Genomic DNA, 230,686 nt, shown 5'->3' with positions numbered 1-230,686 from the left:
TCCGAGGTGATCCTGGTGCCGGCTTCCGAGGGCACCGGTGTGATTGCCGGCAGCGCGGTCCGCGCCGTCTGCGAGGCGGCCGGCATCCACAACATCCTGACCAAGAGCTTCGGCTCCAACAATCCTATCCCGCTCGTCAAGGCGACCATGGCGGCTCTGCAGGAGCTCAGGCCCAAGAGCGAGATTGAACGCCTCCGTGGAGTTACCCTGTCATGATTCTGGACGACGTCCATCGCGGCATTCAAAAGAACAAGAAGCGCAAGCGGATCGGCCGCGGCCCCGGCTCGGGGCACGGCAAGACCTCCGGCCGTGGCCACAAGGGCCAGGGCTCGCGGGCCGGCAACTCGTCGCACCCCACCTTCGCCGGCGGCTCGATGCCGATGGTGCGTCGGGTGCCCAAGCGCGGCTTTAACAACCGCTTCGCCGACACGGTCGTGGTGGTCAACGTCGGCCAGATCGACGCCGCGTTCGACGCCGGGGAAGAGGTCACCCTCGAGGCCCTCGCCGCGAAGAACCTGGCCAAGGGCCGGTTCGACCTGCTCAAGGTCCTGGGCGACGGCGAGCTGACCAAGAAGCTCAAGATCTCCGGCCACCGGTTCAGCAAGTCGGCCGCCGAGAAGATCGAGAAGGCCGGCGGCGAGATGGTGGTCCTGCCCGGCAAGACCCCGGTGGCCGAGAAGCAGCGCGAGGCCCGGGCGAAGAAGAAGGCCGCCAAGTCGTAGCCCCTCGCGGCTGGGGCGGCCGGCCGCCCCAGTGGGAACGCCGTGGGCCGCTTGGCGTTATACGATTGGGCCGCAGACGTTACACTTGTCCGCGGGGCGGCTAGCGCCGTCCACCCAGACTACCAGCGGGCCCCGCCTCGAGCCGGGGCGGTCCCGCCCCGCCGACCACTGGCCAACCCCGCACAGCCGCCCGGAGCGGTTACAGCACGATGCTCGAAAAAATCCGCGTTGTCTTCCAGATCCCTGAGCTCCGCAGGAAGATCGCCCTCACCCTCCTGATGCTGGCGATCTACCGCGTCGGGTTCCAGGTGAGCCTGCCGGTGATCGACCTGGAGCAGGTCAAGATCAACCAGTCGCAGGGCGGCGGCCTGAACGACATCCTGCAGCAGGTGGCGGTGCTCAGCGCCAGCAACCTGACCACGGTGACGATCTTCGGACTGGGGATCATGCCGTATATCTCGGCGTCCATTATCTTCCAGCTGCTGGGGAGCGTGATCCCGAAGCTCGAGCAGCTGCAGAAGGAGGGCGAGGCGGGCCGCAAGAAGATCAACGAGTACACCCGCTACGCGACGGTGGTGCTCTGCTTAATACAGAGCTGGTTCTACGTGACGCAGTTCGCCGAGGGGCAGGGCCTCGTGGCGCCGCAGTTCACCTACGACGCCGACGGCGTAGATCGCATGTTCATGAGCTGGAAGATCGTCTCGGTGCTGACGATGACCTGCGGCACCGTATTCCTGATGTGGCTCGGCGAGCAGATCGACGAGTACGGCATCGGCAACGGCATCAGCCTGCTGATCATGGCCGGCATCCTGGCCTCGATGCCGGCGGCCGGGCTGCAGCTGATCGACATGTCCACCCTGACGCTGGGTGCCCAGGGCGGCAAGCTCGACCCGCCGAAGCTCATCCTGCTGGCGGCGATGTTCGTCAGCGTGGTGGTTGGCGTGGTGTTTATCACGCTCGGCCAGCGGCGGATCGCGATGCAGAGCGCCAAGCACATGCGGGGACGCCGCATGACCGCCGGCGGACGCTCCTACCTGCCGCTGAAGGTCAATCAGGCGGGCGTGATGCCGATCATCTTCGCGAGCAGCCTGATGATGTTCCCAATGATCGTGTTCGGCGATCAGGGCCTGGGCCGGCTGGCGCAGGGCTGGGACGAAGGGTTCATGAAGTCGCTGTTCCTCGGGATCTCGGCGGCGTTCGACCGGCAGTCGTTCTTCTACAACATCTGCTTCCTGCTGATGATCTACTTCTTCTGCTTCTTCTGGACGGCCATCACGTTCAACCCGAAGGACATGGCCGACAACCTTAAGAACTACGGCTCGTTCATCCCTGGCTACCGCCCGGGCAAGCGGACCGCCGATTACCTGGAGAAGGTGATGTTCCGCATCACCTACGTGGGCGCCGGCTTCCTGGCGTTGATCGCCATCATCCCGACGCTGATCGTGATGTGGCTGGATATCCCGTGGGGAGTCGCCATGTTCTACGGCGGCACCAGCCTGCTGATCGCCGTGAGCGTAGCCTTCGACCTCGTGCAGAAGATCGACAGCCACCTGGTGATGCGTAACTACAAAGGTCTGCTCGAGTAGTCCACCCGGCGTGACCCACGCCGCGCCGCTGGCAGGCGGCACGGTCGCCCGAGGACCCAACCCCGTCGCCCGCAGCCATGAGAATCGTCTTCATTGGACCGCCCGGCGCCGGCAAGGGCACCCAGTCGCTCCGCCTGGCGGAGAAGCTGGGCATCAAGCACCTGTCTACCGGCGACGTGCTGCGTGAGGCCCGCGAGCTGGGGACGGAACTCGGCCTCGAGGCCGCCAAGTACCTGGACGACGGCCAGCTGGTGCCCGACGACGTCGTGGTGCGGCTGGTGGCGGAGCGGCTCAACGGACCCGACTGCAAGCAGGGCTACCTGTTCGACGGGTTCCCCCGCACGCTGCCGCAGGCCGAGGCGCTCGACCGGCTGCTCGCAGAGCACGGCGGGATGCCGCTCGACCTGGCGGTCGAGTTTGTGATTGAAGAAGAAGAGCTGATGAGCCGGCTGTGGAAGCGCGGCCGATCAGACGACAAGGAAGAAACCGTCCGCGAGCGTCTCCGGATCTACGCCGATCTGACGAAGCCGCTCGCGGCGTACTACGAGCAGCGGGGGGTCCTGCGTCGGATCGACGCGGTAGGCGCCCTGGAGGAGGTATTTGCTCGTTTGTGGGACGCCGTCCAGAGCGCAGGCTCCTGACCGCCGCCCCAACGAAGCCAACCCCGATCCAACAGCCCGTTCCTCCCGCACCCCTTCCCCGACAATGATCCAGCTCAAGAGCGACCGAGAAATCGCCAAGATGCGGCTGGCGGGCCTGGTGGTCTGGCGGGCGCACCAGATCGCGGCGGAGCTGATCGGCCCCGGCGCGACCACCCGAGCGATCGACGCCGCGCTGGACAACTACTTCGCCCAACTCGGCGCGACCCCGCTGTTTAAGAACTACCCCCACCACGAGAAGGGGAAGCCCGCCTTCCCCGCCGTGACCTGCATGTCACGCAACGAGGTGGTGGTGCACGGCATCCCCGATGACCGCCCGCTCGAGGAGGGTGACATCCTCAGCATCGACACCGGCGTCCGATTAGGCGGCTGGTGCGGCGACGCGGCGGTGACCCACGCGATCGGGAAGATCGACCCCGAGGTCCAGCGCCTGCTGGACGTGACCCAAGGGGCCCTGCAACTGGCGTTCGACCTGCTCCACACCAAGGATCGCTGGAGCCAGATCGCCGCCGAGATGGCGCGGTATGTAAAGGACCACGGCTTCTCGACGGTGGAAGACTTTGTGGGGCACGGGATCGGTCGGAAGATGCACGAGGACCCCCAGGTCCCCAATTTCGTCAGCCGATCGCTCCGCGGCCGGGCCGATTTCTTTATCGAACCGGGCCTGGTGCTGGCGATCGAACCGATGGTGAACATGGGGACCCCCAAGGTGCGGCTGCTCCGCGACGCGTGGACCCAAGTCACCAAGGACGGCCAGCCGAGCGCCCACTTCGAGCACACGATCGCGGTCACCAGAGACGGCCCGGTCCGGCTGACGGTGGCGCCGTCCAAAGAAGAAGAAGCGTTGATGGAGGATCTGATGGCGGTCTCCAGCCCCGGGCTGGAACGGCTCATCGAGTGGTAAGCCTCGCAACCACCCCATTTTGCCACCACTGCGGCAGGGCGAGGGGTTGTTCTGGGGAGAAATCCCCTTGACGGGCTTGCTAGGTTTCGAGTTTCGGTGGTATGATCACCGGTTTTCCAGGTCTGCCAAGACCTGTGCCGGGCGGGTTCTGTCCACAGCCAGCGTGCTGAGGCGGCCCCGTTGGCGGCTGTTTTGACGCGGACGCCCCGACCAGGATCGGCTCGCGCCGCGGTTTCGAGTTTCAAGCGGTTTCGGATCAGTCTTTTAGGAAGCGGTCGGATGAAGGTTCGCGCCAGCGTCAAACGTATCTGCGACAAGTGCAAGGTGGTTCGCCGCAAGGGCGTTGTCCGCGTTGTGTGCGATAACCCTCGCCACAAGCAACGCCAGGGCTAGCCGAGCGTCGCCGGCGCCGACCAGGCGCCCCGGTCGACCGCTCCCCCCGGGCCTGCTTGCCTTCGTTCGCTCAACCAGTTTTCACCCAACGTCTGTAGTTCAGCAGTAACGCTATGCCACGTCTCCTTGGTGTTGATATCCCGCCCGATCGGCCCGCGGCCATCTCGCTGACGTACCTGTACGGCGTCGGCCCGAAGACCGCCCGGGAGCTGTGCCACAAGGCCGGCATCGACCCGCACGTCCGCGCCCGCGAGCTGCACGAGGACGAGGTCGCTCGGCTGGCCGCGCTGCTCGACAAGGACTACGTGGTCGAGGGCCAGCTGCGCCGTCAGACCAGCCAGAACATCTCGCGTCTGCGTGACATCGCCTGCTACCGCGGGCTGCGTCACCGCCGCGGCCTGCCGGTCCGCGGGCAGCGCACCAAGACCAACGCCCGCACCCGCAAGGGCGCCAAGAAGACCGTCGCGGGCAAGAAGGGCGTTAAAGACCTGCGTTAGCAGGCGACCCCACACGGCCGCTGGTGACCCAGGCGGCGGTTCAAGACATTCCCCCAACGTTTTACGGGTACCCAGACAGTGGCGAAAACTCGCGACAAGAGCTCATCGAAGAAGAAGACCCGCCGGAGCGTGGCGGTCGGCATCGCCTACATCACGGCGACGTTCAACAACACCACGGTGACCATCACGGACACCAAGGGCGACACGCTGTGCTGGGCGAGCGCCGGCACCAGCGGCTTCAAGGGCAGCCGCAAGAGCACCCCGTTCGCGGGCCAGTGCGCCGCGCAGCAGGCGGCCGAGAAGGCCAAGAAGTTCGGCGTGCGGGACGTTGAGGTCCGCGTGCGTGGACCAGGCAGCGGCCGCGAGAGCGCCATCACCGCCCTCGAGGCGGCCGGCCTGAAGGTCAAGTCGATCGAGGACATCACCCCACTGCCGCACAACGGCTGCCGCCCCCGCAAGAAGCGCCGCGTCTAACGCACGGGCGGACGGGTCTACGGTCCCTCCCCTGGGCGGGGTGGGATATCAAGCAAGCATCCAAACACACACGACCAGCAACCAACTCTAATGGCACGATACACCGGCCCAGCCTGCCGCCTCTGCCGTCGCGACGGCCTGAAGCTGTTCCTCAAGGGGACCCGCTGCGACACCTCCAAGTGCGCCTTCGAGCGCCGTGACACCCCGCCCGGGCAGCAGCAGACCCGCCGCGGCAAGGTCACCGACTACGGGGTGCACCTCCGCGAGAAGCAGAAGGTGAAGCACTACTACGGCGTGCTGGAGAAGCAGTTCCGCCGCTACTTCGCCAAGGCCGAGCGCGCCAAGGGCAACACCGGCGACGTGCTGATGAGCCTGCTGGAGCGCCGCCTCGACAACGTGGTGCACCGCCTCGGGTTCGGGACCAGCCGCGCCCAGGCCCGCCAGATGATCAACCACGGCCACATCACCGTGAACGGCCGCCGCGTGACGATCGCCAGCTACGAGGTCCGTGCCGGCGACGTCGTCCGCGTGATGAACAAGGCCCGCAGCCTCGACTATATCCGCGGCGCCCAGTCCGAGAGCGACCGGTCGGTCCCCGACTACCTGGCCGTGACCGAGAGCGTAATCCCCGAGGGCATCATCGGCCGGCTGCCCGGCCCTGAGGACGTCTCGGTTCCGGTTCAGACCCAGCTGATCGTGGAGCTCTGCTCCCGCTAACTCCCGGGCGTCGCGACGGCCGGGCCCGCCCGGCCGCTGGCCGACCGGGTTTTACGGGCTCCCAAGCTCACAACTTTCCCCACCTGCATCACCTTCGTGGGAGACGATAAATGCACATCCGATGGCGCGGACTAGAACTCCCGAGCGTGGTTTCCTGCGACCAAGAAACCCTCTCGGCGACCTACGGCAAGTTTTTCGCCGAGCCCTTTGAGCGCGGCTTCGGCGCGACCGTTGGCAACGGGCTCCGCCGGGTGCTGCTGTCGAGCCTCGAGGGCAGCGCGGTCACGCAGATCAAGATCCACAACGCGCAGCACGAGTTCACCACCGTCCCCGGCGTGCTGGAGGACGTAACCGACATCGTCCTGAACGTGAAGTCGCTGGTGGTGAAGAACCACTCCGAGACCACCCGCGTGCTGCGTGTGGAGCGCAATGAGGCCGGGCAGATCACCGCCGGCGACATCGAGACCGACGAGTCGGTCGAGGTGCTCAACAAGGATCACGTGCTGGCCACGCTGACCGACGACGTGCCGTTCGTCATGGAGATGGTCGTCGAGAACGGCCGCGGCTACGTGCCCTCCACCGAGCACAGCCAGAACATCCAAGAGATCGGCATCATCCCGGTCGACGCGATCTTCAGCCCGGTCGCCCGCGTCCGGTTTGCCGTCGACGAGACCCGCGTCGGCCAGAAGACCAACTACGACAAGCTGACCCTTGAGGTCTGGACCGACGGCTCGGTCAGCCCCGAGATGGCCATGGTCGAGGCGGCCAAGATCCTCCGCAAGCACCTCAACCCGTTCGTGCAGTACTCCGAGCTGGGCCCGCAGGTCCGCTCGCCGGCCCGCGCCACCCCGTCGGCGCCCGGCGTCGACCCGGCGATGGAGCAGAAGCTGAGCATGCCGATCTCGGAGCTCAACCTGTCGGTCCGGGCGAGCAACTGCCTGGAGTCCGAGCACATCATGACCGTCCGGGACCTGGTGTCCCGTTCGGAGGACGCGCTCCTGGAAGTCCGCAACTTCGGCGAGACCACCCTCACCGAGGTGCAAGAGAAACTCAGCGAGCTCGGCCTGCACCTGGGCATGCGTGTCCCGCCGGCGCCGGTTGGGGTCTAACCCCGCGGCCGCACGCCCCCAGACATCGCACCACCAACCTAATCCATAACGATTTTAACCTAGGCGCCCGCCGGCGACCGCCGACGGCACGACTCTCATGCGACACCGACGCAAAGGCCGCAAGCTCGGCCGCAACCCAAACCACCAACGGGCGTTGCTCCGCAACCTGGCCAGCGCGTTGATCCTGACCGAGCGTGACACCGAGGACCTGCGGTACATCGAGCTCGAGTCGGAGCCGGCCGTCAAGGGCCGCATCGTCACGACCGTCAGCAAGGCCAAGGAGGTCCGGCCGCTGGTCGAGAAGTGCGTCACGATCGCCAAGCGCTCGATCCCTGCTCAGCAGGCGGCCGCCGAGTTCCAGGCCGACTCGCCCCGCGGCAGCGACGGCTGGAAGTCGTGGCGTGGCAGCGACCGCTGGAAGCAGTGGAACGATGCGATCGCGCCCGTCGTGGCCGCCCGCCGCCGCTGCCTGCAGCTGCTGGGTGACAAGAAGGCCGTGAGCGTGCTGTTCGAAGAGATCGCCCCCCGCTTCGAGGACCGCCCGGGCGGCTACACCCGCGTGCTGAAGATCGCCAAGCCGCGGCTCGGCGACGCCGGCCAGCAGGCCATCCTCGAGTTTGTCGGCGTCCGCGACCGCGTGCAGGTGAAGAGCGAGAAGCCGGCCTTCGACGCCCCCGAGGACGAGACCCCGGCCGACGACGCGCCCGCCGCTGAGGCAGCCGAGGACTCCACTGAGGCCGCCCCGGAAGAGGCCGCCGCCGAGGCCGAAGAGAAGAAGGACTGAGCGGCCAGGGATTAAGCTTCCCACAGCTCGGCCAAATCGACTATCTAAGAGGGACGCCCCCGCCGGGGCGTCCCTTTTTTGTTTGGCCCCGCACCGTTGCCGGAATCCATGCCGCTGGACCTGACCAACGCCGTCCGCCTGCTGACCCGCGATATGACCAAGCGGGTCGCGGAGCTGGCGCACATCGACACCGAGCGGGTCGCGTTCGGCTTCTGCCAGACCCGCAAGGCGGTGTCGCACGGCGTCCAGGCTTCGCTCACGCCGCTCCGGTTCGAGGGCGGCGCCAAGACCAAACGCATGCGGGGGCGACTGTACGGCTGCCAACGGCTGGAGGACGGCTCCGGGCGTGACTACCTGTACCTGCTGAACCTCTACGTCCCACGGCTGCTCGATCAGCCGTTCGAGGAGAAGCTGACCACCATCGTGCACGAGCTGTGGCACATCTCGCCCGCGTTTGACGGCGACCTCAGGCGGCACGAGGGGCGCTGCTACGTGCACGGTCGTTCGCAGCGCGAGTTCGACGAACTCTCCGCGAGCATCGCCCGCGCCTGGCTCGCGCAGGACCCGCCCCGTGGGCTGTACTCGTTCCTGGAGCACTCGTTCCGCGAGCTCTCCGACCTGCACAACGGCGTCCGCGGGCAGCGTTTCCCAACGCCCAAGCTGGTGCTAGCAGACGCCGCGTAGTACGCGGGCGGGCGGCGTTGACGCGTCGGGCTAGCGTGCGTATCCTCCGCAGCCTGCTCTCTCCGCCGGTCCGCTCGCCCCCGTGGGTGCGCGGCGCTGGGCGGCAGCTGCCCGGGGATCCTGATGCCACGCCACGCACCACGACCATCCGGCCGCCTGACGGCGGTTGCCCTCGCCGCGCTCGCGGCCTGCGGCTGCCGGCTGATCGAGTCCCCGGAGGTCGGCCTCGAGACCTCCCTGCTGAAGGCCGCCGGCTCGGCGCCCGAGGCGGTCACGCTCGAGCTGTACTGGGCCGAGCTGCCCGACGCCGGAGCGGGGGACCAGGACCTGTGGCGGCAGGTGCAGGAGACCCGCTTCCCCGCCGACCTGCGGCGGCGGTTGGCGATGAACGGCCTGCGGGCCGGCGTTGTAACGGGCGTTGTCCCCGACCAGATGCACGAGCTGCTCAACCCGGGCGGCGGCGACGGTGAGGACGCGACCTCCACCAACGCGCAGCTCAAGCCGACCGGAGTGTGGCGCCGCACCCGCCAGCTCCGCCAGGGCGACCACCTCGAACTCAAGGCGTGCGAGCCGAAGGCCTCGGCGCCGCTGCTGGTGGCGCAGGGCGGCCAGCTGTCCGGCGAGACGCTGCACAACGCCCAGGCGTTCTACAAGCTGAAGGCCGAGGACCTCAGCGACGGCCAGTGTGTGATCTCGCTGACGCCGGAGGTCCGCCACGGCGCCGCCAAGCCGCGCTGGACGCCCGACGAGACCGGCGTCATCTCGCAGGCGACCCCCACCCAGGACGCGATGGTATTCACGGATCTAGCGATTACAACGCCGCTGTCCGCCGGCGAGGCGCTGCTGGTCACCAGCCTGCGCGACTCACCATCGCTGCTGGGCGGGTACTTCCACCGCTCCGCTTCGGACGCCGGGGCCCGCCGCAAGGCGATCCTGGTCAGGGTGGTTCAGTCCCCGCGGGCGGATCACTTCCCCCCGGTGGAAGGGATCTAGCGGCGCGGCCGCGCCGTCCCGAGGAGCGATTGTGAGCTAGGGTTGTCTGGGGTGTTCGCGCCCCGCTCTTCCCTCCTCGCAACTCAAACCTCGGAGAGAGCATCCTGTTCCCTCCCGTCTGGGTCATTGATGTCGCCTTCGGGCTGTTCTGCACGGCCGCCGGTCTATCCGGCGCAATGTGGCTGCGGAGCCGCCCCCCGAACGCCGCGCGTCGGCAGGAGGCGGAGCAGAAACGCAGCCTCGTGCAGAAGGCGGTGCAGGGGCTGCACGCCGCGGTCGAGAGCATCCAGAGCTGCGTCCAGCAGCACAGCGACAGCCTGACCGCCATCAACGACAGCCTGTCGGAGGGCGACGCCTCGGACGCGGCGGCGTCGATCATCGAGGCCAACCAGCTCGCCGAGCACCAGTTCCAGGCGCTGCAGGGCGACCTCGCCACCCACGCCAGCCAGGTCCGCGGCCAGGCCGGCCCCGGCGGCGTGCTCCGGCTCGCGACCCTGGTGCTCGACCGGCAGCAGCACGCCTACCTGCGGGTGCTCAACTCGCTGGAGGAACTGGCGAACGAGGTCTCTAGCGAGCTGGACGGCTGCGGCGAGAAGCTGCGGCACGTCTCCGCCGGGCTGGAGTCCACGGAGAACAACTCGTCCACCGAGGTCCGCCACGCGATCTGCGAGGTGCTCGACGCGGTCGACGAGCTCGGCCAGAGCGCCGACGCCGCCGAGGTCAAACTCGAACAGTCCGCGCAGAAGGTCTGCATGCAGGCCATCCTGTCGCACGCCGACCTGCTCACCGCGCTGCCCAACCGGCGGGCGCTCGAGGAGCTGCTGGCCAGCGCCGCCGCGTCCAACGGACAGCGGCCGTCGCCCTGCTCGCTGATCCTGGTCGACCTGGAGGACTTCACGGAGGTCAACAACAAGCACGGCTACCCCGGCGGCGACGCCGTGCTGCGTCAGGCGGCCATCCTGCTCAAGCGTCTGTCGCAGGGGCAGGCCACCACCGCGCGGTTCGGCGGCGACTGCTTCGCGCTGCTGATGCCCGGCGTCACCCTGGCCAAGGCGATGCCGGTGGCCGAGCGCGTCCGCGACGAGGTGGCCAGCTCCCGGTTCTGCGAGGGCCGCAAGCCGGTCACGCTGACCGCCAGCGTGGGCGTGGTTCAATTGCAGCAGGGCGAGAGCCCCAACCAGGCGATCGTCCGCGCGACCATGGCCCTCAAGGAGTCCGACCAGGCCGAGGACAACACCGCCTACTACAACGACGGCCGCCAGTGCTTCCCGATCTCACAGGCGCACCGCAAGAAAACCGAGGAGGCCCGCAACGTCGACGCGCCGGAGTACCCCACCGCGGCGTCGCTCGGCGTCGACGCGCCGGAGGCCCCCGCCGCGCAGCTCCCCGAGGGCGAGTCGGACGGCATGCTGTGCGGGCGTTCGATCTTCATCGCCAACGTCCGCCGCCGGCTGGCCGAGTGGAACCGCGGCGGGCCGATCGTGTCGGTGCTGCTGATGCGCGTCGACCAGGTCGACGACCTCACCGGCCGCCGGCCGCCCCAGGCGTTCGAGTTCCTCCGGCGGGTGCTGAGCCGGCTGCTGCAGGCCGCCACCCGCGACATGGACCAGCGGTGCGACTACGAGCAGGGCGTGTTCGCGGTGATGCTGCCGGGCGCCGACGAGCGGACCGCGCTGATGATCGCCGACCGCCTGCGGAGCCAGGTGGCCAACTGCAAGCTGCGGCTGGATAGCGAGCTGTGGGACCTGACCGCCAGCATCGGCGTCGCCGACGCCACCGCCGGCGCCACGGTCGTAGATGTACTAATGGCCGCCGCCGCCGGCATGGAGATGGCCCTCCGCGACGGGGGCGACACCGCGGTCGCGTTCTCCGACCTGACCGCCGAGAACCCCACCGAGTGGTGACCGGCCACGCCGCCTAGCCGACCGCCGCGCGGTAGCAGTAGTCGAACAGCAGCTCCCACTCGGCCTGCTGCTGATCCAGGCACTCGTCGCGTCCGGCGCCGGAGCGAACCGCGTCCGCGCAGCGGTCAACAAATTCGTACGGGTCCCAACCGCCGAACCGCTCGTCGAGCGCGTCGAACACCGGGTGGTCGCCCACGTTGCGGAACCAGTACTTCGCGTTGGAGTAGTCCCCCTCGCGGCGGTGCATCACGCCGTGCCAGAAGCTCCCCTCGGGGGTCGAGATCGACTGGCTGATGGTGTGCGAGTCGTCGAGGAAGTCGTAGAGCAGCCACACGCCCGACACGCAGCACCGCGCCATCAGCGGGTCGTCCAGCCGGCGCCCGGCGAACGCGGACTCCACGCTCAACGCCTGCAGCGCGGGCCTGGCCTCACGCTGCGGCGTGCCCTCGTCGAGAGGTCGGCGGCGGTCGCCGTCGAGCAGCGGGGCGAGGGTGTCTCCGTAGTCGGCGGGGTCGAATGTCACGGCAGGTTCTCCACAGCGGTCCGGCAGGGTTTTGTCCGATTTCAATTGTCCAAAAACACGCGCGGAGGGGACAAAACTCGGGGCGTACTCCTGCCCAGTTTGTTCATAAGTGCTTTGAAAACAAAGTACTACACAGGTTGGCTCGCGCCGGGGCGGAGCGGGTTTTGTCCGATTTGGGCCCGCGGATCGGACAATTGAATGCGCCAGGCAGTCGGCGCCTGAACGCGCGCAGCGGCCCGTCCTGACTACCCCGCACGGGTGGACAGAAGATCACCACCCATTAGATCGCGCGACGCGGCCGGTTTCCACCAGGAACCAGTGAGAATGCCGCGACCTACGGCCGCGTAAGTCCGCCGCCGCCTACGAAAACAGGCCGCGGGGCGGACGCCCCGCGGCCTGTCGATCTTGTCGTTCCGCTCTCTCAGCTAGCGGAGCATCGTGCGGCGGTTGCCGCTGTTGTTCTGGCCGCCGTTGTTCTGGCCGTTGCCGTTGGGCCGCGACGCGGTGCGGTCGCGGTTGGTGGTGCTCGCCGAACGCTGCGTTCCGTTCGAGCGGCGGTTGGCCACCGACTCGCTGTTCTCGGAGCTGGCGTCGCGGGCCTCGGCGGCCAGCGCGGCGTACTTGGCCGACTCGCCGGTGTCGCCCAGCTTGCGGTGCATGGTCGACAGGTTGCCGAAGGGGACCGCCATGGCGCCCGGGTCGAGGACCTTGGCTTCGACGGCCTGCTGCATGATCTCCGACCCCTGCACGGTCAGCTCGACCGCCTTGTCCTGCTGGCCCTGGTTCCAGTAGCTGACGCCCATGCTCACCAGCGCCTCGCCCAGCTGGCGGGGCACCACGAGCTCGCTTTCGGGGGCGTCGCTCAGCAACAGGTCCTGGGCCTGGTCGTACCACTCCACCGCGGCGGCGTGGTCCTGCTTGTGCACGGCGTTCGCCGCGCCCAGGTGGAAGTACAGCCGTCCGATCAGCCGCTCGGCCTCGGGCTGCGCGTCGGCGGTTTCGGCCGCCTCGGTCAGGTGGCTGATCGCCTTGTCGCCGTAGGCCAGGGCGCGGTCCGCCTCGCGGCGGGTGTGCGACACCCGCAGGGCGTTGAAGTACGCCTGCCCGAGCTCCCAGTGGGCCTGGTGCTTGAGCAGCTGGTCGTCGGTCGAGGCGACGATCGAGGTCGCGGCGTCGCTGGCCTCGGTGATCCAGGGGCCCGGGTCCTTGGTCGGCTTGAGGTTGGCGAGCGTCTCGAGCGCGACGCGGGCCACCTTGAGCCGCAGCTCGAGCGAACCCTTGTCGTTGGTGATCAGCTCCTCGGCCAGGCCGGACGCGCGGCCGATCCACTGCGCGACCACGTCCGACTTGTCGTCGTAGCTGCGTCGTGAAACCTCGACCGCCACGGCCAGGTGCGAGTCGACCAGCAGCTGCTTGGCCGCCCGCCGCTCGGTGGCGTCCTTGCTGGTGGCCAGCCTGTCGGCGATCGAGATCGCCGAGGTGTGGAAGCCGATCGCCTTGTCGGCGATCTGGGCGTCGCCCAGCGAGGCGAGCCGCCCCATCAGCGCGAGCGCCTGGGCCTTGACCAGCTCGGGCGCGTCCTGGTTGTCGATCACCTTGCGGGTCTCGAGCACGGCGTCGTCGTAGCGGGCCACGGCGGCCAGCGTCTCGCACCACCGCAGGCGGTACGCGGCGTTGTCCTCCTCCTGGTCGAGCGCCAGCTTGGCGTCGGCCTCGGCCTTGACCGGCTGACCAGTCGACAGGAACACGTCACTCCGCAGCCACAGCGAGTAAGCCGCGTCGGGCTTGATGATCAGCGCCTGGCTGAGGTCGCTCAGCCGCTTGGTGTACGAGTGGCGGGGCCGCGTCTCGGCGCGGAGCGCGAACGCCTCGGCGTCGGGCGCCTGCAGCACGATGTGCGTCACGAACTGCGGCGTCAGCGGCGTGAGGCCCTCGGCCGGCGTGGTGAGCAGGAACATCAGCCCCTTCTCGGGGTACGCGATGCCCAGCACCTCGCCCGACTCGTCGTCGGTGATCGTGACCGGGTCGATCGAGTCGACGCGGAGCTTGGCCGCCAGCCGCTCGGGCTGCGACTGCTTCTCGAGCTGCGCCTTGATCAGCTCGACGCGTCCCTCCTCGATCAGCACCTCAACCGCGGTGAATCGTTCCTGCTGGTAGGTCAGCACCTCGCCGGACGGCGTCTTGCGGCTGTCGGACGGCTGGCCCCACAGCTGCACCAGGTCCTGGCGGCTCGACTCGCCCGCCACGATCTGCTTGAACGGCGCCGCGGCGACCCGTTGGTCTTCCTGCAGCAGCGCGGCGGCCACGTCGCCCGGCGCGACAATCGGCCGGGGCGCGGCCGCGTCGGACACCGTGGCCTGGTCCTCGCTGGCAAGTTCGTCGCCCAGGTCCGACACCTCGACCGCGTCCCGCGGCGGCACAACGGCGCTGGGCGGGTCGGCCGGTTCCGGCTGGTGCTCCGACTGCGGCGCAATCGGCTCCAGCGCGCCCTCGGGCGTGTCGTAGCCCTCCTCCAGCGCCTGCCGGGTGGCGACCAGCACCGAGTCCTCGACCACCCGCTCGACGATGAGGGGCGCCTTGGTCGGCGTCTGGGCGGGCAGCGATACCGGCGCCGCCCACAACCCGAGCGTCGCGGCCACCCCGAAGCGGATGCGCAGGATGGCGGCGTCTTTGGCGAACAGCTTCTTGAGCGTGTGACTGATCATTTTTGATTCGCTCCCCGCAGGCCCGCTGGTTGGCGGCCTGCCCCCCTCCCGCCGGCTGGTAGTCGCGGCGGCTGATGACTTGGCGTTGGGCGCATGAGCCCTCGGCGTGATCCGTGTTAAGGCGTATCGGCGCCGCACAACCCCTACAGCCAGACGCTTCGGTCAAAATCGCGCGAATCCGGCAAATCGTCACGACAGCACCGCTGGCGCTCGTGCCCCGATTGGCGGTGCGGTACCATGGGCGGTGATCGAAACCACCACTCATCTCCAGCAGGGAGCCAACGGCCTTGAGCGCGTCACTGAATGTCGGACTTGTCGGCTATAAGTTCATGGGCAAGGCCCACTCGCACGCCTACCAGTCGGTCGGCCGGTTCTTCAACCTCGACCTGCCGCCGGTGATGAAGGCGGTCTGCGGACGCAACGCCGAGGCCGTGCAGGAGTTCGCCCAGCAGTGGGGCTGGGAGTCGACCGAGACCGACTGGCGCAAGCTGGTGACCCGCGACGACATCGACCTGATCGACATCGGCTCGCCCGGCAGCACGCACGCCGAGATCGCCATCGCCGCCGCCGAGGCGGGCAAGCACGTGTACTGCGAGAAGCCCCTGGCCAACTCGCTGGACGACTGCAAGCGGATGCTGGCGGCGGTGAAGAAGTCGGGCGTGAAGAACATGATCAACTTCAACTACCGCAAGACGCCGGCCATGGCGCTCGCGAAGAAGATGATCGACGCCGGCGAGATCGGCGAGGTGCGCCACGTCCGCTGCACGTACCTGCAGGACTGGCTGGTCGACCCCGAGTTCCCGATGAACTGGCGGATGCGCAAGGAGACCGCCGGCGCCGGCGCCCACGGCGACCTGGGCGCCCACAGCGTGGACCTGGCGCGGTTCCTGGCCGGCGACATCAGCCAGGTGGTCGGCGACATGAAGACCTTCATCACCGAGCGCCCCGCCGAGGGCTCCTCAAGCGGCCTCACCGGCACCGCCGGCGAGGGGACCGAACCGGTCACCGTGGACGACTGCTCGCTGTTCCTGGCCCGGTTCGCCAGCGGCGCGCTCGGCTCGTTCGAGGCGACCCGCCTGGCGCCCGGCCGCAAGAACTTCAACCGCATCGAGGTGAACGGCAGCAAGGGCACGCTCGCCTGGTGCTTCGAGGACCTCAACGTGCTGCAGTACTACAGCACGGCCGACAGCCATCAGGGGTTCAAGCAGATCATCGCCACCGAGGGCGACCACCCCTACATGGACGCCTGGTGGCCGCCGGGGCACATGCTGGGCTACGACCACACCTTCGTGAACGCCGTGGCGGACATGCTGAGGGCGATCGCCGCCGACAAGAACCCGTCGCCCTGCTTCCTGGCCGGCGCCCGCTGCGTGGCGGTGCTGGACGCCGTGGAGCGGAGCGTGCAGAGCAGCAAGTGGGAAGACGTCGAAGTGATCGAGGCCTAACCCCCGCCGCCCACGGCAACGAACCCGCAAGCGAAACGATGACCCCGCGTGCCCGCTAAGAAGAACGCCCCGCCCGCCAAGCCCCCCGCGCCCGAGCGCGCCGTCACCGACGCGGAGGCGCTGCGGCTAGTGATGAAGCTGATGGCCATCCCCGGCCGCAGCTGCGAGGAGCGGCTGGTGATGGACGCGATCGTCGCGGAGCTGAGCTCCGCGGGGCTCGACCAGAAGCACGTGCGGTTCGACAACGCGCACAAGAAGTCGCCGTTCAAGGGCGAGGTGGGGAACCTGATCGTCAAGCTGCCCGGCACGGTGCGCGGGCCGCGGCGGATGTTCTCGGCGCACGTCGACACGGTGCCGATCTGCGTCGGCTGCCGGCCGAAGCGCAAGGACGGGCGGATCGTTTCCGGTAACCCGGAGACCGGCCTCGGCGGCGACGATCGGGCCGGCGCGGCGGTAGTGCTCGCCACGCTGCTCGCGCTGCTGCGGAGCGGCGTCGACCACCCGCCGCTCACGTTCCTGTGGACCGTGCAGGAGGAGATCGGGCTGTGCGGCGCGCGGAGCGTGTCGCTTTCGCAGCTCGGCAGGCCGCCGCTGGCGTTCAACTTCGACGGCTCCTCACCCACCAAGATCACCATCGGCGCCACCGGCGGCTACCGCATGAAGATCGAGGTGACCGGCGTCCCCAGCCACGCGGGCAACGCGCCGGAAGAGGGCGTCAGCGCAATCAGCATCGCGGCCCTGGCCATCGCCGACCTGACGCGGCGCGGCTGGCACGGCCGGATCCAGAAGGGCGGCCGCCGGGGCACCAGCAATGTCGGCGTGATCGCCGGCGGCCAGGCCACCAACGTCGTGACCGACCGCGTGGTGCTGCGCGCCGAGGCCCGCAGCCACGACCCCGAGTTCCGCCAGCAGATCGTCGGCGAGATGGAGCAGGCGTTCCACACCGCCGCGGCCAAGGTGAAGAACACCGCGGGCGACTGCGGCCGCGTCCGCTTCGACGGCAACCTGGACTACGAGTCGTTCCGGCTGAGCCCCACGCACGACGCCGTGCGCGCCGCGGTGGCGGCGGTCGAGTCGCTCGGCGAGGACCACGAGCTGGCGGTCGCCAACGGCGGCCTGGACGCCAACTGGCTGACGCACCGCGGCGTGCCGACGGTGTCGTTCGGCTGCGGCCAGCGCGGCATCCACAAGATCGGCGAGGAGCTGGTGATCGAAGAGATCCAGCTCGCCCGCCGGCTGGCGCTGCGCCTCGCGGTGGGGGACGCGTCCGCATGAAGGACGACGACCACCTCTGCCTGTGCTTCCACGTCACCAAGCGCAAGGTGATCAACTACCTTCGCATCGAGCGGCCGCGCGCCGCGTCGCAGCTGGCCGACTGCCACGGCGCGGGCACCGGCTGCGGCTGGTGCCGGGCGTACCTGCAGAAGCTGTTCGACGCGTCGCGCAATGAGACGGACGTCGACGCCGTCGATCTCCCAGAGAGCGAGGACTACGCCCGCTCGCGCAGCGCGTACGTGAAAGCCGGCAAGGGAACGCCGCCGCCCGGCGCCGGTTGAAGCAACTGCGCCATCTCTGCGCAAAGAACTCGCGCAAACAATAGCGCTCGCTAACGATCGTAACCCGACGCGTTAGCGAGGGACCACGCGCACAGCGCTGCTCAAGTTGTACCGATCGAACTCGACGCGCACTCAATCTCTTCAGTTCAATTCTCGCCGACATACCGAACACAACGTTCCCTCACGCGCGCTCCGCACACCTGCCGCGAAGCTGTAGGCAATACGTCAATGGCGCCAGCACTGCCGCCGCGCATTCGACTTTTCTTTTTGTTTTTCACGATGCCCGCCAACTGCCCTTGATCGATTCCAAACCGCGGCGTATTCTCCCGCCCACACGTGACGCACGCGGCGCCAACAAGTCGGCAGGATGCTGACCGGCGACGATGCGACAAGCGGAACTGACCCTCTCTCGCAAACCGCGGAGGAATCAACGGACGCACGGAAGCGCCGCGAGCCCACCGGTTCACTGCTCTCTCTTGCGTCCCCCGTTGGAAAACACGTGGAGTGGCGCCGCCCTCGGGCGGACCCGCGAAGCGGTTCGATCGGCATGGACGCCCTCAACCGCTCACGATACACTCCCGACGCCCCGGCGCCGCCTTTGTCCCCCCTGAGGCGGTGAGCCACGCGTCCAATCGCTCCCGGAAAAGTTGCAACGTCCTCTGCCCCCCTGGGACGTGTGCTTTTCTGGGAGCTTTTTTATGCGCCCCGCCCGGCGGCTGCCCGGCCGCGTCGCCGTTGCGACGAAACCCCGCCGCGGCTAAACTCCGCACCCCCAGCACCACGGTCAAGGAAGACCAGCCCATGAGTCAGCACTCTGCGCAACGCGACGGTTCGCCCCCCCCTGCGCTCACCCCCCACGAGCAGCTGCGCGCCGCCAAAGAGATTGTGCGCCGCGAGGCGATCGCGCTATGGCACGTCTCGAACCGGCTGGACGGCTCGTTCACCAACGCGGTCAAGCTCGTCCAGGAGGCCCGCGGCGACGTCATCGTCACCGGCATGGGCAAGGCCGGCATCATCGCGCAGAAGATCGCCGCCACGCTCGCCTCGACCGGCGCGCACGCGCACTTCGTCCACCCCGCCGAGGCGTTCCACGGCGACCTCGGCCGCTTCCACGACGACGACGTCGTGCTCGCGCTGTCGCAGTCCGGCGAGACCGCCGAGGTCACGCAGCTGCTCCCCAGCCTGCGCAGCCGCGGCCTGCCGATCATCGCGGTGACCGCCTCGGCCGAGAGCACGCTCGGCCGCGCGGCCGAGGTGGTGCTCGAGCTCGGCAAGCTCGAGGAGGTCTGCTCGCTCGGGCTCGCGCCCAGCACCAGCACCACCGTGATGCTCGCCCTGGGCGACGCGCTCGCGCTGGTGCTCAGCAGCCTGCGGGGCTTCCGCGAGGAGGACTTCGCCAAGTACCACCCCGGCGGCGCCCTCGGGCGGAAGCTCAGCAACGTCGAGGACGTGATGCGCCCGCTGAAGGAGTGCCGCGTCGCGAACCTGACACAGACGGCGCGCGAGGTGTTGATCCAGTGCAGCCGCCCGGGCCGCCGGTCGGGCGCCATCATGCTGCTGGACGACGCCGGCCGCCTGGCGGGCCTGTTCACCGACAGCGACCTCGCCCGCCTGTTTGAGCACGGCGCCGAGTCGAAGCTCGACACGCCCATCCAGAAGCTGATGATCGCACGCCCCACCAGCATCCAGGCCGGCTCGAAGACCTCCGCCGCCGTGGAGCTGCTCGCCGAGCGCAAGTTCAGCGAGCTGCCCGTGGTCGACGCCGAGGGCAAGCCCGTCGGCATGATCGACGTGACCGACGTGGTCGGGATGCGTCTGTCCGGCGACAAGTCGGCGCAGAAGCCCGGCCCGCAGGCGGGCGGCATCCGCATCTTCCCGGGCGAGGACGTGTTTGCCGCGGGTTAGCCCGAGCCCCCGCAGCGACCTGAACCCCTTTCACGTCAACCGCCGCACCGCATGCCCCTCGCCGAGACCTGCCGCCGGATCAAGCTGCTGCTGTCAGACGTCGACGGCGTCATGACCGACGGCTCGGTGCTGTACGACTCGACCGGCGCCGAGCTGAAGAGCTTCAACATCCGCGACGGCCTGGGCATCCGCCTGTGGCAGCGGGCCGGCGGCGTGTTTGGCGTCGTGACGGGCCGCGAGTCGCCGATGGTCGAGCGCCGCTGCCGCGAGCTCGACGTGGCCATCCTGGTGCAGAACTCCGGCGACAAGCTCCCCAAGGTGCAGCAGATCGCCAGCGAGCAGGGCGTCACGCTCGACGAGATCGCCTACATCGGCGACGACCTGCCCGACCTGCCGGTCATTCAGGCGGTCGGCCTGGGGGTCGCGGTGGCGGACGCCGCCGAGGAGGTGTTGCACGCGGCCGACTACACAACCCAGCTCCCCGGCGGACGGGGGGCGATCCGCGAGCTGATTGAAGTGATCCTCAAACAGCGGATGAAGCAGTGAGGTAGTTCGGATTCGCCGCCGAGTCTCAAAGGGCGCCAAGCACGAGAAGACGAGCGAGTTTTCCCCGATTCTCTTATCCGCGACAGGAACTGAAGTATGAGTACCACGCTTAAGCGTTTCGGTGTCGCTGCGTTGCTGTCCGGTTGCCTGCACTCGTTCGCTCATGGTGGCGAGCCGACCCGGTGGCTGCTGGCTTCTCCCGCCCCGCCGGTTGAGATGCTTCAAGAGCACCGCCCGTTCGAGGCAAGCTGCCTTAAAGGTGCGTTCCCGCTGACTAAAGACTACTTTCGATCGCACGGCACCTACGAAACCTACGGCGTCAAGTTCAAACTGCCACTTGGGCGACCGTGGCATCGAGAGCCCAGGCCAATACCAACCGTCATTTAGAGCCGACTTGACGCCCAACTAGACTCGGGCGGCGCCCGCTCTGTTCTCCCGGCGGCAAATCCAAGAATCTCGCAACGCCCCTTATGTTCGCCAAGCTCACCCGCAGCCTGCTCGCCTTCGGCGTCGTGTTCGTCGCCTACCAGGCGTACGCGCTGCTGGTGGCGCCGATGATCGACCCGCCGAGCGTCGTCCGGCAGGGCGCGGGAACGGAGAAGCCGACGGTCACCGTGAGCCCGGTCGCCAAGTACCAGCGGCTGCTGGCGTCGTACTTCCCCGCCGGGCACTGGGCGCTGGCGGGCAAGCCGAAGGTGATCGAGAACGGCCAGGTGATGCTGGTGGTCGACGACTACAAGCGGGACAACACCGGGCGGGTCGACCTGTCCAAGTGCGCGGTGGTGATCTTCCCCACGCCCCGCCGCCCCGGCGCCGCGGCGCCGCGTGACGCGGTCGTCATCGAGGCGCCGCAGGGCGCCAAGCTGCAGTTCGACCGCAATTTCAATCCGTCGCGGGGCAGCATCGGCAACCTGGTGCAGGGGCTGCTGCCCGGCAAGATCACCATCCGCAGCGACATGGAGGAGGCCGGCCCGGCCGACGACCTCTACATCGAGGCCTCCGACCTGCAGATGAACCAGACCCGCATCGCCTCGAAGAGCGACATCTCGTTCCGGCTCGGCAAGAACCGCGGCGGCGGCACGTGGATGGAGATCATCCTGCTGGAGGAAGAGTTTAAACGCCCCGGCGAGTCCGGGTTCGGCTTCAACGGCGTGAAGCACCTGGAGATCTTCCAGAATGTGAAGCTGGAACTGCACACCGGCAACCTGAACCTCAGCGACGAGACCCTCGCTCGCAAGCCCCTGCCGCCGCACGTCCGCCTAACCGCGGCGCGCGAGCCGGCGGACTCCGGCGCCGAGGCCTGGATCGGCGGCGGGGCGCCCTCGGTATACCAGGCGCCGCGCGTTGCCGCCCGCCCCCAGGTGGCGCCGAACTCGCCGCCGCTGGAGGTGACGTGCGAGGGCTCGTTCCACCTCAGCTTCCTCGACTTCACCGCCACGTTCGACAAAAAAGTTGTGGCGACCCAGCTCAACCTCACCGGGCAGAGCGACCAGCTCGCCTGCGACCAGCTCGCCATCCACTTCACCGACGAGGACGGCGCCATCTCGCCGCAGAACGACCCCGACTTCGCCGATCAGCAGCGCAGCGCGCTGTCCAACCTTCAGCCCACCTTCATCGTGGCCACCGGCAAGCCGGTAAAGATGGACTCGCCCTCCCGCGACGCCGAGGCCCGCGCAGGAGAGCTCAAGATCAACCTCGTCACACGCCGACTGACGCTCAGCGGCGGCGCCCCCTACCTGCTGCAGGGCGACAACCTGCTGCGCGCGCCGGTCATCAAGTACCAGCACCCGGCCAAAGGCGACCCCGCGCCGATCGGCCGTCTGTGGCTGGCTGGGCCGGGGCAGATGCGCGTCGTGCCGAAGGAAGAGAGCCCACACGACGTCGTCCAGGCGCGGTGGAACGCCGTGCCGGGCGTTGAGTACCCTGTGCAGCTCACCCGCGAGACCGGCCAGCCCGTGCTCATGATCGAGGGGCGGCCGCAGGTCACGAGCTCGCGCATCGGCGAGCTCACCAGCGACCGCATGCGGGTGGCCTTCCGCGAGGTGGCGCCGGACGGCAAGGACGGGCCGGCGATCGAGATGAGCGGCGGCGGCGATCAACTCGCGCTGCTCCCCGAACGAATCAACGCGCTGGGCGCGGTGCAGCTCCGCTCCCCCGAGCTCAACGGCCGGACCGGCGAGCTCGTCGTGTGGGTCCGACCACAAGCGGACCAGCCCGAGCTGGCAGGCCCAGCGCGGGGCGACGCCGCGTCGGTGTTCACCGGCGCGTCGGGCGGGCGGGCGGCCGGCGTCCGCCAGGACGGTCCGGCCCAGAAGACGTATCACCTGGTGTCGCAGAAGATGCAGATGGATCTGCTGCTGCGGGGCAGCCGCGCGACGCCGGCCAACCTCATCTGCCAGGGCGGCGTGAAGTTCAGCGAGGACCCATCCCCCGGCGCCGCCCAGACCCCGCTCAGCGTCGAGGGCCAGCGGCTCCGCGTCAACAACCTGGAGTCCGGCTCGGTGCAGGTCGAGATCGCCGGCGCGGGCCAGCAGGCCGCTTCATCGGGCATCCAGTCGGCCGCGCTAGCGGAGATCGTCGCGCAGGGCCTGACGCTCAAGGCGGCCACGGTGAAGCTCGACCAGGCCGCCAACCGGCTGTGGGCCGACGGCGCCGGCAACGCCACGGTCAACGCCGGCCGCGACCTGTTCGGCCAGGCGACCAACGCCGCCACCACGCTCCACCTGAAGTGGCAGGGCGGACTCAACTTCGACGGCGAGACCATCGTCGTCAAGCAGGACGTGCTGGGCGAGGGCCCGCACGACTGGGTCCGCTGCCAGCAGGTCACCGCGACGCTGTCGCGTCCCATCAACTTCACCGACTCGCGCGGCGCCAGCTCGAGCGACATCGAGATCGCGCAGATCGACTGCGAGGGCGGCGTGACCATGGACCACCGCACCATCGACCCCGGCGGGCAGACCTCGCACGAGCACGGCAAGATCGCCACGCTGTCGATCAACCGCACCACCGGCGAGATCAGCGGGCAGGGCCCGGGCTGGATCCGCTCGGTGCGGCTGGAGAGCGCCGGCGGCCCGGTGGCGGCCGTGACGCCGGGCGCGGCGGCCGCCGCCAAGCCGGGCAAGGGGCTGCACTTCCTGCGCGTGAAATTCCTCCGCGGCGTCACCGGCAACATCCTGGCCGGCCGCCGTCAGGTCAGCTTCCACGGCTCGGTTGAGTCGGTGTATGGACCGGTGATGGAGTGGGAGCAGGAGCTGCCGATGATCTACCCCAACGGGCTGCCGCCCAACACCGGCACGCTTAAGTGCGAACAGCTAACCGTCAACGAGGACCCGCTGGCGCGAATGCCGGGCAGCATGACCCCAACCGGCGCCGACGGGCTTGGGCCGATCGAACTCCGCGCCGTTGGCAACGTGCAGATCATGGGCGCGGCGGAAGGCAAAGGGCTGTTCACCGCGTACGCGCACTCGGCCAGCTACAGCCGCGCCAAAGAAGAGTTCGTGCTGGAGGGCAACGGTCAGTCGGTCGCCAAGCTCTACCAGCAAGATTCGCCCGGCGCGCGCCCCAACGTGAGCGAGTACCAGACCCTCCGCTACGAGCTGAAGACGGGCACCGTCTATGTTGGCGGTTTCAGCCGTGGCAGCTCCGGGGGGATGAATTCCGCCCAGCGGCCCGGCCCCCCGGTGCGGTAGACCGCCTGCAGTATCAGGCTCGCCGATACTCGCGTTGGTGGGATAACCGCCACCGCGGCAGCAGTGCTCGCGGAACGCTAAAATTCGGTGAAAAAGCGGCCCGAAAGATTGACGCCCAGCGCACCCAGGTTTACCGTGCGTAAGGGTCGAACAGGCGGCTCATCGAGTAGGGGAATCCCCGCAAGCGACGCCGCCTGAACGGGTGACCCAGGAACGACGGGCCAGTGATTGTCGGCCCTTAAGAAGCACCTCAGGCGGTGACCAGTGCAAGCAGGCCGGTCCGCCTTACAAGAGCCATCGGCTTTCGATCCGGCGGGCATCTCTCATCGGCTGGCACGACCGGCCGAGCAGAAGCCGCCACTCCTCTCACCGGAAGCCGCGGTCGGAATGCGTAGCGTATTCGGCCGTCAGCGTTGAGGAAGAGCTGCGTTGAAATAAAGGAGGCTGGACGAGCCCTCCGCCAATCGTCGGGCGTCACGACTGGGTTCCCCCAATCGATAAACGCTCCAAGTACGACACCCTGGGTTAGGCATCTTTGATTCTCAGCCCGTCGTGCGGTTGGAGGGCTCGTCGAGTCTCCTTTTTTCTTGCGCAGTTCTTCTTGCGCAGTGCTGCTCGCGTTGATTGCTCTGTGGTCTTCTTCGCTGTGGGCGTGCGATGTATTCCCTGCGGTGGAGTGCACCCAAGAAGGAGACGCCCTCTGGCGGGCGCCGTTAACTCGGCGTTCTTCCCTCTGCTACGGACCGGGTTCGCCGGTTGTTTGCCGCGCGGCGATTATTTTCCAGGCGGCTGATTCGGTATGATGCGGCCTTAGTAACCCCCGCCGCTCGGAAACCGAATGAAGTACCAGCTGCTGCACCTCGATGACGTCCCCCTGACGCCGTGCCCCTGCGGCACGACCCGCCGCGCATTTGTCGACGACCCCGACCAGACCGCTTCGCTTCACGTGGTCACCACCAGCGGCGAGGCCCGCACGCACTACCACAAGCGGCTGACCGAGATCTACTACATCCTGGAAGGCGAGGGGCAGATGGAGCTCGACGGCCAGACCTTCACGGTGCGGCCCGGCACCGCGGTGCTGATTAAGCCGCTCTGCCGTCACCGGCTGATCGGCGACATGAAGTTCCTGAACGTCCCCGTGCCGGCGTTTGACCCGGACGACGAGTGGTTCGACTAAACTACCGGAGACAGGCGCCACCAGAACTCAATCGCACATTGTCATTTGAGAAGCCCCCGCCCGCTCCGCCCCTTCTCCCCGCCCGCTGCCTTCTGCTCCGCCTCGCTGGCGGCCATCACCCTGCTGGCGACCACGGCGCCGCTGCCGGCCGCGGAGCCGGTGAAGTTCGAGCTGTCGGCGCTCGACGGCGCTAGCCAGCAGTTCGCGGTCACGATGCGGCTGCACGCCCCCAACGCCGACGCGGTCACCCTCTGCATGCCCACCTGGACGCCGGGCTACTACCAACTGGTCGACTACGCCAAGGAGGTGAGCGGGTTCGACGCGACCACGTCCACTGGCGAGGCGCTCGGGTGGACGCACGACGAGCCCAACTGCTGGCGGGTGCAGACCGGCGGCGCCGGTGAGCTGACAGTCCGCTACCGCGTGCGGGCGGCTAAGCAGTTCTGCGCCAACAGCTACCTCGACGCCAAGTACGGCTACGCCTGCCCCACCGGCGTGTTCCTCTACCAGGATGGGCGGCTTGATCAGCCGGCCGAGGTGCGGCTCGAGCTGCCCAGCGGCTGGCAGGCCGCCACCGGGCTCACCCGCGTCGGCGGAGTCGACGCCAACCGATTCCGCGCCGACGACTTCGACCAGCTGTACGACCGGCCGATCCTCATGGGCACGCTCGAGCGGATCGACTTCGACGTCAACGGCGTGCCCCACGCGATGATCGCGCCGGAGCTGGGGCGGTTCGACCGCGCCGAGTTCACCCACCACATGACGCGGATGATCGAGTCGGCCGCCGCGCTCATCGGCGAGACTCCTTACCAGAGCTACCAGTTCCTGGGGATCGGCCCCGGCCCGGGCGGCATCGAGCACGGCAACAGCTGCGTGATCGGCTACTCGCCGTCCGACGGCCGCTCGCCCACGCGCAGCCCGCGGTTCATGAACTTCGTCACGCACGAGTACTTCCACCTGTTCAACGCCAAGCGGATCCGGCCGGTCGAGCTGGGGCCGTTCGACTACAGCGGGCCCAACCGCACGCGGATGCTGTGGGTGGCGGAGGGCTTCACGATGTACTACGAGCACCTCATCCTGCGCCGCGCGGGGCTCACCACCACCGAGGACATGCTCGCCAGCCTGGCGCGGCCGATCTACGGGTACGAGTCGAAGCCGGGGAGGCTGCTGCAGTCGGCCGCCGACGCCAGCTGGAACACGTGGACCGACGGCCCGTTCGGCGCCGGCGAGGACAAGATCTCGTGCTACGACAAGGGCGCCGGCCTGGCGCTGCTGATCGACTTCGCCATCCGTCACGCGTCCGGCAACGAGCGGTCGCTGGACGACGTGATGCGCACGCTGTACTTCGACTACCACAAGAAACTCGGCCGCGGCTACACCCCCGATGAATTCCGCGCCGCCTGCGAGCAGGCCGCCGGCGAGCCGCTGACCGACGTGCTGGGCTACGCGTGGAACACGGCGCCGATCGACTACGACACCTACCTCGGCTACGGCGGCCTGCGGCTGGAGCTGGACCGCGGCCCGGAGGGCGGAGCGCGGCTCGTGCCGATCGAATCACCCACGCCGCGGCAGGCGGCGGTGCTCGAGTCGTGGCTCACGGAACGGTGAGCCGCGTCAGCGGTTGACCAATAGCACGCCCGCCAGCATCAACGCCGCCCCGGTCACGAAGGTCGCGTCCAGGTGCTCGCCCAGGATTAGCGCCCCGAACACGGCGCCGAACACGGGCGTCATGTACGCCATGACCGACAGGCGCGACGCCAGGTACTTGCGGAGCATCGAGAACCAGGCGAGGAAGCTGGCGAAGCCGACCACCACCACCTGGAACGCCTGGCTCGCGCCGAGCCGCGGGGTCAGCCGCTCGACGACGCCCTGGTGGGTAGCGACCGCGAAGGCCGTTACCAAGAGACCGGCACCCACGAGCTGGTAGAGCAGCGTCTTGATCGCCGGCGTCGACGCCAGCGTGGTCGTCCGGATGACCACCGTGGTGGCCCCCCACAGCACACCGGCCGCCAGCGCGGCGAGGTCCCCCACCGCGGACGACGCGGCCGCCTCGCCCGACGCTTCCTCGCCGGAGTGTAGCGCGACCGCGAGCCCCGCAAACGCCAACGCCGCGCCGGCCCACTGCAGGCGGGACAGCCGCTCCTCGGGGACCAGCAGGTGCAGCCCAATCGCGGTGAACAGTGGCGCCGAGTAGAGGGACACCATCGTGCGGCTCGCGGACGTCAGCGACAGCCCCACCCCCACACACAGAAACGTGCCGGCGAACAGCACGCCGATCGCCGCCCCCGGGACCAGCGTCGGGTCGCGGGGCGACACGCGGATCCGCCGCCGGGTCATCTCCGCCCAAACCAGCAGGCCGGCCAGCGCCGACCGCACCCCCACCTGCATCACCGGCGTCATGTCGGCGGCGGCGAGCTTGATCGCGATGTGCTGCAGGCTCCAGCAGGCGCACACCGCCGCCATCGTGAGCGCCCCACGCGTGTCGATTGGTTGGCGGGCGGCGGCGACGCGGTCCATGCGCGGCTCCTCGGGGGGCGGGGGTGGGCTAGGCGGCCGGGAGGATCTTCTTGAACGCGTCCAAGAAGCGCTGCATCTCTGCGGGGGCGCCGATCGACACCCGCAAGTGGTTCAGCATGGGGGGGAACGGCCGGCCGACCAGCACCCCCTCGGTACGGAACGCGTCGATCACCGGCTTGACCGGCCGCTTGAGGTCCACCATGAAGAAGCTGGCCTGGGAGTCGAGGCTCTCGTAGCCCAGGCCGCGGAGCTCACCGGTCACCTCGCGACGCAACCGGATGGTCTCCTCGCAGACCCGCTGACGCGCCTGCTGGTCGGCGATCGCGGCCGCGCCGGCCCAGCGGGCGAGCACGCTGACGCTCATGTCGCCCGCGTGGCGGGACATCCGCTCGATCAGCTCAGGCGGTGCGACCGCGTAGCCCAGCCGCACGCCGGCCATGCCGTAGGCCTTGGAGAAGGTCCGCACCACCACCACCGGTTCGCCGGACCGCACGTAGGGCAGGGCCGACCGGTAGGCGTCGGAGTCCGCGAAGTCGCAGTACGCCTCGTCGATGACCAGCGGCGTGTCGCTGGCCGCGGCGTCGACCAGCTCCGCGACCTCGTCACGGGTCACGATCAGACCGGTTGGGTTGTTCGGGTTGCAGACGTACACGAACCCGGCGTCCGGCCGCCTGGCGGCGGCGGCGATCGCCTTGACGTCCTGGCGGTAGTCCCCCAGCAGCGGCAGCCGGTGCGCCGCCGCCTGCACACCTGTCGCGAACTGGTAGACCAGTTCGAAGGTCGGCGTCGAGCCGATGATCTGCTGTCCCTCCGCCAAGAACGCCCGCGCGGCGATCCCCAGCACCTCCGTCGAGCCCGCGCCCAGCAGCACGTTCTCTGGGGCCACGCCGTGGTGCGCCGCGATCGCCTGCAGCACCCCGCTGTCTGGGCAGAGGTAGCGGTTGGCGTACCGTGTGGCGTGCTCGAGCGCCCGCAGCACGGACTCCGACGGCCCGTAGGGGTTCTCGTTGTAGCAGAGCTTAACCAGCCGATCGTACTCGGCCTCGTCCGACACGGACACCAGTCCGGGGACGCGGGGCTTGCTCGCAGCCGCCCCGCCTGGGCTAAGGCCTAGCGCTGCGGTGGCGGCGGCAGCGCCTCCAAGGAAGGCGCGGCGGCTGGGGCCGGCGGGGATTGGACCGGACGGGGATGGGTCGAGGGGCATGGCGGCGCCGCGATCGGGAAGGGGTTGGTCGCCGCCAGTCGACCGTACGCCTGTCGCTCGCCCCTAGTGACAACCCATCCCACCGGAAAGTGTAATTGTGCACAAAATAAAAAATGACGCCCGGACTGAGCGGCGGCTACCCCGCTGCCTGCAGCCACGCGTCGGCCTCGGCGCGGTCCGCGGACGGGAAGTGCTTCACCTCCGCCGCGACAAAGTGCGACGCCACCGACGGCAGCGTGCTCAGCAGCGAATCGTCCGACACGATCGCCACCCGGCGGATGTGCTTGTGGTGCTCGCGGACGAAGCGGAGGTGCGTCGACAGCGCGGCGAAGTCGCTCCAGCCGGGGAACTTGTCCGCGGCGATCATCAGGCCGTTGAGGTCGTGATCGGCGATGAGCGGGTCGACCTCGGCCGCGACCCTCTGGAAGTCCTCGGCCGCAAGCGGCCCGTGGGGCGTCAGGTAGAGCACGCCCCGCTGGGCGTCGAGGGTGTGTTCGAGCATCCCGCTTCCTCCTGTCAAAGGCGGCTTCTGCGGGGCCGATCGCCCCCGCGCCGCATTATGGCGCGACGCGCCTGGGCCGGCAAGTTTCAGCGCCACGGAGCGTCGATTTGGTGCCGGGCGCCCGACGCGGGTAGAATGTTCGGCCGACGCCAACCGCCGACGTGCTGGCCCGCGGTTGCATTCCGCCCCTTCTCCTTCAGGCGACAGCGATGAACCTGCCCTACTACCTCGCGTGTGTCCTGGTTGCGGTGCTGAGCGCCGCGGCGGCGGCCGACGAGAAGACTCTGATCGACTACTTCCGGCCGATGCCCATCCAGGGCAAACTCACGTCCAAGGTTTGGGGCGCGTCGGGGGTTCTGCCACGGGACCCACAGAACGGGCTCGACGACCCAGAGATGAGCAGCTGGTCGTACTGGGACGGCCAACTTATCAAGTCACCGGACGGCCGCTTCCACATGTTCGCTAGCCGGTGGGACCAGGCGCTGGGCCACCACGGGTGGACGCGGTCGATGGCCGTGCGAGCGGTCAGCGACAGCCCCGTAGGCCCCTACACCGACCAGGGCCTGTGCTGGCCCAGCGACCAGGGCGGCAAGGGGCACAACGTCACGGCGCTCAAGCTGCCCGACGGGCGTTGCGCCGTCGTCGTCAGCGAGACCCGCCCCGGTGACGTGTTTGTCGCCGACTCGCCCGAGGGGCCGTGGAGTCACCTCGGGCGGCTGCAGGTGGCCGAGGGCGAGCACAGTGACCTGGGCCGCATGTCAAATGTCAGCATCATGCACCGCCCGGACGGCCGCTTCATGGTCATCGCCCGCTCCGGCGCCATCTGGATCAGCGACTCGGGCATCCTCGGGCCCTACACGGTGCAGGGCCCGAGCATCTACCCGACCGTCAAGGGCCTGCCGCTCCGCGACCTCGAGGACCCAGTGATCTGGCACAGCGGCGGCCTGTACCACGTGGTGGTCAACGGCTGGAGCACGCGGAAGGCCTACCACCTCACGTCGCCCGATGGGGTCAACGACTGGACCTTCCGCGGGCTGGCGTACGACCCAACCACCGACTTCCTGCGCCACACCAACGGCACGGTAAACCACTGGTACAAGATCGAGCGTCCCGGCGTGCTCATCGAAGACGGGCACGTCACGCACTTTAGCTTCTCGGTTCTCGACGCCCCGAAGGACGATGACCGCCGCGACGACGCCCACGGCAGCAAAGTCATTGTGGTCCCGTTCGACGGCGAAGCCCTCGACCGCGACCTCCAGGCACGCGCCGCCACGCCCAACAGTACGGTCCAGCGGCCGTAGCGCACGCCGATACCTCCAATCCCCTCCGGGCATGACCGAAAACCCTTACGCCTCGCCGGCTACCAATGAACCCGCTCTCACGCAGCGTGCCGGGGTGCGGCCGTGGGTGGCGGTGCTGGCCGGGCTGGCGATCGACTTCGCCGGCACCATCGCAATCAGCATCGGGGTCTCGATCGCCGCGGCCGTCTACCTGGCGACCCGCGGCGTTGGGCCGGGGACGATGGAGGGCCGGCTCACCGAGATGCTCACGACCGGCGTGTGGTCCTATGTGTTGTCCGCGCTGGGGCTGCTGGTGTCGGTGCTGGCCGGCTACGTCGCGGCCCGGATGGTGAAACGCAACGAGCTTAGGACCGGCGTCATCCAGGGCGCCATCGCAACGCTGCTCGGGTCGCTCGCCGTCGGCAGCAGCAACAACGTGCCGCTGTTCATCCTGCTGATGCTGGTCAGCTTCGCCGCGGTTGTCAGCGGCGCCGCTCTGGGTGCGCGGCACAACCGTGAGATACAGGCCACCGCCCAGCAAATCGGCGGGCAGGACGTCGATACGCGTGGCGCCTGAACGCTGGGCGCGAAGCAGAGCGCACTCGCTCGCCCCGTGATCGGTCCGGACCCGCCCGGCGCTGCATTTGCATCCTTCCCCACCGCCGCCGACCGCCGGCTCGGACGGCCCCAGCTGACGCCGGCCCGCTCACCCCGCTCGGACAGCGTGCGATGTGGTCGTTCCTGAAACAAACGATTCTCGATTTCAGCGAGGACAACTGTCCGCGGATGGCGGCCGCGTTGGCCTACTACACGGTGTTCTCGCTCGCGCCGCTGCTGATCATCATCATCGCGATCTGCGGCTTCCTCTGGGACCCGGCCGACATACGCGGCACGGTGGCCAGGGAGGTGCAGTCGGTGGTCGGCGCCGACGGCGCGCGGCAGATCGACGTGATGCTCGACAACGCGACCCGCTCAGAGGGCGGCGTGACCGCCTCGGTCCTCTCGGCGGTGATGCTGCTGTGGGGCGCCACCGGGCTGGTGGGCCAGCTCCAGGCCGCCCTCAACGAGACCTGGGAGGTGCGTCCCGACCCCGAGCAGGGCGGGATCCGCAACTTTGTGATCAAGCGCGTGCTCTCGCTCGCCATGATCCTCGGCGTGGCGTTCCTGCTGCTGGTGTCGCTGGTGCTGAGTTCCGTCCTGGCGGCCGCGGGCGACACCATCGCCGGCCGACTGCCCGAGGGGTTCTCGCAGCCGCTGCTGCAGACGCTGTACGCCGTGGCGTCGACGCTGGTCATCGCGATGCTGATTGCGGTGATGTTCAAGTTCCTGCCCGACGCCCACGTGCGGTGGCGTGACGTGGCCGTCGGCGCGCTGCTGACCGCCGTGCTGTTCACGGTCGGCAAGTTCGCGATGGGCGCCTACCTCGGCAGCAAGAACATGGAGAGCACCTACGGCGCGGCCGGCTCGCTGGCGTTGATCCTCGTGTGGGTCTATTACACGGCGATGATCTTCCTGCTCGGCGCCGAGTTCACCCAGGTTTGGGCCAAGCGGATCGGGCCCGGCGTGAAGCCGGCCGACGGCGCCGTGAAGGTCGTCAGCAAGACGGTCCGCGAGCCAGCGGAGCAGAAGCCCTCGTACCTCGGCGTGTAGAGCGAACCGCAGGGCCCGTCCGCTACTGCTTCACGTTGAACTGGAACAGCAGCTCCTGGTCGCGCAGGTAGAGCTTGCCGTTGGCGATCACCGGGTGCACCCAGATGCGGCCCCGCGGCTTGCGCTGCTCGGTCTGCGGGCTCAGCTTGAAGCGGCCGTGCTCCTCCCACCCCTCCGGCGTGGCGTTGATCAGCACCACCTCGCCCTCGTCCTCGCTCAGGCAGTACAGCCGCCCATCGGCGTAGCCGATCGACCCCTTGCCGAGCGCGTTGCGCTCGCGCCACACGCGCTCGCCGGTGTTGAAGTCCTGGCACAGCCAGCCGACGCCGTCGGAGTAGCCGTAGAGGTGGTCGCCTAGCAATGCCAGGCCGTCGTGCTTGTTCTTCATGACCTTGTTGTCGTAGACCGTGGTCGGGTCGGTCCCCGACTCGCCCAGGTCGATCAGCCGGCAGCCGACGCCGTAGCCGGTCGACACGTACACCTTGTTGCCGCGGATGAGCGGCGTCGGGATCACGGCCAGGCCCTGCCAGTCCTGCTGCCACAGCACGGACCCGTCGTCGGGGTTCACGCCGAACACCTTGTGCAGCAGCTGCACGTACTGGTCGCGGCCGCCGGCCGAGCTCTTCACGATCGACGCGTACTGCGCGCCCTCGGTCACGCCCTGGCTCTGCCACAGCAGGCTGCCGGTCTGCTTGTTGAGCGCGATCATCGACCCCTTCTCACCGCCGGGCGTGACCACCACCCTCTCGCCGTCCACCAGGGGCGACTCGCAGTAGCCCCACTGCGGGGTCTTGCCGCCGAAGTCTTGCATCGCCACCTGCCAGACCTTCTTGCCGTCGGCCGTCTGGCAGCAGATCAGCTGGCCCGTTCCGCTCATCGCGTACACGTGGTCGCCGTCGTAGGTGGGGGTGCAGCGGGGGCCGTTGCCCCAGTCGTTCTCGTACTCGGGGCCGATCGGCGTGGCCCACTGCCGCTCGCCGGTCGCCTCGTCCAGACACATCAGGTGGGTCACGCCGTCCAGCGCGCCGAGGATGTAGATCTTGCCCTCGGCGATCGACGGCCCCGCGTACCCCAGCCCGACCGAGCGGACCAGCCACGTCTGCGGCGGGCCCTCTTCGGGCCACTTCTGCAGCAGGCCCTTCTCCTGCGACAGACCATCGCGGTTGGGGCCCATCCACTGGGGCCAGTCGTACTCCGCGGCGGGGCAGGGCGGCGACAGCGAGAGCAGCAGGGCCAGCGGGCCGACGACACAGAGCAGCGTCTTCATCAGGGCGTTCCCTCGGCAAGAACCGGCCGGAAAGCCGGTTCGGTTGGGTGGTGAGGCAGTTTCGGCCGGAGCCGGGTGGGATCGATCAGGCGCAACCCCTACGCGCCGCCAGGACCATCATGGTGGCGGATCGGAGGGGTGGTTGCAAGCGAACGCCCGCGGGTCGCCGGGGCGCCTGCAAGGAAATCCGAACCTCACGGCAACGGCGAGAACCTCGAGTCCGGGCACCACGATCGGCGACTTCGGCTACAATGCGGCGGTCTCTTCTCGCCTGACCACGCCGGATATCGCAATGAAGAACACGATCGCTGGACTGGCTCTGTCCCTCGCCCTGCCGCTCGCCGCCGAGGCCCAACTGGTCGCCTACACGATCACCGCCGAGGTGATCGACGTGGACGACCCGTTCGAAATCTTGGGGGACGCCGTGCAACTAGAAGACATCCTGACGGGCGTGATGCAGTACGACTTGTCGCTTGCTGACGAGTCCGACGATCCCAGCATCGGGAGCTTCTCGGCGGATGCCCCCAGCGACAATTACATCAACGGCACCAATGGCGCCAGCGGCAACTTCGAGACTCTCGACTTCTTCGGCGCCTATGTGGAGGACAACGCCCCGTGGGGCGCCGACTACTTGCTGTTCTACGGATCGGGCGACACGACCCCTTCCGCGTTGGAGCACCCCGCGGTCGAGTACATCGACCTTGACGTCGAGCTGATCGACTACGACCAGGACGCTCTCTCCAGCGACGCACTGCCGGGATCAATTGATCTCGCCGACTTTGAGGAGGCCAACCTGTTCCTGACAGGCGAGTGGTTCAACCCGGAAACGCTCAACTACGAGTTCTCGTTCAGCGTCGAGGCGATCATCACCGCGCTCACCCCGGTTGGACCGCCCAGCCCCCCCGGCGACTTCAACAACGACGGCTCGGTCGACGCCGCCGACTACACGGTCTGGCGTGACGGCCTGGGCGACGCCTACGAAGCCAGCGACTACGACGAATGGGTCGCCAACTACGGCGCGACCGCCTCGGCAGCGCAGCCCGCGCCAGCACCGGCCGCCGTGTCGCTCCTGCTGATCGCGTTGGCGCAAGGCGGCCGTACCGCGGCCCGGTCCCACCGCCCCCAGCGGCCAGTCGTTGGGACACATGGACTGTGAACGACTACTGGAAGGCCATGACGCGGAACCTGGTGTCGGTCGTAGGCGGCACACTGGCTCTCAACCTGCTCCCACCAGACGCCGATCGCTCCCCTGACGCCATCGGAACGTGCGTTGTTATCGGCGTCGTCCTGGCGTGGGTGGTGACCACGCGCGAGATGCGGCTCCAGGCGGAGCAGCGCGAGACTTCCGGGTAGCGCGATGCTCTCTGCTCCCCAGAGCAGGCCGCTGCTTCTGTCCATCGCTTGCCGCGGGACCACGCCGCGGACATTTGCTTTGCAATGGGCGCCCCGCTATCATGCCATTGTGCACATTGGCACATGTACTGTATCCCCTCTTGTCATGCCCGGCCGGGCGCCCCCTTCAAGAACGCACCGGAGTCGATGCCGTGTTGAAGCTCCTCGCCACCGCTATTGCCGCCGCTGTGGCCGCCGCACCGATTGCCTTCGGCGAAGTGCTCGACAAGCAGCAGCAATTGCAACAGCAGACATTCTGGGACAACCAGGACTGGCGGTGGTACAGCAAGAACATCCCGTTCTTCGAGTGCTCCGAGGCGGACATCACCACCACGTACTACTACCGCTGGGAGCTGCTCACCAAGCACCTCACGTACGGGTCGCCCAACAGCGGGTACTCGTTCACGGAGTTCATCGACCGGCCGTTCTGGAGCGGCGCCTACGGCGCGATCAGCTGCCCGGCCGGGCACCAGCTCTACGAGGCGCGGTGGCTGCGTTCGCCGCGGATCGCAAACGACTACTCGAGGTACTGGCACCGCACGCCCGGCGCCCAGCCGCGCAACTACTCGACCTGGCTCGCCGACTCGGCGTGGGCGGTGCACCGCGTGCACCCGGACCCGGCGTTTGTGACCGACCTGCTGGCGGACCTGGTGCAGAACTTCGAGCGTTGGGAGCAGCGGCACTTTGTTGAGGAGGTCGGGCTGTTCTGGCAGACCGGTCACGACGACGGCATGGAGTTCAACATCAACAGCCGGCAGACCCAGGACATCCTCCGCGGCGCGCCGAGCTACCGCCCGTCGTTCAATGCGTACATGTGGGCCGACGCGGTCGCGATCGCACGGATCGCGACACTCGCCGGCCAGCCGGCCGTCGCGGCCCGCTTCGAGGGGAAGGCCGCCGCGATCAAGCAGCGAATGATCGAGCTCCTGTGGGACGACAACCGCCGGTTCTTCTTCCCCGTGTTCCGCGACGACGAGGAGCGTGACGGCCACACGGTCAGGGCGATGACCAAGACCTACGAGTCGGGTCGGTTTGCCGGCGACCCGCACGGCAGGGAACTGATCGGCTACGTGCCGTGGCAGTTCAACATGATCGATGCCAACTCGCGGTTCGACGTCGCGTGGAAGAAGCTGATGGACCGGGACGGGTTCTACGCGGACTACGGACCATCGACCGTCGAACGCAACGACCCCATGTTCCTGCTGAAGAAATCCTGCTGCTGGTGGAGCGGCCAGTCGTGGCCGTTCGCCACCTCGCAGACGCTCAAGGCGTTGGCCAACGCGTTGCAGGCCGGTGAGCTCGACCTCTCCCGCGAGGACTACGTTGACCTGCTACAGATCTTCGCACGCTCGCACCGCAAGAACGGCCGCCCGTACCTGGCCGAGGCCCTGCACCCCGACACCGGGTCCTTCGAGGGGCACGACGCCTACAACCACTCCGAGCACTACCTGCACTCGTCGTTCTGCGACCTGGTCATCACGGGCCTGGCGGGGCTGCGGCCGCGCGACGACGACGCCCTCGAGGTCCGCCCACTCGCGTTGGAAGAATGGGACTACTTCGCACTGGACGACGCCCCCTACCGCGGCCACCTGATCAGCATCGTGTGGGACAAGACCGGCGACCGCTACGGCCTCGGCCCGGGCCTGCGGGTCCTGGTGGATGGCCGGCAGGTCGGCGCCGCCGACGGGCTCGAGGGGCTGGTCATTGAAGGAGCGGTGCCGTTGGCGGCCGACAAGCGGGCGCCGGAGCCGAACGGCCTCACCCCGGTCAACTTCGCCGTCAACAACGACGGCCACTACTACCCCAGGCTCGAGGCGTCGCACGTCACGACGGGGTTCCCGCTCGGGAAGATCATCGACGGCAACTACTGGTACCACCGCCACCCGCCCAACCGCTGGACCTGCGAAGGAACCAACTCGGCTAGCGACTGGCTGCTGCTCGAGTTTGGGAAGCCGCGGGTCATCCACACGGTGAAGCTCTACCTGCTGGATGACTCCTCCGGTGAATCTCATCCGGGCGGGGCGGGCGCCGACGCCCTCTCGCCGATCCGCCCGCCCGAGCGTGTCGAGCTCGAATCGCTGGTGGACGGGGTCTGGTCGCCGATCGTGGTCGACTCCGAAGCGCTCACCGCGCCCGCCGGCCACCGCCCGACCGAGGTCCGCGTCGAGCCGCACGCCGCGTCGGCGATCCGTGTCACGCTGCACCACTCGGCGGACGGCCCCGCGGGGCTCACCGAGCTGGAGGTCTGGGGGGACGCGTCGCTGCCGGTCGAGACCGCGCCCCCGCCCGCGGGCAACCTGGCGTACAACCCCGGCGGCCGAGAGTTCCCCCGCGCCTCGGCGTCGCACAGCGACCGCTTCGGCGGCACGCCAGAGAACGCCCTCGACGGACGGATCGTCTTCTCACCGACGCCAACCAACCGCTGGACCAGCTACGAGTCCGGCACGCCCACCGACTGGCTCATGGTCGAGTTTGGAGAACCAACCCGCGTCGGCCGGTTGGAGCTCTACCTATACGACGACCGCGGGGGCGTGCAGACGCCGCGGGACTACCGCATCGAGTTCGAGCAAGACGGAGAGTGGCGCCCGGTGACCGGCGTCCATCGGAGCCCGGCAGACCCCACGGGCGGCGCGCGGAACACGGTCCGCTTTGACCAGGTCGAGACTCCGTCGGTCCGGGTCGTATTCACCCACCAAGGCGACGCCCGCAGCGGGCTCACCGAGCTGGAGGCGTGGGCCAAGTGACCGCCGGCGGCGGCGCAACCTTTGAGCAGAACCGTAGAAACACTTGGTCGAGGGACGACGCCTGCTACTGCGTGATGATCGAGCTGACCGTGGCGAAGCCCTGGCCCCACATCAGCTCCAGCGGCACCGCGGCGTAGATGCCGCGGGTGAAGACCTGCTCCACCACCTCGTCGACCACCTGGATCGGCGTCTTGGGGATGAGCACGATGTCCGAGTCGTTCAGCCAGATCTCGTCGGCTGGCACGGGGCGGCGGCCGTACAGCGCGCCGCGGAGGTCGAGCATGGTGGCCATCAGCCGCCAGTCGGGGCCGCGGCGGAACACCACCACCTGCCGCAGGTTGGCGCCCACCTCCCAGCCGCCGGCCAGCGCGATCGCCTGCATGGCCGTGGTCGGGCCCTCCAGCTCGAATCGCCCGGGCTGGGCGACCTCGCCCACCACGTAGATGAACCGCGGCGCCCGCTGGGTCAGGTCGCACGTCACCGTAACGCCGGGGATGGTCTGGGCGTAGCGCGAGTCGATCTCGAGCTTCGCCTCCGAGAGGGTCAGCCCCTGCACGTACACGCTGCCGAGGCCGGGGAGCTGGATCTTGCCGGCCGGGGTGACCACCGCCGACAGCTGCCGGCCGCCGTTGATTGCGCCGCGCGAGTCGACCGTGTCGAGCAGGTCCTCCAGCCGCGTGTTCACCTGGATGGGGCTCACCGTGATCGTAGGCGCCCGGTAGTACTTCTTGTAGCGTTCCTCCAGGTCCTCTTGCAGCGCGTCGATCGTGCGTCCGGCGGCCGGCACGCGATTAACCAGCGGCAGCTTGATGGTGCCGTCCGGCTGGATGATGACCTGTCGGTTGAGCGAGTCGTCAACGCCCGCCGCGCCAGTCGCGCCGGCACCGGCCGTGGCCGAACCGCCGGCGGTCAGCGACTCGACCTGCACCACGTCGCCCACCTGCAGGGCGTACGAGCCGGGCTGGATGTCGCGGGTGCGGAGGTAGAACACCGACAGGGTGTCGTCGACACGCAGCCGGTACTCCGGCACGTGCGCCGGCCGGGCGTGCCCGACGTACTCGCCCTGCGCGTAGGACTGCCAGTCGCCGCAGCCGCGGGCGTCCCAGCCGACCTCGTACCGGCAGCCGCCGCGGGCGCTGTCGACCGACCAGATCGAGTGCGGCGCCGCGGGTCCCAGCGCCTGGCAGAGCCGCACCGGCGTGGCCTTGCCGGCGACCGTCCGCTGCTCGGCGGCGACCTTGGTCACAGGCGTGGGCTGGCTCTCCGTGGCCGGGGGCTTGGTCGACATTGGACGCAGCACCACCGCGACGAGCGTCACGGCGAGCATGCCCGCCAGGGCCGGGGTACGGAGGTGGTTCAGTGACATCACGCGGGCGTCCGGTGCGTTAGCGGATGGTGGTCTGGCTGCGGGCCGGCGAGGCGGTGCGGTTCGACTGGAGCGTGTCCATTGGCTGGCTGATCGCGGGCGCGGCCGCCGGGGCGGGCTCGCCAACCAGGATCCGCTTGGCGAACCGCGTCACGCCGCTCAGCGGGCCGCCCCGGTCGGGCTCGGGCGGCGCCGGCGCGGCGGCGATGGTCGGCGGCGACTGGGGCTGAGGCTGGGGCGGCGCTCCGGCTGGCGACGACTGCCGCGCCAGCTCGTCGGGCGCCACCCACTCGACGCCCCGCTGGCGGCTGAACTCGCCCGCGGCCCGCTCCCGCGAGGCGATCCGCTCGGCCTGCCGCGCGGATTCGGCGGCCAGCCGGGGCTGGCCCAGCTTGTGCTGCACGTGCGCCAGGTTGTGGTACACGGTCGAACCGCCGCCCTGGTTGATCGACTTCTGCAACTCCGCGGCCGCCTTCTCGTACCGGCCCACCCGCGCCAGGCCAACGCCCAGCTCGTTGGACGCCAGGTGGTTGCCATGGTGTGCAGTGATCGCCGCGCGGTGCATCGCGAGGGAGATCTGGCGCTCCGCCGACGAGTTCTCAACCGCGGCCAGGCGGTCGTGCGTCTTGCCAAGCCCGTACAGCGCCATCGACCCGGCCTGCTCGCCGGCGACCGCGGTGGCGAGCTTCTGCTCCGCGTAGCGGTAGTACATGGCCGCCGCCTCCTGGGGCAGGGCCCACGTGGAGCGTGGCTTGCCACGGAGCATCGGCGTGCGGTGCGACGCGGCGACCTCCGCCACGCTCAGCTCCTTGCTGACCACGCCGCCCGGCAGGAAGTCCTGCGCCTCGGCCAGCGCGGTCAGCCCCTCGTCGAGGGCGCGGCTGTAGCGGTCGGTCGACTGCTCGGCGTCCTTCGCCAACGCGATGACGCGGATCACCTCGATGAACCGCCCGCGGGCGGCGTACAGCGCGCCGTGCCGCCCCAGCGCAAAGGCGGTCTGGACCTCGCCGATCACCCGCTGGCTGATCTCGGTGGCGGCCGGCGTGTAGGTCAGCAGCTCGTCGTGCGGCGTGCTGGCGACCAGGGCCGCGGCGTCGTCCTCGTAGTACGCATCCTCATCGGACGGACCGATCGGCGTGATCTCTGCTGCGGGGGGCGCCGGCCGGGCGGTTACGGGCTTCGGAGTCGGCGCGGACGCGACGCTCGGCGCGGCCGGCTGGGCCGCGGGAGCCGGCGGGGCGACGAGCACCGACTGCTCCTCGGTGAACAGGTCGCGTGGGTCCAGGCGGGTCGGCGTGGGGACCAGCACCTCGAGCTCCTCGTCGGACGACCGGTCGGCGTTGAGCTCATCGGCGGCGGGCAGCCAGGGCGCGGCGTCCACCACCGCGGCGGGCGCCTCTTCGGCGTCGGACGCGGGCGGGGCAGGGATCAGCAGCGGGCCCGCCGGCGGCGCGGCCGGCGGGTCGACCGCGTCGATCCAGCTCGGGCTCAGCTTCAGCTCGGGCAGCGCGGACTGCGTCGTGCGTGGGGGCGCGTACGACTCCGCCGCCAGCCGCGACGCGCGGTCGCGGTAGGCCCACAACAGCGTCGAGCCGCAGAGCAGAGCCGTCGCACACAACACGAAGTTGCTGGGCTGGCGTTGCGTGGGGCCTGCGTTCATGCCTTCCTTGCGCTCGATCTGCGGCGTCCTTGCCGGGGGCGTCGCCATCCCGAGGCAACGCCGCACAGTGTCCCATTCGACGCCGCGGCTCCGCCACAAGCAGCAAAAGCGGCGTGATCCTCACCCCACCCGGGGGCCCGCGCCGGCGCATCCGTCACAGCCGGACCCGTCCGGCCCGCGGCCGGGCGCCAGCGGCGCCAGCATCGATGTTCATCCGCGTCACTCGAACAGCCGCCGCTGCGCGTCGGGCGCGAGCGGCTGCGCGTCGAAGCCCAGCGCGCGCAGGTGCTCGTCGAAACCGGGTGGGCCGTGGGTGGTCGCGATCCGCTCGGGCTGAACGATGCGGGCGAGCTCCACCAGCTCGTCAAAGTCGGCGTGGTCGGACAGCGGCAACGCGTGGTCGACGCCCAGCCGGAACCGTGCGCCGTCGTCGACCGCCCAGCCGGTCAGCGCGATCGACTCGACCGCGCCCAGGTTCGCCAGCCGGTAGGCCTTCATCGAGCGGGGGAGCGTTACCACCACGTGGCCCGCCAGCGGGGCGCCCTGGTACGCGCCGACGCCCGCGTCATCGTTGTCCAGCTCAACGCCCCGCCGCTGGTACACGCGGGTCACCTCGTAGATCGATGGGTGCTGCAGCACCGGCAGCCCGTGCGAGGTAAGGATGGCGGTCACCTCCTGCGACTTGCCGAGCTGGTACGCGTGGACAACCGGCGTCTTGCCGTCGGCCAGGATCCGGTGCACCAGCCCGATCAGCTCCGCGATGACCTCCGCCCGCGGCGGCATCCGGCGGCTGGGGTGGCCGAAGGTGGTCTCCATGACCAGCATGTCCGCCCGCGGCGGGTCGGCCCGCTCGGCGGTGAGCGATTCGCCCAGCTTGAAGTCGCCCGTGTAGAGCAGCCGCCGGCCCTCGAACTCCACCAGCAGCATCGCCGAGCCCAGGCAATGGCCCGCCGGCAACGCGGTCAGCCTGGCGCCGGCGTAGTCGACCGGCCGGCCGTAGGGCATCTCGATCACCCGCCGGCCGGCGCCGAGCCGATGGCGGTACAGCGCGGCCGTGTCCGGCGTGCAGAGGGCCAGCTCGTGCCGCGCGATGTGGTCCGCGTGCGCGTGCGAAACGAACGCCCGCGGCTGCCGACGCGGGATGTCGATCGCCAACCGCGGGCGGGTCAGCATCAGGCCGTTTTCGTAGTGGAACACGTTCGGGATTCAGGACTCGGGTTTCGGCGAGGATCGGAACGATGCCACCGGTGCTGGGAAAGACCTCGTAGGTTAACATAGTGACTCCGCCGCGGCGGCTGGCTCGCCCTGCGTCCCGTCCCCACCGACACCCCAAAGACCCCCAAGTGCCGCTCTTCGACCTGATCCTGCTGGCTATTGTGCAGGGCCTTACCGAGTTCTTGCCGGTCAGCTCCTCCGGGCACCTGGTGGTCACCAACGCGGTGCTGCAGGCGCTGGGCGGCGAGCAGGTTGACTTCGACCAGATGCTGGAGGTCAACATCGTGCTGCACGTCGGCACGCTGCTGGCCGTGGTGGCGTTCTACTGGCGGGAGCTGACCCGGCTGCTCACCACCGACCGCCGCGTGGCGCTGCTGCTGATCGTGGGGACCATCCCGGCGGCCGTAATCGGCTTCCCACTCAAGCACTTCGCCGAGGAGACGCTCAACAGCCCGCTGCTGGCCGGGCTGATGTTCCCGGTCACCGCGGCCATCCTCTACTTCGGCAGCCGCGTGCGGCAGGACGACGGCGGCGCCGACTACCAGGACCTCAGCTACGGCCGCGTGCTGGGCATCGGCGCGATGCAGGCGCTGGCGCTGCTGCCGGGCATCTCGCGGAGCGGCTCGACCATCGCCGGCGGGCTGGCGGCCGGGCTGAGCCGACAGGCGGCCGGCACGTTCGCGTTCCTGCTGGCCGTGCCCGCGATCGGCGGGCCGGGCCTGATCGAAGTAGTGAAGCTCATCAAGCGGTCCGGCGAGGAGTCCGCCGCGTCGTCCGTGGCGCCGCTCGACCTGGCGATCGCGGCGGTGGTGTCGTTCGCGGTGGGCTACCTGGCGTTGTGGCAGCTGTTGAAGTTTGTGCGGCAGGGCCGGCTGGCGTTGTTCTGCTGGTACCTCGTTCCGCTGGGCGTCGCGGTGACCGCGTGGCAGCTCTGGCTGCGGGCGACGGGCGGCTGAGGCGACGGGCGGCCGAGCAGGACAGATTCTGTTCGCATCGCGCCGGCGGGTCGCTTATTCTTAGGTCTTGCGATCGACTGAGCGATTCGACCCCCGACCAGGCGGCCCGGCGTGTTCTTCTTCCTGCCCGTATCGACCGACGCGCCGGTGTACTACTGGCCGTTCGCGACCGTAGGGCTGATCGTCGTGAACCTCGTGACGTTCTTCCTCGCGGTGCTGGGCGTGCTGCCGGGGTTGGACGCGGCATGGGTGTTGAACTACGGCGAGCTCAACCCCGTTCAGTGGCTGCTGTCGGCGTTCATGCACGAGGACGTGTTCCACCTGGTTGGGAACATGGTGTTCCTCTGGGTGTTCGGCTTAGTGGTCGAGGGCAAGCTCGGCTCTGGCCGATTCCTGGCGTGCTACCTCGGCATCGCCGTGCTGGAGTCGGCAATCGAGCAGCTGCTCTTCCTCGGTTACCAGGGGCCGGCAAGCGGTTCGCTCGGCGCGTCGACCGCGATCTACGGCATCATGGCCATGGCGCTGGTTTGGGCCCCGCGGAACGAGATCCAGGTCTGGTACCTGATCTGGGTGTTCCTGCTGTTCATGGGATCGGCCGACGTGCCGATCGTCGTGCTGTGCCTGATCTACATCGGGCTGGACGTCCTGGGGCTCGTGCTGTTCCACCTGCTGGGCGGCGTAGCCGGTTCGGCCTCGGGCTGGCTGCACCTGGCTGGGTTGTTCCTGGGGTTCCCGATCGCCGTATTCCTGCTGAAGACCAAGTCGGTCGACTGCGAGGGCTGGGACCTGTTCCACGTGTGGGCCGGCGAGACGCCAAGCGTCGACAAGGAAACCGAGAAGGACCTCGAGTTCTCGAAGAAGCGCCGCGAGAAGGAGCAGACCCAGCGGCAGCAGCTGGCGGTCGACGCGTTGGGGCAGCTGCGGGTCTACCTGCAAAACGCCAACGGGCTGGCGGCGCTGAAGCTGATGGACAAGCTGCAGCATGACCACGAGGTCACGATCGAGCTGGACGAGGCCGAGCTGGTCCCGCTGATCCGGCTGTTGCACCAGGCGGGCAAGTACCGCGAGTCGGCCCAGTTCATGGCGCGGCTCATCGAGCTCCGCGGCGACCACGCCGCGGACCCGGTGCGGCTGAAGCTCGCGCAGATCTGCGTGGTGGAGATCAACAAGCCCGCACGCGCGCTCGAGCTGCTCGGGCAGGTGGACGCCAAGCGGCTCTCGCCAGAGCACCTCAAGCTGGCCAAGAAGATTGCCGCCAAGGCCCGCGTGCTGCAGCAGGAGGGCGAGCTGGAGTTGGACGACGGCGCGTGGTAGCCGGCCGCTACGACTCGCGTTTGAGCCGCCCAACGGTGGACTGGAAGTACTTCTTGCGGCGCACCTCCTGCTCGCCCTCGGCGGCGTTCTGCCGCTCGGTAAGGTCCTGCAGGCTGGCGCTGCACAGCCGGCAGCCGACGGTCTCGAGGTGGAACCGCACGTACTCGGCGTGGCCCCGGCCCAGCACGCCCAGCACGTAGCTGCCCAGCTGCTCGCGGCTGGGGCAGGTCAGCCGCCGGCGGCGCCAGACCGCGCCCAGCGAGTGCACGCCGGCGTCACGCCGGGCGTTGATCTGCTTCAGCTCGTCGGCCAGCGCGGGGTCATCCCGCAGCGCCTGCTCGATCACGCCCATCTGCTCGGGCGGCAGGGCCTCGTCGAGGTAGGCTTCGAGTTCGGTGGGCGTGGGCATGGGGTGGTTTGTGGTGGGTCGTGGGTGGTTGCAGGGCGTTGGACTTACCCCAGCCTCCCCAGCAGGGAGAGTTCAGAGGAGGATTGAGTTCACCGCGAACTTCCAACTACTCCTCATACAGCTCCGGGAACACGTCCTCGCTAAGCTGCTGCTTGCGGACCTGCGACCGCAGGCGGGCGAGGAAGTCGTACTTGAAGTTGGCCACCTGCTGCTCGCTCAGGCCCAGCTCGCCGGCGACCTGCTTGTTGCCCCAGCCGCGGGTGAACAGCAGCTCCATGACCATGATCTTCTGGTAGTCGTCCTTTTCGCGCCAGCGCTCGAACTGGTCCTCGAGCGCCTCTGCCAGGGCGAGCTCCTCCAGGCCCTTGCGCTCGCCGCTGCGGGCGATGCTGCTGGCGCCGCGTGCGCCGCCGGGCAGCTCCCAGGCCTCGCCGTCGGAGCCGTCGGTCGAGCTGAGCGGCAGGGCGGGGCGGCGTCCCTCGCGGCGGAGGTAGTCGGTCAGCTTGTGCGCCGCGATGGAGAACAGGTAGCCCTCCAGCGGCCGCCGCGCGTCGTAGTTGGGCAGGCTGGTAAGGAAGCCGATGAAGGTTTCCTGCACAACGTCTTCGCTCGCGGCGCGGCGCCGCAGGCGGCTCTCGACAAACGCCAGCAGCCGGCCCTCGTACTCACCAATCAGCCGATCCCACGCGTCGGGCTTGCCGAGGCGGATCTGTTGGATGAGCAGGGCGTCGGGGTTGGTGGTTTCGGGCATGCTTTGATCAATAGCCGGCGGGCAACGGCCCGCCGATGTTCAAAACCTGACGCCCACGGCGTCGAGGGTGACAAAGAGCAGCAGCAGCCCGATTATCACCGCCGGGACGCCGATAAACAACCGCTTCGAGTAGTACCCCTTCGTCGCCTCGTCGAGCTTGAGCAGCCCCAGCACGCCGCCAACCAGCAGCAGCACCAGTCCCCCGACCAGCGTCAGGCTGTCGAGCGCGCCCGCCCGCTTGCGGAGCGTGAAGGCTCGCTTCAGCTGGTCCTTGAAGTCCTCGTCGAACTCGACGCGGACGTGCAGCCGCTTCATCGGGCCGGCGCTGCTCTGGTAGGTCTCCAGGTGCTCGTCAACGCTGACTGCGCTGGCCAGCTCGCCGGGCGCCAGCCCGCTGGCGGCGACCGCGTCGCCGTAGAAGTTGAGGTGCTCCTCGGCGAACTTGTTGGTCGCCTCACGCAGCTTGACCATGAAGTCGGCGTAGCACTCGTCGGCCGTCACGAAAGGCTCGGTGGTGATCACCTGGCGGTAGACCTCACCGAGGCGGCTATCGGGTTGGTCGACCCAGGTGGGCATGGCCTCGGGCTCGGCGTCGGCGACTGGCGTTTCGACGACCGACTCCCCGTGGCTCTCGGGCGCGACCGCCGGAGTCGACGGGCGGGCGGCCTCGACGAGATTCTCAACCGCTCCCACCGGCGAGCCGGGGCTGAAACGCATGGTGGCCCCGTTCATCTTGACCTCGACCCGGTCCGCGTCCGTGCCGCCGGCCTCGATGACCCGCTTGGCGATCTCCGAAGTGGAGGCGCCCGGCTCGAACTTCAACTCCTGACCATTCACCACGACTAACAGGGTTGCGTCGGCAGCGGGCTCGGCGTCGTGGGCGACGGAATCGGCGTACTTGGCCCGCGCCTCATCGATCCGGCGGAGGATCACGTCGCGCGACGTGCGGCCGCGGGCGGTAAAGGTCTGGCCGCCGATGTTGACGGTTAACTCCTCGCCTGCCCCGAGAACGGCCTGCTGCATGCGGATATGGTCGGCGAGTCGCTCGTTCGAATCTTCTTTCGACACGTAGACCGTCATGCTGGGGCCGCGGATCGCGATCTTGTCGGTCGGCCCCTCGAGCTGGATCCGCGGACGCGTGAGCTCGTCCCAGGCCTCGGCGGCGGACATCGCGGCCTGGTTCTGCGCGATAGCGACCGCCTCGGCCCTCCTGGCGGACTCACGGAGCTCTGAGGCGCGGGCCACCAGCGTCAGCACCACCGCCGCCGCCGCCAGTCCGGCGCCGCCCAGCGCAAACAGCGAACGGCGGCCCTGCTTGTTGTTCAGCCCTTTCATGACCGCGTAGGCAAAACCGACGCCAATTATCAGCATGCCGATGGCCGCCCACGACCCGAGGCGCAGCCGGGTTGGACCGGAGACGCGGAACGCCGCCGCGTCGACCGGCGAGAGTTCGCTGTGATGGCCCAACTCGTGTGCGATTTGCTGGTGAGCGGCCGCGTCCGCCGACACGCTCACCGCGTGGATCTGACGGTCCACCCGGCGCGACGCGGTGGTCCAGCCGACGACCATCACGACCATCAGCGCGCCGGCGCCGAGCAGCGCAATGCCGAACGGGCGCGTCTGCTTGTTGACGACCAGGCCCACCAGCAACGCCAGCCCGCCCAGCACCATGCCGCCCAGGACCAGCAGCAACAACAGACTCGGACCTGCGACCGCCATTTCGTCACCGTTTGAAGAAGCCCTACGCGGGAACACCACGGGCCCACCGGAGGCCCTTCTCTAGCACTTCGCCCCGCGGGCGACGATCTTGCCGCGAGAAATCAGATCGCCGCGCGGGCCCGGGCCAGCTCCACCCGCTTGCTGGGCGGGAACCACGGGCTGGCCAGCATCGTGACCGCGGCGACCGTGCCGGCCACCACCATGCCCACCGGCTGCGGGTACCACCACAGGAGGTGCAGCAGCCAGGCGGCCAGCACCAGCACCGCCACCGACCACAGGCTGAACCGCTTGTTGCGGGTGTACTCGGCGAGCCGCCACCAGCGGGGGATGGCGAACAGCAGCGCGAAGTAGGTCATCGAGACCGCCGCGCCCGGGGCGCTGACGCCGCGTTTCCAGCCGTCGTGCAGCTCGCGGTGCCCTGCCACGGCTTTGTCCATCATGCTGTCGGTTGGCGACGGGCCCATATCCCTGGAGATCGGCAGCTCCAGCGACAGGCCGTCGGTGACGCTGAACGCGATCAGCCCGATCATGGCGCCCACGCCCAGCAGGATCGCACGCATGGGCGCCTGGTCCTCGGCGCGGGCCTCGGTGAGCGTGTTGACGGCCAGCACGCCCCAGCAGCCGAGCGTGGTGACGATCGACAGCCACATGTGCACGGCGGGCCAGTCGCCGGAGGTCTCGCCGGACACCAGCCACGTGGCCGCGGCGGCGGAAACGAGCAGGCAGAGCAACGCGGAGGCGAACATCGACCCCAGCAGCTGGGTCACGCGTTCGCGGGTCGGCTTCCTGCGGAGACGCTCGTGCACCACCTCGCGCCACGGCTTGGGCCGCGGGCGGTGGGCGATCGGCTGGGCGCGGACGGGCTGCGGCTTGGGCAGGGGCGAGTAGGTGGTGGGCGCTTCGCTGCGGGTCGCCTTGGCGCGCAGGCCGGGCTTCAGGACGATCGACCACACGGCGTAGTAAATCGCGTAGAAGATGCCGACCATGATCGTGAGCGGCCCCCACAGCGTGATGGTGCTCAGCAGCGCAATGATGCCCGCCACGATGAGCAGCCCCTGCACCAGCGGCGGCATGTTGGCGTCGTGCCAGCCGGCCTTGGCCTTGTTGACCACGTCGCGGAGCGCGGCGTACATCGGCTCCTCGACGGTCGCCCGCGGGCGGGCGCTGTGGCGACTCGGGCCGTGGCTGGGGCCTGCGGACCGGTCGGACCCGTAGGACGCGCCGCCGCGGTCGGGGCCTGGCGCGGGGTTGGGCCGCGGGGCGGCGCCGTCGGCCGGCAGCATCGCCACGATCTCGTGCACGCTGTTGAGCCGGACCTCGGGGTCCTTGGCCAGCGCGCGGCTGACGATCTCGCGGTAGGGCTCGTGGACCGCGTCCAGGTTGGGCTCGGCGGTCAGGTGCTTCATCAGCACCTCGCCGACGCTCTCGCCCTCGAACGGTACGTGGCCGGTGAGCATCTCGTACAGGATCACGCCCAGCGCGTAGGTGTCGATCTCGCGGCCGTAGCGGCCGTTGGCGATCTCCGGCGCCATGTAGTGCACCGTGCCGACGCTCTCGGTCTGGCCGCTGCGGCGGCTGCACGAGATGAACTTTGAAAGGCCGTAGTCGCCGATCTTGATGGTGCCCGAGTCGCCCAGGGCGGCGCCGCCGGCGTCGAGGAAGATGTTGCCGGGCTTCAGGTCGCGGTGGACGATGCCGTGGTCGTGCAGGTAGCCCACGCCGCCGGCGATGCCGCGGATCCACCATTCGACCAGCTCCAGCGGCATGCCGTTGGGGTGGGCCTCGATGGCCTCCTCGAGCGACTGACCGCTGACGTACTCCATCACGACCCACTGGTCGTCGAGGTCGTCGACGCGGATGTCGTACAGGTCGATCAGGTTCTGGTGCTTGAGGTTCAGGCAGTGCCGCACGCCGCGCAGCTCGACGTCCAGGTTGCGGCGGATGAGCTTCAGCGCGACCTCCTTGCCGGCGTCGCTGGTGGCGAAGTAGACCTCGCCGAAGCCGCCGCGGCCGACGCCGCGTTTGATCGTGTAGCCGTCCAGCGGCTTGGAGCCGCTCGGGTAGAGGAACTTGGCCGGCTGCCGGGGCGGGAGGTCGGGTCCCGCGCCGTCGTCTAATCCTCCGTCCGCCTGTCCGCCGTTGGACCCAGAGAGGGCGGCTTGACCGGGATCAGAAATGGGGAGGTTCATAGTCGGGCGGCGGGCCGTTTGAGGAATCGCTGGGGAGCAGGCGGGCGTCGCCGCCTGAGGGCGGGGCGCCGTTCCCCCTGGATGCTGGCGCCCGCGTAGGCTGTGGTTGCTTCGACGTGGCTCTCTCTAGACTAGTTCGACGCTGACGGAGAAATCTTGCCCCTCCAACCGGGACGATTCGCCCAGGGTGGCCGGGCCCTCCACCTGACGCCCGTCGACCGTCAGCGGCGCCGACGAGCGGCAGCAGAGCTCGCCGTCCTGGCGGTAGAGGACCAGGTCGGCGCTCCAGTGCCGGCACCAGGCGTGGCTGTGCCGTCCGGGGCCCAGCACGCAGCTCTCGGCCATCAGCAGCACCGCGTCGGCCGAGGGGGCGGTCTTGTGCCCGCTCTCGATCACCAGCCGCGCCGTGGCGCTGAGGGCGTGGGGCTTGGCGAACCGGATCCGGACGCTGTCGCCGAGCTGGATCACGTGCTCGGCTGCCAGCACCGCGGGGCCGGTCAGCGGCTCCCCATCTAGCTTAGTCGATCCGATGGGCTCAAGCACGTACGTCCCGTTCTGGCGCCGCAGCACCGCGTGCCGGCGGGAAATATCGGCCAGGATCGGCAGGTCGGGCGTGGCGCCGCCGGCGGGCTGGCCGATGACGATCTCGTCGTCTAGGCAAACCAGGAAGCCCCCCACGGAGTCCACCCACAGCATCCGGCGGTCGGCGGGGGGCTTGCCCACGGAGGTGTCTTCCTTGGATCGCGGCGGGGCGTGGCTGGTGTCGCGGATCGCCCGGGCCAAACGCCGGGCGTCGGGCCTCCGGTGGTCCGAGGGCCGGGGGGCGCGTCCGTTCATCCTGTCAGATTCACCCTCGCGACGCAAAGGCTGGTAGGGGCGGGTTTCGTCGAGCTCCAGCTCGCGCCACGCGCGGCGGCGGAGGCGGGCCGCCTCGGCGTCGCGGGGGGCGGCGGCCAGCGCGTCGTCGGCCGCGCGGAGCACGGCGGACCAGTCGCGGCCGGAGGCCGCGGAGCGGAGCGTGTCCGACGCGCGGCGGTGACGCTCGGCGCGTTCGGCGAGGTCGTCGTGGGCGCGCTGCAGCGGGGGCAGCAGCTGGGCCGGCGCGCCGCCGGCGGCGCCCGAGCGGAGCACCGCCAGGCAGCCCTGCATGCCGGCCGCGGCGCGGGCGCCGTCGCCGCTGTCGAGCTGCTCGAGGCTCTCGGCCCACAGCCGCGCGACCTCGCCCAACAGACGCAGGGTGGGGCTGTCGACGCCGCGGCGTTTGGAGCGCCGCAGCAGGGCTAGCGCCGAGTCGGGCGCGCCGGCGGCGAGCCGGTCGTGCGCCTGCTGCTCGACGCGGCCCGTGTACTCCAGCCGGATGGCGTCGGCCCGATCGCGGTGAACGCCCAGCTGGTCCACCGCGGCCAGGTCGGCGAAGCCGGCGCAGCTCTGGCCCCACTCGATCCGCCGGGCGGCCCGGTCGGCGTACTTCTGGGCGAGGTCGTCCGCCAGCCGCTTGGCGGGCAGGAACTCCCTCAGCTGCGGATCATTGAGGGCGCCGAGGGCCTCTTCGTACCGCCCGGCCTGCAGGGCCTGCCGGGCCTCGCGTAGTTTCAGCCGCCACTGGAGCATGGGACCGACCGCTTCCAAGATTGCGAAGAACTAGAAAACGCAGCCGGGGCGGGGCGCCCCGGCTGCGAACACACACGTGGAGTGGGAGTTACTCCAGCTCGATGCTGGCGGTCAGCACCCGGCTCTCCGGCTGCGAGGGCTGCTCGCCGCCGAAGTAGGCCGCGACCTGCTCGGTCACATCCTGCGAGTCGGCCGCGTCCAGCGGGATCTCGGCCGCGTAGTTGACGTCCGCGTTGGCCAGCTTGGCCGCCACGTCCAGCCGCGTGCGGATGTCGGTGATCAGCTCCTTGGCGCGGGCCAGCTGGCTGTCGTCGAACACCACCTCGCTCGAGGCCTGGGCCACCTCAACCAGCTTGCGCTTGGCCTGCAGATTGGTGATGTCGGTCTCGAGCTTCTGCTGCGCGCTGACCATGGCGGTCAGCTTCTGACGCGCGGCATCCAGGTTCTGCGTCCGGGCGTCACGCATGCTGGTAAGGTGCGAGAGGGTCTCGTCGCTCACCTTGTGGCGCTCGAAGCGGCGGCTGAGGTCGGCGGTGACCTCCTCGCGGCTGTAGGTGCGGCTGGCGTACGTGAACACATTGCCGCCGTCCTGCAGGTCGGACTGCAGCCGCATGATCTCCGACTTGCTCTTCTCGGCCAGCTGCTCGGCGGAGGCGATCCGCTCGTTGAGCTGGTCCAGCTCAATCTCTTCCTTGGCGATCACGTGCATCGAGTGCCGGATCTCCGGGGTCAGGTCCGCCACCATGTTGCTGGCCCGCTCGATCTGGAACTCGATCGGCACGCTCTGCTCGACGCTGGTGGTCACGCCGCGGTAGGCGGTTTTGACGTAGCTGACTGCGTTGGTCCCGAACAACAACCCGCCGGCCAGGCACGCTCCCAGGCCGGTGACAATGATCTTCTTCAACATGGCTCGCTCGCTCCGAAACGGGTGGCGCCGCCCGCTGGATCGGAGTCGCGGGGCGGCACTGGAAAACGTGAGTTCTGGCCGACGCCGGCGTCCCACGGGGGAGACCTGCCGGCTATCTGGTAAGGAATTCGCCGCCCTGCCGGCCATCTTGGGAACGCCCGAGATTTTTCTCCCCCACTGGCGACGCGGCGGCGTCTACCGCGGGATTCGCTCAATTCCCCTGATTTTCGATAGAATGCAGCCGCCATGGGCAACGCAGCGACGCCTTGTGAGAGTCGTGCCGGTGCCCTGATTTGATGCGGATTGCCGAGAATCGCAGCCAGCTGTCGCGGCGTGGACGAGCCAGGCGCCACGCCCCGGCACAGCTGGCTGGCGGCATAGCAGCTCCCACCCCCAGGAGGGCCTTGTGCGGCCTTCAGGTGTCACCCCCCCCGTTTTGGGGTAAAATCACGCGAACCCTGATGCCGGACGATACGTAATGGACCGGTTCCAGCCGCACGCCCCTCAACAAGCATTCCCCATGCAAAGCCGCTGCCGCCGCCGTTTATTTGCTCCCTTGGTCGCTTGCACGCTGGGCGCGGTCCTCGTGGTCGGCTGCGGGCCCGATGAGCCCGAGTCGAGCGTCGACGTGGGGGCCGCCCGCGAGACGCTGATGCTCTCCGAGGAGCCCGCCGACGTGCAGACGGCCCTCGACCTCCGCGAGCAGGAGGGCGGCTTCAGCGAGGGCGAGGTGGTGCTGGTCGGGCAGGTCGGCGGCATGCCCAACCCGTGGGGCGACGCCGAGTCCGGTTTCCCCTGGCGTGAGGGCGAGGCCTCATTCTTTGTAGTCGACCCGTCCACCGTGGCGGAGTTTTCCGGTCACGAACACGAGGCAGGCGAGGACCACTCTGACTGCGTGTTCTGCCAGAAGCGCGCCGCCGACAGCGTCCACGCGGTGGCGGCCGTCAGCTTCAACGGACCGGACGGCAAGCCCCTGCCGGTCGACGCCCGCAAGCTGTTCGACATCAAGGCCAACGACATCGTCGTGGTGAAGGGCTTCGCCAAACGGATCAACGGCGAGCTGCTCGTGCTGGACGCGGACGGGCTGTACGTCCGAAGATAGTCGACAACCACCCACACTCCGACAAGCCACACGCATGACAAGGAGGTCATGATGTTTGCTCTGCTGCTCGTGCTAGCGGTCGCCGCCGAACCCCAAGCCAAGGCGCCCGCGCCCAAGCCGCTGCCGCCCGGCCAGCTGATGGTGCAGCTCGACACGCTGCACTGCCCGAGCTGCGCGAAGCAGATCTCGCGGAACCTGTACCGCACGCCCGGCGTGATGCGCGTCCGCGCGGACCTGAAGAAGGACCAGATCTGGATCACGGCCCAGCCCAAGAAGCAGCTGGACCTGGCCCGCGTGTGGCAGGCCACCCAGCTGAAGGACGCCAAGCCCGTCGAGCTGCGGATCGGCGCCCGGACGTTCGTGGCGAAGGACTTCGAGAAGAAGGTGGAGAAGACGGCGCAGCGCCCCACCCGCCAGAACTAGAAGAGCGAGTTGTAGGCTTCGAGTGTCTGGTCGAGCATCCGCGTGTTGAGGAACTGCTCCTGGCCCCGGCGGTAGGCGGCCTCGCGCATCCGGGCCAGCTCGGCCGGGTCAGCGGCGAGTTCCGACAGCAGTCCGGCTAGCGCGTCGGCGTCGCCGGCGGGGTACAGCCGGCCGGTGTCGCCGTCGGCCACCAGCTCGGGCGTGCCGCCGGTCGCCGAAGCCAGCAGCGGCAGGCCGTCGACCATTGTCTCGCACACCCACAGGCTGCAGGGCTCTGGGTCGATGCGGCACTGCAGCCCCAGGTGGTACGACTGGTGCCGCTCGCGGAGATCGGTGCAGAACCCTTGGAAGGTAATGGCGTCTTCGGCGCCGGCGCCGGCGATCCGCCGGCGCAGCCCGTCCGCATAAGCGTTCTCCTCCAACGGCCCGCCGAAGATATCCAGCCGCACGTCGTGCCCGCGCTCGCGCGCGGCGATCACCGCCTCGACCGCGGTGTGGTGCCCCTTGCTCTCCTGCAGCCTGCCCGCCACCAGGCAGCGGGTGGGCGGCGCGTCGGGCACGGGCGACAGCTGGTCGAACAGCTTCGGCGCCGCGTTGCGGATCGTGACCGCTCGGACCCCGCAGCCGCGCCAGTTGGCCGCGATAAAGTCGCTGGCAGGCATCAGCAGGTCGGCGCCCCAGCGCGCAAACCGGTGGCTGAGCACGCCGCCCAGACCGCCAAGCCGCTGCGGCTTCATGTTGTTATTGATCTGCCAGACCGACTTGTATCCCAGCCGACGCATGTGCCCCGCGATCATCTGCTGCGGCTTCCACTGGGTGTGGACGATCTTGACGCCCCGGCCGCTGAGCAACGCGTGGACCCGCCGCGCATCGCGTTTGGCCTGCCGCATCGCGAGCGGCGCCGTGGTGACAGCGCGGACCGAGTTGCCGTCGCGGAACGCGGCGAGCCCCTCGACCAGCTCCACCCGGGCGCCGTGCTCCACCAGCCAGTCGTGCGTGTAGCCACGGCTCATGCAGACGAAGGTCATCCCCGGCCACCCCTCGGCGTAGAGCCGCTCGATGGTGCCGATGCCGTAGACCTCGTCGCCTTTGACGAGCATTGCGACGTTTTCAGGCGTGATCATATTGCGCGCTATCCCGCGTCCGCTCTGGCAGGGCAGGCCCGTCGGCGGGCCGCCGTCCGTCACACGACGCTCACTTTCGTTTGACTGGCAGGATCGACAGCAGGGGCAAACCGAGCAGGTACCTGAAGCGGAGCCGCTGGAGGTTCCACCCGAACACGCGCCGATACAGCCGGCGGGCCTCGCGTGGGTGCCCCTGCTTGATGAGGCGGTGGGTCAGGCCCCGCATAAGGAACGTCAGGTAGTCGCGGCGGTCGCTACGCCGTTCGGCGCCGCCGGGAAACTCGCCCTTCTGCTCCGCGTCGATCAGGTAGTTGAGGCCGCCGACGATCCCGTCGCACGATTCCATCAGGCTCACCTCGTGCCGCAGCACGCCGACCAGCGGGGGCGACACGATCTGGCAGAACCCCGGGTCGACCCCCATGCGCAGCACCAGCACCTGGTCCTCCGCGCACTTCAGCGACGGGTGGAACCCGCCGACCTCCAGCATCCGCTCCCGGTGCACCACCATCACGTTGGATCCGCAGTACAGACCGTGCTTCGCGGCGGCCAGGAAGTCGGGGTATCCACGCGCCACGAGGGGCTGCTTGTCGTCGCACCGCCAGTCGCTCGGATCGGCGAGGATGTCGGGCGTCAGGAGCAGCAGGCGGGGGTTGTGTTCGCTGATCGCCGCCGCGACGTACTCGAGGGTCCATGGCGCCCAGGAGTCGTCGCTGTCGAGGAACGCGATGAAGTCTCCGCTGGCGTGGGCGGCGCCGTTGTTCCGCGCCGCGCCGGGCCCGGCGTTCTCCTGCCGGATGTACACGATGCGGTCGCCGTACTCCGCGGCCACCGCGTCGGTGTCGTCGGTCGACCCGTCGTCCACCAGCACCACCCCATCGGCGGGCCGTGTCTGACCGAGCGCGGACTCCAGGCAGCCGCGCAGCAGGTGCGCGCGGTTGTAGGTTGGGATCACGACAGAGATACGCACGTCGGCCGCCACGCGTCACCCCCTCCCGCCACTGCTGAGGACCTCTTGGAAGAGGTCGTAGTTCGACTCCGACAGGCGGCGCACTTCGGGCAGCTTCGCCTCCAGGGTCTCGCGGAGCTTCCCGCGGTTGTCCCACGCGTTCTGGAATGTTTCGACGGCGCCAGCCCCTTCGCCCCGCAGGTACTCCTCGAACGGGACGATCGCGCCGTCCTCCCGGGCGCTCGCGCCGAGCAGGTCGCCGATGATGCCGTCGGCCTTCACGGAGTAGCGCACCACCATGGTTGGCGTCGCGGTTGAGACGCCCGCGATCGCCGCGTGCATGCGTTCCGCCACGTTCAGCGTCGCCGCCGCGATCAGCCCCTTGAAGTCGGCTGCCGAGTGGTCGCCCCAGGCGACGCGGATGCGATCGTCTTCTAACGCGTCGACGATCTCCTCAGCGAGGATCAGGTCGTTGTTCTTGGGCAGGGTCTCCTGCACGTGCGGGATCAGCAGCACCTGCGCCCCCAGCTCATCAAGCACGTGCCGGACCAACCGGCCGAGCACGGCGAGGTGCGTCTGAGCCGTCTCGGCGCCGCTGGTCGTCAGCCCTGGGAACCTGGCGATCCCGCGGCTCATCGCGATCGTCACGTAGGGCGCGGCGGGGTCGACGCCGTACCGACGCAGGAGCCTCTGCACGCGGTCTTCCCCGGACGGCTGCAGCAGGAACGCGGGGTCGGCCGTGAGGTGCACCCGGTCAGACGGCAGCCCCAGGTCCTTCGTGACATAGTCGTAGGACCTGCTCTCCCGCACAGTGATCAGCGACACGGCCTTGGCCACGGAGCAGAAGTGGTTGCGCTGCTCGTCGCTCTTGAAGGGCCCCACCGACTGCGCGAGCATGAACGTGGCCTTGCCGGCCTTCTGCGCGACCTTCAGCGGCTCGAGGTGCATGCGGAAGTCGCCGTAGTCGGACGAGAAGTTGTCGCCGCCGGAGGCGATCACCGCGTCCGCGGCGCGGATCGCGCTGATCGCCCTGGCCTCTGAGCGGAAGACGCGCGGCGCGATTCCGGCGCCCACCCGCCGGACGGGGAGCGACCGAACCTTCCCAATAAACGGGTCGAGCACGAAGGCCGCGTCGACATCGCGGGTTTCGTCGTAGGCCGGCTGCCCGCTCAACACCGTGACCTCCCCCCCGGGGAAGCGCTTGTGGAGCTCCGCCACGCTGGGCGCGATGAGCGCTTCGACGCCTCGGTTCCTGAAGCCGTTGCAGCCAGACAGAACGATCGACATGGTGTTTGGGTGCTTCTCGATGGTTGGGATTCGTTTAGGGAACGCCGCCCGCCGCCTAACTCAGCAGGCGTCTGAGCCGCGCCTTGGCGGCTCCGATGACTCGTTGGTGGAAAGGCTTCTGATAAAGGGCGCGGTACCGCGATTCGACCGGTCGGAACCACTCGAGGAAGCGCTCGAACCGACCGCTTTCTCTCGCCTTTCGGAAGGCTTCACGACCGCCGCTTACGATCTCCATCCGCAGCTCAAAGATCGCCTTCTGGCGGGCGTCCATCCCCCGGTCCGACGGCTCGACCCGCTTGGCCGGGGACCACCGGCCCTGCCGCTGACGCAGCCACAATCGGTAGGCCAGCCCAAGGCGTCGGTGCCTGAAGCCGCCCGCCTGGGATCGCGCCACGTCGGCGGCGGCCAGGGGAGTGAACTGCAGCTTGCCGTCACGCACGCCCCGCTCGACGATCTCCCCGAGTCGGGCGTTGCGCACCACCACCACATTGGCGCCGCGTGCGTCGTCCTCGAAACCAGGCAGCCACGCGTCGCCGATGGAGATGTCGGCTGTCTCTCCGACGACGTCGTCGCACATGTCGCACGCAGGGTACTTGAAGAGGCCGATTCCCCAATCCTTGGTGACCAGTCCCTCCATCGGCCGCACCAGCTCCTCGCCGCTTCTCGTGCTGACGCGCACGCCGTACTGGCTGGCCTTCCGGCCCTCGAGCTTGTGCCGGAAGTCGATGCCCGCCAGCTCGCCCGGCGGAACGCCCATCTCCCAGGCGATCGCGTCGGCGAACGCCGCGCTCTTCAGGTGCCCACACACAATCGCGACGCAGTACGCGACCCGCGCGGCCAGCTCTTCATTCTCCAGGGCCAGCCGCCGCACCGCTTTGATGAAGCAGGGGATCCCCACCACCGCGTAGCGGCCGGGCGTGGCGATCATCTCCGCCAGCACCTGCGACATCTCAACCGGGTAGTAGCGGGACTTAGCGCCCTGCCGAACCTCGGCCGGGGTCCGTGAGATCGCGTAGGCAAACTTCGCATCGCCGTCGGATTGCGTTTGCTCCTTCACGTGCACCACGCCGTCGACCTCGCCCGAGCTCAGCAGCTGGGTCACGATCCAGCTCCCCATGCCGCCCGAGCTCCCACGGTCGCGGAAATCGCCTTCGGCGACAGCGCCGGCGTAGCAGGCGCGGTAGTAGCCGATCTGATCGTCCCGCGCCGTGGCGGGCGATCCGTAGAGGGACGCCGCGATCGCGTCCTCGTCCGGCCCGTCGCCGGAGAAGGGGCAGACCACGGCGAACTTGGGGTCGTCGGCGTCGGCGCCGATCGCCTGCAACTCGCCGTAGGGGTTCAGCTCGATATGGTGCAGCGTCGGCGATGCCGCCGCGCAGGCGCCGCAGCCGATGCAGCAGCCGCTGGCCACGACCTGCTGGCGTGTGACGGCCGCGGCGAGACCGCCGCTAGGCGACTCGCTCGGGGTGTGGTTCGGCGGTTGCTGCTTGTGATTCATGGCCCGGCCTCCGGATGCGCCGCGTCCGTTCCGCTCCCGCGAAGCGATGCGTCTACCGACTCCCCCCAGGCCAGATCCCGTGACGGAGCTTTGCTTGCGTCTGGCGGAGGCTCGCCGCCAGCTCCCGGGCCGCCGTCCTGCCTACCTCGGTGCTCAGCACCGCGATCGCCCACGCGACCGCTGCGCACCCGAGCGAGATCAGCAACAGCCGCACCGGCGGCGCTTGCGGGAGCGCAAGCCGGACGCCGCCGGTCACCAACGCCACCGCCAGCGGCGCGGGCGCCACTCTCCACATGAGGTTGACTAGGTCGCGTGCGCGAACCTGACCGGACCTGCCGATCATCCAGAAAGCCAGCGGCAGGCACGCCAGGTTGAAGACCAGGGCGTACGCCTTCGCCACCCCGACGGCGCCGAAGGGCGCCCCCGCCACAAACGAGCCGGCGACCAGCAGCGAGTGGATGCACCCCCACCGCAGCATCTCGCGGTCTCGCCCTTGGCTTATGAACAGCCATCCGACTGAGGCCGAGAGGGTCTGCCACAAGGCGGCCACCGACAGCCACTGCAGGATCGGCCCGGACGCGGCGAAGTCCTCGCCGAGATAGACAACCGCCACCCAGGGGGCGGCGACGCCGATGTAGGCCATCATCGGGCACGCAATCAGCAGGATCCGCTCCATCGTCCACGTGTACGCCCGCCGGTAGCGTTCGGGTTCTCCGGCGAGGCGGCTTAGTGCGGGCACCACCACGCCGGTCAGGGGGCTGTTGATCTGCTGCAGCGGGATCATCATCAGGCGGTACGCCCGGTCGTAGAAGCCGAGCGCAGCGCCTCCCCACCACCACCCGATGAGCAGGTTGTCGAGGTTCCGCGCGAAGTAGTTCACGAAGTTGAAGCCCGTCAGGTTGGCGCCGAACGTGACCAGGCCACCGGTTCCCGCTTCCCGTGCGGGCCACCCCGGCCGCCACGCGCAATACCACCACAGCAGCACCAGACGCACCGCCGCTGAGACCAGCGGGATGAGCACCAACGCCCAGTAGTCGAGTGCGGTGTCGCGGAACCGGAAGGCCCACCCGACCGCGGCGACCTGCGCCATCGCCATCGAGGCGACGTTGGCGACCGCCAACTCCTTGAACTGCATCGCCCGCCGCAGCAGCGCCTGGTGCTGGACTGCCAACCCGCTGAGCAGGTAGGAGAGCGCCAGCGCGCAGGTAATCGCGGTCAGCCTGGGCTCGCCGTAGAACCACGCGATCCCTGGCGCCAACGCCGCGACCACGACGGCGATGGCCAGGCCGAGCGCCGACGACAGCCAGAACAAGTTGGTGACCTGCCGGTGGGAGATCTGGTCGCGCTGGACGGTCGCCATCGACATCCCGGCGTCGACAAACATCGCGGCGAAGTTCGTGAAGAACGCCACCATCGCCAACAGGCCAAAGGCCGTCGGGTCGAGCAGCCTCGTCAGGATTGGGACCGCCGCGAGGCCAATGGCGATGCGAATCACCTGCCCGATGCCCGAGACAACCCCGCCCCGCACGGTCTTGCCCTTCAGGTCCTGGCGTATCGCGTCGCTGCAGAAGTAGTCGACTTGGCGGGGCACGTGCGAGGGCCGCGGGACAGCCAGATAGAGGGAAGTCGGGAGAAGCGGAGGGGCAGAAACTCCATGCTACACGACCCCCCAGGGGGCGACGAGTGATGGGGCTTGGGCCGCCGGCGGGAAACCTGGGCGGCGGCGCCGGCTGCAACGGTGAAACCGGATACACGGCGGCGGCCGGGCGCCGCGGGCGCCACCAACGGCGGCAATTTCAGGGCGGATTTAGCGGGAAACCGGCCACTATCTGCGGTCCAATAGGGGCAGGTGAGGGGGGATCCCTCGCGCTTTGGGGCCACGACCGACGCGTCAATCGATGATCGGTCGAGTCGCGTGCCCGTTTAGTCCCCTCTCACCACACCGACAGGACAAAACCCTCCTGCTGCCTATTTGGTCGTCTGCCGCAAGCAACCTCTGTGTAAGGACTTAGGGGAAACAGACCGGCTCTCTAAGGTGGGGTTTTGTCCGCTCCGGTGAGAAAATCGGACAAAACTCGGGGCCCGAAGACTGACTAGCCGCGTACGGTCAGCACGCGGCCGGCGGATTCGTACCAGCCGAGCTTGCTGAACAGCGTGCGGTCGAGCTGCACGTCGAGCTCGAACCGGCCAATGTGCGGGTCGTCGAGGGTCAGACGGACGAACCGGAAGGAGAGTGGCTGCTCGTGGTAGAAGCAGAACCCGCGCTCGCTGAGGTCCTTGCCCACCACCGTAAGCGATGGGCCGGCGGGCGGGCCGGGTCGGCCGCGGCCGAGGTCCACCAGCGGGGTCATCTTCATCAGGTAGGGGGCGGCCACCCGGGTCGCGCGGCGGCGATCGACCTGCGGGGTCAGCGCCCGGATGAGTCGCTGCCGGGCGGTGGGTGGGGCGTGCGCAACGTGCGCGGCGGCCGGGAGTGCGGCGTCGGTCGTCAGCATCGCGTGCCTGGGGTTCGAGGGAACCGGACAATGGTGGCGCGGCGGCCCGGGCGCAACGAAAAGCAGAGTGAGGGCCGCGAGGAGCAGAACCGGCGGACGGCGGGAGGGGTCCGCACGCAGCACCGTTGCTGAAGCGTAGCCCGCGGGGCGTGGTTGGCAAACGCCGTGGTGCGGATTGTCAGACGCGGGAGCACCGGCGGTCCGGCGGGACCGCCAGAAGCAGCACAACCCTACCCCGGTCCCTACTCGGGCACGGACATCAGCCACCAGGCGAGCAGCGGCATGGTCAGGGTGCCCAGCAGGATGGCGCCGACGTACAGCATGTCGGTGCGGCGGGCGGTGCGGTCGTAGACGATCTCGATCTGCCGTTGCTCGGTTGCGCGGCGGAGCTTGGGCGCGACGGCGGTCTTGGCGGTGTCGCTAGCGATCTGGTCGAGCAGGGTCGCCGGCGGGGTGGAGTCGCCCCAGTAGCCGGGCAGGTCGCGGGTCTCGGACGGGGGGATGGCCTCCTGGAACAGGTGCTCGGCGGGGCGGAGCGCCTCGGCGATCCGCCAGCAGTCCAGGCAGCCATCCAGGTGCTGCTGAACGTGGAAGTCCTCAGGCGATCCGGAAGGGAAGGGCCCGCGGGTCAGGACGTTGAAGACTTGGTCACAATTCATGAGAAGGCCCCCCGGCGTCACGGAGTTGCCGAGCCATACCAGATAAGAACAGCCTCCCGCCTAGCCCCCGAATCTACCGGATCGACACAACCGGCTGCTAGAGCGAAATGGCCTTATTTCGGCAGTTCGCCCAACGCGTCGAGGACCTGCTGATCGTGTCCATCCACCTTAACCCGTTTCCATACTTTGGCCACCTTGCCAGCCGCGTCAATCAGAAAGGTGCTTCGCTGGACGCCCATCGACTTCTTCCCGTACATGTTCTTCTCCCGCCAGGCGCCGTATTTCTCGGCGATCTTGTGGTCCGGGTCCGCGAGCAAGGGGAAATTCAGCTTGTACTTGTCGCGGAACTTCTCGTGACTCGCGACGTCGTCCGGGCTGACGCCGAGCACCACGGCCCCCAGCTTGGCGAGAGGCTTGGCTTGGTCGCGGAAGGCGCACGCCTCGCGGGTGCAGCCGGGGGTGTCGTCTTTGGGGTAGAAGTACAGCACCACGGGCTGGCCCTTCAGCGCGGTCAGCTGAACCTTTTCGCCCGCGTCGGATGTCAGTGTGAACGCTGGCGCTTTGTCGCCAGCCTCGACCCAGGGAGTGTCGCTCATGGGGTGTTTCCTTGCATATCAGAGCGGGATTCGTTCGTTGGGCCGCCGGCGCTGAGCCGGCCGGCTTCGTCACTAATGGATTCTAGCGGGGTGGCAACCGCCCGCGAGGCGCCCCGGGCCGGCCCCCAACCGGGTGGCGCCGCCGTGCCCAGCCCCGCTCGTTGCCGCTCAGAGGCGGCTCGCTGCCCGGCGGAACACGGGGTAAACTGGGCGATTCCACCCAGAGCTCGCCCCTCGCTACGCGACTGGAGCCCCGCCATTTCTGACGAACTATCCATCGAAGAATCCCAGCGCCGGAGCCTCGAGCTCGCGATGGCCGCCGCCAAGGCCGCCCACGACAACCGGGGGACGGACATCGTGCTGCTGGACATGCGCGAGCTGACGCCGGTGTTCGACTACTTCCTGCTGGTCACCGGCTCGAGCCGACGGCAGCTGCACGCGATCAGCGAAGAAATCGACCACGTGCTGGAGCACGACCTGGGCGACGCCCGTATGGGCATCGAGGGCTACCGTGAGAGCCGGTGGATCCTGCTGGACTACGGCAACCTGGTGGTGCACATGTTCGACGAAGAGGTCCGCGGCTTCTACGCCCTGGAGGAGCTCTGGTCCGGCGCCACGCGCGTGCCGCTGCCGTGGGACGAGCCCGCAGACGAGGCGGAAAAAGAATAGTAGAGCTTCCGTTCGCGGCGGGGCCGCAACGCTTCACGCGGCCGCCATGGGCATTTCGCCTCCTGCCAATTGCTGAGTCATGAATCTGCTTCGCGAAATCCGTACCCGCTTCTCGACGGCGCTCAAGCCGCTGGCTGACGATCCTGCGCCGCTGCTGGAGTTGATCCTGCCGAGCAAGGACGCCAAGTTCGGCGACTACCAGGCCAACTGCGCGATGCCCCTCGCCAAGCAGTTGGGCCGCAAGCCGCGCGAGGTGGCGGACGAGATCATCGGCCGGCTCGACCTGTCCGACATGTGCGACCCGCCGGAGGTGGCGGGCCCCGGGTTCATCAACCTGCGCGTGAAGGACGCCTACCTGCTCGAACAGCTCGCGGCCGCCAGCCGCGATGCCGAACGGCTGGGCGTGGAGCAGACCGATGCGCCGCGGACCATCGTGCTCGACTTCTCTTCGCCGAACGTCGCGAAGCCGATGCACGTGGGCCACATCCGCTCGACCGTCATCGGCGACGCGCTCGCCCGTGTGCTGCGGTTCCTCGGCGACCGGGTGATCACCGACAACCACATCGGCGACTGGGGCGCCCAGTTCGGCATGATCATCTACGGGTACAAGCACTTCGTCGACGAGGCGGCGCTCGCCAAGGCGATCGTTCCCGAGCTGACCCGGTTGTACAAACTGGTCAACCAGCTGATCGAGCACCACGACGCGCAGCGTCGCGGCATCCCCGACCTGCGGGCCAAGATCGCCGAACGCGAGGCCGGGCTCGCCGAGCTGGAAGCCGTCGAGCCGACCGGCGACAAGAAGGCCGACAAGCAGGCTGCCAAGAAGCTGAAGGCCGCTCAGGCGCAGCTCGCGGGGCTGCGGGGCGAGCTGGCCTCACTGGAAGAAAAAGTGGCCGCCGTGGAAGGCGACCCGAAGCTCGCCAAGCTGGCCGCCGACCACCCGAACATCGGCAAGGACGCCATCGGCGAGACCGCCAAGCTCCACGCCGGAGACGCCGAGAACCGCGACCTGTGGGACCGGTTCCTGCCCGCGTGCCTGGACGAGATCAACGCCACGTACGACCGGCTCGGCGTCACATTCGACCACACGCTCGGCGAGAGCTTCTACCAGCCGCTGCTGGCGAAGGTGGTCGACGACCTGGCCGCCAAGGGCCTGGCGACCGAGAGCGACGGCGCGATGTGCGTGTTCACCGAGGGCCACGAGGCGCCGTTCATCGTCCGTAAGCAGGACGGCGCGTTCCTCTATGCCACGACCGACCTGGCGACCATCCAGTACCGGATGAACGAGTGGGCGCCCGACGCGCTGCTGTACGTGGTGGACCACCGGCAGAGCCAGCACTTCGACCAGCTGTTCGCCACCGCCCGCAAGTGGGGCTACGAAGACTTGGAGCTGCAGCACGTCGCGTTCGGCACCGTGATGGATGAGAAATCCCGGCCGTTCAAGACCCGCACCGGCGCATCGGTTGGACTGATGAGCCTGCTGGACGAAGCGGTTGACCGCGCCCGGACGATCGCCGACAAGAGCGAGGTGCTCACGTCCGAAGGCGAGCGGCAGGAGGTGGCCGAGCGGATCGGCATCGGCGCCATCAAGTACGCCGACCTGGCGCACAACCGGACCAGCGACTACGTGTTCAGCTACGACAAGATGCTCGCGATGAACGGCAACACCGCCGCGTACATGCAGTACTCGTGCGCCCGGGTGCGCGGGATTTTTTCCCGCGGCGGGGTCGACATCCAGGCGCTCCGCGGCGCCGGCGCCAAGATCCAGTTTTCCGCTCCGGCCGAGCGGGCGCTGGGCGTTGCGCTGCTGCGATTCTCCGAGGCGCTCGAACGCGTGGCGGCCGACTATCGCCCCAACCACCTGACCGCCTACCTGTTCGACCTGGCGAGCTGCTACTCCGAATTCTTCGTCAACTGCCCGGTGCTGAAGGCCGAGTCCGACGAGCTGCGCGACAGCCGACTGCTGCTGTGCGACCTGGTGGGGCGGACGATCGAGCTTGGCCTGGGGCTGCTTGGCATTCGTACCGTGGAGCGGATGTAAGCGGTCTGAACAGCCGACGGATTACATCCGTCGGATGCCCACCGGCTTGGCTTACGCCCAGCATCTCCGATGGATGTAATCCATCGGCTGCTTTGGTAGCCGCCGCTACGCCGCCCCACTCACGCGTTCGAACTTCGCGAACACCATCCGGCCGGCGCTGGTCTGCAGCACGCTGGTCACGACCGAGCTGACCTGCTCGTTGATGTGGTCGCGGCCGCCGTCGATCACGACCATCGTGCCGTCGTCCAGGTACCCGACGCCCTGGCTCGACTCCTCGCCTGGCTTGATAATCCGCACGTCCACCTTCTCGCCCGGCAGGAACACCGGCTTGAGGGCGTTGGCGACGTCGTTCAGGTTCACCACGCCGACGTTCTGGAGCTTGGCCACCTTGTTCAGGTTGTAGTCGTTGGTGACCACCTTGCCCTCGAGGTGCTTGGCCAGGATCACCAGCTTCTGGTCGACCGGCTGGTCGCCGAACTCGGGCAGCTCGCGGTCGAAGATCACCAGCTCCACGTGCTGGTCGCTCCGCAGGCGGTTGAGGATGTCCAGCCCGCGGCGGCCCTTGCTGCGGCGGAGCTTGTCGCTCGAGTCGGCGATCGCCTGCAGCTCGGCGATGACGAACTGCGGCATCACCAGCTGGTTGTCGATGACGCGGGTCTCGACCAGGTCGGCGATGCGGCCGTCGATCACCACGCTGGTGTCCAGCACCAGCGGCTTGACCCCCTTGAGCTGCTTGGCGAACTCGACGTAGGGGATGATGAAGCGGAAGTCGTTGCGGGTCTGCATCAGCACGCTGGTGCACGCGTAGCAGAGCACCATGCCGAGGATCAGCGAGATCCAGGTCGAAGCCTCCGACGCGCCCGACGGCAGCACCGGGCTGATCGCCAGCTTCGAGACGTACGTCAGGAACAGCCCGATGATCAACCCGAAGTAGACCGACGTGATCACGTCCAGCCGCTTGCGGCGGGACACGACGTCGATCGCGATGGTCGCGACCGCCAGCAGCATGATCCCGGCGAACGCCAGCGCCGGCAGCGTGGTCGGCCAGCCCTCGTCCTCCCCCGGCAGCGTGCCCGACCGCACGAGCTGAGCGCCCAGACCCGCGGCCACCATCAGGAACACCAGGCGGAGTATCAGCAGGGCCATGCGGTGTTCCGGGGACAGCGAAATGGGTAAGGCGGCCGCGCGGGCCGCTCAACGGAGGACCTCTAGACGCTCAATTGTACCCCGCCGCGGTCCGGGACGCCTACCTTAAATGCCGCTCCGGCGGCCGCCGCTACAGCGACCGGAACGCCTCTAAAGCGTAACGATCGGTAATGCCGGAAAGATAGTCAGCCGCCGCGCGGGGCTCGTCGCCCGGGTTCGACTGGCGGTAGTGCTCCGGGATCCGCCCCGGGTCGGCCACGCAGCGGTCGAACAGCTCGCCGAGCGCCGCGGTCGCCTCCATGCGGTGCGAGAGCACCAGCGGGTGCCGGTACACGCGGTCGAACAGGAACCGTTCCAGCTCCCGCTTCTTGCCGGCCACCCCGCGCGACACGGTCGCCACGATGGGCGCCGACCGGGCCGCGTCGGCGCTCGGCAGGTCGAGCTCCTCCAGGCGCTGCTGCGCGACGCCCAGCAGGTCGCTCACCTGCCAGTCCAGCAGCTCGTGGATGGTCGCGCGGCGCAGCTCCAGCGGCGTGAGGCTGGCGTACCGGTCCTCCACCCGCCGGGCCGCCTCGTCCCACAGCGCCAGCTCGCGCAGCTCGCCCAGCTCCAGCAGGCCGAGCTCCAGCGCGTCGTCGGCGTCGTGCGCGTCGTAGGCGATGCTGTCTGCGGCGTCGACAATCTGCGCCTCGATGGTCGGGCTCCGCAGGCTGCCGTCGGGCGTCTTGTCGGCGCGGCGGCGCTGGCCCTCCAGCACCTCGAGCGTCAAATTCAGCCCGGGGAACTCCACGTACCGCACCTCGAGCAGCTCGAACAGCCGCAGCGCCTGCGCGTTGTGGTTGAAGCCGCCGTGCCCGCCTTCCGCGCCGCCGAGCCGCTCGTCCAGCAGGTCCTCGCCGGCGTGGCCGAACGGCGGGTGGCCGATGTCGTGCGCCAGGGCGAGCGCCTCGACCAGGTCCTCGTTGACGCGAAGCGCCCGGGCCATGGTCCGCGCGAGCGACGCCACCTCCATCGTGTGCGTCAGGCGCGAGCGGTGGTAGTCGCCCATCTCGCCGGTGAACACCTGCGTCTTGTGGCTCAGCCGGCGGAACGCCGAGCTGTGCACAATCCGGTCGCGGTCGCGCTGGTAGGGAGAGCGGTAGCGGTGCGGCGGCTCCGGGTGTACGCGTCCGGCCGAATCCTCCGGGTGCATCGCGTAGGGCGCCAGCGGGTCGGACTCGAGGATCATGGGTGGGGGCGTGCTAGCAGCGCGGCTGGGGGGAGGGTTGCGACGGGCGCGCGACCCCGGCCGGCGTGCGGCCGCGGGCGCAGCACCCACCCTTTACCATAGGGCGCCCCAGCGTCACAGGCTAATCAATCCCCCGCCGGCCGCTGCTTCTCGATCAGCAGCCGCAGGGCGTCACCCACGGTGCGGATCTGCTCGACCTCCTCGGTGGACAGCCGCGTGTCGGCCCCCTGCTGCTCGAGCTCGTCCTCCAGCTCCATCACCAGCTCCACGCGGGCGAGCGAGTCGTCGGCCACGTCGCTGATCAGGGTGTCCGGCGCGACCTCTTCCGGTCCGACGCCGAACGCCTCGGACAGGCGGTGGCACAGCCGCTCGGCCTGCTGCGATCCCTCCCGCAGCAGGCAGCCGCAGGCGGGGCAGGGGGCGTCGGGGCCGGCGGCCGCGAGTTTGATCTGGTGCTCCGCTCCACACACCGCGCAGCCAATCGGCGTCGCACCCTTGGTGCGGCCGGCTGGCACGGCGAGGTCCCGGTCGAACGCGGCCGTGGCCGCCCCGACGGATCGATCCGTTTCGTTCATCGTAGCGCCAACTCCATAGCTTGGGGACAACGCGGTCTTGGCAGGTCCTTCTTAAACGCTGACCGGCCGCTGTTGTTACAACCGCCGCCAGAGCCGCGCTTGTTGCGGGTGCCTGGGAGTTTTGTCCCTTTGTCCGACATCGATTTTTAGGGACTAAAGTCGGCCCGTTTTGTCCCCCCTCAATCCACGCCCGCTCTGCAATAGCAGGGTGAAACTCGCACGGCGGTGGACAAAAGTCGGCGACTTTTGTCCACCGCTGCGCGCCATAGGGACAAAACTAGCACCCGCGACCCCCTCCCGAACAAGCACCAGCCCCCCGCCAACAGGGCTAGAAAGACACTGACGAGCTCTATTATTTGACCGCGCTGGGTGGCCGGTTTCGACAGGATTCCGGCGAGAAACCGGAGCGAAAAACGCCCGCGTACTAAGGCCTGACGGCTAGGCGATCTGGACCACCACACCAATCGGGCGGGCGCCTCGCTCGATTGGTCGCGACCCAACCAACAACCGCCGCCCTTCGCGCAACCTGCGCTGGGAACGATCAGCGCGCGGGCCACTGCTCCCGCGGGTTCGCAACGGTCCGGTCGCTTCGCTACTCCCGCCTACCGACCACCGTCGGGCGTGGATCGCAGCCGCTTCAAGAGCGCGCGCATCTGTTCGACGCGGTCGGGGTGGTCGGCGGCCACGTTGTGCTGCTCGCCGGGGTCCGTTTGCAGATCGAAGAGCGCGCCGGGCGGGTCGAACTTGTGGCTCCGCCAGGGGCCGAGTCGCTCGCGCGACTGGCCCGGCGGGACGAACTTCCACCGGCCCTGACGCAGCGACAGCCCACCTGCCTGCTCCACCAGGTGGGGCCTGCCGACCGCTTCATCGCCGAGCAGCGCGGGCAGCTGGTCGCGGCTGTCCGGCAACGCCCCCGGCGGAACTTCTCCGCCCGCCAGTGAGACCAGCGAAGCGGCCCAGTCGACCTGCCCGACCAGGGCCCCGCTCTCGGAGCCGGGCGGGACGCGGCCGGGCCACCGCACGACGGTCGGCACGCGCGTGCCCCCCTCGAACTTCGAGTACTTGCCGCCCCGCAGGCCGCCCGACGGCCGGTGGTCGCCCAGCAGCTCGTTCGCCTGGTCGACGTAGCCGTCGTCCAGCACGGCGCCGTTGTCCGACGAAACAATCAGCAGCGTGCTGTCCGCCAGGCCGGCCCGCTCCAACGCCTCGACGACCTGGCCGACGCACCAGTCGAGCTGCGCGATGGCGTCGCCCCGTGGGCCGCGGCCGGTGGAGCCGGCGAACCGCGAGTGGGGCACGCGGGGCACGTGGATGTCGTGCGTGGAGAAGAACAGGAAGAACGGCGCCTCACGCTGCCGCTCAATGAAACCGACCGCCTTGGCGGAGAGCACGTCGGCCATGTCCTCGTCGATCCACCGCGCGGACTCGCCGCCGGTCATGAAACCGATCCGCGAGATTCCATTGACGATGGCGTCGGCGTGGCCGTGTGAGGGCTTCATCTTCAATCGCTCGGGGTGGCTCACGCCGGTGGGCTCATCGCCTACTGGCCGGCCGTACCGCACGGTGATCGGGTCCGCCGGGTCGAGGTCCACCACCCGATTCTCCTCAACGTACACGCACGGCACGCGGTCGCCGGTGGCCGGCACCAGGAAGTGGTAGTCGAAGCCGACCGCCTCCGGGCCGGGCGCGACGCGGCCGTTCCAGTCGATCGGACCATCGCCCAGCCCGAGGTGCCACTTGCCGACCACGGCGGTGTCGTAGCCCGCGTCGCGGAGCAGCGACGGCAGCGTCGCCGAGCCGGGGCGGATAATCAGGTTCGCATCGCCCGGCTGGATCCCGGTCCCCTTCTGGCGGAACGCGTACGAACCGGTGAGCAGCGTGTACCGCGACGGGGTGCAGGTCGCCGCCGAGCAGTGGGCGTCCAGGTGCCGCAGCCCCTGCGTGGCCAGCCGATCGATGTTGGGCGTAGCGACCCGACCGCCGTAGCACGAGACATCGCCGTAGCCCAGGTCGTCGGCGTAGATCAGCACGATGTTGGGCGGCGGATCGTCCGCGGCGAGAACCATCGCGGGGCACGCCAACAGCAACAGGGCGAACGAGAAGCGTCGAGTCATGGCTGCCTGCACCTGCGTAAGATGAGTTCGGGACCCGCCCTATCCTACGCGGCGAACGGATGGCGCCGCAAACTGCTCATTCCATCCCACGCTTAGTCTGAAGCGATTCCTAGCTATGAATTGTAGGACCAAGAATGAGTGCGATGAGTCCTGCCAAGAGTCCAAGGGAAAGCACCCCCGCTACCCACGGCGGTCGTCGACGTTGCGGCCCGAACGCGAGAACGCCAAAACCTACAAGGCTTGCCCCCGGGCCAAGGATGGTCGCGTCTACGGCGAGTACCGCTAGGGTCGCCGCTTTCGTGAACCCCAGCCTTCCTGAAGTCTGAAATGCAATAAGGAGAAACGCGGCTATCAACAGGTAGGCAACGCCCACGACGCCAACCGAAGACCACAGGAGCACGTCGGAAACGCTCCGATGAGTACGGTCGGACGCCTTCCTAGGTGGCGCCCAATCGTTGCTCCGTGGTGACTCCTACGGGTTCTGGTCCATTGCGGCGCGCCTTCCCCCTAAGCGTAGTCAATCGCAACCACACAGCACCCGCCACAGCTCATCGAGCGCCTGCGGGATCACCCGCGCGCCGGCGGTGGTGCTCATGAAGTTGTGGTCGCCCGGCCAGCGGGGCACCAGGTGCCAGTGCAGGTGCCCGGGCACGCCGGCGCCGGCGATCTGGCCGAGGTTCAGGCCGATGTTGAATCCCTGCGCGGCGAGCCGCTCGGTGAGCTGCTGCTTGGTTTGAGCCAGCGTGTGCATCAGCTCCAGGTGCTCGTCGTCGGTCAGCTCGCCCAGGTCGGCCACGTGCCGCAGCGGCGCCAGCAGCAGGTGGCCGTTGCTGTAGGGGTAGCGGTTCAGCACGCCCTGCGCGTGCGCGCCGCGGAAGAACACCAGCAGCCGCTCGTTGGCCGTGGGCTGGTCGTCGTACTCGGCCGCCGCGCGGCACAGGAAGCAGTCGTGCTTGGCGCCGTCCCGCCATGACGAGGGCGCCGGCGGCGCCGGCTCTTTCTGCTGGCCCTTGATGTAGCTCAACCGCCAGGGCGCCCACAGGCGTTGCTCGTCCATTCGCAAGTAAGACCGTTCTAAGTGGGAACCACTAAGTCACGAAGGCACGAAGGAATCCGATTGTCGGCTGACTCTCCTGCGTTCGCAGGCAGCACAGGGGGACGGTAGTCCTGACAATCACCTTCCTTGATACGAACCGACGAGCATCCCACTCGCAGCTCCGTCGCCGTTCACCTAGTGTCTTCGCGCCTTCGTGGTTAACAACACGCCGCCTACTTCGCTTTCACGCCCTTGAGCATCGTCAGGAACGCGTCCTTGTGCTTGGCGACCACCTTGTCGGGTCCGACCAGCTTGAAGAAGTAGTTGCCGGAGTCTTTGGTCTCGACGATGGCGGCCAGCACGCGGTAGTCCTTCTTCTCGACCTTCGGGCCGAACGGGCCGCGGGGGCTGTCGAGGTAGTCGCCCGCCAGGTCGACCCAGTGGGCCTTCATGCCGTTGACCTCCAGGTCGTGCAGCTCGCCCGGCTTGCCTTCTTCGGGCTGCGCGAGCTTCTTGAACTGGCCGATCCAGCGGTTGACGTTCTGCTCGATCGAGCCGCCGGAGGCCATCACGGTGAAGCGGGCGGGCGCGTCGACCTCCTTGATCGCGACCGCGAACTCCTGCTCGATGATCCGGTTGCGGGGCTTCACCTGCTTCCAGTCGGCGGGGGCGGGCATGACGAGGTCGCCATCGGCGAGCGGCACCATGACGGGCGGCTTCGGCTTGGCCGCTGCGGCGTCCTTTGGCTTGGGGGCGGCCGTGTCGGTCTGGGCGTGCGAGAGGCCGGGGAGGATCAGCAGGGCGGCGAGCAGCAGGTGCTTGAGCATCATTGCGATCGGCGGTTTGAGGGGGAGAGCAGGGCAGGGGGTCAGTGACTCATCGTACCAGAACCGCGGCCGGGGCTACTGGGACATCTCGCCGTCCATCGCGTCGTCCATGATCGGGTCGCCGGGCATCGCCCCGTCGTCTTCAAGCTCGTCGGCGTCGACGTCATCGGCTTCGGCGTGGGAGGGCTGCTCGGGGGGCGGCGCGACGTCCTCGGCCGGCGTGGCCGGGGTGGCGGCCGGCAGCGGGTCGTCCGGCTGGGTTGGGCGGTTCAGCACGATCGCCATCGCGACTCCCATGCCGATCACCAGCACCAGCAGGAGCACCGCGACATAGACTTGGCGTTTCGCCGCGCGGCGGCGCTTCTCGACGTAGCGGCTGGCGACCGACTCCGGCTTGGCCTCCTCCGCCGGAGGCTGCTTCTGCAGCGAAGGGAAGTCGCCCGGCGCGGAGGTGGGCAGCTCCGCGCGTGCAGCGCCGACGGTCCGCCACTCGGGCCACCCGGTCCGCCAGATGTGGGCCTCGTCGATCAACAGCCCCGCTGTTTGCCAGCCGACCACCTCGGCCGCGGTGGCCGGGCCGAGCTGCTCGCCGGTCGCGGTCTGCAGGTGCCACTGCGCCTGGGGCGCGGGCGTGGGGGGCGGTGGCGGGGCGTCAGCGGTTGGCGGGGGCGTGGGAGCCGGTGCGGGCGGCGGGGAGGGCTGCTCCGGGGCCGCCGCCTCGGCGGGGGCGGAGTTCGCCGGTGGCGAGGCGGGCCGCACGGGGCGCGCCTTCGGGATCGCCTTAGGTCGCGCCTTCGGGACCTCCGGCTGGGGCGCCAGGATGCTCTCGCCGCGGACAGAGGACTCCGGGTCGAACGCCGGCTGGCCGGGCTGCGTGCCCGCTTGCGGGCGGGCCTCGCCCTGCTGCTCCGCAGCAGCGGCGTTGTCTGGCGTGCTAGCGGCCTGGGGGGCGGGCGTTGGAATCTGCACCCGCGCATTGCACTCTGGGCAGAAGCCGTGCTGGCCAGCCAGTTGCGTCTTTACGTGCAGCTTGTGCCCGTTAGGGCACTGAAACCGGATTCCCATAGCGGCGGGTTGAGGTTGCAGATTGAGCGGAACTCCTTTGCCAGTATAGCCATGCAGCCGGCGACGCGTCGCCGGCGGGCGCCCGAATCCCCATTGCCCGCCCGGCTGGCGCGGTGATACCGTTTAGTCCTCCTGGGAAAACAAGGATTCCTGCCGGGGCCGGTTTCGATTGCTGGTGTCAGGCGGGGCTAATCCGTAGACTGGGAGTTGCGGACCATCGCACGGGCAACCAGCGGCTGGCCCTCTTTGATACGCCTTTCACACTGACGCACTACTCGCGCCCGGCCTGCCGTTTCTTCCCCCAAGACCCAACGCACTATGGATCAAGACACCGAGCAAGAGGGGCCGCTTGAGATCGCAATCGTCGGCGACCTGACCGACAACGAGAGCGAGCTGACCGAGAAGCTGCTGGGAGTTGAGCCCGGCGGCGAGTGCCTGATCTACTTCGACTCGCCCGGCGGCAGCCCCTACTGCGCGATGAGCCTAATGACGCTGATCCGCATCCGGCGGATCCGCGCGACGGGCGTCGTGACCGGCGAGTGCTCTTCGGCGGCGCTGTGGCCGTTCGCCGCGTGCGAGCGCCGGATCGTCACGCCGTACAGCGTGCTGCTGTTCCACCCCATGCGGTGGCAGAGCGAAGAAAACGTCGGCCTCGCCGAGGCCGCCGAGTGGGCCCGCCACTTCGGCCAGCTCGAGCGTGAGATGGACGACCTGCTGGGCGACCTGTTCGGCGTGTCGCGCGAGATCATGGCCGAGTGGATCAGCCCCGGCCGCTACGTGTCGGGCGGCGAGGTCGCGGAGGCGGGCATGGCCGAGCTGGTCCGCTTCAACGAGCTGCACAAGATCAACGAGGTCTTCGACCGCAGCGAGGACGCCGCGAAGCGCCCCGCGGGCCGGCTGAAGGCCCACATGCCGGCGGAGGGCCGCCGCGCGAACTGAGGCACGCGTCCCCGGAGGTCAGGATGACCCGCTTTGTCGCATCGCGGCGTGGACGCCCGCCGCTCTCGGCCGCCTGGCTCTGCCCGCTGGCGGCAGCCTGCTGCCTGGCCCTCGGCTGTGGCCGCTCGGGCGAGGACCTCGAGTCGAAGGTGCTCCGCGCCGCCAACCTTGAGGGCGCCCGCCGGTCGAGCCTGCCGGAGCTGGTCGACCTGGTGACCCAGATCGAGAACAGCCACGAAGCGCCCGCCGATCTGTCCGCCGACCCGGTCCCAGACGACGTCAACGCCGCCGCGGTGCTGGCGTCGGAACTCACCGACGCGGTCCGCCTGCGGATGCTGCCTCAGCTTGAGGTGCTGCTCACGTTCGAACGCGGCCGGCCTTCTGACGAGCAGCTCGCCACCGCGGCCGACCTGCTGCGGGACGAGGCGCCGCTGGTCGACCTGGTTCGCCAGGCCTCCGCGAAACCCAGGTGCGCCTCGGGCGTGCGGTTCGAGCGAGGGTTCTTCGACCGGTACCGCCTGCTGGACGACGCCACCCTCGCGGCCCGCCTGCACCTGGTGGCCGCCCACGTCGCGCTGGCCGACGGCGACCGCACCGCCATGCTGGACGAGCTGGGCCTGGCCGCGAAGTGGATCAACTGGCTCGCGCAGGAGCGTCGGCTCGAGCCGCGGCTGCTCGCCGCGCAGCTGCGGAGGCAGTGGTTCGCCGCGGTCGCGGTTGCGCTCGCCAAACCGGCGCCGAACCGCGACTACGTGGCGGTCTTCGACCAGCTCCGCGGGCAGCTACGCACGTGGCCGTCCGACCGCGACGCGCTGGTCGGCGACCGCGCTATCACGCTGCACGCGTACGAGGCGATCCGCCTGGGTCTGCTGGACCGCGTGATCACGATCGACGAGAAGAAGAAGCTGAGCAAAGACGGGAGGCTCGACGAGCTCCGGGCGATGGACCAGTCGGCCATCGACCAGGACGAGCTGACCTACCTGAAGACCATGACCGCGCTCGTCGACCTGGCCGACGACCCGTACCACCGGCGGGTAGAGGAGATGTCGGCCGTGCTCGCGCAGGCGGCGCCGGACTCACCGGCCGCCGCCCGGGCGCCGCTCGCTACGGGTCTGTTCCTGGTCGGCGTCGGCGACGCCATCGAGGCGCTTGCGCGGGACCGCGCGATTACCGAGGGGTGGCTGCTCACGCTGGCGAGCGCAGCGGACTTCGACCTGCCGCCGTACCGCATCAGCCCGCTCACCGGTCGGCCCTACGAAGCCGCGCGCGACGCGCAGGGCGTCGTGATGCAGCTCAACGACCTGTCGGCGCCCAACCCACGAGTCGCCGCGCCGCTCGACGGGGGCCGCTAGGTCGACAACGCGACCGGCTCGGCGCGCAGCCGGCAAGCGAGCGCCAGCGCGGCGTCGGCGGTCAGCTCGCTCGGCGTGATTGCGAGCGATATCCGCGAGCGGCGGATCACGCCCTTCTCCATGAACAGGTCGAACAGCCGCCACCGCGTGCCGACCGCGCCCTCGGCGTCGGTCCCGGGGGAGGGCGGCAAGGGGTTCATGTCGCCCGGGTAGGGGGTCTCAATCAGGGACCAACCGCCGTCGGCCGCGGCGGCAAGCCGGCCGACTATCCCGCCGTCGGATAACTCGGTTAGCCCGGGCGCGTTGAGCGTTGAGCCCACTTCGAACACGGGGTGCGTGTCGAGCTTGTGCGTGCGAACCGACAGCGTCAGGCTGACAACCAACGCGTCGGACGACGATTCGCACCGCCAGTACGCGTCGGTGTGGAAGGGAAAGCCTTCGCCGGGTCCGTACAACAGCACCAGGTCGGCGCCGCGGGTGTAGGCCTCGCTCAGCTTGGGCGCCACATGCCCGACCGGCGCCCAGGACCAGAGGGGATCGGCGACGGATGCCGCGCCGTTGAACGCGAGCCTACCACCGGCGACAGGGTCTGAGGGCGCGAGAGAGAGTGAGAGTTCGCTGCCGGTGAAGACGGCTTCGTCCTGGCCAAGCTGCCACACGTTGGTGATGCTCCTCCGCGGTACGCAGCGGCCACGCGGGGCGAGCCTTCGACGAGCGCGCGGTTGTTGGATGCGCAATAAAAAACCCCGCCGAACACCCGAGGGTGTTGCGACGGGGCCGGAACAGAGAAGAGGCCGAGTGCTAACGCAATCTTATAATAGGTATTAGGCAATCGCCTTCCGCAAATCTGCGGGGGTCCATCCGTGCGGATCGACCTCTCTCTTCACCTCTGAAATGATACCAGATCGGGGAGCCGTGTCCAGACTTTTGTCACTTCAAACCCTTGACCAAATGTGCCAGACTGGATCAAAAGCGGCCTTAACTCACGCCTGGGCAGGGTTTACGGAAAGGGCCGCTTCTGCCCACACCGGCGCTTCCCCGCCGCAGGCGCCGCGTTACTCAAAACCGTAAGACAGCACGGTTTACGAGTCATCACCCGCCGCCTGCTACCCACCCTTCGCCCCGACTGTTGGGGCTTATTCCCTCAGGTGCATTGTGGACGCAAACTTTCTACACAGGCTGGCTGAAGTCGCGAAACAGGCGGGCCGCGCGGGTGGGCAAAGGTTGATTGAACTGCGGGACTCGTTCGAGGTTTCCGAGAAGGGCCGGCACGACTTCGTCACCAATGCTGACATTGCGTCTCAACAAGCAGTGTTCGAGTGCATCCAGTCGGCTTTCCCGGATCACCTCTTGATGGGCGAGGAGGGCGACAACCACCGCCCACCCGTCGACGACGACGCCGTTGTCTGGGTGGTCGATCCGCTCGACGGCACCACGAACTACCTGCACCAGTTCCCCTGCTTTGCGGTTTCCATCGCCGCTGTGCAGGCGTCGCGACCGGTGGCGGCTTGCATCTACGACCCGCTACGCGAGCACCACTACTGGGCGGCCGCGGGGCAGGGCGCGTGGCTCGACGAAGAGCCGCTGCGAGTCAGTAGCACTGGACAGTTGGGCGACGCATTGCTGTCGATGAGCCTGCCGCCTCAGGTGCAGCCCGACTCGCCCGACCTGCTCGACTTCCTAACCCTGGTCCCGCAGTGCCGGGCGATCCGCCGCACCGGCTCGGCTGCGATGAACCTGGCCTGGCTGGCGGCCGGCAAGATCGACGGCTACTGGGCCCGGCAGATCCGGCCCTGGGACGTGGCGGCCGGCGTTCTGCTGATCCAAGAGGCCGGTGGCGTCGTATCAAGCCCGTTGGGCGAGCCGTTCGACCTGTGGCAGGCCAACCTGACCGCCGCCTGCAGCCCGGCTGTCCACCAGCAGATGGTGTCGCGGCTCACGCGGTAGCGGTTGCGCAGGACGCAACAATGGTCCGGCCGTTCGGCCTGCGGACGCCCTGAACAACGGAAACCGCGGCGGCGTTCTGTTTTGAGGGCTTGCGGCTCCTCGGTAGGATAGGAGGTTGAGGAGCCCTGTCCGACCGACCACCGTCCGACCCGTTCACGCGTGTGGCCGCCGTTCACGCGTGTGGCCGGAGTTCCGCGAATCGGCGCCCTAGGCCCTCGTCTCTTCTTCCATCCTCCATCCGCTCCGCATGCCCAGTGACGCCACGAGCCCGCCGCGCACCATCCGCCGATCGTGGCGGCTGGTCGGCTGCGCGCTGGCGTTGCTGGCTACGCTAGGCGGACAAGCGGCGCCTGCTCAATCAGTTGCCGAGCCAGCCGCCCCGACCGCCGCAACGCCGCCGCCGGTCGCCCCGCCGCCAACGCCGAAAGATGGCGCTAGCGCGCCGCCCAAGGTGCCCGCGCCCGCCGGCCCCGACACCACCATCTGGATCGACGACGCGGGCGTGCCCCGCCCGGTGGTGGGCGTGACCTACGACGAGTTCGCCAAGGCGTGGCGGGCCTACCAGGGGAGCGACCCCGCGGCCGCGAGCCCGCGGTTCACACTTAACGAAGTCGACGTCCGCGGGCGGCAGGAGAACGGGCACGCGGCATTCGACGTTACCATTGAACTGGAGCTGCTGTCCGACCAACCGGTCGAAGCGCCCATCGGGTTCGGCGGCGCGGTCCTCGACAAGAAGCCCACGGGCCTGCAGCCGACCGACGCGTTCGGCTACTCCGACCAGGCCGAGGCTTACGCCGTGACACTCTCCGGCAAGGGGCCGCGCACTATCGGGCTCTCCCTGCTGACGCCGATCCGGACGTCGGGCCAAGCGAACGAACTCTCGCTCTCGCTGCCGCGCGCCATCCTCTCCAAGCTGCAGCTGCAACTCTCAGGCAGGGCGACCGACGTGGCGCCCATCGAGGGCGCGCTGCTGGAGGTCGACCAAGCGGAGGAGGGCGCCCGCCTGTCGGTCACCGGGGGCGTGGGCCCGCTGCGGCTGCGGTGGCGCAGCCCGGACCAGACGCGGGTCGCGGCGCAAACGGTGCTCGACGCCGAAGGCGAGATCACCAGCACGATCGACAGCGGAGGCGTGAAGTCGACCGCGGTGCTGCGGGTGCGGAGCTTCGGCGGCGAGTTCGATCGGTTCCAGGTCCGCCTGCCCGCCGGCGCAAAGCGGATCCCGGTTGAGTCGGCCGCCGACAACGGCGTGCGTGTCGAGCCGAGCGCTGACGGGCGAACCTGCACGGTGCTCCTCTCCGAGCGGACGGTCGGCCCCGTGACGGTGGAGATCGCCACCGAGCGGGCCATCGGCAGCGCCGTGGGGAGCGAGCCGCCGAATCAGTCGCGTGTCGATTTGGCGGGTTTCGAGGTGCTGGGCGCGGTCCGCCAGGAAGGCTACCACGCCGTCATCGTTGACGAGGACACGCGTCTGAGATGGTTCGACCTGCGGGGCGCCCGTCGGGTCGCGGTCGAGGATCTGCCCGCCTCGCTCGCGACGCCACAGCCGAACTACGCGGTCCGCTGCTTCCGCCCCCAGGGCAGCATCCCGGTGGAGGTGCGACAACGCGAGACACGCATCCAGGCGGCGCCCAGCTACCACCTCGAGATCCTGCCCGACGTGGCGTTGCTGCACGTGTCGTCCCGCTACCAGATCATCGGCGCGCCGATCCTCGACTTCGGCTTCGACCTGAACGGCTGGACCCTCTCGTCCGACCCGATCGAACCGGCCGAGCTGGTCGACGCCACTTCGCTCGGGCAGGACGACGACGGCACCTTCGACTTCGCGTTGCTGCGTCCGCGGCTGGGGAACGTCACGGTCGGCTTCCACGCCCGCAGCTACGCGCTGACGCCCGACGGCGATCCCTTCGAGGTCGTGCTGCCGCAGCCCCGCCAGCCGGCGTCCTACGCGCTCGACCGCCGCGACCTGCTGATCACCGTCGACCCCAGCCTGTGGCTGACCATCGACCCTCGCACGTTCGAGATGCTCGAGCCGGCGCCTTCGTCCGCCGCCGACGGCGAGCCGACGGCGCAGCAGACGTTCCGCTTCCGCGACGACGCCTACGCCCAGCTCCCCGGCCGCGCTGTGCGGCTGTACGGCGTGCTCACCCGCCGCGCCGGCGAGCTGCACGCCAACGCCGCGGGGGCCCGCGTGACCATCGCCGAGGACCAGACCTCGGTCGAGCAGAGCTTCTACCTCGAGGTCCGCAAGCAGCCCCGCGAGCGGATCGAGTTCGACGCGCCGCCCGCGATAACCGATGGGACCGACCTGGCGTTCTACCTGCTGACCGACGCGCCGTCGGTCAACGACGCGCGGGTCACCACCGTCCGCGAGCAGCTTGAGTGGCGGCTGCAGGCGGGCGGCCGGCGTGTCGTGGTGGAGCTGCCGCGTCCCTGGAGCGGCGCTCTGAACCTTGTCGCGGGCTTCAGGCTGCCGTCGGGCGCCGACGAGCTGGCGGACGAGCAGGGGTCGCTGTCCGTACCGCTAATGGCGCCCACGGGGGTAGGTTCCTTCGAGCACGACGCCACCATCGAGTCGCCCGACGCCCTGACGCTCCGCGTCGACGACGAGGCCGACGCCTGGCAGACGCAGGAATCGAGCGAGGGTGTGCTGCGCGTGGTGGGGTCAAACAGCGCGGGCGCAATGCGGCTGACCCGCGTTCCGCCCCGCCGAGTGATTGAGACGCCGACCGTGGTCACCCGCGTGTGGCGGCAGAGCTGGCGACGCGGCGCGACGCTTCAGCAACGCTCCGCGTGGCGGGTGCTGGCCGGCAAACCAGAAGTCCTGCTAACGGCTCCGCCCAGCGTGACTCCGCAGTCGATCGTGGTGCAGGTTGATGGCCAGCCGGTGCGGCCGGAGCCGTTCGACACCCGCACGCTGCGGGTGCCGCTGCCGCAGGATGGGGCGGGCGAGCACACCGTTGAGGCCCGCCGGGTGGAGGCCCTGTCCGGCGAGTCCGGTGGTCAGATGACCCTCCGCCCGCTGCAGATTCAGGCCGACACCTCGCAGGCCATGTGCTACTGGCAGGTGGTGCTGCCGAGCGACCTCTGGATGCTCTCGGCGCCCGAGGGTCTCCGCCCGGCGTGGCGCGCGGGCTGGCGGCAGGGCCGGTTCCGCCGGCTCCCAGTCAAGGACTCCGCGCAGCTCGAGTCGTGGGTGGGCGCTACCCACCAAGACCTGCCGCTCGACGCCGGCGAGCGGGCGTACCTTTACTCCGCGCTAGCCCTCCCTGAAGGGACCTGGCGGGTGACAACTATCGATCAGAAGATCGCTGTGCTGGCGACATCGCTGCTGGCGATGGCCATCGGCCTGGTGATCGGCTACTCCCCGCCGCGGGTCCGCCACGTAGCAATCGGGCTCTTGTGCGTGCTGATACTGCTCTTTGGCTACTGGCGGCCGGCCGACCTCGCCATGGCGGCGCAGGCCGGGGCGATCGGCCTGGTGGCGTTGTTCGCCGGCTGGGTCGCGATGCTGACCCTGTCGCCCGGCAAGAAGACGCTGGTAACCCTCTCCGACGACTCGACGTCGATCCGCCACGCGTCGACGAACCAGGACGGCCACCTCAACGTTGGCGGGGGCACGGTCTCAACCAACGCGCCGACCGTGTCGCTTGAGGTGTCGAACCCGCTGCCCTGACCGCCTCTTGAAATGCGTCCGACCTCCTTACCCCTGATACTGCTGTTCGCGCTTAGCGCTGCGGGCACCGGCGCCGAACAGCCCGCCGAAGCGCCGTACCGCCGGGTCTTCGCCCCCGCCAATCAGCCCGAGGCGTGGCCCAAGACTGGTGAACCGTGGGTTCCGGTCGCGCAGTTGGAGGCGCTCCGGCTGCTGCGACTGGGCGAGCCGGACGCGATGGCCTCGCACCAGTTCTCGGCTTACAGCGTCCGCGCGCACCTCGGTCTGACCGGATCGGTGCTCTCGGGCGCCGGCGAGGCACGCGTCGACCTCAACGGCGCCGCGGAGGCGTTCCTCGCCTGGCCCGCCAGCGCGACCAGGGTCACCTCAATCGCGTGGTCGCCAAGCGGTGAGCCGGCGTTGCTCGGCGACTGGGGCCCGCCGCCAGCAGCGCCGCACGGCGTGCTGGTCGACCGCAGCGGCGACCTCCGGTTCGAGCTCGAAGGCCGGCCGGCAAGCGTCTCCGATACGCGGTCGGAGTACCAGATTGGGTTGCCGCCGGCGACAACCACTACCCTCGCACTCGACCTGCCGGTGGGGACGACCCCCAGCATGAGTCGCGCGATTGTGCGTGAGGAAGAGCCCGGCGGCGACGCATCAACGCCCGCGCCGCCGGGGGCAGGCCAGGCCCGCTGGCGGATCGAGGTTGCGCCCGGCGCATCGGGCCGGCTGGTGCTCTCGCGTCCGCGTCCCACGACCACCCGTGCGACTATCGACGTGGCGCAGGACCTGCGGCACGCAATCCGCGAGTCGGGGGTCGAGACCCAGTGCCGGTTCCGCCTCAGCTCGGCGCGGCCGCTGCCCGGCGCAGTGCGGGTCGCGTTGCCAATCGGCGCCAGGCTGATCCGCGCAACGCAGGACGGGCTGCCGGTGGAGTGGACCCTCAGTGAAGAGGAGGGCGGAACGACCGCGCGCGTCACGCTCACGCGGGCGCCGCAGGGTGATTGCCTGCTCGAGCTGTGGCTGCTCTCGCCCGAGGCGTCCGGACAGATCACACTCCCGTCCCCCGTGCTGCTCAACGCCCGCTGGACCGAGGGAGCCGTCTCGGTGGCCTTCGAGGAGCCGGTCTCGCTGATGGACATCGCTCAACTCTCTTACGCGACTCCGGCCGCCGCGCCGTCGTCGGCAGAGGAAAGCGCGGAGCTGTTCTTCCGCCTCTCCCGGCCCGAGGCGTCGGTTCAGCTGCAGGTCGGCCGCCGGGTCGCAACGCCCGCCGTGAACGTGACACGTTCCGTCCAACTCGGGATCGACCGGCAGCGAGACCTGCACCTAGCCAACTCGACCGTGACGATCCAGTTCGCCGGCGACCGTCAGCACGCGTTGCGGCGGCTGCGTGTCGCGCTCGGCGACAGCTGGGCGGTCCGTGCAGTCGAAGCCGAACCCGCCGAGGCACTCGAACGGTGGGATATCTACGAGAACCGTGGCCCCAAGAACATCGACATCCGCCTGGTGCCGGGCGCGTTCGCCGAGCAGCCGCCGGCGCTCACCCTGACGCTGGCGCGTCGCAGCTACCTCCGCGGCGACCGCACGCCGCTCACGGAGATGCTGGCGATCGACCCGAGTGGTGTCCGGGTCGTGAGCGACCAGATCGAGCTCTCGGCGGCAGAGCCGCTGCAGGTGCAGCTGCGTTCCGCGCCGCAACCGACGCCGCCGCCCGAGGACCAAGAGGACGCGCCGCTGCTGTTCAAGACCCAGCAGATCCCATTAGCGCAGCTGCTGGCGGGCGGCGAGTTGGAGCTGGTGAGCGAACCGGCCCGCCGCCTGAGCCGCTGCGACGTTCGGGTCTCGCACTCGGGCGATCTCTGGCTCTACCAGGCCGACCTGACAATCCCCGCCAACGGCGCCAGCAGCATCGCACTAGTGCGATTTGAGCCGCCGCTGCCCGAGTCGGCCGAGCTGCTCCTAGGCGAGCGGGCGCCGATGCCGCCACGCGACGACTCGCTGCCCAACCAGTCCGGCGCCATCGCGTTGAAGCTGGACGGGCAGCCGACCACCACCTTCCGGATCGCCTTCGCGTCGCAAGACCAGGCGCCGCTGGACATCCCGTTGCCGTCGCTGACGCGGGAACGCGACCAGCAGGGGCGGCTCACCCTGGTGGGCGCCGGGGCGGGCGTCGCTGGGCTGCGCAGCAATGGGCTGACCCCGCTGCCGCAGGACGCCGACACGGCCGCTCATGTCGATCAGAAGACGTTCGCCTACGACCCCGAGCGTGTCGGCGCCCAAGACCTCTCAGCGCTGCTCACTCGGCAGTCGCGTCGCCCGGTAGACCCGCCGCTGCGTCTCCTCCGCGTCGAGACCCGCGCGCTCGACTCCGGGCGGCTGGTTCACCTGCTGTCCTACCGGGTACGCCCTGCGGCCCAGCCATGCTCCCTGCTGCTGCCGAAGAACGCCAATCTGCTCAGCGCACGGGACACACTTGGACTCCCAATCGAGGAAGACCGCAACGCGGACCGCGACCGGCTCCTCTTCCCCGCGGCCGATTCGACTCGCACGATCGACATCGCGGTCGAGGACGCGAATCGGAAGTGGGCGCCCGGCGCGCCGCTGCCGCTCGACGGCGTTGTGGAAGACGCCACCGGGTTCTGGAATTGGCGGTTCCTGCTGCCCAGCTCTTACGAGTTGTCCGGCCCGTCGTTGGACGCCGGACCCGAGCCAACCAGCAACCGCAACCGCCTGCTCGGGCCGGTCGCGAGCGTGCTGCCGGCGGGCATCTTTGATCCGTTCGATCCGGCAACCTGGTGGCCAACCGCCCCAGCTGAAGAGGGCAACGCGTTCAGCGCTGCCGACTGCCCGCCCGGCTGGCGCTGCTACGACGTGGCGTGCATCGGATCATCGGCGCCCGCGCTGAAGGTTATCCACCATGACCAGCTTGTGGGCGGCGCCGCGACGCTCGGTGTGCTGATCGCTTGCCTATCCGCGTGGTGGTGGCCCTACGCGACCCGCACGCTGGTCACCGCCGCGCTGGCCGCGATGGTTCTAGCGTTGCTGCTGCCCGGCGCCCTAGCGGTGTGGGGCGCTGCGGTGTGGCTGGGGCTGGTCGCGGGCGCGATGCTCTGCCCGCTCGTGAAAGCGTCGACGGGATTGCTCCGGGCCATGCGAGACGCGGCTTCGTTTTCCCTGCCGGCAACGCCGACCTCCGCCGCCCTCGCCCTGCTCGCCTTCGCTCCAACCGTCGCGGCGCAGCCCGTGGCAGAACCGCCGCTCGAAACGGTGATCGTCCCCGTTGACGCCGACGGGAATCCGGAGGGCGACAAGTGGTACCTCCGAGGCGGCTTCCTCAACCAGCTCAACAAGCTCGCCGACGGGGGTCGCACGGCGGCGCCCGCGGCGTGGGTGTTGAAGCGTATTTCGATCCAGGGGGCGCTCAAGGGGCTGACGGCCGGCGAAGGCGTGAACGCTGATCCGTGGACGCTGTCGCTCGAGGTGTGGACCAGCCGCCGGGACACGCCGCTCCCGCTTGCGATCCGCCAGGCGGAAGCCAAGTGGGGAGAAAAGGCCAACATCGACGGCATCGCCACACCGCTCGAGTGGCGGGACAACGGCGACGGTTGCGCAGTCACTATCGCAGAGCCCGGCCCACACCGGGTCACGCTCTCGCTGACCCCGAGCGTGAGCGAGGAGGACGCGGGGGCGGTGCTGCGTCTGGCCCTGCCGCGTTGCAGCCTGTCAGAGTTGCGGCTGTCGGTTCCGGACGCGAGCGTCGACGTGCGAGCGCCGGAGCTGCCAACGCCGCTGCAGTCAATCGAGCCGGGGGGCGCGCTGCGGGCCGACCTCTCGGGGACTGACGAATTGCTCCTGCGTTGGGGAACGGGAAGCAAGAACGCCGCCGCCAAGCTGCTCGCGTGCGACCAACTGCAGTGGCTAAGCCTCCGGCCGGGCGGGGCGGTGCTCGAAGTGCGGTGCCTGCTGGAGGGAACGGCGCCGCTGCCGAAGCTTCTGCAGGCGACCCTCCCGATGGCTGACCCCGACCAAACCGCGCAGCGGCGAGTCGAGCTGTCGCCCCGGACGGAGTGGCAGCCCGGCCTGACCCAACTGGTTTACACCGGCACAGTCGAGCTGCCGCGAGGCGGCCTGGGCCGGTTCTCGGTCCCGTCCCTGCCACCGCCGGGAGTTGATCTGCGATCGCGGATGATGGCGGTTTCCTCCAGCCGCGAGTTAGTCGTGACGACCCCAGCGACCGAAGGAGTCGCCGCGTTCGACCCAGCGGAGTTCGCCGCGCGGTGGACCCTCGACGAGACCGAATCGCCACCCGATCGAGCGGTGGCGGCGACCGACCCACTGGCTCTTTGGCAGGTCCAGTCGGACATGCGGCCGGTCGAGCCGGGCCCGCTCGATCAGCGGCTAAGGCTCGTCCTTGGGCAGGCCGCGTCGACCGCGCGGCTGACGGTTGGCGCCAACCCCGCCGGATGGCCCCTCGGCAAGCTCGAGGTCAGTGTGCCGACTTCGTTCGAGCTGATCGACTGCCGGCTGACGGCCGGCGGACGATCACAACCGCTGCGCGCAACCCGGCCTCAGCCTTCCCGAGTGGTGGTGTTCCGACCAGCGGACGCGATGCTCGGGGCCGGATCGGTGGTGGAGCTCTACGGCAGGGTGTCCGTGCCCAGCGGGCGCTCGACACCGCTGCCGGTGCTGCGCGCGGCGACTGGAACGCCGGACCCACTGCGGGTCGAGCTGTGGCGTCTGCCCGATTGCGTGGTGCGATTCGCCGAAGAGAATGCCCCGGCCTTGGATGACTCCAACGCTTCGGCGGCCGCGCAGCGCGAGATGCTGGTCGGCACGTTTCAGCTGCCGGCGCAGCAGCCGCCGCCCCGCGTGGCGATCCGGGCCGGCGCCACCCGCTACAAGGTGAGTCATCTGACCACCCACCAGCGCACCGAGAGCGGCGTTCAGCACGACGTCGCGGCCAGGGTGCGGGTGCTGTCAGGTGGGCTTCGTGAGATCGCGATCGAGTTTGCCGACCGCGCCCCACAGTTGGAGGTCACCTCGCCGTCGGGCGCCACACTGACGCGGGCTTCCAGCGAGGGGCCACGGCGTTGGCGGGTGAGCCTGCCACGGGACCTGGCCGCTGGCGAGGAGCTCATCCTCAAGTTTGAGGGGCAGCAGGTTTCCCCCACCGGCGCCCACCCAGCCGCACTGGTCCGCTTCCCGGACGCGGCGGAGAGCGAGGTGGTGGTGGCCGTGCACGGCGGACCCCACAGTGAAGAGGAGAGGTGGCTCACCGAGTCCCTCACCCCGGCCCGCGGCGCGCACGACGCGCCGCTCGAAGCTGCGCCCGGCACGGGCTGGTCCCTCTTCCGCTCAACCCCCGGCCAACGGCCTACCGTGGCTTGGACGCGGCGGGACAAACGCCCACCTGAGTGCCTGGTTCGCTTCAGCGAGACCACCGCCGCCGCCGACCCGCTCGGCAGGGTCTCGGTTACCACCCGCGTCTACCTCGACCCGGTCGGCGCCACCGCGTGCCGCCTGCTAGTGGACGAGAACAGCCGGCTGGTATCGCTCGACCTGAACGGCCAAGGCCCGATCGCGACCCGAGAGTCAGACAGCGTGTGGCGGGTCACGCTGGGCAGCAGCCAGCGTCCGCAGGTCCTCACCGCGACAGCCGTCTGGGACCAACCCTCAACGGAGCGGACCGTTCGACCGCCCCAGTTGATCAGCGGGCAGGGCCAGCCGCTCACGCCCGTTAATGGGGTCGTGTCGCTGCTAGGTTCCACCCCCGCAGAGATGCATCTGACCGCCGACGCTCAACCGATTGACGGCGACGATGCGGCGCGGCTCCGCGTGCAGGCTCTGGCGGAGCAGGCGCCGCAAGCGGCGGTGGGTCGCGCATCGGCGTGGTGGCTCAGCCGGCTGCGCGACGCGTTGGCGGAGGTGGATGCCGCCTCCCCCCAGAGCGACGATGATGCAACGCCCCTTAGGTCCGACGAGTCGCTTGCCAAGGCCCGCACCGCCGCGGCAGGAGAGTTCACCTACATCCCCAACGCCGACGCGGCCAGTGACTACGACCGGCCAGGGCTTGCCGAGCAACTCCGGACGCCAACCGGCGAGGCGCCGCCAGCTATCAAGGTCAGCGTCACCCGCGCGGACCGCATCGCGCCGCGGGTCGGGCTCGCTTTGCTGGCGGTGGCGGCGGGCGTCTGCTTCCACGTGGGCTGCAACCAGCCCGCTCTCATCGGGCTGCTGCGGGACCGCCGGAACACCGCCATCGGCCTGGCCGGCCTCGCCTGGTGGCTGTGGCTGCCGCTGGGCGTGTGCGGGCTGCTGCTGATGGTCTCGGCCGCTGTAGACGAAGGGCGGGCGCGCTACCAGCGGATCCTCTCACGCCGCTAGTTTACGGCGCCCGCCGTAGGGACTACTGAAGCCCGTCGCGGACAAACGTCTCGGAGATGGGGCGTTCCGCCGCGCGGCCCACCTCGTCGTGCGTCCGCCGCTGGCCTACCGTGTGCCAGGCCGTGACGTCCTGCAGCTCGGGCATGATCTCCAGCAGCTGGTTCTCCAGCATCGTGATGAACCGTTCCATCGCCGGCTCCTTGTTGGCCTCCTTCATCGCGCGGACGGTCTTCATCGTCCGCAGCATGCGGGCGCGGTTGAGCACCGCGCCGGACAGCGGGGCCTCAGAGTCGACGAGCAAGTCCGCGATGGGCACCTCGAGCGCCTGCTGCCAGGTGTACAGGTCCGACAGACGCAGGTTGGCCGACGGCTCCAACTGATTGCGGACCTGCTCCATGGTCAGTCCGGTGCGACGCACCACGCTGCGGTTGGATATCCCCTGCTCGTTCTGCACCTCAGCGATGCGGTGCAGCGCCCGCGACTCGGCGGTCTGATCGCGATTGGCGGCGATGGGGGCGCCGCTGCCGTTGTTCACACCGGGCGTAGCGCCGCAATCATCAACAAGGTTCATACTAGGCCTCCGTCCTCTGTTCCGAAAGCAGATGAGATAAGAACTGCCGGCGTCCCCTCCCGACAACGTACGCACCGGGCGCGCTGTCGGATCGGTGGGAATCGCCGCAAGCGCCTTGCAGATGGCCTACGCCCAGCGCGCTGGTCTGCTGACAGCAGCGCCGTTTTCCGTGACGTTGGCCGCTCGGCCCGCACCCTGAACGCCGCCGCAGGGGCGGCGGTCAACCGCCGGGCCTGATCCTCAGGAGATGTGGCCAATCAGTGGCCGCCATTCCCCGTTCCGCGATCATCGTAAACAGGGCGCCGCGGTCGGGCAAGCGAAGACGCCGGCTATCCTAACCGACGAAAAGATAAGTAGTTACGCACCTCACAGGCGCCTGCGCGAATCGCCACACTTGGCTGGACCGCAAGCGCTCTCTTGAGCGATTCGGCCACATCAATTCCGCGCCGGTGTAGCAGATTCGAACGCGCTGCAGGCGTCCGAAATTTGGAGAATTTTTTTCGCCGCTGTCCGAAAGCTTGACGGATTTGGCGGCTCGATCACTCGCCCCGAGCGAAATCGCCCATCGCGCCCAAGAAGTTCGGCTTTGGGAGCGGGGGGATCTGGCCCACGCCGGGCTGCGGCTCGGTCGCGGCGCGGCGGGCTCGCGCAGGTCGGGGAGCGGCCGGCTGAGAGGACTCGACCTCGGAGGGGTCGATCACCTGGAAGCCACGCAGCCGGCTGTGCGCGGCCACCATCGCCTTGTGCGCGATAGCGGGGCGGCGGAGGTCCTCGACGCTCACCTCGTCATCGGCGCCCAGGTAGAGCGTGCGGAGCTCGTTGGCGTTGATGGTCGACACGCCATCGTGCACGATCACCACCCGGCCCGACGCCCGACGCTTCACGTCACGCAGCGTGCCGCCCAGGCCTTTCCGCAGGCCGCTGCGCACGACCGCCAGCTGTGGGTACTCGGCCGCCAGCTCGCTGGCGATCTCGAAGGTGTCGTCGGTGGAGCCGTCGTCAACCACCAGCAGCTCGAACCGCGGGGTCAGTTCGGCCGCGACCTCCAGCACCCTGCTCACGTTGCGGCGGAGGTGCGCCTCGGCGTTGTGGACGGGCAGGACGATGGTCAGTGAGGTATCCACGTGGACGGTGCTCCCACTCGGGTACAGGGCTCGCTCGGGGCGGCGCCGGGCTACGGCTCGGGCCACGGGTTAGGGATCGGCGCACCGGGCCGGCGAATCTAGCGGCGGCGTGATGATGTCGGCATGCTCCGCGTGTGCCGCCGGCAGCAGTGGTGGGGGTGGCGCGCCTCGCTCCGATCGCCCGACCGGGTCGGGACGGTTGTGCCGCGTATAGCTGCCCGCCGCCGGTTGCGGTATGCTCGACCGCTGGCCGCCAGCCCCCCACACGCCGCAGAAACAGCCCATGACCGAGCCCGCTTTCCAGGACGAACAGACGCTGCTACCCGCGGTGGCGCAGGACGCCGAGACCGGCCAGGTGCTGATGCTGGCGTTCATGAACCGCGAGGCGTACCAGGAGACCCTCCGCACCGGCCGCGCTGTCTACTACAGCCGCAGCAAGCAACGGCTGTGGCGCAAGGGGGAACAGAGCGGCAACGAGCAGGTCGTTAAGCAGGTGCTGATCGACTGCGACGCGGACGCCATCGTCCTGCGGGTCGAGCAGCTGGGGGGCGCCGCCTGCCACACCGGCCACCAGAGCTGCTTCTACCGGGAGGTCACCGACCAGGGCCTGCGGGTGGTGGGTCAACGCGTGTTCGACCCCAGCCAGGTGTACGGACCGCCCCAAGCCTAAGACTGCTGTCCAACTAGCAACCCCGCCCGCCGGCCACGCCGCCGCTGGGCGTTTCGGAGAAACCTGCATGAGTGCTGAAGCGAAGCTTGCCTCCCTCGGTTTGGAGCTGCCCCCCGCCCCCAAGGCCATGGGCCTGTACAAGCCGGTCCTGACCGTGGACGGGCTCGCGTACACATCGGGGCACGGGCCGCTCTCGCCGTCCGGCGAGCTGACCAAGGGCCGCGTCGGCGCCGACCTGGACACGCAACAGGGGTACGCCGCGGCCCGTCAGACCGGGCTGGCGATGCTGGCGACCCTGCGGGCTGCCTACGGCAGCCTGGACCGTGTCGACCGGCTCGTGAAGACGTTCGGCCTGGTCTGCTGCACGCCGGAGTACACCGACCACCCCGCAGTGATCAACGGCTTCAGTGAGCTGATGCGGGAGGTGTTCGGCGAGGACGCCGGGGTCGCCGCCCGCAGCGCCATCGGTGCCCCATCGCTCCCGGCGGGCATGGCGGTCGAGATCGAGGCGGTGTTCGCGCTCAAGAGCGAGTAGCGCGTCACAGCTCGACGGTCTGCGGCTCGACCGCCGCTTCGGTGGGCGGCGCCGGAGTCGGAAACTTGCCGTCGTGATGGAAGGTGCGGTTGGCGCCGAAACGGGCCGACTCGTCCATCGCCTCCTTGAGGCATTCCAGAACGTCGTCGTGCGATTCGGCGCCGGGCAGGTCGGCGATCGCGCAGGTGATGGTCGTGCTGTGCTGGGCGCCGTTGACGGTGAACGTCGTCTTCTCGATCTGCTGCCGAAGCGTATCGATCCGCTCCGTCATGGCGTCGATGTCGCCCTCCTCGAGCATTAGGAGGATCTGGTCGTCGTCGAAAGCGGCGACCAGGCCCGCGTCGGGCGCCGCGTCGCGGACGATTTGCCGCACCTTGGCCCGCAGTTTCTGCGCGAGGCCTTCGTCGGTCTGTTCGGCTTCTGCCGCGTCGCGGCGGACCAGCACCACAGTGCGGTGCTTCGGCTCGGCGCCGTCGCTGAGCGCCGCGTCGATCTGCTCCAGCAGGCTGTCGAGCGTCGCGAGGCCGGCCTCGGCGGCCGCGGTCGAGCGGGCGGCGCGGTCCTGCTCCGCCTGCGTCTCGCGGACTTCAGTGACCTTCTCGGAGAGCTCGTCCGACTTGTCGACCAGCTTGGCCCGCGTCTGATCGTCTTCCAGCCCCTCGTCGACAATCGCGTCGAACTCGTCGCTGATGCGGCCCACTTCCTGCACGCCGGCGGCAGCCGAGTCGCGTCGGACATCGCCTTCGGGCAGCTTGTCGATCTGCTGCTGGGCCGACTCGAGGTAGGCGTGGTTGGCGTCCTGCATGGTCTTCGCGTTGGCGTCGAACGCCTCGGCGTCGTCCCGTGAATCCTTCAGATCCTCGCCCATCTGCGCCAGCTGCGCCTGGAACGCGGCCAGGCCGGACATGAGGTCCTGATCCTCCTCCGTTTCGGCGGGCGCCGCTGGCGGGGGCGGTGCGGCCTCCCTGACCGGGGACTCCGAAGGCGCCTGCACCAGCGGCTCATCGTCGACAGACTTCGAGCAGCGGACCTTCGGCAGCTTGACCGCCGGCAGCTCGGTCCGCATGCCGAATGTCGCCCCGAGCACGTAGCCGATACACAGGTTGAGCGTTGCGATCAGGGCGATGTAGAGCAGCAGCATGGTCAAGAGCTCGTCCGAGGGCGGGCGGGGGCGCACACCGCAACCCTACGTCGGCCCTGCCGAGGGGCCCGCGCGGGCAATCACGTTGCCGATGACCGCACGGGCGGGTAGTAACAACCATGCCGGCTGCAGCAGACGTGCGGGCCGTAGCGCCGCTAGAGGGGAGCGCCGACCTTGCTCGGTTGCGAGTGGTACGCGGCCAACAACGCCCGGACAAACTCGGGCGAGACGTTCTCGAGCGTCACTACTTGGCTGCGGCCCTGACCCGATTTCGGGCGGATAACGCACACCACTTCCGATTCGCTGGCGTGCTGCACGATCTCTTGCATAGCGGCCCGCTCGCTCGGCGACAGGCCCGCGATCGTGTCGGTCGAGTCACGGCCCTGGGCGCGGACGGTCGCGTCGGCCAGCGGCGCCATCGGCTCCTGGTCCGCTAGGAACGCGGCCGGCGCCGCAGGTTGGGTCGGCGGGGCAGGGCGGTCGTCAGCGGCCAGGGTAGGCAAGGGCCCGCCACGGTAGATCGCCGATAGCTGTAGCCGATCTAGCTCGGCGTGCACCTCTGCCAAAGAGGCGTAGATGCCTTCGTCGTCCTGGTAGTCCGCATTGTTGCAGACGCCCACCACCTCGCCGCGTGCGTTGAACAAGCCGCCGCCGCTGCGTCCGACCGCCGGCGCGCCGCTGGCGCAGACATTGCCCCAGCCCTGGTAGCGGTTGATGGCGTTCACCACGCCGGTGCGGACGGTCGGATCGGCGCCGTGATCGCACCCGCTGCTCAGCACCGGGTCACCTTGGCGGAGGCCGTTGGCGTTGGCGGCGATCCGCGCCGGCGAGAGCTGACCCGTGGGCCGCACGCAGACCAGGGCGACATCGTTCTCGAAGTTACAGCTCAGGATGGAGTACAGCGGCGCGCTCTCGACAACGCGCGGCTGGCCCCCGGAGGCCTGGTAGAACTCGACCGTGACAGCGGCCGGGTTGTCGATCGGCCGCTTGTCGGCGCCGCGAAACAGGTGGGCGCAGGTCAGCACGAGCGCCTCGCCCGAGCGGGCGTCGACGATGGTGCCCGTGCCGAAGCTCTGGCCGCTGGCGTCCTTGACCGTCAGGCGAACCGTGGCGTTGAGCAGCGTGTCTGCACTAGCCGACGGGGCGGGCGCCTTGACCGTCGGATTGGCGCCCGGCACGTCAATCGGCGGCGCGTTGTTGCTGGCGGCCTGCAGCACCGCCGCGGGCTGCTGCGCCGACGCTACAAAGGTCGCTTGCCGGCCGGCGGGGACGGTCCGGCCGGCCGGGGCAGCCGGTCGCGGGGCGGCCGCCACCAGCATGTTCCGCAATGCCTGGTACGGGGTGATGCCGACCACCCGCTTCACTTCACGGCCGTTCGCCACGACGACGAAGGTCGGGTACTGGTTGACGCCGTACTTCGCGGCGATCTGCGGCGAGCGGCCGCCGTCGATGCGATCGACGTGGAACCCCTCGGCCTCGAGCCGCGCCACTACCGGGTCCATCTGCCGGCAGGGGCCGCAGGTGGCCAGCGAGAAGTCGAGCAGCTTCACCTGCGGGGCAGCCGCGAGCGACGCGGGCAGCAGAGTGAGAAGGATAAGCGCAGCGCGGGGAGTCGCATGGACCATTCGTTTCCCTCCTTGGAGACGTGGTCGCCCAATCAGTCGTGACTAACAGGCTGGTTGAATTCGTCGGCATGCGAACGCATCCTGCGGCCGCGGTGTCGACTTGTAGTGTTTCCGTACGAGTAGCCTTGTGTGTGGGTCCCGTCAATTTGCGCCGGATCGGTTGATCGGACAAGAGCAGGTCCCGCACGATTCCGCCCGGCCGACGCTAGCACCAGGCCGGGCGAACCACGCCCGTCACCGAAGCAATGCCCGTGCCATCCGGGTCGCTAGCTCGGGTCCCGACCGTTAGAATGCTTGGCCCACGGGCGTCGCTCGGCGACGCTAGCACCCGCCCCGAAACGCCGTTACCCGCTATGCCACCGCGTCGAATCCTGGTTACCGCAGCCCTGCCGTACGCCAACGGCCAGATCCATATCGGGCACCTGGTGGAATACCTGCAGACCGACATCTGGGTCCGGTTCCAGCAGCTGCGTGGTAACAATTGCAAGTACTTCTGCGCCGACGACACCCACGGCACCGCGATCATGATCCGCGCCCGGCAGGAGGGCCGCAGCGAGGAAGATCTGATCGCGGACATGCAGCGCCAGCACGAGGCGGACTTCGCCGAGTTCCAGATCGCCTTCGACAACTACGGCAGCACCAACAGCCCGGAGAACCGGGAGCTGTGCGGCGAGATCTGGTCCAAGATAGTCACAGCCGACTTGGTCTCTGAACGTGATGTCGAGCAGCCCTACGATCCAGTGGAAGAGACTTTCCTGGCGGATCGGTTCGTCCGCGGCGGCTGCCCCAACTGCGGCGCCGCTGATCAGTACGGTGACCACTGCGAGAAGTGTCTGGCCAACTACCAGCCGACAGAGTTAGTCGAACCTAAGAGCGTGTTGTCCGGCGCCACGCCCGAGCTGCGGACCGCGCCGCACAAATTTGTCGTACTAGAGAAGCTGCGGAGTTTCCTGGAAGGTTGGGTAGACGAGTCGGACGCCTTACAGCCTGAGATCGCCAACTACCTTAAGGGCCACTTCCTCTACGCCAAGGACGAGACTACCGGCGAGGTCGCGCCGTTGCGAGACTGGGATGTAACACGACCTCGGAAGTACTTCGGCTTTGAGATTCCGGACTTCCCTGAGAACTACTGGTACGTCTGGTTCGACGCGCCGATCGGCTACATCGCCAGCACCAAGCAGTGGTGCGACAAACACGGCGAGAAGCTGGACGACTGGTGGAAGTCCGACGACTGCGAGGTGCACCACTTCATCGGCAAGGACATCACCTACTTCCACACGCTGTTCTGGCCCGGCATGCTCAAGACCGCCGGCTTCAGCCTGCCCACCAAGGTGCACATCCACGGCTTCCTGACCGTGAACGGCGAGAAGATGTCCAAGAGCAAGGGCACCTTCATCACCGCCCGCAGCTACGCGAACCACCTGGACCCGTCTTACCTGCGGTACTTCTACGCATCAAAGCTGTCCAGCCGCGTCGACGACATCGACCTCTCGCTTGACGAGTTTATCGCCAAGGTCGACACCGACCTGGTCGGCAAGGTAGTGAACCTGGCCAGCCGCAGCGCCAAGTTCGTGCAACAGACGGGCCTCTCCAAGGAGTACCCCGACGACGGCGGGCTGTTTGCCGCAGCGGCGGCCGCCGGTGAAGAGATCGCCGCCGCCTACGAGGCGTGCGACTACAGCCGCGCGATGCGGCTGATCATGGCGCTGGCCGACAAGGCGAACCCCTACGTCGAAGAGCACAAGCCCTGGGAGCTCCGCAAGGACGAGTTGCAGGCCCAGCGGCTGCAGGACGTGTGCACTGTGGCGCTCAACCTGTTCCGGCAGATCGTCGTCTACCTGACGCCGGTGCTGCCGAAGATCGCCGAACAAGCCGGCGCCCTCCTCAACGAGGAGATCACCAACTGGGACCAGGCCCAGACCCCGCTGGTTGGCGCCCCGGTGGCCAAGTTCAAACACATGATGACCCGAGTCGACCCCGTCAAGGTAAACGCGATGATCGAAGAGAACAAAGTGGACCCGTCCGAAGATGAAACTGTCGCGATGCCCGCGCCCGCCGAGTTCGACGAGTCCGACACCTGGCAAGACTCGGGCGACTGCCTGGAGGCCGAGCCGCTGGCCGACGAGTGCAACTTCGACGACTTCATGAAGGTCGACCTGCGGGTCGCCCGCGTGGTCTCAGCCGAGCAGGTCGAGGAAGCCCGCAAGCTGCTGAAGCTGAAGCTCAGCCTCGGCGGCGGGCAGTACCGGCAGGTGTTCGCCGGCATCAAGGCCGCGTACGACCCGGAGAAGCTGGTCGGCCGCCTGGTGGTGATGGTGGCCAACCTTGCGCCCCGCAAGATGAAGTTCGGCCTGTCCGAGGGCATGGTGGTCGCCAGCGGCCCCGGCGGCGAAGAGGTGTTCGTGCTCTCGCCCGACGAAGGCGCCAAGGCCGGGCAGCGGGTGCACTAGCGCCGGCGCAAGTAATGTTCGGGCGGCGGGGACGTGTCAGCCGCACTGTCCGGACAGGATCGCCTCGAATCGGTCGGTGATCTTGGCGATGTCGAAGTTCGCCTCGGCATAGGCGCGGCCCGCGGCGCCCATCGCTGCGCGCTCGTCGGGCGAGTGGGCCAACCGCATCCCGGCCTCGCAAAACCCGGCGATGTCGTCGGGGGCAACGAGCAGACCGGCGTTGCTCTCCCGGACGATCTTCGCGGCCAGGTTCTCCGCCGGCAGGGCCATCAGCAGCGGCCGCTGCGCGCAGAGGTAGCTGAGCACCTTGGAGGGGACGCTGAACACGCCGGCGTCGGGCTCCAGGATCGCGACCAGCACGTCGGCGCTCGCGAGCACGTTCTCGAGCTCGCTGAACGGCTGAAAGCCCATCAACTTCATCGCCGCGTCGGGGTGCTTCGCCTGCTGCTGACGGAGCCACTCGACGCCCGGGCCAGTGGAGATCACCACCATCTCGCCTGCCTCCTCGTTGCCGAGGCGCTTGGCGAGTTGGAGGAGAAGCTCGGGGTTGTGCTTCATCGCTAGCGTGCCGGAGTAGACGAACCGCATTCCATCCGCCAGGGCCTTCTCGCGAGACCACGAGTTGTCGCGCTGCCCAACCGGCAGCTGTTCGATGATGGCCCAGTTGTGGATCGTGTGGATCCGGTCGTCCGGGATGCCCCAGCGCAGAAAGATGTCACGGAAATCTTCGGAGATGACTACCAGCGCGTCGCTCATCCGCGCACAGCGCTTGTCGATGCGGATGAAGTGGGCCGCCGCCAGCTGGCCCACGACAGGCAGCCTCTTGCGGAGCATCTTCTGGGCCGCGATGCCGTAGATGTCTTGAATCCATGAGACCAGACGCACGTTATCGCGGCGGCACAGCTTGGCGAGAGGCAGCTGAGCGATGGACGGTGTCTGTCCCGAGATTACCACCTCGGGCCGCCACGCGCCGTACTGTTCGGCAAGCAGCCCGGCGTACCGACGCTCCATGCCGTAGCGTTTGAGAAACTTGGTCTTCGGAATCTCTTCCCCCAGATCGATTACGCGGATGTCCCAGCTCTCGGGGTCGTCCGGCCGACGCTCCAACTCGCCTTGCGGCGTCAGTGTGGAGCCGCAGTACAGGTGCCGCACCTGGTGCCCCCGCGCCGCCAGGCTGCGGCTCAGCTGCAGGGGGAACGCATGTCCGGCGTAGTCGTGGAATAGGATCCGCATGGTGTGTTAACAGAACGGTGCGTCGCGGCTAGGCCTGATCGGCCCAGTTGCGGTTGGGTTCGTAGCCCAGCTCGACGAGCAGGCCGTTGGTGGTCTCTTCAAACAGCCGGCGCAACTCGGGCGTAAGAGCTTCGCGCCAGCCGCCCCGCTTCCCGCTCCGGAACGTGTGCGATTTCTCCGGAGCGATTGCGGCCTTCATTGCTTGGGCCAGCTCAGCCGTGTCGATCTGGTCCGCGGCGAACTCCGCGTAGAAGCCTGCCATGCGGCTGATCTCACTCTCGGCATTCTCGCCGGTGAGGTCTTCGAAGCGGACCGCGCAACAGCGCGGGTTGCCGATCCACGGGGTGTAGAGTCGGAAACGTTCACCGATGTCCGGGTAGAAGTAGTCGTCCCGACCGGCCAGGCCAGTGATCGCCAACCGGACCGCGTCTTCAACCGTGGCCGTCTGTTTGAAGACCTTGTGCAGCCGGTGCCAACGGTTCATGGTCCGCAGGTAGTGGGCCTCGGAAACCACCACGTCGCGCGGATCGCGGTAGATAAAGAAGTGGGCCGCGTTCACGCCGCGTAGCGCGGCGGCCGTCTGGTCGCCATAAAACAGGTGCGCGCGGACAATCTCGCCCGGGCGGCTGCGTGCAAGGGTTGCGGCGACATCCGCGTCCGCGCGGCGGCGGAACGTCAGCGAGCTGGTCATCGACGACAGAAACTCGCCGTAGTTGACGCGGCCGGGAAGCGCGCCAACGATCTGGTCGAGCAGGTGGGTGCCGCTCTTAGGGAACGAGTTGGCTATCGCGGGCGGCAGCTCGGCCAGGTCGCCCTCGTTGGCGCGCGGCAGAGCACGCTTGACGCCCCCCAACAGCTTCATCGAAGCCTTGCGGACGAACGGGTTCTTGTGGTGGAGTGCGTTCTGCAGCATGGCGTCTGGTTCTAAACCGGGGCGGCCTCTGGGAACACCCAGGTGCAGAACTCGTGCAACGACTGTTCGGCGTCCTGGCGGAGCTCCGCGGCGCGATCCAGAGCCCGCCGCGCGTCGGCCGGGTAGCTGTTCGGCGCAGAGATCCAGCCGCCGATTACTTCGTTCGACTGCTTGACGTAGTCCCCTTTGGGGCAGACGGTCCAGCGGTCGTTGGGCCCAATCAACCCTGGGATGCACGACCAGCCGAGCGCGATCACCGGCTTGCCGCGTTCGAACGCCTCGCTAATGACGACCGGCTGGGCGTCGAACCGGGAGGGGAGCAGCAGCACATCGATATCGCGGAAAAAACGCTCTTTGTCTTCGCCGTAGACGGGCCCGCGGTAATCGATCTGGTCCGGGTAGTCCCGCTGCGCACCGTCGATCCGGCGCCGGGCTTCGGCGTCCATCACTGGCCCGGCCAGGACCAGCCTGACGTCGCGGTGGGCGGACCGGAGCTGATCGAACATCTCGAAGACGTAGTCGATGCCCTTGTCGTAGCTGAGGTTCGCAAGGTGACCGACGCGGAACTCCCGCTGCCCCTCGTAGGGTGATTCAGCCGCGTGCTGCGGGCCAGAGTCCTGGCGTGTCATCATGACCGTGCTGGGGAGTTGGAGGAAACCGGCCCGGCATCCGTACAGCCGATCCAGGTTGTCACGCATGTCGTCGCACAACACAACGTGCACGCCGCTGGCCCCCATGACCCGGTCAAGCACTCTTACCCGCCAGTCTTTGCGGGTAATGTAGGCGTAGATGTGGTGGTGCGCCGCCACGCGGCTGCCCCACAGCCTGGCGGCTGCCGCGGCGGCGATGTTGTACCACATCGCCCGCCGGGCATTGACCGACATGTAGAGCGCCCCGCCACGCGACGCGCCCATGAGCAGACGCAGGAGCGCGCCAAACGTGCGGAACAGCTTCGCCACCCGGAAGCTGAAGGTGATCTTCGGGGAGCCGTCCGACAGGTTGAGCTCGCGGACGTTTCCTTGCACACCGAGGCGGTCGGCTATCAGCCGGGTACAGAGAGTCATCCCGGTCGTGGGTGGCGGCAGAACGGCGAACACTGTCGCCTTGCGGTCGCGGTTGTTTCCGGGCGCTGCCATTTAATCAGCCGTCAGCGGGCGCCCGCCGCACGCGATGTGTAGTGGTAAGTGGGCGCGGCGGCCTGTGGCGTCGGCTTGGTCCCCCAGACAACGCGGGCAATGACGCCCAGCAGGAACGCGAACGCGACACATTCGCCAACCTCGACCGTCATCACGGCGATGCTGCCGCGGCTCCAGTTCATCAGGTGCGGGAAGGCGGCGGTCAGCACCGCAATCAGGAACGGGTTGGTGGGGTCGTGCTTCAGCGGCTCGTCGATGAAGCGTATGCCAACGGTTGCCAAGAACGCGTAGAGGATCATCACCACGACGCCGCCGTCGTAGTAGCTCTCGCCAACCACGCCGAGCCCCCAGGTGGTGTGATACGGCAGGCGGAGGGCCCTCAGAAGCAGGTGGCCCGGAGGCTCCGGCTTTCCTGGCCACCACAATCGAGGGATTGGGTAGCCCATGACGAACTTGAGGCTGTTGAGCGGTTTGACCTCGATGCGGTCCGAATCCGCCAGCTCCATCGTGAGCAGTGAGTAGTAGCCGGCGTACTGACCAAAGTAGTGCAGCCCGTCCTGAGCCGTGTCGGTGAGCGCGTCCAACACCGAGACCGAGGTCGCTTTCTCAACCAGCACGCCGACGCTCCGCTCAACGCCCCGCTTGTTTGAGAAGTGCCGGAAGCTCGAGTACACCGAAGCGCCAACAATCAGCGCCGCCAGGGCTATCGCGCAGAACCCGGTAGTAACCACCGGTCCACGCTCTCGCCACTTAGCCCAGTACATCGCCGCCAGGGGTGCGAAGAGCACCGATAGCAGGAGCCGCCGCCCGTTGAAGACCAGCATCGCGTAGAGGCCGGCAAACACGTACATGCCGATGAACAGCAACAACAGCGGCACCAGGTGCTTCTTGTTGTACCACGCCAGAAACGAAAACACCGAACCGAACACAATCGCCTTGTGCGAGATGTTGTACATCAGCACGTCCAGCACCGGCACACCTTGGACCGCCAGCCCAAACAACGCCAGTCCGATGCACCCGACGGTCATCGTGACGAGCATTGTTGTCGTGGGTGGAGGCCACTTCTGCAGCCGGCCTTTGCTGAGCCGGGCGGTCAGCGGTCTGCACACGTAGTAAAAGAAAAGCAACGCGGAGTAGAACACGATCGAGTAGATCACGTACCGCGTCTTGAGGTCGGAGTCGGGGTGGAACCACTGGAGCTCCGGCCAGTGGAACGGGCCGTAGGCAACCTCGAGCGACGCGACGCCCGTCGACATCCCGGCGCCGATAAGCAAGAAATTCCACCCGGTCAGCAGGTCGGTCCTGCCCCGCCAGAACGGGATCAGGACGATCGCCCCGATCACCGCCAGGAACAGGAAGCCGAACGAGGCCATGATGTCGCTAAACATTGTCGAATCAGGCCTGGTAGGTCTTTGCTGGAAGCCGCCGTCGGTCGGCGCTACGCGTTGCTATTTGGATTTGCTGCGGCGGTTGCCGGCCTGGCGGATGGTCTGCTCGAGCCCGTCCACCATCTTCTCCACGGTCACCCGTCCTTCGACGCTCCTGCGGGCGCCGTCCGACAGGGCCGCGAGCCGGTCGCGATCGTCGATCAAGCCAGCGAGCGTGTCCGCCAGCGACTCGGCGTCGCCGTGTCGGTAGCACACCCCGTTAACCCCCTCGTCCAGGTAGGCGATCTCGGGGTTGTGACACTCTCGCCGATCGCTAGTAACGACCGGCAGCCCGTACCAAAGGGCGTGAAGAATGCTCAGACCGATGTTCTCTGGGTAGCAGAACACGTCCGCACACAGGAACCAGGGCGCAAGCTCTTCCTCATTGTATAGCCCATCCTGAAAGATTGTCATGCGTTCGACACCCAACTCACGGGCCCGCCGCCGCAGCGCCTCGCGTTGGGCGTCGCCGGCGCCGATTATGACGACTCGCAGGGCGGGGTCCCGCTCCGCGACACGGGCAGCGGCCTCGAGGAGTAGGTCCACCCTGTTTTCCGGAAGCAGCCGCGAGACGAACAGCAACACCCGCTGCCCCTCCAACCCGTGCGATCGGCGGAACTCGGCGAGCCGGTCCGGCGAGGACAACCAGTGCTCCCGGGCGGCGTCAATTGCTGTGTGGTCGATCGCGTTCGCTGCGACGCCGATACGGCTGGCAGGCCACCCCTCGTCCAGGTAGCCCTGGGCGGTATCCTGATCGTAAAAGAGCAGGCAGTCCGCCCGACGTGCCAGAAGGTCGCGGCACCATCGCCAGAACGGCCGGTCCGACTTCGACAGCCCGTGCCCCCACAGCACAACGCCGATCCCGCCCCAGTGCGCCCTGAGGATGCTGGGCAGCAGCAACACATAGCGGGGCGTCCAGGTAAGCACGAGCACGTCGCACTCACGCCTGTTGGCCGACCAGAACTGGGCGGGGAAGTAGAGCGCCTTGGAACCCATCAGCCAGCGGACCCTCAGCTTTGCGGGGGTCGCGCGGAAGCCATCGGGATCGACGTTGTTCAGGCCGGGGGTCTCGCCATAGACGACGTGCAGATCGATGCCAGCCCGCGACGCTAGCTCGCGGAAGACCGGGATCCGGTACTTGGCTAGTGCGGGTTGCACGATCGTGGCGCGAACCGTCGAACCCGGGCTGATCGCCTCACTTTTTCGATTCACGCGGCAGGGTCCCTGTCGCTCAAAGGATCGGTGCCGGTCGCCCCGGGTCGCCGATCACGAGGGTCCCTAGTAGGCGCCTTCGGCGAACAGGACGGTGCGAATGGTGCGAAGCATCAGGTAGATATCGAGCCACGGCGACCAGTTACGCACATAGTATTCGTCCAGCTGTACACGTTCATCATAGGTCGTGTTGTTCCGCCCTGATACCTGCCACAACCCGGTGATGCCGGGCTTAACCGAAGTGTACAACCCGAAACAGTCGCCGTACTTCTCAATCTCGCTGGTGACAATAGGCCGAGGGCCCACAAGGCTCATTTCGCCCAGGAGCACGTTCCACAGCTGGGGCAGCTCGTCCAGGCTCAACTTGCGGAAAACCCTTCCGACGACGGTGATGCGGGGGTCCCACTTGAGTTTCTGGTCCTTCTCCCACTCCTCGCGGAGCTCGGGATGCGCTTCGAGGTACTGGTCGAGCTTCGTGTCGGCGTTCTCCACCATCGTGCGGAACTTCCACGCCTTGAACCCGCGGCCATCGAGACCGAGTCGCGAGTGACCGTAGAAGATTGGCCCCCGCGAAGTTAGCTTGACCGCCAACGCGATGGCGACCAGCACCGGCATCAACACCAGCAGCGCTGAGGTCGCCACGACCAGGTCGATCAGCCGCTTGGTAAGCCGCTTACCCGGCAGCATGAGATTCTGCTGGATGTGGATACCGTCGAGGCCATCAACGGGCCGACGCCCACCCCAATGGTCGGGCAGGCCTGAGAGCTCTGAAATCAGCTGCACATGCGGCACGGCTTCCAGGCAGCTGTCGACCTCGTCGGTGATGTCGGACTGGGCTTCCTCGCTCGGGATCACGAGCGCCCAGTACGCCTTGCCATCGACCGCATGGGATCGGACGGACGACCAGTCGCCCAGGAACCACGGCTCGCTGCCGTCCAGCTCCAGGCTCGACGGGTCGGCGATCACGCCGACCGGGCGGAGCCCGACGTGGGGGCTCGTCCGCAGCCATTCGTACACCTCGATCGCACGGGTGTCGTCTCCACAAACCAGGGTGGGAAATCCCCACCACTCGCGGCTCCCCAGCACGCGTCGCGCGACGCTGCGGGCCATTACGAGTGTTGTTGCACAAAGCGCGAACGACAGTGCTAGGAACCACCCCTGCACGTCAAACGTGTCCTGCACAATGAGCACGGCCACCGTCCACACCGCAAACATGCATGCAACCGCGACTATCAGCCGGCGGAACTCTTCGACGGGGCTGAGCTGGATCCCGGGGTACAGGCCGAGTTCGGCGCCAACGATCACAAAGCCCAACGCGATCGGGGGGAACATCGCGGAGAGGTTCATGCCTGCGGCGCCGCCGAGCAGCCATACCAGCTGGCGGCTCACCGTGATCGCGAGCGCTAACGCCATCAGGTCAATCACCACCAGCGGAAGGCTAGTGCGGATTGACTGCCACAAGTACTCCCAGCCGACCTTCCGTACGTTCTGGGGTTCCGTCGGATGGTTGGAGGACTTCACGCCGGCTCGGATGGGGGCAGAGTGGACCTGCGACGGCGGCGCGAGCCGGGTCGCTGACACGGGGACGCTGATTCTAGCCATGTTGATCAGGGTGTCGAACTACGGTCGGTGACTATCTAAGTTGAACCATCGCTGGCAGGCGCACGCTGGGCTAGCGTCCCATGTTGTGCACCGTGCATCAATCAGCCGCGAGTTGCGGCTAGTCCCACTGGTCCGGTTCTCATTCTGGCAGCCAGACGCGTGCTTGCCGCACGTCTCAATTAGGTGAAGAGAAGGGGGCCCGTTCAGGGCATCTGTGCAGTCTATTTCCGCATCGTAGAGGGGTCAACGATCCCAGGCTGAGCAGCCCTTCGAGGACACGATTTGCCAGCACCGGCTAACGGCTGCAACCATCGTCCCACCTGTAGGGCCCACGCGACGCGAAACGTAGCGAACAACGGTCTGTACGCAGCTCGCCACAATTGGTTCGGCTGAGTAGTCTAAAACCTGCTTGGCTTGCAACGGCGCCGAACTCGACCGGTGATCTGCCGCAATCCGAGCCTCAGTTCGCCCCTCAGTGCCTCCTACCGTCATGCGGCCCACCGAATCCGCTAGTCCCCGATCCTTATTGCTTGCCTGGATCCATGGTTCCAGGATAATGGAGAGCAGGAACAGTGTCTCGCCAGCACGCACGCTGGCCCCTCATCGCTGCGACGGAGGCGGAAGCACGCCGCCTGTGGAACGTCCGGCGCGCTCTATCTAACAGCTCCTTGGTGCCTTGCTGACTAATCGCCTCGACTACCGACCTCGCAGCAGTCGGGGACTCCGGCTCCTGGCCGCAGTAGCCTGCGGCGTACTGCCGTTCGTGTGGACGGCCGATTCGCAAGCCTACAAGACCGAGATTGGCTATCTCCAGCTGATCGACGAGTACGAGGGCACGCTCCCGACCGGGGCGGGGGTGCTGGTCTCGATGGTGGAGGCCAACGCCAGCACCAGTTCAACAACGCACCTCTTCCTGCCAGAGTCGAGCAGCGAGTTCTTGGCGGGGCAGACCATCACAAACGGCAGCAGCGTCTCGAGCCCAGGAGTGTCGGATCACGCCACGAACATGGCGCGCAACTTCTTCGGCTCCACCCGCAGCGTGGCGTTCGGCGTCACCCAGGTCACGGTCTACGAGGCGGATCACTACCTCAACTCGATCCTTAACTTGACTCCGGCCAACGCCGGGCCGCCCGACGTCCCGACGTACAAGGTCCAGAACCACAGCTGGGTGGGCTCGTTCGACTCCAGTTCCAACAACCTTGAGACGCTGCGCCGGCTCGACTACCTCATCGACACCTACGACACCATCGTCCCCGTTGGTCTCAACAACGCCAGTCAGTCGGACTATACCGAGCTGATGGCCCAGAGCTACAACGCTATCGCCGTTGGACGCAGCGACGCCGGCCACATCGGCGGGCCCACCCCGTTCAGCAGCTACGGGCCGGGCCGGTTGAAACCGGACATCGTCTCTTCGCCCACGGCCACCAGCGCGGCGACCGCATCCGTTAGCTCGGTCGCCACGATGCTCTACCAGTCGGCGACCGACACCGCCAACTTTGCCAACGCCGACGCGGACGCGGCCCGCAGCGAGACCATGAAGGCGATCCTCATGGCGGGCGCCACCAAGGAAGAGTTCCCGACGTGGGAAAACGCCTCGCCGACGCAGCCGCTCGACCTGGTCTACGGCGCGGGTGAGCTGAACGTCCGCAACAGCTTCTTCATCCAGCAGGGGGGCCAGTTCGACGGCGCCGCGTCCGCGGGCGGCACGGTGGTGGACGACTACGGCTGGGACTACGGCGAGGTGAACAGCGGTCAGAGCCTGTTCTACGACCTGTCGGTCCCCGACTTCCACTCCGACGGCGTGCTGTCGGTGGTGCTGGCGTGGAACGTGGAGATCACCGACACCAACTCCGGCAGCCAGTTCTCGCCAACCCAGTCGCTAGCCAACCTGGACCTGAAGCTCTGGGACTCGACCGGGGCGCCGCTGGACGCCGTGCTCGCGACCAGCGTCAGCACCAAGGACAACGTGGAGCATGTCTACCTGACAGGCCTGGACGCCGGCGACTACACCATCGAAGTCCTCTCCACATCGGGCGACCGTGACTTCGGGCTGGCCTGGCGGCTGGACTACGAGGCGCCGTACCGCGTCACGGGCGACTACAACGAAGACGGCGTCGTGGACGCCGCCGACTTCACGCTCTGGCGCGACACGGTCGGGTCCACCTCGAACCTTGCCGCCGATGGCGACCTCAACGGCGTCGTCGACCAGGGCGACTACGACCTCTGGCGGACCGCCTACGGATCGCTCCACACTCCGCCCGGGGCAATCTCCGCTACGCTGGCCGCCGTGCCCGAGCCCGCGACGCTGACGATGCCGGCCGGCGCCGCGATGATTCTGGGCCGGCGCCGTCGTCGCTAGCAACGACTAGCGGTAGGTGCGATCGGAGCCCTAGCCGAATCCGCCTTGACGCTCATCCTCCTTCCGCAGAGGATCCCCGCAACCACCGCCCCTCCCCGAGGATCCCGCCATGGACGGCACCCTGCCGCGGCCGACGCTACTGCTCACAATCTGCGCCGCCTACGTGTGGGCGGCTGCCGCGCAAGCGGCCTCCCCCGAGTCCGACGCCTCGGGAATCACCTTCGGCCGCCTGGCCGAGCCCTCTTCGCACCGGATGGACCAGACGACCCGCGTCGGCCTGTCGCTGAAGACCCAGGTCCGCAAGCAGGCGGAAGTCCTTAACAAGCAACAGAGCCAGGTCACACGCAACCGCCGCCGGGTGCTAGAGCCCGCCCTGGTGGAGGACGGCGTCGCCACCGCGGCCTACGTCCGGTACCTGCGGAGCGAGAGTGTGCACGACGGGGGCGAACCCAAGTCCGACCCGATCGCTGGGAAATCGTACTACTGCCGTCGCGTCGGCGACACAATCCGCGTGCAGACCGCAGATGGCAAGACTCCGCCGCCGGAAGAATCGCGGCTGGTGGCCGAAAACATGGAGACCCTCGGCAAGCCCAACCCGCTGGCCGAGTACCTCGCCGGCAAGACGGTCGCGATCGGCGACAAGCTAACCCTTCCAGCGGAAGTGGCTCAGCGGCTGCTGGGGCTCGGCGGAGCGTTGGGCGAGGTCACCAAGTTCGAGATGACCCTCACCAAGGTCGCCACCGTCGAGGACGCCAGCTGTGCGGTCTTCTTGGCTGATATTGAGGCCCAGCGGACCGACTCGTCCCAGATGCGGATGATGGTGGCCGGGCCAATGACCATCCAGGCCGAGACCTGCCGGGCGGTCAGCTCGGAGCTCTCTGGACCGATCGGCATGTCGCACTCGCTCAACGATCCGCGTGGCCGGCTGCAGCTCGACTCGACCGGCCGCGTTGAGGTCCGGGTCAGCTCCCGGCCCGCCGGGCGGGGCGTGGTCGCCCGCTGAGCGCGCCGACTGCTGCTAGTCTTCGCCCAAGCCGCCAGCCGCATCGTCGGACAACTCCTCCCGGGTGGAGGTGACCAGGCCGCCGCGGTAAGGGTCGGTCCCCGGTTTGATGAGGATATCGCCGTACGCGCCCGCCTGGTCGGCCAGCGCGTGGCGGTGGCGGACCAGCTCGAGCACCGCCAAGAACGTCGCGACGAGCGTCGACTTGTGCACCTCCGACGGGAACAGCGATGTGAAGTACACCTCGCTCTCCTCCTCCAGCCGGTTGTAGATGCGGCCCATGTAGACGTGCACCGGTGTCTCGTCGTAGCGGATGTTAGTGGCTTCGGGCGGCGCGAGGTTGTCGCGCATCACCCGGCCAAACGCGCTGACCAGGTCCCACAGCTCGACGGCCTCGAGCGGCTGCTCGGCGGGGTCGGTCCGCCGGTCCGGCACGTCACGGGCCAGGCGGGCGAAGCGTAGCCGCTGCTCGGCGTCGCACGCCTCGAGGAGCGCCGCGGCGTCGCGGTACTGCTTAAACTCTAGCAGACGCTGCACCAGGTCTTCGTGCGGGTCCTCGATCTCCTGCTCCACTTCCTCGTGCTGCGGCAGCACCACGCGGCTCTTCAGCTCGATCAGGTGGGCCGCCAGCTCGATGTACTCACCGATCTCGTCGAGGTCGAGCTGCTCCAGCAGCGCGACGAACTCGAGGAACTGCTGGGTGATCGCGGCCAGCGGCAGCTCGGCAACCTCCAGCTCCTCCTTCCGGACCAGGTACAGCAGCAGGTCGAGCGGACCGTGGTAAGTGTCGAGCTGGATGCGGAGGTCGGTCGCCATGCGGCGGGGCGTTGGTCTGGAGGTTGGTGGCGGCCGCCGACTCTACCACCTGGCTACGTGGACGGGGAGAGGAGAATTCGTCGGCGCCAACAGAACGCGGCCAGGCGGAAGACCGCCTGGCCGCGTATGAACATCGCTGTGCTAGCGTCCGTCTAGAGGGTCTCGCTAGCAGCCTCGTCGGCGACCGGCGCCTCAGGGGCCGCGTCGGCCTCGGGGGCTTCCGGCGCCTCGGGGACGCTGTCTAGCTCGGGCGCGGGCTCATCGGCCGGCGAGGGAACGGTGGCCGACTCAACGACCACCTCGCCACAACCGCAAGGGGCAGCCTCGGCGCACCCGCACGGCGCGGGCTCGCTGCAGCCGCAGGGGGCCGGCTCATCGCAACCGCAAGGGGCCGCGGCTTCACAGCCGCAATCGGCCGGCGCGGGCTCGCAGCAGGTCGGCTCGGGAGAGCAGCACGGCTCCGGGGCGGGCTCGCAGCACGTGGGCTCAGGCTCACAGCAGCTCGGCGCCGGCTTGCAGCACTTCAGCTTGCAGCGGAGCTTGCTGAATAGGCCGGCCTCGGCCGAGTCAACCGACACAAGCGCCAACCCGACAACCATCACGGCGAGCAGGGTAGTACGGAATCGATAGTTCATGGAAACAGTCCTTAGGGGTCTGCTGTCAGAAAGCACCCACCCACGGCTGGCGCAGGAACGGGGTGCGGGAACAACCATCTCGGGCGGTTTCCAACCAGCCGAAATCGACACACGCAAAAGCAAAGAGCATGGCCGCCCGCCTTGGCAACCATGCTCTTCAATATCAACGTCGCTAGCGTCTTGCTGACCGCTTAACTAGCAACCGCACGGGGCGGGAGCCGGAGCGGGGCAGCACGGCTGCGGGCAGCAGCGAGCGGCACGACGGGCGGCGCAACGAGCGCGGATGCGATCGAGCAGGCTCGGACGCTTGCAGCAGGGATCGCACGGGTCGCAGCAAGGAGCGGGCTCGCAGCAGACCGGCTCAGGAGCGCAGCAGGGCTCCGGGGCGGGCTCGCAGCACGGCTCGGGAGCCGGCTCGCAGCAGGTGGGCTCGGCCTCGCAGCAGGGGGCCGGCTCGCAGCAAGGATCGGCCTTGCAGCACTTCTTGAACAGACCAGCCTCAGCGCTCGAGGCGCTCAGGGCGATCATCGCGACAGCCGCCAGCACAACAAACTTCGCAAACTTCATCTGTATTGTCCTCCGAAGGGGCAATAAAGGAAACGCAGCAGGGCGTCAACAAGACTGCCCAAGAACTTGTTCGGTTAGCGTCGACAACGCTGGTCGACGGAGCGTCCGCGGATTGGGGGGATCTTGATCCGGAATGGGCGGGTAGGGCTTAAAAATAAGCAGCAATCAAGGATTCTGCCGATAACACAAAATAGGCTATCTAGCGCGCCTTGGCGGAAGCTTACCACCACGAACCTGGCTGTCAACGGGCCCCTGCCCGCCACAACCGGCCGAAGCCGCACAAACGCCCAGCGCAAACGACAAAACCCCTCGGAAGTCCGAGGGGTTTGCGTGGCTTGGGGGATTTCGCCCTGCCGGGCAGGGTCGGCGCCGGCCTACTGCACCCGGTAGCCGCCCGGATCGGTGGCGGTCCGGGGGACGCCCCCCTGGGCGGGCGGGATCTGCGGCGCGGGGGAGTCCACGTACCGGTCCCCAGCCTGGGGGCGGGGCTGGGCGGGGGTCGCCGGCGCAGTCTGCTCCTCGAAGTTCACAATCTGCGGCTGCTCGTTCTCGCCGCCCTGCCAGGCGACGCCGTACACCAGCCACTCGCCTTCTACCTGCCGCAGGACGCAGAGCAGCTCGGAAACGCCCTCGCCGGCGTTGGCCTGCTGGCTCACGAAGCACTGCACGGCGGCCTCGCCGCTGGCGTCGACCTTAACCTCGCCGATCTTGAGTTTCGCCGCATCGGCGCCCCACTCGAACCGCTGGTCCTGGGCCTGCAGGTTCTGGATCGCCTGCGGGGTGAGCCGCTGCGTAGCGCGGGCGATATCGTTCGCGAACACCGCGTCCATGAACTCGTAGGCGGCCTTGGCGATCGGGCTGTCGGCTTTGGCGCCGCCGCCCGGCGCCGCCGGGGCAGACGCGCCTGACGGTGCGCCAGACGCCTGCGGAGCAGGCGACGAGTCTCCGCCGGAGCAGCCGACGGACAGGATCAAACAGACGGAAGCAACGGAAAAAGTACGGATCGACATGGGCTCGACCTGCGGGCGGCGTGGACGGGGCGGGGTAAGGGACTAACCGCGGCCGAGAGTCTGGCAAACCGCCCGATCTGGGTCAATGTCAGCCGCGGCAGCGTTGTTCTCCCGCGATTGGCATGGTCTTATAGGGGCCCGCGCCGCGGCTTGCGGACGCACAATCCCCTGGAACGATCCCGGCCTCCGGCTCTGATGGACCCGCTGCGCACTGCTATCGCCCTCATCCCGCTTGCTTCCTACCTGCTGCTGCTCGGGCTGGTGAATCTGCGCCGCCGACCGCTGGTGACCACGGGCGCCAACGACCTTGCCACGCTCGGCATGGCCCTGTCCGGGCTGGTGTTCATCGGCCCGATCGAGTTGTTCCGCCCCGAGCCGGCCACCGTCAAACTGGGGGCGTACGTCTGGCTGCTGCTGCTGGGCCTGTACTGGCTCGGGCTGTCGCTGGTGGCGATGGTGGTCAGGCCGCGGCTCGCGATCTACAACGTCACGCTCGAGCAACTACGTCCGGCCGTCGCCGAGGCGGTTGCTCAGGTTGACCCCGACGCCCGCTGGGCCGGGGACAGCCTGGTGCTGCCCCGTCTGCACGTGCAGCTCCACCTGGACTCGTTCCCCCTGATGAGGCACGCGTCGCTAGTGAGCAGCGGCGGCGAGCAGAGCCTGGAAGGCTGGCGACGGCTGAAGCGGGCGCTCTCCCGGTCGCTGCAGGGGCTGACGGTGTCGCCTAATCCCCGCAGCGTGACCCTGCTAACGTTCGCGGTGCTGCTGTTCGCGATTTCCGTCGCGGGGCTGGTAGCCTCGCCCGAGCAGGTCGCTCAGGCGTGGGTGTCGCTGACCGGGTTCTAGCCCCGCCGGCGGTCGTTGGGCGGCGGCGAATCGGCGAGGTCGTCGGCCGGCGCTGGCAGGCGGAACGCAACCCGGAACGCCCGGTGACCGTCCGCTAGCTGCGGACCGTAGATCGCCCGGAGCTCTTGCCGCAGGGCATCGGCGGTGGGGAAGCCGTCGGGCAGCGCGTCGGCGTCGGTCAGGTCCTCCAGGCGAAGCTCCGCGACTTCGGTAATCAGCACCGGGCCGACGCCGGGGATATAGCTGCGTTGTCCCGCCCGCATCCGGCGGTAGGGCCACAGGCGGATGGTCTGGGTCTTCTGGCCGGAGCGGATAGCGTCGAGGAATTTCCGCTTGAAGAGGAGCATTCTGCCCGCGATTCTACGGCAGCGAGATTTCCCAAGCAGCCCAGGTTAAGGGCCACTTGCAGCTTTGCCGATAGGCCATATAATTCAGGGTCCGGTGAGCGAGCGATGGCCCGCCCACTGCAGGACCCGCCCTGGAGCTTAACGCCCGGGGAGGTCAAACGCGGCTGTAGCTCAGTTGGTAGAGCATCACGTTGCCAACGTGATTGTCGTCGGTTCGAATCCGATCAGCCGCTCTTGTGACTCCACGCTTGCGAGCCCCGAAGCTCGGGAGCGGCGTCGAGGTTACAGAGAAGGCCGCCCCACCGGGGCGGTCTAAGACCGGCCGGCCCGCGGACTCAGCTGAGAGGACGCGGGCTATTTATTTTTCAGGTCATATTTTATTCTCACGGCAGGAAAACCCGGCGGACAAGCCGCTGGGCCAACCGCAGCGAGTTTGCTTGACTGAGTTCACTTTGCTGAGTTGACTTCGCTGGGAACGCACGGCCCGCCGCTCGGCGGGCGCTACGTTGTGGCAGCCGCCTGGCGCCGCCTAGCCCTGTCGCACCACACCAGCGCCCACAGGGCGGGCCCGTGACCGCCCCAGGCACACCGAGGAAAGCTGAGATGGCAGAGACCGACGAGACCCGCGACGACGAAGAAACCACCGACGTGGCCGTGCAGGACGGCCCCGCCGCGGAAGACGGCGAGGACCAGCCGCTCGACCTGAAGGTCGACATCGAGAAGCCCAGCGCGTGCGAGCGGCACGTGTCGGTGACCGTCTCGCGGGCGGACATCGACCGCTACCTGGACGACGCCTACAGCACGCTGATGCCGACGGCCGCCGTGCCCGGCTTCCGCGCCGGCCGCGCGCCCCGCAAGCTGGTCGAGCAGCGGTTCAAGTCCGAGGTGGTTGACCAGGTGAAGGGCTCGCTCCTGATGGACAGCCTGACCCAGATCAGCGAGGAGGGCTCGTTCGCCGCGATCAGCGAGCCCGACCTCAACCTCGACGCGGTCGAGCTGCCCGAAGACGGCCCGCTGACCTTCGAGTTCGACATCGAGGTCCGCCCCGACTTCGACATGCCGAAGTGGAAGGGCCTGAAGATCAAGCGGCCCAAGCACGACTTCACCGACGAGGACATCGACAAGAATCTGCAGCAGATGCTGGCCCGCTACGGCCAGCTCGCGCCGCACGACGGCGCCGCCGACGACGGCGACTACATCACCGCCAACATCACCAGCAAGGCCGACGGCAAGGTGGTCGCCGAGGACGAGGAGCTGGTGCTCCGCCTCCGCGACACGCTCAGCTTCAGCGACGCCAAGCTGGAGGGCTTCGCCAAGCTGATGAAGGGCGCCAAGGCCGGCGACAAGAAGTCGACCAAGGTGACCGTCGGCGCCGGGGCCGCCAACGAGGAGCTCCGCGGCAAGGACGTCGAGGTCGAGTTCGAGGTGTTGGAGGTCAAGAAGCTGAAGCTCCCCGAGCTGACCGAGGACTTCCTGCAGGAGCTCGGCCGCTTCGAGTCGGAGGAGGCCCTCCGCGACGCCGTCAAGCAGAACCTCGAGCGGCAGCTCGAGTACGCCCAGCAGCAGAAGGCCCGCGGCCAGATCACCGAGCTGCTCACCGAGTCGGCCAACTGGGAGCTGCCCCCGGGGCTGCTCAAGCGGCAGAGCGCCCGCGAGCTGGAGCGGGCCATCATGGAGCTGCGCCGCAGCGGCTTCAGCGAGTCGGAGATCCGCGCCCGCGAGAACTCGCTGCGTCAGAACAGCGCCGAGTCGACCGCGACGGCCCTCAAGGAGCACTTCATCCTGGAGCGGATCGCCGAGGAAGAGAGCATCGACGTCGAGGACGGCGACTTCGAGAAGGAGATCTTCCTGATGTCGATGCAGTCCGGCGAGTCGCCCCGCCGGGTCCGGGCCCAGCTCGAGAAGCGCGGCCTGATGGACGTGCTGCGGAACCAGATCGTTGAACGCAAGGTGATGGAGGCCGTCCAGGCCGAGGCCAAGTTCACCGACGAGCCGTACGAGCCGACCAAGGACGACACCGAGGCCGTGCCGCTGGCCATCGCCGGCGGCGGCGGCGACATCCCCGAGGCGGTCGAGAAGGCGGAAGAGGAAGCCAAGGCCGACGCCGACCAGTAGCCGGCGCCGCCCGGCGCCCGCTTGCCAACCGCGCGGCGTGGCCGCGCGGCCACGTTACATCAGGACGCCGCCCAGCCGGGGCGGCCGCTCACAGGAGGAGTCAGCATGACCGACCCCCTCGGTTTGTTAACAGGCGCGTCGCAGATCGACGCGCAGTACTCGCCCGCCCGCGCGGCGCGGGACTATCAGCGTCAGCGCCAGATGACCCTCGGCGACCTGCTGCTGGAGAACCGCGTGATCTTCCTGCAGGGCGAGATCTGGGACGGCAACGCCAACGAATTGGTGATGAAGCTGCTGTACCTGCAGAGCGAGAACCGCCGCAAGGACATCCACTTCTACATCAACTCGCCCGGCGGCAGCGTCACCGCCACGATGGCCATCTACGACACCATGCAGGTCGTGACCTGCCCGGTCGCGACCTACTGTGTCGGCCTGGCGGCGTCGGGCGGCAGCGTGCTGCTGGCCGGCGGCGAGAAGGGCAAGCGGTACGCCCTGAAGCACAGCAAGGTCATGATCCACCAGCCGCACGGCGGCGTGGGCGGCCAGATCTCGGACATCGAGATCCAGGCCAATGAGATCATCAAGACCCGCGACGCCCTCGACCAGATCCTCGCCGACCACTGCGGCCGCACCGTCGACGAGCTGGTGAAGGCCCGCGACCGCGACTTCTACCTCAGCGCCCAGGAGGCCAAGGACTTCGGCGTGGTCGACGAGATCATGTCCAAGCCGCCCGGAGCGGAAGAGGGCGAAGACGACTAACACAAAGGGGAAAGGCGGAAGCGAGACGCCGAACGCCTCCCGCCTCTCCAAAACGGTTTCCCCCTTCGGAATCCCCCTTTTGAGCTGCCGGCGGCCGACGCCAGCCAAGCCAGCTTAGAAACCACGGACGACACAATGCCCCTGATCCCCTACGTCATCGACAAGAACGGCCGCGAAGAGCGGGCGATGGACATCTACAGCCGGCTGCTGGTCGACCGGATTGTGATGCTGGGCTCCGCCATCAACGACGACGTGGCGAACAACGTCGTGGCCCAGATGCTGTTCCTGCAGTCCGACGACCCCAAGGCCGACATCCACCTGTACATCAACTCGCCCGGCGGCAGCGTCACGGCCGGCATGGCGATGTACGACACCATGCAGTTCGTCACGTGCGACGTCGCGACCTACTGCCTGGGCCAGTGCGCAAGCATGGGCGCGGTGCTGCTGGCCGCCGGCACGGCCGGCAAGCGGCACGCGCTGCCCAACAGCCGCATCATGATCCACCAGCCGCTGGCCGGCATGCAGGGCACGGCCGAGGACATTATGATCCACGCCGAGGAGTACAAGCGGACCAAGGACAAGCTCAACGGCATCCTGGCCCAGCACACCGGCCGCACGCTGGAGGAGCTGCAGCGCGACACCGACCGCGACAAGTTCATGTCCGCCGACGAGGCCAAGGAGTACCGCCTGGTCGACAAGGTGATCGAGTCGATGCCGAGCTAGACGCGCCGCAGGCGTCCCACGGCCGAGAACTAGAACTCAGAGCCGCGACTGACAGGAAGCGATCAGCACCGCTTCCTGACGGGCGCGGCTCTGTGCTTTCCCCCGCACCGAACCGACCCCTGCGCACGTTGCAGCGAATGGCAGCCGACCCCTTCCCAGCCAGGACGCACCCGCTGGTCATCTCGTACGTCGCGGTCCGCCGTGCGATCGGCGTCAGCGGGCTGGCGCTGCCCGTCGCCCTGGGGCTGGGTGGGTGGCTCTTCTTCGGCGTCGAGCTGCAGGACAACCTCAGCAGCTACTACCACACGCCGCTGCGGAACCTGTTTGTCGGCGTGCTGTGCGCGATCGGCGTGTTCCTGTACTGCTACAAGGGGCACGACTGGGTCGAGGACTGGACCGCCAACCTGGGCTGCGCTTCGGCGCTGGGCGTGGCGTTCTTCCCGCTGGACCCCAACAGCGACCCCCTCTACCAGGAGTCGCTGACCGGCTACGTCCACAGCCTGTGCGGCGGGGTGTTCTTCACGACGCTGGCCTTCTACTCGCTGTTCCACTTCCCGACCACCAACGACGCCAACGACGAACGAGAGCCGCACGAGCGGACCCGCGACCTCGTCTACCGCACCAGCGGGGTCGTGATCCTGCTGTGCATGCTGGCGATGGCCTACTACCTATTCCTGCTGCGGGGCGACTGGCGGGCGGTGGCCGATCGCTACAACGCGCTGTTCTGGCTCGAGTCGCTGGCCGCCTGGGCGTTCGCCGCGGCGTGGCTGACCAAGGGCCGCGCCATCATTGCCGACCTGGCGATCGAAGTCATGGCGCAGACGCAGGAGAAGCTTAAGCTGGGCGAGCGGGAGTAGGCTTAAGCGTTGACTTCAACGTGAGGCCTGAAGGCCGGACTCCCTCCGCCTGGCGGGCTACTCGCCCGCGACGCTCGCCAGCGTCTGCTTGAGGTCGCGACGCGTCGAGCGGCTGTACTCGATGTCGAACCACAGGATCTTGCCGGCCGCGTCCAGCACGTAGACGCGCGGCTGGCGGCCGCTGCCGAGCTTGGCGAACTGCTCGCCGGTCGGGTCGCCCACTATTGCCAGCGGCGAGCCCTTGGGGAGCTTCGCGGGGCTGTTGCCCGTCTTCACCACAACGACTTCCACGCCCTTCTCTCCGTAGGGCTTGAGCACGTCGCCCGGCAGGTCTTGCAGCAGGGCGGGGTTCATCCAGTGCTGGTAGCCGACCACCGCGACCACGGTCGCCTTCTTGCCGAGCAGGCTCTTGAGCTCAACCTGCCCCTGGTCGCCCGTCAGCGTCAGCGCGGGCAGCGCGTCCCCGACGTCGACCTGGCACATCGCCTGGTGCTGCGCGGAGAGGACCACCTTGGGGATTTCAGCGTCCGCGGTCGCCGCGAGAAGGGTCAGCGCCAGCACGGCGGCCACACGGGTCGGGCTCAGGGGATTCGTCATAGGCGTCATTGTCGGAGCCGCCCGGCCGATCGTCAACGGCGGCAGCCCGCCGCCGTTTGGGCCGTAAACCGGCCGTCGCGGTCGGCGGTCCACGGCGCCGCGTGCGGTTTTTTGACAGCGCGTGGATAAAGAGTAGGATTCACCGAGATGCACCCCCACGGTCGGCGGCGGAATCTTCGCAAGATGGCGTGCGGCCCGGCGAATAGCTGCTGACGATCGCCTCGGGGCGATTCTCCTACCATCCCTCAGGATCGGCCGGGCACGAACCCGGCGGAGCGTGCGTCATGTTGGACCTGCTGTTCATTATCTGCGCGGCGTTTGGCGGCACCGTCCTGGTGATCCAGTTCGCGTTGATGCTGCTCGGTTTCAGCGACGACTTTGACGCGGACCTCGACGCCGACGTGGACGTCGAGGCCGATGCGGGCGTCGACGGCGACCACCGCACCAGCGTGGGCGACGCGGCGGACGCCGACTTCGACCACCCGGACACCGTCTGGCTGTTCCAGATGCTGTCGCTCAAGGGGATCGTGGCGGCGCTGACATTCTTCGGGCTGAGCGGCCTGTGGGCCCGGTCCACCGGCATGTCGGCGGGACCGACCATCCTGGTCGCGAGCGGCTTTGGCTTTGCCGCGATGTACGTCATCTACTGGCTGATGAAGCAACTCTACAAGCTGCGCACCAGCGGCAACGTCGACATCCGCAACGCCCACGGCCTGACCGGTCAGGTCTACGTGCCCGTGCCCGCCGCGTCCGGCGGCCAGGGGAAGGTGATGCTGACGATCCAGGGCCGGACCATGGAGTACGAAGCGATCACCGACGAGGCCGAAGGACTGGCGACCGGCGAAGACATCGTGGTGACCGAGGTTCTCGACGGCGATCGGGTGCGAGTCGCCCGCCTGCATTTCCCCACCCAAGCCGGCGTCTGACCAGCGGGTCGTCCGCCGCAACGCACACCAACTCAACAGGCAAACGCTCATGAACGCCAGCACGATCCTACTAGCCGATATCCTTGGCATCCCGTCCCACATCTTCGCGGTGGCGATGGTGGTCGCGGCGGCGATCCTGTTCCTCAGCCTGCTGATCTTCGTCGCCAAGTTCTACAAACGCTGCTCCAGCAACCAGGTGCTGGTCATCTTCGGTAAGACCGGCAAGGGCCAGGCGGCCAAGACCGTGCACGGCGGCGCGGCGTTCGTCATCCCGCTGATCCAGGACTACCGCTACCTGAGCCTGGACCCGATCCAGATCGAGATCCCGCTGCGGGGCGCGTTGTCGATCGAGAACATCCGCGTGAACGTGCCCAGCGTGTTTACCGTGGCCGTGGGCACCACGCCCGACGTGATGACCAACGCCGCGATCCGCCTGCTGGAGCTTTCGACCAACGACATCCGGAAACAGGCCGAGGAGATCATCTTCGGCCAGCTGCGGCAGGTGGTCGCCTCGATGGGCATCGAGGACATCAACCGCGACCGCGACGCTTTCCTCTCGCACATCCAGAACTCGGTCGAGCCGGAACTGAAGAAGATCGGCCTCGTGCTGATCAACGTCAACATCACCGACATCACCGACGAGTCGGGCTACATCGACGCTATCGGCCGCAAGGCGGCCGCCGAGGCGATCCAGTCCGCCCGCGCCGACGTGGCCGACGAGGAGAAGCGGGGCGAGATCCGCGTCGCCGACGCCGAGCGGGAGAAGGTCGTCTCGGTGGCCAACGCCACCAAGCTGCGTGAGATCGGCACCCGCGAGGCTGAGCGGGAGCAGGCCGTGCGACTGGCGGAACTGCAGAAGGAGCAGACCGTCGGCGAACGCGCAGCCGACTTCCAACGCGAGATGCAGGTCAAGGACGCCGAACGCGAGAAGCGTGTCGCCGTGGCCGAGGCCAACGCGTCAGCGGTCGACGGCGAGAACATCGCCGAGGCGAAGGTCGCCAAGTCGCAGGCCACGCTGCTGGTCGAGCGGGCCGAGGCCTACGAACGAGGCGAGGCCCGCAAACGCGAGGCCGAGGCCGCCGTCATCGAGATCCAGAACCGCGCCATGGCCAAGGCCGCGCTGGCCGAGGCCGAGCGCGTCGAGGCCGAGAAGCGGGCCGAGCTCGAGGCGCCCGCCAAGGCCGAGAAGGCGCGGATCGTGGTCGAGGCCGAGGCCGAGGCCGAGAAGCGTCGCCTAGAAGCGCAGGGCGAGGCGGCCGCCATCTTCGCCCGCCTCGAGGCCCAGGCCCGCGGCGAGTACGAGATTCTGGCCAAGAAGGGCGAGGGCCTGAAGCAGATTGTCGCAGCGTGCGGTGGCGCCCGCGAGGCGTTCCAGCTGATGATGCTGGAGCACCTGGACAACCTGGCCGAGAGCTCGGCCAAGGCGATCAGCAACATCAAGTTTGACAAAGTCGTGGTGTGGGAGAACGGCGGCAAGAACGGCCGCACCAGCACGGCCGACTTCCTCAACGGCATGGCCGGCACGCTGCCCCCGATGATGAGCGTGCTGAAGGACATCGGCGGCGTGGAGATCCCCGAGAGCCTGGCCAAGCTGGCCGGGGCCGAGGACTCCAAGACCGACGCCAAAGCCAAGGCCGAGGGGAACGGCGTCGCCACGGCGGCGGCCGACCCCGAGGGGCCAACCGACCTGCCGCCGCGGGGGTAGGGCTGCGGACCCGCGGGTCAGCCAGGTATATTCACACGCACCGGTTGAGAGTGCCGCCCGCTAACCATCAGCACGTGCTGGCCAGCAATGCCCACCACAGCCTGCCGCGACTGCCAGCACGAAGTCAGCACGGCCGCGCTCTCATGCCCGCACTGCGGCGCGTTCTACCCGTTCCAAGCGGAGTGGGACGGCTGGGGTTACGAATGGAAGAGCAAGACCACAATTGCTGGCCTGCCGCTGGTGCACGTGGCCTTCAAGTATCGGCAGAACATGCGACCGGTGGTCGCCAAGGGCTGGATCGCGATCGGCCAGTTCAGCTACGGCTTCCTGAACATCTCGCAGTTCGGGCTGGGTCCGTTCGCCATCAGCCAATTCGCACTGGCCGGGGCGGCGCTGAGCCAGATCTCTGTCGCGGCGGTGTCCGTCTCACAGTTGACCGCCGCCTTCTACGGCGTCTGCCAGGCCGGGGTGGTGTACGACGGGTTTGGCATGCAGATCCTGCGGATCAAGGACCTGCTGTAGTAGCGTCCGGCGCGCCGCTACTCGTTATCGCCTGGGGTTGGGCCTAGACTGGAGAGTCGCCCGCTACTCACCGCCACCCGTCAGACCAGTCGATGAACGCCTACCTCCTGAACCTCTGGGATAAGGCCCGCAATAGCTACTGGTTCGTCCCCGGCGCGATTGCGCTGTGCGCGCTGACGCTGGCCATCGTGCTGCCGCTGGTCGACAGGGCGATCGGGCCCGACGAGGACCGCCTGCCCGACTGGATCCGCACCACCACCGAGACCGCTCGGGCGACCCTCTCGGCGATGGGGGGCGCCATGATCACGGTGACCGGCACCGTGTTCTCCATCACCATCGTGACGCTGTCGCTCACTTCGCAGCAGTTTGGGCCCCGGCTGCTGCGGCGGTTCATGCACGACCTCACCACCCAGGTCACGCTCGGCGTGTTCCTCTCTACCGGGTTCTACTGCCTGCTGCTGCTCAGAGTCGTGGAGAGCCGCGAGGACGGGCTGGTCGCGCCGCACCTGTCCGTGCTGGCCGGCGTGGTGTTCACGGTGCTCAGCATGATGATGCTGATCGTGTACATCCACCACGTTGCGGTCCTGATCCAGGCGCCCAATGTGGTGGCCTCCGTCGCGGCCGACCTGGACGACGCCATCGACCGGATGTTCCCCGAGCGGCTCGGCGAGGCCGACGACAAGCAACCGCGGCGCGAGCCCGCGCAGCCCCCCGACAGCCAGGGCCTGGTGCTCCGCTCCAGCAAGGAAGGCTACATGCAGGCGCTCGCCGCCGACAGCCTGATGGAGTGGGCCCGGCGCGACGACCTGGTGGTCCGCCTGCGCTCGCGCCCCGGCAGTTTTGTCGCCCGCGACGCGCCGGTCGCCGAGGTGTGGCGCCGCCAGCCGACCGACGACACGCGGGAGGACCTGCAGCGTCGGTTCAACGAGCTGTTTATCGTCGGGGAGCGGCGCACCCCGCGGCAGGACGTTGAGTGCGCTGTGGACGAGCTTGTGGAGGTCGCCGTGCGGGCGCTCTCACCCGGCGTGAACGACCCGTTTACCGCCGTGAACTGCGTGGACCGGCTGGGCGCGTCGCTGGCGCGGTTCGCCCAGCGGCGGATCCCGCCCGCCGAGCGGCACGACGACGACGGCGTGCTCCGGGTGATCGCCCGCCCGATCGCGCTGGACAACATGCTCGAGGCGGCCTTCAACCAGATCCGGCAGTACGGGCGCGACAGCGTGGCGGTGACGATCCGCGTGCTCGAGGCCCTTGCTACGATCGCGGACCGCGTCGCCACGCCCGCGGACCGCGACGCCGTGCGCGCCCACGCCGAGATGGTGGTCCGCGGCGCCGAGACCCTGCCCGAGGAGTTCGACAAGCACGGCATCCGCGATCGGTACGAGCAGGTGCTGGCGACGCTGGGCAACGCGTCACAGCGTTGACAGAAGGTCGCTGTGCATCGCGTCGCGCTGGCGGGTGACCATGTCAAAGTAGGCGCCGCGGGCGGCGAGCAGATCGTCGTGGGTCCCGCGTTCAATGATCCGGCCCTGCTCCATCACCAGGATCACATCCGCGCTGGCGACCGTCGACAGGCGGTGGGCGATGACAAACGTGGTGCGGCCGTGCATCAGGTCGTCCAGCGACTGCTGGATGAGTTGCTCGCTCTCGGTGTCGAGGTTGCTGGTCGCCTCGTCCAGGATCAGGATCTTCGGGTCGGCCAGCAGCGCCCGGGCGATCGACAGCCGCTGGGCCTGCCCGCCCGACAGCCTCACGCCGCGCTCGCCGATCACGGTGTCGTAGCCGGCGGGCATCTCGCTGATGAACTGGTGCGCGTTGGCCCGGCGGGCGGCCTCGACGACCTCCTCCTCGGTCGCTTTAGGGCGCCCGTAGGCGATGTTGCTGCGGATGGTCCCGTCGAAGAGGAACACCTCCTGCTGCACCACGCCCAGCAGGTTACGGTAGCTGGCCAGCTTCAGGTCGCGGAGGTCGCGCCCGTTGAGGGTGATGGCGCCGGAAGTGGGGTCGTAGAACCGGGCCACGAGGTCGGTGACGGTGGTTTTGCCGGCGCCGCTGCGGCCGACCAGCGCCACCACGCTTCCGCCCGGCACGGTCAGGTCGAAGTCGCTGATCACCGGCTCGCCGGCGGTGTACTCGAACCCGACGTGGTCGAACCGCAGCTCTTGGACCTCCGTCGGCGCGGCGACCGCGTCGGGCCGGTCGGGCTTGTCGATCGGCGACTCGATTACCTCGAACACCCGCTCCATGCCGGCCAGCGAACGCTGCAGCTCGGAGAAGGAGTTGACGATCGCCCACACCGGCTCCAGCAGCATCAGCGTGTACCACTGGAAGGCCATGATGTCGCCCACCGTGGCCTTGCCGAAGATCTGCATCGCGCCGCCCATCCAGATGATCACCACGTTGACCGACGCCAGCAGGAATCCCCAGCTGCTCCACAACAGGATCTCGCGCCAGTGCGCGAACAGCTGCTTGCGGGCGATGGTGTTGCGCCCTCCGAGGTAGGTCGCCTCCTCGTTGACCTCCCGCTGGAACGAACGCACCACGCGGATGCCGCCGAAGGTCTCGCTGACGCGGGCGTCGATCGCGGCGTTCTCCTCGCGCATCGAGCGGTAGATGGGCCGCACCCGCTGGGCGATGGTCAGGCTCAGCAGCAGCGCGGGGGGCAGCACCACCATCGCCGCCAGCGCCAGCTTCCAGTTGATCGACAGCAGAATGCCCAGCGCCACCAGCAGCCGCACCAGCGACACGCTCGGTGAGATGATAGCCAATTGCAGCAGGCCGGTGGTGCGGTCGATGTCGCCGCTGAGGCGGCTGATGATGCCGCCGGTTTTCATGTCGTTCAGCTCGGCGAGGGGCAGGCCCAGCATCCGATTGAACAGCGCCCGGCGCAGCGACAGCAGCACCTTCACGTTCAGCAGCCGCTGCTGGAAGTTGCGGGTAGCCTCCAGGAACCGGGACAGGACAATCACCCCCAGGAAAACGGCGCCCACCACGTGCAGATGGCTCAGCCGCTGGCCGGTGGTCATCGACTCGTTGAGCAGGACCTCGTCGATGATGTGCCGCATGAACAGCGGCTGGGCCATGTCCAGCACCGCGATCACCAACGCCAGCGATCCCAGCGCAACCACGGTGTTGCGGTACGGGCTGAGCCACCGCAGGTACATGCCGAGGTACTTGCGGCGTTGGGCTTTGTCCTTGGGTTTGCGGCGTTTCTTGACCGATTGATCGCGCGAGGCGAGCTCGCCCACGCGGCCCTCTCGGTAGGCCTGGCGAAACTCTTCGAAGCGGCGACGGGAACTCTGGCGGGTAGGCAAAACAGCGGGGGGGAGCGCGGCCCGCGCCCCCAATCGAGGTGGGGAGGGGGCAAGAATCGGCCAGCGGCCTACGCCCGCCGGGCCCCCCAGAAACCGGCGCAGCAGCAGACGCGGAAATGATAGGCGCAAAGGCGCGAAAAGTGGAGCTTTTTTCCGGATGGCCGCGCCTTCAGCAGAATCGCCGCCACGGGACAACCCACCCAATCAGGTAGCCCGCCGACGCGCCCAGCACGGCCTGCCAGGTGCTGAGAAGCAGGATCACGAGCAATGCCACCCATGTCGGGTAGTCGGGCCCCTGGAGCAACAGCGACACCACTTGCCCCACGTAGGTCCCCAGCAGCGCCCACCACGGTCGCCGCGGCTGCACCAGCACCGCAAGCAGCGTTCCGCCGAACAGCCACAGGTGGTAGATGGGCCAAATCCCGTCCCAGGGTTCGTGATGCCCGGTGAGCTGAACAGCAAACAACCAAATGCTAGCGCTGACCACAAACGCCGCTGCGAATGAAACGGCTGACAATACGCCGCGGGCGTTCGGTGCGCGAGCTGCCCCTGTGTCGTGGACCGGTTCGCTCGGCGCTCTTGGCGACTCGAAGGGATTGTCCATCATGCCGTACACTATACTCGGTTCACCAGAAGCACTCGTCCTTCTACTCTCCCCATGGAATGACCGCACCCTCGTCGGAACCGAAGAAGCGTTGGCGATTCTCGCTTCGCTCTACCCTCACTGGGCTGCTCTTGGTCGCGCTGCTGCTCGGCTGGCGCGCCAGCCTGCTTCGCGAGAAATCCAACGCTGCGAAGCTCATGCGAGAGAACGCCCACCTGCGGGGAGAATTGCAGAACAAGGTTGACCGGTTGGAGGTCCAGCTCGACGCCTACCGGGACCTGCGGGAGCAGAGCCACCCCCTATCTATTGACACAAGGTCGTTGCGCGGGATGCAGATCACTTCAAGTGGCAACATCTTCCAGGCGGCGTTCATCTGCGGGTTCGACCTGAGCGGCGCCCAGCTGACCGGAGGCGGCTCAGCATTTCAGCTCGCGCACTTCGACGAGTCGAATCTCGCGGGGGCGACCCTCGCCGGCGGCGGGGGCTCGTTTCAGGAGGCCTCGTTCGAGAATGCCGATCTGACCAACGCGACGCTCACGGGCGGCAGCGCTTCGTTCCAGGGGGCTTCGTTCAGCCGGGCGAACCTCACGGGCGCGCGGATCAACGTGAGCGCGACATCCGCGTTTCAGCAAGTCAACCTAACCGCGGCGCAGTGCCAGGGCGCTGATCTCTCGGCGCTCGACTCTCAATCGCTTGCCTCGTGCTACTTTGACGATCCGCCCACGTACGATGGTCAAACCCGTTTCCCTGCCGGGTTCAACCCCCGCGAACAAGGCTGGGAGCTCGTGGAGTAAGATGCCCGCTCCGTCCAACTTCTCAATCCGCCGCTACGCCGCCGGCGACGAAACCGCCATCGCGAGCATCTTCTGCCGCGCGATCCACGAGGTCGCCGTTGGCGACTACACGCCGGAGCAGTGCCTTGCCTGGAGCGGCCGGCGGCCCAATGTCGAGCACTGGCGGGAGCGTTGCCGGCGGAAGCGGCCGTTCGTCGCTGAGGTGGAGGGCCGCGTCGCCGGGTTCTGCGAGCTCGACCCGGACGGCCACATCGACTGCCTGTACGTCGACCCCGACTTCATGCGGCGGGGGATCGCGTCGGGCTTGATCCGGCGGGCGATCGACGCCGCGCGTGCGGCCGGCGTCGACCGCGTCTACGTCGAAGCATCGCTGACGGCGCGGCCGGTCTTTGAGCGCGCCGGGTTTCGCGTCGTCGCACAGCAGTCGGTGCAGGTTGGCGACCAGCGGCTCGTCAACTTCCGGATGGAGCGCGCGGCGGACGCGTCGTGAATACACGCCCCGGTAACGACAGCACGCCGCGTGCGACTCAATCGCCCGCGGCGTGCTGGTTGCCCTAGCTCAACACTGAAGCGTGGTCGCGGCTACCGCCGGCGGCGCCCCACGGCGCCGACACAGGCGGCGAACGCCAACAACAGGGCGCCCGGCTCCGGCGCAGCCGACGCGGCGGACGTGCCAGAACCTACGCCATAGTTGGACCGCCAGAGGTCGTAGTCGGCCTGACCAACCGTGCCCCCGCCCGCGCCGTTGCCATTGAGGGCGCCGTCACCCAGGCCGAGGTTATCGCGCCACACGGTGTAGTCGGCGGCGTCGACCGCGCCGTCGACGTTGAAGTCGCCGGCGATGCCGCCTGAGCCCGGCGTGTGCGGGGTGACCGACTCCCAACTCGACCCGACGCGCATCTCGTCGAACAGCATGTCGCCCGGCGCGCGGTTGCCGCTGTCGTTGCCGGCGGACATGCCGAGCGCACCCAGCAGCATGTTGACCCCCGAGTCATCGTCAGCGTACAGGCCCATCACCTTTGCAGCGTTGAGGCTATTGGCGCCTTCTTCTGAGGATAGGTTTGGGTTGACCCACATCTCAACCGTGTCGGCCTGCTCTTCGAGCGTCTCGGCCATTGGGTCTCCGATGCTCACCTTCACCACAACGAAGCGCTGTGTGGCGCCGCCGAACTCGACACCGGTTCCCAGCTGCGCGTCCTCGCCTACAAAGTTCCAGTCGTTCTCGTCGTCGGTGGCGAAGGTGTTGCCAATGATCGCCTGCTCGTCCAGGTTGAGCGGCGGGGGGCCCGTGAAGATTGGCGGCGGGCTGAAGAGGGACAAGTGCGCGTTCCGCCGGTACGGGTTGGCGTCGGCGGGCGCCGCGGGCCAGTATTCCTGGTCGGTCTGCCCCTGCCGCTGCCCGATGAACGAGATGTAGAACGCGTTGCCCGGCCCCCCAACAAGGTCCGACACGGAGCTGCTCAGCCCGGTTCCTTGGATCGGCCGGTAGACCCGCGCGTTGCCCGCTGAGCTGCCGAGCGCGCGCGCCCGCTGCGAGCCAGCAACTTCCAGCACGTTGCCGAATGGGTCGGTGTAGTTGAGCCCGCCGTCCTCGATCGAGACCGTATTGGCCGTTCCGTTGTTGTGCAGGGCCCACGAAGTGTCTGGCAGTAGCTCGTCGAACGTGCCCCAGCCGAAGCCGCTGCCCTGTCCGACGATGTCTCCGTTGGTTAGGTTCTCGAACGGCTCATAGGCGATAAGCCCTTGCGCGTGCGCCGAACTGGCCCACGACATCATCAGCGCTGTCAGCGCAACGGCATTCAACAGTAACGCTCTCATAGAAGAACTCCGCAGGTGAAAAGCGGTGGAAGCCTCGTCCGCTGCGGGCGAGCGCCAGCGGCGCGTGGTGGCAGGGATCGAGTGCGGCGACGACAAGAGAAAGGGATGAGCGATCAACTCTGATGGTCAGCGTAAGCGCATCGCGAGTGCTGCACCTAGCGATAGTGGGCCTGCTTTTCGGTCAACTCACTACGTCTTGCAAGATCAGTCGGCCATCGATTGAATCCGTGCAATGCTCGACTCGCATCGCGATGAAGCGCAACAAGAACGTTTCACATGGTGACTCAAAAGCAGGCGCATGGAGGAAGCGGTCGCGCGGCAATGCTGTTTAGAATGCCCAACGCTCATCCAGCACGCGATCATCGCTGCTGTGGAAACCGTCAACGCGTTCGCGAGACGACAAGCGCCCATGCGAGGCCACTGCTATCACACCCGTTTGTGCGTGCTTGTTGTCGCATCGGTGGTTGGCTGCGGAGAGCAGCCGGCCGAGGTCGTCGCCGACGTCCCGGAGACGCAGAGTCGCTTGATGGCGATCCGCCGCGCTTACGTCGCGTTCACCGAGTCGAACTCGCGACCGCCCCGCAGCGATAAGGAGCTCCTCAGCCAGCTCGGCCAAGGGCAGGGCGCCGAAGCGCTGACCTCTCCGCGCGATGGTCAGCCGCTGAAGATCTTCTACGGGTTCGACGTGCGTCAGGACCTGGACGCCACGGCGGTCGGCCAGACGCTCCCCGCGCTGGCCTACGAGCAGACCGGCGTCGACGGCGCCCGCTGGGTGCTGACCGTGTCCGGCGCGATCCACGAGCTGGGCGAGGAGGACTTCGCCAAGGTAACCCCGCCGCCGTCGGCCTCACGACGGTGAACACGCTTCCAATCCTGGAGTCTTGATTCGATGCACCGCCCCCGCCTGCACGCGGCTTTCACGCTCGTCGAACTGTTGGTTGTGATCGCAATTATCGGCGTGCTGATCGCGCTGTTGCTCCCCGCCGTGCAGGCCGCCCGCGAGGCGGCCCGTCGCACCCAGTGCACCAACCACCTCAAGCAGATCGGCCTGGGGATGCACACGCACATGGAAACGTTCAAGGCGTTCCCCTCCGGCGGCTCGGGCATCCAGCCCCCCCGCACGATGAGCAACGGCCGCCCGGCGGGCTACAAGACCCAGGCGTGGTCGTGGTCGTACCAGCTGCTCCCCTTTATCGAGGAGCAGGCCCTGTGGGAGAACGAATCGGACGCGTACATCGCGCGCACCCCGGTCGAGGGCTACTTCTGCCCCACCCGCCGCCGACCGATCGCGCTGACCGGCGGCCCCTGGCAGGTGTTTGACGATCCGCGGGCGATGATCGACTACGCCGCCAACGCCGGCCCGGCCGATGGGATCACGAGCGGGACGGGGGGCGAGCTCAACGGGGGCACGTCCGGCGCCATCGCCAGGGGCAAGGCGATCAAGCACAAGGACTTCACCGATGGCTTGTCGCACACGCTGCTGGTCGCCGAGAAGCTGATGAACTCGCGGTTCGTCATCACCGAGTGCCAGGCCAACGACAACTTTGGTTACGTCGGCGGTTTTCAGGACGACGTGGTGCGGTGGGGCATGGAGCCGCCCGAGCAGGACTTCGAGCGGGGCCACTTCTTCCTGTTCCAGCTGTTCCCACGCAACTACAAGTTTGGCTCCGCGCACGTCAGCGCTATGCAGGCCGCGTTCTGCGACGGCTCCGTCCACCGCGTCACGTACTCGGTCGACCAGGAGGTGTTCCGCCGCCTCAGCTCACGCAACGACGGCGAGCCGGTCTCGCAGGCCGACCTGTAGCCGCGGCCCGCATCACTCGATCGACAACAGCAGGTACGCCTGGCGGGTCTCGCCGGCGTCGGCGTCTGGTCCGCCCTTGAGGCTGGCGTTGGGCGAGAAGCTCAGGCCGCCCACCAGCACCGGCTCGCCGATCGGCATCCGGAACGTCGACGCGAAGCGGGCCGTTTCGGTCGCTACGCGGTCGACCGGCGGCGCCAGCTCGGCGCCCGCGGCGGGCGGACCGGCCAGCGGCGCGCGGTCGCCGTCCACCGTCAGGTTGGACGCCAGGTCGACAATCACCGCCTTGCCGTCCGGCAGCACGGTCGGCCGGATCTCGAGCAGCACGCCGAGGTTCACGGTCGAGATCACCGGCTGGTAGCCGACCTTCGACTCCCGCACCGGCGTCGCGTCCGCGACGAACCGAACCGGGACGCGCCCCGTGTTGGAAACCAGCCGGCCCTCGTACTCAAGCGGGTCGACGCTCCCCACCACCGGGATGTACGAGGTCACGCTGTTCTGCTGGGTCCCGCTGACCATGTGGATGAGCTGACCGCTGAAGCAGGTCGCCATCGCCCGCAGGCTGCCGGCGCGGCGGGTGAGTTGTTTGAGCAGCGCCTCGTCGGCGACCTTGGCGCCCACGGCGTTCGGCGCGCTGGTCAGGGCTTCGAGCTCGTCGGAGTTGAGCATCAGCCAACGGGCGTCGATCGAGACCGTCTGGCGTCTGCCGGCGTCCTGTCGGATCATGTTCAGGAGCGCGTCGATCTGCTGATGGATGTCGGCGGTCTGCGAGATGATGAGCATCCCGCCCAGCGGCCGGATCTCGGCCTCGCCACCACCGTTCTCGGACCAGGTCTCGGTGGCGACGCACCCCACGATCGCGTCGATCAATCCGTCCATATCGATTCCGGTGTGCAGCGCTGCGCCGGGGTTCGACGGGCGCGAAGCCATTCCGCCGCCGCCAAACTGGATCGTCCGCACAGGCGGGCCGTACGCGTGGGCCGGGTAGGCGATGTCCTCGATGCTAAAAGCGCCGCCGCCACCGCCTCCCATCCCCCCTCCGCCGCCGCCAAAACCGCCGCCTCCGCCGAAACCACCACCACCCATCAACCGGCCGGACGAGCCGCGATCGGATTGATACGGGTAGTCGGTTACATTCAACACGATGTCCGATACGGGGTAAGTGCGCACAACCAGCCGAGCGTCCTCGGCGTGGGCAAGCGGGGCAGCGGCCAGCAGGACGAGCACGGCAGCACAGGGCGTTAAGCGGGTCATGGCAAACTCCTTGGTTCGGGAATCAGTCAGTCGTTAGATGGCGCCAGCAGACCACCGGGCCTGCGCGGCGTTGAGGAAGCCGAGCAGTCGCGGCTGCTGGGCGGCGTACTCGAAGAACTCTTGGGCGGCGGCGGTCTGGGTGTTGGCCAGCGACCACCACGCCGCCGCGTTGCGGGGGTTGTCGGCGATCGCGTCGATCAGACGGTGGGTCACGTCCTGGCCGCCGATCCTCCCAAGCACCACCGCGGCGGTGCGGCGCTCATCGGGTTCCTCGGCGGAGAGTCCGGCGAAGAACCCGTCGATCACCGCGGGGCTGGTCGCGGCGAGCATCTGTTTGGGCCGGCCGTGCTCCGACCGCACCCCAACCAGGCCCGCGAGCAGCACCGCCACGCGGCGATCGTCGGCTCGGCGGGCGAGCGCGGCGTAGGCTTCGCCTTTGGGCTGCAGCCGCGCGAACCGACGCGCGGCGTCGGCGGGCGGGCCGGCTAGCAGTGTTTCTATCTGCTGATCGATGGTGGGCGGCGTATCGACCTCTGGTTGCGCCGAGTTCAGGTCAACAGCGACCGCCGCCGCGCCTGGCCTGCGCGGCGACTGCGAGTAGAACGCGGCTACCTCGTACGCCGTCGGCGCCCGCGACGCAGGTTCCGTCGGTGGATCGACCGAAGGCGCTTCCGGAACCTCTTGCTCCTGGACCACATCGACCGGGCCAGGGCTGTCGGCAGGCCACCACCACGCGGAGGTCCCCACCGCAGCGAGCACCAGCGCCGCCGCTGCCAGCACGCCCCGACGCCGGGTTCGCGTCGCCTCGCGGCGGCCGGCTTCCTGCCAGAACCGCTCGAGCCGCGCGACGCTCAGCTCGTCGCCGCGCGTTTCCAACGCCTCGCGGACCGCGTGTCGCAGCGGGTCGTCGCCGGGTTGTTGAGAGGGGTCACGCATGTCTGGTTACCGGGTCGATCCCCACGGCAGCCGCCAGCCGCTTGCGGACGGCGTGCAGCGTGGTGTTTACGTTGCTCTCGGTGATCCCCAGGATCTCCGCGGCCTCCGAGGGCGATGCCCCCTCCGCCAGGCAGGTCACCGCGACCTCACGCTGTCGCGGCGGCAGCCGGTCGATCTCAGCCCGCACGTGTTCGGCCAGCTCCGACGACTGGGCGGCTTCCGCCGGCTCGGGCTCGGCACCCGGCGCGTCGAACGCCAGCGCCTGCTCAGGCCGGCCACGGCGGTGCTGGTCGCGGTGCGCATTGACGACAATCCGGAAGAACCACGTGCGGAACGGGGACTCGCCGCGGTAGGTTCGCCAACGGCGGAGCACCCGCACGAGCGCCTCCTGCACAACCTCCTCGGCCGCGGCCGCGTTGCCCGTAAGCCGGGTGGCGAAGGCCAGCGCGGGCGGCAGGTGCTCCAGCACCAGCTGGTCGATGACCCGACGATCGATGGGTTGTCGCTCGCCCGGTCGCATGCCGCCCTTTCCAAGGTTCTGCCCCCTTAGACGCGTGGCGGGGGCCGCATCTTAAGAACAAAACGGGGCCGCCAGAAAAAAAGCCCCGTCGCCCGCCACGCCGTGCCCGGCCCGCTTCGCCGCCGCCAGGCCTGATTATTGCCCGTTGGGCGCGTCGGCGGGCGCGGTTCTGCGTGTCGCGACGGCTGGCGGGCCTGGCCGGGCGAGATCGCCGGACCGCGTCCACGGCTCGCCCGACGGTTGCAAAGTAGGCTTCGGAAAGGACTTACCGCTCCGCCACGCGTCTGCCGCGCCGAATGCCCACCGCCACCTCTACCGCCCGAAGCGCCGCGCCGGCGTCGGCCCTGTCGGCGCCTGCGCTGCTCGCCACTGCGCTGCTCTGCATCGCGGCGGTGCGGCTGGTGGGCACGCTGCCGGGCGCGTGGTCGCGGAACGACTTTGCCCACTACTACCTCTCCGCCCGGGTGCTGCTGGCGGGCGAAGACCCTTACACCGCTTCGCTCGAGCCGTTTTGCGAGCGGTTCGGATTTGAGTTCGACCCGCGGATCGTGACCGGCACCAACCCACCCCCGCTGACGCTGCTGCTGGCGGGCGTGGCGTGGCTGCCGCCGGTCCCCGCCTACGCCGTATGGGCGCTGCTGCAGCTCACCTGCCTGGCAGGCCTGCTCGGCGCGCTCGTGCGTCGCGCGGCGCGCGGCGGGTTCCACGCGTGGAGGTGGGTCGCGATCGGGCTGGTGCTCAATTCCACTGCCGTGTGGAGCAACCTGCACTACTCGCAGGTGCAGCTGCTCGTGGCGATGCTGATCGCCGCTGCATACTTCGACAAACGGCAGGGCCGCCCGTTGCAGGCGGTCGCCGCGGTCGCCGTGGCGGCCGGGCTGAAGATCTACCCCGCTGCGCTGCTGCCGTGGTTTGTGCTGTCCGGCGCCGGTGGGGGGAGGGAGGTTGCCCGACGCACGCTGGTGGCCGCCGCCGTGGGGCTGTCGATCCTGGTAGTCACGGGGCCAGGAGAGTGGCGGTCGTTCGCGACCAACGGGTTGGCCACCGTGCAGAACAGCGTGCACGGCAGCACGTCCAACTACTCCATCCAGTCGGCCGCAATGATCGTCACCGGCGCAGTGGTCGGCCGCCCCCTGCCCGGCGCGGTGATGTTTGAGGTAGCGGCCCTCAGCCGGGTGGCCGCCGCGGGAACGTTGGCGCTGGCCTACCTGCTGGTGTGGCGCCTGCGGCTGCCGCCGCGGCGGGCGATAGGCCTGCTGTGCGTGGCGATGATCGCGGCCAGCCCGGTCTGCTGGTCGCACTACCTGACGCTGCTGATCCTGCCGGTGTGGCTGCTGTGGGAGGAGCTCGGCGGCCGGCGGTGGACCGCCGCTTCGGTCGCGGTCGCGGTGCTGGCGTTGGCTTGCCTGTACTCAGAGCTCGACGCCCCCGTGCCACTGGGCGAGCTGGGTCTCGCCCGCAGCCTGCTGCACTTCTACCCGCTGGTCGTCATGCTCACGCTGGCGGGCCTGCTGGCGCTGTGGCGGGTTCCAAAACCTGACGCAGGAGATTGCTCTGCGGTGTAGCCCGCGTGGAAATCCGCCAACCCACGTTGCAACCTCCTGCGCCAGCCGGCTGTTTATCGCACGCAAGCGGTTGCAGACGGTTGCCGTTCCCGTCCCGGCGACCCTCGAACCAACGTTGGGCTATCCGCAGAATAGGCGTAGAATGGCCTTGCTGACCCCATTTCCACTCGGCGATTGAGAGCAAGCGTATGTGCGGCATTGTCGGTTACATCGGGCCCAAGCAGGCGGCGGACTACCTGATGGAGGGCCTGCGTCGGCTGGAGTACCGCGGCTACGACAGCTCTGGCGTCGTGACGCTGGAGGACTCCGGCGAGCTGGCGGTCACCAAGGCCGCCGGCCGCATCGACAAGCTGGCCGCCCGCCTGCGGGACGCCAGCCACCACGGGGGCCTGGGGCTGGGGCACACGCGGTGGGCCACGCACGGCGCCGCGAACGACGTCAACTCGCACCCGCACCTGGGCGGCGCCGGCGAGGTGGCGTTGGTGCACAACGGCGTGATCGAGAACTTCCGCGCGCTACGCGAACAGCTCGAGGGGATGGGCTACAAGTTCATCACCGAGACCGACAGCGAGGTCGTCGCGCACCTGCTCGCCGCCGAGTACAAGGCCGTGCAGGAGTCGCTGGGCGACGAGCCGACCCAGGACCCCTACGCGCCGCTCGTCGAGGCGGTCCGCGCGACCGTGTCGCAGCTCCGCGGCACCTACGGCCTGGGCGTCGTGTTCCGCGACCACCCGGACGTGATCCTCGCCGCGCGGCTCGGCAGCCCGCTGGTGATCGGCGTGGGGTCGGGCGAGAACTTTATCGCCAGCGACGGCTCGCCGCTGGTGGGCCACACCGACAAGATCACCTACCTATCGGACCACGAGATCGCGGTCGTCACGGCCGACTCCATCCGCCTGCACGACCGCGAGCAGGGCCCCATCACCCACAAGGTGAGCCGGCTTGAGATCGACGAGAGCCAGGTGTCGCTCAACGGGTTCCCCCACTACATGCTCAAGGAGATCTTCGAGCAGCCCGAGACCATCCGCAACGCGATGCGCGGCCGCCTGGACGAGGACGAGGCGACCGCCAAGTTCGGCGGACTGAACCTGACCCCGCGGCAGCTGCAGCGGGTGGACCGCCTGGTGCTCACCGCGTGCGGCACCAGCTGGCACAGCGCGCTATTGGGCGAGTACATGCTGGAGGCCTTCGCCCGCATCCCGGTGGAGGTGGAGTACGCCAGCGAGCTGCGGTACCGCAACCCGCCGCTGTCGACCAACAGCCTGCTGTTCGCCATCACCCAGTCCGGCGAGACCATCGACACCCTGGCCGCGCTGCGTGAGATCAAGCGGAAGGGCCACCCCACGCTGGCCATCTGCAATGTGGTCGGCAGCACCATCGCCCGCGAGGCGGACGGCGGCGTCTACCTGCACGCCGGGCCGGAGATCGGCGTCGCGTCGACCAAGGCGTACACGTCGCAGTGCACGGTGCTCGCGCTGCTCGCGCTGTACATCGGCCGGCTCAACCACCTCAGCTTCGAGGCCGGCCTGCGGATTATCGAGGAGCTCAAGGCGCTGCCCGATCAGGTCGAGAAGGCGCTCGACTGCAACAACGAGGCCCGCCGCATCGCGGCGAAGTACTCCGGCTGCAACAACTTCCTGTACCTCGGCCGGCAGTACAACTTCCCCACGGCGCTGGAGGGCGCGCTGAAGCTCAAAGAGATCAGCTACATCCACGCCGAGGGCTACCCGGCCGCCGAGATGAAGCACGGCCCCATCGCGTTGGTGGACGAGAACACGCCCAGCGTGTTCATCGTGCCGCAGGGCGGGGTGTACCACAAAGTCATCTCGAACATGGAGGAGATCAAGGCCCGCGGCGGCCCGCTGATCGCCGTGGTCGACGACCCGGGCGGCCGCGCCGCCGAGCTGGCCGACGACGTGATCTGCGTCCCGTCGGTGAGCGAGTTCCTGCAGCCCATCGTGGCGGCCGTGCCGCTGCAGCTGCTGGCGTACCACATCGCCGTGCTCCGCGGCTGCGATGTCGACAAGCCGAGGAACCTGGCCAAGAGCGTGACTGTCGAGTAGCGGTCGAGCCACGCCCCGCAGGAGAACGAATAAATCGCTCGATGAGTCAAGGAGGACTCGGTGACACGTAGGCCAAGTCTCCATGCGCCGCGGAAGCTCTCGCTCTGCCTAATTGCGGCCGCATGGGCAGTAGCAGCCGGTGTCGCACCCGCGCATTCGCCACGCTACGCGATCACCGAGGTGAGCGCTGGCGCGTTCGGCGAGACGGCAACCGCCTTGAACGACCACGGCGCCGTTGCGTTCTTCTCGCTGCCAGACGGATTTGACGAGTCCATCCCCCCGCTCGGCGATTTCACCACCCCCGGCAGGGCGTGGCTCTACTCGAAGCAGACTGGCAGCTCGCCACTGATGGGCCTCGGCGGAAACTCTGACGCCGTGCTTGACCTCAACAACTCTGGTCAGGCGGTAGGGCAATCGCGGTCCACGGGGTTCTCTGGCGTCGGGGCCAAAACCGGGGTATGGACCGATGGCGTTTTTACGCCGCTGCCCAACCTCCCCGACGGGCGCCCGCCAACTAACGCGGTAGCGATCAACGATGCCGGCTCTATCGCGCTCACGGAACCACCGCGACAATCTTGCGACTGCCAGTGCAACTGCAGCGAAGCCTACCTGTACTCCGAGTCGAACGGGTATGCATCCGTGCCGTCACTGGGCGGATCCCAGACACGCGCCGCCGACCTAAACGCCGCCGGCGAACTGGTGGGCATGACTTCTACGTCAGATAACTCGACTGACTTCACCTACGAACCCTTCATCTATCGGGATGGCGTTACGAAGAGTCTGGGGTCGCTGGGCGGCCGTCGCGGCGGCGTCTGGGCCATCAACAACCACAGCGAAGCGGTAGGCTTTTCCGAAGACGCCAGCGGGGCGTCTCTCGCCTTCTACTGGAACGAGACATCGGGGATGGCTCGACTCGGTGCGCTCACCTTGGAGGCAACCGCAACCGACATTAACGACCACGGCGAGGTTGTTGGCGTCGACTACCCGTTCGGCAGATCCGACAGCTACTTCAGATCGCAGGCCTTCTACTACAACACGACCATCGGGTTGGTATTGCTACAGGACCTACTGGTTGCAGACCACGATTGGGATGGCCTGGACAGTGCGATCGCGATTAACAACCGGGGGCAGATACTCGGGAGGGGGAGAATCGGTAGCGAGCAGCGGATCTTCCTGGCGTCACCGGTCCCGGAGCCGGGAAGTCTGTTCCTGCTTATCGTACTGACTGGGTGCGGAACGCTGTCGCGGCGCCGCTCTAGTCCACGCTTCAGCGTGCCTAGCGGCCTAAAGGCCGAACTTTAACTGGCCTAGAAGCTTGCCTCACCAGCCCCGTCCTGCACCACCAGCTCAAGCGTCTCGCCGCTGGGCATCAGCTCGACGCGGTATCGCTTGTCCAGCTCTCCCTCCCAGCCGCCCTGCGCCTCCGTTGTGGCCGACAGCCTCTGCGCGGCGTCGTCCCACTTGAAGCGGGTCAGCCCGCAGGCGCCTGCAAGGTAGCTCATGTCGCCCGCGTCCTCGTACAGGGTGAACCCGCCATCGGCGCCGGAATACACGCGGAGGGTGGTCGGCTCATCCACCTCCTGACCGGTGAACTGCCGCAGCGGGTCGACCGGCACGATCGCGCCCGCGCGGGCGTAGATCGGCATCGTGGCCAGGTCGACCTCGCGCTCGACGGTGCGTCCGCCCTCGACCGCCTCGCCGGCCCACCAGTCGTACCAGCTTCCCGCGGGCAAATAGACCGAGCGGCTCGTCGCGTCGGGCTCGTACACCGGGGCGATCAGCAGGTCGCGGCCCCACAGGTACTCGTCGCCCACGCCGCGGGCGTGCGCGTCGTCGGGGTAGTGGACCCACAGCGCCCGCATCATCGGCAGCCCGGCCGAGCGGGCCTGCCAGGCGAGCGTGTAGTTGTAGCTGAGCAGGCGGTACCGCAGCTCGGCGTACTTCTTGGCGACCGGCTCGATCGCGTGGTTGTTGAGGCTCGACTCGAGGGGCGGCGTGTTCGACTCCAGCGGACCGAGTTCCGAAAGCCCCCAGCCCCACGGCAGCCGCGTGTGCCAGGTGCGGCCGTGCGAGCGGAAGCTGGGGCAGAACGCGCCGAACTGGAACCACCGCGCGTAGAGTTCGCCGGTCAGCTCCGGCGTCGGGTAGAAGCCGCCGATGTCCGAGCCCCAGAACGGCGACAAGCTGAGCGAGTGATTGAGTCCCACGGCGATCTGCGCCTCAAGCGTCTTCCAGCTCGAGGTCGTGTCGCCCGACCAGACCCACCCGCCCCACCGCGCGACGCCCAGGTGGCCGTTGCGGTGCAGGCTCCACGGGCGGCGGTTCGGCTGCGAGGAAATGGGGCCCTGGTAGTACAGCTCGTGCCGCTTCATCCGCTCCCACAGGTCGAACCAGTCGCCCTCGTCGGGCCACCACGCGTCGACACCCGCGTTGACCAGGTCGACGTGCTGCCGCCAGTAAGGAGCGATGTGACCGGGGTCCAGGGCCTCGGTATCGGCCGCCGGGATCTGGCCGGTGAGCATCGGCAGCTTGTCGCGGTCCCAGGGGACCATGTGCAGCACCACCTTCACGTCGCGGTCGTGCAGGTCGGCGATCACCTGCTCAGGATCCCGCGTGAACACCTCAGGGTTGAAGTCGAACGACGGCTGCTCCGTGTTCCAACCGCGGGGTGTGAAGCCGGTGCCGAGGTAGATCACCGCGTCCAGCGGGATCTGCTTCTCCCGGAACGTGTCGACGATCTCCACGAGCTGCGCATCGTCCTCCAGCGTGCGGTGCGACTGCATGTAGCCCATCGCCCACCGCGGCGGCAGCGCCGCCCGGCCGGTCAGCGTGGCGACGTCCTGAAAGAACGCCGGCGGGTCGCTCGCGTCAAACACAAACAGGTCGAAGGCGCCCGGCGTGATCGAGTCCATCGGCGGGACGCCCTTGCCGCGGTTCTCCTGCTGGTCGCGCTGCGATTGGCGCATCGCGCCCGCGTCGCGGGCCTCGATCGGCGTGAACACGCCTTCGGCTTCATCGGTCAGGTCGATGGCGCCCCACGGCGTGGGCACAAACAGCGCCCACCCGCCCGTGCCGACGAGCATCGCCACCGGGTTCCGCGAGCCGTACGCGTCCGCCTGCCAGCGGGGCCGCATGCGGTGCACGCGGCCGCGGCGGTCAAACTCCACCGGCAGTTCACGCCACTCGGCGCGGCGCGGCGGACGCGGGCCGCCCTCGCCCATGCCGAGCACCGGCGCGTCGTCCAGGCGGAACCGCAGCCGGCCGCCGTCGTCAAACGTGAGGCGCTGCACGAGTCGATCGCCGTCACGGACCACCACCGTCGGTGGAGCGGGGCGGACCTCCACCTGCAGCGCGCCCACTTGTTCGGTGATCGGCTCTTCCACCTGCTGCACGCTGATGACCGGCTTGGCCTCGGCTTCTGCCTCAACCAGCGCCGGCGTGAACGGCGTTTGAAATGGCGCGTCGACCGGCCGCAGTGTGATGCGGACGGCGTGCTCGCCGGCGGCGCGAACATCGAGCTGCGCCGGCCGGCCGTCCACCTCGAGCGGCTCGGCGCCAGCCACGCCCCCGACTACGATCGAACCGATCAACAGAGCGAGGAACGAAACACGGCAGGAAGTTGGCACGGCGGGCTCCTTGGGGAAACGGTCGGCGTGCATTCTAACCCGCCACGAAACGTTGCACCAAACCGCACCAGCGGCTACCGTAGGAGGATCCTCCTGCGGTCCTTCCTTCTGGCGGTGCTACCTCATGCGACCCCTCTGCCTGCTGCTCTGCGCTGCGCTCGTTGCCTCCCCCGCCGCCGCGGACATTTACGAGTGGGAAGAAGTCAACCCATCGGACCCCAGCAAGGGGAAGCGTGCGAGCTCAACGCTCACGCCGGATGGGGCCGGGGTCGTACTGAACTCGGTGACCAGCATCACCGGCATGGACCTCACCAAGGCGTACTTGCCCGGCGCGATGCTACTTGGATACGACTTGAGCGGGACCGTGTTGACTGGCGGCTACCTGGAGAACGCCAGCCTGCGAAACGCGACATCAACGTCCCGCCTTTGGGCGTCAAGCGCCGACTTCTCCGGCGCCGACCTCACACAAGCCTCATTGCCTTACGCCTTCCTGGGGCGGGCCGAACTTGACGCCGCCAATCTCAGCAACGCGAATCTGGTGGGCGCGACGTTCGAGTATGCAAGCCTACGCGACGCCAACCTCACCGGCTCGGACCTTACTGGGGCTAAGCTCTCCGAAGCGAGACTTGCCGGGGCCAACCTCACCGATGCGTCGATCACCAACGCCGAGCTCCGGCGGACCGACCTTAGCGCCGCCCAGCTCTACTCAACCGCGAGCTACAAGAGCGGCTACTTGGGCGCGCTGTACATTACCGCCGACTTTAGCGGGTGGGACTTCACCGGTCAGGTAATGCGCGACGCAGAGATGATCGGCCAGTCGTTCGAGAACACGGTGTTCGACGGCGCCGACCTGCAAGGCGCGACGATAAGCGCACCCTCTTCACTGACCGTCGAGATGTCGTTCCGTGGGGCAATCCTGTCGGATTCTCGCTTGAACCTCAACAACTGGCGTTCCGTCGACTTTACGAACGCTAACCTAGCAGGCGCCCGAGTGGTCCTGGGATCAGACAGAGCGGTGCTCACCGGCGCCAATGTCGCCCGGGGCGACGCTGATCGATCGGACGGGAAAGACCTTCACGCCCAACGCCCTCGCGACGACCGCCAGCTACCAGTCCGGCGACATGACCCGCATGAACGTCGTCCAGGCGGACCTCTCGGGCGGGAACTTTGATGGCGTCAATCTGTCTGACTCTACCTTCGACAACACCGCTATGCAGAGCTTGTCGATCCGGCAGGGCTCACTTGTTCGGACCTGGCTGCGTGACGCAGACCTGACCGGCAGCGACTTCACGGGCGCCGATCTAACGGACGCGCACCTGTTCAATGCAAAGCTAACAGACGCCCGGTTTGACGACGCCATAATCTGGGGCGCGATGCTCCGAAACAACACGGGCAATGGGATCAACCAACAGCAGTTCGACTCCACCGCCAGCTACCAGAGCGGCGAGTTGGGACCGGTCTCACTCTCGGGCGAAATGCATTCCTGGGACTTCCGCGGCAAGAACCTTAACGGGGCCCACTTCGCCGACGGCAGTGAGCTGCAGGGGGCGCTGTGGGCCGGCGCCGATCTCACGGACGCATCCTTCGGCGGCGTCTCTGGCCTAGTGGGCGTTGACTTCCGTGGAACTCGGCTAAGCGGAGCGGGATTTAGCCGGACCGACCTGTCCGGGACAGACTTCCGTGACGCTGACCTTTCCCGCGTCGGCTTCAACCGAGTCAACCTAAATGGCGCACTTTTGGACGGGGCCACCGCGTCGAGCGTGGATGGGCACAAGGCATCCATCGAGTTCGTACGCTCCGACTTGACCAACGCGATCCTTGCCAACGCCGACCTGCGATCTGCTCACTTCTCAGAAACCGTTGTGACCGGAGCCGACTTCTCCGGCGCCGACCTCCGCCACGCGGAGCTGATCGACGCCCAGCAGTACGGGTTCACTGCCGCCATGCTGCAGTCAACGGGAAGCTACCAGTCGAAAGATCTGACCGGCATCTCTCTCGCCGAGTGGTCGCTGCCAGGCGTCGATTTCACTGACTTCGCGCTAACCGACTCCGACTGGCGGTACACCGACATGACTGGGGCGGTGTTCGTTGGCGCCGACCTGGCACGCGCCGACTTCGGCGCCGCGATCCTGGCTCACACGGACTTCTCCGGCGCTAACCTGAGTCACGCGGTCATCCGAAGCAACTCACTCAGTACGGCTAATCTTAGCGACGCCAACATCGCCCGCGCTACTATTGTGTCATTCAGCCTAGGCCGGCTGACAGCGGCGCAGCTTGAATCGACCCGCAGCCTACAGGAAAAGAACCTGGAGCACGTCCGACTGGAGCATGCCGACCTGACCGGAGTTGATCTGTCCGGCGTCTCCCTCGTCGGCGCGGCGTTTATCAACTGCGCACTGGAAGGGGCCGACTTCACCGACGCCGACATCCGCGGCGCGACCCTGCAGTTCGATAGCGGCGGGATGTCGAACACACAGATAACGTCTACCCGATCGTTTATGGAGAAGGACCTCTCCAACACTGGTATCCCCTACGCCGACCTTAGCGGCCTCGATCTGAGTGGCTTCAACCTGGCAGGCGCCAACCTGTACTCGTCCGTCATGCTCTTCGCCGACCTCACAGGAGCTGACCTTACCGGGGCAGATCTGAGCTGGTCCTACTTGCAAGAAGTCCGTTTCGACGACTCGGTGCTCACCGGCGCCAACCTGTCAACCACGACCTACTTTGGGTTCAGCAGAACCGACCTGTATGATTCGAAGAGCTACCAGGAAGGCGATCTTCGCGACATTGACCTCAGTGGCAACAACTTGAACAACTGGGATTTCACCGAGCAGAACCTGACCGGCGCCAACCTGAGCGGATCCAGTGCAACCGGCGTCGTCCTCGATCGCGCCGATCTACGCCAGGCGACTCTAACCGGCGACATCTCCATGAGTGATTACCGCTACGCCATCTCGCCGACGGGGAAGATCGCCGTGCTCGCCCTTGATGCGGGTCAAACCCTGACGGTCCGCAACGACCCTCGGTTTCGTCTAGACGAGCACGTGGGCAGTGGCGTCGTAGCTGTGTTCGAGACCGACTTCAATGCCGGAGGGACGCTTCGGCTAGTCGTTGACGAAGATCCTTGGCGCTCCACCCTGCGCTTCCAGACCGACGACCAGACAATCGCGCTCAGCGGCGCCCTGTCCCTCGACTTCGACCCCGACGCCAGCCCGGACAATCTAGTGGGGCGAGCGTTCCAGTTCTTCGAGTGGCCCGCCTCACCCAGCGGTTCTTTCGACATCATCACCGGTGAGGGGCACGTCTGGGACCTCTCCCGGCTGTACACCACCGGCGAGGCGACGCTCGTTTCGGTCGATGGGCAGACGCTCACCCTGGCGGGCGACTTCAACCTCGACGGGCGGGTCGACGCGGCGGACTACACCGTCTGGCGGGACAACGTTGGGAGGCCGGTCGGCACGCTGCTCAACGACACCGCCACCGAGGGCCTCATCGGCGACGAACAGTACGCGCTGTGGGCCGCCAACTACGGCAGTGTCCTCGCCGCCGCCCACACGGCGCCCGAGCCCGCCGCGGCGCTGCTGCTATTCACCGCGGTCGGTGTGCACGGCCGCTTCCGGCGGTCGCGTTGGCGCTGACCAATCGCGACAATCGGCCGGCCGGAACCTCGCTATTCCGCCCAGTTCTCTGCTGAAACCAGCCACCGGCTGTGGTCCAATGGAGCGTGAACGAACGTACCCACCGCGGGCGGGCGATCGGTGTATCGCGCGCCGCCGGTTTCGGCTGCGCGGTTGGCGATGAGGAGACAGCACGTAGCGCCGAGGGGTTTTGTCCCCTTAGCGACCACAATCGGACAAAACTCTGCCGGCCTGCTTGGGGGCACTTCACGCAATGGTTTGAATCAAAAGCACTTACGACAACCTAGGGAGAAATAGGCCCTGAGTTTTGTAGCTCTGTAGAAAGCTTCTAGATGTTTAGAGGATCATGAGGTTGAGGTTGAGGGTGAGGGTCTTGAGGGCGGCTTCGCGTCGCTGCATGGGCTTTTTTCGTGCTCGCAGCTGGGGCCCGAGGAGGCGTTTGAGCATGCTGATGGTGGTCTCGGCCTGGGCGCGTTGCCCGTAGCGGGTGGATGGCTAGTCTCCTTCTGTTTGAGTTTCACAACAAACAATTCTAGGAAACCAAGCGTGGCCCGCCTCTCTTTCAATACACGCTGATGGCAGCGGTGCTAGCTGTTACAGAAGCGGTGGGATGGTATCGCTCACGCCGCCGTCGTCTCATACCCATCGCATGCCCCCGATCAAAAAAATCCTGCGGCACTCAATCTAGCGCCACGTTCGCGGGGCGGGAAGTGGGTTTATCAACGGGCTGCTAGGGGTCCTTTGTCATCGCGGCGCGGTGTGCTTTGCGATACTCACGAGGCGAGCATCCGCACGCTGCCTTGAATGCTTCATTGAATCGACTCAGACTCTGAAAACCAGCGTCCATAGCGATCGTGAGGACCGCATCGTCTGCCGTGGCGAGCAACCTTTGAGCGTGAGAGATGCGATGCTCGGTGACAAATTGCAATATCGTCGTTCCAAACGTCCGCCGGAAAAGGTTCATTGCGTAGTTTGGGTGCAGACCATTTGCTGAAGCGATCGAACTAGAGGTGAGCGGTTGCTGGTAATTGCGCGCAATATAACAAGCCAATTGGTCCGCTCGCGACAGCAGCGGCGACGGGCTGGCGAGTCGAGATCGGCCGAGGGTTTTCCGAGCAACACGGAGTAGACGGGCGCGCACTTCCAGTCTGGCTGCTTGTTCCCCTACAGCGTCGTCATTTCTAAGGTCTTGCTCCCACTGCTGAAGCCTGAACGCGTCCGTTTTATCCTTGGCGGGATCGATGATCAATTCGCCGTGCAGGACTCGGCTTACGAAATCAGTGTCTAGACCCGCAAGTAAAAAGTCACTCAGGGGTAGAGTCACGACGTAGTAGGGCGTAGTGTCTTCAAATGCCACAATTTGATGTGGAATTGCAGCCCAAAAGACGGAGAGCCGTTCAGCCCCAATATCTATCCGATGACCTCCTAGCAAATAGGAAAGCGAGCCTGATTGGAGCAGATTGATTTCAATTTCGTTGTGACGATCGGGCCGCGGCATCCGGGCTGGCTGCCACTGCTCGCAAGTAAAGCCATAGGGAGAGAAATCTGAACGCGTCCGATCAAAATACTTCATGTCCAGCGTACTAAACTAAAGGTATTCAGCGTACGGCAGCGGGTCTATCAAGACCTCAAGGTCGTCTCGTCGACGCCGGCCACGTGTCATCCCCATCCCATAGCAAACCATCCGGTTGAGCATCCGTACCGGAAGCATTCTCACCTAACCAACGTCATCTCGGAAACGACTGGCTCGATTTCATGCATGAACCTAGTCCTGAAACACCTCAACCCTCACCCAATACCACAGATGCCGAAGGTAAAAGTGTTTGCGATTACCAGTGCAGTGGATCTCTGTCCGATGGGCTGCACGACTACCGCCTGCCCCCACTCCGGCGCGCTGCCACTTTCAGTTGCGTCTCAGGCAGCAGCTCCGCTACGCGGGGCAGCGGAAATTTCTCATCCCGTGCTCTCATCGGCATTGGGGATTAGGTCAGCAGACCACTGATGCATAGAGGGGTTTTGAGAAAACTAGGCACGTCCTTTAGTATTCGAAGTTAGTCATACACTTCAGAATCTCGAAAGCGTTGAGAAAGTCAGCGTCCCGATGATAGCGGTGTGACGCCTCGAAGCCTCGGAGTGGTCGCGAATTAAAAAGATCATGGCGAGGAGGCTTGCCGGTTAGTTATTTCAGGGCAAACTTCTCACGCTGCTAGCCAGCGACTCGAAGGCAAGTTCCTTCTGAGTAGGGAGCGTTTCAGGTTTTTCGAGTCCTGCCTCAGAGACATCCGAGGGCGGGGAAGATTCCCACTCGCTCGTTGTGTCTATGCCTGACTCGCTATGGCCGATAGCAAGCAGGAGAAGCGCAAGGTCGGTCGACGCAGCACGTTCTGGGTCTGCCGAACGTGGTCGGACGGTGAGTTGCGAGTTCCTGCTAGCTAGTTGCGGCTCGGCGCCGAGCTGGGTTTGGGAGAAGTAGGCGAGCTGTGGTCTCAAGCGATCCTCTTGCGCATCTGAGGTTGCGGACTGCGAATCTGACGCCTCGCTTGAAGCAGGCGCCGTTACTGGCGTGCTCGAGGAGGTTACCTGTGTTGTTGCGGTTTGGCCAAGATGGTCCCGCCAGATTGTGTAGTCGGCGGCGTTGACAATGCCGTCGTTGTTGCCATCGGCGTCAAGCACCTCGGTGCTGCCGTAGGAGGCGCGCCAGACGGCGTAGTCGTTCTGTTCGACAGTCCCATTACCGTCATAATCTCCGGGCAGTGCGGGGAGGAAGCTCACCGCGCCTGGTGTGGGCGCCGCGGCGTACCAACTTGTCGAGTCGTTGCCGTAGAGAGTAGCGCCCAAACGTTGAAGACTTTGTCCCTGGCCATCGACCGCTTCCGGCCAAGGCGCCAAGTCATCGTACAGAACCTCGTCGGCTGTGATGTGGACGACGCCTCCTTCGCCGAGCATTTCAGGCTTCTGCAACTCAACCCTTGCGAAGCCATTGCTCAGGTTGCCGGAGAAGCCGCCAAGGATTGTAACCTCCGTACCCAAGCCATAGTGGGCGCGGAATGCAGCAGTTAGTTCTGTGTTTGAGGCGTCATTGGGGTCAAAGGAAACAAGCAACAAATTCTCTCCGGGCAAGAGGTTTGTCGCTGTTGGGATGTCGTAGTCGCTCTCTCCCCTTAACTCCCAGCCGGTCAGGTCGATAGCAGCGACACCTGCGTTGTGGATCTCGACAAACTCCAAGTCGTTGTCTGTGATAGCGGGATGGATTGCTGTTGCGGCCGCGTTTGGATCGGCAGGGTGGTAGTTGACCTCGCTGATCACGACTGCGTCGATGCGCGGGCTGGTGTTGGCGACCCCGAACGTGTTGCTATTCAATGGGGTAAGCCGGCCGCTGCCATTAGGTACGCGGCCTAACGATTCGCCCGCCAGGGTGGCTCCGAATGCGACCTGGTCCACAAACTCGATCGAACCGGCGCCAGTGGGTTTGACGAGGTAGAGGTCGTCTCCTTCGCCCTTGAGGCCGAACGAGAAATCGTTTTCGTCGAGGACCAGGTACTGTCCGGCGCCAATGGTCGTCCCCAGGGCAATTTGGTGCTTTGAGAACTGACTGTCGGAGTCGCTCAGGAACCAGCCCCCGATGTCGATGCTGCTCGACGTCGGGTTGTAGAGTTCGACGGCGTCTATCTGGGGCAGTTCAGTACGGGCGAGCACCTCGTTGATGACCACGCCAGCTAAGGGCGCGCTCGCAAGCCCAGGAGACCCGCCGAATTCGGCGCTGCCTCGCCAAGCGTAATATTTGCCTAGTTGATTGGAGGGGGTGTTTGTAGGCTCAGCAAGCACGAGGGTTGCCCCGGCGCCATCGGAGACGCTTGGCCATGGATCTGAATCCCCGTAGGAGACCGACATGAGCTCGGCGCCCACTGCATTGAGAAGCGTGATTGTCTCCCCGCCGCCGCTGAGACCGCCGCTCCACTCGCCGATAACGTTCAGGCCCGAACCGTATCGCGTCTCGAATGCTAGTTGATCTTCTACGATGACCACCCTTTCACCCGGCGCCAAGGTCGTGTTGCCGAAAGTGAATGAAACACCGTCGGCGATCGCAAAATCTCTCAAATTGACAGAATCCGTAGGCGACGTGTTCAACACCTCGAGGAATTCAAAGTCGTCGCTCTGGACGCCGGCGATCGACGCCACCTCGGAGGCGGTCGGTTCATACGGGGAGTAGTTGATTTCTGAAATGACGATGGAAATGTCGTTGGTTGTGAAGACTGCCTCGGACAGCGGGCTCCACTCGCCCCCGGCGAAGGTCCGCGCTTTGACGACTGTCGTCGTATCGAGCGTGATGCCATCGCCCGAGTATGGCAGGCCAACAGCCGATCCCGATGTGCTGCGAGGATCGGACCCGTCGAGTGTGTAGTAAACCGTGCCCGGGCCCGACAGCGTGAGCGTGCTTCCGGCGGCGACCGAGTCGCCAAACTGCGATTCCCCGTCGATAGAAAACAGCGGTGCGTCCAGCGAGACAAACAACCCATCGTTTAGCAGTCGCTGAATCAAGAGGTCGCCGGCGTTTGCAAAGAACGAGTCGTGGACGTACTCAACAGACTCTCGCCAGTGGTCAACGGTCATCAACGGCACGCTCTGGCTGCCGGTGGGGATATGCCCATCGCCGAAAGGTCCCAGTGTGGAGTAGGCAGTGATGGTCTGACCTTCCCTGGCGTCGCCCCAGCGCGCTGACTCACCGATAATGCCCGCTTCGATCTGGTTCGCCCGCTGCATCCAACGCATCTGGTTTGCTTCAACCGTCATAGCACCGTTGTTGAATAGGTGCTTCTGCACCCGGTCCGCGAACCGCAAACGGAACTCAGAGCTGTTTCTAAGATCTTGAAAGAGCTCGCCGGGGGTTTGGTTATTGCTAGCGTTTGTGCGGTCTCGGTAGAGCTGGTCCAGAGATATCTCTTGGTCCCAAGTGAAGAACTTGAATCCGTCGCCGGGGTCGACGCGGTTGCGGGCGGCGTACCAGTTGTGGCTGGGCCAGTCTTCAACACCGGCGTACAGATGAGATACCAAGTAGTCGATAAAGTTGTCGACATCCAACAACGCATCAGTGTTTGGGTCGTCGACGCCGCTGGGCAGCCTGCCTTGAATCTGCTGAAACAGATCGTTCGCCACGCTCGGCGATGCGTCGCTTATCTGATCAGCAAGCGAGAACATGTCGTCGTAGGCGGTCCGTTCTCCCCGAAACAGCTCATTAAAATCTCTAACGATGTCCCAGTCTTCTCTTTCTCCACCTAGCCGAGAGGCAAGGAACGCGTCGTCAACTCGCTCTGACGGCCAGTAGAGCCCCCAGTACAAGCCATTGATATACAAGTGGACGTAAGTGCTGCCGGCAGATGGGTTGCCCATCGCGATTTGCGTGTCGCGCATCCAGACGTCGCGCATGTAGGTCGAATCAAGCGGCGAGTACCGGTCGGTGACCGTTCGAGTGGCGAAGGAGTCGGTGAAGGACGCCTTCAGGCTGACGGTGTTGATGTCGGCGAACTCAGAGTTGTCGAACAGCGGGAAATTGAGCCGTCCGGGGCCGTCGAATTCGCTGTTGAATACTAAACGAAACGAGTGTTTTAACAGCCGGTTGTTGTCGCGGCTCGCGGCGCCCTGCATTTGGATGCCGACGTTGTACTGAAATTGCTCGCCTGTGTTGGGATCGAAGTACTCGACCGAGCCGGGGCGACGCCACGAGGCGCCTTGCGAGGTTGCGTTGGGGTAGATCCCGCCCGTGCCATTAGGGCCGACTCCCCACAGGTCTTCGTGGTCGAGCACCAACGATATCGTTGGAATCGACGTCAGCCCCTCACGGATGCCGAAGTCGTTTGGATCGACCGGGCTGTTATCGTCCCACTGGTCCACAACGCGGCTATCCACGGTGTAGTCGCCCGGAAAGCCGCCCTGCCAATTGGTTGGGTAGGTCACGCCGTTCTGAGGATCCCCAAGGGGGTCGGCCGTGAGAACGTCTTCCAAGAACACGTAGGTTTGCGTGCCTACTGTAGTAGGTTCATATCCCTCCCTAAATGCCGCTGAGCGGAGCGTCGTGGTCTGGTCCACGAGAATCGCACCAGTGTAGAGTGTAGCGTTGGGATTAGACGGCGCTGGGACGCTGCCGTCGAGGGTGAAATACAGATCGGCGTCTGCGGAAGCCGACTCCATTGATACGCTGATCGGGGCGTCGTAGAAGCCACGTTGATGACTGAACGTCACGACGCCTTCGACAAACCCCGCGACACCCACGCCATTGGCGGACCCTGGCGTTGGATTCGGCAGATAGCGGACGCTGTCGAACGTCGCTGCTTCGGTGGAAAACGTAAGTTGGGGCGAGAAGAGAAAGTCGGGGCTGGAAGAGCTCGAATTGAGCGCGTGGACTGCCAAAGTATTCGTTCCGTCAACAAGCTCACTCAAGAACCCTGCCAGAGAGAATGACTCGTACGCCAGGGAGTCGCTATCCGACCGGCCCGTGGGAGTAACCGCAGTGCTGGTGTGAGACAAATTTGGGGGGGCAAACCTCGACAGGACCTGCACGCCGTTGAGGTACGCTACGAAGCCATCGTCGTACTGAGCACTAAGCATCAGGCTGGTCACCGCTGAGGCGTCCTGAATCTCGAACTCTGTCCTCAGGTAGACGCTCGTCGTTCCAGCGGGAACCGCCGTAAGAATGCTGTCGGAGAAACTATCATCGTTGTTCACCGGGTTCTGTTCGTAGCCGATAGCTGACTGGCCCGAGACGAACCCGTTGGCGGACGCGTCAAACCCATTGGCGGTCCAACTCGTGCCCAGGCTGTCGTCGGTAGGAATCAGGTAGCTAGCCGGGCTTGTGGCGTCGATTAGCGCGCCAGTCGGACGGATGCCCACGCCATCAAAGAAAGTTCGATTGGGAAGCGATTGATCATGGTCGATAAATACTGTGGTGGACGCCGCGCCGCTCACTTGGCCAATTGGTGCGGCGTAGAGCGTCCGGTTTCCGTCGACCCAGTCGCTATAGTCGTCACCGCCCTGGCCCAGCACATTGAGCCCCGAGACTAGTTGGCTGCTGCCTGGCTGCTGAGTGAACGCGTCGACGGCGAAGACGCCGGGGCTGCTGGGGACGAAGTTCGTCAGCTGCCCGCTTGTCAGGCCTGCCTCCACGTTCCAGCCATTGCTGTCATCCCAAAAAAAAGCGAAGACGTCATAGACGAGGTTGGGGTTGAGCCCAGGCACGCTTACCGCTAGCTCACCCACGGCGCCCCACGCCTGCAGCGTCCCCCCTTCGTTCCCAAAGTTGACGGGGTCTTGGCCGGCGCCAGCCCCGCGCGGCGCCCAGCCGCCCGGCAGTCCAGTCGTGTTTCCACCAGGCTCTTCATCTGCGTCTATATAGAGAATCGCGCCAGGCGTCGCTGTTGGGGGAGAGACCCCTTCAAACCCGTACGAGACATCGGTGAACTGATCGGGATAGTCGACGCCCCCAATTCCAAACTCACTGGCAACTGCAAAGCCTGGATCGACCAAGGCAACGTACTCGCCCGCAGCCGACAAACGGAAATTCGTATGCAAATTTCCTTCTGGATCGGGAACCCCATCACCCGAGGCGAAGACGACCAAATACTCGCCCGGGTCCAAGATCGACTCGACAACGTCAGGGAACTGCCATTTTGAAAGGTCGCCGGCGTCATCGGTTAGGCGCCAACCATTGAGGTCGATCGTTGTGTCGCCAGCATTGTAGATTTCAATCCAGTCAGACGAGACGCCATTGCCATCGAGCAGGCCGTCAGAGTTCGAGGCTAAGAACTCTGTGATAATGGGTTCGGCGGCGAGCATGGCCCGTGGTTCAAGACGCTCGACAGTTAGTGTTCTGCGTCGAGTGCTTCGCTGTTGATTCGCACTTCGCTCGCTCTTTAAACGCTTCATGTTGCCAGCTCTAGTATGACGCCGCTTAGCTGTAGTACAGCCAATCGTCTAGAAGGTGCTTCAATAGTAGCTCACGGCACAAAGACCGCTCTGATTATTCTATTCACGTGGACACAGCCACAATATGATTCTAGCCACAAAGGTGCATCACAACACCGTTGCGGCGAGTTCCGCTTCACGATGACGGGCGAGACCAACCGACTACCGGTGTTGCCTATAGAAGCCCTGACAAAACCTATTGAACTTGTCGTAACTTTGCCCCCAGGGCAATCGCATCAGAATGAGGGTGACAAGGCAAGCTTTAGAGCTTCCCAGCCTTGCTTGACAGCGGCGGAACGTTCTGTCGTTTCCCTCTCGATCTAACGAATCACATATCTGATTGCTTCTATTCTTTGGCAAGCGAGACTCGGCAAGCTGCGATGCGACGCATCTTGCCTGAATGCATTCATTGTGATGCGATCGCCCTACGGTCGCGACTTACCGTGAATCAAGACCGGTTTGTCAGAGATTCTAAAACTAGACGCGCCAGCCGGTAGAAGCCCTGCCCAGGCATCTACCGGCGGCACGAACTAAGAACCACACTCATGCGCCTAGCAAATACGTCGACGCCCTAGAGTGACGCAAAGTGCGGAAAGTAGTAGTGCAACCCCAGTGGGTTCCGGAGCAGTAGCGGCGGCGCCTCCTTCGCCAACGTAGGTCACCAAGGATGTCGTTAAGGACCCGTCCTCGACGTTTCCATAGCGGAAGACCAAGTCCTGACTTCCCGCTGTATTAAACGCAGTCCCTAAGCTGGTTTCACTTTGTGCCGCTAGCGTAGTGATGTTCAGCAAGTTGACCTCGTTGAGAATTTCAGGAGACAAACCACCGGGGTTGGATGTGGCGCCATAGTTATCACGCCAAGTGTCATAGTCCTCTTGGACATACGTTGTCCCAAGGCCGTCACGCCAGACCGTGTAGTCTGCCGCATCCACGGTCAGGTCGCCATTGTAGTCGCCGTCAAGGTCACCGCCTCCGCCAACGCCGCCAGCCTCGTCCCAGCCTTCCAGCAGACTATCGCCTGCGACCGATCCGGCGTCATCGCCGTCGATAGCATCGATATTCTGGTCGTCGAGGCTGTTCCAGCCATCTGGGTTAAGCGAACCGCTTGCACTGGTGATCTCGTAATAGCTCATATCGACCGATACATCGAATTGATTCTTAATACTGATTTCGCCCGTGCTTGTATTTACCTCTAACGTCGGTATTGCCGGTGCGACCGCGTAGCCGAGCCCGTCATACCAGGTGCGAGCTCCCAAGTCGGAGTTGTGGTCAATGTAAGCAGTCACTGTATCGTTATCGCTGGCCACAGCAGCAAAGCCAATCGAAGCTGCGTAGATAGTCCTGTTGCCATCGACGTAGTCATCAAAAGTGTCGTCGCCTTGCCCGAGGACATTAAGACCTAGCACTTCTGTTGGGCTGCCACTCATCTGCGTCTCTTCGTTAACCGTCAGGATGCCAGGAGTGTTCTGGTCAAAGTCGGTCAATGCTCCGCTCTCCAACCCGGCCTGGATGTTCCAGTTGCCCCCGTCGGACCAGTAAAAGGCGTAGATCTGATAGAACCCCGCGTTGGGGATTGAGAACGTTGTCGCCAGTTCATCCACTTCCCCGTTCCCCTGCAGCGCTCCGCCTTCATTCGCGAAGTTAAGGGCATCGGTGCTTGCGCCTGCTCCGCGAGCAACCCAGCCGCCAGGAAGGCCTACCGTGTTGCCGCCTGCTTCTTCATCTGCATCGACGTAAGTTATTTGTGCGCTGGCTTCTGGCGCCGCTGCTACTAAGGCGAGCATTAGCGCCCCGGCAGCTACCACCGGTGCGTGGCGTCGGCAGCGAAATCCGAGCCATCCAGCGGCCAGCATACTCAGAAGGGCGAAGCATCCTGGTTCTGGCACGACCCCTGAAGAGATGAGGGCGAAGCTGCCAGCTCCGTTGGCGGTGTCATAGACATCGCGAAATGCGACTAGGTCGCTGAAGTTTGTAACTAAATCACCCGTTATGTCTCCCATGCCGTGGGCCTCTGCTCGTGAGATGTCGGAAAAGGTTCGATTGAGGTTACCTAGCATTAGGCCATAGTCGTCGACATCAATATTGCCATCAGCATTGTAGTCACCGATCGCCTGCTGCGTTCCGCCGGTGAACTCGACGGTCACGGGCACTGAGAAGCCAGAATCGTTCAGCGTTAAATTGACGCTCACGTCCTCAAATGGCGAGGCCAGCCATACATTGCCAAAGTCGATGGTCGATGCTCCGCCGGGGCCGAAGGTTCCGCCGTCGACAAGAACCACCTCCTCGCTAGGGTCTCGATCGACTTCACTCTCGGCCAGGCTGAAGGAGGTCGAAGAGGTCACCTCCCAAGCGTCACCATCAAAAGTGCTGTCGCCAGCGGAATCCAGATTCCCCGTAATAGACGACCATTCGGAAGAGGCCAAGGAGCCAGCTCCCGACGCAATATTAATGGCGTTGATCGAAAAGTCAGAAGTCATTGACGATACCGTCAGATTCCCAGTAGTTCGATCAATGGTCGCCGTAACGGTATTCGCCGTTGCCCCGGCCGGAGCATAGGCAACTCCGTCGAACCATGTGCGCTGAGCGATCCCCAATGACTCGTCAAAAAGATCGTCTATAAATACCTGAACTTCGCCACTGCCATCCGCGATCGCAGTTCCTACCTTGGAAACCAACATTACGCGATTACCTTCAAGCGTGGCTCCCTCAACGCCGGGAAAGCCATCTTCGATATCGGGGTTGTCACCGGGGAGCGACTGCCAGTTAGCAAACACGGCCAAGCTACCAGGGATCCCAAGGCCGCCTGTCCGGTCATACAGCGTGTTGCTATTCGGATTTGAAGTCAGCGCGCCCCGAATATTCCAATTCTCGCCACCAGTGGCCGACCACCAGACGGCGTACATGTCGTAGCTTGTTCCCGAAGCGAGTCCAGAAACGGTCTGAATCAACTCGGGAACATCTTCGCCAGGGTCTGCCTCGTACACGATGCCCGACGCGCCGAACATATTACCGGTAGCAGTGCCACGAATACGCCATAGGCCGTCGCCGCCGTTATCAGTAGAGGTGCCGAATATATCGATTGCATTTCCCAGCGGTTCCCCCGAACTGGTGCTCAAATTTACATTGACGAAGTCATCCGCGTCGACGTACGTCAGGCCCTGCGCTTGGGAATTGCTGGCGCAAACAAGAGCGACCGAGATCAGGGTGACTGCTTGCCAAGATTGGCGGCCGCGTTCTAAGAGCTTGAGTTGCTCAATCACGTGATTGCTCCACATTCAAATAAGACAAGGTGAGGTCCACCCTTGTGGGCGGTTTCTAATCGATCACTTACCGGACGAAAAGTTGAATAGCTTGGCAGCACAATCCCACACTCGCTAAGGAACGAGTTCTCGATTATCAAGGCTGCTCTTCTTACAAATAAGACAGGTAGATTACTCAATCGCACTGTTAGATGCGTCCCTAGCGACCATGCGCCAACTCAAAGGCTGTGGCATAACCTTCAAGCTGCATCGTTGCCTCGTTGCCTCGAACTGCGGTAGTAACTTGTGAGCATCTTGGCTGGAATCGAAGGCATACTAGCTTTGCCTTTGCCGACACTCTCAAGCTTGAACCGGTGAAACTTAACGCTTGCCCTCCCCTGGTTTGCGGAGCGGGACGTCGATATTCAAATCCGCCAATCCTTTGCCCGGCTCAACCGTTAGGATAAGCCCTTCATAATCCTTGGCGACGTAAGATGCGGCGTTTACCTCGGCGTCACTAGGAGCGCTGCTCACTTTTCTCGGATCGAAACAGGAAACCGCGAAGCGGTACTCACCCGGCACGACCCCGTCGCCTGGCCTGAAGGAGTATGCTTCAAACTTCCCATCCGTTCCAAACGAACCCGAAGCGAGACGCCGGGGCACACCTTCAGCGATACTCAGCGGAGACAATGTAACGCGACCAGACGCGGGGCACTCTTTGCCGTCGAACGTGACGGTGCCTGTGACAGGGACCTTAGCCAATGGATCGCCGCCGCAGCCTAACGGCGATGCGATAAACACGCTAACGCTTAGCAACAGCAGTGCATTAGTACTTCGACTATTTCTAGACACTTACAACCTTTCAACAGTTTTCGACTTTGACAAGCTTTCCAAACCTAGCTAGCACGCCACCATAAGCCGGGGGGGGAGTGCCCGCACGAACAAGGACTAGGCGTCGTCATTCACGTTTTCCTCACCCGCTCGCGAACCGAACGCATTCCAGGCAAAGTAATCGATCGATTCTTGGATCAAGCGAGCGCTTCCATCGCCAAAAAGCATGTTGGCGCCGCCAGGGTGCCAGCTCTTGAAGCCAGAGGTGCGAGGGTAGGTGCGAGGTTGCCTTGGACCGTCTCGCCCGATTTCCTCTGCGTCGTTGAAGAGATTGATAGGTGTCACCGTTGACGAGACGACAAAGTTCTCAGAGAACACCGAGTTGAAATAGTTATGCGACGGAATGTGCTCACCAGCCAAGAATGTCTTAGAGAGCCCATCCGGGGCTTTCTTGAACGCCACGCCGTCGATGGAGCGGCATATCAGCCCACCGCAAAGAGCGCCTTCTGGCCCCATACAAGGCAGCCGAGCATTCCCAAAGCATGGGGCGCAGTTGAACTTACCGCCCGACCCAAAGTTGCAACCAGTTGCGACTTGTATAACAGGATCGACGCCGCCCGATGCACCGGCTGGGACGGTTCCCGTCAATGTGGAAACGAAGTCAGGAATGGTGGTACCCATAGAGCCGGTGTACCAAAGCATCTGGCAGACTCTAGGATTCCGGCCTGAAGACTCAACGTCGTCTGCCATCGGTTGGCTAGCAGTTTCATCGCTCGGGCAGATCAACTGCTCGAACCGTAGCTGCGCGATGACTTGTTCATTGGGAGTATCTGTCGCCCCACCGTTTGTGAAGTACTCGGTTCTGTCCAGGGAGTCGAGGACAGTCCCGAGCTCCATGTAGTCAAATGTATTGGTGATCCAGTTTCCGCCTGGTGGGGGGCCACCGTTGTAGTGGGACCCCGGCGGCAGAGTTCCATTGGCGCTCTCGTAGTTATGGCACGCCAGGCCGAGCTGTTTCAAGTTGTTCAGGCACTGCATCCTGCGGGCCGACTCGCGAGCCGATTGGACGGCTGGCAGCAGCAACGCAATGAGAACGCCGATGATCGCAATGACCACCAGCAGTTCGACCAGGGTGAATCCTAAAGCCGAGCGTCGATCTTCTTTGTCAGTTTGCATAGGTTTTCCTTGTCGTCTTCCCCATATCCTTCAGATAAGATTTCACGATTGAGTTGCCTGCTCTCGAACAGCAGTTCTTTGATTTTTGTAGCTCAACCGTTGCAAGTATGCGTACTAGGTCTCCGTGAGACCCTTAGTGTCGGGGCGAGCACTGCGGAGCCGTGCGCGAATCTCGCTAGCTTCTAACGGTCGTTCATAAGCCGCCAGCTCTCTAACCTGCCCGATGTACGGACGGATTCCCTTCGTGTTGTAATTCTCTGAACCATCCAATGGGTAGATCTGACCTACCACGAGTCGGAGCTGCCCAGGCAGGTTTCTCAATTCGTGTGCTTCAGCCATCACCTTTCCATCCAGATAGAGCGTCATCTTCTGCCCGTCTTTGGTAACAGCAATGTGCTGCCATTGCCTGACACGGTAGTTTGAACTTGAAATGCACGACGTCCCTACATCACCGCGCAGAGAGAGTGGATTCCGATGAAGAAAGCGAATGGCGCTAGACGGGACTCCTCGGTCGGCGGAAACGACTGGTCCACCAAGCTCAACCAGCAGTCCGTGAGGATACATCGTCCCTTGAGGATCTTTGCCAACCAGCGAGACCAACGATCCGTTACGGTATTGGCTCGGCTTCATCCAAAATTCGATCGAATAGCTGCCTAGCGGTTCATTCGGCCAGTAGTCTTGGCTCACGAAACATCCGGGGTTCGGATTCAAGCCAAATTCGACGGTCGCTTGGTCGGTGGCGGTCCGCCAATGGACTTCTCCAACCTGATGGAGATCAAGGCCCTCAGCTGAGCCAAGGTTTGGCACCACCCTGCTCGCTTGAGCGAATCGCAGGTAGACGACTGGCTCACTCCGCAGCACGATATCTTGGTACGCTTTGCCGAACCTCACTCGGTCCGAAAGCATGGAACGCGATGATGCAAACGCCGCGGGCGAGGCGGCAATGTGTTCTGCACCTACAATCTCCTTAAACCGAAGCTGCAGCCGTAAGGCGTTGCCGCGAGAGACACGCATGCCTTCAGTCGAAAGCGTTCCTCGACCTGGCGTCACGATCAGTTCGCCATCGAAGGCGTGGATCTCATGAGAATCCTCCGTTGCTCGAATACCGAAGGATGCGTCGGCCAGCACCTGAATGGCGCCAGCCGGCGTTTCTAACGAAAACTCTCCGCCCTTCGGTCTCGCGTCCGCGGTGACGGTTCCATGGCGAACGCCGATCTTCCCATCGGCTCGCAAGAAGACGCTAGCCGGCCCTTCGATCCGGACCCGCATACTTCCGCCCTGGGCGTTCTCGAAATCGAGTTCAGCAATCCCTTCGAGCAGGGTCAACACTTCGCCCAAGCGAAGCGAGTTTCCCACAGCAGGTTCGGCGGTTGTTTCGGACTCCCAGACGCAGGCCGTCATCCCAACTAGCTGCGGCGTGGCAGCGAAGGCACTCGCGGAGTGGCTGGCTGCTAGCGGCGGCCCAGACGGCGACGAAGAGTTCGCACCAGCGACGGTTCCGATTGCCAATTGAGCGACGGCCCAATGGCTAACAATCAGAACAGCGGCGGCTGCGGCTTGCCAGCCATAGCGTGAGGCGCAATCCCACCAGGTTCCGGCTCGGCGGGGCCGGCAAGACGCCCCCCCAGGCGTTGCGAACTGCGTTTCCGACGCGAGCGTACTCTTACTCCGCTCCGCGTCGCTGAGGGCTGCCATCTGATCTAAGAGTTCCGACCCATGGGCGGCGTTGGCTGGGCTCTCGAATAATTTACTCAGTTCTCGAGACTCAGCCGACGATGCATCCCCAGCCGAGATCTTCAGTATAATGGCACGGAGTCGTTGCTCACTTCTGGTGGATTCGCTCATGGACGATCTATTCCGATTCCAGTTTCCTTTGCACGCATCGCATCAGCAGAGAATGGATGCGGCTTAGCTCTCGGTACACAGTGTGCCTGGGCCGACCTTTGCGGGCTGCCATCTCTTTCGGGCGAAGCCCCGTGAAATACCGCAATTGAACAGTCTCTCGATCAGGAACATTCAATTTGGCCAGGCAATCCGCCAGAGCCTCCCGACGGCGGTCGATCTGTTGGGCGATTGGCTCGGCCGCCACGGCAAGGGCCTCAAGGGCAGCCTCGCTCATGTGCTGAATTCGCTGGGATTTATGCTTTTGTCGCAACGCCTCGAAGTAGGCCATCCGGCAGGCCCAGGCGCCAAAGTCTTTTGCGGGATCGTACTCGCCGAATTTCCTCCACAGGACTAAGCAGGTGGCTTGGAACACTTCTTCGGCGTCATTCTCACCATTGAGCATCAATGTGCGAATAAACGCGTATAGGCGTTTTGTGTGAGCTGCAAGCAGTTCAACAAACCGCTCATTCGCCTCGTCACTTACGGCCATAAGGAAAAGTTGCGTTGCCACCCGCTGCCCTGGAAGGTGGCATTGTTGGAGAAGATGAGATGAGTCAATCCAGTAGAGGTCGAGTGACAACTACCGCTGTATGTATTCCCGGAAAGTGCCGCCGGTTTTGCACAAATTCGTTGAAAATATCCGAGAAACTTTGATTCGGTCGATGGGCGGTTCGCTAACGCGTGCTACAGTGCCCATCGCGCTCCCCGCTGAGCACACTCTGTGAGCTCGACAGCATGTTCAGGAGGTAACCGCAGTTGTCCGCACACCATTCTCCAGGCGTTTCTCCAGGCGCTGTCGCTCCTGTTCGCGCAAGCGGACCATCGTTTTCGCAAGATCTGCCCCTATTCCAGGACATCTTATATGCGCAACCCCGAGACGGCATCTAGGCAGGAATGGCTGCCAGGGTGTCGCCCCGCTAGAGTTTCGTAATGCCTCCAGCGAACCAAGGCCGAGGTTTCAGGCAGCGCCAGTGATCATTGCCCTTGTGAGGGGCCAGAAGTCCTCGCCGTCAAGCGGCTCCTTGGAGCATTTTCTCGGTACCCTTGTGGGATTGGGCGCTAACGCACGGGATCGCATACGCGATTTGATCTGTAGTGCCATTCTGAGTGGGTGACGAATTCTCGCAAGCAGGCGTTGAGCGGGGAGGTAGGCATTCGCTTTCGAGACCTGGTCCGCCAGGCCTGCCGATCGCACGAGATCGACATTCTGCAGGGGGCAGTGTCGTGCGACCGCATGCATGTGCTGCTGAGTTGCCCGCCGAGTCTGTCGCCGAGCAACGTGCGATTCTTCTTTAAATGGAGACTTTCTGCGTGAATATCGGCACGCCTGTGTTGAATATAGCTAGGGCATGGGGCTGAATGCCGCCAGGCGGAGAGCCAATGCGCGTTGGGCTTCTTCACCTCAAAGACCTGATGCCCCGATCTGTTACCGAGAAAGAGCGTCAAAAGCGTCTACAAGTTCAGCCCAGCGTCATAGACCGGCAACGCCCTTCTTGCCAGTGAATTCAGCCGGCATTCTGGGCACGTGGGCGCCTGCCCTCTGCATTGGCTAGTGTGGCGTCGACGACACCGAACAAATGGCGACAGTACGGGATGACGCCCCGATTAGATTCGGATGCCGGTCGGGGCTGCAAGCGTCGTCGCCAATCGCCTGAACGAAGATCCGGTCAGGGCGTGGCCGCAGCTCACTCACGCCCAACAGATTCCGACTCACAAGGAGTTTGAAGTAAGGTGGGCCTTTACCATGGGCTTCGCTACTTGGGAGTAAGGTTCGTCTTTCCTGGCAAGCTCCAATCGTCCCGGCAGGATTGGTGGCAGCCGTCATTTACACATTCCACCTGCCCGGCACGAATGCCTTCAATCCTACGATGCTTCTCAAACTGCCTCGACGACTACCTCAACCACGGCGAAGCCTCCGTGCCAGAGCCTATGCTGCTCGTCTGGCGCACGTAAGCTTCTTGCTGGCAGCCCCGCTATGCGTGCCGGCGTCTGACTCACCCGCTGCAGAGCCTGCAGAAGCGAACCACTCCGAGGCTGGCGGTCCAGAATCAGAGCCCCCTACGCGCGTCGATTTCAATCAACACATCCGCCCAGTTTTCGTTTCTCATTGCCTGAGCTGCCACGGCGGGGTGAAGCAGCAGGCGGGAATCTCATTCGTCTATCGCGATCAGGTGCTTCCTCCGGAGGGTTGGATCGTCGAGCCAGGAGACCCCGGCAGTTCGATTATTATTGACCGAGTGATCGAAGACGATCCTTCCCTGCGGATGCCGCCTGCAGAGCATGGCCCCCCGCTTAGCAGCCGTGAAATCGACCTGCTGCGGCAATGGATCGCCGAAGGCGCCACCTGGAAAGAGCACTGGGCGTTCGAGCCTCCCCCTGAACCAGAAGTGCCGACCGTAAAGAACCATGCCTGGGCTAGGTCCGATATCGATCGATTCGTCCAAGCCCGTAGAGAGCAGGTAGGGCTAGATGCTCCGCCAGATTCAGCCCCCCACCGTTGGCTGCGTCGCGTCAGCCTCGACATCACCGGCCTGCCTCCTTCGCCAGAGGAACTGGAGCGTTTTCTTGCTGAGCTCGACTCGCTGGGCGACGGGGCCTACGGCCGTGTAGTCGACCGGCTGCTCGCGTCGCCCCATTATGGGGAGCGTTGGGCTAGCGTCTGGCTAGATCAAGTCCGCTACGCCGACTCCAAGGGGCTTGGCTTAGATGGTCCCCGCTCCATCTGGAAGTATCGCGACTGGGTGATCCGATCTCTCAACGCCGACATGCCCTACGACCAGTTCACAATCAAGCAGATTGCTGGCGACCTACTCCCTGGTCGAGACCCGGAAAACCTGATAGCGACCGCGTGCCACCGCCTCACACAAACCAACGAGGAGGGCGGCACCGATGACGAAGAATTCCGCATCGCTGCAGTGCTCGACAGGGTCAACACCACCTGGCAGACCTGGCAAGGAATGACATTCGGCTGCGTGCAGTGCCATGATCATCCCTACGAACCGTTCCGCCACGAAGACTATTACCGCTTCGCGGCCTTCTTCAATAGCACTGTCGACACCGACCTGGGGGACGACGCGCCGCTCTTCGCTGCGCCGCTTCAAACCGCTGACTACAAAGTGGCAGAGCAATTGGATGAGCAGATCCAGTCACTGCAAGAATCGCTCTGGGCAAAGGGTTTTGGCATGCTAGAGGACGACGGCTCATGGACGCCGCTGCAAGGCTTGTCAGCCAAGACCAGCAACGCCACGGTGCTCGATGTCGAAGAGCAGTCCGCCCACGACGAATTCACAACAGTCGGCACCATCCAGCACGGGGCCACGTTCACGCTCGAAGCCCCGCTCCCAGCGGGGCTCGAGTCGCTTACCGCGATTAAAGGAGTCGTGCTGCCGTTGGATCCAGAGGCGGCTAAGGGAGATTCTGAGTGGGGCTTCGTTTGGTCTCACGTCTCTGCGGAGCTGCTGCTGCCGTCGCAGTCAGAGGCCAAGCCGCTCGACCTTGTCCGCGTCATCGGCGACGAACCGCACCCAATCTATGATCCCCAGATGAGCCTCGACAGTAAGTCGGGACGCGGGTTTGCTGCGCTCTCGCGTATCTACTACCCGAGGCGCGTCGCGCTGGTCCTTAGTTCGCCGGTCGTGATCCCACGGGGCGCCAAACTCCGCCTGACCATTGCCCATCGAGTCCAGATGGTCGGCGCCTTCAGCCTCACGAGTCGGCGGGGGTGGCTGGCGGTCTCAGGCAACCCAGACTTCACCGACTTCGCCAACTCTCCTACTATTGCGAAGCAGCGGGAGCAACTCGCCAAATTACAAGAACAGCGTCGAGAGATTCGATCTACGCCGACACCCGTCATGCAGGAGCGACCAACTCACCTAGCGCGTCAAACGAACGTGTTTGAGCGTGGGCTCTTCCTGGACAAGGGCAAGCAGGTCTCGGCGGGCGTACCAAGTACGATGCCGCCGCTCTCAAGAAACCAGCCAGCCGATCGACTTGCAATGGCCGAGTGGCTGGCGTCCGAAAAGAATCCGTTAACCGCACGTGTCGCCGTGAATCGGGTTTGGGCGCAGCTCTTTGGCGTCGGCCTTGTCGAAACAGAAGAGGACTTCGGTTCTTCGGGAGAGCCTCCCTCGCACCCGGGGCTGCTGGATCACCTTGCACTCCGACTTCAGAATCAGCATGATTGGCGCTTCAAGCCGCTGCTCCGTGAGTTGGTTCTCTCTAGCACTTATCGCCAAAGCGAAGTCGCATCAAGCACTGCTAAGACATCTGACCCCAACAATCGGCTGCTGAGCCGCGGCCCCAGGCATCGTCTCTCGTCCGAGATGGTGCGAGACCAGGCATTGGCGCTGTCGGGGTTGCTGGTCCGCGATCTCTATGGCCCCCCTGTGAAGCCACCGATCCCGGACGGCGTGTGGCAGCCCTTCGCGGCCTACGATAGGTGGCCAGCGGCGCCTCGGGGCGACGCCGATCGCTACCGGCGGTCCATTTACACCTACACCAAACGGAGCATCCCGTACCCGATGTTCGCAACCTTTGATCAACCCTCACGGGAGTTTTGCTCGCCGCGTCGCCTGCGCTCCAATACCCCGCTCCAAGCGCTGCAGACTCTCAATAGTGAATCGTTTGATGAGTGCACCGAGGCGCTGGCGGAGCGGATCACGCAGACCACCGGCACGCCAGAAGAACAAATCGCGTGGGGCTTCAAGCTTGTTACCTGCCGCCCACCCAAGGGAGAAGAGCTGACGGTTCTCACCGAGCTGCTGGAACATCCCGGCGGGGGGGCTCAGGCCGTGGCGAAAGTCCTATTGAACCTCGACGAAGTACTGATGAAATAGCCCGTGATTGCGGGCTTGAGTCAGCAGGCAGAACTGCCATGAAACTCGATACGTTACAGTGTGAAATCGGCCGCCGCCATCTAGAGTTGGCGACTCGCCGAACGTTCTTAAAGGACTGCACCACGGGACTCGGTGCATTGTGGCTGGCGTCTCAGCAGGCGACCGCAGCGGCCAGCAGCCGGTCGGAGTCAGGACCTCTAGGATTGCCCCACCATACGCCAAAGGTGAAGCGGGTCATCTTTCTGCACATGATTGGCGCGCCCAGCCAGTTGGAGCTCTTTGAGAACAAGCCCGAACTAATAGCCTATGACGGCAAAGATTGCCCCAATGAATTCTTGAAGGGAAAGCGATTTGCGTTTATCCAGGGCATCCCCAAGATGCTTGGGCCACAGTACCCATTTGCTCAGTATGGAGAATCGGGCGCCTGGGTAAGCGACCGCCTGCCGATGTTCGCCAAGCACGTTGACGACGTCTGCTTTATAAAGTCAATGCAGACCGATCAATTCAACCACGGCCCTGCCCAGCTGATGGTTCACACCGGGCAGCCCCGCCTTGGTTATCCTTCTATTGGTTCCTGGGTGACCTGGGGACTCGGCACCGAAAACGAGGACCTCCCCGGCTTTATTGTGCTGCTCTCTGGCGGTCGGCAGCCGCGGGTCGGTAAAGCCCTCTGGAGCGGCGGTTTTCTGCCCTCGGTGTACCAGGGCGTCCAGTGCCGCTCGCAGGGTGATCCGGTGCTAAATATCTCAAACCCGAGCGGGGAGTCTCGGCAAGAGCGTCGCGTGCTACTTGATGCGCTCACGAAGCTCAACCAGCAGTCGTACAACACCTTCGGTGATGAAGAGACCCTTGCGCGGATTGCGCAATACGAACTCGCCTTCCGCATGCAGTCTGCGGCGCCAGAGGCGATGGACATCACCCAGGAGCCGCAACAGGTCCGCGACTCGTACGGCGCTAACCCTGGCGCCGAATCGTTCGCCAACAACTGCCTTCTGGCCCGCCGCCTTGCGGAACGTGGCGTACGGTTCATTCAACTCTTCGATTGGGGTTGGGACACGCACGGCTCAAACGAGTCAGAGGCCCTCAACGTTGGGTTCCGACGCAAGTGCAAGCAGATAGACCAGCCTATATCGGCCCTGCTCACCGACCTCAAACAACGCGGTATGATGGAGGACACTCTGGTCGTTTGGAGCGGCGAGTTCGGCCGCACATCGATGCGAGAGAACCGCGGCGGTGCCGAGATGAGGTTTGTTGGACGCGATCATAACCCGCACGCGTTCACCCTTTGGATGGCGGGCGCCGGCGTCCGCGCCGGTTACACCCACGGCGAGACCGACCCCATGGGCTTTTCCATTGTCCGCGACCCGGTTCACATACGCGACTTTCACGCCACACTACTGCACTTACTGGGGCTTGACCACCGGCGTCTCTCAATCCCTTTCCAAGGCCTCAACCAAAAGCTGACCGGCGTGAAGGAGGCCCGGGTCGTGACCGAGGTCTTGGCCAACAGCGCCGCCGCGTCAGTCTAGAGCCGTCCGTTGTGTTCAAGCGTCGTGTTCAACAAGGTTGTCCGCTGAAGAACCTCCGTTGATGAAAGGTTTAGACGCCGGTCACTCCGCAAACTTTCGCTGGTCGGATTGTCAAGAATCGCGGTCGTACGGCCGATGGGGCAGGGCTGGAGAATCGGTTACGGATCCGAGGCGAGCGATTGTCCCGCTTCGCATCAGGCGGCTTTGCGTTCGTAGTGCTTTAGCGCCCCGCCGAGCCACTCTCGGCAAACGACTTCCTCCCCGTCAGCTGGCGGGTCATCGACCTCGGGCCAGACGCCGAGTAACGGCTTGTTCTCCTTCCGCTGGTGAGGGCGAGACGCGTGGTAGTAATCCAGGTACGACTCAACGAGGTGATCGAGGTGGCCGAGGCCGAAGGCGATGAACCGGTTGAGGCACTCACCTCGGATCGAGCCGATCCAGCGCTCAACAAAGGCGTTCTGGTTCGGCGCCCGCGGCGCTGTCGGCTCGACGGATACACCTGCTTCGGCGAAGGTCTGGTCGAACCGCTTGGAGTACTTGAAGTCGAGGTCGCGGACCACGTAACGAACGGGCAACTCCATCGACCGAGCCTGCTGCAGCATTGACTCGGCCTGAACAGTAACCCAACCGTCGTCCGGCGTGAGCGTCGCCGGCGAGCAGATCACCCGCCGCGAGTTGACGTGCAGGAACGCCAGCACGTAGGCCTGCCGCAAACCGGTCTTCGTCACGACCATCTTCGAGAAGAAATCACACTGCCAAAGCGTGTCAGCGTGGATCTTGATGAACTCGTCCCAAGTCCCCCTGCCCCGCTTCGGGCTCGGCGATACGCCCTCTTCTTTGAGAATTGTCCGCACCGTGGTGCGTCCAACGCACTGGATCCGGAGCTTTTTGAGCTCGCCCACAATCCGGCCGTAGCCCCAGCCCGTTTGTTTCGCCAGTCGAATCACAATCTGACGTAGAGTCTCCGGCGTGCCTTTCCGCCCCATCTTCTTGGCGGGAGGCTGCCCTTGGCTTTTCCGCTCACGCCAACGCTGGTACGTTCGGGGATGCACGATTGAAACCAGCTTCAGCACGTCCGACCCGATGCCATCACCCAGTTCCAGCAGTCGTTCGCGTTCCTCGTTCGAAAGGAAGATCCGGCTTTGGGGCACCCGAACTCGGGTCATCTCGAGCTCGGCCTTCAAGAACAGGATCTGCCGCCTGAGCTGGTCTTCTCTTGAACGCGCCAGCAGAAACATCAGCGGGGTAAACCAACCCTTCATCAAGCAACCGCCCTGGCGAGATTCTCCGGGAAACTGGGGTGACAATCTTTCTGAGCCCCTGGTGTCGGTTGATTCTCTCAGCAATGACGCTGGCTTCAAGCATCATTCCCGGTATGGCTTTCAAAGAATTCGCAACGGCCGGAATAGCCATGCTTGGGGCCTGACTCCGCGTACCGTTTGTACCGGATTTAGGCCGACTGTACCGAAATACCTGACAATCCTTGATACGGTTTGATAGACTCTCACTTGTCTGCGATAGCAGGTTTCCCCCTGGTTTTGCCGAGAAATGAGCAGTTCCAAGGCTGGTTAGAAATCGCCTCATAACCTCGAGGTCGTCGGTTCGAATCCGGCCCCCGCCACTTTTTCTAAGTCCTGCTGAAACCGTGCTTTAGGTTACCGGCCACTTGTGAGGCCGAGCGGCTTGCTAGGGCCCAAAAGAGGTAAAAGTACCTCTTTTGGTGACTCGTAGCGGGAGAGCCGCCGTGCCCAAGCTACTCAAGCGCCCCCCGAAGTACCGTCTCCACAAAAGCACCGGCCAGGCCGTCGTCTCGATCGGCGGCAAGGTGCATCAGCTCGGCCCCTACGGCTCCGGCGAGAGCCACGAGCGGTACGAGGAGCTGATGTCGCCGACGCGACGAGGAGCGGCCCGACCTGGCCGAGGCCGACCCTGAGTCCCTGCTCACCGTCAAGCAGCTGCGTCGCCGCCTGCAGCAGGGCGTATGGTCCAAAAACTCAGCCGACGCGAAACGCCTTGATTTGCAGGCTTTGTGGACCGCCGAGTCCAGCGATCTCGACCGAGAATCCCGGTCGAGAATCGGGTAGATTGGGGGCTCCGAGCACGTTTCGCCAGGAGCCCGCATGACCACGTCTCTGCAACCTTGGCATGTCGCCTTCATCTGGGCGGTTGGCTGGGTGAATCGTCAGCAGCAGTTGGTGATCGAGTACCTCTGTGCCGAGAATCGGGTTTTGCGAGAGCAGGTTCACAAGAAACGCATCCTGCTGACGGATGACCAGCGAAGAAGGCTGGCCGTGAAGGGGAAGGAGCTGGGGAGGAAGGGCCTCGAGTCAATCACGACCCTCTTCACGCCTGACACCATTCTGCGTTGGCACCGCCAACTGGTGGCTCAGAAGTGGGACTACAGCCAGCGACGCATGAGGGCCGGGCGGCCGCCGGTATCCGAAGAAGTGACGAAGTTGATCGTGCGGTTCGCGAAGCAGAATCGGTCGTGGGGCTACCGGCGGATTCAGGGAGCGCTAGCCAACCTGGGCCACGACGTCTCGGAATCGACGGTCGCCAATGTCATGAAGGCCAACGGCTTAGAGCCGGCTCCGATCCGTAGGAAACGAACGCCTTGGAAGGAGTTCTTGAAGGCGCATTGGGACCAGCTCTCAGCGGTCGATTTCACTAGCGTTGAAGTATGGACTCCAAGAGGCCTGATCACGTTCTACGCCTTGTTCGTGATCGAGCTGAAGTCGCGTCGGGTCACCTTCGCCGGCCTGACGACTTCCCCGAACGACGCCTGGATGCAGCAGGTCGCGAGGAACCTGATCGATGACGAGGACGGCTTCCTCAAGGACTCCAAGTTGCTGCTAATGGACCGGGACACGAAGTTCTCCGCCGCGTTCCGCCACACGCTGAGCCTGGGCGGCGTGCATGCACTGCGGCTGCCGCCGAAGACGCCGAACCTGAACGCCTACGTCGAGCGATTCATGCGGAGCCTCAAGGAGGAGTGTCTCGACCGGATGATCTTCTTCGGCGAGGGCTCGCTTCGAAACGCGATTCGGCAATACCTGGAGCACTACCACACCGAACGCAATAACCAGGGAATCGAGAACCGGTTGATCGAAGAGCCTGACGAGCAGCCGCCGGACGGTGTAGTCCAGTGTCGCGAGCGGCTTGGCGGGATGCTCAAGCACTACCACTGGATGGCCGCCTGAGGAGAATCGCCATGATCGGTTGGTTGAGACGTTGGGCGGAAAGAATGATCGAGCGTGAGATCGCTCGACGCATCGAAGAGACGCGGCGTCTGAAGGAGCAGATCGAGCGTGAGACCGGAGAGCCGATCCGGCTCTCGGAAGAGGAACGAGCCAAGCTGGAGCGGCTGGCGGAAGGGATGGACAGGGAGACGCTTGACAGGATCTCGGCGTACGGTCCCGAGGCTACCCTGTCACGCGGAACAAGCGAAACCAACAGCAGCGAATGATCTAGAACGATAGCTCGTTGGAGTTATTGGACCATACGGCATCCGTGGAGTGCTCCGCCGTGACGGAAGAGTGACTGGCAGCTCACCGGGAGCTCCGCGACCGCAACTGCGCGGAGAGGCAAAGCAAGCAGGAGAGGGCGAGGCCCCCTGGCTCCGGGACTGCAGCGGGGGAAGCCAATACGCCGGTGGCGCCGTAGTTCGTGCGCCAAACCAGGTAGTCCGATTGGGTGACGTGGCCGTCGCCGTCCGCGTCGGCCGACGTGAATGGGGCGACCTGTTGATCGAGGCTGTCCCGCCAGAGGGTGTAGTCGGCCGCGTCGACTAACCCATCGGCATTGAAGTCGGCCGGGTTGAGCACGGTTACGAGCCCGCTGACCAAGACCTGGTTCGCAATCGGGTCGAGCGTCACGGTGGCCGACGACACGTCCCAGTCGGGCGCGAGCGAGCCGTCGATCGTCCAAGCGGGGTTCGTCGGATCGGCCTGCGACTCGGGGTACTCAAAAAGAACGAACTCGTCCGACAAACTCGGCGCCCCGCCGAGTTGCACGATGCGTAGCGTCGCGGAGGCGCCGAGCGTCAGGCTGTTGCTAGCCACGATCGAATCGGACTCGGTTCCGTCGTACTCCCACTCGTACACGGCGTCGTCGCCGAATTGGAGGCTCTCGACCGTCAGCGTCCCGGGGCTCGACCCGGGCGTCACCACGCCATCGACGCCGATCACCACGTCGCCCGGCACGAACCCGCCGCCACCCAGCTCGGCGCCGCCCGCGAACGTCGCCGGGCCGCCCGGCGAGATGAACTCGCCGTCGACCTGCAGCGAGCTGCCGGCGCCCGTTTGGGTGTACACGCCCGAGACCGTCAGCGTGCTGCCGGCTCCGATGACAACGGCGCCGCTGTTGGCCAGGTCGCCCACGGTGGTGAAGTCGCGGCCCTCGGCGATCTCGAACACGCCGAGGTTCTCGGCCAAGGGATCGATCGCGGTCAGCACCGACCCGGGGCCGTGCAAGCGGACCGCGGAGTTGTTGATAGTGATCGTCCGCGCGCCCAGGTTGATCGCTGCGCCGTCACGAACGATCCACTCGCCACCGGTGAGGGTGGTCCCCGAGTGGTTATCGAAGTTTCCGCCAACAGTCACCGACGACGCGATCACGTCGAGCGTGCCGCCGTTGGCGAACCAGTTGATCGTCGCGGCGGCGCCGGTGTTCTGGACTTCGCCGCCGCCCGGATTCTCCAGCCGGACGATGCTCCGAGGCGTGACGAGGTCCATCGTGAAGAGGCCCTCGTTGCGGAGCCGAGCTGCGGTGTAGGCTCCCGAGCCGAGCGCGCCGTCGGTCCAGGTCAGGGCGCCTTGGTTGATCAGCGTTGACTTGATGACCTTGCCGTCGGGGCCGCTGATGACGCCTTGCCCGGTCAGGACCGGCTGCCCCGTTGATGTGCCGAAACCGCCGCCGGTCCAGTTGATCTGGTCGGCCACGAACTCGGTCTCGACCTTGATCTCGCCCGCGTTGAGGGTCAGCGTGTCGGTCACGGCCGGCGTCGGGGTGTTGAAGGTGGTCGCGCTGTTGATCTCCGTGGTGTCGACGTCGTACGCGCCGTTGAACGAAGTGGTCCCCGCCAACGCGCGGAACTCCTCGCCCGTGACGCTGCCGTTGTACTTGTGGTCGGCGCCGAAACCGACGCTCGACTCCAGCACCCCGTCCGTGATCACGAAATCGCCGTCGCTGCCGTTGGTGCGGTCGCGACCGATCCGCAGCGCTCCCCCGCCGGTGATCTCGACTTGGCCGTCGTTCTCGAAGCCGCCGTTGACGCCCACGTTCGCTCGCACGCCATTCGTGTGGCGGACAACCCCGGTTGCGGTGTTGTAGACGTAGCGGAGCGACCTCTCGGTAGCCAAGCCGATCGAGAACGTACCCTCGTTCTGGATGACGCCGTTCTGGTTGTCGGAGAAGCCCCCGTCTAGCCAAGTCAGTGCGCCCTGGTTCACGACCCGGCCGGTCAGGGTCTTGCCAACGGGGGTGTCGATCACGCCCGAGGTGGTGAGCACCGTCTCGCCGGCCGCCGTGGCGAAGCCGCCGCCGTTCCAGGTGAGCTGGTCCACGGTGAGCGTCGTTCCAACCATGACGGTCCCCGCGTTGATCGTCAGCGTGTCGGTCACGGCCGGCGTCGGGGTGTTGAAGGTGGTCGCGCTGTTGATCTCCGTGGTGTCGACGTCGTACGCGCCGTTGAACGAAGTGGTCCCCGCCAACGCGCGGAACTCCTCGCCCGTGACGCTGCCGTTGTACTTGTGGTCGGCGCCGAAACCGACGCTCGACTCCAGCACCCCGTCCGTGATCACGAAGTCGCCGTCGCTGCCGTTGTCGAAGTCTCGGCCGACTCGAAGCGTGCCCCCGCCGGTGATCTCGACTTGGCCGTCGTTCTCGAAGCCGGTGTTCGCGCCAAGCGTCGCCCGAGCGGTCCCCGTGTGGCGGATCAGGCCGGTCGCGGTGTTCCGGAAGTACTGGAAGCTGTGATCGTCAACGAGTTCGATAACGAACTCGCCCTGGTTGACGAAGTACTGCTGGTTGAACGTGCCGGTGAAGTCGCCGTCGACCCAGGTCGCGGTCCCTTGGTTGATGAGCCCCGGACCGGTGTTCAACTGGCTTGTCGTGTCGAAGGTGCTCTGGCCGGTGATGGTCAGCGCATTCGTCCCGCCGAGGTGGGCCGCGGTCCAGGTGAAGTCCTCGACGGTCATCGTCTGGTTGAGCGTCAATGTGCTGCCAACGTTGTTCAGCGTCAGGCGACTAAGCGTGACCGGCACATCGACGTCGACGGTTCCGGCATTGATGATCGCGTGGTACTTCAGCGAACCGTCGTTGTTGGGAACACGGAGCAGGTCCCAGTTCAGGACCGAGTTCCAATTCGAGCTCCCCCCTACCCAGAAGATTTGCTGCGGCTCGCGGACGAACTCAGAGAAGACCACGTGGTCGGGGTTGAACGGGCTGGTCGGGCCGTAGTCGATTTGGGCCGACGCGAGGCCGCCATCGAACAGCACGCGATCGCCCGGAGCCACGTTGGCAAACGTGCCGCTCAGGCCGTCGGACGTGAGCAGCACAAGTTGATCGTTGATGCTGAGCGTGTTCTCGACGTAGTCGACTAGTTGAAGGTCGAGGTCGCCGCCGAGCGAAACGCTGCCGGTCGAGACCAGGCGGTCGAACCCGGGGTTGAGCACGTTCTGGTTGGTGATCTCAATCCGCAAGTCCGATCCAGGCGCGTAGGCCAGCGAGCCGGCCGTGGTGAACGCGGTCCCGTCGCCCGGCGAGTGGGTCCCCTCGAAAAGCACGTTGTCGAGGAGGCCGTCTCCCTCGATCCAGCCCGTGAGGGTGATCGGCTCGGCGGCGCTCGTCCCCGTGATCGGCGCCGCGATCTGGGCCGGAGTAGCAGAACTGTTCGGCGTAACGATCGTGCCAGATCCGGCCGCGGAGCCGCCCAGCACAAACGACGGCGTGTCGAGCACGCCGCCCGCGAGCGTGAGCACGCCGCCCGAGTCGATTGTCACGCTGGGGGCCGTGACCGTCGCCCCCGTGTCAACGCGCAGCTCGCCGCCTGCGGCGACCGGGATAGGCACGGTGGCGGTCAGGATGGCTTGGGCGTCGAGCACGCCGGCCACGTTCAGGGCGACGTCGTCGATCGCTGCGGGCGCGGATTCGACCCGCAGCGTTCCGCCCGACTCGACGGTGAGCGACCCGGCGCTGTTGGCAAGGGAGCCCGCGATTGTCGCGCCCGAGAGCTCGGTGGTCCCGTTGGTGATGCGGACCTGTTGCCCGGCTCCGAACCGGATCGCGCCGCCGGTGGTAGAGAAGATCCGCGCCGGCGCGAAGAGCCCGGCCTCCTCGAAGAGAACCTCACCGGTCCCGAGCCACTCGCCGCCGACCGCGTTGAGGCGACCTCCGGTGAACCGCGCGTTGGCGTTGGCAGTGAACGAGCCATCGATCGAGAGGGTTCCATCGTTCCGCACTTGGAGCAAGACGTTGGTGAGCGTCGGCGAGTCGGTCAGTAGCAGCGAGGAGTCTTCCGCGACGATAACTTGCTCGAACGTCACGGGTTCTGTGGTCGAGCCGACGATCTGCCCGCCGCGGAGCGTCACGTCGGTCGGGAACCCCGATTGCTCGAAACGCAGCTCCGAGAACTCCAGCGATATCACGCCGTTGCGGTTGTCGATCGTGGTCGCGACCGGCGTCAGGCCGTCGACGTCTTCGGCATGAAACACCAGCCGCGAGCTGCTCCCGATCATCACCTCCCCGTTGTTTACCAGCGTGAAATCTTGGAGGGTGGCGTCCGGGGCGAAGAAGCTCGTGTCACTTTGCAAGAGCGTCACGGTGGCGAACTGGTCGAGCTGCACCAGGCCGTCGTTCACCAGCGTCACCCCCCCCGAGCCGGAGCCGTACACGTACTGCTGCCCGAACTCGCCGAACTGCAGCGTCTGGTCCGCGCCGATCGTTAGCGAGCCGCCACCCGAGAGCTCTAGACTCGAATTCGAATTCAGCTCGGCAGTCCCGGTCCCGTTCAGGGCCGAGTCATTCACGAAGCGGAGTAATCCGCTGTCGACCCGCACGACGCCGTCGTTGGTCAGGTCGCCGTCGATCGATAGGGTTCCATCGTCCTGCACTTGGAGCAAGACGTTGGTGAGCGTCGGCGAGTCGGTCAGTAGCAGCGAGGAGTCTTCCGCGACGATAACTTGCTCGAACGTCACGGGTTCTGTGGTCGAGCCGACGATCTGCCCGCCGCGGAGCGTCACGTCGGTCGGGAACCCCGATTGCTCGAAACGCAGCTCCGAGAACTCCAGCGATATCACGCCGTTGCGGTTGTCGATCGTGGTCGCGACCGGCGTCAGGCCGTCGACGTCTTCGGCATGAAACACCAGCCGCGAGCTGCTCCCGATCATCACCTCCCCGTTGTTTACCAGCGTGAAATCTTGGAGGGTGGCGTCCGGGGCGAAGAAGCTCGTGTCACTTTGCAAGAGCGTCACGGTGGCGAACTGGTCGAGCTGCACCAGGCCGTCGTTCACCAGCGTCACCCCCCCCGAGCCGGAGCCGTACACGTACTGCTGCCCGAACTCGCCGAACTGCAGCGTCTGGTCCGCGCCGATCGTTAGCGAGCCGCCACCGGCGATCTCGATCCGTGGTTGAAAGGCCTGGCCAGATGGGCCCACCGTCCCCGACACCGTGGTCGTACCGGTTCCGTTGATCGCCGAATCGCCTACGAAACGGAGCAAGGCTCGGTCGGCGAGCACCGTGCCGTTGTTCGTCAGGCTTGGGCCAACTGTTAGTTCACCGCTGTCGTACGACCGGTAGGTCGTTCCGGCATCGACCACGAGACCGTCCTGTAGCGCGTAGGTCGAGTCCTGGCCGATCGCGATGTCGGCCGCTTGGAGCGTCACGCCGGGGCCGAGGGTCAGCGCTGCGCCGTACTCCACCGCGATCGTCGCGCCGTCGACCACCGCGGCACCGTTGATCAGCAAGTCCCCCCCCGAGGAACGCGCGGCGCCGCCGCCGGTGATCAGCCCTCCTTGCAGCACGACCTCGCTCGTGAAGTTGGGTTGGTCGAAGACCAACTCCGCGCCGGGACTGAGCGTGATGACGCCCCCTACGTTGTCGACCGTGGTGACCGGCGTCGACGCGGTCGACGAGTCGCTCTGCAGCGTGAGTCGCGAATCGCTCTCCAGCAGCAACTCGCCCCGGTTCTCCAGCGTGAAGTCTTGCAAGGTCGCCGCGGGGATCGGCGAAGCCGCGTTGTCCGACAGCAGCACGGTGGCTCGCCCGTTCACTCCGACTTGCACGAGGCCATCGTTTGTCAAGGTCAGGCCCCCCGAACCGGTCCCGTACAGGTAACCGTCGTCGGGGGTGTTGAAGAGCAGCGTCTGGTCGGCGCCCACGGTCAACGATCCGCCGCCCGCGAGCTCGATGCGTGGCGCGACGCCGAGAACGCCGGCGGACGTCAGCGTGGTCGTTCCTACGCCGTCGATCGTCGTGTCACCGACCACGCGAAGCGTCGCCCGTTCGGCGTTCAGCGAGCCGTCGTTGGTGATCGTGGGGCCGATCGCGACAACGCCGCCTCGGGTCGACCGGTACGACGACCCCGCGCCGATCGTAAAGCCGGAGGGGACGTCGCCGGTGGACCCGTCTCGAACCTCGACATCGGCCGACTGCAGCGTCACGCCGACGCCAAGCGACAGCGACGCGCCATTGAACACTTGGACCGACACGCCGTCGATCACGGCCGCGCCGTCGACGACCAGGTCGGCGCCGGCGCTGGCCGCACGCAGATTCCCGCCACCCTCGATCACGCCCCCCTGGATAACCAGCTCGCCGTCACCGACGACGAGCGACGACGCGGGGATGATGTCTATCACGCCCGACACGTTGTCGATTGTGAGCGACTGACTGACCCCCGGGGAGTCGTCAAAGCTGATGTTTGGGCTAGTCAGCGGTGCGGTTTGGAGCTCTCCGAAGTTGGTGATCAGGTGGCTGTCGCCGGCGCCCTCCAGCGGCCCGTTGAGGACCGCGGTCAAGCTGGGCGAGGTCGTCAGCTCCGCGTCGCCAACGAAGGTAGTCGTGCCGTCGAGTTGCAGCGTGGTCCCGGAGTTGCCCGAGAGCGTGACGTTCGGCCCGATCGTGACGCCATCCAAGATCGACGGCGCCCCGTTTTCGGTCCGCTGAACTTGCGAGTTCTGCAGCTCGACGCCGTCCAGAAGGGCGGTCGCGTCGCTCATGAGCACCTGCACGCCTTCGATCACACCGCCGGTGACGCTGGCCTGCTCGCGGAGCTCAAGCTTGGCGTCCTCCACCCCCATCCCGAGGACGGTTCCCGAGACGACGAGGCCCACGTCGTTGAGCTGTAGGCTGGACGACGCTTCCAGGAAGAAATCGTCCAACGTGAGGGTACGGACGCCGCTGTTGGCTTGGAAGACGAACGCGACGCTCTCGTCGATCGTGACCGAGTCGACGGCGCCATCGACCGCGAAGTTCGCGCTAGAAGAATTGCCAAACGTGGCGTCATCGCCCACGGTCGGCGCGGTTAGGGAGTCGAACCAACTGACCGGATCGTCGAAATCACTGAGGCCGACGCCCGGGTCCCAGAGGAAGTCTTCCGCCCCCGAGGGAGAGGGGGCCGATGCGAGAAGAACCGCGGCCGCCCAGCAGAGTGGGTGCAGGCGGGCCAACAGTGGGTGGGATCGCACTTCGAACATCTCCCAGAGGCTGGCGAGACGGCCACGGGCGTCTCGCGGGAGTCGAACGATTCCATCCGCAGCGGGACACCCTACCTGATGAGGCCCGCGATGTCAAATTTCAGTGATTCCGGTAGTGGTTCACTTTGAATCCGAGCCTTTTGAGGCCGCCGGCAGGTAGTCGGTCAGCCGGCCGCCCACCTTGGACTCCTCTTCCTCGATCATCTTGACCAAATCCAGCACCGTCAGAGCCTTATTGGCGATTCCCGCAGCCACGGCGGGGGTCGTCTTTAGCGTCTGGTGCTTGCGGATGAAGTTGTAGTGGAAAAAGTGGAGGGCGACCGCATGGGCGTGGTTCTCGATCTTCTTCGAGAACGCATTGGTCAGCCTCGTAAATCTGCGAATGCTCATTCTCATCGTCAGATTCTGCCGCTCGACATAGCTGGTGCTGATGTGCTCCGGGTCGGGCTGGCCTGCGGCAACCTCGCGCCTGCATCCGATGCACTCAGCCGGGCTGTAACGCTTCTCGCCGTCCGGGGTCTGGCCGTACATCTTGACCAAACGGGCGTAGTCGATGTTGCCGCCGAAAGCCAAGTCAACGGCCGTCAGATAGGCATTAAGGCCATCGCTGGTTAACTGGACGCGATTCGCCAGCCGAGCCGCAACGTCCTTGCAGAACGCAATAGCGTCTTGCTGGTCCCGCAGTCCCACCAGGAAGCTCACACAGAGCTTGCTGTCGGCGTCGATAGCCGTCCAGGTCCAAACGCTGCCCAGCCCGCCGGCGCCACGCTCGACCGCCTTGTCCTTGCAGCCGCAGAACGACCAAATCTCGTCCACCTGAACCCGTTTCGATTGCAGATCCCGGACGGTGATGTTGTGGTACTGCTCGCAGAACGTGCCCGCGTCGGCCAGCAGCCGGAGCACCGTCACCTTCGACGCACCGACCATGCGGGCCGTGGCGTTGATGGAACTCCCCTCGACCAGGGCGGAGAGGATCATGGCTCGCTTTTCAGTGCTTAACTTTCTCATGGCGTCAGCATGCTTGAGCGGTCAGGCATTGTCAATATGTGAAATTGTGAAACACCATTTCACAATTGCATATTGACAGGCCGATAAGGTTCGCTAGAATTGGGGTTGAAAGGCATCAACACCCCATCGCACGCCATGGAAGTAAGGCATGTTGACAGCGATTTAGAAGACGCCGAGCGCAACCCAGAGTACCGGGGCGCCCTCGATCGCAAGCGCCTGCGCGATTTCCGAAAAGTGATGAATGTGCTTCGGCAGGTCAGCAATGAAACGGAGTTGCTGCGTTTCCGCAGCCTCAATTACGAACGACTGAAGGGCAAGCGGAAGCACGAGCATTCAGTTCGCACCAACAAACAATGGCGCCTGATCTTTGAGATCGAGAAGCGGGGTGGGCCGAACAATAACGTTTTGGTCATCAAGGGCATCGAAGATTACCACTAACACAACAAGGAGGGACTGATGGATACTTTCGTACCCGCAGAACCAATTCCTCCTGGCGAATACCTACAGGACGAGTTGGACGCTAGAGGCTGGACTCACGAAGACCTTAGCGAGGTTACCGGGATCACTCGCCGGCAGATTGCGAACATCGTAAAGGGCAAGTCTGGCGTTACCCCCGAGTCTGCGAAAGCGATCGCGGCGGCTTTCGACCAAGAGCCAGCAACTTGGATGAACTTTCAAGTCGCATTTGAGTTGGCCAATGCAGCAGTAGAAGAACGTGAGATCAGGAAGTTAGCGCGCCTCCACGAAATGCTACCCATTCGCGAGATGCGACGACGCAATTGGCTGCCAAAGAAGTGCTCGACCGAAAAACTCGAAGACGCCGTATGCTCGTTCTTGGAGATCGGAGATTTAAGCGAGCGGCCCAAGTTGTGCGTTGCTGCGCGAAAGTCCGACGACTACACATTCAATAATCCCGCTCAGCTAGCGTGGTACTACCGTATCAAGAAGGTCGCCCCCGCAGCGCCCGTTGAAGGTAAGTACAGCGACTCCAACTGGGCGCCGGGAGTTGAAGACCTCCTGAAGCTCGCTGCAAATGCCGAAGATGCTAGGCGCGTTCCTAGGGTTCTGGCTGACATGGGTATTAGATTCGTGCTGCTTCAGCATATTCAGCGAAGCAAGATCGATGGAGTCGCCATGTGGCTTGACGACGACTCTCCAGTAGTTGGGTTGTCGCTGCGATACGACCGCCTAGACAACTTCTGGTTCTCGCTGCTGCATGAGCTAGTACACATCAAGCACAAACATGCCAGCCCCGTAGATGAAGAGATCGGCCCCAAGGAGGGCTTGGACGATATTGAAGTAACGGCCAATAGCGAAGCATCTGCCACGCTGGTTGCGCCAGAAAAGCTGGAATCATTCATACGGAGATGCGGACCGGGATTTCAGATGACCCGAGTGGTTCAGTTCGCGAGGTCGCAGGGCATTCACCCACATATCGTGGCAGGGCAGCTTCGGCATCGTGACGTAATTAAGCACTACCAGCTTACGAAGCTGAATGAAAAGGTTGCGTCACATATTAAAGGTCAAGCACTTACTGAGGGCTGGGGAGACTTCATTGCACTGGAGCACTAATTATGAGCACTACCAAGCACCGCGCCGCCTCAAGGAGCTATAGCGAGCAGTTGCAGGAACTTGCTGATCGCTACTTTGCGGAGGCGGGCCAAGAAACCGCCACCGCCAAGGAGATTGCTGCGTGGGCGTTGTCACACGGGCACTGGGAGCCGCCGGCCGACTTGGTTCTGCGAAAGTGCAGGGAAGACTTCGCGGACGCAATGCGGGAGCAGTATATCAAGGATGACGACGGCAAGCCCGTACGGGCGAAGCATGTCGCCAGATACACCAGGGGTGATGTTCAGCAGCACTTGTGGGCTGACATTCAAACCGCCCCGCGCTCCTTTATGGAACGCGCATTTAACCAGAGGCGGGAGCAGATCGTAGGCGATTGCCGCCAGCTAGACCGCGATGTCGAGTACTACAACTGCAAGCACGCCGACGAGCTGCCTATTCAGATGGTCTTTGATTTCACTGATGATGTGGAGGAGGGCAAGTTCTCCGGGGACTATCGCCCCCCACAACCTCGCTAGCGATTGTCCGTGTTCCATCGTGCCGCGGCGGCCTTCCTGGCAATCTCAGATCTTTTGGTGGCGCTTAGGCTTTCCGCGCGTGCCTTGCCGCCCTTAAGCCCGCCAGCCCGCCCGAGCGACGCCGCTGCCCCCTGGGCCGCCGCATCATGCCCCGCCTCAAACGCCGCCCGAAGCAGCGTCATGCCGCGTTCGTCCACATTCTGAATCTGGGCGGACCACTCCTGCCACGCTGCCTCCGCGTCTGCCGGCAGGGCGTCAGAATCCCCGACAGACTCGGCCACAATGCGGGACGCGTTCTCGTTGGGGTCGGGATTGTGTTGCTTGTCTCGTGCCATGCCCCCATTCTAGCAGGGGCGTCCCGTTCTGCGACGGGCGGCTAGATTTCAAAGTGAACCACTACCGTGATTCCTCGCGGAGCACAAGCGGATCGCCGAACGGTAGTGCTTGAATCCCGATTGCGGACCGCAACTAAGGATGCATCGAATCAGGCAGGGTGCCGAGGTTGGACCACTCGCCCCGACCTAGCGCTGCACCAATCCGACGAGGTGTTCAAGACCTCCGAGGCTGTGCAATCGTTATGACCACGGAGCTCCGGCTTTCGCAGCAGTTCGCCGCGAATGTCGCGTCCATCGCCATGCATGCCGCTTCGGACCTGCCCGCGAACGCGAACACCCTGGCGCAGCCAGCTAGGACTGCCTTTTGTTGGCGTCCCTGCCCAGCAGACCGCGCGCCGCGAGAGCGTTGCGCAACACAGCCGATCGGCGATGCTCCATAGGGTCAGCCGGCCCCGTGCCCATGAACCGCTGCAGCGCTTCGACGCTAGTGTACCGGACGCCACCGATCTCATAGGATTCGAGTACTTTTCCACGGACGCCGCGCTGCACCCATCGGTAGATCGTCGACTTGTGCACCTTCCGTCCCCGCCGGCTGGGGAGCCATTCGGGCACATCAGGTAAGGCAATCAGGATCTCCTCGTGAACCCTTTTTTCAAGTGACCAGCGGGCATCTCTGGAGGGCTCTTTGGGCATGGTTCTCTCCTAGGTCGAAGGGGTTACGTTGGGTGCCTTTTGCGTGCCTCGATTGGCGGGAGCTGGTCAGCGGGGTGCGTCGTGTTCAAGAAGGTTGTCCAACGAGCCAGCCCGTTGATTCAGGGTCGGGAGCTGCGTTGAACGGCTCTTGGCGTGACGTCAATTGTCACGAATCGCTCCGATCTATCAACGGCGCATGGAGTCGGGTCGCGAATTCTCGCGCCCGGCTAGTCGAGTTGCCTCAGCAGCTTCGTCAGACGGCTTTCCTTTCGTAGCACTTCAAGACCCCGCCGAGCCGCTCTCGGCAGACCACTTCGTCTCCGCTGCTCGGAGGGTCATCCGTATCCGACCAGACCCCAAGAAGCGGCTTGTTGTCCTTGCGCTGATGAGGGCGTAGTTCGTGATAATAGTCCACGAATTCAGAAACCAAGTAATCAAGGTGATTGAAGCCGCAGGCGATGAAGCGATTCAGGCATTCATACTTCACGCTCTGGATCCAACGCTCCACGAATGCATTTTGATTCGGAGCCCGAGGAGCGGTTGGCTCAACGGCAACGCCTGCGTCTGAGAAGACTCGGTCGAACCGCTTGCTGTACTTGAAGTCCTGATCACGCACGAGGTAGGCAACGGGCAACTCCATTCCCTTGGCTTGCTCCAGCATCGATTCGGCCTGCTGGACCATCCATTGGTCGTCCGCCTTGAAAGTGGCGGGCGAGCAGATGACTCGCCTCGATTTGACGTGCAAAAACACCAGCGCGTAGGCCTGCGTTAACCCGGTCTTCGCCAGGACCATCTTCGAGAAGAAGTCGCACTGCCAAAGCGTGTGAGCGTGGATCTTGATGAACTCGTCCCACGTCCCCCTGCCCCGCTTCGGGCTGGGCAAGACGCCCTCTTCCTTGAGGATCGTCCGGACCGTCGTGCGACCAACGCACTGGATGCGAAGCTTTTTGAGCTCGCCAACAATCCGACCGTAGCCCCAGCCAGCTTGGGTGGCAAGTCGAACAACGATCTGCCGCAGGCTCTCTGGAGTGCCCTTGCGGCCCATCTTCTTGGCGGGAGGCTGCCCTTGGCTTTTCCGCTCACGCCAGCGCTGGTACGTTCGGGGGTGCACAATCGAAACCAGCTTCAGCACGTCCGAGCCGATGCCGTCGCCCAGCTCCAACAGCCGCTCTCTCTCCTCATTCGAGAGGAAGATCCGGCTTTGGGGGACGCGCGCCCGAGTCATCTCAAGCTCCGCTTTCAAGAATAGGATCTGCCGCCTGAGTTGGTCTTCCTTTGAACGCGCCAACAGGAACAACAGCGGGGTAAACCAACCCTTCATCAAGCAACCGTCCTGGCGTTTTTCTCCGGGAAACAGGGCTGACAATCTTTCCGAACCCCTGATGTCGCTTGATTCTCGCAGCAATGACGCTGGCCTCAAGCATCATTCCAGGTATGGCTTTCAAAGAAATCGCAACGGCCGGAGTAACCAAGCTTGGGTCTGACTCCGCGTACCGCTTGTACCGTTTTAAGGCCGCCTGTACCGAAATACCTGACAATCCTTGATAGGGTTTGATAGACTCTCACTTGATGCGAGAGCAGGTTTTCCCCTGGTTTTACCGAGAAATGGGCAGTTCCGCGGTCGGTTAGAAATAGTCTCATAACCTCGAGGTCGTCGGGGCTGAATCCTCAGAAGACTATGCTTGTCGACTCTCATGATGGCACAGAGGAGGTGTTTCTGTACGCGAGTGGAGGCGAGGATGAGGAGACGGATATCGAGAAGAAGTCGGCAGTTGATGACATCCTGGATGATTTGGACGAAGCTCCGCGATCAACGATTAGCTTCTTGGCAAGACATCAGGGGTCGCACGCAGACGTGTACGCCGCCGGATTGCTCGAGAAGATCGGCGACGATCTCGATGAATACGATCACTCGGCAGATCTTATAGCAAGTCTGCTTCGAAGAACGACTGAATGGAAAAAACACGTCGAATGGTTTGGCAAGACCGCAAGTCAGTTGATCGCTTCCGAGACATGGACAGTTCCCTCATGGGCCCGCATGTTTCCAGAAGAAAGAGTTGACTGCACGGAACACCTGCGCGCTCGCGAGATCTTTCAGGGACGTTTTGAAACGTCGATCCAACGCTCATTTGTGCCGCTCGCCGCACAGCGTCTCGCAGTTTGGAATGGCGATAGCTCGATTGGGCTTTTTGAAGATTACCTCAACAAGAATTCGTCGACTATGCACCCTTGCTCATTTCGTGCTTGCCTGCTCGCCTCACTGGATGCAGGAAAGCCGGAAGCCGACGTGCTGATGCTTGCAGAATTATCTCAGGACAGACAATTAGTGCAGATGTTGAAGTGGATAAGTAGTCAAGGTCATGACAATTCTGATAGGCCGTAGCGCATTGACACTCACATTCCGGCGCTTCGCTCAGCTACTATCTGGCAGTGAGAATTGAACCGGAGCCCGAGATTTCGCCCAGGCTCCGGTCGTTCACTACAGCAGGTTGACCACGCGGTCCGCGAGTCCCTTCTCACCGAGGACAACCTTCAGGTCACCGGCCGTGGCGACCTTCTCCAGGACCTCCAGTTCCCGGAGACGCATCAGCGTCGGGTTGTCGGCGAGCAGGCGGGCCGTGTTGGCCTGCGACCGCATGGCGGCCGTCTCCTCGCGTCGCGAGATCAGGTTCGCCTCGGCGGCCTTCTTGGCCTCCGTGACCTTGTTGAGCAGGTCCTTCATGTCGCCCGGCAGGATGACGTCCCTGACGCCTACCGAAACAACCTCCAGACCCAACTCACCCGAACGGCGACGGACCGACTCGGCGAACTCGTCCGTGACGGCGTCCTTGTCCGTCAGGAACGCGTCGAGGTCGCGCGTCGCGACGACCGCACGCAGAGCCAGCTGCGCCTCGCGGTACAGCGACTGCTTCGCGCCGTCGGCCACGGTGACCGCCTGGCGGGCGTCGACGACGCGGTACGTGACGACCGCGTTCATCCGCAGCGTGACCTTGTCGGCAGTCATGATTTCCTGACCCGCCACGTCCAAGGTCTGCTCGCGGAGGTCGACCTCAACCACCTTCGCATCGGCCGTGCGGCGCCAGTACGCGTACTGACCGGGCGGCAGCGTCTCGACGTACTCGCCGTCGTAGAACACAACACCGACCGCGCTACGCTCGACCGTGCAGATGTCGAGCACCTGACCGGCGTACGGGCTGCCAAGGATGCGCTTCAGCTCGGCGTGCTTGAAGCGGACCTCACTGGCGTCGACGACTTCGACACGCACGCCCTTCTGACCAGTCCAGTACGCGTACAGGCCCGGCGGCAGGATGTGACTGAAACGGCCCTCGATCCAGACCAGACCGCGGTCGTTGTCCTTCAGGTCAACGACAACCGCCTCGTCGGTCAGCGCGCCGCTCTTAACGATCGCGTCGAGTTCATCGTGCTGCAGCCACGGGTCGCGGCGTGACACGACGTCAACCTGGACCTTCCAGGACGGTCCCATTAGCCAGTGCCGACCTTCGGTCAACAGGCCCTTGAACTCACCGTCACGGAAGTAGAGGCCTACCTCGTAGCTTCGGATCTTGATTCGCTTGTAGAACATCTCGGAGGCCTCCTTTCTATGGCCAGAAGTGGTTGCGGCCGGCCACCCGCCCCGTGCTTTTTAACAGCGTGTACAGCAAGTGGAAGACGCCTATTGATAACGATTGGTTCATGGATTGGTAAAAGTAAACCCTTGGGCGGCGAAACGATCCCCTTGGTCACGCGTTCGCTACGCGGAGCACGCTTGAGCGGTCGTTAGCGTGGCGGCTTTGGGGAGCGTCCGCCGCGGTGACTTGCACGGAACCTGTCCGTGCGAGCGACCATCGGCTTGTTCTTCCCTTGGCATGCCGCGCCGCGTGAAAGCGGTATCTGCGTGCTGCAAGGCGACGAGTCGCGTTGCTGCTACGCTGCCTCGACACTTTGACAAGACCGAAGTCCTGTCATGAGTGAGTCCGCAACGCGCAGCCGACCAAGCGGCCGTCCGCCACCCTCGGGCTTCTAGTGAGGCGTTTTCACGCCACCGCGCTTTTAGCGGTACGGGATTCGAACCCGTGACTCCCAGGTTAACAGCCTGGTGCTCTGCCTGACTGAGCTAACCTAATGGTGGTACGTGTCGCTTTCGAGTAATCCATGCACGGAACACACTGAGCCAACCGTCTGAACGGGGCGCAGGGCGCCGCTGGCCCAGCGACGACAAACCTCGCTTACAAAGAGACGCCGGTGGGAGTCGAACCCACTTTGACCGGGTTGCAACCGGCTGCCTGGCCATCTGGCTCCAGCGTCGTTGTCTTCATATTGAAGCAGCAGTAACCCGCCCAGGAATCGAACCTGGCCTACGACCTTCGCGGGGTCGCGTGCAATCCAACACACTCACAGGCTGCAAGCACCGTGTCAGGGAATCGAACCCCGTCCCGCAGTTTCGAAGACTGCGATGCTATCCAGCACACCCACACGGCATGGTCAGCATCTCGACCTGGAATCGAACCAGGACTTGGGCCTTAGGAGGGCCCCGTGCGGTCCGCCACCTCGGCAAAGCACGAGCGCAAGGATTCGAACCCTGTCCGTCAGTTTTGGAGGCTGACTACTCTCCCAGGAGCACACTCGCGTGGAGGGTATCCGACGGGAATCGAACCCGTACCTCCTGCTTCACAGGCAGGCGTGCGTACCGTGTACACCACAGACACCATAAGTTGGACCGCCGTCGCCGACGGCCCAACGGTCAATCTAGGTAAGCCATCCGGGTGAATGGCTGAGCTTCAGCGCTTGGCGTCGATTCGTTGTTCAGCACGACTCGGTGCCAAGCTTGCAGACGGATCGTCTCGTGGTCCGGGTGTGAGACCGCACCGCGAACGAAAGTCTCGTCGCGCCCTGCAGGGCGATAGACCCACTCGACGCGGTGGGGCTTGCCACCCTCTCGCACCAACTGTCCGTTTCGTTCTGCGAGGTCACCGACGTGCATGCTCGGTCGCGGCAGGAAGAACCACTCGCCCTGCCGGACGTACGCAGCGGTTCGCCGACGGTGGCGGCGGTGCTTCACACCCTTGCGTCGCTGTTCACGCCGCACAATATCCGGCTTGAGGGCCTCCATTGCGCCACGAACCGTCGCTGTCCGCCGATTAAACGGCAAGGAAGCCACGAACCAGTGCTGCTCATCGTGGCCGCATAGGTAGCGTCCGCTGATCGGGAGTCGCCAGCCCGTCACGTCGAGCACGAGGTGACGCAACCGCGGCTTGATGTCCATCACTTCCGTTGTGATCACGTCCGACCATGGGTAAGTCAGAGCGAATCCCTCTGCACCAGAGATCTCACGTACGTCGATTTCGAATCGATTTCCGCGCGTCTCAATCGCAGCTTCGGCGCCAAGTGCTTCGAATGCTTGTAGGGTATCGTTGGTCATCTTTAGTCTCCCTTTCTTCAGTGGAATCGTTGCAGCGGAAGGAGAGGGAGTCGAACCCTCAAGGCTATGAAGCTCAGCCGGCTTCCAACCGGGTCCCGTCGCCAATCGGGTTGCCCTTCCGTTTTCTTCAGCAGCTCGACCAGGATTCGAATCTGGAACCGCTCGTTAGAACCGAGGGATGATTGTCCGTTTCACCATCGAGCCAAACCTCATTCGCCAATGTGAGCGGAAGGCGTGGGATTCGAACCCACATGCCGCGCGAAGCGGCTCCGCATTAGCAGTGCGGCCCGGCGAGCCGTATCCGGCTACCTTCCGAAATTGTCAGTGGACCCACTGGGAATCGAACCCAGATTCCCGGCCTGCCGAGCCGGTGTCGTCCCGTTGGACCATGAGCCCTCGTTGTGAGTGGACCGGAAGGGAATCGAACCCTTCGCACCGACTTTGCAAGAGTCAGTCGCCCCCTTGGAACATGCCAGCCCATCTTTCAAGAGGTCCGTCCGGGAATTGAACCCGGCCCTCGTCCTTACCACGGACGCGTGCGGCCGAAACACTTACAGACCAAAGTGATCCCGTATGGAGTCGAACCATCACTCTCCCGGGTGTCATCCAGGCGTCGTAGCCGTTGGACCACGGGATCATTGAGTGACCAGGGTGGGAGTCGAACCCACAAAATCACCAGGCTCTCGACCTGGTCGCTTTGCCGATTTGCGTACCCAGTCATCGGTAAGTAGCGGGTCCGGGAGTCGCACCCGACGGTCCAGGCTTATGAGGCCCGGCTGAGCCTGGCTCACCCGCATCAGTCAGTAGCCAAGGGGCCCTTTCTTCGGTAGACGGCGCGAACTCCCACGCCACGAGTGGCACGACATTCTGAGTGTCGCGTGTCTACCTATTCCACCACTTGGCCATATCAGTAGCCCGTGCGGGAGTCGAACCCGCGTCACGAGAATGAGGGTCTCGCATCCTGCCATTAAAAGAGCGGGCCATGTTGTCTCAGTGCGCCGGGCAGGAGTCGAACCTGCAAACACCTGATCCTAAGCCAGGCCGCTCGCCGTTGGCGTATCTGGGCATGTCAGCTGCTCTGCGCGCCGGGGAGCGTTCCCCGGCAGCACAGAGTCGTTCGTCAGTTCTTACTGCGACGAGTGCTGTCGCCGGTCGACTTGCGGTGGTTTTTGATAGCCTTGCGGTAGTCAGGCAGTTCGCTGGCTTCGATAACGGCGTCGCCAACTTTCTCGACGACCCAACCATCGACCCACGAATCGTCGGCGTCTTTCAGCTTGAGCACTCTGCCAAGCTTCGCGTACTGGTGAGGGATGTAGGAGGTCGTAACGACCGAGCCCCTGCTTATGGGACGACGCATCGTGCATTGTCGGTAGCGGACGCTTTTGCTCATCTGAGCCTCCTTGTTCCCAAGTGCGTTTAAAAACGTAACGAGTAGTCCTGGGTGGACTCGAACCACCGATCATCTTCTTGTAAGGAAGCTGCCTTTGCCGCTAGGCCACAGGACCGTGTTGAGTTGAGCGGAAGCCGAGGGACTCGAACCCCCAAGTCGCCGGTGCGACCAACTGTTTTCAAGACAGCGTCCTCATCCAGCCGGATGGCTTCCGTAAGCTGCGGGGGCTGGAATCGAACCAACACCAAGGCGTTCAGAGCGCCCCGTCCTGCCTTTAGACGACCCCGCAGAGGTTGTCTCGTTAGTTCCGGGGGTAGGAATCGAACCTACGGACTCCTGGTTCAAAGCCAGGCATCACTACCAACAGCGACGACGCCGGAAAAATTGCTTGCATCGAAAGTGTGCCCTGCGGGAGTCGAACCCGCCTGGCCGGGTTGGAAGCCCGGAGCCTCTGCCGCTCGGCCAAGGACACGTGAAGCGGAAGGAGTGAGAGTCGAACTCACAAGGCGCGCTCGGCGCTCGACTGCTTTCGAGGCAGCTGCCATCGCCCGTTGGCTTGCCCTTCCATCTGTAGCTCCGGTGGGAGGAATCGAACCTCCACTCGTCGACTTAACAGGCCGCCGCCTTACCGTTTGGCTACACCGGATCAAGTGAGTCAGGACGGCTGGATTTGAACCAGCGATCTCGTGCGCCCGAGGTACGCGCCCCGTCTCCAGAGACACTGGCCAGGCTTTCCCACGCCCTGAAACTCAATGCGCCCAGCCGGAATCGAACCGACACACCCTGCATGGCAAGCAGGAAGGCTGCCACTACATCATGGGCGCAAAGCAATGGAAAGTAAGTTGTCAAAGAACATCAGAGCACCGGGCCGGACTCGAACCGGCGTCGCCGCTGTACGAGAGCGGAGTCTTCGCCGCTAGACGACCAGTGCCTTTCATGTCGAACGCATGACGAGCTCTCCATGCCGAGCAATGCTGCGACACGACTCATGCTTGCCATCCGCCATCAAAATCAGTGGGACCAGAGGGACTCGAACCCTCACCCCGCCGGTTAAGAGCCGGGGATGCTGCCGCTAACACCTCAGTCCCATGTTGTTCAATTGGCGCGGGAGGAATTGAACCTCCGACCCACGACTTATAAGGTCGTCGCTCTCACCACTGAGCTACGCGCCAGTGCTTTGAGTCGGGCCGGTAGGATTCGAACCCACACCCACCTGGTTATAAGCCAGGGATGCTGCCGTTACACCACAACCCGAATGATGGTTGGGCGTATCCGTTTGCATCGCAGGACGATCGACATTGTGTATCTCCTCGTGGTTCGCGAAGTTCCAAGTAAGTGGTAGCCCTGGGAATCGAACTCAGCGCCACCCGGTTATCAGCCGGGTTCGGGCAACCAGCCCTCGACTACCGTGTAAGTCGGGCGCCTCGGAGTCGAACCGAAACCCTCCTGCTCCCAAAGCAGGCGTGCTCTCATCTGCACCTCCGCCCGAATTGTCAGTCAGAACGGGCGGACTCGAACCGCTCTGTCTCCTCGGCAACGCGGCTCTTGGCCCCAAGCCAAGCGCGATGCCAAACTTCGCTACGTTCTGATTACTCAGCACCCCGTGAGGGAATCGAACCCTCATCTGCGGATTGAAAGCCCGCTATCCTCGCCGTTAGACCAACGGGGCGTGTCGTGTCTCGTTGTGCGCGCACCGGGTGCGCAGAGTGGGCCGGGAGACGCTCGAATCCTCGTCTGCGGTTCTTCAGACCGCCGCTATACCGTCTCAGCTACCAGCCCAAGTTGTCGTGGGGTCGGCCTCTTCGATCGGCAGGAGCCAAAGAAAAAGCCCGATGTCGCTCTGACACCGGGCCTCGGGCTCATCAAAGAGATTGGCCGAGTGTCATAAACGCCATTGTTCGCCGGCGGGCGCATAACCGGGCTTATCGCTCGCCCTATAGGCAAACGGCAAGCCGGCGGTATTCGCCGGGAGCGATGAGCGTATGAGACTCAGCCGTAACATGATTCCGTCTCCGGAGAAGAAGTGCTTCCAGTTCTAGTCTACCCGCTTTAAACACCGCGGGTCGCGTTCGGTAACTATAGATGTCGGAAACAAGCCAGAGGTTCGCCCGCTTTTTCCAGAAACCTGGTATTTCCTGCCGGCCCAGTTCTCAGGGACGGACGCTGAGGCGTTCGGGGCGAGACACAGCCGTGGTCTATTCGACCAGCAGCTTCAGCAGGCCGCGGGCGTACTTGCAAATCTGGCTCTTGGTGGGGCTGTCCGCGAGGTTGCTCAGCATGTCGGCGATCTTGACGCCCTTGGCCAGTTCGTTCGCATCCACCCGTTCGAGGTTCTCTTCGTACGACAAGCCCTCTTGCTTGGTGAGCGCTTCGACAGCATCGACGACCCTAGCAGGGATCCCCTGCGCCAGCAGGTCGGCGGCGGAGAGGTCGGTGTCTTCCAGCACGTCGTGCAGCCACGCGGCAGCCTGGGATTCTGGCGACTTGGGGGCACGCGACGCGACCGCGGCGGGGTGCTCGATGTATGGCGTAACGCTGTCTCGGCGGAACTGACCCTCGTCGGCGCTAGTAGCAATCGCGCGAGCCAGCTCGACGAGGTCGGGGCCTGACTCCTGCGTGAGGTCGCTTGCGGACATAGCGTCTTGTTTCCTTTTGCCCTGGCCGGGGGCGCTCTCAGCCAGTTCGCTGCCCAGCAGCCGTTAGCTGGGCTCTTCTGGCCCGTCCGTTAGGCGAAACGACAACCTCGATTGTAGCTCTTCGGCGAAGGTTTTGGGCATGATTGCTTCAGCGGCTGCGTAGGCGTCGATGATCGCCTCACGCTCTAAACGGGAAGGCTTAGTGAAAACGCGATTGCTATTGAGCCAAGTCAGCGCCAGTTGCTCTGCCAGCTCGCGCAAGGACGGGTCTTCGAGCTTGAAGGCCCGGATCAGCCACGGGAGGCTCTTCCACTTCCCCATCTCGAACAGCAGCCGCAGGCAGAGGCTCTTGCCGCGCACGGTCGGCGACCGCTCCAGCACGCCTCAGAGCTTCTCCGCCGCCAAGACGGTGGCGAACTCTTGAAGCGAACGAGCTGCTTGCTTGGCGACCGCCGGGCTCGGGTCGTCCAGCCATCCCACCAGATCATCAGCGATCGACGCTCCCATGAGGCGAGTTAGCCCAGCAATCGCTACGCGGCGGAACCGCGGACGTTCGTGCGTACAATATTCTCTGAGCCGCTGTGCGTCTGGCGCCTCGGCGCATTCCGCTAGGCCCATTAGGGCGGCCAGATCCTCCGAATTGTGGTTCAAACGGGCCAGGTACTCCTGGCGGAGATTCGTGTAGCCAAGCTTCCTCAGTTGAAATCGAGCCAAGTCGCGTATCCCAGCGCTCCGATCGAAGGCCGCTTGCCTCCAGACCTTGGCCTCCTCCCCACGACTTGCCTCGGCACGGGCGATGTAGGCCTCGCGGCGTATAGGAGCGAAACCATCGCGGAGCAGGCGATCGACGAGCAGGTCGTCAGTGGCCAGCGACAACTGGCGGCGAGCGGACCAGAGCCGCACGACCGCATCTTCCAAGTCGATGCCTAGTCGGGCGACGCGCTCAGCGTGCGAGCCAGGCAGCTCGAAACCCCGCTTCACAAACCGCCGGACCGTTTTGCGATCGCCGGACGAGAGCAGCGTAGCGAGACGCTCGGCATGCTCGGGTTCCAGAAGTTGTGCGAACGCCGCGTCGGTGATGTGCGACAGGTCGTTGCGACCAAACTCAGGCAGGTGAGCAATCAGGTCGAGGTTGTGGAACCAGTACTGGGAATAAGAGTATTCCAGACGCTGCTTCACGGCGTCCTGCGCTCGACGGCTGATCGCCGCAACCCAGTCGTTCTGACGGATCAGCAAGAACGGCACTTCGCCGCCGTCTGATATCTCGGCCAACAGCTTCACCGCCTCTTCACGCACGTACCCGTTTCGGTGGAAGCTGAGCATGCCCAGCACCGCCGCCGAAGGCTCTCCGTCCCTCGTCTGAGCAAGCTTGCGCACCGACTTCTTCCGGAGCTGGCTCCACTCTTGGCCGGCATGCCAGCCATACTCCCAGTTGAAGGCGTCAGCCAGTTGAAGCAATTCCAGTGGCGCCAGCGTTGAGAGGATCGCCGCGATCGCCTCAACGGACGTTTCCCTGACGGCTGGTTCCTTGGCGCAGAGAAAGCGGCAGACGCAAGGGATCGACGCAGGCTCCCCGTAAGCGGCTAATTCCACGATCCGCGCAACGATATCGCCACCCCGACGTGGACTGCCAAACCAGCTTTTCTGCTGGTCGATTTCGTAGAGTTCTTGGGCCGCTTGGCGGGCTTTGTCCGACAACTTTCGCATGCGTGCTTCTGGCGTCCTGCAATACAAACGGGGCCCAACACCAAAACCGGTGCGGGCCTCGCGAGGGAGCATTCTAAGCTTCCCTAAAAGTAGTGGTCCCGGTTCACCCCGTCAAAACCGACCCCGCTTCAGGCAGCAACGCTTGAACCGCGTACCGCTGCCACACGGGCACAGGTCGTTGCGGCCGAGCTTCTCTTCCATCAGCTTATCGCCGTGAACGACCCTGACGCCGATCTTGACCTGCGTCTCGGACGGGTAGCCACGACGGCGCTTGCTCATCGGCTCGAAAAGACGGCTCTTCGTTGGCTGGGCGGCTCATGATGCACCTCCTGACACAATTGACGACGGTGACGACCTCGCACTGACGGACCGACCGTCCCGGCCTAGGGTTCGCGCTTTTAGGTGTCGGTCAGCCATCGACTCCTTTCTGTATGAGATTAAGCGTCGATGCAGCCTGGTGCCCGCGAGCGGGCGTTCAAGGGCGGGGTTGCAGCGGGGCCCCCTCCCCATTTCACCCCGGCCGAAGGCAGACCCTTGAGCGACCCGCTCTTAGCGGTCGCCAGTTGCTTGGCATCGTTAACTCAAACAGAAAAGGAGAAGTCTCATGACAACACCAATAAACCAACCCTTCGCCACGCTTCGCGACGGAGCGCTCAAGGCGACCATCTGGGCCAACACGACAGACGAAGGTCGAACTCGCTACTCGATTACGCTGACCCGGTCCTACACCGACGCCGATGGGAACTGGCACGACACCAACTACCTCAACCGCAGTGAGCTGCTGCGGGTAGCCCATCTAGCAAGCAAGGCATTCGACGCCGTCGGTGAAGCGTACGCAGCGGAACCCGACGATGCGACTGGTGCCGGGAGGCGCCCGATGAGCCGCTTCGACTATATCTTCGAAGGCCCGGGAGACAACTCCTGGGCCGATGCGGTCGAGGTGGTCCAACGGCTACTTCGCCGCCACCATCGCTTGGCTATCATTTGGTCCGTCATTGAAGTTCGGAGGGTTCGCCCCGATCTCAACGACGAGCAGGCATGGCAGGTGCTAGAGCGGGCTCGGCTCCATCACAACGCGTCAGTGGGCGTCAACTGGGAGACACTGTCAGCAGCAGCCGAGGCCTTGTACCCCGAACCGGAGGATACGCCATGAAAACCGTCCTTCCTAAGTTCATCGAGGTGCCGGCCGCTCCGCGTAACGCTAGCCCAGTGCCCGAACTCAACAGCATCCACGCCGCCCGCCGGCGTGGTCCCTATGGTTCCCCGAAGTACCGCGGCAACTGCGGCGGCTACCTGATCCGAGACTTGCTCTGCTACTACCAGCCGAAGCGGGTGCTCGACCCGATGACGGGCAGCGGAACCTGCCGCGACGTCTGCCGCGAGCTATCGATCCCGTGCGTTTCGATGGACATACGCTTCGACCAGGACGCTGCCGATCCCAACCTCTACGGTGCGGTGGGGCCAATCGACTTTGCCTGGATGCACCCGCCCTACTGGCGACAGATCGTTTACAACGACGATCCGCGGTGCCTGTCCGCGGCGCCGACGCTCGAAGCGTTCTTCGCCCGGCTACGGCTGGTTCTACGAAACTGCCAGGGTGTGCTGACCCGTCGCGGAAAGATCGCGATTCTGATCGGCGGCTACAGTGAACGCGGCGTCTTTCAGCCCCTTCCACACCTGACGGTTGCCGCGGCTGCGAAAGAAGGGCTCCGGATGGCGGGCACCGAGATCATCCGGTTGCAGTACGGCAACACTTCGTCGCGGCGGGTCTACCGCTCGACGTTCATCCCTGGTCTCCATGACCAGTGCCTCGTGTTCGAACGCGGCAGCCTTTGATCGGAAGTAGCTGCTTCTTTGCGCCTCGCTAGTTCTTAGCGGGGTGCTTCTTCTTTGCATCAGAATCCTTCTTATGCTTGCTGCCTACGATGCGTTGCGCGAGACGTTCTTCTCATGTAACGCGGATGGGCTTGCTGTTTGTCAATTCCTGATTAACCGTCAGTGTGCTGCGTGCGTCTGACAGTGCATCAAGCGATTGAAAGCAATACTCAAGAGCAGCCTAAACGTGGTCGTTTTTCTACTACCCTTTTTGCGTTCGCAATCGTGCGAGTACTTGCTTCAACTCGCGAGGATTTGCGAGTGATTGCGAAGAGAATTAGAAGGGTGTACGATGCGATCAAACAGGTTCTAGCAAGACAGATTTGGATTAGTCGGGGGCTGTCTCAAAACCTCGAGGTCGTCGCCTCCCCGCAACCACCCAGCGCCGCACCTACTCGGCGCCGGGCGCTGCACTTTTCAAATGCCACTCACACCCTGGTGTATACTGGACAGAATTAGTCGATTCCCGCAAGTTTGTTACACCACATGGCAAGATATCTTTTGACCTGGGAACTAGGCGGCGGTGCGGGGCATTGCGTGAACTTGGCGCCGATTGCTCAAATGCTTCGCGACCGTGGCCACTCGGTCTTTCTGGCGGTGAAGGACAAGCTGAAGGCCAAAGATATCATCGGAGATGATGGGTTTACATACCTGCAACCCCCCGCTCGCTCGCGCACGCTCGAGCGGTACAAAGAACGGCCGGCAACGTTCGCGGAAGTGCTCGCTCGAGTTGGGTTTGGAAATGCTGAGTACCTGTGGATGATTACGTGTAGGTGGCGAGAGCTCTTCGCAGAAGTCGCCACGGACGCGGGCGTGTTCGACTACTCTCCCTTCGCGCTGCTCGCCAGCTGTGGGGCGGGCTTTCCGCGGGCCACGCTAGGAACCGGCTATTTCAGCCCGCCGCCGAACGCTCAACTTCCTTCGTTCCTTTTGCCTACAGCGGAGGCGGTGCGCGAGAGCGCCAAGGCCGGTTCAGTCGTGGTGGCCAACGTAAACTCCGTCCTAGATCGCAACAACCAAGACCCGATAGCCTGCATCGGCGATCTTCACCAACGGGCGGACCGCCAGTTTCTGCTCACGTTCAAAGAGCTGGATCACTTCGCGCGACCCAACGGCGACTACTACGGGATGTGGTCGCCTGCCGGGGGCGCGCCGCCCTCCTGGCCTGCAGGCGACGGGCCGCGGGTGTTCGCCTACCTCAAGCCCACGGACCTGTTCCCCCTGTTGACGCCCGTGCTGGCGGCGTTCTGCAAGATGGGGCTGCGGCTGGCGGTCTACGGGGTCGATGGCGATCCTGCACTTCAGCGCGTCGAGTCAGAGTACCTGTGGGCGGCCCCTGCCCGGCTCGACCTTGACCGGGTAGCCGACGAGTGCGACTTCGCCGTGCTGCACGGCAACAACGGCAGCCTCACCCACCTGCTGCGGCGGGGCGTCCCGCTGCTGATCCTGCCGATGACGACCGAACAGGCGGTGATCGGCTGCCGCATCGCGGAACTCGGCGCCGGCATCGTAGCCAACCCACGGTCGCCGGTAGGGCTGATCAACGCGGTCAAGTCGCTGGTGCGGAAGCCTTCCTACCGGCAGGCCGCCCGCGCATTCCAGGAGAAGTACAGCGGCTACGACGCGGCCGCGTCGGCTTACCGAGTCGCAGAACATATCGAGCGTCTGGCTGCCAATTAGCGGACACGGGTAACCGATGGCCTACGTGATGATGCTGAAGTTGGACCAGATCGGCGGATCCTCATCTCCGGGGCTGTTCTCGCCCACTAGGTCAATGTCACGTTCCAGTTTCAGGTAGCTAGCGAACTGCTCGTAGTTGGTCACGCCGCACTCGAAAACCGCCTTGTAGATGTCGTGCGTGCAAAAGGCGTCTTCGGCTGCTGTGAAGGCCCACCTGCTTCGCCGGTAGCATCCTGACTGCACTGCCAGGTCCTTGATGGAGGCGATAATCCTCCGTGTTTCTGGGGTTAATCGCTGTTTGATCTGATTGTTGTAGACCGACGCGGACCACTCACCATGTTCGGCTAGCAGGGTCAAGTCTAGCTTCCACTCCACCCCCGCGTGGATAAATCGGAAGTCGACGAGGATGCTGTCGTCCACTCGCATAGGGAATAACGACTCTTGCCCAAACTGGTCGACCACCATCGCGACCGTGGGCGTCACCACTCGGCTGAGCGCCGCCATCAGCTCGTACGGCGTGTGGTGGTCCAACTCGGGGATCTCAACCGCGATGTCAAGCTCGGGCCAGACCATCAGGTCGAGGTCGTAGCTGCCGTGCAGGAACGACGTGCCGAAGCTCCGGAGGATCTCCACAATGCCGGTATCCTGCAGAATCACGTCGGCCTGCTTTTGTAACACCATTGCAGAAAGTGGCTCCTGAAACTCAAAAGTAACGCGACGTAAAGGCGCGGCAAAGCCAGCTAATACGCATTGTCAATTTATGCTGCGCGCGTTGCTTCAGGCAAGAAAGAAAGGTGATTTCGAGAGTCGCTAGCAGACGCTGTTAGTAGCGATGCTCAATAGCCTAACGGTAGTGCTTATGGCTACGTCACCGAATCACGTATACCATCGCCCGCAAGCCCAACTAATAGAAAAACACAAAGAACAGCTAACGAGCTTATTGCCTGCTAGCAAAAAAACAGTTCCATCTCTCAACAAGGCGACGGCCCGCGAATTTGATCCGAGCTACTCATTCCAGTGAGCTGTGCGGCTGGGCGTGTTCGTATGTCGTCTCCGCCCGTGGGCGAGAAGGTTGCGGGAAGCAGACATACGCCCGTACAGACGAGTCAGTGCAGTACCACCCCACATAACTATGAATCTCAACCGTCCACAAGAATATCCCTGATCAAGAACTGTCATGCACGACACGGAATGAAAGCATGAGGTCATAGTGAGCTTCGACAAAGTGCTGGGCCCAACAGCGATCTCGCCAGTCATGCTCAAGGAAGTAGCGTGGGCCAGACCTAGTAACCGCAGTACCGGGCACCGAATAGCATGTTGCAGTCCATTCAGCGTGACCAGAACTTATTAGCCTGCCGAATTCGCTTAGTTTCTTCAGGGCATCGACAATGCTTTGGCCAGGCGGTAGAGGGTCCCAGTCTAGTACAGAAGCAGCTAACCACTCCGCTTCTGATGGCAGGCGCACGCCTGCCCAATTACAGTACTCTAATGCATCAACCTTGCTCACCATCGTAACCACAGACCGGTTAACCTCCTCTTCGTCTATGCAATCGATGGCACTGTTTGATTCGTATGTTTCTTGATCCCCGTGCTGCTGTGCCGTAGTTTGGTACCCAGTTGCTTCCACGAACGCGCGAAACTCTCCAACTCGCACACATTCTCGACCAATGCGAAAACCACGAACAAATTCATACTGCCCGTTCTCAAATCCGATCGTCTTCGAGTTCACTTCGACCAAGTTCTCAAGGCCGGACATGCTCGCTGTGATGCAATTGGTCCGGCTGGTCGCAGACGAATCATCCCCAATGTGTGCTGCCGTTGCCTCGGGAAAGACTCTTTCAATCACATCAAACACTTGTTCTGCACAACCTTCGTCAATCCACGACACAAACAATCTGACCTCACTGTCGGATTGATGGGCAACAAAAGCCTCGGTTAGCTGATGAGAAGTCTTGCTCAATTCATCAAGTTGTTTCGCCAGATCTAGCAGGCGATGTTCAGTCACGCTATGAGCGTGAAACGCTCCCTGCAGGAGCACTGGAACCGACTCGTTATCCGAGATTTTTGATAAGCGTCTAAGCATTGAAACTGTTGATCAAGCAAAAGCAAGGCCAGAGAATAATCCTCCGAGGTTGAATCCTCCACCTCCAAGTCGAGCGCGAAGCTTGTAGTATCCCACGACTCCTGCCGTGTATGCAGTGGCAGTTGCGGCAACGGGCTCAAGAGCAAACGATCCGTGGTACTGAATGGGTAATCGGATATTCTCTCGATATTCCGCTGGCGCTTGTTGCGGAACTACCAGCAGCGTGGGGTCTGGGACCTGTATCTGCTTTAGTGAATAGTAGACTAGTCCCCGCGTGTCATAAAGCGCCCCTCCGATAGACTTCGTGGCACCTGCTGCATAGAAGGTGAGCTTATACCAGCGACCAGCCCAGATTGCTCCGCCATCGACGCCGTACCCGGCCTCTTTTCCAATGTAAAGCGGTGCATTGCCGCGACGGACGTTGCTATTCGCAAACGCCAAGTCATATGCAGCCAATTGCGCATTCGTAGCGTCTGCACGTGCGACAGATGACGAGTGCGTAATCGGCTTGAGCTCGTAGAAGCCGTGTAATCGGCCGCCGTGTACGACTGCATCGGGGCGAAACAAAGATCTTGCTGCGCCAACTACGTCTCCTTGAGCGAGCCGGGTGATCGCCGTGTCAACGTACACATCACCACCATAGTCATGTTTGGGGAAAATCAATCCAAAGACCAAGTGCGCAAGCGTCCCGGTGACAAGGTTGTAATCGCTTGCTGCTAGACCAGTTGGGTCAAGCAGATTTACCGGGTCGCCATGAGCATACAGGTACTTGTGTAGGGTTTGAGGGTCTTGAGCGTTGCCTGCGTACGGGTCTAGCCGATTAAACCGCCCCACGCTTGGATCGTAGTACCGCGCCCGCAGGTACTGCTGCCCGGTGCGGTCGGTCTGCTCGCCGGAGTAGAGCAGCGAGGTCGTGGCGTTGGCCACGGCCGTGACGTAGTTCGCAACGCCGGTGAGGTCGATCGGCTCGCCGTGCGCGGTGTACGCGTAGAGCTGTGAAACAGCGGGCGCAGCGCCGGTGATGTTGAGCAGCGTGCGGGTGCTGCCGTGGCCGTCGGCCAGCAGGCGGTAGACCGCGCCGGCGGCCGCCTGAACCAGCACATCGTGCCCCAGGGTGTAGGTCTTGGTGACATTGCCCGACGCGTTTTGCTCCTCCAGCACCTGCGTGTAGCCGGTCGGGTTGTTCGCGTCGACGACGTAGATCGCCTTGCCGCTCGGCCCCGACTGCACGACGCGGAAGCCGGAGTCGTCGTACTCGTATTCGTAGACCACTCCGTCCTGATCCACCTTCGCAATCCGTCCGCGGAGGTTGTACTCGTAGGTAGTGGTGCTGGTTGCCAAGCTTAGACTTGGTTCATCGGTCTTGTCGCCGGCGTACACCCGCTTGGCGGTCTGGACCGTGCCATCGAGCACGCCCGGAGCCGGGCCATCATACTGGTAGAACGCAGTTTGATCGGCCACGAAGACTTCCAACTCGTAATGCCCTGATTGCTCCCTGAGCAGGCGGTCGTTTTTGTCATAGTCGTAGACAACCGATCCATCTCCCAACGCGGCGTCAATGGCCCCGTTGCTCCGATAGTCGACCGACTTCTGGACCCGATTGCCGACCAGGTCGTGCGTGAAGCTCGTGGTGTAGTCGTACGCGTCGTTCGGATCAGGAGACTGCGGGTCGGAGTCGTAGTCGAAGCGTTCCTCGACCAGCCGGCCGAGCGTGTCGAAGACCCAGTCGTACTGGGCGTGGCCGCCGTTGGCGTCGGTCTCGTCGAGCGAGGTCCGCTTGCCGTTTAGGTCGAGCCCGTACTGGTAGCGGCCCAGCAGCGTGTCCGGCGAGCCTGCGTTGGCATCGTCGAACTCGCCTGGCGTGCCGCCGTCGTCGACGTAGTTCTTCTGGTCCACCAGCCGGTTGAGCTCGTCGTACGCGTAGTCGGTCACGACATCGTCCGTGGCGGTGCGGGCGAGGTTGCCGGCGAGGTCGTACTGGTAGTCGGTCTGCTCTGGAGTGGCGAGCGGGTTATCGAACCGCTCGTGCGTGATCACGCTCGTTAGCCGGCCAAGCGCGTCGTAGACGTACTGGGTGTCGGTGACCGCCAAGTCATCGCTAGCTGCCGGTGTGTAGCTGGGGTTGCCGGTGATCCCGCCGGTGGCCTTATCGCCCGTGTAGGTCCGCACTCGACGGCCGAGGTTATCGTACTCGTAGTTCACCGCGGTGGTGACGCTATCGTGCGCGGTCTCCACGCGGAGGAGTCGGCCCTGGTCATCGTATTGGTTGGTCGTGGTGTGCGACCAATCGGGCAGGCTGGTTGCCCCTGAACGGTTGATGGCGACGGTGAGCTCGCGGCCGAACTCATCGTAGGTGTAGGTAGTCGTCTCCTTGACATTGTTGCCGGAGTAGTCAGTGCTGCTCTCGTAGTGCCGCTTCTCAACCATGCGGCCGCCGCCGGCCGCCGAGTTGTCGTACGAGTAGGCGGTGACGCGGCCCTCGAAGTCGACCGTGAACTCAAGCTGGCCGGCCACGACCGGCGCAGGGGTGGCGGACGATGTGTCGAGGACCACATCGCTGTAGTGCATCTCTTCGACGAACCCGCCGTTCTCAACGCCCTCGGGCAGTGTGCGGGTGAGCTGTGCGCCGCGGTGGTCAAAGGTGAACTTGGTGACCTGTGTGTCGGCGTCAATGGAGAAGTCATCGGCGTCGCCGTCGTGGTCGTAGAAGACGCCGTCGGCGGTCACGAAGACGTTGTCGCGGACCTGATTGCGGTTGCCGTAGTCGTCGTACGAGTATTCGTACCTCGGGCGACCGAACACGGGCACGGGAAGCGGATTGCCAGATTCATCGCCCCGCGCGTGTTCACCATGAGCCTGTTCTACGGTGAGCGTGGGGTGTAGGACGGTGGGGAGCGTCACCGCAGTGAGCCGGCCGGCGTCGTCGTACTCGTAATTTGTGGTGCGGGCCGCGCCGCGAACAACGGTGCTCGGATCCAGCGGGTTGCCCTGGGTGAGCCCGGTCGTGCTGGCGGTGCGGCGGCCGAGGTTGTCGTAGGTGGTTTCGCTGCGGAGGTGCAACGGCGTGGTGGCGGGGTCCTGATCGTGGTCAACCTCGGGCGTGATGACGGCGGTCTGCCGCCCCGCGGCGTCGTACTCGTAGTTCGTGACCTGTTCGTTGGCAGAGTCGGCGAGCGAGGCGTCAAGGCCACGGACCGCCGTTCCTTCGAATTCGAAGTTGGGGTGCAGATTGACGCCGTAGCCGGTGACCGCGACGTTGGCGACGGACCGCTTGAGCCGGCCGGCAATGTCGAAGACGCTGATTGTCAGGTGGCGAGTCGCGACACCGTCCACCAGGGCCTCCGGCCCGAGCACGGCGACCTGCCGGCCCGCGTTGTCGTAGTAGTAGTCGGTACGGGCATTCGATTCGCTCTCTGTGTGCTCTACCTGGCCGAGGTCGTTGTAGGTGGTGGAGCTGGTTGAGAGTGGCGTTCCAGAGGCGAAATTGAACGAGGGCGATGTCGTTAGGTGTCCATCAACGTCGCTGACCACCACCGGTACATTTTCCCAACGTTCGGTCTTCTCGGTGCGTCCAAGGTGGTCGTAGGTGGTGCGTGTGCCGAACCAGGCAAGGCTGGAGGTCGTGGCGTCATAAACTCCAGTGGGGTCGGCAATGAAGTACGGATCGGTCACGAAAGTGACGCGGCCCTGCTCGTCGTACAGGGTGCGGGTGACGAGCCAACCATCAACAGCGTTCTCATTCCGCGCCGTGGAGCGGGTCTCAACAACCTGACCGCGGATATCGTAGAGGTAGTGGGTTTCTGCGCCGTAGCGGTCGGTAGTATGGTCCACGCGGCCGTTCACGTAGGTGGTGAACGTTGACCACGGGGCGTTTGCGACGGTAAGCGTTGGCAGCGAACCGAAGTCGGTGTGCTGCGACGTGAGTTCGTGCTCGTGGGTCGCTACAACACGGCCCTCCGAATCGTAATCGGTCACCGAGACAACCGCGTAGCTTTCGGTCCCGTTGGTCCAGCTCGACCAAGAGTGCGTCTGGTTGCCGACGTTGTCGTACCCGAAGTAGCGCCGGACGCCGCTAGCATCTTCGGTCCACTCGACTTGTCCGTCATCGCCATAGCTGGTTCGCGAGACGAGCTTTTCTTGGTCTCCGTCGACCTGGTACGTGGCGGTCACCCGGCCGTAGCTGTACTCGAAGCGGGAGTGGTTAAATCGCCTATCGGTTTCCGGATCGTAGGCGTAGGTTTCTCGCAGGTTGCCGGTGTAGGGGTCGTAAACGTTGTGGGTCTCGACGAGGTCCGGCCCGGTGGTCTTGATTGGGCGATCAGCGTCGTCGTACTCATACTTGGTCACCGCGCCCGTCGCGTCGGTTGTGCTCTTGACACGGCCCTCGGAATCGTACTCGGTGAGGGACTGCCATGCGGACAGGTCGTCTTCCGGTGACGGCAGCAGGTAGTCGATTCGGTCGTCGGCGTCCCACTCAGGGAGCGCCGTGTCGATGACGATGGGCGTGCTCTGCTGCGTCACGCGGCCCTGGTTGTCATGCTTGAAAACGGTGACCAGGTACTTGTGGTCGGTCGCCGAATCGGGCGTGAGCCGCAGGATCTGCCGCTTGAGATCGCCGCGGCTGTTGCGGACCTCTTCCACCTGCTGCCCGTCTTGTGTGGTGGTGGTGAGCGTTAGGCCGGGGCGGACCTCCAGCGTGAACGCGGCCTCCGCATTCTGTTGCCCAGCGTCCGTGACGGACCGCAGGCGTCCCCATTGCTCCGGGGGTGAGGTGAGGTCGTCCCCTTTGTAGTAGTAGACGGCGGTCACGGCTGGCACGCCATCGGCATTGACAATCGTGGTCAGGTGATGGGCGAACTGGTCACTTTCGTACCGGTAGACGGTGGGGTCGTCGACGCGATTGGTCACCTTGCCGAGCCCGTCAAACGAGCCATCGACCAGGGTCCCGGATTGGTTGTATTCGCCGTAGTCGTAGCTGATCGATTGACCGTCGGGATCAACGATGCTTGTGATCCGTTTCCCGCCGCTTCCGTCGTCGCTGAAATGGACGACAACGGAGTTGCTTGGATTCTTAAGCGAGACAACGTCGACTTGAGAGAGGAGGCCGCTTGAGTCGAGTGCGCGGTCAATCGAGACGGCCCGCCCGTTAGCGTCTACAATAGCTGTGAGTTGGCCCAACGTCGCATCGTAGAGATAGCGGACCCCGCTCCGCGTCGTTAGCGTAAGCGAGTTGGCGAAGCTCCCAAGCGTGAATAAGCCGCCTGAAACGGACTCCTGATAAACGCCGTCGTTGCGATTCGGAGATAGTCGCAGCCGCAACTCATCTTGCCCGACGAGTCCCAGCGAGCCCGTCGTGTCGGAATCGGGCTTGAAAGCCGGCAGGAATGAGCCTCCCGCGAGGGCGGTAGGTGAGAAAGTGAACCGCTGGATAGAACCGTCCGGGAGCTCTACTAGAATCCGTGAGTCGGCCGCCAGCGGGTGGGACAATGCCTGTGTGACCTGACGCGGGTGAGACACCGAAACGCCCGCTTCAAGGATGTTGAGCATCCACCCGGGACCGAAATGACCGGCGATTGCAGAGGTGTCCTCACCAGCCAACGCCGAGCTATAGCTGCGGACGAGCGATACCGGCACACCTCCGAGAGTGGTCTGGAGGTCTGTGAATGATAGCTCCAGGTTGCCCAGTCGCGAATCATTGCGGATCTCGATGATACGCTCGTCGATCGCCTGGATGCAATCCTGGCTGCATTTGACTTCGAGGTACAGCCGATAGTGCCCCGAGCGGATCAGCGTTGGGTCGATCGCTGCGAGGAAGCCGCCGGGGTTCTCCGATTCGGTGAATACCGCGGGCACGTTGGCGACCTTGTCTTTCTCGATCCAAACAAAATCGTCCGGATCGTCGAGGGACGTCAGCTTGACGCTGTAGCTTCCCACGCCGTTAGCGTCTTCATAGTCCGCGATGCCAAATATCTCGGTCCGCTCAGTGATCGCCTCGTCAATAATGCTGGTGATCTTACCGACTCGACCGTTCGTCGGGTCATCCACGTAGTAAGTGAAGGTCTGCTGGGCCTCATTCGCCCCAGTGGCGCCAGCCTTGTCCTTCGCGGTAAAGGTGAACTGCAGCAATCCCTGGTTCAGCCCCGACGTGAAGGAGGTGCTGATCAACCCGCCGGCTGTATCGTCCAGATACACTGGGAGCGTCCCCGTTTCGTTGAGCGTCGACGAGTCCTCCAGCTTCAATACCCATGGCACATCTGAGAGCGGATCAACGTTGTCTCGGATGTCGAACCAAAGCTTGTAGTCGGATGAGCGGTTGGCGTCGATTGTGCCGCCTGGTTGGACGGTTTTTCCGGTAGAAGTATCCTCGATGTAGAAATTAATTGACGGCGCGACGGTGTCGGCTTCCACAACCACATCGAACGTGTACTGCGATTCACGCCCATGCTTGTCTCGGAGGATCAGGTCTACCTGCTTTGTGTCGGCCGAAGTTCCGCTGTGAGCGGGCGCCTTCCAACGCAGGAGGCCCGACTCGCGGTCGATGGTCATCCCTGCTGGCTGGTTCGCACCAAAATCGTAGTAAACCGGCCCTCCCTCTGGGTCCGTCGCTGTGAAGTCGTAGACTAGCTCCACTCCCTCAGTGATTTCTAGCTGAGAAGGAGCGATGATCTCGGGAGCATCGTTCGCTTCGGCGACGAGGTGGAAGGTGCGGTAAACCCTGTCGGAGCCATCAAAGTAGGATATCTGGAACGAGTTGGACCCCTCCTCGCCTTCTTGGGGCGTCCAATTGAACTCGCCGGTTCCTCCTGGCGTCGTGATAATTTGTACGTGCTCGTGAGCCTGGCCGGCGCCGCCGAGATAGTCTTGCCCGTTGACTTTTTCGACGTTGAAGTACGAGCCCGACCCGCCATCTGGGTCGATGACGGTGAACGTATAGGTGTCGATTGCGGCGCCGATGAACGCCGGGGTTCCCTCCGGGCTGCCTTGGATGGTGGGGGAGATATTCCCCGCGAAGCTATCGGAGACCGATACTTCAAAGTCGTAGTCGGAGTAGACGTGCGGATTTTCGTCCTCGAAGACCCGAATTGTAAGCAAATACGGTTTGACATGGTGAGCCGGGCTGGCCCACTCGAATGTGTCGCCGCCACTAATCTGAGCGCCGCTTCCGCCGTCCTCGAGGATCTCCGCCGTAATCGATCGGCCCTCGGGGTCGCGGAGCAATAGCGGGATGACCATCGCGGAGCCATCGGGCCAAGCCTGGGGCAGCACGCCTCCCATGATTGGCTTGCGGTTCTCTGCGGTGACGTCGACGGTGAACGTCAGCACGTCAGCATTGCCGATCACGTCTTCAAGACGCAGTGTGAACTTGGACTTTTCGCCAATCTGAGACTCGTCGGGCGTCCACTTTATCTCACCAGTTTCCTCGTTGAAGATCACTCCTGCTGGAGCGACATCTAACGACCAGCTGGGATCCACTAGTTGGCTCGCGTTGGCGACTTTCGCGGGTGCAAATGCCCACAGGCTTCCGGCGGGGGCTATTGCAGGCGGCGGGGTTGCACGCTCGATCTCAGGCGGCGCTACAGCCGACCCGTCGGGCGGCACAACAGTAAGCGAAAATGCAGCGACAAAAGGCCCGTACTCCCCCTCAGAATCGGTGGCCTGCAAGTCGAAGCTGAACAACTGCGACGCAGGCGCCTGCCCCGAGACTGCTTCATAGTCGAACCAATCTGGATGACCGGAGGGAGCCCAGACAATCTGACTCCCCTCTATCCGGATCTCCTCGGGGAACGGATCGCTGTAGGTTAGTGAACTCGTGAGTTCGAAGGAGAGGCGGCTCGCAAGCGCCTCCGGGAAGACGAGGTTGTAACGGAACTCACGCAACGCCGGGATGGTCAGCGTTCGCGATGAATTTGCCCCCAACGGGTCATTCTGCGCGTAGACCGTTAGCGGCACCTCAAGGCCCGTGGAGAAGTCCTTGAACTTGTAGTTCACCTGCTTGCCTGCCTGGCGATCCACCACAGCCACGTCGATGTACACCTGCCGCCCGACAGGGCCGGGGGCGTCCCACACGAGGTACCAATCGTTTTCCCCGCGGTTCGCGATCGAATTCAGGGCGTCGTTCGCCTCTCCCGGCGGCACCAACTCGATTCCAGCGGCGGCCATTTCAGGAGATAGCGACACCTCCAGCGCTGCCGGGTTGTCGTCGGTGATCGTGATGCGGTGCGTCCAGGGCATTCCCTCGCTGACGATGTCCGGAACCGTAAAATTCGTGAAGGTTGGCGAGATCGGCGGCGCGCCATGCACGTCAAACTTGAAGACGGTCGTTCTGGCCGCGCCGAATTCGTCCGTGACGGTGATCCCTAGTGAGGCGCTCCCTTCCGCCGCTGTCGGCGTCCACAGGAGCCGCCCTTCGGGCGATAGGTCCTCGGAGGTGATTCCAAGGTTCGCCGACGTTGTTGTGGGGTCCAGGGCAAAAGTAAAGTTGTCGCTGTTCTCATCTTCGGCCAGCAACCAGACATCAAATTTCTGGCCGACATAGTAGGGGCCGGAAAGATCCGTCAGGACATCGGGGCCTTCGTTATCGGGAGGCGTGCTGGGCTTAGCGGGAAATACGTCCCCCACGCTGTTGCCGCTGGGGGCAACGATCACGTCCAGCGTGTAGCGAGTGATATCGCCGTCCTCATCGATCAACTCAATCACGACACGATAGGGCACGGTTCGATCAATTTCGGCGCTGGGACTCCATGAGACGTAGCCGTTCTGAATCCCTGCCCACCCCTCTTCGTCCAGCAGTCCCGGGTCCTTGACGGTGGTTCCCGATGGGGCGTTTACAATCCGGAACGAGATGTTGTTGTTGTTGCCGTCCGGGTCATCCCCCTCGACCTGCCAGTTCCACATCTCTCCCGCGACCGGACCGGTTACCGAAAGATTGGCCAGCGTCGGAGGGACGCCAAGGTTCACTGCCGGTCCTACCGAGATTGAGACGTCTTTATGGCTCCCATCTCCACTGGCGTCATTGGCGGTGAGTGTAAGGTCGAACGATCCTTCCTGCTCAGAAGTCCACAGGACCTTGAACCCTGAGTACAGGTACCCACCTAGGCTGGCGTCGTAGGTCGGCGAATCCTGCGAGAATACCAGTGACATCCCCAATGCCCGAGCCTCTGCGTCGAGCATCACGTCGCCCGCCTGCAACGGGCTCTTCGCGAGGACGTCGAAGGAGTACTCCAGGGACCTGTGCGATGGGCGTACAATTCTGTCTTTGCCAATGAAGATAGGCGGGGAGTCGGTGACGAGGCCCGCGTTGACGCGGACGCTTTTCGTGACAGTTTCGAGCCCATCGGCCGCCTGGATGACGATCACATCGTTGCTGGATGCGGTTCCGATGGAGCCAAGGTCGGACTGTATCTTGTAGACGCCCTCCGAAAAGCTGAGATCTTGGTTGACCCAGTCTGGCCGGGAAATGATCTGGACGTCGATGGTCTCTCCGTCCTTGTCCCAAGCCACGAAGGGCAGCTCGATTCCCGTGGGGCCATAGAGGACCCATGTTTCGGGCAGGAGTAGTGACGGAGCAGAATTGGCCGGACGGACTACTACGTTGAAGGTCCGCTGGGCGTGCCCTTCGTTTCCGTCGTCGATCCCGATCGTGACATCGTAGCTTTCGCCGAACTCACCGGCGTCTGTCTCGTCCGTCGCCCAAAAGACGGCGCCGCTTTCGCCGTCAACAATCAGGTCGTCCGGGCCTTCAATCTTCGTGAAGCGTGGCGTGTCACCATCGAGATCCGTCCATTTGATCTTGTCCGTGTCCATCACCAAGCTGTCGCCTGCCCGGATCACACGGTCTTCGATGGCTCCCAGCGACGGCGTGCGATTGCCAAAGTCGAGCGGTTCCACATAAAGCGTAAAGGTATGCTCCGTGCGCGAAGTAACGTACGCGCCGTCTTCCTCAATCAGATTACCGTCCGTGACGGCGACGGTGAATGTGACCGATCCCGCCTCGGCGGCGGCTCTTGTCGGAATCCAGCGGATGTCGCCGCTGTTCCGATCGATCTTCATACCTGCCGGCGCGTCGTCGGCCAAGTAGTAGCGGGGCGTGTCGTCGTCGGCGTCGGTCGCATCGACGTGGAAAGTGACCCCGCGACGTTCACTCACAGTGATTGGCTGCAGCAGGTCTTGACCGCCATTCGGCGAGATGGAGCGGACTACCGGGCGGTGGAGGTTTTGGGGCGCAGAGTCTACGGTAACTGTCCACCGGAATGGCTTGAGCGCCGTCTGGGCGGACACTCCCAGGCCATCCTTCACCGTTACAAAGAACTCGTAGACCCCGTCGGCAGGCTTGCTTTCCCACACCAGACGGTCGTTGATGTAGCCATCTTTCCCTGAACTCTCTAGCCTTGCTCCATGGTCGCTGGCCCCTGGCACAAACGAGAATGTGTAGGGGCCAGGGCCATCGGGGTCGACCGCCTCAAAGTCGACGAAGTAAGGCGTTGTGATCGCGACGGGAATCGCGCCGATGGGACCCGTATCGGAGTGCCGGTGAAATTCGAGGTCGAATACTCGCGAGTCGCTTACTCCCTGCAGCGTAACGTCAAAAACGTATGTCGGAGGGGCCACGCCGTTATCAATGAGCTCTTTGTAGGACCACTCGACCAGCGAACCATCCGATTCAGGCGCGGTAATGAAGATGCCATTCGTATTCTGCTGCACTTGCTCTAAGACGGTGTGAACAAACGCGTTCGCGAACGACTCTCCCCACATGCCCAGGTCATCCTCGGAGGTGTTACTGCGAAGGATGCTGTAGTCCCAGACGGAACCACCAGACTGGAGGGACAGGTTTACATAGTCGGTTTCGGCGTCCGAAGAATAATCAGCGGCGGCCGTTTCCCCGCTAACGGACCACTCGACGGAAGGGTTCTGCCCGACCTCAACCTGACCGTCCACCCCGGCGTAATACGCTACTCCCGATGGGTCAAAACCAAGCGCCGGAGAAGAAACGCCGCCCGGAGTGAAATCAAAATACCGGCTGGTCGATACTGGATTGTGGCGGGGGCCATCGCGGGTCCCAAGCAGCGCAAACTCCTCAACTAACACTTCGGCGCCGAGAACGCCGATTCCAACAAACCCATCCAGTACATCGTTGGCGCCAAACAAGGGCTGAATGGCCGGATCGAGGGTTGATTCATCGAGGAATATCTCTCCATCAATCGATACGACGATAGGGCCCGCTGCGCCGTCGGCCCAGGTGGAGTCGCTGACCCGCCGGAAAGTGACTGTCACGTCGTGGGCCCCGGGTGCCACGCCGCTGTTTAGCGGGCTCGTGTAGCGCGGCGTGAGGTCCACCTTCTGACCTGTCAAATCAACCGTAGCGACCCCAATCTCAAATTCTGCTTCACCAGGAGTAGGCTCGCTGAGCGACAGGTACTTGAACTGCTGTGACGCCGGGTCGTAATCGAACGCCAGCAAGACATTCGTCCCGGACTCACCAAAATCCGTCGAGATGTTGATTTTGGCGTTGAGCGCTTGAGGACCGTACTGTTTGTTGTCGGCGTCGGCGTCAACTACCGTAAACGCCCAGTCCGTTCCTCCCGCGCCTTGTCCTACAAGCCCGCCCGCACCTCGACTCCATTCGCCCAAAAGAGTAATGAATCCGGGTGTTGACTCGTGTGTAGGTTCGGCGGTCACGCCCGCCGCGACGATTGAGGTGAGGAGAATGTCGTCAGTGGGGTCGTCGGGGTTGTTTTGCAAGATTCCCAGCAGACGCTCCCGCTCCGCAGTTCGGGCCTGCAAGAAGTCGTCTTGCCCAATAGCGAAGCTGGTCTCTTCCTCATCAGAGATGAGAATGATCTGAGAGGAAGTCGTTTCGGAGTTGAGATCCCAGCTATAGAGGGAGTCCGGGTCGGACACGATCCAATCGATCGCCGAGTACCCTGGTTCCGAGTAATACGGACCAGCGTAGAGCTCCTCACTTCCAAGGCTGTGAGTGTGCTCGGGGATATTTTCAGTACCGGCCGAATTCTCAGCGTCGGCGAGGTAGGTGCTCAACGCATCGGCGTTGAACCAATCCACACCGACGGCGGGATTGGTGTGCTTGTTGACCGTTCCCGCAAAAGTGACCAGACCGTAGTTCCTTGCCCCCACCCCTGCGTCGGCCAGCTCGGCATCGATTACGGAAAGGTTGTCTTGCAGCCAGTTAAAGCCTTCTGTCATCGACCCCGTAGCGTCCAGCGCGAACACAATCTTCGATTCGACCCCGGATGCCGTCGTTGTCACCCAGACCTCCTTGGTCACTTGTTCGCCTGGGTCGAGTTCGAGGTCGAGCGTCTCCGCGGAGCCGACGTTGGCGTCACTGGGAGGCAGGGTGACGTCCGGCGGGATGTTGTAGTTTTCGTCCGGGTCGGCCGTCACCATCGGGGGCGCATTCTCCCCAATGACCTTAACTCGGATGTCCCGCCAGTCCCAACCGCCCTCGCCGTCGTAGACGTACTCGTAGAATACCACTTCCTCTCCGGCCAGCTCGGCTGGCGCCGTCCAGGTAACCTTCGCCTTCTCGTCTCCCGGGTCGAACGAGTTTTGTGAGAATGCTGGCAGTACGCCGGCCGCCACGGGGTCGTACCCTTCTGGCCACTCCATCTTGTCGGTCGGCAGCGAAAACGTCAGGGTGTCTGGGTCGAGGTCCGTCGCTGTCATGACGTACTCGAGTGTTTCGCCGACGGCGATCGTCGTGGGACGCTCGGAGGTGAACCAAGGATCGTGATTGGCGTCCGGGTCGGTGAGGTCACGAGGCACAATCGCCTCGACAACCAAGACGTTTCCGCCCACGCCAACCTTTGAGAGGACATGCGAGTTGGCTTCAAGCCATTCACTACGTCCGGGCTTTTGCTCCCAGCTTACGTCAGCCGGGTAAAAAGCTACCGGCTGGCTCACAAGGCCTCCATAGCTTATCGGGCTGTTTAGGCCCTCCGAAAGCTCCAAAAAGTCATCAGCTTCGGTGCCCCAGTACTCCACGCCCCACGATTCAACGTGAAATGAGTGGGTAGCACTTGGATCCGCCAGGTAGTGCTTAACATCGGCGGTAACATCAACTCTTCGGTACGCTGTAATGACTGGGAAGAAGTAGAAGTTGTGGGGGCCAACCTGATTACGCTTCATTTCTTCAGAGAGTTCCCCGACGTTAATCCCGGCCATAATCCGTGGGGAGCCAAGTGGCCCGTACTCATCCAGGTAATCGTCGCCCGCTCCAGAGACCTTCGGATGAGAGTGGTGAACAAACAGATCGACGTAGGCGGAGATTACCTCCGCGTCCTCAAACTCACTCAGTGATGCGATCCCAGGCAAGTAGAATAGCTGAGACTTCTCGACCTGAAGCTTGACGGTTTGAGGCTCGCTCCACTCCAGGCCATCCGAGACGCGGTAGGTGAAGCTCACCGGGCCGCTCACGCCCTTAGGTGGCCGGAAGGAGAACCACCCATTCGGCGCCAGGTAGAGCGAACCAAAACGCGGGCCATCCACTAGCTCGACCGAGAGCACAATGTCGCTTCCATCAGGATCCGAGTCGTTCGCCAGCACGCCTTCCTTTGAGGTTGGTTGGAAGACCTTTCCAGGGATCAGGCCTTGATACCAATCGCCAACGACGTCGGCGTTCTTGGTCGATGGGGCTTGGTTGTTGTAGAAGTGCCCCTCCATCATCAGGCGAGGCCGGTAGTCCGGATGGCTCGATTCTCTAGCTGACACCAAGACTGGGGCCGATCCTGTTGTGTTGTCGGCGACGAGCGCAAACGAAACCTCGTCATCCGCAGCATCCAAGGAGTCAATCAAGTACTGGGACACGTCGAACTCAACGTATCCCGTCGTCAGCCCGGTGAGCGTCTGGATCGCCCCACCGATTTTTGTCGGATGGCTGGAAGAATTAATTCCACTCTCCCCCCAGCTATCATCATCGACGCGGTACAGGCTCACAGTGCCCGTTCCGCCTCCCGGAACCTCAACCCAGACCCTGATCTTGCCAGTTAACCCCGATGTTTCCGGCTGCGGCTGATCAAGGTGGAACCTCAGGAAGGCTTCGCCGGCTCCGCCATCGAGCGTGAACTCAGGATCGTCACCGCTAGCGGTGTCGCCGAAGCCCCAATGGGCGTCCGCAATCGGAATCAGCGTCACCGCTCCGCTGAGCCCGACACCAATCCGTATGCTATTTGACGTGTAGCTCTGCAAGCCGTCGTTGATGCTGTACCGGACTCGACGCAACCCGTCAGTTGGTGCTGCAGAGTAGTTGGCATACGAAACGGATCGCAGTGCCTGCTGATACTCCGAAGCAGTTGCCACCCCTGTGAGCGTCAACACGCCGCCAGTGTAGGCGGCAGACACGCCTGATGGCGTCTCTACTTCTAACACCTCGCTCACAAATCCATCCAAAGTGTCAAGCAGTTCGATCGATGCCGCGTAGACAAGAGCTTCGTCGGCATTGACCAGTGTGACAGTGGAATCAATGACCTGCGGACCACTCCGACGATCATACGCTATGAACGATTCGCCAAAAGCAGTGACGCCCGAAGAGTAGCGCTCATACGCGCCGATATCGGCTGTCGCTGCGCCATCCCCGTCGCCATTGGCGGGGCGGGCTGCACCACGCTGGTCAGCAGGCGGAGCGATCAGATCGTCAGCATGGTCAATCGCAACGCTGCTCGGTTCGAGTGCGTGGGTCTGCGTTGCCCCGCCATAGTAGTCTAGCGGCAGAAGGCCGGGGAAAGACGTGCTCAGGTCTGTTGAATTCAGGCTTTGCACGTCGGCACCAAAGAGGTTGTAACCGCTGCTGGAACTCATTCCGCCTGAAAAATTGCTGTTAACTCCTCCTGAGGTATTTTCGACAACAATCGTACTGTACAGCGTTGCGCCACCCACGGTTGTTCCGACTGCAAGCCCGCCTACAGAGGCTGCACTCGACGATTCGTTGTACGCGATCGTCACATTCGTCAACAGCAAGTCGCCATCGAAACCACTAAACCGGATGCCCGCTGGTCCATCGTCGCTACGGTTGCCAGATACAGTTGTATTTGAGATATCTGCCTCAACTCGACCGTAGGCTTCAATGCCTACTCCTCCCGAAACATGTGGCGCAAAGTTTCCGCTTATCTCAGTGTCAGAGATATCGAGCACGCTGCTAAAACCGAGGCTAACAACGAATCCGAGGCCACCGCGGCTAAAGTTACTCTCATTGTTAGAAATGCGAGTTCCCTTGAGCATGGCCCGGTTTACGTTGAAGAGGTTGATGCCTCCACTTGTGCCGTAAGTCCCAGTAGCCCTGTTGCTGATAACTTCTGACGCCGTCAGGTCGATCAAGCCGCTCTCTTGGTAGATTCCACCTGCATGGTAGGAATCGTTGTAGGCAATTACGGAATCCACACCGGCAACCATTCCTTTGCTGTAGATTCCACCGCCAACGCCCTCCGCAGTGTTTTCGACTACGTCAGTACTATCGAGCACAAGCGCACCCTCGCTCCAGATGGCGCCTCCATCGATTGATGCGTAGTTATCGGCAAGAACGCCGTTGATGTACTGCAACTCGCCGCTGCTCGCAATATAGGCGGCTCCGCCACGTTCGGCTTCGTTGCCAGCCAACTGCACAGCGTCCAATGCCAGTTGCCCTCCTACGAGGATTGAGCCGCCATCGCTTGCGCCGCCGCCGCTCAGCGTCAGCCCAAGAATCTCGGTTGAGGCGGCGCCGCCACCTACCTCAAAATGCCGCCCGTCTTGTTTACGGAGGATCCTCAGTTGATCCTCTCCGGGACCAGTGATCGTGGTGTTGCCGTCGTAAACTGCCAGCGCGTCGCTGCCCGGGAGAAGCTCCAAGACGCCGCTGCTCGCAGCAAGAACCGACTTGTCGAAGACGATCGTGTTGGGACCCGCATCAGCGTTTGCGATCTCGATCGCTTCTCGTAGCGTGAGGCTTCCCGCCACAATTGGAGGAGCTTCCTGCGGCGCAGTAGTCGATACGTCTCCCAAAGAGTTGACGAGAAGCTGCTCTCCGAAGCCGGTAAGATGCGGTTCATCGCCTTGGACATCGACGTTGTCGAGACCGACGATTGCCTCGATGGAGTACTCATCCTGCAAGTCAATGAACCGGTTGCCAGAAGCGTCGAGCTGCGCGAAGGATGGATTGGAGGCGAAGTCGTAGAGCTCTCCCGTCCAGTCGCTGAAGTCCAGAAAGTCGAAGCCTCCATCGTCGCTGATGAAATAGTAATTGGCGCCGCTATGCTGATTGCTCAGTGAGTAGGTGTCGTTGCCTCCACCGCCGGTTAAGAAATTTATTCCACCCCGACCGTCGAGTCGGTTTGCCCCGCTATCACCGACAAGTGCGTCGGTGTAATCAGTGCCGATGATACTCTCAACCCCGCCCCCGTTCAGCCATACACTCAGGTAGTTCGAATTATCGAAGACGTTTTGGGAACTCGCGGTATTGGCTAGGTTGACATTTACGCCAGTGCCGTTGTAGTGGAGCTGAGAGAAATCCAGCGTGTCGACGCCTGCGAACCGACCGGCATCGGCAACATCCAGTGTCACGATCGGCTCGACAATAGTGACAGAGCCTAATGCCTGCGCACCGTTAGCAAGAAAACGGTAGGTGTCGCTCCCGTAGCTGCCTTGGACCGTTCCACTTCCAGATATCTCAATAACGTCATTCCCCATCCCGCCTCTTAGCGGTTCAGTGGTGCTTTCAGCAGCTAGGTTGTCCTGCCCATCGTTTCCATCTAATAACGCTTGGGAACTTTGCGTCGCCGAGAGCGTGTCGTCGCCGGCGCCGCCAAATCCTCTGACCGAAGCAGTTCCGAGAGCTACGAACGCAATCGAGTCATTGCCCCCGCCTGTTCGAATCTCCACAGCGTTGCCCGCCGTGTAGGAATAGGGGCTGGTCAGTAACCCCGGGCTGCTGATCTGGGTGGACGTCACTGTTACTTGCTCGTCTAAGTCACTGCCGTGCAAGTGGACTGTGCCGTCTAGTTCCACAAACAGTCCCGAAACGAGCAATTTGGCGTCAGAATTAGTTAGCGTCTCGGCTGTGTAGGCAACCCCCACAGAGAGACTGTAATCCTCGTCTAAACCCGCGGCTGAAAAGTTGGGGGTGAATGCAAACGAGTGCGTTGTTCCTCCCGCCCAAAGTGCGGAGTTAGTGATCTCGATGTCTGTCTGGAGCGACGTCAGGCTGCCGTCATGAAGAGCGGCAAGTTGCAATACAAGCGGCCGCGCCCCGACCCCATGCACGATGTAGTCCACTACAAGCTGCTCGTTCTCCGTCCGAAAATCAACAATCTCAATCGGCGGCGGCTGCACCTCGAAGGCACCGATGTCGATGCTGCTAGCAGTGCCGTCATCGCCGAGGTCGATGACACGCAGGTGGCCGCGCTGGTCGGTGGTCAACCCAACCGCGGAGGCGAGCGTGTCGTCGCCGGCGTCGATAGCCGGGCTGCCCTGCAGCAGCGGCACGGTCTGGGTAGCTCCGCCGTGGTCGCCGAGGGTTCCGAGCAGCGGGTCGACGCCGGTCAGGTTGGTGGAGCTGCTAAACTGGCTGCCAGAGTTGACGCCAATCAGGTTGTCGGTGCTGTTGGCTTGGTCGAGGATGCCCGACTGGAAGCTAACATCTGGGAGGCCATTGCCCGATGTGTTTTGGGCAATAATGCTGTTCTGCACGGTGACGTGGGAACTTCCCACACCAATGAGCCCGCCGCCCTGATCGGTGGCGTGGTTGCCCGTGACCGTAGTGTTAACGATGTCAAGGTTTGCCCCGTTGTGCGAGCGGAGGGCGCCACCGTACCTCGCCGTGTTTCCGACAAAAGTGCTGTTGGAAACCAGGACCCTGCTCTTGGAGTTTTGGGCGACCAAACCGCCGCCAACGGTGTAGTCTGTTCCGTCACGCAGATCGACGCCCTCGTTGTTGACGAAGGTGGATCCGGTAATCACGACTTCCTGAGTGTTGGAGTGGCCCATGTCGAGCCAGAAGCCGGCGCCGAGCCGAGCCTTGCTGCCCTCGATTACGCTGTCGATGACGTTTAAGGCGCCCAGGTAGTTGTGGAGGGCGCCTCCTTTGCCGCCAGACGAGCCACTCGATTCCTCGGCGCGGTTGTCACGGAGAACCACGCGGTCAAGCGTGAGGTTCCCCCGATTGACGATGCCGCCGCCGTCGCCAATCACATATCCGTCAGCGATCGTGACGCCGCTGACAGACACGTCGTAGCCGGAATACGGGTACATGACACGGGATTGCCCGCCCGCGGAGATGGTTAGCTTGTCCGCACCGGGCCCAACGATCGAGACGTCCGTTTGGATATTAAGCCGCCCCTGCCCGAGCACGGGTCCGGCGGCGGCCAGGTCGATCACCCCAGGTCCGAAGTCGAACAGCTCGTCGGCGAAGTCGATCGTCTTGCCGTCGGGGTCGGCCGAGTTGGTGATCGCCTTGGCGATGGCCAGCGCCTCGCGGAGGCTGAGCTGGCCCAAACTGTGGTCGCCGTCGTCGAAGTCGTACAGGGACGTGACGGTGATTGGCTCGCTGTAGCCGGGGCCGAGGATGTAGTCGCCGGCCGCGTTGGTGACCACGTCAATCGCGTGCAGTCCACTCAGATTGAAAGACAGAGAGCCACCACTCGAAGTCGACAGCGGCTGTACCGACGTTGAGGAAAGGTCCAGCGGCGTGCTCGCCGACAGGCCGCCGCTCCAGGCGCCGAGGTTCAGGTAGTCGAGGCCCGAGTTGTCAACGATGGAGATGCTAGCGCCCGTCGCGGTCGAGCTGGCGAGCACATAAGTATCGTTCCCCTCTCCGCCGCGTATCCCGGTTGGCATCGACGGCTGCGGTGTGACGTTGAGGTAGTCCTGCCCCTCGCCGCCGACTACGTAGACCCCCGTCGTTCCCGAGCCCGTGATATTGACGAGCAGGCCGCTGGAGGCGATGTAGAGGTACGGAGAAGAATAGTACAGGGTGTCGCCCTGGTCGCTGCCGAAGACAAACCAGGCGCCGGAGGCGTCTTGGAATGCGCCGCTGTCGAACTCCCGTTTGGTGGTAAGGCCGTTGGAGCTGGCGATCTTGGCGATTAGCTCAAACTCCCCGTCCGGGTTGGCAATCATAAAATTAGGCACGACCGACGTGACGTTCCCACTGCCGACAACGCCGCTTACCCCGGTTTGTGTGGCAAGCAGCGTTTCAACGCCGTTCGCCACCTGGTAGATCTCCACTTCGACGCCCTGCGCGTCCTCAAAGTCGACATCGTAGGTGAGCTGCAGATCGCCGCCGCTGGCGCTGAAGTCCGAGATGCCGATCACCGGCGCGAAGTCGACCGACAGCTCCGGAGGCGAGGCCGCCGACTCGGACGAGTAGAACGAGACTTCGCGGGACGGGTCCGTGGTTAGCCGGAAGGTTGCGGACGGGTCCGTGGGGGCCGAGTTGACGTCGCCCTTGTTGTCCGCCCACACCGTGTAGTCGGCGGAGTCGATCCAGCCATCAACATTAGCGTCGCCCGAGCCGAACGAGCTGGCCGGCGCGCCAAAGTTTTCTCTCCACGCGGCGTAGTCGCGGATGTCGACCACGCCGTCGAGGTTGAAGTCGCTCCGCAGCACGCCCATCCGCTGGAAGAAGAGCGGCGCGTCCGCCGCGTCGACAATATTGTCGACGTTCGCGTCATTGCGGTAGACAAGGCCGTTGGACGCGGCGACCAGCTCCTGCCCGCCGTACCGCGACGTGTACTCGGCGAAATCCACGGCGGCCAAGTAAAAGGCCTCAATGTCGCCCTGCACGCCGGCGTAGTCGAGCCCGCCACTCAGGTTGGCGTCGCCCAGCATCAGTGCCCGCTGCACCGTTTCGGTGACGTCGAACTCGACCGTCCCCGGATCCTCCATGTACTGCTGGTCGAGCGTGCCGCCGAAGCCGGACTGCAGCGAAGACGCGTAGGTGTTCCAGGTTAGCGTCGACTCATCCCAGGCGGCGCCCGAGTCGAGCGACCACAGGTCGTTGTGCGCCGAGAGGTAGACCTGCATCGGGTCCGACGGACCGCTAGCAGTGGTTAGCGACAGCGACGCGTTGGTCGGCACGTTGCCCGCGTACTGGCTGAGGTCGATCTCTAGCAGCGCGTCCTGGTGATCATCGGTTCCCGAGTCCCTGCCGACCACGAGCGTAGAGCCGTTGTTAGTTGACGAAGGGCTGGACTCGTCAACGTACGCGTCCTGAATCGCAGAGAAGAGCGTGCTGGCCGATTCCCCCTGATAAGTGAAGGTTGAGCTGGAGCTTGTAAAGCCGGACCAGGTCGAGTTGACCTCGACCATCCCCTGGCGGCCCTTGAGGTCAACGCGGACCCGGTCGTTGGCGTCGAGAGTCGCCTCTTCGATCGCGGCCAGCGAAGAGGTCACCCGACCCAGGCTGTCTCGCGACTGCTTGAGTAGCTGGTTCTTGCCCAGCCCGGTGAACAGCGTGAAGTACGGATCGACACTGTCGATCAGCACGTCCCGCGCCGCGCGGGCGGCGGCGGCAACGCTGAGGTTGTCACTGCTGAGGTCCTTGCCCAGCGCCGTCGCAACCCGCAGGGCCGACTGGCCCAGGTTCCGCCGCAGGTCGGCGGATTCCGACTTGGAAATCCCCGTATGATTGCGCAGGCTTCTGGCGGCGGCGTTGAGGCTCCGGTAGTGGGCGGCGCGATCGGCGTCGGTGCTCGTGAATTTCTCCTCCTGCTGGATGAGCTGGGTAACGGTGGAGAGCCGCTCGACCGACGTGCGGGTCTCTCTGGAATCGGGGGTTACCCGTCCTGGCTCTCGCAGGTCGGCAAAACGACCCGCGTCGTCCACTTGCTCCAGCCAGCTCTTCACCACCAACCCCGGCGGCAAGACGTCCTCCGGCACGCCCTTCAAGCGATCGTTGCGAAAGTCCTCGACGAACAACTCGTCGGCGATATCGACCAGCACCTCGTGGCGTTCGAAGACGATCTCCCCGGAACGCAGCTCGAGGTGGAGTTTGTAAAGGCGTGAATCCACTGGCCCCGCGTCCTCACGCACGCTGATGACAGCCACCGGCTGCCCGCTCCGGCCGTACTGGGTGCTGATGTCGAACAGGGCCAGATCAGCGTCGCCCGTCGCGTCGCTGAAAACGAACTGGGGCAGCACCTTCACCGAGAAGGCGTCGCTGCCCGCGGTCGCAACAACAACCTGCTCTTCGTCTGTCGCCGCGTAGGAATCGTACGGCGTCGCCGTCAGCAGCGCCCGAACCTCCAGCGCTTCCAGCCGCGAGCTGCGGTAGCGGTTGTCGCGCGACTTGCGGTGTTTCCGTTTAAAGCCAAGCGTGGCGAGAGTAGTGTCCCAAGACGAGGGGAATCGGCGCATCGTGCTGGCTCGAAGAGTGCGGGATCAAGATGGAAATTGCCCCCCAGATGGGGTGTTAGATGACCAGCAATCTATCGCGGTGAAACGCAATCGCAAGTAGTTATCAGCAAGACTCTGCGGATTTTCTGGGGTAGGATGTCATGCCAACCAACACCAAGAACCCTTAGAAATCAGGCTGCAGGTCTGAGTATCGGCCCCGAATAAATACGGATTCCCGCACGCAGTATGTCCAGCAATGCTGCTGGTGCTCCCGGTTGCTCCGAAACAACGGGGCAGCAAGTCTTGATCCAGGTCGGATGATCTCTCGGCCAATACCTCTCCCGACCCGGTCCCAAAATCGTTTGGTGGCGTCCCGTTCAGGAAGGTTGTCCAACGAGCCGGCCCGTTGATTCAAGGTCAGAGATGGCTCTTGCCGGGTCGCGAATTCTCGTGCCCCGGCTAGTCGAGTTGCCTCAGCAGCTTCCTCAGGCCGCTTTCCGCTCGTAGCACCTCAAGACCCCACCGAGCCGCTCTCGGCAGACCACTTCGTCTTCGCTGCTCGGAGAGTCGTCGGCATCCGACCAGCCCCCAGAAGCGGCTTGTTGTCCTTCCGCTGATGAGGGCGCAGTTCGTGATAATAGTCCACGAATTCAGAAACAAGATGGTCGAGGTAATTCATGCCGAAGGCGATGAAGCGGTTCAGGCATTCATACTTGCCGCTCTGAATCCAACGCTCCACAAAGGCATTCTGATTTGGAGCACGAGGAGCCGTTGGCTCAACGGCAACGCCCGCGTCTGAGAAAGCCCGATCAAACCGCTTGCTGAATTTGAAGTCCTGATCGCGAACAAGGTAGCGAATCGGCAACCTCTGCGACCCTGATCTGACGCTGTTGCGTCCTCCATGTTTCGCGTCGCATCTCGTCGGAGAGACGCCCTCTTCTTTGAGGATCGTCCGCACCGTGGTGCGACCAACACACTGGATGCGGAGCTTCTTGAGCTAGCCGACAATCCGACCCGAACCCCACGCACGGTACACCCCATTGCGATGATAATCACAAGTCAGTCTTGGTCGCGGATTCGCGGCCGGTTAGGTTGAGCGTCTCGGCGTTGCTGCCCTTGGCTTTTCCGCTCAAGCCAACGCTGGTACGTTCGGAGATGCACGATCGAAACCAGCTTCAGCACGTCCGAGCCGACGCCGTCGCCCAGCTCCAACAGCCGCTCTCGCTCCTCATTCGAAAGAATGATCCGGCTCTGCGGCACTCGAACTCGGGTCATCTCAAGCTCGGCCTTCAGGAACAGGATCTGCCGCAGGAGCTGGTGCTCCCCCGAACGCGCCAGCAGAAGCAACAGCGGCGTGAGCTAACCCTTCATCAAGCAACCGTCCTGGCGAGTTTCTCTGGGAAACATGGGTGACAATCTTTCCGAACCCCTGGCAAGGCCCTATTCTCGCCGCCTTGCCGCCGCCTGCAAGCGGGCCGAGACGTGTACTACCGTGTACTATCGAAATGCGCCTTGTACTACTAAGGTTCGACAATAAACGATAGAACTTGATAGAGTTTGATATGCCTTTAATTCAATCCAACTCGCGATAACAACGGGGATTACGGGAATTCTGGTTTCTTAGGTGGTCGCCTAATAACCTTGAGGTCGTCGCCATTCGGCGTCCAGCGTGTTGTGCTGCTGTCCGTCGAGTAGGCCGTCGTAGGCGTCGTCGCTCTTGTCGAACGCGATGAGGTACTCGACCGCCTTCTTGATTGACGGCCAGTTGCGTGCAAGGAATGCATCGTCCACTGAGCAAAGATGCTCCCGGTACGACCGCAACACGATGCCACACTGGCCATCGATGGCGACCTTCTGCTTGTCCTTAGAGGGGCGGAATGGCACGCCGCCGTCGGGCAACTGATACAGCCCAAAGTCGGTTTTCTCTCGCAGGTTCCGTTCCAGTGAAGGGAACAGGCGAGCCATCGTCTGAGCGTATCCCCAGACGTGGGTGCACGTCCCGGCACCAGCGCCAATGCCCTCCCAGGCCCAGAAGCGATCGCCGGCAAACTGGAGATTGGCGGTCTGCATCGTGCTGGCCGACGCCATCGAGCGGTCCATGAACCAATGGGGCAATGTTGTGTCGCTCCAGGTGTTGACCCATGAGTGTGTGTCCGACGACAGCCGAAGATAGCTCCTTGCGATGTAGCCAATTACGTCGGTCGCGGTGTCAAACCTGTGTGTGTAAGCGTGGTGGCCGAAATGCCAAGCTATGAACAATGGGACCGCTCGGCTTGCGCCAGGAGCCAGATCGATCGAGACTCGCAGGCCGCTCACGTTGTCTTGAGTGAAGGCCTTAGCCGTGTCAAGCACGCCTAGCCCAAGTGAGCCGCGACGCTTCTTCTGCGAAGCGTCGGCGAATTCAAGCACCACCGCTGTGAACTCGCTACGGTCGATGGGATGGCTTGCAACATCCTTTGCGTCTTTGCCCAGCCACCCTTCGAGAACTATCGTGTGTGACTCAGAGGTCGGGTTTGTCAAGCTAAAGCACAGGATGGTAGCTGGTAGCTTAGAGTCTTCGACATGGAGTGGAATGAAAGGCGAATAAGCGTCGAGTTGCACTTCAACCGGGCAGTCCGGGTCCGCGTAGCGGACGGTCCCAAGAGGCCACCGCCCTGTGAACTCGACCGTTTCCCAGTCCTGGGGACCGATGAGAAATGCCCTCTCTCCATCAACCGTTAGCTTGAATCCTTGCTGTACGGGCGGAGCAAACTGATCGAAAGTCGGCGGGTTCATGTAGTTCGCCCCGTCGAGCGGGCGCATCTTCTTAATCCGCCCGTTGCGGAACCCTTGATAGCCCTCTGGCAGTGGGATCTCTTGCTTGACCACGCCCAATGGTCTCCCGCGAAAGATATCCCAGGAGTAGAGCTGGCCAGCCCCGTCCATGATTAGCGTGCCGCAAGCGATTCCGCCAACTGGCATACCAATGTACTTCAGGGTGTTATCTTTCTTCGAACCAGAGATCCCCCGATCCAGTGCGTGTCCCCGTTCGGTCAGCGATTCGATCCAAGTGGGGTCGAGGCGTTTATCTTCCGGAATCAGTTCACGGTATAGCTCCGCTGGATCGGCGGCCAACGATAGCCGTGCGAGAGCCAAAACACCAACTAGTAGGGAGTGTACTGCTTTCATTCTTCTTCCAAATCGAATCGACCAATGCACGGGAGCTGCGGCTTCTTGTGACGAATCTCCACGCCCCAGACTGGACGCGCGCCTGCGCCGGAGTCTGTGAACGCCTCAGGCCGGTAGGCGCCGCCTGCAACCGGCCCATCAATCACGGAATGAGTCTTCGAGAAGTTGACGCCGTCCGTTGCAAACAGGATCGAGTTGGTGATCTCTCTAGGCCCGACACGGTCGATCATCGCAGCTACACCGCCCTCCTGTGGCCAAGCCAGCACCGCGTGGTTTCCAGGGATTACTGGATTCGACTCGTGCTTGACGTAAGGGCCTTGTGGCTGATCAGCGATGGCCAGCCCCATCTTGGTCTGATGAGGTGATTTGCCGAGTTGACGCCCCTTGTAGTACAGCCAGTATCTGCCATCCCGCACAATCAGGCATGCGTCGTCCACCAAGTGGCTATCGAACTCTTCGCGATTGTCGCTGTTGCTCAGAACGGGGTTGCTCCGGATTCGTTGCCAGGGGCCGTCTGGGGAATCGGCGACCGCCACGCCAATCTTCGAGTCGGGTCTGAATGGCCGAACAAACGCTTTGGAGGTTCCGGTGTAGAACAACCAATAGCGCCCCTCAGCGATAAGAATGTTTGGCGTAAAGACGCTTGCCCCCTCCCAGCTGTCGGGCCCGCCCCTCCCCAGGGCTTGCCCTTCCTCAGTCCAGTGGCGTCCATCGAGCGAACTCGCATACCAGATCGTTGCGTCATACCCCGAGCTACCTTTGCCCTTCGAGTACCAGACGTAGTACCGATCATCGACTTTGATGATGTCACTAGGATCCCGACGCATGACGCCCGGCTCGACGCCGATGCCTCCTGCGGCTGCACGCGTCACCCTAATGGTTCCCGTCTTGCTCAACGCGGTGTCGGCCATGGCTGTCGCCACGACAACGGCGATGCAGATTGAATATGGGGGCATACGGTTTCTCTGAGGCACTCGCCAGGCGTGACACCCCGCAGCGACCTGCGAGGAAGGCCTAGCTATGGAGTACGTCCAAAACTATTGTCAAACGTGTGCTGGAAGCCTTAAGGAGTTCGTTCGCCGCGCGCAACGCTGGGCGGGGGAAACTAGGTGTTCGCAATGGAGAACCCGGGCAACGACTTGCGTGCCACGAGCGCAGCCGACTGATCGTCGCCGACGATCTGCGCACTCACGGGGTCCCATTCTATCCTTCGGCCTAAGCGAGCGGCTGTGCTGGACAGGTGGCATGAGTTCATAGTTTGAACGTGAGAGAAGACGTCCGATACCGGCAGCGCGACTTCCCGCACGCAGCGGTAGGAGTCATCTTTATGGCCCTCGTGCGGATTGCCTTTGTATAGCACGCGCAGGTCGTCGTCGCTGTACGTTCCGTTGTCCCAACCTTCTTCGATCGGCTTGCCGGCGATATCGCCCCAGTTGACGAAAAGGCGACCCTTCTCGCCTTCGAACAGAATCCCATTGTCTCCACGACTGGTGATGTACATCTCCTGACCGTCCGCGAAGCGAATGTACTATGTTGAGGTCGTGCGATGTGTTGAAAGAGTTGTGCACAGTTGGGCAGCCGCCCTTGAACGGCACTGTGGCGGTCAAACGTGCTGGTATTTACTCGGCCTTGATAGTCTGGCGCGATCGCGACGGCTGCATCGCCATCCGTCAGCAATACGATTTGAGTATGCTGCTCTAGGAAGGCAAAGTCGCCGGAAAAACCGTCCCCTGCCGCTGTGCTCACTGAGAAAGGGATAGTCTGGCGAAACCAAGTTTCATGGCTAAGGGGACTGAGTTCATTTGGACCAATCTCCCCCTTCGTCGCTTGCCTTGCAGGACGATATCCACACGGCCAGCGCTTCCGACATTGCTTCTATTTTTTCAGGAAACTCGGTCGCCAGGTTCCTGCTCTCGGCCGGATCGCTCAGGAGGTCGTACAATTCCCAAGTCTCACCAAGGTCTCGGCTGAGCAACTTGTATCGCTCGGTCGTCCAGGCCAACTGCCTTCTCGACTGGAAACCAATCGGCTTTTGCCGCGTCGCTGGGCGTCCTGTAAGCACCGGCAAGAGTGACACCCCATCCACTGGACGATCATCCGGGAGGTTCAGACCTAGGACGTCGAGGATCGTCACCAGGTAATCGCTAGTTACTGCCGGAAACCCTGTTACGGAACCGGGAGCTACTCGCGCGGGCCACTCGAGGATTCCAGGCACCCGCACGCCGCCTTCATACAGATCGCGCTTGCGACCCCTGAAATGCGCCGCAGATCCCGGGCTGTTCTCATTTCCCTCAGGCCCGTTGTCGGAGCAGAACCAGATCATGGTATTCTCGGTGATGCCCAGCGATGCCAACTCCGAGCGTAGCCGCCCGATCTGCTCGTCCATCGCCGTGACGCAGCCATAGTACCTCTTCTTGAAACTACTATGCTCTTCGTAGATAGCGGCGTGTTGTGGTCCAGCCACCACCGGCAAATGAGGGGTATGGAACCAGATGACACTCAGGAATGGCGTCTGGGAACGAGCAGCTTGCCTGACGAACGGCACAACTCGGTCCATAATGACACGAGAGTCATCCCCCTCAAGATTATCATGCACTACCTGCCCCCGCTCGTTCCAGTAGCGTGTGCCAAACTCAGTGGCTAGGGCCCGCTGCTCGATGGGTTCCCAGCCTTGCGCGGATCCACGGCCGCCAGATCGTACGGGTTTCAACATTGGGTCCCAGGTCGGTGTTTTCGACTCCGTCGAAAAACAAACCTGAAACCCGTGCTTCCAAGGAGGACTATAGTCTCTTGTGTTGCCAGGCGCCCCGCGGTTGGCGTCCGAGACCTCGGTCGTCATCGTTCCGAGGTGCCACTTGCCGAAGTGCCCTGTCTTGTACCCCTCGCTCTGGAGTAGTTCGGCCAGCGTGATTTCTTCGGGCCTGAGATGCCCCGTGTTCGCATAGTAAACGCCGTACCTAAACGGGTGCCGACCCGTGAGGCACGACCCACGGGTCGGGCTGCACACTGGCGAAGATGCGTAGAAGCGGTCGAATCGCATCCCCGCTCCGGCCATCTCATCCAGCGCAGGCGTTTGAATCGGCGAACTGGGGTTGAAGCACTGCAGGTCACCCCGGCCCAGGTCGTCCGCCATCAGCAGGATAATATTGGGCCTGGGCGCCGCCCACGCCGGACTTATGAGCGCCACCCCGATAGCAACGCCCGCCGCAAGGTTGCTTATCACCCCTATGATCCTCTTGCAGCTCTCTGAGAGGGCGACGCTATGATGACAGCAACAAGCCATCGTACAGTCGCGCCGGTTTGCGCGGTATGTGTTCACTGGACAAGATGTGCAGCGCAAATCACCTAGCCCGCCCTTCTAGATCTACTTCACTCGTGCCACGGAGGGCCGCGTTTGCGTCGCCTTCCTTCACGCCAGGCGTGTGCTGCTCACGATCGGTTGCCACCTCAAAGACCCAGGCGTAATTACTATCTCCAAGGTCTTTGGGCGGTGTGATCTGCAATCCTGATGGTGCTAACTCCCACTCTACAACCGAGTCCGATCCCAGCAGTCGCACAGATCTGATGGCGCCGGTTTCCCAGCCGGCGCACTCGTTGATGGTCAGTTGGCTTGTGGGCTTGTCCATCGCAATGGCGTAGAGTTTCTCTCCATTGGCTGTAAACGCAAGATTGCCCGCCGCCTGGTGATTCTGCTTCCAGTACCGTGATCCGTAGATAGCGTCACCGTTGATCCTGAGCCAATCGCCCATCGCTCGCAATCGGTTCATCTGGGGTTCTGGAATCGTGCCGTCCGCCCTCGGCCCAATGTTGATCAGGAAGTTGCCGTTGCGACTGACAACCTCGATCATTTCATGGATCACCCCCTTGATCGACTTGTAGCGATCCCCCTCCAGGTATCCAAACGAAGTGCCGAAAGTTGTGCAGCTTTGCCATTTAGGCCCGATGTTCTTGAGTTTCAGGTTGTCCTTCTCTAGGCAGCCCACACCATCCGGCCAGTTCCGGTTCCCGCCTTTGTTGTTGCAATAAGCCTCCTGCCCGCGGGCCGCTGCATCGTTCATGAAATCCGTGATCATGCCACGTAGCTGATCGTCAAAGTACTGAATCTCCGGCTTCGCCCTTCCTTTTCGCACGTTATTACCATCCCGGGTGTAGATAGGAATGTCGTCAATCCACATGAAATCGGGTTGGTACTTGGCCTGGATCTCTTTCCAGCGGGCGACATAGTCGTCGACGAACGCTTTGGAGAAGCCGAACGGGCCGTACAGCGACCCTGCCGCCGGCACACGCCGGATTTCTTCTATGATGTCCGGCCACGGCTCGGCGGACACCACGTACTGCTTTGTGGCGAAGAACGAACCGTGCCGTTCACGGTGATAAGAAGGCGCAAATCTGAGGCCTTGCTTGCGTACCGCCCTTGCCAGGTCGCCCACAAGGTCGCGATGTGGACCCTTGTTCACCGCGTTCCACGGCGTCAGATCAGAGTCCCAGTTCGCCCAGCCATCGTGGTGCTCCGCGGTCAGAACCACGTACCTGGCGCCCGCCTCCACAGAAAGCCGTGCCCACTCGTCCGGCTCCCAGTTCTCTGCCGTGAATCCGTCGATTATGTCCTTATAGCCGAACTCTGGTGGACTTCCGCCCCACCGCTCCCGCAGGTAGGGGTAGTAGTGCTCCGCATCGGCGTACATAAGTTTTGGCACGTGCTCCGCATAGCCGCGTCCCCCTTTGCGATAGCCAATCGCGCTGTAGGGCCCCCAATGGATAAAGATGCCGATCTTGCCCTCTTCGAACCACGCCGGAACGGGCATCTTCTGCAGCGACTCCCAACTGCCGTCATAGGGGCTGGGTTCCCGCGCTACACTCAGCAATGGCGCCGCCAAGACCATCGCGGCCGCCATTGTTGCTATTCGTCCTGTTAGATGCCTCCTCATTCTTCGCCGCTCTTCCAAAGCTTGATTGTCGCAACGTCATTCCGCGACGCCATGCCATCGGTGCTGCGTCCGCGAGCCACATCAGACTCTAACTGTGCCAGCAAGCGCTCCACTACCTCTGGGTGGGAAGAGCTGAGGTTGTCCGACTCACCGGGATCGTTCTCCATGTCATAGAGTTGGACGAAAGGCGCCCCTGCCTTGGCAGCGGCCTTCTCGTTCGGCGACGTCCAGCCGCCGGAACCTCTGGCGAGCAAGAGCTTCCAGTTTCCCTGACGGTACCCAAAGTGCCCACTGATGGAGTGGTGGACAATCCCGGCACGGCTGGATCGGATGGTCTGGCCGGAGAACGCCGGCAGGAAGCTGACGCTGTCTTCACCAGCGTTTTCCGGCAATTCCTTCCCCAGGATTTCCGCGCACGTGGCGATGAGGTCCGTTTGACAGATCGTTTGATCACAACGACTTCCCTCCTCGACGACGCCCGGCCAACGCACGAAAAATGGCACGCGGTGACCACCGTCCCACAGATCTGCCTTGGAGCCACGCAGGTGCGCGCTCGGGTAGTGCCCCTTGGCTTGTAGTTCGGGGATCTTGGCTGCGTTGGAGCAACCGTTGTCGCTGGTTACGATGACAAGTGTGTTCTTGCTCAGCCCCCGGGCGTCGACCGCATCAAGGATCTTTCCGATCACGTCATCGGTCTGCATCACGAAGTCGCCGTACTTACCGAGCCCGCTCTTGCCGACCCATTCTGCGGAGGGCACGATGGGCGTGTGAGGGGAGGTCAGCGGAACGTATACGAAAAAAGGCTGCTTTCCGTCCTGGCTGGAGATGTACTCTGTCGCCTTACGGCCGATCTCTGGCAGCACATCCCGCGTGTTAAAATCATGCTGCCGGACCATCGCCGACTTGCCCTTGCCGCCTTCGCACTCTCCGACAAACCGGTCGTCCTGGATATAGATGTACGGCGCCATGTCCAGCGACGCCGTGATCCCGTAGAAAGCATCAAACCCGACATCGGTGGGGCCATTCTGAATGGCGCCCTTCCAGTCAATATTGACAATCTTCGGCTTACGTACTGTTGGCGCCGGACCACCGGTTGTGGGAAGGTCCATCCCGAGGTGCCACTTGCCAAAGCACGCCGTGCGATAGCCGTTCTGCTTCATCAGCTCAGCGATCGTCAGCCGGCCTTCTGCGATCAAGGGAGCGCTGTAACCCCACAGAACACCGCTCTGCAATCGCGTTCGCCAGTTGTATCGCCCGGTCAACAGGGCGTACCGGGTAGGCGTACAAACCGACGAAGCAGTGTGTGCATCGGTAAACGTCATCCCCTGTTGCGCGAGCTGATCCAGGTTTGGCGTTGCGATTTTCCCCCGCTCGGGATTCAGGCACTGCACGTCGCCGTAGCCAAGATCGTCTGCAAGGATCAGGACAACACTGGGGCGCTGAGCTAGATCAGCGGACGAAGCATCGTTGAGCCAAGCGAAACACGCCGTTAAGCAGAAGACGGCTACCGGGCTCCCATGTATTAAGTTCATAGTGAAGCTACGTATGCTGTTAGGATCCGCAGAAATCAAACCGTCTAGTAACTCATGCTTTTTAGGTGATTATTACGAGATTTTCTCGTCAAAATCTGGCTGCCGGGCGGAAACCAACGCGGGTTTGCCCGTCCGGAGCGTTGAGGCCCTTCCTGCCCGTTCGTCTACCCGACGGCTCCCATCCTAACCGCCTAACCGACCGAAGGTGACTCGTGCGAGCCAGCGCCTACATCCTGCCTGCATTCTTATGGACTTCTGCACTAACATCGCTTTCCCACGGCGATGACTCACGACCGCTGAAAGAGTTGCTGAACAATCCCCACCGCGAAGCCGAATTCATGGACTGGGGGCTAGGCATGTTCGTGCATTGGTCGCATGACTCACAACTTGGTTCGGTGATTAGTCACTCGATGGTCGGCGCGTCTGAGACTTACCTGGATCGCTTCATCAATGAACTGCCTAAGAGTTTCAACCCAAAGCAGTACGATCCCGACGAGTGGATGGAGATCGCGAAGATCGCCGGCGTTAAGTACATGGTGCTCACCACCAAACACCACAGTGGCTTCTGTATGTGGGACACCGAAACGACGGACTTCAGCATCATGCACACGCCCTACGGCCAAGATGTTGTGGGCAAGTACGTTGCAGCGTGCCGGAAGCACGGCGTCAAAGTCGGGTTCTATTTTTCACCAGAGGATTTCCTTTTCTTGCACCGCCACGGCGAAGTTGTGCGGAGAGAGGGCACGTCTGGCAAGGAGGCGCCTGCTCTACACGACTACAACAAGAAGCAACTCGACGAACTCTTTGGCCGATACGGTGACATTGATGTGGTGTTTTTTGATGGCAGAGGGGGCCGAGAACTTGCCCAGTATATCCACGGAATTCAGCCACAATGCATTGTCACCCGCGGCGAAATGGAGACCCCTGAGCAGCGCCTGCCCCAAGACCCCCTGCCGGGCCCATGGGAATCTTGCTTTACCCTTGGCACCCAGTGGCAATTCAAGCCGACGAACGAGGAGTACAAGACCGGGACCACTCTGATCAATATGCTGATAGAAACCCGTGCAAAAGGCGGCAACCTGCTGATTAACGCAGGTCCCGAGCCTTCAGGGAAGCTCCCGTTTGAGCAGGAGCGAATTTTCCGGGAGTTGGGGCTGTGGATGTTTATCAACGATGAAGCGATCCGGGGAGTCCGCCCGTGCCCGGTGATCGGCGAGCAGGACGTGTGGTACACCCAGTCCAAGGATGGCAGTTCGGTTTATGTGCTAGTAACCGGTCACACGGGCCCAGTGGAGCGTTGGCCTCATGGGGAGCGGAAAGAGATCCTACTTACCGAACTGGCAGCCACCGATGCGGCAACCGTCAGCGTGCTAGGCCAGAACGACAAGGTGCTCGAGTACAGGCCCGAGGAAGACGTCGAATCTCGGCTAACGCAAACCCCTGAAGGCCTTTTGCTCTCTGTTGTCCGCGCCCAACGGATCTACAACAACAAACGCTGGCCGAACGCAGTCGTGCTGAAGCTAAAAGGCGTTCGGTTCGTTAACCACTAATGGAAGAACAAGACGCATGCCCCCCCAAACACTGTTGACGACGCTCGTAGTTGGTTTCACCAGCGCGACAGCTTCTCTTGCCGCTGACCCGTGGCTGGTCAATAGCCAGCAAGAGTGGCGTGCCGCTGCAGGGGACCGCGACTCGTTCGTTATCCAGCAGGGCATGGTTGAGCCGACGGCGCCGACAGCGGTCTTCCGCAGCAAGCTGAAGTCCTTTCCAGACAGCCGGAAGGCACGAACGATTACTGTGGAGCAGTCTCCGGCGTGGGACAACTGGCAGGTGATCGAGAACATCGGACCGGAAAATCTGGGCGATGCACCGGTGTTCCTGAGCCTCGGCCCGGATGACTACTGGATGTTCGGTCGGTACTCGCAGAAGAAGAGAAATGGGACTGCGGGTTCCAACCGCGCACAGGTTGCGGCCACGCTTGATGGTTTTGACGTACCGCTCCTGACCACGCATTACGCTAATCAATACGATGCTCCCGGCGGCCTTCAGCCTCCTCGGGGCGGGTACCACGCGTGGCAGAGCCGCGACATGAAGAACTGGGTACACCACGGGCCGATCACTGATAGCGTAGGCAAGTGGATGACAACGGCAGAGATAGCAGATGGCAAGGCGTATTTTTACTACGACTTCCCCAACGACCAGGACCCCCATCTCTATATTGATGAAGACCTGACGGACGGGAAACCGGGTAAGAACATGGGGCTCGCGTTTGCAGACCCGTCACACGGTTCGGACTGCGCTTTTATCCGCGACCTTCAGGGGAGTTTTCATGTGATCGCCGAGGACTGGAGCCCCATTAACGCGCGTACACACGCCTGGGATTCGCCGCTGGCCACGCATGCGGTAAGCGAGGACGGGATCAAGGATTTTGAGATCCTTGCCCCCGCGGTTGACGAACGGACTACTCCCACAGGCAGGAAGGGGACGTATCGCCACCCCCACTGGGCGAAGGAAGACCCAGCCAACTACGCGACGAACATCGCAGAATTCGAGATTCACGAGCCGGAGCAGAACGCCTACGGCGACTGGGCGGCCATCTCTGTCGGCGGCAGGTATTACCTGTTCTGCGACTTCGACCCAGCCGAAGGCCATCACATGAGTGTGGGGCGTTTCACCTCGCCCGACATCAATCAACCCTTTGAGTGGTGCGGCCATGTCGGCAAAGGTCACCCCGACCCCGATGTGATGTTCGCCGAGGGCCGCTTCTACCTGGCCACCCAGCAAAACACTGACTTTGTTAGCCCCGGTCCGTGGGTCGAAAAGGTCGATGTCCGCGTGGGCGTGGATACTAGCGGCGATGGAATTGTCGACCAGTGGACAGAATGGCGACAGATTGCAGAGAAATACGACTATATCCCAGGCTTCGCCAAGCAGGTGGCCAAAACACCGGCCGAGATGGACCTGTCAAGTTTGCCTGCAGGCGTTGGGTTTAGCTTCGAAATCCGCATGACAGACACCACCCAGAACGCATCGAAGCCCATTCTAGATTGGGTGCGTCTTTCCTTTGATGAATAGAAACTCGTGCCTCAAGAACACGCATTCATCGGCCCGCAAAGCCACGCATCTCTAGCAAGCGTTCCGTTCGGCTGGTGGGACAAATGCCCGAGTCAAGGGGCCCAGCGCCGCCCGACGTTTGTTGTGCGCTGTACTCGCTGTCAATCATAGCTCTTCCATTTGCGCCCATCCTCCAAACTCTCCAGAGCCAGACTCGGAACCTTCTGAAGGCGATCACTCGTCCCGTTCAACAAAGTTGTCACAGAAGAATGGTCGGTGTTTGCCGGTCATTCTTCGCACCCCCGCTGCTCATTGCGTCGGTCCGTTTGTCACGAATCGCGGCAGATCTGCAACTGGCGCGCGTCGAAGCCGCCGAGGGTCTGTTTCCTCGTCAGGCCGCCGTTCGTTCGTAGTGCTTCAGCACGCCGCCAAGCCACTCTCGGCAGACGATCTCGTCGCCGCCCTCTGGCGGATCGTCGACCTTGGGGCAGAACCCGAGCAGCGGCTTGTTCTGCTTCCTCTGGTGAGGCCGCGCATGATGATAGTAATCGAGGTAGCAAGACGTGATACGGCCGAGGTGTCCCAGGCTGCAAACGATGAAGCGATTGAGGCACTCGCCGCGTATTGAACCGATCTAACGTGCAAGAAGGCGAGCGTGTACGCCTGCCGCAGCCCGATGCTCGTCCTGGCCATCTTGCTGAAGAAATCACACTGCCAAAGCGACTCGGCCTGAATCTTGATGAAGTCGTCCCAGGTCCCTGGACCACGCTTTGGCCCTGGATAAATCCCCTCTTCCTTGAGGATGGTGCTGGCCGTCGTGCGGCCAACGCAGCGGATGCGTAATTCCCGCGACTCACCGACGATCCGCCCGTAGCCCCAACGATTCTGCTTGGCGGGCCGGACCACGATCTGGCGGATCGCCTTGGACGTGCCCTTCCGGCCAATCTTCTTCGCCGGCGGCTTGCCCTGGCGTCTCCGCTCCTGCCAGCGGCGGTAACTTCGTGGATGAAAAAATAACACCATCTTCAGCACGTCTGCCCCGATGCCGTCGCCCAACTCTAGCAGCTGTTGCCGCTCGTCATCCTTGAAAAAGATTCGGCTCTGCGGGACGCTCGCACGGGTCATCTCGGGTTCGGTCTTCAGGAACAGAATCTGCCGACGTAACTGGTCTTCACTGGAGCGTGCGAAAAGGACAAAGAGCGGGGGAACCAGTGCGGCATCGGGACCCAATCTCTGCATTCTGACGAGCAACGCAGGGGGACAACCTTTCCGCCCCCCTGCACTGCCCTGCCACGATTCTCGCCGTGCGGGCACCCTCCGCAAGCGACTTACCGGCCGCGAAACCGACTACCCCTTCGCGCTGCCTACGTTTGCAAACAAGTGACAACGATTGCAAACATGTGCGATGCAACAAAGGGGTAGTACAATCTTCGCAAACCGTTGCCTCGACTGACTTTATCAGTTGAGGACTTTGTATCCTCGTAACCTCGAGGTCGTCGCAAAAAGCTCTTTCGGTTCGTGCCGTCGAGGGCATCGAGTTCTTCGGTGTGCCGGCTTTCACGCCGCCCCTAGGCGGACGCGTGCGACGCAATCAGGCCTCGGGCGGCGCCACGCCGCAACCAAGTCACAGACGCGTCGATTTCAGCGACACTGCTGTCGCATTCCCAGACACCGTCGCCGTCGGTCGTCTGCGGGGCGGATTAGGCCGCAGAAATGATCTTACTTTGGAACGGTTGTTGCTTAACGCTATAGGTTTGCCGAGAGTCCGATACTGGGATGACGTTCAAGTAGCTGTAGAACGGCAAGTCGACTGCACCTGGACTCAATCAATGGGCGGCGGCGGCATCTGGCGACATGAAGGAAGCGTATGCGAAGCTGGCGTAGTCGTTGTTCGAATCGAAGTCATCGGTTGGTTGCCGTGCGCGCCGCCTTAATCGCTGCGAGTTGTTGCGCAGTCGCTCAGGCGGAGACCGTAACCGTGCGGCTCGATGCGGAGGCCGACCCGGCTTCCAATTTCGTCACCTACTGGTCGGAGGGGATTGCTCAGTTGGATCGGACGTACCCGGGCACCAGCAACCAGCCGTTCTGGAGCACCACCGACCCCAGCCGCACCTACAACTCCAACTTCGACTTCTTCCCCAACGACCGGGCCATGCGGTTTGGCGAGCTCACCTACGACGACGCCGGCCTGGCGTCGGGAAGCGGTGTCGTTGAGATCGAGGGGCTCACTCTCGGGATCGAGTTCGATCCCACGGACCCGAGCTACGTTAACGGCAGCTGGCTGAGCTTCTCGACCGAGCTGCAAGAGTACTCTGGCAGCGTGACGGTCGTGAACGGTGCGGCGACCGAGATCAATCTCACAGCCACCTACACGTCGACCGGCAGCTTCGGGGCGGAGCCTATCGACGCCAGTGGCACATTCGTGGTTTCAGGCGACCGGTTTACGGTGATGGCGTCGGGGTACAACCCCAACTTTGGCGACTACAACCCTTCCCTGGCGTGGGACTGGACAGGAGTGATCCTCGGCCTTGAGCTGCCACAAGTCGACAACGCCGACTTCAACAGCGATGGCTTCGTCGACGCCGCCGACTACACCTTATGGCGAGACAACCTCGGCACGGTGGGCGTGCCCGCGTACACCTTGGGCGACGCTGATGGCGACTCCCAAGTAACCACGACCGACTACGAGGTCTGGAAGTCGCAGTATGGCGCCCCCCCTCCAGCATTGGTCGCGGTGACGGGCACGGCGCCAGAGCCCTCTGCCTTGGCTGCCGTCGCCGTTTCCGTGGTGGCGGCGTTGGTTCACCGGCGGACCGCCGCCGCGCTGGGGCGACGCCGATGAGGCCGCTGCCGGAACGCGGCTTTACACTCGTGGAGCTGCTCGTCGTGATCGCGATCATCGGGGCGCTGGCGGCACTGCTGCTCCCGGCGGTGCAGTCGGCGCGCGAGTCCGCCCGCCGCACCGGGTGCGCCAACAACATGCACCAACTCGCAATCGCGATCCAGCTGCATCTGGAGGCGGAGCAGCACTTCCCGCACAGCTGGCCCAACGGCGTGACCAGCATCGTGTGGGGACGCAGCCTGCTGCCTTACCTTGAGGACGGGGCGCTCGAGCAGCAGTGGGACGATTCGATCGATATGCTTGAGGGCGTGAACCTGCAGGTGCTCGCCCAGCCTATCGCGGCGCACAAGTGTCCCACAGCCCCGAGCCGCCCGACCTACGACTACACATACCGCGGTTCCGTGCGGACCTACGGCACAAGCGACTACAAGGGCGTCGAGGGAGTCTTGGCGGACGACCCGATCTTTGCGAGGTGGGCCCGCAAGAATTGGGTCCCAGGCGTCATTGGGCGTGAGAAGGTTCGCCTCAGCCAGGTGACCGACGGGATGTCGAATACGGTCACGATCGTCGAGTCGGTCGGCGACACCTCCCTCTACGGCCCAGGGTCCACGAAGGTGGGCGAGATCTGGTGGCACACCGATGGGGCGTGGGCTGGTCGAAACCTGGCGGGCCTGTCTCCGACGCAGCACGGAAAGCGATTC

The 230,686-nt window shown here is 64.9% G+C and carries 164 protein-coding genes, 30 tRNA genes and 1 pseudogene (2 of these 195 cut by a window edge); 81 read left to right on the top strand and 114 right to left on the bottom strand.

Translation table 11 applies throughout. The features are described 5' to 3' along the window. The 14 genes from rpsE to KOR34_RS08325 form a co-directional block, all read left to right on the top strand. Positions 1-216 carry the final stretch of a 30S ribosomal protein S5 gene (gene rpsE / locus KOR34_RS08390; protein ID WP_146563941.1) on the top strand. 291 nt of this gene lie to the left of the window's left edge, so the window shows 216 of its 507 coding nt (coding positions 292-507); its start codon lies beyond the left edge, outside the window; it ends in the stop codon at positions 214-216. Continuing rightward, on the top strand, positions 213-722 hold the full coding sequence (rplO, locus tag KOR34_RS08385) for a 50S ribosomal protein L15 (protein ID WP_146563939.1): 510 nt from the start codon (positions 213-215) through the stop codon (positions 720-722). The genes rpsE and rplO overlap by 4 nt, the downstream gene beginning before the upstream one ends. A gap of 209 nt (positions 723-931) precedes the next feature. Then, positions 932-2,308: a preprotein translocase subunit SecY gene (gene secY, locus KOR34_RS08380; RefSeq protein ID WP_146563937.1), complete on the top strand. Its 1,377-nt coding sequence runs from the start codon at positions 932-934 to the stop codon at positions 2,306-2,308. 77 nt (positions 2,309-2,385) lie between these two features. Beyond that, complete coding sequence (locus KOR34_RS08375; RefSeq protein ID WP_146563935.1) at positions 2,386-2,949, top strand: adenylate kinase; 564 nt, start codon at positions 2,386-2,388, stop codon at positions 2,947-2,949. 64 nt (positions 2,950-3,013) lie between these two features. Continuing rightward, positions 3,014-3,871: a type I methionyl aminopeptidase gene (gene map, locus KOR34_RS08370; RefSeq protein WP_146563933.1), complete on the top strand. Its 858-nt coding sequence runs from the start codon at positions 3,014-3,016 to the stop codon at positions 3,869-3,871. A 279-nt stretch (positions 3,872-4,150) separates the two neighbouring features. Beyond that, positions 4,151-4,264, top strand: a complete 114-nt coding sequence (gene rpmJ, locus KOR34_RS08365) for a 50S ribosomal protein L36 (RefSeq protein ID WP_146563932.1) — start codon at positions 4,151-4,153, stop codon at positions 4,262-4,264. 113 nt (positions 4,265-4,377) lie between these two features. Beyond that, positions 4,378-4,761 carry a 30S ribosomal protein S13 gene (rpsM, locus tag KOR34_RS08360; protein WP_146563930.1) on the top strand — a complete coding sequence of 128 codons (384 nt, stop codon included), beginning with the start codon at positions 4,378-4,380 and terminating at the stop codon, positions 4,759-4,761. Positions 4,762-4,839: 78 nt separating this feature from the next. Continuing rightward, on the top strand, positions 4,840-5,235 hold the full coding sequence (gene rpsK / locus KOR34_RS08355; protein WP_146563928.1) for a 30S ribosomal protein S11: 396 nt from the start codon (positions 4,840-4,842) through the stop codon (positions 5,233-5,235). Between the two features lie 90 nt (positions 5,236-5,325). Then, positions 5,326-5,952, top strand: coding sequence for a 30S ribosomal protein S4 (rpsD, locus tag KOR34_RS08350; RefSeq protein WP_146563926.1), 627 nt, complete (start codon positions 5,326-5,328; stop codon positions 5,950-5,952). A 110-nt stretch (positions 5,953-6,062) separates the two neighbouring features. Continuing rightward, positions 6,063-7,061, top strand: a complete 999-nt coding sequence (locus tag KOR34_RS08345; RefSeq protein WP_146563924.1) for a DNA-directed RNA polymerase subunit alpha — start codon at positions 6,063-6,065, stop codon at positions 7,059-7,061. 97 nt (positions 7,062-7,158) lie between these two features. Next, positions 7,159-7,845 carry a bL17 family ribosomal protein gene (locus KOR34_RS08340; RefSeq protein WP_146563922.1) on the top strand — a complete coding sequence of 229 codons (687 nt, stop codon included), beginning with the start codon at positions 7,159-7,161 and terminating at the stop codon, positions 7,843-7,845. Between the two features lie 108 nt (positions 7,846-7,953). Continuing rightward, positions 7,954-8,529 (top strand): hypothetical protein, encoded by a 576-nt coding sequence (locus KOR34_RS08335; protein ID WP_146563920.1) that lies wholly within the window; start codon positions 7,954-7,956, stop codon positions 8,527-8,529. A 123-nt stretch (positions 8,530-8,652) separates the two neighbouring features. Then, positions 8,653-9,522 (top strand): hypothetical protein, encoded by an 870-nt coding sequence (locus KOR34_RS08330; RefSeq protein WP_146563918.1) that lies wholly within the window; start codon positions 8,653-8,655, stop codon positions 9,520-9,522. A 176-nt stretch (positions 9,523-9,698) separates the two neighbouring features. Then, positions 9,699-11,426 carry a diguanylate cyclase gene (locus KOR34_RS08325; RefSeq protein WP_146563916.1) on the top strand — a complete coding sequence of 576 codons (1,728 nt, stop codon included), beginning with the start codon at positions 9,699-9,701 and terminating at the stop codon, positions 11,424-11,426. Between the two features lie 13 nt (positions 11,427-11,439). On the opposite strand, the gene KOR34_RS08320 is transcribed toward KOR34_RS08325, so the two are convergent. Then, positions 11,440-11,949: a hypothetical protein gene (locus KOR34_RS08320; protein WP_146563914.1), complete on the bottom strand. Its 510-nt coding sequence runs from the start codon at positions 11,947-11,949 to the stop codon at positions 11,440-11,442. Positions 11,950-12,374: 425 nt separating this feature from the next. After that, the gene (locus tag KOR34_RS08315) at positions 12,375-14,654 is read right to left on the bottom strand and encodes a hypothetical protein (protein WP_146563912.1); all 2,280 of its coding nucleotides are present in this window, start codon (positions 14,652-14,654) and stop codon (positions 12,375-12,377) included. Between the two features lie 287 nt (positions 14,655-14,941). Between KOR34_RS08315 and KOR34_RS08310 the strand changes: the two genes are divergently transcribed. The 8 genes from KOR34_RS08310 to KOR34_RS08275 all read left to right on the top strand — a co-directional run bounded on the left by KOR34_RS08310 (position 14,942) and on the right by KOR34_RS08275 (position 26,580). Continuing rightward, the gene (locus KOR34_RS08310; protein WP_197531257.1) at positions 14,942-16,099 is read left to right on the top strand and encodes a Gfo/Idh/MocA family protein; all 1,158 of its coding nucleotides are present in this window, start codon (positions 14,942-14,944) and stop codon (positions 16,097-16,099) included. A 48-nt stretch (positions 16,100-16,147) separates the two neighbouring features. Next, positions 16,148-17,374 carry a M20/M25/M40 family metallo-hydrolase gene (locus KOR34_RS08305; protein ID WP_228714545.1) on the top strand — a complete coding sequence of 409 codons (1,227 nt, stop codon included), beginning with the start codon at positions 16,148-16,150 and terminating at the stop codon, positions 17,372-17,374. Then, a complete protein-coding gene (locus KOR34_RS08300) occupies positions 17,371-17,655 on the top strand; it encodes a (2Fe-2S)-binding protein (RefSeq protein WP_146563910.1) in 285 nt (94 codons plus the stop codon). The genes KOR34_RS08305 and KOR34_RS08300 overlap by 4 nt, the downstream gene beginning before the upstream one ends. An 801-nt stretch (positions 17,656-18,456) precedes the next feature. Further along, complete coding sequence (locus tag KOR34_RS08295) at positions 18,457-19,560, top strand: KpsF/GutQ family sugar-phosphate isomerase (protein ID WP_146563908.1); 1,104 nt, start codon at positions 18,457-18,459, stop codon at positions 19,558-19,560. Positions 19,561-19,611: 51 nt separating this feature from the next. Continuing rightward, positions 19,612-20,106 carry a KdsC family phosphatase gene (locus KOR34_RS08290; RefSeq protein WP_146563906.1) on the top strand — a complete coding sequence of 165 codons (495 nt, stop codon included), beginning with the start codon at positions 19,612-19,614 and terminating at the stop codon, positions 20,104-20,106. A gap of 470 nt (positions 20,107-20,576) precedes the next feature. Further along, positions 20,577-23,795: a hypothetical protein gene (locus KOR34_RS08285; protein WP_146563904.1), complete on the top strand. Its 3,219-nt coding sequence runs from the start codon at positions 20,577-20,579 to the stop codon at positions 23,793-23,795. 838 nt (positions 23,796-24,633) lie between these two features. Next, positions 24,634-24,972, top strand: a complete 339-nt coding sequence (locus tag KOR34_RS08280) for a cupin domain-containing protein (RefSeq protein ID WP_146563902.1) — start codon at positions 24,634-24,636, stop codon at positions 24,970-24,972. A gap of 45 nt (positions 24,973-25,017) precedes the next feature. After that, the gene (locus tag KOR34_RS08275) at positions 25,018-26,580 is read left to right on the top strand and encodes a M61 family metallopeptidase (protein WP_146563900.1); all 1,563 of its coding nucleotides are present in this window, start codon (positions 25,018-25,020) and stop codon (positions 26,578-26,580) included. A gap of 6 nt (positions 26,581-26,586) precedes the next feature. Here KOR34_RS08275 and KOR34_RS08270 read toward each other — a convergent pair whose 3' ends face one another. From KOR34_RS08270 to KOR34_RS08260, 3 genes are all read right to left on the bottom strand, one after another. Then, positions 26,587-27,489, bottom strand: a complete 903-nt coding sequence (locus KOR34_RS08270) for a DMT family transporter (RefSeq protein WP_146563897.1) — start codon at positions 27,487-27,489, stop codon at positions 26,587-26,589. A 28-nt stretch (positions 27,490-27,517) separates the two neighbouring features. Beyond that, on the bottom strand, positions 27,518-28,693 hold the full coding sequence (locus KOR34_RS08265) for a pyridoxal phosphate-dependent aminotransferase (RefSeq protein WP_146565888.1): 1,176 nt from the start codon (positions 28,691-28,693) through the stop codon (positions 27,518-27,520). A 136-nt stretch (positions 28,694-28,829) separates the two neighbouring features. Beyond that, positions 28,830-29,195, bottom strand: a complete 366-nt coding sequence (locus KOR34_RS08260; RefSeq protein WP_146563895.1) for a SpoIIAA family protein — start codon at positions 29,193-29,195, stop codon at positions 28,830-28,832. Between the two features lie 209 nt (positions 29,196-29,404). Here KOR34_RS08260 and KOR34_RS08255 point away from each other — a divergent pair, with 209 nt between their 5' ends. The 3 genes from KOR34_RS08255 to KOR34_RS08245 all read left to right on the top strand — a co-directional run bounded on the left by KOR34_RS08255 (position 29,405) and on the right by KOR34_RS08245 (position 32,125). Then, a complete protein-coding gene (locus KOR34_RS08255) occupies positions 29,405-30,496 on the top strand; it encodes a glycoside hydrolase family protein (protein WP_146563894.1) in 1,092 nt (363 codons plus the stop codon). A 31-nt stretch (positions 30,497-30,527) separates the two neighbouring features. After that, positions 30,528-31,052 (top strand): transmembrane 9 family protein, encoded by a 525-nt coding sequence (locus KOR34_RS08250; protein WP_146563892.1) that lies wholly within the window; start codon positions 30,528-30,530, stop codon positions 31,050-31,052. Between the two features lie 152 nt (positions 31,053-31,204). Continuing rightward, positions 31,205-32,125: a YihY/virulence factor BrkB family protein gene (locus tag KOR34_RS08245; protein WP_146563890.1), complete on the top strand. Its 921-nt coding sequence runs from the start codon at positions 31,205-31,207 to the stop codon at positions 32,123-32,125. Positions 32,126-32,147: 22 nt separating this feature from the next. Here the strand turns inward: KOR34_RS08245 and KOR34_RS08240 are convergent, their stop codons facing one another. Then, on the bottom strand, positions 32,148-33,392 hold the full coding sequence (locus KOR34_RS08240) for a PQQ-binding-like beta-propeller repeat protein (protein WP_146563888.1): 1,245 nt from the start codon (positions 33,390-33,392) through the stop codon (positions 32,148-32,150). Positions 33,393-33,684: 292 nt separating this feature from the next. Here KOR34_RS08240 and KOR34_RS08235 point away from each other — a divergent pair, with 292 nt between their 5' ends. The 3 genes from KOR34_RS08235 (at position 33,685) to KOR34_RS08225 (ending at position 37,528) form a co-directional block, all read left to right on the top strand. Next, on the top strand, positions 33,685-34,548 hold the full coding sequence (locus KOR34_RS08235) for a hypothetical protein (protein WP_146563886.1): 864 nt from the start codon (positions 33,685-33,687) through the stop codon (positions 34,546-34,548). Beyond that, positions 34,545-34,745 carry a hypothetical protein gene (locus tag KOR34_RS08230; protein ID WP_146563884.1) on the top strand — a complete coding sequence of 67 codons (201 nt, stop codon included), beginning with the start codon at positions 34,545-34,547 and terminating at the stop codon, positions 34,743-34,745. Before KOR34_RS08235 ends, KOR34_RS08230 begins: the two co-directional genes overlap by 4 nt. 191 nt (positions 34,746-34,936) lie before the next feature. Then, positions 34,937-37,528 (top strand): discoidin domain-containing protein, encoded by a 2,592-nt coding sequence (locus KOR34_RS08225; RefSeq protein ID WP_197531256.1) that lies wholly within the window; start codon positions 34,937-34,939, stop codon positions 37,526-37,528. Positions 37,529-37,592: 64 nt separating this feature from the next. On the opposite strand, the gene KOR34_RS08220 is transcribed toward KOR34_RS08225, so the two are convergent. From KOR34_RS08220 to KOR34_RS08210, 3 genes are all read right to left on the bottom strand, one after another. Then, entirely contained in the window at positions 37,593-38,894 is a 1,302-nt protein-coding gene (locus tag KOR34_RS08220) for a polysaccharide biosynthesis/export family protein (RefSeq protein ID WP_146563880.1), read from the bottom strand. Between the two features lie 19 nt (positions 38,895-38,913). Continuing rightward, positions 38,914-40,554, bottom strand: coding sequence for a hypothetical protein (locus KOR34_RS08215; RefSeq protein ID WP_146563878.1), 1,641 nt, complete (start codon positions 40,552-40,554; stop codon positions 38,914-38,916). Positions 40,555-40,773: 219 nt separating this feature from the next. Beyond that, a complete protein-coding gene (locus KOR34_RS08210) occupies positions 40,774-41,751 on the bottom strand; it encodes an MBL fold metallo-hydrolase (RefSeq protein ID WP_146563877.1) in 978 nt (325 codons plus the stop codon). Positions 41,752-41,897: 146 nt separating this feature from the next. Here KOR34_RS08210 and KOR34_RS08205 point away from each other — a divergent pair, with 146 nt between their 5' ends. Then, the gene (locus tag KOR34_RS08205; RefSeq protein ID WP_197531255.1) at positions 41,898-42,725 is read left to right on the top strand and encodes an undecaprenyl-diphosphate phosphatase; all 828 of its coding nucleotides are present in this window, start codon (positions 41,898-41,900) and stop codon (positions 42,723-42,725) included. 111 nt (positions 42,726-42,836) lie between these two features. After that, positions 42,837-44,039: a rhomboid family intramembrane serine protease gene (locus KOR34_RS08200; RefSeq protein ID WP_146563873.1), complete on the top strand. Its 1,203-nt coding sequence runs from the start codon at positions 42,837-42,839 to the stop codon at positions 44,037-44,039. Positions 44,040-44,046: 7 nt separating this feature from the next. Here the strand turns inward: KOR34_RS08200 and KOR34_RS08195 are convergent, their stop codons facing one another. The 6 genes from KOR34_RS08195 to KOR34_RS08170 form a co-directional block, all read right to left on the bottom strand. Further along, positions 44,047-44,448, bottom strand: a complete 402-nt coding sequence (locus KOR34_RS08195; protein WP_146563871.1) for a hypothetical protein — start codon at positions 44,446-44,448, stop codon at positions 44,047-44,049. A 106-nt stretch (positions 44,449-44,554) separates the two neighbouring features. Next, entirely contained in the window at positions 44,555-45,199 is a 645-nt protein-coding gene (locus tag KOR34_RS08190) for an RNA polymerase sigma factor (RefSeq protein ID WP_146563869.1), read from the bottom strand. A 39-nt stretch (positions 45,200-45,238) separates the two neighbouring features. Continuing rightward, on the bottom strand, positions 45,239-46,918 hold the full coding sequence (locus tag KOR34_RS08185) for a hypothetical protein (RefSeq protein ID WP_146563867.1): 1,680 nt from the start codon (positions 46,916-46,918) through the stop codon (positions 45,239-45,241). A gap of 101 nt (positions 46,919-47,019) precedes the next feature. Next, positions 47,020-49,107 (bottom strand): serine/threonine-protein kinase, encoded by a 2,088-nt coding sequence (locus tag KOR34_RS08180; RefSeq protein ID WP_146563865.1) that lies wholly within the window; start codon positions 49,105-49,107, stop codon positions 47,020-47,022. A 126-nt stretch (positions 49,108-49,233) separates the two neighbouring features. Continuing rightward, on the bottom strand, positions 49,234-50,718 hold the full coding sequence (locus KOR34_RS08175; protein WP_146563863.1) for an FHA domain-containing protein: 1,485 nt from the start codon (positions 50,716-50,718) through the stop codon (positions 49,234-49,236). Between the two features lie 88 nt (positions 50,719-50,806). After that, positions 50,807-51,625, bottom strand: a complete 819-nt coding sequence (locus KOR34_RS08170) for a hypothetical protein (RefSeq protein WP_146563861.1) — start codon at positions 51,623-51,625, stop codon at positions 50,807-50,809. A gap of 520 nt (positions 51,626-52,145) precedes the next feature. Here KOR34_RS08170 and KOR34_RS08165 point away from each other — a divergent pair. Continuing rightward, a complete protein-coding gene (locus KOR34_RS08165) occupies positions 52,146-52,727 on the top strand; it encodes a hypothetical protein (protein WP_146563859.1) in 582 nt (193 codons plus the stop codon). Between the two features lie 51 nt (positions 52,728-52,778). Further along, positions 52,779-53,150, top strand: coding sequence for a cation transporter (locus KOR34_RS08160; protein WP_197531254.1), 372 nt, complete (start codon positions 52,779-52,781; stop codon positions 53,148-53,150). Here KOR34_RS08160 and KOR34_RS08155 read toward each other — a convergent pair. From KOR34_RS08155 to bcp, 8 genes are all read right to left on the bottom strand, one after another. Continuing rightward, positions 53,147-54,274: a glycosyltransferase family 4 protein gene (locus KOR34_RS08155; protein ID WP_146563855.1), complete on the bottom strand. Its 1,128-nt coding sequence runs from the start codon at positions 54,272-54,274 to the stop codon at positions 53,147-53,149. The two genes, KOR34_RS08160 and KOR34_RS08155, sit on opposite strands and share 4 nt — an antisense overlap. A gap of 70 nt (positions 54,275-54,344) precedes the next feature. Further along, positions 54,345-55,241, bottom strand: coding sequence for a glycosyltransferase family 2 protein (locus KOR34_RS08150; protein WP_197531253.1), 897 nt, complete (start codon positions 55,239-55,241; stop codon positions 54,345-54,347). Positions 55,242-55,256: 15 nt separating this feature from the next. After that, the gene (locus KOR34_RS08145) at positions 55,257-56,507 is read right to left on the bottom strand and encodes a polysaccharide pyruvyl transferase family protein (protein WP_146563851.1); all 1,251 of its coding nucleotides are present in this window, start codon (positions 56,505-56,507) and stop codon (positions 55,257-55,259) included. Between the two features lie 55 nt (positions 56,508-56,562). Continuing rightward, a complete protein-coding gene (locus tag KOR34_RS08140; protein ID WP_146563849.1) occupies positions 56,563-58,005 on the bottom strand; it encodes a Coenzyme F420 hydrogenase/dehydrogenase, beta subunit C-terminal domain in 1,443 nt (480 codons plus the stop codon). A gap of 52 nt (positions 58,006-58,057) precedes the next feature. Then, a complete protein-coding gene (locus tag KOR34_RS08135) occupies positions 58,058-59,596 on the bottom strand; it encodes a lipopolysaccharide biosynthesis protein (RefSeq protein ID WP_197531252.1) in 1,539 nt (512 codons plus the stop codon). Positions 59,597-60,098: 502 nt separating this feature from the next. After that, positions 60,099-60,500 carry a hypothetical protein gene (locus KOR34_RS08130; RefSeq protein ID WP_146563845.1) on the bottom strand — a complete coding sequence of 134 codons (402 nt, stop codon included), beginning with the start codon at positions 60,498-60,500 and terminating at the stop codon, positions 60,099-60,101. 242 nt (positions 60,501-60,742) lie between these two features. Continuing rightward, positions 60,743-61,159 carry a hypothetical protein gene (locus KOR34_RS08125; protein WP_146563843.1) on the bottom strand — a complete coding sequence of 139 codons (417 nt, stop codon included), beginning with the start codon at positions 61,157-61,159 and terminating at the stop codon, positions 60,743-60,745. 113 nt (positions 61,160-61,272) lie between these two features. After that, complete coding sequence (bcp, locus tag KOR34_RS08120; protein WP_146563841.1) at positions 61,273-61,755, bottom strand: thioredoxin-dependent thiol peroxidase; 483 nt, start codon at positions 61,753-61,755, stop codon at positions 61,273-61,275. 312 nt (positions 61,756-62,067) lie between these two features. Here bcp and rsfS point away from each other — a divergent pair, with 312 nt between their 5' ends. Both rsfS and argS read left to right on the top strand, forming a co-directional pair. Further along, the gene (rsfS, locus tag KOR34_RS08115) at positions 62,068-62,424 is read left to right on the top strand and encodes a ribosome silencing factor (RefSeq protein ID WP_146563839.1); all 357 of its coding nucleotides are present in this window, start codon (positions 62,068-62,070) and stop codon (positions 62,422-62,424) included. Between the two features lie 79 nt (positions 62,425-62,503). After that, entirely contained in the window at positions 62,504-64,465 is a 1,962-nt protein-coding gene (argS, locus tag KOR34_RS08110; protein WP_146563837.1) for an arginine--tRNA ligase, read from the top strand. 105 nt (positions 64,466-64,570) lie between these two features. Here the strand turns inward: argS and KOR34_RS08105 are convergent, their stop codons facing one another. The 4 genes from KOR34_RS08105 to KOR34_RS08090 form a co-directional block, all read right to left on the bottom strand. After that, on the bottom strand, positions 64,571-65,611 hold the full coding sequence (locus KOR34_RS08105) for a PIN/TRAM domain-containing protein (protein WP_146563833.1): 1,041 nt from the start codon (positions 65,609-65,611) through the stop codon (positions 64,571-64,573). A 130-nt stretch (positions 65,612-65,741) separates the two neighbouring features. Continuing rightward, on the bottom strand, positions 65,742-66,839 hold the full coding sequence (gene dgt, locus KOR34_RS08100; protein ID WP_146563831.1) for a dGTP triphosphohydrolase: 1,098 nt from the start codon (positions 66,837-66,839) through the stop codon (positions 65,742-65,744). A 125-nt stretch (positions 66,840-66,964) separates the two neighbouring features. After that, the gene (locus KOR34_RS08095) at positions 66,965-67,414 is read right to left on the bottom strand and encodes an acyl carrier protein (RefSeq protein ID WP_146563830.1); all 450 of its coding nucleotides are present in this window, start codon (positions 67,412-67,414) and stop codon (positions 66,965-66,967) included. Positions 67,415-68,016: 602 nt separating this feature from the next. Continuing rightward, positions 68,017-69,528, bottom strand: coding sequence for a sulfatase-like hydrolase/transferase (locus KOR34_RS08090; RefSeq protein ID WP_146563828.1), 1,512 nt, complete (start codon positions 69,526-69,528; stop codon positions 68,017-68,019). 115 nt (positions 69,529-69,643) lie between these two features. On the opposite strand from KOR34_RS08090, the gene KOR34_RS26570 reads away from it, so the two are divergent. Continuing rightward, the gene (locus tag KOR34_RS26570) at positions 69,644-69,814 is read left to right on the top strand and encodes a hypothetical protein (RefSeq protein WP_197531251.1); all 171 of its coding nucleotides are present in this window, start codon (positions 69,644-69,646) and stop codon (positions 69,812-69,814) included. Between the two features lie 231 nt (positions 69,815-70,045). On the opposite strand, the gene KOR34_RS08085 is transcribed toward KOR34_RS26570, so the two are convergent. From KOR34_RS08085 to KOR34_RS08075, 3 genes are all read right to left on the bottom strand, one after another. Then, on the bottom strand, positions 70,046-70,585 hold the full coding sequence (locus KOR34_RS08085; RefSeq protein WP_146563826.1) for an HIT family protein: 540 nt from the start codon (positions 70,583-70,585) through the stop codon (positions 70,046-70,048). 212 nt (positions 70,586-70,797) lie between these two features. Then, entirely contained in the window at positions 70,798-71,391 is a 594-nt protein-coding gene (locus tag KOR34_RS08080; RefSeq protein ID WP_146563824.1) for a hypothetical protein, read from the bottom strand. Between the two features lie 75 nt (positions 71,392-71,466). Then, entirely contained in the window at positions 71,467-72,456 is a 990-nt protein-coding gene (locus KOR34_RS08075; RefSeq protein WP_146563822.1) for a hypothetical protein, read from the bottom strand. Positions 72,457-72,774: 318 nt separating this feature from the next. Here KOR34_RS08075 and KOR34_RS08070 point away from each other — a divergent pair, with 318 nt between their 5' ends. Beyond that, entirely contained in the window at positions 72,775-73,395 is a 621-nt protein-coding gene (locus KOR34_RS08070; protein ID WP_146563820.1) for an ATP-dependent Clp protease proteolytic subunit, read from the top strand. Between the two features lie 23 nt (positions 73,396-73,418). Then, the gene (locus tag KOR34_RS08065; RefSeq protein ID WP_146563818.1) at positions 73,419-74,747 is read left to right on the top strand and encodes a hypothetical protein; all 1,329 of its coding nucleotides are present in this window, start codon (positions 73,419-73,421) and stop codon (positions 74,745-74,747) included. Here KOR34_RS08065 and KOR34_RS08060 read toward each other — a convergent pair. Beyond that, positions 74,744-75,406, bottom strand: a complete 663-nt coding sequence (locus KOR34_RS08060) for a hypothetical protein (protein WP_146563816.1) — start codon at positions 75,404-75,406, stop codon at positions 74,744-74,746. The two genes, KOR34_RS08065 and KOR34_RS08060, sit on opposite strands and share 4 nt — an antisense overlap. 496 nt (positions 75,407-75,902) lie before the next feature. Between KOR34_RS08060 and KOR34_RS08055 the strand changes: the two genes are divergently transcribed. The 3 genes from KOR34_RS08055 to KOR34_RS08045 all read left to right on the top strand — a co-directional run bounded on the left by KOR34_RS08055 (position 75,903) and on the right by KOR34_RS08045 (position 86,733). Further along, complete coding sequence (locus KOR34_RS08055) at positions 75,903-76,694, top strand: inositol monophosphatase family protein (RefSeq protein ID WP_197531250.1); 792 nt, start codon at positions 75,903-75,905, stop codon at positions 76,692-76,694. 247 nt (positions 76,695-76,941) lie between these two features. Continuing rightward, the gene (locus KOR34_RS08050) at positions 76,942-80,367 is read left to right on the top strand and encodes a hypothetical protein (RefSeq protein WP_146563812.1); all 3,426 of its coding nucleotides are present in this window, start codon (positions 76,942-76,944) and stop codon (positions 80,365-80,367) included. 12 nt (positions 80,368-80,379) lie between these two features. Then, entirely contained in the window at positions 80,380-86,733 is a 6,354-nt protein-coding gene (locus KOR34_RS08045) for a hypothetical protein (RefSeq protein ID WP_146563810.1), read from the top strand. Between the two features lie 22 nt (positions 86,734-86,755). On the opposite strand, the gene KOR34_RS08040 is transcribed toward KOR34_RS08045, so the two are convergent. Further along, positions 86,756-87,304 carry a hypothetical protein gene (locus KOR34_RS08040; protein ID WP_146563808.1) on the bottom strand — a complete coding sequence of 183 codons (549 nt, stop codon included), beginning with the start codon at positions 87,302-87,304 and terminating at the stop codon, positions 86,756-86,758. Between the two features lie 539 nt (positions 87,305-87,843). Beyond that, positions 87,844-88,428, bottom strand: a complete 585-nt coding sequence (locus KOR34_RS08035; protein ID WP_197531249.1) for a glycosyltransferase family 2 protein — start codon at positions 88,426-88,428, stop codon at positions 87,844-87,846. 283 nt (positions 88,429-88,711) lie between these two features. On the opposite strand from KOR34_RS08035, the gene hisI reads away from it, so the two are divergent. Together hisI and KOR34_RS08025 are read left to right on the top strand one after the other, a co-directional pair. Further along, positions 88,712-89,098 carry a phosphoribosyl-AMP cyclohydrolase gene (gene hisI / locus KOR34_RS08030; protein WP_146563805.1) on the top strand — a complete coding sequence of 129 codons (387 nt, stop codon included), beginning with the start codon at positions 88,712-88,714 and terminating at the stop codon, positions 89,096-89,098. Between the two features lie 67 nt (positions 89,099-89,165). Then, entirely contained in the window at positions 89,166-89,633 is a 468-nt protein-coding gene (locus KOR34_RS08025) for a RidA family protein (RefSeq protein ID WP_146563803.1), read from the top strand. Between the two features lie 4 nt (positions 89,634-89,637). Here KOR34_RS08025 and KOR34_RS08020 read toward each other — a convergent pair whose 3' ends face one another. Further along, positions 89,638-90,774 (bottom strand): hypothetical protein, encoded by a 1,137-nt coding sequence (locus tag KOR34_RS08020; RefSeq protein WP_146563801.1) that lies wholly within the window; start codon positions 90,772-90,774, stop codon positions 89,638-89,640. Between the two features lie 155 nt (positions 90,775-90,929). After that, positions 90,930-92,399 carry a trypsin-like peptidase domain-containing protein gene (locus KOR34_RS08015; RefSeq protein WP_146563799.1) on the bottom strand — a complete coding sequence of 490 codons (1,470 nt, stop codon included), beginning with the start codon at positions 92,397-92,399 and terminating at the stop codon, positions 90,930-90,932. Between the two features lie 353 nt (positions 92,400-92,752). Between KOR34_RS08015 and metG the strand changes: the two genes are divergently transcribed. Beyond that, positions 92,753-94,849 (top strand): methionine--tRNA ligase, encoded by a 2,097-nt coding sequence (gene metG / locus KOR34_RS08010; RefSeq protein WP_146563797.1) that lies wholly within the window; start codon positions 92,753-92,755, stop codon positions 94,847-94,849. 36 nt (positions 94,850-94,885) lie between these two features. Here metG and KOR34_RS08005 read toward each other — a convergent pair whose 3' ends face one another. The 6 genes from KOR34_RS08005 to wbaP form a co-directional block, all read right to left on the bottom strand. Then, a complete protein-coding gene (locus tag KOR34_RS08005) occupies positions 94,886-96,082 on the bottom strand; it encodes a glycosyltransferase family 4 protein (RefSeq protein WP_146563795.1) in 1,197 nt (398 codons plus the stop codon). Positions 96,083-96,110: 28 nt separating this feature from the next. Further along, complete coding sequence (locus KOR34_RS08000; RefSeq protein WP_146563793.1) at positions 96,111-96,995, bottom strand: sulfotransferase domain-containing protein; 885 nt, start codon at positions 96,993-96,995, stop codon at positions 96,111-96,113. Between the two features lie 11 nt (positions 96,996-97,006). After that, the gene (locus KOR34_RS07995; protein WP_197531248.1) at positions 97,007-98,059 is read right to left on the bottom strand and encodes a glycosyltransferase family 4 protein; all 1,053 of its coding nucleotides are present in this window, start codon (positions 98,057-98,059) and stop codon (positions 97,007-97,009) included. Positions 98,060-98,142: 83 nt separating this feature from the next. Further along, complete coding sequence (locus KOR34_RS07990; protein ID WP_146563789.1) at positions 98,143-99,519, bottom strand: hypothetical protein; 1,377 nt, start codon at positions 99,517-99,519, stop codon at positions 98,143-98,145. A gap of 60 nt (positions 99,520-99,579) precedes the next feature. Then, positions 99,580-100,770: a glycosyltransferase family 4 protein gene (locus KOR34_RS07985; protein ID WP_146563787.1), complete on the bottom strand. Its 1,191-nt coding sequence runs from the start codon at positions 100,768-100,770 to the stop codon at positions 99,580-99,582. A gap of 66 nt (positions 100,771-100,836) precedes the next feature. Next, positions 100,837-102,372 (bottom strand): undecaprenyl-phosphate galactose phosphotransferase WbaP, encoded by a 1,536-nt coding sequence (gene wbaP, locus KOR34_RS07980; protein WP_146563785.1) that lies wholly within the window; start codon positions 102,370-102,372, stop codon positions 100,837-100,839. A 676-nt stretch (positions 102,373-103,048) separates the two neighbouring features. Between wbaP and KOR34_RS07975 the strand changes: the two genes are divergently transcribed. Both KOR34_RS07975 and KOR34_RS07970 read left to right on the top strand, forming a co-directional pair. Next, the gene (locus tag KOR34_RS07975) at positions 103,049-104,731 is read left to right on the top strand and encodes a hypothetical protein (protein ID WP_146563783.1); all 1,683 of its coding nucleotides are present in this window, start codon (positions 103,049-103,051) and stop codon (positions 104,729-104,731) included. A gap of 109 nt (positions 104,732-104,840) precedes the next feature. Next, positions 104,841-105,734 carry a hypothetical protein gene (locus tag KOR34_RS07970; RefSeq protein WP_146563781.1) on the top strand — a complete coding sequence of 298 codons (894 nt, stop codon included), beginning with the start codon at positions 104,841-104,843 and terminating at the stop codon, positions 105,732-105,734. A 15-nt stretch (positions 105,735-105,749) separates the two neighbouring features. On the opposite strand, the gene KOR34_RS07965 is transcribed toward KOR34_RS07970, so the two are convergent. The 3 genes from KOR34_RS07965 to KOR34_RS07955 form a co-directional block, all read right to left on the bottom strand. Beyond that, complete coding sequence (locus KOR34_RS07965) at positions 105,750-106,550, bottom strand: segregation and condensation protein A (protein WP_146563779.1); 801 nt, start codon at positions 106,548-106,550, stop codon at positions 105,750-105,752. A 152-nt stretch (positions 106,551-106,702) separates the two neighbouring features. Continuing rightward, positions 106,703-107,185 carry a hypothetical protein gene (locus KOR34_RS07960; protein ID WP_146563777.1) on the bottom strand — a complete coding sequence of 161 codons (483 nt, stop codon included), beginning with the start codon at positions 107,183-107,185 and terminating at the stop codon, positions 106,703-106,705. A 941-nt stretch (positions 107,186-108,126) separates the two neighbouring features. Further along, positions 108,127-108,762 carry a hypothetical protein gene (locus tag KOR34_RS07955; RefSeq protein WP_146563775.1) on the bottom strand — a complete coding sequence of 212 codons (636 nt, stop codon included), beginning with the start codon at positions 108,760-108,762 and terminating at the stop codon, positions 108,127-108,129. A 195-nt stretch (positions 108,763-108,957) separates the two neighbouring features. Here KOR34_RS07955 and KOR34_RS07950 point away from each other — a divergent pair, with 195 nt between their 5' ends. Continuing rightward, positions 108,958-109,608 (top strand): hypothetical protein, encoded by a 651-nt coding sequence (locus tag KOR34_RS07950; RefSeq protein ID WP_146563773.1) that lies wholly within the window; start codon positions 108,958-108,960, stop codon positions 109,606-109,608. Here KOR34_RS07950 and KOR34_RS07945 read toward each other — a convergent pair. Continuing rightward, on the bottom strand, positions 109,605-109,955 hold the full coding sequence (locus KOR34_RS07945; RefSeq protein ID WP_146563771.1) for an ASCH domain-containing protein: 351 nt from the start codon (positions 109,953-109,955) through the stop codon (positions 109,605-109,607). The genes KOR34_RS07950 and KOR34_RS07945 overlap by 4 nt on opposite strands. Positions 109,956-110,115: 160 nt before the next feature. On the opposite strand from KOR34_RS07945, the gene KOR34_RS07940 reads away from it, so the two are divergent. The 5 genes from KOR34_RS07940 (at position 110,116) to KOR34_RS07920 (ending at position 114,409) form a co-directional block, all read left to right on the top strand. Next, positions 110,116-110,188, top strand: a tRNA-Gly gene (locus KOR34_RS07940). A 370-nt stretch (positions 110,189-110,558) separates the two neighbouring features. Further along, positions 110,559-112,070: a trigger factor gene (gene tig, locus KOR34_RS07935; protein ID WP_146563769.1), complete on the top strand. Its 1,512-nt coding sequence runs from the start codon at positions 110,559-110,561 to the stop codon at positions 112,068-112,070. A 105-nt stretch (positions 112,071-112,175) separates the two neighbouring features. Continuing rightward, entirely contained in the window at positions 112,176-112,829 is a 654-nt protein-coding gene (locus KOR34_RS07930) for a ClpP family protease (RefSeq protein WP_146563767.1), read from the top strand. A 135-nt stretch (positions 112,830-112,964) separates the two neighbouring features. Beyond that, a complete protein-coding gene (locus KOR34_RS07925) occupies positions 112,965-113,552 on the top strand; it encodes an ATP-dependent Clp protease proteolytic subunit (protein WP_146563765.1) in 588 nt (195 codons plus the stop codon). Between the two features lie 137 nt (positions 113,553-113,689). Continuing rightward, positions 113,690-114,409 (top strand): DUF998 domain-containing protein, encoded by a 720-nt coding sequence (locus KOR34_RS07920; protein WP_146563763.1) that lies wholly within the window; start codon positions 113,690-113,692, stop codon positions 114,407-114,409. A 57-nt stretch (positions 114,410-114,466) separates the two neighbouring features. On the opposite strand, the gene KOR34_RS07915 is transcribed toward KOR34_RS07920, so the two are convergent. Continuing rightward, positions 114,467-115,006, bottom strand: a complete 540-nt coding sequence (locus KOR34_RS07915; RefSeq protein WP_146563761.1) for a hypothetical protein — start codon at positions 115,004-115,006, stop codon at positions 114,467-114,469. A 284-nt stretch (positions 115,007-115,290) separates the two neighbouring features. On the opposite strand from KOR34_RS07915, the gene KOR34_RS07910 reads away from it, so the two are divergent. The 4 genes from KOR34_RS07910 to KOR34_RS07895 all read left to right on the top strand — a co-directional run bounded on the left by KOR34_RS07910 (position 115,291) and on the right by KOR34_RS07895 (position 119,583). Further along, a complete protein-coding gene (locus KOR34_RS07910; RefSeq protein ID WP_146563759.1) occupies positions 115,291-115,932 on the top strand; it encodes a hypothetical protein in 642 nt (213 codons plus the stop codon). A 49-nt stretch (positions 115,933-115,981) separates the two neighbouring features. Then, on the top strand, positions 115,982-117,637 hold the full coding sequence (locus KOR34_RS07905) for a flotillin family protein (protein WP_146563757.1): 1,656 nt from the start codon (positions 115,982-115,984) through the stop codon (positions 117,635-117,637). An 87-nt stretch (positions 117,638-117,724) separates the two neighbouring features. Next, the gene (locus KOR34_RS07900; RefSeq protein ID WP_146563755.1) at positions 117,725-118,159 is read left to right on the top strand and encodes a zinc ribbon domain-containing protein; all 435 of its coding nucleotides are present in this window, start codon (positions 117,725-117,727) and stop codon (positions 118,157-118,159) included. Between the two features lie 92 nt (positions 118,160-118,251). Further along, a complete protein-coding gene (locus KOR34_RS07895; protein ID WP_146563753.1) occupies positions 118,252-119,583 on the top strand; it encodes a DUF2254 domain-containing protein in 1,332 nt (443 codons plus the stop codon). Here the strand turns inward: KOR34_RS07895 and KOR34_RS07890 are convergent. Together KOR34_RS07890 and KOR34_RS07885 are read right to left on the bottom strand one after the other, a co-directional pair. Continuing rightward, on the bottom strand, positions 119,572-121,407 hold the full coding sequence (locus tag KOR34_RS07890; RefSeq protein ID WP_146563751.1) for an ABC transporter ATP-binding protein: 1,836 nt from the start codon (positions 121,405-121,407) through the stop codon (positions 119,572-119,574). The two genes, KOR34_RS07895 and KOR34_RS07890, sit on opposite strands and share 12 nt — an antisense overlap. Positions 121,408-121,642: 235 nt before the next feature. After that, positions 121,643-121,990, bottom strand: coding sequence for a hypothetical protein (locus tag KOR34_RS07885; RefSeq protein WP_146563749.1), 348 nt, complete (start codon positions 121,988-121,990; stop codon positions 121,643-121,645). A 146-nt stretch (positions 121,991-122,136) separates the two neighbouring features. Between KOR34_RS07885 and KOR34_RS26565 the strand changes: the two genes are divergently transcribed. Continuing rightward, a complete protein-coding gene (locus tag KOR34_RS26565) occupies positions 122,137-122,871 on the top strand; it encodes a pentapeptide repeat-containing protein (protein WP_197531246.1) in 735 nt (244 codons plus the stop codon). 1 nt (position 122,872) lies between these two features. Continuing rightward, positions 122,873-123,361: a GNAT family N-acetyltransferase gene (locus KOR34_RS07875; RefSeq protein WP_146563747.1), complete on the top strand. Its 489-nt coding sequence runs from the start codon at positions 122,873-122,875 to the stop codon at positions 123,359-123,361. A gap of 92 nt (positions 123,362-123,453) precedes the next feature. Here KOR34_RS07875 and KOR34_RS07870 read toward each other — a convergent pair whose 3' ends face one another. After that, positions 123,454-124,689: a hypothetical protein gene (locus KOR34_RS07870; RefSeq protein WP_146563745.1), complete on the bottom strand. Its 1,236-nt coding sequence runs from the start codon at positions 124,687-124,689 to the stop codon at positions 123,454-123,456. A 442-nt stretch (positions 124,690-125,131) separates the two neighbouring features. Here KOR34_RS07870 and KOR34_RS07865 point away from each other — a divergent pair, with 442 nt between their 5' ends. Both KOR34_RS07865 and KOR34_RS07860 read left to right on the top strand, forming a co-directional pair. Beyond that, a complete protein-coding gene (locus KOR34_RS07865; protein WP_146563743.1) occupies positions 125,132-125,548 on the top strand; it encodes a hypothetical protein in 417 nt (138 codons plus the stop codon). A 30-nt stretch (positions 125,549-125,578) separates the two neighbouring features. After that, positions 125,579-126,493, top strand: a complete 915-nt coding sequence (locus KOR34_RS07860) for a DUF1559 domain-containing protein (protein WP_146563741.1) — start codon at positions 125,579-125,581, stop codon at positions 126,491-126,493. Between the two features lie 12 nt (positions 126,494-126,505). Here KOR34_RS07860 and KOR34_RS07855 read toward each other — a convergent pair whose 3' ends face one another. The 3 genes from KOR34_RS07855 to KOR34_RS07845 are packed head-to-tail and all read right to left on the bottom strand — an operon-like array spanning position 126,506 to position 129,200. Continuing rightward, positions 126,506-127,744 carry a hypothetical protein gene (locus KOR34_RS07855; protein ID WP_146563739.1) on the bottom strand — a complete coding sequence of 413 codons (1,239 nt, stop codon included), beginning with the start codon at positions 127,742-127,744 and terminating at the stop codon, positions 126,506-126,508. Positions 127,745-127,777: 33 nt separating this feature from the next. Continuing rightward, a complete protein-coding gene (locus tag KOR34_RS07850) occupies positions 127,778-128,680 on the bottom strand; it encodes a hypothetical protein (RefSeq protein ID WP_146563737.1) in 903 nt (300 codons plus the stop codon). Next, positions 128,673-129,200 (bottom strand): RNA polymerase sigma factor, encoded by a 528-nt coding sequence (locus KOR34_RS07845; RefSeq protein ID WP_146563735.1) that lies wholly within the window; start codon positions 129,198-129,200, stop codon positions 128,673-128,675. Before KOR34_RS07845 ends, KOR34_RS07850 begins: the two co-directional genes overlap by 8 nt. 296 nt (positions 129,201-129,496) lie before the next feature. On the opposite strand from KOR34_RS07845, the gene KOR34_RS07840 reads away from it, so the two are divergent. From KOR34_RS07840 to KOR34_RS07830, 3 genes are all read left to right on the top strand, one after another. Continuing rightward, positions 129,497-130,765: a glycosyltransferase family 87 protein gene (locus KOR34_RS07840; protein ID WP_146563733.1), complete on the top strand. Its 1,269-nt coding sequence runs from the start codon at positions 129,497-129,499 to the stop codon at positions 130,763-130,765. A 188-nt stretch (positions 130,766-130,953) separates the two neighbouring features. Beyond that, positions 130,954-132,828, top strand: coding sequence for a glutamine--fructose-6-phosphate transaminase (isomerizing) (gene glmS / locus KOR34_RS07835; RefSeq protein WP_146563731.1), 1,875 nt, complete (start codon positions 130,954-130,956; stop codon positions 132,826-132,828). A gap of 180 nt (positions 132,829-133,008) precedes the next feature. Then, complete coding sequence (locus KOR34_RS07830; RefSeq protein ID WP_146563729.1) at positions 133,009-134,130, top strand: PEP-CTERM sorting domain-containing protein; 1,122 nt, start codon at positions 133,009-133,011, stop codon at positions 134,128-134,130. A gap of 5 nt (positions 134,131-134,135) precedes the next feature. Here KOR34_RS07830 and KOR34_RS07825 read toward each other — a convergent pair whose 3' ends face one another. After that, positions 134,136-136,454, bottom strand: a complete 2,319-nt coding sequence (locus KOR34_RS07825; RefSeq protein ID WP_197531244.1) for a glycoside hydrolase family 31 protein — start codon at positions 136,452-136,454, stop codon at positions 134,136-134,138. Positions 136,455-136,578: 124 nt separating this feature from the next. Here KOR34_RS07825 and KOR34_RS07820 point away from each other — a divergent pair, with 124 nt between their 5' ends. Continuing rightward, complete coding sequence (locus KOR34_RS07820) at positions 136,579-137,625, top strand: pentapeptide repeat-containing protein (protein WP_197531243.1); 1,047 nt, start codon at positions 136,579-136,581, stop codon at positions 137,623-137,625. Continuing rightward, positions 137,576-140,092 carry a pentapeptide repeat-containing protein gene (locus tag KOR34_RS27090; protein ID WP_228714652.1) on the top strand — a complete coding sequence of 839 codons (2,517 nt, stop codon included), beginning with the start codon at positions 137,576-137,578 and terminating at the stop codon, positions 140,090-140,092. The genes KOR34_RS07820 and KOR34_RS27090 overlap by 50 nt, the downstream gene beginning before the upstream one ends. A gap of 730 nt (positions 140,093-140,822) precedes the next feature. Here the strand turns inward: KOR34_RS27090 and KOR34_RS07810 are convergent. The 6 genes from KOR34_RS07810 to KOR34_RS07785 all read right to left on the bottom strand — a co-directional run bounded on the left by KOR34_RS07810 (position 140,823) and on the right by KOR34_RS07785 (position 155,668). Beyond that, positions 140,823-141,665, bottom strand: coding sequence for a helix-turn-helix domain-containing protein (locus KOR34_RS07810; protein WP_146563721.1), 843 nt, complete (start codon positions 141,663-141,665; stop codon positions 140,823-140,825). A 611-nt stretch (positions 141,666-142,276) separates the two neighbouring features. Continuing rightward, complete coding sequence (locus KOR34_RS07805) at positions 142,277-147,919, bottom strand: lamin tail domain-containing protein (RefSeq protein WP_197531242.1); 5,643 nt, start codon at positions 147,917-147,919, stop codon at positions 142,277-142,279. Positions 147,920-148,599: 680 nt separating this feature from the next. Next, positions 148,600-151,308, bottom strand: a complete 2,709-nt coding sequence (locus KOR34_RS07800) for a hypothetical protein (protein WP_146563717.1) — start codon at positions 151,306-151,308, stop codon at positions 148,600-148,602. Between the two features lie 927 nt (positions 151,309-152,235). Further along, the gene (locus KOR34_RS26545) at positions 152,236-153,294 is read right to left on the bottom strand and encodes a DUF1559 family PulG-like putative transporter (protein WP_197531241.1); all 1,059 of its coding nucleotides are present in this window, start codon (positions 153,292-153,294) and stop codon (positions 152,236-152,238) included. A gap of 114 nt (positions 153,295-153,408) precedes the next feature. Further along, positions 153,409-154,650, bottom strand: a complete 1,242-nt coding sequence (locus KOR34_RS07790) for a LamG domain-containing protein (RefSeq protein ID WP_228714543.1) — start codon at positions 154,648-154,650, stop codon at positions 153,409-153,411. 496 nt (positions 154,651-155,146) lie between these two features. Further along, positions 155,147-155,668 carry a sigma-70 family RNA polymerase sigma factor gene (locus KOR34_RS07785; protein WP_146563714.1) on the bottom strand — a complete coding sequence of 174 codons (522 nt, stop codon included), beginning with the start codon at positions 155,666-155,668 and terminating at the stop codon, positions 155,147-155,149. A 621-nt stretch (positions 155,669-156,289) separates the two neighbouring features. Here KOR34_RS07785 and KOR34_RS27465 point away from each other — a divergent pair. The 3 genes from KOR34_RS27465 to KOR34_RS07770 all read left to right on the top strand — a co-directional run bounded on the left by KOR34_RS27465 (position 156,290) and on the right by KOR34_RS07770 (position 161,542). Then, positions 156,290-156,493, top strand: coding sequence for a transposase (locus KOR34_RS27465; protein WP_146563712.1), 204 nt, complete (start codon positions 156,290-156,292; stop codon positions 156,491-156,493). Positions 156,494-157,157: 664 nt separating this feature from the next. Beyond that, complete coding sequence (locus KOR34_RS07775) at positions 157,158-160,013, top strand: PSD1 and planctomycete cytochrome C domain-containing protein (protein ID WP_390620784.1); 2,856 nt, start codon at positions 157,158-157,160, stop codon at positions 160,011-160,013. A 38-nt stretch (positions 160,014-160,051) separates the two neighbouring features. After that, positions 160,052-161,542, top strand: a complete 1,491-nt coding sequence (locus KOR34_RS07770; protein WP_146563710.1) for a DUF1501 domain-containing protein — start codon at positions 160,052-160,054, stop codon at positions 161,540-161,542. Between the two features lie 194 nt (positions 161,543-161,736). On the opposite strand, the gene KOR34_RS07765 is transcribed toward KOR34_RS07770, so the two are convergent. Continuing rightward, positions 161,737-162,804: an integrase core domain-containing protein gene (locus KOR34_RS07765; RefSeq protein ID WP_146563708.1), complete on the bottom strand. Its 1,068-nt coding sequence runs from the start codon at positions 162,802-162,804 to the stop codon at positions 161,737-161,739. A gap of 482 nt (positions 162,805-163,286) precedes the next feature. Here KOR34_RS07765 and KOR34_RS07760 point away from each other — a divergent pair, with 482 nt between their 5' ends. From KOR34_RS07760 to KOR34_RS07750, 3 genes are all read left to right on the top strand, one after another. Beyond that, on the top strand, positions 163,287-163,475 hold the full coding sequence (locus KOR34_RS07760) for a hypothetical protein (RefSeq protein WP_146563706.1): 189 nt from the start codon (positions 163,287-163,289) through the stop codon (positions 163,473-163,475). A 187-nt stretch (positions 163,476-163,662) separates the two neighbouring features. Next, entirely contained in the window at positions 163,663-164,742 is a 1,080-nt protein-coding gene (locus KOR34_RS07755) for an integrase core domain-containing protein (RefSeq protein WP_146563704.1), read from the top strand. A gap of 11 nt (positions 164,743-164,753) precedes the next feature. Then, positions 164,754-165,008: a hypothetical protein gene (locus KOR34_RS07750; RefSeq protein ID WP_146563702.1), complete on the top strand. Its 255-nt coding sequence runs from the start codon at positions 164,754-164,756 to the stop codon at positions 165,006-165,008. A gap of 82 nt (positions 165,009-165,090) precedes the next feature. Here the strand turns inward: KOR34_RS07750 and KOR34_RS07745 are convergent, their stop codons facing one another. Together KOR34_RS07745 and KOR34_RS07740 are read right to left on the bottom strand one after the other, a co-directional pair. Then, entirely contained in the window at positions 165,091-172,224 is a 7,134-nt protein-coding gene (locus KOR34_RS07745) for a hypothetical protein (protein WP_146563700.1), read from the bottom strand. Between the two features lie 129 nt (positions 172,225-172,353). Next, positions 172,354-173,241: an IS1 family transposase gene (locus KOR34_RS07740; RefSeq protein WP_146563697.1), complete on the bottom strand. Its 888-nt coding sequence runs from the start codon at positions 173,239-173,241 to the stop codon at positions 172,354-172,356. A 105-nt stretch (positions 173,242-173,346) separates the two neighbouring features. Here KOR34_RS07740 and KOR34_RS07735 point away from each other — a divergent pair, with 105 nt between their 5' ends. Genes KOR34_RS07735 through KOR34_RS07725 form a run of 3 tightly spaced genes read left to right on the top strand, consistent with a single transcriptional unit; the run spans position 173,347 to position 175,325 of the window. Continuing rightward, positions 173,347-173,679, top strand: a complete 333-nt coding sequence (locus KOR34_RS07735; protein ID WP_146563695.1) for a type II toxin-antitoxin system RelE/ParE family toxin — start codon at positions 173,347-173,349, stop codon at positions 173,677-173,679. Between the two features lie 18 nt (positions 173,680-173,697). Continuing rightward, the gene (locus KOR34_RS07730; RefSeq protein ID WP_146563693.1) at positions 173,698-174,813 is read left to right on the top strand and encodes a HigA family addiction module antitoxin; all 1,116 of its coding nucleotides are present in this window, start codon (positions 173,698-173,700) and stop codon (positions 174,811-174,813) included. Positions 174,814-174,815: 2 nt separating this feature from the next. Then, positions 174,816-175,325, top strand: coding sequence for a hypothetical protein (locus KOR34_RS07725; protein WP_146563691.1), 510 nt, complete (start codon positions 174,816-174,818; stop codon positions 175,323-175,325). Here the strand turns inward: KOR34_RS07725 and KOR34_RS26540 are convergent. From KOR34_RS26540 to KOR34_RS07710, 3 genes are all read right to left on the bottom strand, one after another. Next, on the bottom strand, positions 175,322-175,660 hold the full coding sequence (locus tag KOR34_RS26540; protein WP_197531238.1) for a hypothetical protein: 339 nt from the start codon (positions 175,658-175,660) through the stop codon (positions 175,322-175,324). The two genes, KOR34_RS07725 and KOR34_RS26540, sit on opposite strands and share 4 nt — an antisense overlap. A 351-nt stretch (positions 175,661-176,011) precedes the next feature. Continuing rightward, positions 176,012-176,353 carry a DUF1580 domain-containing protein gene (locus KOR34_RS07715; protein ID WP_146563689.1) on the bottom strand — a complete coding sequence of 114 codons (342 nt, stop codon included), beginning with the start codon at positions 176,351-176,353 and terminating at the stop codon, positions 176,012-176,014. A 253-nt stretch (positions 176,354-176,606) separates the two neighbouring features. After that, positions 176,607-177,674, bottom strand: coding sequence for an integrase core domain-containing protein (locus KOR34_RS07710; RefSeq protein WP_146563687.1), 1,068 nt, complete (start codon positions 177,672-177,674; stop codon positions 176,607-176,609). 357 nt (positions 177,675-178,031) lie between these two features. On the opposite strand from KOR34_RS07710, the gene KOR34_RS07705 reads away from it, so the two are divergent. Continuing rightward, entirely contained in the window at positions 178,032-178,736 is a 705-nt protein-coding gene (locus KOR34_RS07705) for a hypothetical protein (protein WP_146563685.1), read from the top strand. Between the two features lie 96 nt (positions 178,737-178,832). On the opposite strand, the gene KOR34_RS07700 is transcribed toward KOR34_RS07705, so the two are convergent. The 36 genes from KOR34_RS07700 to KOR34_RS07575 all read right to left on the bottom strand — a co-directional run bounded on the left by KOR34_RS07700 (position 178,833) and on the right by KOR34_RS07575 (position 187,784). Further along, positions 178,833-179,936, bottom strand: a complete 1,104-nt coding sequence (locus KOR34_RS07700; protein WP_146563683.1) for a slipin family protein — start codon at positions 179,934-179,936, stop codon at positions 178,833-178,835. Between the two features lie 467 nt (positions 179,937-180,403). Beyond that, positions 180,404-180,475 (bottom strand) — tRNA-Asn (locus KOR34_RS07695). 112 nt (positions 180,476-180,587) lie between these two features. Then, positions 180,588-180,658 (bottom strand) — tRNA-Cys (locus KOR34_RS26535). 101 nt (positions 180,659-180,759) lie between these two features. Continuing rightward, positions 180,760-180,831 (bottom strand) — tRNA-Arg (locus KOR34_RS26530). A 79-nt stretch (positions 180,832-180,910) separates the two neighbouring features. Further along, positions 180,911-180,980 (bottom strand) — tRNA-Trp (locus tag KOR34_RS26525). A 5-nt stretch (positions 180,981-180,985) separates the two neighbouring features. After that, a tRNA-His gene (locus tag KOR34_RS07690) sits at positions 180,986-181,060 on the bottom strand. A 34-nt stretch (positions 181,061-181,094) separates the two neighbouring features. Then, on the bottom strand, positions 181,095-181,772 hold the full coding sequence (locus KOR34_RS07685) for a hypothetical protein (protein WP_146563681.1): 678 nt from the start codon (positions 181,770-181,772) through the stop codon (positions 181,095-181,097). 35 nt (positions 181,773-181,807) lie between these two features. Next, a tRNA-Ser gene (locus tag KOR34_RS26520) sits at positions 181,808-181,892 on the bottom strand. Positions 181,893-181,998: 106 nt separating this feature from the next. Then, a tRNA-Ser gene (locus KOR34_RS26515) sits at positions 181,999-182,086 on the bottom strand. Positions 182,087-182,097: 11 nt separating this feature from the next. Next, positions 182,098-182,168 (bottom strand) — tRNA-Ala (locus KOR34_RS07680). 10 nt (positions 182,169-182,178) lie between these two features. Continuing rightward, positions 182,179-182,289, bottom strand: a tRNA-Ala gene (locus tag KOR34_RS26510). Between the two features lie 47 nt (positions 182,290-182,336). Next, positions 182,337-182,409, bottom strand: a tRNA-Val gene (locus KOR34_RS07675). Between the two features lie 6 nt (positions 182,410-182,415). Continuing rightward, positions 182,416-182,491, bottom strand: a tRNA-Leu gene (locus KOR34_RS07670). A gap of 192 nt (positions 182,492-182,683) precedes the next feature. After that, a tRNA-Glu gene (locus tag KOR34_RS07665) sits at positions 182,684-182,754 on the bottom strand. Positions 182,755-182,892: 138 nt separating this feature from the next. After that, on the bottom strand, positions 182,893-183,162 hold the full coding sequence (locus KOR34_RS07660; protein WP_146563679.1) for a hypothetical protein: 270 nt from the start codon (positions 183,160-183,162) through the stop codon (positions 182,893-182,895). A 42-nt stretch (positions 183,163-183,204) separates the two neighbouring features. Then, positions 183,205-183,277, bottom strand: a tRNA-Val gene (locus tag KOR34_RS07655). A 13-nt stretch (positions 183,278-183,290) separates the two neighbouring features. Beyond that, positions 183,291-183,375: transfer RNA gene (locus tag KOR34_RS26505), tRNA-Ser, on the bottom strand. Between the two features lie 5 nt (positions 183,376-183,380). Next, a tRNA-Gln gene (locus KOR34_RS07650) sits at positions 183,381-183,451 on the bottom strand. 16 nt (positions 183,452-183,467) lie between these two features. After that, positions 183,468-183,542 (bottom strand) — tRNA-Gln (locus tag KOR34_RS07645). 20 nt (positions 183,543-183,562) lie between these two features. Next, positions 183,563-183,634 (bottom strand) — tRNA-Gly (locus KOR34_RS07640). A 6-nt stretch (positions 183,635-183,640) separates the two neighbouring features. Then, positions 183,641-183,728 (bottom strand) — tRNA-Ser (locus tag KOR34_RS26500). Positions 183,729-183,736: 8 nt separating this feature from the next. Next, a tRNA-Asn gene (locus KOR34_RS07635) sits at positions 183,737-183,808 on the bottom strand. A 9-nt stretch (positions 183,809-183,817) separates the two neighbouring features. After that, a tRNA-Pro gene (locus tag KOR34_RS26495) sits at positions 183,818-183,907 on the bottom strand. Between the two features lie 8 nt (positions 183,908-183,915). Then, positions 183,916-183,986: transfer RNA gene (locus KOR34_RS07630), tRNA-Gly, on the bottom strand. Between the two features lie 35 nt (positions 183,987-184,021). Further along, positions 184,022-184,093 (bottom strand) — tRNA-Thr (locus KOR34_RS07625). 84 nt (positions 184,094-184,177) lie between these two features. Next, positions 184,178-184,250 (bottom strand) — tRNA-Lys (locus KOR34_RS07620). An 11-nt stretch (positions 184,251-184,261) separates the two neighbouring features. Next, a tRNA-Ile gene (locus KOR34_RS07615) sits at positions 184,262-184,334 on the bottom strand. Between the two features lie 10 nt (positions 184,335-184,344). Further along, positions 184,345-184,416, bottom strand: a tRNA-Ile gene (locus KOR34_RS07610). A 161-nt stretch (positions 184,417-184,577) separates the two neighbouring features. Next, positions 184,578-184,650, bottom strand: a tRNA-Pro gene (locus KOR34_RS07605). Positions 184,651-184,659: 9 nt separating this feature from the next. After that, positions 184,660-184,750, bottom strand: a tRNA-Pro gene (locus KOR34_RS26490). A gap of 9 nt (positions 184,751-184,759) precedes the next feature. Next, positions 184,760-184,831: transfer RNA gene (locus tag KOR34_RS07600), tRNA-Glu, on the bottom strand. A gap of 38 nt (positions 184,832-184,869) precedes the next feature. Next, positions 184,870-184,941: transfer RNA gene (locus KOR34_RS07595), tRNA-Phe, on the bottom strand. A gap of 416 nt (positions 184,942-185,357) precedes the next feature. Next, positions 185,358-185,798 carry an HD domain-containing protein gene (locus KOR34_RS07590; protein ID WP_146563677.1) on the bottom strand — a complete coding sequence of 147 codons (441 nt, stop codon included), beginning with the start codon at positions 185,796-185,798 and terminating at the stop codon, positions 185,358-185,360. 63 nt (positions 185,799-185,861) lie between these two features. Then, positions 185,862-186,179, bottom strand: coding sequence for a hypothetical protein (locus KOR34_RS07585; RefSeq protein WP_146563675.1), 318 nt, complete (start codon positions 186,177-186,179; stop codon positions 185,862-185,864). 3 nt (positions 186,180-186,182) lie between these two features. Beyond that, on the bottom strand, positions 186,183-187,505 hold the full coding sequence (locus KOR34_RS07580; RefSeq protein ID WP_146563673.1) for a hypothetical protein: 1,323 nt from the start codon (positions 187,503-187,505) through the stop codon (positions 186,183-186,185). A gap of 111 nt (positions 187,506-187,616) precedes the next feature. Then, on the bottom strand, positions 187,617-187,784 hold the full coding sequence (locus KOR34_RS07575) for an SEC-C metal-binding domain-containing protein (protein WP_146563672.1): 168 nt from the start codon (positions 187,782-187,784) through the stop codon (positions 187,617-187,619). Between the two features lie 325 nt (positions 187,785-188,109). Here KOR34_RS07575 and KOR34_RS07570 point away from each other — a divergent pair, with 325 nt between their 5' ends. The 3 genes from KOR34_RS07570 to KOR34_RS07560 all read left to right on the top strand — a co-directional run bounded on the left by KOR34_RS07570 (position 188,110) and on the right by KOR34_RS07560 (position 191,060). Next, positions 188,110-188,658 carry a hypothetical protein gene (locus KOR34_RS07570; RefSeq protein ID WP_146563670.1) on the top strand — a complete coding sequence of 183 codons (549 nt, stop codon included), beginning with the start codon at positions 188,110-188,112 and terminating at the stop codon, positions 188,656-188,658. Beyond that, the gene (locus KOR34_RS07565) at positions 188,655-189,341 is read left to right on the top strand and encodes a hypothetical protein (RefSeq protein ID WP_146563668.1); all 687 of its coding nucleotides are present in this window, start codon (positions 188,655-188,657) and stop codon (positions 189,339-189,341) included. The genes KOR34_RS07570 and KOR34_RS07565 overlap by 4 nt, the downstream gene beginning before the upstream one ends. Before the next feature lie 600 nt (positions 189,342-189,941). After that, a complete protein-coding gene (locus tag KOR34_RS07560) occupies positions 189,942-191,060 on the top strand; it encodes a glycosyltransferase (RefSeq protein ID WP_146563666.1) in 1,119 nt (372 codons plus the stop codon). A gap of 21 nt (positions 191,061-191,081) precedes the next feature. Here KOR34_RS07560 and KOR34_RS07555 read toward each other — a convergent pair whose 3' ends face one another. The 12 genes and pseudogenes from KOR34_RS07555 to KOR34_RS07505 form a co-directional block, all read right to left on the bottom strand. After that, positions 191,082-191,741 (bottom strand): hypothetical protein, encoded by a 660-nt coding sequence (locus KOR34_RS07555; protein ID WP_146563664.1) that lies wholly within the window; start codon positions 191,739-191,741, stop codon positions 191,082-191,084. A gap of 484 nt (positions 191,742-192,225) precedes the next feature. Then, complete coding sequence (locus KOR34_RS07550; protein ID WP_197531237.1) at positions 192,226-193,098, bottom strand: formylglycine-generating enzyme family protein; 873 nt, start codon at positions 193,096-193,098, stop codon at positions 192,226-192,228. A gap of 57 nt (positions 193,099-193,155) precedes the next feature. Further along, positions 193,156-214,482 (bottom strand): choice-of-anchor Q domain-containing protein, encoded by a 21,327-nt coding sequence (locus KOR34_RS07545; protein ID WP_146563659.1) that lies wholly within the window; start codon positions 214,480-214,482, stop codon positions 193,156-193,158. A 490-nt stretch (positions 214,483-214,972) separates the two neighbouring features. After that, positions 214,973-215,326 carry an integrase core domain-containing protein gene (locus tag KOR34_RS07540; RefSeq protein WP_197531236.1) on the bottom strand — a complete coding sequence of 118 codons (354 nt, stop codon included), beginning with the start codon at positions 215,324-215,326 and terminating at the stop codon, positions 214,973-214,975. Positions 215,327-215,520: 194 nt separating this feature from the next. Next, the gene (locus tag KOR34_RS07535; protein WP_197531235.1) at positions 215,521-215,736 is read right to left on the bottom strand and encodes a hypothetical protein; all 216 of its coding nucleotides are present in this window, start codon (positions 215,734-215,736) and stop codon (positions 215,521-215,523) included. A gap of 357 nt (positions 215,737-216,093) precedes the next feature. Continuing rightward, entirely contained in the window at positions 216,094-217,575 is a 1,482-nt protein-coding gene (locus KOR34_RS07530; protein WP_197531234.1) for a GH116 family glycosyl-hydrolase, read from the bottom strand. A 50-nt stretch (positions 217,576-217,625) separates the two neighbouring features. Then, a complete protein-coding gene (locus tag KOR34_RS07525; RefSeq protein ID WP_228714542.1) occupies positions 217,626-218,540 on the bottom strand; it encodes a family 43 glycosylhydrolase in 915 nt (304 codons plus the stop codon). A 194-nt stretch (positions 218,541-218,734) separates the two neighbouring features. Beyond that, on the bottom strand, positions 218,735-219,130 hold the full coding sequence (locus KOR34_RS07520; RefSeq protein WP_146563648.1) for a hypothetical protein: 396 nt from the start codon (positions 219,128-219,130) through the stop codon (positions 218,735-218,737). A 107-nt stretch (positions 219,131-219,237) separates the two neighbouring features. Next, positions 219,238-219,375, bottom strand: a pseudogene (locus KOR34_RS27380) (DUF6786 family protein); the annotation flags it as partial. A 52-nt stretch (positions 219,376-219,427) separates the two neighbouring features. Beyond that, complete coding sequence (locus KOR34_RS07515) at positions 219,428-220,816, bottom strand: sulfatase family protein (protein ID WP_228714651.1); 1,389 nt, start codon at positions 220,814-220,816, stop codon at positions 219,428-219,430. 154 nt (positions 220,817-220,970) lie between these two features. After that, on the bottom strand, positions 220,971-222,524 hold the full coding sequence (locus KOR34_RS07510; RefSeq protein ID WP_228714541.1) for an alpha-L-fucosidase: 1,554 nt from the start codon (positions 222,522-222,524) through the stop codon (positions 220,971-220,973). Between the two features lie 29 nt (positions 222,525-222,553). After that, the gene (locus KOR34_RS07505) at positions 222,554-224,089 is read right to left on the bottom strand and encodes a sulfatase family protein (protein WP_146563642.1); all 1,536 of its coding nucleotides are present in this window, start codon (positions 224,087-224,089) and stop codon (positions 222,554-222,556) included. Between the two features lie 212 nt (positions 224,090-224,301). On the opposite strand from KOR34_RS07505, the gene KOR34_RS07500 reads away from it, so the two are divergent. Together KOR34_RS07500 and KOR34_RS07495 are read left to right on the top strand one after the other, a co-directional pair. Next, on the top strand, positions 224,302-225,639 hold the full coding sequence (locus KOR34_RS07500; protein WP_228714540.1) for an alpha-L-fucosidase: 1,338 nt from the start codon (positions 224,302-224,304) through the stop codon (positions 225,637-225,639). Positions 225,640-225,655: 16 nt separating this feature from the next. After that, a complete protein-coding gene (locus KOR34_RS07495; RefSeq protein ID WP_146563640.1) occupies positions 225,656-227,164 on the top strand; it encodes a hypothetical protein in 1,509 nt (502 codons plus the stop codon). A 396-nt stretch (positions 227,165-227,560) separates the two neighbouring features. On the opposite strand, the gene KOR34_RS07490 is transcribed toward KOR34_RS07495, so the two are convergent. Beyond that, positions 227,561-228,382 carry a hypothetical protein gene (locus tag KOR34_RS07490; protein ID WP_197531233.1) on the bottom strand — a complete coding sequence of 274 codons (822 nt, stop codon included), beginning with the start codon at positions 228,380-228,382 and terminating at the stop codon, positions 227,561-227,563. 739 nt (positions 228,383-229,121) lie between these two features. Between KOR34_RS07490 and KOR34_RS07485 the strand changes: the two genes are divergently transcribed. Together KOR34_RS07485 and KOR34_RS07480 are read left to right on the top strand one after the other, a co-directional pair. After that, positions 229,122-229,985, top strand: a complete 864-nt coding sequence (locus KOR34_RS07485) for a hypothetical protein (RefSeq protein WP_146563635.1) — start codon at positions 229,122-229,124, stop codon at positions 229,983-229,985. Beyond that, positions 229,982-230,686: the 5' portion of a DUF1559 domain-containing protein gene (locus KOR34_RS07480; protein WP_146563633.1), read on the top strand. 186 nt of this gene lie beyond the right edge of the window; 705 of the gene's 891 nt are visible here — the first part of the coding sequence; it begins with the start codon at positions 229,982-229,984; its stop codon lies beyond the right edge, outside the window. The genes KOR34_RS07485 and KOR34_RS07480 overlap by 4 nt, the downstream gene beginning before the upstream one ends.

The sequence above is a fragment of the Posidoniimonas corsicana genome (genome assembly GCF_007859765.1).
In the GTDB taxonomy this organism is placed as follows: domain Bacteria; phylum Planctomycetota; class Planctomycetia; order Pirellulales; family Lacipirellulaceae; genus Posidoniimonas; species Posidoniimonas corsicana.
The sequence above is the reverse complement of the archived record's forward strand: the minus strand, read 5'-3'. Positions and strand labels throughout refer to the sequence as shown.

Coding starts and splice junctions, on each gene's coding strand:
- KOR34_RS08215 (WP_146563878.1), bottom strand. CDS start 40,554: ATGAACGCAGGCCCCACGCAACGCCAGCCCAGCAACTTCGTGTTGTGT.
- KOR34_RS07945 (WP_146563771.1), bottom strand. CDS start 109,955: ATGCTCCTCTTCAAGCGGAAATTCCTCGACGCTATCCGCTCCGGCCAG.
- KOR34_RS08175 (WP_146563863.1), bottom strand. CDS start 50,718: ATGCTCCAGTGGCGGCTGAAACTACGCGAGGCCCGGCAGGCCCTGCAG.
- KOR34_RS07850 (WP_146563737.1), bottom strand. CDS start 128,680: ATGCGTGACCCCTCTCAACAACCCGGCGACGACCCGCTGCGACACGCG.
- KOR34_RS07590 (WP_146563677.1), bottom strand. CDS start 185,798: ATGTCCGCAAGCGACCTCACGCAGGAGTCAGGCCCCGACCTCGTCGAG.
- KOR34_RS07965 (WP_146563779.1), bottom strand. CDS start 106,550: ATGGCGACCGACCTCCGCATCCAGCTCGACACTTACCACGGTCCGCTC.
- KOR34_RS08375 (WP_146563935.1), top strand. CDS start 2,386: ATGAGAATCGTCTTCATTGGACCGCCCGGCGCCGGCAAGGGCACCCAG.
- KOR34_RS08335 (WP_146563920.1), top strand. CDS start 7,954: ATGCCGCTGGACCTGACCAACGCCGTCCGCCTGCTGACCCGCGATATG.
- KOR34_RS07950 (WP_146563773.1), top strand. CDS start 108,958: ATGGACCCGCTGCGCACTGCTATCGCCCTCATCCCGCTTGCTTCCTAC.
- KOR34_RS08160 (WP_197531254.1), top strand. CDS start 52,779: ATGTTTGCTCTGCTGCTCGTGCTAGCGGTCGCCGCCGAACCCCAAGCC.
- KOR34_RS07765 (WP_146563708.1), bottom strand. CDS start 162,804: ATGAAGGGTTGGTTTACCCCGCTGATGTTTCTGCTGGCGCGTTCAAGA.
- hisI (WP_146563805.1), top strand. CDS start 88,712: ATGACCGAGCCCGCTTTCCAGGACGAACAGACGCTGCTACCCGCGGTG.
- KOR34_RS08085 (WP_146563826.1), bottom strand. CDS start 70,585: ATGGACGAGCAACGCCTGTGGGCGCCCTGGCGGTTGAGCTACATCAAG.
- KOR34_RS07505 (WP_146563642.1), bottom strand. CDS start 224,089: ATGAACTTAATACATGGGAGCCCGGTAGCCGTCTTCTGCTTAACGGCG.
- KOR34_RS08090 (WP_146563828.1), bottom strand. CDS start 69,528: ATGACTCGACGCTTCTCGTTCGCCCTGTTGCTGTTGGCGTGCCCCGCG.
- KOR34_RS07910 (WP_146563759.1), top strand. CDS start 115,291: ATGTTGGACCTGCTGTTCATTATCTGCGCGGCGTTTGGCGGCACCGTC.
- KOR34_RS07750 (WP_146563702.1), top strand. CDS start 164,754: ATGATCGGTTGGTTGAGACGTTGGGCGGAAAGAATGATCGAGCGTGAG.
- KOR34_RS08105 (WP_146563833.1), bottom strand. CDS start 65,611: ATGGCCCTGCTGATACTCCGCCTGGTGTTCCTGATGGTGGCCGCGGGT.
- KOR34_RS08145 (WP_146563851.1), bottom strand. CDS start 56,507: ATGTCGATCGTTCTGTCTGGCTGCAACGGCTTCAGGAACCGAGGCGTC.
- KOR34_RS07920 (WP_146563763.1), top strand. CDS start 113,690: ATGGCAGCCGACCCCTTCCCAGCCAGGACGCACCCGCTGGTCATCTCG.
- KOR34_RS07960 (WP_146563777.1), bottom strand. CDS start 107,185: ATGAACTATCGATTCCGTACTACCCTGCTCGCCGTGATGGTTGTCGGG.
- KOR34_RS07710 (WP_146563687.1), bottom strand. CDS start 177,674: ATGAAGGGTTGGTTTACCCCGCTGTTGTTCCTGTTGGCGCGTTCAAAG.
- KOR34_RS07725 (WP_146563691.1), top strand. CDS start 174,816: ATGAGCACTACCAAGCACCGCGCCGCCTCAAGGAGCTATAGCGAGCAG.
- KOR34_RS08280 (WP_146563902.1), top strand. CDS start 24,634: ATGAAGTACCAGCTGCTGCACCTCGATGACGTCCCCCTGACGCCGTGC.
- KOR34_RS08080 (WP_146563824.1), bottom strand. CDS start 71,391: ATGCTCAAGCACCTGCTGCTCGCCGCCCTGCTGATCCTCCCCGGCCTC.
- KOR34_RS07495 (WP_146563640.1), top strand. CDS start 225,656: ATGCCCCCCCAAACACTGTTGACGACGCTCGTAGTTGGTTTCACCAGC.
- dgt (WP_146563831.1), bottom strand. CDS start 66,839: ATGATCCTCGAGTCCGACCCGCTGGCGCCCTACGCGATGCACCCGGAG.
- KOR34_RS08270 (WP_146563897.1), bottom strand. CDS start 27,489: ATGGACCGCGTCGCCGCCGCCCGCCAACCAATCGACACGCGTGGGGCG.
- KOR34_RS08165 (WP_146563859.1), top strand. CDS start 52,146: ATGCAAAGCCGCTGCCGCCGCCGTTTATTTGCTCCCTTGGTCGCTTGC.
- KOR34_RS08190 (WP_146563869.1), bottom strand. CDS start 45,199: ATGCCCGAAACCACCAACCCCGACGCCCTGCTCATCCAACAGATCCGC.
- KOR34_RS08260 (WP_146563895.1), bottom strand. CDS start 29,195: ATGCTCGAACACACCCTCGACGCCCAGCGGGGCGTGCTCTACCTGACG.
- KOR34_RS07535 (WP_197531235.1), bottom strand. CDS start 215,736: ATGACCCGAGTTCGAGTGCCGCAGAGCCGGATCATTCTTTCGAATGAG.
- KOR34_RS07525 (WP_228714542.1), bottom strand. CDS start 218,540: ATGGCCGACACCGCGTTGAGCAAGACGGGAACCATTAGGGTGACGCGT.
- KOR34_RS07575 (WP_146563672.1), bottom strand. CDS start 187,784: ATGAGCAAGCGCCGTCGTGGCTACCCGTCCGAGACGCAGGTCAAGATC.
- rpmJ (WP_146563932.1), top strand. CDS start 4,151: ATGAAGGTTCGCGCCAGCGTCAAACGTATCTGCGACAAGTGCAAGGTG.
- KOR34_RS07915 (WP_146563761.1), bottom strand. CDS start 115,006: ATGACGAATCCCCTGAGCCCGACCCGTGTGGCCGCCGTGCTGGCGCTG.
- KOR34_RS07560 (WP_146563666.1), top strand. CDS start 189,942: ATGCTTCGCGACCGTGGCCACTCGGTCTTTCTGGCGGTGAAGGACAAG.
- KOR34_RS07860 (WP_146563741.1), top strand. CDS start 125,579: ATGCACCGCCCCCGCCTGCACGCGGCTTTCACGCTCGTCGAACTGTTG.
- KOR34_RS07520 (WP_146563648.1), bottom strand. CDS start 219,130: ATGTACATCACCAGTCGTGGAGACAATGGGATTCTGTTCGAAGGCGAG.
- KOR34_RS08005 (WP_146563795.1), bottom strand. CDS start 96,082: ATGCGGATCCTATTCCACGACTACGCCGGACATGCGTTCCCCCTGCAG.
- rpsD (WP_146563926.1), top strand. CDS start 5,326: ATGGCACGATACACCGGCCCAGCCTGCCGCCTCTGCCGTCGCGACGGC.
- KOR34_RS26540 (WP_197531238.1), bottom strand. CDS start 175,660: ATGGCACGAGACAAGCAACACAATCCCGACCCCAACGAGAACGCGTCC.
- KOR34_RS08290 (WP_146563906.1), top strand. CDS start 19,612: ATGCCCCTCGCCGAGACCTGCCGCCGGATCAAGCTGCTGCTGTCAGAC.
- KOR34_RS07990 (WP_146563789.1), bottom strand. CDS start 99,519: ATGTTTAGCGACATCATGGCCTCGTTCGGCTTCCTGTTCCTGGCGGTG.
- KOR34_RS07855 (WP_146563739.1), bottom strand. CDS start 127,744: ATGACCCGCTTAACGCCCTGTGCTGCCGTGCTCGTCCTGCTGGCCGCT.
- rpsM (WP_146563930.1), top strand. CDS start 4,378: ATGCCACGTCTCCTTGGTGTTGATATCCCGCCCGATCGGCCCGCGGCC.
- KOR34_RS08295 (WP_146563908.1), top strand. CDS start 18,457: ATGAGTCAGCACTCTGCGCAACGCGACGGTTCGCCCCCCCCTGCGCTC.
- KOR34_RS08125 (WP_146563843.1), bottom strand. CDS start 61,159: ATGAATTGTGACCAAGTCTTCAACGTCCTGACCCGCGGGCCCTTCCCT.
- tig (WP_146563769.1), top strand. CDS start 110,559: ATGGCAGAGACCGACGAGACCCGCGACGACGAAGAAACCACCGACGTG.
- wbaP (WP_146563785.1), bottom strand. CDS start 102,372: ATGGCTAGAATCAGCGTCCCCGTGTCAGCGACCCGGCTCGCGCCGCCG.
- KOR34_RS07810 (WP_146563721.1), bottom strand. CDS start 141,665: ATGAAGTATTTTGATCGGACGCGTTCAGATTTCTCTCCCTATGGCTTT.
- KOR34_RS07715 (WP_146563689.1), bottom strand. CDS start 176,353: ATGCCCAAAGAGCCCTCCAGAGATGCCCGCTGGTCACTTGAAAAAAGG.
- KOR34_RS07770 (WP_146563710.1), top strand. CDS start 160,052: ATGAAACTCGATACGTTACAGTGTGAAATCGGCCGCCGCCATCTAGAG.
- KOR34_RS08195 (WP_146563871.1), bottom strand. CDS start 44,448: ATGCCCACGCCCACCGAACTCGAAGCCTACCTCGACGAGGCCCTGCCG.
- KOR34_RS08315 (WP_146563912.1), bottom strand. CDS start 14,654: ATGATCAGTCACACGCTCAAGAAGCTGTTCGCCAAAGACGCCGCCATC.
- KOR34_RS08240 (WP_146563888.1), bottom strand. CDS start 33,392: ATGAAGACGCTGCTCTGTGTCGTCGGCCCGCTGGCCCTGCTGCTCTCG.
- KOR34_RS07580 (WP_146563673.1), bottom strand. CDS start 187,505: ATGCGAAAGTTGTCGGACAAAGCCCGCCAAGCGGCCCAAGAACTCTAC.
- KOR34_RS07900 (WP_146563755.1), top strand. CDS start 117,725: ATGCCCACCACAGCCTGCCGCGACTGCCAGCACGAAGTCAGCACGGCC.
- KOR34_RS07820 (WP_197531243.1), top strand. CDS start 136,579: ATGCGACCCCTCTGCCTGCTGCTCTGCGCTGCGCTCGTTGCCTCCCCC.
- KOR34_RS08220 (WP_146563880.1), bottom strand. CDS start 38,894: ATGTCACTGAACCACCTCCGTACCCCGGCCCTGGCGGGCATGCTCGCC.
- glmS (WP_146563731.1), top strand. CDS start 130,954: ATGTGCGGCATTGTCGGTTACATCGGGCCCAAGCAGGCGGCGGACTAC.
- KOR34_RS26570 (WP_197531251.1), top strand. CDS start 69,644: ATGAATTGTAGGACCAAGAATGAGTGCGATGAGTCCTGCCAAGAGTCC.
- KOR34_RS07925 (WP_146563765.1), top strand. CDS start 112,965: ATGCCCCTGATCCCCTACGTCATCGACAAGAACGGCCGCGAAGAGCGG.
- metG (WP_146563797.1), top strand. CDS start 92,753: ATGCCACCGCGTCGAATCCTGGTTACCGCAGCCCTGCCGTACGCCAAC.
- KOR34_RS07955 (WP_146563775.1), bottom strand. CDS start 108,762: ATGTCGATCCGTACTTTTTCCGTTGCTTCCGTCTGTTTGATCCTGTCC.
- KOR34_RS07840 (WP_146563733.1), top strand. CDS start 129,497: ATGCCCACCGCCACCTCTACCGCCCGAAGCGCCGCGCCGGCGTCGGCC.
- rplO (WP_146563939.1), top strand. CDS start 213: ATGATTCTGGACGACGTCCATCGCGGCATTCAAAAGAACAAGAAGCGC.
- KOR34_RS07905 (WP_146563757.1), top strand. CDS start 115,982: ATGAACGCCAGCACGATCCTACTAGCCGATATCCTTGGCATCCCGTCC.
- KOR34_RS07545 (WP_146563659.1), bottom strand. CDS start 214,482: ATGCGCCGATTCCCCTCGTCTTGGGACACTACTCTCGCCACGCTTGGC.
- KOR34_RS07510 (WP_228714541.1), bottom strand. CDS start 222,524: ATGGCGGCCGCGATGGTCTTGGCGGCGCCATTGCTGAGTGTAGCGCGG.
- KOR34_RS07740 (WP_146563697.1), bottom strand. CDS start 173,241: ATGAGAAAGTTAAGCACTGAAAAGCGAGCCATGATCCTCTCCGCCCTG.
- KOR34_RS07875 (WP_146563747.1), top strand. CDS start 122,873: ATGCCCGCTCCGTCCAACTTCTCAATCCGCCGCTACGCCGCCGGCGAC.
- rsfS (WP_146563839.1), top strand. CDS start 62,068: ATGGCCGCCGCCAAGGCCGCCCACGACAACCGGGGGACGGACATCGTG.
- KOR34_RS08140 (WP_146563849.1), bottom strand. CDS start 58,005: ATGAATCACAAGCAGCAACCGCCGAACCACACCCCGAGCGAGTCGCCT.
- KOR34_RS08235 (WP_146563886.1), top strand. CDS start 33,685: ATGAAGAACACGATCGCTGGACTGGCTCTGTCCCTCGCCCTGCCGCTC.
- KOR34_RS08155 (WP_146563855.1), bottom strand. CDS start 54,274: ATGATCACGCCTGAAAACGTCGCAATGCTCGTCAAAGGCGACGAGGTC.
- KOR34_RS07660 (WP_146563679.1), bottom strand. CDS start 183,162: ATGAGCAAAAGCGTCCGCTACCGACAATGCACGATGCGTCGTCCCATA.
- KOR34_RS08300 (WP_146563910.1), top strand. CDS start 17,371: ATGAAGGACGACGACCACCTCTGCCTGTGCTTCCACGTCACCAAGCGC.
- KOR34_RS07870 (WP_146563745.1), bottom strand. CDS start 124,689: ATGAGAGCGTTACTGTTGAATGCCGTTGCGCTGACAGCGCTGATGATG.
- KOR34_RS07570 (WP_146563670.1), top strand. CDS start 188,110: ATGACAACACCAATAAACCAACCCTTCGCCACGCTTCGCGACGGAGCG.
- secY (WP_146563937.1), top strand. CDS start 932: ATGCTCGAAAAAATCCGCGTTGTCTTCCAGATCCCTGAGCTCCGCAGG.
- KOR34_RS07995 (WP_197531248.1), bottom strand. CDS start 98,059: ATGACTCTCTGTACCCGGCTGATAGCCGACCGCCTCGGTGTGCAAGGA.
- KOR34_RS26565 (WP_197531246.1), top strand. CDS start 122,137: ATGACCGCACCCTCGTCGGAACCGAAGAAGCGTTGGCGATTCTCGCTT.
- bcp (WP_146563841.1), bottom strand. CDS start 61,755: ATGAGCGACACTCCCTGGGTCGAGGCTGGCGACAAAGCGCCAGCGTTC.
- KOR34_RS08040 (WP_146563808.1), bottom strand. CDS start 87,304: ATGAACCTTGTTGATGATTGCGGCGCTACGCCCGGTGTGAACAACGGC.
- KOR34_RS07785 (WP_146563714.1), bottom strand. CDS start 155,668: ATGGCCGTAAGTGACGAGGCGAATGAGCGGTTTGTTGAACTGCTTGCA.
- map (WP_146563933.1), top strand. CDS start 3,014: ATGATCCAGCTCAAGAGCGACCGAGAAATCGCCAAGATGCGGCTGGCG.
- KOR34_RS08045 (WP_146563810.1), top strand. CDS start 80,380: ATGCGTCCGACCTCCTTACCCCTGATACTGCTGTTCGCGCTTAGCGCT.
- KOR34_RS07490 (WP_197531233.1), bottom strand. CDS start 228,382: ATGCAGAGATTGGGTCCCGATGCCGCACTGGTTCCCCCGCTCTTTGTC.
- KOR34_RS08025 (WP_146563803.1), top strand. CDS start 89,166: ATGAGTGCTGAAGCGAAGCTTGCCTCCCTCGGTTTGGAGCTGCCCCCC.
- KOR34_RS27090 (WP_228714652.1), top strand. CDS start 137,576: ATGACCCGCATGAACGTCGTCCAGGCGGACCTCTCGGGCGGGAACTTT.
- KOR34_RS08185 (WP_146563867.1), bottom strand. CDS start 46,918: ATGGCGGTCGCAGGTCCGAGTCTGTTGTTGCTGCTGGTCCTGGGCGGC.
- KOR34_RS08265 (WP_146565888.1), bottom strand. CDS start 28,693: ATGCCCCTCGACCCATCCCCGTCCGGTCCAATCCCCGCCGGCCCCAGC.
- KOR34_RS08180 (WP_146563865.1), bottom strand. CDS start 49,107: ATGAACCTCCCCATTTCTGATCCCGGTCAAGCCGCCCTCTCTGGGTCC.
- KOR34_RS07970 (WP_146563781.1), top strand. CDS start 104,841: ATGGACGGCACCCTGCCGCGGCCGACGCTACTGCTCACAATCTGCGCC.
- KOR34_RS08075 (WP_146563822.1), bottom strand. CDS start 72,456: ATGGGAATCCGGTTTCAGTGCCCTAACGGGCACAAGCTGCACGTAAAG.
- KOR34_RS08245 (WP_146563890.1), top strand. CDS start 31,205: ATGTGGTCGTTCCTGAAACAAACGATTCTCGATTTCAGCGAGGACAAC.
- KOR34_RS08050 (WP_146563812.1), top strand. CDS start 76,942: ATGCCCAGTGACGCCACGAGCCCGCCGCGCACCATCCGCCGATCGTGG.
- KOR34_RS08340 (WP_146563922.1), top strand. CDS start 7,159: ATGCGACACCGACGCAAAGGCCGCAAGCTCGGCCGCAACCCAAACCAC.
- KOR34_RS08070 (WP_146563820.1), top strand. CDS start 72,775: ATGGATCAAGACACCGAGCAAGAGGGGCCGCTTGAGATCGCAATCGTC.
- KOR34_RS08250 (WP_146563892.1), top strand. CDS start 30,528: ATGACCGAAAACCCTTACGCCTCGCCGGCTACCAATGAACCCGCTCTC.
- KOR34_RS07845 (WP_146563735.1), bottom strand. CDS start 129,200: ATGCGACCGGGCGAGCGACAACCCATCGATCGTCGGGTCATCGACCAG.
- KOR34_RS07565 (WP_146563668.1), top strand. CDS start 188,655: ATGAAAACCGTCCTTCCTAAGTTCATCGAGGTGCCGGCCGCTCCGCGT.
- KOR34_RS07930 (WP_146563767.1), top strand. CDS start 112,176: ATGACCGACCCCCTCGGTTTGTTAACAGGCGCGTCGCAGATCGACGCG.
- KOR34_RS07700 (WP_146563683.1), bottom strand. CDS start 179,936: ATGTTCTACAAGCGAATCAAGATCCGAAGCTACGAGGTAGGCCTCTAC.
- KOR34_RS26545 (WP_197531241.1), bottom strand. CDS start 153,294: ATGCAAACTGACAAAGAAGATCGACGCTCGGCTTTAGGATTCACCCTG.
- KOR34_RS07555 (WP_146563664.1), bottom strand. CDS start 191,741: ATGGTGTTACAAAAGCAGGCCGACGTGATTCTGCAGGATACCGGCATT.
- KOR34_RS08095 (WP_146563830.1), bottom strand. CDS start 67,414: ATGAACGAAACGGATCGATCCGTCGGGGCGGCCACGGCCGCGTTCGAC.
- KOR34_RS08000 (WP_146563793.1), bottom strand. CDS start 96,995: ATGCTGCAGAACGCACTCCACCACAAGAACCCGTTCGTCCGCAAGGCT.
- KOR34_RS07730 (WP_146563693.1), top strand. CDS start 173,698: ATGGATACTTTCGTACCCGCAGAACCAATTCCTCCTGGCGAATACCTA.
- KOR34_RS08325 (WP_146563916.1), top strand. CDS start 9,699: ATGTGGCTGCGGAGCCGCCCCCCGAACGCCGCGCGTCGGCAGGAGGCG.
- KOR34_RS08285 (WP_146563904.1), top strand. CDS start 20,577: ATGTTCGCCAAGCTCACCCGCAGCCTGCTCGCCTTCGGCGTCGTGTTC.
- KOR34_RS08015 (WP_146563799.1), bottom strand. CDS start 92,399: ATGGTCCATGCGACTCCCCGCGCTGCGCTTATCCTTCTCACTCTGCTG.
- KOR34_RS07895 (WP_146563753.1), top strand. CDS start 118,252: ATGAACGCCTACCTCCTGAACCTCTGGGATAAGGCCCGCAATAGCTAC.
- KOR34_RS07685 (WP_146563681.1), bottom strand. CDS start 181,772: ATGACCAACGATACCCTACAAGCATTCGAAGCACTTGGCGCCGAAGCT.
- KOR34_RS08330 (WP_146563918.1), top strand. CDS start 8,653: ATGCCACGCCACGCACCACGACCATCCGGCCGCCTGACGGCGGTTGCC.
- KOR34_RS07705 (WP_146563685.1), top strand. CDS start 178,032: ATGCTTGTCGACTCTCATGATGGCACAGAGGAGGTGTTTCTGTACGCG.
- KOR34_RS08170 (WP_146563861.1), bottom strand. CDS start 51,625: ATGTTGAAGAAGATCATTGTCACCGGCCTGGGAGCGTGCCTGGCCGGC.
- KOR34_RS07805 (WP_197531242.1), bottom strand. CDS start 147,919: ATGCTCGCCGCCGAACCCATTATCACAGAGTTCTTAGCCTCGAACTCT.
- argS (WP_146563837.1), top strand. CDS start 62,504: ATGAATCTGCTTCGCGAAATCCGTACCCGCTTCTCGACGGCGCTCAAG.
- KOR34_RS07755 (WP_146563704.1), top strand. CDS start 163,663: ATGACCACGTCTCTGCAACCTTGGCATGTCGCCTTCATCTGGGCGGTT.
- KOR34_RS08130 (WP_146563845.1), bottom strand. CDS start 60,500: ATGCTGACGACCGACGCCGCACTCCCGGCCGCCGCGCACGTTGCGCAC.
- KOR34_RS08020 (WP_146563801.1), bottom strand. CDS start 90,774: ATGCTGCTGCTCTACATCGCCCTGATCGCAACGCTCAACCTGTGTATC.
- KOR34_RS08255 (WP_146563894.1), top strand. CDS start 29,405: ATGAACCTGCCCTACTACCTCGCGTGTGTCCTGGTTGCGGTGCTGAGC.
- KOR34_RS08065 (WP_146563818.1), top strand. CDS start 73,419: ATGACCCGCTTTGTCGCATCGCGGCGTGGACGCCCGCCGCTCTCGGCC.
- KOR34_RS08345 (WP_146563924.1), top strand. CDS start 6,063: ATGCACATCCGATGGCGCGGACTAGAACTCCCGAGCGTGGTTTCCTGC.